The sequence below is a fragment of the Rhodococcus sp. NPDC003383 genome (assembly GCF_053589115.1).
Genome location: NZ_JBSFRG010000004.1, coordinates 1 through 230,686 on the forward strand (window position 1 = coordinate 1; position 230,686 = coordinate 230,686).

Annotated in this window: 208 protein-coding genes, 1 tRNA gene, 1 pseudogene and 1 riboswitch (1 of these 211 cut by a window edge); of the genes and pseudogenes, 126 read left to right on the forward strand and 84 right to left on the reverse strand. The window is 69.8% G+C overall.

The window, feature by feature from the left end:
• Positions 1-98: 98 nt before the first annotated feature.
• On the reverse strand, positions 99-659 hold the full coding sequence (locus ACWDTS_RS04930; protein WP_450117713.1) for a B-4DMT family transporter: 561 nt from the start codon (positions 657-659) through the stop codon (positions 99-101).
• A 106-nt stretch (positions 660-765) separates the two neighbouring features.
• On the opposite strand from ACWDTS_RS04930, the gene ACWDTS_RS04935 reads away from it, so the two are divergent.
• The 16 genes from ACWDTS_RS04935 (at position 766) to ACWDTS_RS05010 (ending at position 18,454) form a co-directional block, all read left to right on the forward strand.
• A complete protein-coding gene (locus ACWDTS_RS04935) occupies positions 766-1,863 on the forward strand; it encodes a M24 family metallopeptidase (protein WP_450117714.1) in 1,098 nt (365 codons plus the stop codon).
• 34 nt (positions 1,864-1,897) lie between these two features.
• Positions 1,898-2,461 carry an elongation factor P gene (gene efp, locus ACWDTS_RS04940; protein WP_197250271.1) on the forward strand — a complete coding sequence of 188 codons (564 nt, stop codon included), beginning with the start codon at positions 1,898-1,900 and terminating at the stop codon, positions 2,459-2,461.
• Complete coding sequence (nusB, locus tag ACWDTS_RS04945) at positions 2,462-2,992, forward strand: transcription antitermination factor NusB (protein WP_248675509.1); 531 nt, start codon at positions 2,462-2,464, stop codon at positions 2,990-2,992.
• Positions 2,993-3,182: 190 nt separating this feature from the next.
• Positions 3,183-3,803 carry a bifunctional pyr operon transcriptional regulator/uracil phosphoribosyltransferase PyrR gene (gene pyrR, locus ACWDTS_RS04950; RefSeq protein WP_197252147.1) on the forward strand — a complete coding sequence of 207 codons (621 nt, stop codon included), beginning with the start codon at positions 3,183-3,185 and terminating at the stop codon, positions 3,801-3,803.
• Positions 3,800-4,744, forward strand: coding sequence for an aspartate carbamoyltransferase catalytic subunit (locus ACWDTS_RS04955; protein WP_197252146.1), 945 nt, complete (start codon positions 3,800-3,802; stop codon positions 4,742-4,744). Before pyrR ends, ACWDTS_RS04955 begins: the two co-directional genes overlap by 4 nt.
• Positions 4,741-6,087 carry a dihydroorotase gene (locus ACWDTS_RS04960; protein WP_450117715.1) on the forward strand — a complete coding sequence of 449 codons (1,347 nt, stop codon included), beginning with the start codon at positions 4,741-4,743 and terminating at the stop codon, positions 6,085-6,087. Before ACWDTS_RS04955 ends, ACWDTS_RS04960 begins: the two co-directional genes overlap by 4 nt.
• Positions 6,088-6,091: 4 nt before the next feature.
• Positions 6,092-6,589 carry a PH-like domain-containing protein gene (locus ACWDTS_RS04965; protein WP_248675507.1) on the forward strand — a complete coding sequence of 166 codons (498 nt, stop codon included), beginning with the start codon at positions 6,092-6,094 and terminating at the stop codon, positions 6,587-6,589.
• A gap of 70 nt (positions 6,590-6,659) precedes the next feature.
• Complete coding sequence (gene carA, locus ACWDTS_RS04970) at positions 6,660-7,826, forward strand: glutamine-hydrolyzing carbamoyl-phosphate synthase small subunit (RefSeq protein ID WP_197251531.1); 1,167 nt, start codon at positions 6,660-6,662, stop codon at positions 7,824-7,826.
• Entirely contained in the window at positions 7,826-11,167 is a 3,342-nt protein-coding gene (gene carB / locus ACWDTS_RS04975) for a carbamoyl-phosphate synthase large subunit (RefSeq protein WP_248675506.1), read from the forward strand. The genes carA and carB overlap by 1 nt, the downstream gene beginning before the upstream one ends.
• On the forward strand, positions 11,164-11,991 hold the full coding sequence (pyrF, locus tag ACWDTS_RS04980) for an orotidine-5'-phosphate decarboxylase (RefSeq protein ID WP_450117716.1): 828 nt from the start codon (positions 11,164-11,166) through the stop codon (positions 11,989-11,991). The genes carB and pyrF overlap by 4 nt, the downstream gene beginning before the upstream one ends.
• A 467-nt stretch (positions 11,992-12,458) precedes the next feature.
• Entirely contained in the window at positions 12,459-12,782 is a 324-nt protein-coding gene (gene mihF / locus ACWDTS_RS04985) for an integration host factor, actinobacterial type (protein ID WP_068158315.1), read from the forward strand.
• A gap of 4 nt (positions 12,783-12,786) precedes the next feature.
• Complete coding sequence (gmk, locus tag ACWDTS_RS04990; RefSeq protein ID WP_197252829.1) at positions 12,787-13,413, forward strand: guanylate kinase; 627 nt, start codon at positions 12,787-12,789, stop codon at positions 13,411-13,413.
• Positions 13,414-13,477: 64 nt separating this feature from the next.
• Positions 13,478-13,780, forward strand: a complete 303-nt coding sequence (gene rpoZ / locus ACWDTS_RS04995) for a DNA-directed RNA polymerase subunit omega (RefSeq protein WP_197252830.1) — start codon at positions 13,478-13,480, stop codon at positions 13,778-13,780.
• A complete protein-coding gene (gene coaBC, locus ACWDTS_RS05000) occupies positions 13,777-15,075 on the forward strand; it encodes a bifunctional phosphopantothenoylcysteine decarboxylase/phosphopantothenate--cysteine ligase CoaBC (RefSeq protein ID WP_248675505.1) in 1,299 nt (432 codons plus the stop codon). Before rpoZ ends, coaBC begins: the two co-directional genes overlap by 4 nt.
• Before the next feature lie 130 nt (positions 15,076-15,205).
• Positions 15,206-16,420 carry a methionine adenosyltransferase gene (gene metK, locus ACWDTS_RS05005; protein WP_450117717.1) on the forward strand — a complete coding sequence of 405 codons (1,215 nt, stop codon included), beginning with the start codon at positions 15,206-15,208 and terminating at the stop codon, positions 16,418-16,420.
• Between the two features lie 18 nt (positions 16,421-16,438).
• Positions 16,439-18,454 (forward strand): primosomal protein N', encoded by a 2,016-nt coding sequence (locus tag ACWDTS_RS05010; protein WP_450117718.1) that lies wholly within the window; start codon positions 16,439-16,441, stop codon positions 18,452-18,454.
• A 29-nt stretch (positions 18,455-18,483) separates the two neighbouring features.
• On the opposite strand, the gene ACWDTS_RS05015 is transcribed toward ACWDTS_RS05010, so the two are convergent.
• On the reverse strand, positions 18,484-19,422 hold the full coding sequence (locus ACWDTS_RS05015; RefSeq protein ID WP_450117719.1) for an alpha/beta fold hydrolase: 939 nt from the start codon (positions 19,420-19,422) through the stop codon (positions 18,484-18,486).
• Between the two features lie 112 nt (positions 19,423-19,534).
• Here ACWDTS_RS05015 and ACWDTS_RS05020 point away from each other — a divergent pair, with 112 nt between their 5' ends.
• Together ACWDTS_RS05020 and ACWDTS_RS05025 are read left to right on the forward strand one after the other, a co-directional pair.
• Complete coding sequence (locus ACWDTS_RS05020; RefSeq protein WP_450110153.1) at positions 19,535-20,233, forward strand: winged helix-turn-helix transcriptional regulator; 699 nt, start codon at positions 19,535-19,537, stop codon at positions 20,231-20,233.
• A gap of 131 nt (positions 20,234-20,364) precedes the next feature.
• A complete protein-coding gene (locus tag ACWDTS_RS05025; RefSeq protein ID WP_450110152.1) occupies positions 20,365-20,862 on the forward strand; it encodes a hypothetical protein in 498 nt (165 codons plus the stop codon).
• 49 nt (positions 20,863-20,911) lie between these two features.
• On the opposite strand, the gene ACWDTS_RS05030 is transcribed toward ACWDTS_RS05025, so the two are convergent.
• The 4 genes from ACWDTS_RS05030 to ACWDTS_RS05045 all read right to left on the reverse strand — a co-directional run bounded on the left by ACWDTS_RS05030 (position 20,912) and on the right by ACWDTS_RS05045 (position 26,461).
• The gene (locus ACWDTS_RS05030) at positions 20,912-21,907 is read right to left on the reverse strand and encodes a hemolysin family protein (RefSeq protein WP_450110151.1); all 996 of its coding nucleotides are present in this window, start codon (positions 21,905-21,907) and stop codon (positions 20,912-20,914) included.
• On the reverse strand, positions 21,900-23,270 hold the full coding sequence (locus ACWDTS_RS05035; protein ID WP_248675500.1) for a hemolysin family protein: 1,371 nt from the start codon (positions 23,268-23,270) through the stop codon (positions 21,900-21,902). Before ACWDTS_RS05035 ends, ACWDTS_RS05030 begins: the two co-directional genes overlap by 8 nt.
• Before the next feature lie 216 nt (positions 23,271-23,486).
• Positions 23,487-23,978: a type I 3-dehydroquinate dehydratase gene (locus ACWDTS_RS05040; protein WP_248675499.1), complete on the reverse strand. Its 492-nt coding sequence runs from the start codon at positions 23,976-23,978 to the stop codon at positions 23,487-23,489.
• Complete coding sequence (locus ACWDTS_RS05045) at positions 23,975-26,461, reverse strand: molybdopterin oxidoreductase family protein (RefSeq protein WP_450117720.1); 2,487 nt, start codon at positions 26,459-26,461, stop codon at positions 23,975-23,977. Before ACWDTS_RS05045 ends, ACWDTS_RS05040 begins: the two co-directional genes overlap by 4 nt.
• A 180-nt stretch (positions 26,462-26,641) precedes the next feature.
• Here ACWDTS_RS05045 and ACWDTS_RS05050 point away from each other — a divergent pair, with 180 nt between their 5' ends.
• The 4 genes from ACWDTS_RS05050 to ACWDTS_RS05065 all read left to right on the forward strand — a co-directional run bounded on the left by ACWDTS_RS05050 (position 26,642) and on the right by ACWDTS_RS05065 (position 31,128).
• The gene (locus ACWDTS_RS05050) at positions 26,642-27,619 is read left to right on the forward strand and encodes an esterase/lipase family protein (protein ID WP_450110150.1); all 978 of its coding nucleotides are present in this window, start codon (positions 26,642-26,644) and stop codon (positions 27,617-27,619) included.
• Between the two features lie 172 nt (positions 27,620-27,791).
• A complete protein-coding gene (gene fmt / locus ACWDTS_RS05055) occupies positions 27,792-28,715 on the forward strand; it encodes a methionyl-tRNA formyltransferase (protein ID WP_450110149.1) in 924 nt (307 codons plus the stop codon).
• Positions 28,712-30,148, forward strand: a complete 1,437-nt coding sequence (locus ACWDTS_RS05060) for an RsmB/NOP family class I SAM-dependent RNA methyltransferase (RefSeq protein ID WP_450110148.1) — start codon at positions 28,712-28,714, stop codon at positions 30,146-30,148. The genes fmt and ACWDTS_RS05060 overlap by 4 nt, the downstream gene beginning before the upstream one ends.
• Positions 30,149-30,198: 50 nt before the next feature.
• The gene (locus ACWDTS_RS05065; protein WP_450110147.1) at positions 30,199-31,128 is read left to right on the forward strand and encodes a 1-phosphofructokinase family hexose kinase; all 930 of its coding nucleotides are present in this window, start codon (positions 30,199-30,201) and stop codon (positions 31,126-31,128) included.
• 1 nt (position 31,129) lies between these two features.
• Here ACWDTS_RS05065 and surE read toward each other — a convergent pair whose 3' ends face one another.
• Together surE and ACWDTS_RS05075 are read right to left on the reverse strand one after the other, a co-directional pair.
• On the reverse strand, positions 31,130-31,900 hold the full coding sequence (gene surE, locus ACWDTS_RS05070) for a 5'/3'-nucleotidase SurE (RefSeq protein ID WP_450110146.1): 771 nt from the start codon (positions 31,898-31,900) through the stop codon (positions 31,130-31,132).
• Entirely contained in the window at positions 31,900-32,862 is a 963-nt protein-coding gene (locus ACWDTS_RS05075; RefSeq protein ID WP_450110145.1) for a 1-phosphofructokinase family hexose kinase, read from the reverse strand. Before ACWDTS_RS05075 ends, surE begins: the two co-directional genes overlap by 1 nt.
• 208 nt (positions 32,863-33,070) lie before the next feature.
• On the opposite strand from ACWDTS_RS05075, the gene ACWDTS_RS05080 reads away from it, so the two are divergent.
• The 15 genes from ACWDTS_RS05080 (at position 33,071) to ACWDTS_RS05150 (ending at position 47,644) form a co-directional block, all read left to right on the forward strand.
• Positions 33,071-33,439, forward strand: a complete 369-nt coding sequence (locus ACWDTS_RS05080) for an MmcQ/YjbR family DNA-binding protein (RefSeq protein ID WP_450110144.1) — start codon at positions 33,071-33,073, stop codon at positions 33,437-33,439.
• Positions 33,440-33,445: 6 nt separating this feature from the next.
• Positions 33,446-34,129 carry a ribulose-phosphate 3-epimerase gene (rpe, locus tag ACWDTS_RS05085; protein ID WP_450110143.1) on the forward strand — a complete coding sequence of 228 codons (684 nt, stop codon included), beginning with the start codon at positions 33,446-33,448 and terminating at the stop codon, positions 34,127-34,129.
• Complete coding sequence (gene ribD, locus ACWDTS_RS05090; protein ID WP_450110142.1) at positions 34,126-35,154, forward strand: bifunctional diaminohydroxyphosphoribosylaminopyrimidine deaminase/5-amino-6-(5-phosphoribosylamino)uracil reductase RibD; 1,029 nt, start codon at positions 34,126-34,128, stop codon at positions 35,152-35,154. Before rpe ends, ribD begins: the two co-directional genes overlap by 4 nt.
• Entirely contained in the window at positions 35,155-35,763 is a 609-nt protein-coding gene (locus ACWDTS_RS05095; RefSeq protein WP_450110141.1) for a riboflavin synthase, read from the forward strand.
• An 82-nt stretch (positions 35,764-35,845) separates the two neighbouring features.
• Entirely contained in the window at positions 35,846-37,096 is a 1,251-nt protein-coding gene (locus ACWDTS_RS05100; RefSeq protein WP_197253120.1) for a bifunctional 3,4-dihydroxy-2-butanone-4-phosphate synthase/GTP cyclohydrolase II, read from the forward strand.
• The gene (ribH, locus tag ACWDTS_RS05105) at positions 37,096-37,578 is read left to right on the forward strand and encodes a 6,7-dimethyl-8-ribityllumazine synthase (RefSeq protein ID WP_197253121.1); all 483 of its coding nucleotides are present in this window, start codon (positions 37,096-37,098) and stop codon (positions 37,576-37,578) included. The genes ACWDTS_RS05100 and ribH overlap by 1 nt, the downstream gene beginning before the upstream one ends.
• A complete protein-coding gene (locus ACWDTS_RS05110) occupies positions 37,575-38,054 on the forward strand; it encodes a PH domain-containing protein (RefSeq protein ID WP_197253122.1) in 480 nt (159 codons plus the stop codon). The genes ribH and ACWDTS_RS05110 overlap by 4 nt, the downstream gene beginning before the upstream one ends.
• Positions 38,055-38,063: 9 nt before the next feature.
• Complete coding sequence (uvrC, locus tag ACWDTS_RS05115; protein WP_450117721.1) at positions 38,064-40,223, forward strand: excinuclease ABC subunit UvrC; 2,160 nt, start codon at positions 38,064-38,066, stop codon at positions 40,221-40,223.
• A gap of 14 nt (positions 40,224-40,237) precedes the next feature.
• Entirely contained in the window at positions 40,238-41,152 is a 915-nt protein-coding gene (gene rapZ, locus ACWDTS_RS05120; RefSeq protein ID WP_420753628.1) for an RNase adapter RapZ, read from the forward strand.
• A complete protein-coding gene (locus tag ACWDTS_RS05125) occupies positions 41,149-42,150 on the forward strand; it encodes a gluconeogenesis factor YvcK family protein (protein ID WP_248673908.1) in 1,002 nt (333 codons plus the stop codon). Before rapZ ends, ACWDTS_RS05125 begins: the two co-directional genes overlap by 4 nt.
• Entirely contained in the window at positions 42,147-43,124 is a 978-nt protein-coding gene (whiA, locus tag ACWDTS_RS05130; RefSeq protein ID WP_197253185.1) for a DNA-binding protein WhiA, read from the forward strand. The genes ACWDTS_RS05125 and whiA overlap by 4 nt, the downstream gene beginning before the upstream one ends.
• Before the next feature lie 132 nt (positions 43,125-43,256).
• Complete coding sequence (gene gap, locus ACWDTS_RS05135; protein WP_248673909.1) at positions 43,257-44,273, forward strand: type I glyceraldehyde-3-phosphate dehydrogenase; 1,017 nt, start codon at positions 43,257-43,259, stop codon at positions 44,271-44,273.
• Between the two features lie 70 nt (positions 44,274-44,343).
• A complete protein-coding gene (locus ACWDTS_RS05140; protein ID WP_197253126.1) occupies positions 44,344-45,555 on the forward strand; it encodes a phosphoglycerate kinase in 1,212 nt (403 codons plus the stop codon).
• Between the two features lie 4 nt (positions 45,556-45,559).
• Complete coding sequence (tpiA, locus tag ACWDTS_RS05145; protein WP_197253127.1) at positions 45,560-46,345, forward strand: triose-phosphate isomerase; 786 nt, start codon at positions 45,560-45,562, stop codon at positions 46,343-46,345.
• Positions 46,346-46,429: 84 nt separating this feature from the next.
• Entirely contained in the window at positions 46,430-47,644 is a 1,215-nt protein-coding gene (locus ACWDTS_RS05150) for a CynX/NimT family MFS transporter (RefSeq protein WP_450110138.1), read from the forward strand.
• A gap of 9 nt (positions 47,645-47,653) precedes the next feature.
• Here the strand turns inward: ACWDTS_RS05150 and ACWDTS_RS05155 are convergent, their stop codons facing one another.
• Positions 47,654-48,568: an SDR family oxidoreductase gene (locus tag ACWDTS_RS05155; RefSeq protein WP_450110137.1), complete on the reverse strand. Its 915-nt coding sequence runs from the start codon at positions 48,566-48,568 to the stop codon at positions 47,654-47,656.
• A gap of 134 nt (positions 48,569-48,702) precedes the next feature.
• On the reverse strand, positions 48,703-49,623 hold the full coding sequence (locus tag ACWDTS_RS05160; protein WP_450110136.1) for a tyrosine-protein phosphatase: 921 nt from the start codon (positions 49,621-49,623) through the stop codon (positions 48,703-48,705).
• A 179-nt stretch (positions 49,624-49,802) separates the two neighbouring features.
• On the opposite strand from ACWDTS_RS05160, the gene secG reads away from it, so the two are divergent.
• On the forward strand, positions 49,803-50,036 hold the full coding sequence (gene secG, locus ACWDTS_RS05165; RefSeq protein WP_197253130.1) for a preprotein translocase subunit SecG: 234 nt from the start codon (positions 49,803-49,805) through the stop codon (positions 50,034-50,036).
• A gap of 46 nt (positions 50,037-50,082) precedes the next feature.
• Positions 50,083-52,833 (forward strand): phosphoenolpyruvate carboxylase, encoded by a 2,751-nt coding sequence (ppc, locus tag ACWDTS_RS05170; protein WP_450110135.1) that lies wholly within the window; start codon positions 50,083-50,085, stop codon positions 52,831-52,833.
• 87 nt (positions 52,834-52,920) lie between these two features.
• On the opposite strand, the gene ACWDTS_RS05175 is transcribed toward ppc, so the two are convergent.
• The gene (locus ACWDTS_RS05175; protein WP_197253131.1) at positions 52,921-53,409 is read right to left on the reverse strand and encodes an SRPBCC domain-containing protein; all 489 of its coding nucleotides are present in this window, start codon (positions 53,407-53,409) and stop codon (positions 52,921-52,923) included.
• Between the two features lie 86 nt (positions 53,410-53,495).
• Here ACWDTS_RS05175 and ACWDTS_RS05180 point away from each other — a divergent pair, with 86 nt between their 5' ends.
• Together ACWDTS_RS05180 and ACWDTS_RS05185 are read left to right on the forward strand one after the other, a co-directional pair.
• Complete coding sequence (locus ACWDTS_RS05180) at positions 53,496-53,759, forward strand: sensor histidine kinase (RefSeq protein WP_282581913.1); 264 nt, start codon at positions 53,496-53,498, stop codon at positions 53,757-53,759.
• 194 nt (positions 53,760-53,953) lie between these two features.
• Positions 53,954-56,254 (forward strand): heavy metal translocating P-type ATPase, encoded by a 2,301-nt coding sequence (locus ACWDTS_RS05185; protein WP_307846325.1) that lies wholly within the window; start codon positions 53,954-53,956, stop codon positions 56,252-56,254.
• 104 nt (positions 56,255-56,358) lie between these two features.
• On the opposite strand, the gene ACWDTS_RS05190 is transcribed toward ACWDTS_RS05185, so the two are convergent.
• A complete protein-coding gene (locus ACWDTS_RS05190; protein ID WP_197253133.1) occupies positions 56,359-56,781 on the reverse strand; it encodes an Hsp20/alpha crystallin family protein in 423 nt (140 codons plus the stop codon).
• 177 nt (positions 56,782-56,958) lie between these two features.
• On the opposite strand from ACWDTS_RS05190, the gene ACWDTS_RS05195 reads away from it, so the two are divergent.
• The 6 genes from ACWDTS_RS05195 to ACWDTS_RS05220 are packed head-to-tail and all read left to right on the forward strand — an operon-like array spanning position 56,959 to position 61,943.
• Positions 56,959-58,104 (forward strand): 4Fe-4S dicluster domain-containing protein, encoded by a 1,146-nt coding sequence (locus tag ACWDTS_RS05195; protein ID WP_197253134.1) that lies wholly within the window; start codon positions 56,959-56,961, stop codon positions 58,102-58,104.
• Positions 58,101-58,562, forward strand: coding sequence for a Crp/Fnr family transcriptional regulator (locus ACWDTS_RS05200; RefSeq protein WP_248673915.1), 462 nt, complete (start codon positions 58,101-58,103; stop codon positions 58,560-58,562). Before ACWDTS_RS05195 ends, ACWDTS_RS05200 begins: the two co-directional genes overlap by 4 nt.
• 4 nt (positions 58,563-58,566) lie before the next feature.
• Complete coding sequence (locus ACWDTS_RS05205; RefSeq protein ID WP_248673916.1) at positions 58,567-59,400, forward strand: FAD/NAD(P)-binding protein; 834 nt, start codon at positions 58,567-58,569, stop codon at positions 59,398-59,400.
• On the forward strand, positions 59,401-60,192 hold the full coding sequence (locus ACWDTS_RS05210) for an NADH-quinone oxidoreductase subunit B family protein (protein ID WP_197253135.1): 792 nt from the start codon (positions 59,401-59,403) through the stop codon (positions 60,190-60,192).
• On the forward strand, positions 60,176-61,468 hold the full coding sequence (locus ACWDTS_RS05215; RefSeq protein ID WP_450117722.1) for a Ni/Fe hydrogenase subunit alpha: 1,293 nt from the start codon (positions 60,176-60,178) through the stop codon (positions 61,466-61,468). The genes ACWDTS_RS05210 and ACWDTS_RS05215 overlap by 17 nt, the downstream gene beginning before the upstream one ends.
• 7 nt (positions 61,469-61,475) lie before the next feature.
• A complete protein-coding gene (locus ACWDTS_RS05220; protein WP_197253137.1) occupies positions 61,476-61,943 on the forward strand; it encodes a hydrogenase maturation protease in 468 nt (155 codons plus the stop codon).
• On the opposite strand, the gene ACWDTS_RS05225 is transcribed toward ACWDTS_RS05220, so the two are convergent.
• Complete coding sequence (locus tag ACWDTS_RS05225; protein ID WP_197253138.1) at positions 61,940-62,815, reverse strand: universal stress protein; 876 nt, start codon at positions 62,813-62,815, stop codon at positions 61,940-61,942. The two genes, ACWDTS_RS05220 and ACWDTS_RS05225, sit on opposite strands and share 4 nt — an antisense overlap.
• 222 nt (positions 62,816-63,037) lie before the next feature.
• Here ACWDTS_RS05225 and ACWDTS_RS05230 point away from each other — a divergent pair, with 222 nt between their 5' ends.
• The gene (locus ACWDTS_RS05230; RefSeq protein WP_450110129.1) at positions 63,038-63,295 is read left to right on the forward strand and encodes a hypothetical protein; all 258 of its coding nucleotides are present in this window, start codon (positions 63,038-63,040) and stop codon (positions 63,293-63,295) included.
• Positions 63,296-63,644: 349 nt separating this feature from the next.
• Here the strand turns inward: ACWDTS_RS05230 and pgl are convergent, their stop codons facing one another.
• Genes pgl through tkt form a run of 5 tightly spaced genes read right to left on the reverse strand, consistent with a single transcriptional unit; the run spans position 63,645 to position 70,093 of the window.
• Entirely contained in the window at positions 63,645-64,397 is a 753-nt protein-coding gene (gene pgl, locus ACWDTS_RS05235) for a 6-phosphogluconolactonase (protein ID WP_450117723.1), read from the reverse strand.
• Positions 64,390-65,298, reverse strand: a complete 909-nt coding sequence (opcA, locus tag ACWDTS_RS05240) for a glucose-6-phosphate dehydrogenase assembly protein OpcA (RefSeq protein ID WP_368862560.1) — start codon at positions 65,296-65,298, stop codon at positions 64,390-64,392. Before opcA ends, pgl begins: the two co-directional genes overlap by 8 nt.
• Positions 65,295-66,836 (reverse strand): glucose-6-phosphate dehydrogenase, encoded by a 1,542-nt coding sequence (zwf, locus tag ACWDTS_RS05245; protein WP_248673918.1) that lies wholly within the window; start codon positions 66,834-66,836, stop codon positions 65,295-65,297. Before zwf ends, opcA begins: the two co-directional genes overlap by 4 nt.
• Positions 66,837-66,838: 2 nt before the next feature.
• The gene (tal, locus tag ACWDTS_RS05250) at positions 66,839-67,984 is read right to left on the reverse strand and encodes a transaldolase (RefSeq protein ID WP_197253152.1); all 1,146 of its coding nucleotides are present in this window, start codon (positions 67,982-67,984) and stop codon (positions 66,839-66,841) included.
• A 6-nt stretch (positions 67,985-67,990) separates the two neighbouring features.
• Entirely contained in the window at positions 67,991-70,093 is a 2,103-nt protein-coding gene (tkt, locus tag ACWDTS_RS05255; RefSeq protein WP_450110166.1) for a transketolase, read from the reverse strand.
• Between the two features lie 221 nt (positions 70,094-70,314).
• On the opposite strand from tkt, the gene ACWDTS_RS05260 reads away from it, so the two are divergent.
• Positions 70,315-71,292 (forward strand): heme o synthase, encoded by a 978-nt coding sequence (locus tag ACWDTS_RS05260; RefSeq protein WP_197253153.1) that lies wholly within the window; start codon positions 70,315-70,317, stop codon positions 71,290-71,292.
• 107 nt (positions 71,293-71,399) lie between these two features.
• Here the strand turns inward: ACWDTS_RS05260 and ACWDTS_RS05265 are convergent, their stop codons facing one another.
• On the reverse strand, positions 71,400-72,365 hold the full coding sequence (locus ACWDTS_RS05265) for a quinone oxidoreductase family protein (RefSeq protein WP_197253154.1): 966 nt from the start codon (positions 72,363-72,365) through the stop codon (positions 71,400-71,402).
• 22 nt (positions 72,366-72,387) lie between these two features.
• Between ACWDTS_RS05265 and ACWDTS_RS05270 the strand changes: the two genes are divergently transcribed.
• Entirely contained in the window at positions 72,388-72,735 is a 348-nt protein-coding gene (locus tag ACWDTS_RS05270) for a hypothetical protein (RefSeq protein WP_197253155.1), read from the forward strand.
• Between the two features lie 71 nt (positions 72,736-72,806).
• Here the strand turns inward: ACWDTS_RS05270 and ACWDTS_RS05275 are convergent, their stop codons facing one another.
• Genes ACWDTS_RS05275 through mptB form a run of 4 tightly spaced genes read right to left on the reverse strand, consistent with a single transcriptional unit; the run spans position 72,807 to position 77,340 of the window.
• Positions 72,807-73,775: a COX15/CtaA family protein gene (locus ACWDTS_RS05275; RefSeq protein WP_197253156.1), complete on the reverse strand. Its 969-nt coding sequence runs from the start codon at positions 73,773-73,775 to the stop codon at positions 72,807-72,809.
• A gap of 60 nt (positions 73,776-73,835) precedes the next feature.
• Positions 73,836-74,636: an ABC transporter permease gene (locus ACWDTS_RS05280; RefSeq protein WP_450117724.1), complete on the reverse strand. Its 801-nt coding sequence runs from the start codon at positions 74,634-74,636 to the stop codon at positions 73,836-73,838.
• Positions 74,633-75,577, reverse strand: coding sequence for an ABC transporter ATP-binding protein (locus ACWDTS_RS05285; protein WP_450117725.1), 945 nt, complete (start codon positions 75,575-75,577; stop codon positions 74,633-74,635). The genes ACWDTS_RS05280 and ACWDTS_RS05285 overlap by 4 nt, the downstream gene beginning before the upstream one ends.
• On the reverse strand, positions 75,574-77,340 hold the full coding sequence (gene mptB, locus ACWDTS_RS05290) for a polyprenol phosphomannose-dependent alpha 1,6 mannosyltransferase MptB (protein WP_450117726.1): 1,767 nt from the start codon (positions 77,338-77,340) through the stop codon (positions 75,574-75,576). The genes ACWDTS_RS05285 and mptB overlap by 4 nt, the downstream gene beginning before the upstream one ends.
• Positions 77,341-77,411: 71 nt before the next feature.
• Between mptB and ACWDTS_RS05295 the strand changes: the two genes are divergently transcribed.
• From ACWDTS_RS05295 to ACWDTS_RS05340, 10 genes are all read left to right on the forward strand, one after another.
• Entirely contained in the window at positions 77,412-78,224 is an 813-nt protein-coding gene (locus tag ACWDTS_RS05295) for a helix-turn-helix transcriptional regulator (RefSeq protein WP_450117727.1), read from the forward strand.
• 84 nt (positions 78,225-78,308) lie between these two features.
• Positions 78,309-79,757, forward strand: a complete 1,449-nt coding sequence (gene sufB, locus ACWDTS_RS05300) for a Fe-S cluster assembly protein SufB (RefSeq protein WP_450117728.1) — start codon at positions 78,309-78,311, stop codon at positions 79,755-79,757.
• A complete protein-coding gene (sufD, locus tag ACWDTS_RS05305; protein ID WP_197253162.1) occupies positions 79,758-80,963 on the forward strand; it encodes a Fe-S cluster assembly protein SufD in 1,206 nt (401 codons plus the stop codon).
• Positions 80,964-81,005: 42 nt separating this feature from the next.
• Complete coding sequence (sufC, locus tag ACWDTS_RS05310) at positions 81,006-81,791, forward strand: Fe-S cluster assembly ATPase SufC (protein ID WP_248673920.1); 786 nt, start codon at positions 81,006-81,008, stop codon at positions 81,789-81,791.
• A 4-nt stretch (positions 81,792-81,795) separates the two neighbouring features.
• Positions 81,796-83,091, forward strand: a complete 1,296-nt coding sequence (locus tag ACWDTS_RS05315; protein WP_197253164.1) for a cysteine desulfurase — start codon at positions 81,796-81,798, stop codon at positions 83,089-83,091.
• Between the two features lies 1 nt (position 83,092).
• A complete protein-coding gene (gene sufU / locus ACWDTS_RS05320) occupies positions 83,093-83,560 on the forward strand; it encodes a Fe-S cluster assembly sulfur transfer protein SufU (protein WP_197253165.1) in 468 nt (155 codons plus the stop codon).
• Positions 83,560-83,979, forward strand: coding sequence for a metal-sulfur cluster assembly factor (locus tag ACWDTS_RS05325; protein WP_197253167.1), 420 nt, complete (start codon positions 83,560-83,562; stop codon positions 83,977-83,979). Before sufU ends, ACWDTS_RS05325 begins: the two co-directional genes overlap by 1 nt.
• A 28-nt stretch (positions 83,980-84,007) precedes the next feature.
• Complete coding sequence (locus ACWDTS_RS05330; RefSeq protein ID WP_197253169.1) at positions 84,008-84,463, forward strand: MarR family winged helix-turn-helix transcriptional regulator; 456 nt, start codon at positions 84,008-84,010, stop codon at positions 84,461-84,463.
• Between the two features lie 118 nt (positions 84,464-84,581).
• A complete protein-coding gene (locus ACWDTS_RS05335) occupies positions 84,582-85,037 on the forward strand; it encodes a MarR family winged helix-turn-helix transcriptional regulator (protein WP_197253171.1) in 456 nt (151 codons plus the stop codon).
• 115 nt (positions 85,038-85,152) lie between these two features.
• Positions 85,153-86,703, forward strand: coding sequence for an MFS transporter (locus tag ACWDTS_RS05340; protein ID WP_450117804.1), 1,551 nt, complete (start codon positions 85,153-85,155; stop codon positions 86,701-86,703).
• An 18-nt stretch (positions 86,704-86,721) separates the two neighbouring features.
• Here the strand turns inward: ACWDTS_RS05340 and ku are convergent, their stop codons facing one another.
• The 3 genes from ku to ACWDTS_RS05355 form a co-directional block, all read right to left on the reverse strand.
• On the reverse strand, positions 86,722-87,729 hold the full coding sequence (gene ku / locus ACWDTS_RS05345) for a non-homologous end joining protein Ku (RefSeq protein WP_197253175.1): 1,008 nt from the start codon (positions 87,727-87,729) through the stop codon (positions 86,722-86,724).
• Positions 87,730-87,791: 62 nt separating this feature from the next.
• On the reverse strand, positions 87,792-88,898 hold the full coding sequence (locus ACWDTS_RS05350) for a lycopene cyclase family protein (RefSeq protein ID WP_450117729.1): 1,107 nt from the start codon (positions 88,896-88,898) through the stop codon (positions 87,792-87,794).
• 4 nt (positions 88,899-88,902) lie between these two features.
• A complete protein-coding gene (locus ACWDTS_RS05355) occupies positions 88,903-89,691 on the reverse strand; it encodes an SDR family oxidoreductase (protein ID WP_450117730.1) in 789 nt (262 codons plus the stop codon).
• Between the two features lie 123 nt (positions 89,692-89,814).
• On the opposite strand from ACWDTS_RS05355, the gene ACWDTS_RS05360 reads away from it, so the two are divergent.
• Together ACWDTS_RS05360 and ACWDTS_RS05365 are read left to right on the forward strand one after the other, a co-directional pair.
• On the forward strand, positions 89,815-91,446 hold the full coding sequence (locus ACWDTS_RS05360) for an ABC-F family ATP-binding cassette domain-containing protein (RefSeq protein WP_248673923.1): 1,632 nt from the start codon (positions 89,815-89,817) through the stop codon (positions 91,444-91,446).
• Positions 91,447-91,559: 113 nt separating this feature from the next.
• Entirely contained in the window at positions 91,560-91,811 is a 252-nt protein-coding gene (locus ACWDTS_RS05365) for a helix-turn-helix domain-containing protein (protein WP_197253179.1), read from the forward strand.
• Positions 91,812-91,842: 31 nt separating this feature from the next.
• Here the strand turns inward: ACWDTS_RS05365 and ACWDTS_RS05370 are convergent, their stop codons facing one another.
• Both ACWDTS_RS05370 and acnA read right to left on the reverse strand, forming a co-directional pair.
• Positions 91,843-92,409: a TetR/AcrR family transcriptional regulator gene (locus tag ACWDTS_RS05370; protein ID WP_197253181.1), complete on the reverse strand. Its 567-nt coding sequence runs from the start codon at positions 92,407-92,409 to the stop codon at positions 91,843-91,845.
• 257 nt (positions 92,410-92,666) lie between these two features.
• On the reverse strand, positions 92,667-95,471 hold the full coding sequence (acnA, locus tag ACWDTS_RS05375; RefSeq protein WP_450117731.1) for an aconitate hydratase AcnA: 2,805 nt from the start codon (positions 95,469-95,471) through the stop codon (positions 92,667-92,669).
• Positions 95,472-95,819: 348 nt separating this feature from the next.
• On the opposite strand from acnA, the gene ACWDTS_RS05380 reads away from it, so the two are divergent.
• The 8 genes from ACWDTS_RS05380 (at position 95,820) to ACWDTS_RS05415 (ending at position 104,569) form a co-directional block, all read left to right on the forward strand.
• Complete coding sequence (locus tag ACWDTS_RS05380; protein ID WP_368862561.1) at positions 95,820-96,326, forward strand: Rv1476 family membrane protein; 507 nt, start codon at positions 95,820-95,822, stop codon at positions 96,324-96,326.
• A gap of 457 nt (positions 96,327-96,783) precedes the next feature.
• Positions 96,784-98,505: an NlpC/P60 family protein gene (locus ACWDTS_RS05385; RefSeq protein WP_450117732.1), complete on the forward strand. Its 1,722-nt coding sequence runs from the start codon at positions 96,784-96,786 to the stop codon at positions 98,503-98,505.
• 270 nt (positions 98,506-98,775) lie between these two features.
• The gene (moxR1, locus tag ACWDTS_RS05390; RefSeq protein ID WP_450111468.1) at positions 98,776-99,870 is read left to right on the forward strand and encodes a chaperone MoxR1; all 1,095 of its coding nucleotides are present in this window, start codon (positions 98,776-98,778) and stop codon (positions 99,868-99,870) included.
• Positions 99,867-100,820, forward strand: coding sequence for a DUF58 domain-containing protein (locus tag ACWDTS_RS05395; RefSeq protein ID WP_248673927.1), 954 nt, complete (start codon positions 99,867-99,869; stop codon positions 100,818-100,820). Before moxR1 ends, ACWDTS_RS05395 begins: the two co-directional genes overlap by 4 nt.
• Positions 100,817-101,797: a VWA domain-containing protein gene (locus ACWDTS_RS05400; protein ID WP_197253320.1), complete on the forward strand. Its 981-nt coding sequence runs from the start codon at positions 100,817-100,819 to the stop codon at positions 101,795-101,797. Before ACWDTS_RS05395 ends, ACWDTS_RS05400 begins: the two co-directional genes overlap by 4 nt.
• A gap of 63 nt (positions 101,798-101,860) precedes the next feature.
• Entirely contained in the window at positions 101,861-102,622 is a 762-nt protein-coding gene (fabG1, locus tag ACWDTS_RS05405; protein WP_197253318.1) for a 3-oxoacyl-ACP reductase FabG1, read from the forward strand.
• A 52-nt stretch (positions 102,623-102,674) separates the two neighbouring features.
• The gene (gene inhA / locus ACWDTS_RS05410) at positions 102,675-103,481 is read left to right on the forward strand and encodes an NADH-dependent enoyl-ACP reductase InhA (RefSeq protein ID WP_197253316.1); all 807 of its coding nucleotides are present in this window, start codon (positions 102,675-102,677) and stop codon (positions 103,479-103,481) included.
• Positions 103,482-103,495: 14 nt separating this feature from the next.
• Complete coding sequence (locus ACWDTS_RS05415; RefSeq protein WP_450117733.1) at positions 103,496-104,569, forward strand: ferrochelatase; 1,074 nt, start codon at positions 103,496-103,498, stop codon at positions 104,567-104,569.
• A gap of 7 nt (positions 104,570-104,576) precedes the next feature.
• Here ACWDTS_RS05415 and ACWDTS_RS05420 read toward each other — a convergent pair whose 3' ends face one another.
• Positions 104,577-105,248, reverse strand: coding sequence for a winged helix-turn-helix transcriptional regulator (locus tag ACWDTS_RS05420; RefSeq protein ID WP_450111453.1), 672 nt, complete (start codon positions 105,246-105,248; stop codon positions 104,577-104,579).
• A 163-nt stretch (positions 105,249-105,411) separates the two neighbouring features.
• Between ACWDTS_RS05420 and ACWDTS_RS05425 the strand changes: the two genes are divergently transcribed.
• Complete coding sequence (locus ACWDTS_RS05425) at positions 105,412-106,245, forward strand: class I SAM-dependent methyltransferase (RefSeq protein WP_450117734.1); 834 nt, start codon at positions 105,412-105,414, stop codon at positions 106,243-106,245.
• 12 nt (positions 106,246-106,257) lie between these two features.
• On the opposite strand, the gene ACWDTS_RS05430 is transcribed toward ACWDTS_RS05425, so the two are convergent.
• Both ACWDTS_RS05430 and ACWDTS_RS05435 read right to left on the reverse strand, forming a co-directional pair.
• Positions 106,258-107,679, reverse strand: coding sequence for a family 43 glycosylhydrolase (locus tag ACWDTS_RS05430; RefSeq protein ID WP_374068722.1), 1,422 nt, complete (start codon positions 107,677-107,679; stop codon positions 106,258-106,260).
• Positions 107,680-107,847: 168 nt separating this feature from the next.
• On the reverse strand, positions 107,848-108,681 hold the full coding sequence (locus ACWDTS_RS05435; protein WP_248673931.1) for a hypothetical protein: 834 nt from the start codon (positions 108,679-108,681) through the stop codon (positions 107,848-107,850).
• 100 nt (positions 108,682-108,781) lie between these two features.
• Here ACWDTS_RS05435 and ACWDTS_RS05440 point away from each other — a divergent pair, with 100 nt between their 5' ends.
• Complete coding sequence (locus ACWDTS_RS05440; RefSeq protein ID WP_197253330.1) at positions 108,782-109,603, forward strand: DUF3097 domain-containing protein; 822 nt, start codon at positions 108,782-108,784, stop codon at positions 109,601-109,603.
• Between the two features lie 18 nt (positions 109,604-109,621).
• On the opposite strand, the gene ACWDTS_RS05445 is transcribed toward ACWDTS_RS05440, so the two are convergent.
• From ACWDTS_RS05445 to ACWDTS_RS05505, 13 genes are all read right to left on the reverse strand, one after another.
• Positions 109,622-110,296: a hypothetical protein gene (locus ACWDTS_RS05445; RefSeq protein WP_450111456.1), complete on the reverse strand. Its 675-nt coding sequence runs from the start codon at positions 110,294-110,296 to the stop codon at positions 109,622-109,624.
• A complete protein-coding gene (locus ACWDTS_RS05450; protein WP_450117735.1) occupies positions 110,293-111,243 on the reverse strand; it encodes an MlaD family protein in 951 nt (316 codons plus the stop codon). Before ACWDTS_RS05450 ends, ACWDTS_RS05445 begins: the two co-directional genes overlap by 4 nt.
• The gene (locus tag ACWDTS_RS05455; RefSeq protein ID WP_248673934.1) at positions 111,240-112,268 is read right to left on the reverse strand and encodes an MlaD family protein; all 1,029 of its coding nucleotides are present in this window, start codon (positions 112,266-112,268) and stop codon (positions 111,240-111,242) included. Before ACWDTS_RS05455 ends, ACWDTS_RS05450 begins: the two co-directional genes overlap by 4 nt.
• Positions 112,265-113,365: an MCE family protein gene (locus ACWDTS_RS05460; RefSeq protein ID WP_450117736.1), complete on the reverse strand. Its 1,101-nt coding sequence runs from the start codon at positions 113,363-113,365 to the stop codon at positions 112,265-112,267. Before ACWDTS_RS05460 ends, ACWDTS_RS05455 begins: the two co-directional genes overlap by 4 nt.
• 1 nt (position 113,366) lies before the next feature.
• Positions 113,367-114,383: an MlaD family protein gene (locus ACWDTS_RS05465; RefSeq protein WP_450117737.1), complete on the reverse strand. Its 1,017-nt coding sequence runs from the start codon at positions 114,381-114,383 to the stop codon at positions 113,367-113,369.
• A complete protein-coding gene (locus ACWDTS_RS05470) occupies positions 114,383-115,420 on the reverse strand; it encodes an MlaD family protein (RefSeq protein ID WP_450111461.1) in 1,038 nt (345 codons plus the stop codon). The genes ACWDTS_RS05465 and ACWDTS_RS05470 overlap by 1 nt, the downstream gene beginning before the upstream one ends.
• Positions 115,417-116,433 carry an MlaD family protein gene (locus tag ACWDTS_RS05475; protein WP_450117738.1) on the reverse strand — a complete coding sequence of 339 codons (1,017 nt, stop codon included), beginning with the start codon at positions 116,431-116,433 and terminating at the stop codon, positions 115,417-115,419. Before ACWDTS_RS05475 ends, ACWDTS_RS05470 begins: the two co-directional genes overlap by 4 nt.
• An 8-nt stretch (positions 116,434-116,441) precedes the next feature.
• Positions 116,442-117,326, reverse strand: a complete 885-nt coding sequence (locus tag ACWDTS_RS05480) for an ABC transporter permease (RefSeq protein WP_450117739.1) — start codon at positions 117,324-117,326, stop codon at positions 116,442-116,444.
• Positions 117,326-118,060 (reverse strand): MlaE family ABC transporter permease, encoded by a 735-nt coding sequence (locus ACWDTS_RS05485; protein ID WP_231610964.1) that lies wholly within the window; start codon positions 118,058-118,060, stop codon positions 117,326-117,328. The genes ACWDTS_RS05480 and ACWDTS_RS05485 overlap by 1 nt, the downstream gene beginning before the upstream one ends.
• Positions 118,061-118,309: 249 nt before the next feature.
• Positions 118,310-119,173, reverse strand: a complete 864-nt coding sequence (locus tag ACWDTS_RS05490) for an oxygenase MpaB family protein (protein WP_450117740.1) — start codon at positions 119,171-119,173, stop codon at positions 118,310-118,312.
• 41 nt (positions 119,174-119,214) lie between these two features.
• Positions 119,215-119,847 carry a TetR/AcrR family transcriptional regulator gene (locus ACWDTS_RS05495; RefSeq protein ID WP_197253298.1) on the reverse strand — a complete coding sequence of 211 codons (633 nt, stop codon included), beginning with the start codon at positions 119,845-119,847 and terminating at the stop codon, positions 119,215-119,217.
• 341 nt (positions 119,848-120,188) lie between these two features.
• Positions 120,189-121,943: a SulP family inorganic anion transporter gene (locus ACWDTS_RS05500; protein ID WP_450117741.1), complete on the reverse strand. Its 1,755-nt coding sequence runs from the start codon at positions 121,941-121,943 to the stop codon at positions 120,189-120,191.
• Positions 121,944-122,393: 450 nt separating this feature from the next.
• Positions 122,394-122,759, reverse strand: coding sequence for an ArsR/SmtB family transcription factor (locus tag ACWDTS_RS05505; protein ID WP_197253294.1), 366 nt, complete (start codon positions 122,757-122,759; stop codon positions 122,394-122,396).
• 226 nt (positions 122,760-122,985) lie between these two features.
• On the opposite strand from ACWDTS_RS05505, the gene ACWDTS_RS05510 reads away from it, so the two are divergent.
• Both ACWDTS_RS05510 and ACWDTS_RS05515 read left to right on the forward strand, forming a co-directional pair.
• On the forward strand, positions 122,986-123,417 hold the full coding sequence (locus tag ACWDTS_RS05510) for an NfeD family protein (protein ID WP_197253293.1): 432 nt from the start codon (positions 122,986-122,988) through the stop codon (positions 123,415-123,417).
• A gap of 2 nt (positions 123,418-123,419) precedes the next feature.
• Positions 123,420-124,673 carry an SPFH domain-containing protein gene (locus ACWDTS_RS05515; protein ID WP_450117742.1) on the forward strand — a complete coding sequence of 418 codons (1,254 nt, stop codon included), beginning with the start codon at positions 123,420-123,422 and terminating at the stop codon, positions 124,671-124,673.
• Positions 124,674-124,729: 56 nt separating this feature from the next.
• Here the strand turns inward: ACWDTS_RS05515 and ACWDTS_RS05520 are convergent, their stop codons facing one another.
• Positions 124,730-125,704: a DMT family transporter gene (locus ACWDTS_RS05520; protein WP_450117743.1), complete on the reverse strand. Its 975-nt coding sequence runs from the start codon at positions 125,702-125,704 to the stop codon at positions 124,730-124,732.
• A gap of 139 nt (positions 125,705-125,843) precedes the next feature.
• Positions 125,844-125,934, reverse strand: a riboswitch (glycine riboswitch).
• A 258-nt stretch (positions 125,935-126,192) separates the two neighbouring features.
• Between ACWDTS_RS05520 and ACWDTS_RS05525 the strand changes: the two genes are divergently transcribed.
• From ACWDTS_RS05525 to ACWDTS_RS05585, 13 genes are all read left to right on the forward strand, one after another.
• Positions 126,193-127,686 carry a class I adenylate-forming enzyme family protein gene (locus tag ACWDTS_RS05525; RefSeq protein ID WP_450117744.1) on the forward strand — a complete coding sequence of 498 codons (1,494 nt, stop codon included), beginning with the start codon at positions 126,193-126,195 and terminating at the stop codon, positions 127,684-127,686.
• Positions 127,687-127,723: 37 nt separating this feature from the next.
• Entirely contained in the window at positions 127,724-128,767 is a 1,044-nt protein-coding gene (locus tag ACWDTS_RS05530) for an NADP-dependent oxidoreductase (protein WP_450111596.1), read from the forward strand.
• Positions 128,768-128,874: 107 nt separating this feature from the next.
• Positions 128,875-129,639, forward strand: coding sequence for an SDR family NAD(P)-dependent oxidoreductase (locus ACWDTS_RS05535; protein WP_248676241.1), 765 nt, complete (start codon positions 128,875-128,877; stop codon positions 129,637-129,639).
• 41 nt (positions 129,640-129,680) lie between these two features.
• On the forward strand, positions 129,681-130,772 hold the full coding sequence (locus ACWDTS_RS05540) for an ABC transporter substrate-binding protein (RefSeq protein WP_450117745.1): 1,092 nt from the start codon (positions 129,681-129,683) through the stop codon (positions 130,770-130,772).
• A gap of 31 nt (positions 130,773-130,803) precedes the next feature.
• Positions 130,804-131,631 (forward strand): mycofactocin-coupled SDR family oxidoreductase, encoded by an 828-nt coding sequence (locus ACWDTS_RS05545; protein WP_450111593.1) that lies wholly within the window; start codon positions 130,804-130,806, stop codon positions 131,629-131,631.
• Entirely contained in the window at positions 131,628-132,443 is an 816-nt protein-coding gene (locus ACWDTS_RS05550; RefSeq protein ID WP_450117746.1) for an SDR family NAD(P)-dependent oxidoreductase, read from the forward strand. Before ACWDTS_RS05545 ends, ACWDTS_RS05550 begins: the two co-directional genes overlap by 4 nt.
• A 45-nt stretch (positions 132,444-132,488) precedes the next feature.
• Entirely contained in the window at positions 132,489-133,676 is a 1,188-nt protein-coding gene (locus tag ACWDTS_RS05555) for a thiolase C-terminal domain-containing protein (protein WP_197252255.1), read from the forward strand.
• Complete coding sequence (locus ACWDTS_RS05560; RefSeq protein ID WP_450111591.1) at positions 133,673-134,155, forward strand: Zn-ribbon domain-containing OB-fold protein; 483 nt, start codon at positions 133,673-133,675, stop codon at positions 134,153-134,155. The genes ACWDTS_RS05555 and ACWDTS_RS05560 overlap by 4 nt, the downstream gene beginning before the upstream one ends.
• Positions 134,152-134,583 carry a Zn-ribbon domain-containing OB-fold protein gene (locus ACWDTS_RS05565; RefSeq protein ID WP_450111590.1) on the forward strand — a complete coding sequence of 144 codons (432 nt, stop codon included), beginning with the start codon at positions 134,152-134,154 and terminating at the stop codon, positions 134,581-134,583. The genes ACWDTS_RS05560 and ACWDTS_RS05565 overlap by 4 nt, the downstream gene beginning before the upstream one ends.
• The gene (locus tag ACWDTS_RS05570) at positions 134,580-135,722 is read left to right on the forward strand and encodes a thiolase family protein (protein ID WP_450117747.1); all 1,143 of its coding nucleotides are present in this window, start codon (positions 134,580-134,582) and stop codon (positions 135,720-135,722) included. The genes ACWDTS_RS05565 and ACWDTS_RS05570 overlap by 4 nt, the downstream gene beginning before the upstream one ends.
• A gap of 41 nt (positions 135,723-135,763) precedes the next feature.
• Positions 135,764-137,053 carry an acyl-CoA dehydrogenase family protein gene (locus tag ACWDTS_RS05575; protein ID WP_450111588.1) on the forward strand — a complete coding sequence of 430 codons (1,290 nt, stop codon included), beginning with the start codon at positions 135,764-135,766 and terminating at the stop codon, positions 137,051-137,053.
• The gene (locus ACWDTS_RS05580) at positions 137,053-138,144 is read left to right on the forward strand and encodes a phosphotransferase family protein (RefSeq protein WP_450111587.1); all 1,092 of its coding nucleotides are present in this window, start codon (positions 137,053-137,055) and stop codon (positions 138,142-138,144) included. Before ACWDTS_RS05575 ends, ACWDTS_RS05580 begins: the two co-directional genes overlap by 1 nt.
• Positions 138,145-138,265: 121 nt before the next feature.
• Positions 138,266-139,159, forward strand: coding sequence for a TIGR03619 family F420-dependent LLM class oxidoreductase (locus tag ACWDTS_RS05585; protein ID WP_450111586.1), 894 nt, complete (start codon positions 138,266-138,268; stop codon positions 139,157-139,159).
• 64 nt (positions 139,160-139,223) lie between these two features.
• On the opposite strand, the gene ACWDTS_RS05590 is transcribed toward ACWDTS_RS05585, so the two are convergent.
• The 3 genes from ACWDTS_RS05590 to ACWDTS_RS05600 all read right to left on the reverse strand — a co-directional run bounded on the left by ACWDTS_RS05590 (position 139,224) and on the right by ACWDTS_RS05600 (position 142,203).
• Positions 139,224-139,943, reverse strand: a complete 720-nt coding sequence (locus tag ACWDTS_RS05590) for an SDR family NAD(P)-dependent oxidoreductase (RefSeq protein WP_450111585.1) — start codon at positions 139,941-139,943, stop codon at positions 139,224-139,226.
• 113 nt (positions 139,944-140,056) lie between these two features.
• A complete protein-coding gene (locus tag ACWDTS_RS05595; RefSeq protein WP_450117748.1) occupies positions 140,057-141,340 on the reverse strand; it encodes an MFS transporter in 1,284 nt (427 codons plus the stop codon).
• 134 nt (positions 141,341-141,474) lie between these two features.
• Positions 141,475-142,203 carry a FadR/GntR family transcriptional regulator gene (locus ACWDTS_RS05600; protein ID WP_231610541.1) on the reverse strand — a complete coding sequence of 243 codons (729 nt, stop codon included), beginning with the start codon at positions 142,201-142,203 and terminating at the stop codon, positions 141,475-141,477.
• 202 nt (positions 142,204-142,405) lie between these two features.
• On the opposite strand from ACWDTS_RS05600, the gene ACWDTS_RS05605 reads away from it, so the two are divergent.
• The 10 genes from ACWDTS_RS05605 to ACWDTS_RS05650 all read left to right on the forward strand — a co-directional run bounded on the left by ACWDTS_RS05605 (position 142,406) and on the right by ACWDTS_RS05650 (position 154,042).
• The gene (locus ACWDTS_RS05605) at positions 142,406-143,212 is read left to right on the forward strand and encodes an SDR family NAD(P)-dependent oxidoreductase (RefSeq protein WP_450117749.1); all 807 of its coding nucleotides are present in this window, start codon (positions 142,406-142,408) and stop codon (positions 143,210-143,212) included.
• Between the two features lie 203 nt (positions 143,213-143,415).
• Positions 143,416-144,633, forward strand: coding sequence for a CaiB/BaiF CoA transferase family protein (locus ACWDTS_RS05610; protein WP_420752279.1), 1,218 nt, complete (start codon positions 143,416-143,418; stop codon positions 144,631-144,633).
• A 133-nt stretch (positions 144,634-144,766) separates the two neighbouring features.
• Complete coding sequence (locus tag ACWDTS_RS05615) at positions 144,767-145,936, forward strand: amidohydrolase family protein (protein ID WP_450117750.1); 1,170 nt, start codon at positions 144,767-144,769, stop codon at positions 145,934-145,936.
• A gap of 244 nt (positions 145,937-146,180) precedes the next feature.
• Positions 146,181-147,434 (forward strand): acyl-CoA dehydrogenase family protein, encoded by a 1,254-nt coding sequence (locus ACWDTS_RS05620; protein WP_450117751.1) that lies wholly within the window; start codon positions 146,181-146,183, stop codon positions 147,432-147,434.
• A 91-nt stretch (positions 147,435-147,525) separates the two neighbouring features.
• The gene (locus ACWDTS_RS05625) at positions 147,526-148,590 is read left to right on the forward strand and encodes an extracellular solute-binding protein (protein ID WP_450117752.1); all 1,065 of its coding nucleotides are present in this window, start codon (positions 147,526-147,528) and stop codon (positions 148,588-148,590) included.
• Between the two features lie 88 nt (positions 148,591-148,678).
• Entirely contained in the window at positions 148,679-148,963 is a 285-nt protein-coding gene (locus ACWDTS_RS05630; RefSeq protein WP_450117753.1) for a hypothetical protein, read from the forward strand.
• 61 nt (positions 148,964-149,024) lie between these two features.
• Complete coding sequence (locus tag ACWDTS_RS05635; RefSeq protein ID WP_450117754.1) at positions 149,025-150,206, forward strand: acyl-CoA dehydrogenase family protein; 1,182 nt, start codon at positions 149,025-149,027, stop codon at positions 150,204-150,206.
• A gap of 28 nt (positions 150,207-150,234) precedes the next feature.
• Complete coding sequence (locus tag ACWDTS_RS05640) at positions 150,235-151,401, forward strand: ABC transporter ATP-binding protein (RefSeq protein WP_450117755.1); 1,167 nt, start codon at positions 150,235-150,237, stop codon at positions 151,399-151,401.
• A 5-nt stretch (positions 151,402-151,406) separates the two neighbouring features.
• Positions 151,407-153,140: an ABC transporter permease gene (locus ACWDTS_RS05645; RefSeq protein WP_450111580.1), complete on the forward strand. Its 1,734-nt coding sequence runs from the start codon at positions 151,407-151,409 to the stop codon at positions 153,138-153,140.
• Positions 153,141-153,232: 92 nt separating this feature from the next.
• Positions 153,233-154,042 (forward strand): SDR family oxidoreductase, encoded by an 810-nt coding sequence (locus tag ACWDTS_RS05650; protein WP_450117756.1) that lies wholly within the window; start codon positions 153,233-153,235, stop codon positions 154,040-154,042.
• Here the strand turns inward: ACWDTS_RS05650 and ACWDTS_RS05655 are convergent.
• The 3 genes from ACWDTS_RS05655 to ACWDTS_RS05665 are packed head-to-tail and all read right to left on the reverse strand — an operon-like array spanning position 154,035 to position 155,885.
• Positions 154,035-154,571 carry a hypothetical protein gene (locus ACWDTS_RS05655; RefSeq protein WP_450117757.1) on the reverse strand — a complete coding sequence of 179 codons (537 nt, stop codon included), beginning with the start codon at positions 154,569-154,571 and terminating at the stop codon, positions 154,035-154,037. The two genes, ACWDTS_RS05650 and ACWDTS_RS05655, sit on opposite strands and share 8 nt — an antisense overlap.
• The gene (locus ACWDTS_RS05660; protein WP_450117758.1) at positions 154,568-155,149 is read right to left on the reverse strand and encodes a hypothetical protein; all 582 of its coding nucleotides are present in this window, start codon (positions 155,147-155,149) and stop codon (positions 154,568-154,570) included. The genes ACWDTS_RS05655 and ACWDTS_RS05660 overlap by 4 nt, the downstream gene beginning before the upstream one ends.
• Positions 155,150-155,180: 31 nt before the next feature.
• Positions 155,181-155,885, reverse strand: coding sequence for a TVP38/TMEM64 family protein (locus ACWDTS_RS05665; RefSeq protein ID WP_248674845.1), 705 nt, complete (start codon positions 155,883-155,885; stop codon positions 155,181-155,183).
• Positions 155,886-156,137: 252 nt separating this feature from the next.
• On the opposite strand from ACWDTS_RS05665, the gene mutA reads away from it, so the two are divergent.
• The 4 genes from mutA to ACWDTS_RS05685 are packed head-to-tail and all read left to right on the forward strand — an operon-like array spanning position 156,138 to position 161,965.
• Positions 156,138-158,000, forward strand: a complete 1,863-nt coding sequence (gene mutA, locus ACWDTS_RS05670; RefSeq protein ID WP_450117759.1) for a methylmalonyl-CoA mutase small subunit — start codon at positions 156,138-156,140, stop codon at positions 157,998-158,000.
• Positions 158,001-160,247: a methylmalonyl-CoA mutase gene (scpA, locus tag ACWDTS_RS05675; protein WP_450108450.1), complete on the forward strand. Its 2,247-nt coding sequence runs from the start codon at positions 158,001-158,003 to the stop codon at positions 160,245-160,247. It abuts the gene before it with no gap.
• 6 nt (positions 160,248-160,253) lie between these two features.
• On the forward strand, positions 160,254-161,282 hold the full coding sequence (gene meaB, locus ACWDTS_RS05680; protein ID WP_450108451.1) for a methylmalonyl Co-A mutase-associated GTPase MeaB: 1,029 nt from the start codon (positions 160,254-160,256) through the stop codon (positions 161,280-161,282).
• Positions 161,279-161,965: a lysoplasmalogenase family protein gene (locus ACWDTS_RS05685; protein WP_450108452.1), complete on the forward strand. Its 687-nt coding sequence runs from the start codon at positions 161,279-161,281 to the stop codon at positions 161,963-161,965. The genes meaB and ACWDTS_RS05685 overlap by 4 nt, the downstream gene beginning before the upstream one ends.
• A 29-nt stretch (positions 161,966-161,994) precedes the next feature.
• Here the strand turns inward: ACWDTS_RS05685 and ACWDTS_RS05690 are convergent, their stop codons facing one another.
• The 8 genes from ACWDTS_RS05690 to ACWDTS_RS05725 form a co-directional block, all read right to left on the reverse strand.
• Complete coding sequence (locus tag ACWDTS_RS05690) at positions 161,995-162,576, reverse strand: hypothetical protein (protein WP_450108453.1); 582 nt, start codon at positions 162,574-162,576, stop codon at positions 161,995-161,997.
• Between the two features lie 76 nt (positions 162,577-162,652).
• Positions 162,653-164,017: a CoA transferase gene (locus tag ACWDTS_RS05695; RefSeq protein ID WP_450117805.1), complete on the reverse strand. Its 1,365-nt coding sequence runs from the start codon at positions 164,015-164,017 to the stop codon at positions 162,653-162,655.
• Positions 164,018-164,040: 23 nt separating this feature from the next.
• A complete protein-coding gene (locus tag ACWDTS_RS05700; RefSeq protein WP_450117760.1) occupies positions 164,041-165,354 on the reverse strand; it encodes a glutaminase in 1,314 nt (437 codons plus the stop codon).
• A gap of 89 nt (positions 165,355-165,443) precedes the next feature.
• On the reverse strand, positions 165,444-166,376 hold the full coding sequence (locus ACWDTS_RS05705) for a sulfite exporter TauE/SafE family protein (RefSeq protein ID WP_197252283.1): 933 nt from the start codon (positions 166,374-166,376) through the stop codon (positions 165,444-165,446).
• 289 nt (positions 166,377-166,665) lie between these two features.
• A complete protein-coding gene (locus tag ACWDTS_RS05710) occupies positions 166,666-167,913 on the reverse strand; it encodes a saccharopine dehydrogenase family protein (protein ID WP_450117761.1) in 1,248 nt (415 codons plus the stop codon).
• A 25-nt stretch (positions 167,914-167,938) separates the two neighbouring features.
• On the reverse strand, positions 167,939-168,310 hold the full coding sequence (locus tag ACWDTS_RS05715; RefSeq protein WP_248674842.1) for a DUF2784 domain-containing protein: 372 nt from the start codon (positions 168,308-168,310) through the stop codon (positions 167,939-167,941).
• An 18-nt stretch (positions 168,311-168,328) separates the two neighbouring features.
• Entirely contained in the window at positions 168,329-168,721 is a 393-nt protein-coding gene (locus ACWDTS_RS05720) for a universal stress protein (RefSeq protein WP_450117762.1), read from the reverse strand.
• Between the two features lie 175 nt (positions 168,722-168,896).
• Entirely contained in the window at positions 168,897-170,384 is a 1,488-nt protein-coding gene (locus ACWDTS_RS05725) for an SDR family NAD(P)-dependent oxidoreductase (RefSeq protein ID WP_450117763.1), read from the reverse strand.
• Positions 170,385-170,470: 86 nt separating this feature from the next.
• Between ACWDTS_RS05725 and ACWDTS_RS05730 the strand changes: the two genes are divergently transcribed.
• From ACWDTS_RS05730 to yidC, 3 genes are all read left to right on the forward strand, one after another.
• Positions 170,471-170,692 carry a hypothetical protein gene (locus ACWDTS_RS05730; RefSeq protein ID WP_197252288.1) on the forward strand — a complete coding sequence of 74 codons (222 nt, stop codon included), beginning with the start codon at positions 170,471-170,473 and terminating at the stop codon, positions 170,690-170,692.
• A gap of 258 nt (positions 170,693-170,950) precedes the next feature.
• Positions 170,951-171,271 carry a DUF6412 domain-containing protein gene (locus ACWDTS_RS05735; protein ID WP_450117764.1) on the forward strand — a complete coding sequence of 107 codons (321 nt, stop codon included), beginning with the start codon at positions 170,951-170,953 and terminating at the stop codon, positions 171,269-171,271.
• A 114-nt stretch (positions 171,272-171,385) separates the two neighbouring features.
• Entirely contained in the window at positions 171,386-172,399 is a 1,014-nt protein-coding gene (gene yidC, locus ACWDTS_RS05740; protein ID WP_450117765.1) for a membrane protein insertase YidC, read from the forward strand.
• Here the strand turns inward: yidC and ACWDTS_RS05745 are convergent.
• Both ACWDTS_RS05745 and ACWDTS_RS05750 read right to left on the reverse strand, forming a co-directional pair.
• Entirely contained in the window at positions 172,387-172,569 is a 183-nt protein-coding gene (locus ACWDTS_RS05745; RefSeq protein WP_450108459.1) for a hypothetical protein, read from the reverse strand. The genes yidC and ACWDTS_RS05745 overlap by 13 nt on opposite strands.
• A gap of 164 nt (positions 172,570-172,733) precedes the next feature.
• Positions 172,734-172,819 (reverse strand) — tRNA-Leu (locus ACWDTS_RS05750).
• A 119-nt stretch (positions 172,820-172,938) separates the two neighbouring features.
• Here ACWDTS_RS05750 and ACWDTS_RS05755 point away from each other — a divergent pair.
• Positions 172,939-174,291: a M20/M25/M40 family metallo-hydrolase gene (locus ACWDTS_RS05755; protein ID WP_450117766.1), complete on the forward strand. Its 1,353-nt coding sequence runs from the start codon at positions 172,939-172,941 to the stop codon at positions 174,289-174,291.
• A gap of 31 nt (positions 174,292-174,322) precedes the next feature.
• Complete coding sequence (locus tag ACWDTS_RS05760; protein WP_450117767.1) at positions 174,323-174,865, forward strand: YbhB/YbcL family Raf kinase inhibitor-like protein; 543 nt, start codon at positions 174,323-174,325, stop codon at positions 174,863-174,865.
• A 75-nt stretch (positions 174,866-174,940) separates the two neighbouring features.
• Here the strand turns inward: ACWDTS_RS05760 and ACWDTS_RS05765 are convergent, their stop codons facing one another.
• The 9 genes from ACWDTS_RS05765 to ACWDTS_RS05805 all read right to left on the reverse strand — a co-directional run bounded on the left by ACWDTS_RS05765 (position 174,941) and on the right by ACWDTS_RS05805 (position 183,281).
• Entirely contained in the window at positions 174,941-175,903 is a 963-nt protein-coding gene (locus tag ACWDTS_RS05765) for a DUF389 domain-containing protein (protein WP_450108460.1), read from the reverse strand.
• Between the two features lie 109 nt (positions 175,904-176,012).
• Positions 176,013-177,077, reverse strand: a complete 1,065-nt coding sequence (locus ACWDTS_RS05770) for a quinone-dependent dihydroorotate dehydrogenase (protein ID WP_248674835.1) — start codon at positions 177,075-177,077, stop codon at positions 176,013-176,015.
• A 43-nt stretch (positions 177,078-177,120) separates the two neighbouring features.
• Positions 177,121-177,366: a DUF5703 family protein gene (locus ACWDTS_RS05775; RefSeq protein WP_197255914.1), complete on the reverse strand. Its 246-nt coding sequence runs from the start codon at positions 177,364-177,366 to the stop codon at positions 177,121-177,123.
• A complete protein-coding gene (locus ACWDTS_RS05780) occupies positions 177,366-178,376 on the reverse strand; it encodes an NHL repeat-containing protein (protein ID WP_197255916.1) in 1,011 nt (336 codons plus the stop codon). The genes ACWDTS_RS05775 and ACWDTS_RS05780 overlap by 1 nt, the downstream gene beginning before the upstream one ends.
• A 203-nt stretch (positions 178,377-178,579) precedes the next feature.
• Entirely contained in the window at positions 178,580-179,476 is an 897-nt protein-coding gene (locus ACWDTS_RS05785; RefSeq protein ID WP_450117768.1) for a heme ABC transporter ATP-binding protein, read from the reverse strand.
• Positions 179,473-180,558, reverse strand: coding sequence for a FecCD family ABC transporter permease (locus ACWDTS_RS05790; RefSeq protein WP_450117769.1), 1,086 nt, complete (start codon positions 180,556-180,558; stop codon positions 179,473-179,475). Before ACWDTS_RS05790 ends, ACWDTS_RS05785 begins: the two co-directional genes overlap by 4 nt.
• Entirely contained in the window at positions 180,555-181,574 is a 1,020-nt protein-coding gene (locus ACWDTS_RS05795; protein WP_450117770.1) for a heme/hemin ABC transporter substrate-binding protein, read from the reverse strand. Before ACWDTS_RS05795 ends, ACWDTS_RS05790 begins: the two co-directional genes overlap by 4 nt.
• Positions 181,571-182,245 (reverse strand): biliverdin-producing heme oxygenase, encoded by a 675-nt coding sequence (locus ACWDTS_RS05800; protein ID WP_450117771.1) that lies wholly within the window; start codon positions 182,243-182,245, stop codon positions 181,571-181,573. Before ACWDTS_RS05800 ends, ACWDTS_RS05795 begins: the two co-directional genes overlap by 4 nt.
• 97 nt (positions 182,246-182,342) lie before the next feature.
• The gene (locus tag ACWDTS_RS05805) at positions 182,343-183,281 is read right to left on the reverse strand and encodes an aldo/keto reductase (RefSeq protein WP_450117772.1); all 939 of its coding nucleotides are present in this window, start codon (positions 183,279-183,281) and stop codon (positions 182,343-182,345) included.
• 186 nt (positions 183,282-183,467) lie between these two features.
• Here ACWDTS_RS05805 and ACWDTS_RS05810 point away from each other — a divergent pair, with 186 nt between their 5' ends.
• From ACWDTS_RS05810 to mshC, 5 genes are all read left to right on the forward strand, one after another.
• Complete coding sequence (locus ACWDTS_RS05810) at positions 183,468-184,313, forward strand: undecaprenyl-diphosphate phosphatase (RefSeq protein WP_450117806.1); 846 nt, start codon at positions 183,468-183,470, stop codon at positions 184,311-184,313.
• Between the two features lie 68 nt (positions 184,314-184,381).
• The gene (locus tag ACWDTS_RS05815) at positions 184,382-185,083 is read left to right on the forward strand and encodes a histidine phosphatase family protein (RefSeq protein ID WP_197251048.1); all 702 of its coding nucleotides are present in this window, start codon (positions 184,382-184,384) and stop codon (positions 185,081-185,083) included.
• Positions 185,084-185,128: 45 nt separating this feature from the next.
• Complete coding sequence (locus ACWDTS_RS05820; protein ID WP_197251047.1) at positions 185,129-185,716, forward strand: DUF3090 domain-containing protein; 588 nt, start codon at positions 185,129-185,131, stop codon at positions 185,714-185,716.
• Between the two features lie 4 nt (positions 185,717-185,720).
• Positions 185,721-186,527 (forward strand): SCO1664 family protein, encoded by an 807-nt coding sequence (locus tag ACWDTS_RS05825; RefSeq protein ID WP_450117773.1) that lies wholly within the window; start codon positions 185,721-185,723, stop codon positions 186,525-186,527.
• Between the two features lie 53 nt (positions 186,528-186,580).
• Entirely contained in the window at positions 186,581-187,822 is a 1,242-nt protein-coding gene (gene mshC, locus ACWDTS_RS05830; protein ID WP_450117774.1) for a cysteine--1-D-myo-inosityl 2-amino-2-deoxy-alpha-D-glucopyranoside ligase, read from the forward strand.
• Between the two features lie 54 nt (positions 187,823-187,876).
• On the opposite strand, the gene ACWDTS_RS05835 is transcribed toward mshC, so the two are convergent.
• The 3 genes from ACWDTS_RS05835 to ACWDTS_RS05845 form a co-directional block, all read right to left on the reverse strand.
• A complete protein-coding gene (locus tag ACWDTS_RS05835; protein WP_450117775.1) occupies positions 187,877-191,098 on the reverse strand; it encodes a DEAD/DEAH box helicase in 3,222 nt (1,073 codons plus the stop codon).
• Positions 191,099-191,519: 421 nt separating this feature from the next.
• On the reverse strand, positions 191,520-191,855 hold the full coding sequence (locus ACWDTS_RS05840) for a type II toxin-antitoxin system HicB family antitoxin (protein ID WP_450108470.1): 336 nt from the start codon (positions 191,853-191,855) through the stop codon (positions 191,520-191,522).
• Entirely contained in the window at positions 191,852-192,103 is a 252-nt protein-coding gene (locus ACWDTS_RS05845; RefSeq protein WP_450108471.1) for a toxin HicA, read from the reverse strand. Before ACWDTS_RS05845 ends, ACWDTS_RS05840 begins: the two co-directional genes overlap by 4 nt.
• A gap of 113 nt (positions 192,104-192,216) precedes the next feature.
• Here ACWDTS_RS05845 and ACWDTS_RS05850 point away from each other — a divergent pair.
• Positions 192,217-192,507 (forward strand): annotated as a pseudogene (locus ACWDTS_RS05850) (DEAD/DEAH box helicase); the annotation flags it as partial.
• 61 nt (positions 192,508-192,568) lie between these two features.
• Here ACWDTS_RS05850 and ACWDTS_RS05855 read toward each other — a convergent pair.
• A complete protein-coding gene (locus ACWDTS_RS05855; RefSeq protein ID WP_450108472.1) occupies positions 192,569-192,964 on the reverse strand; it encodes a VOC family protein in 396 nt (131 codons plus the stop codon).
• Between the two features lie 373 nt (positions 192,965-193,337).
• On the opposite strand from ACWDTS_RS05855, the gene pglW reads away from it, so the two are divergent.
• The 7 genes from pglW to brxD all read left to right on the forward strand — a co-directional run bounded on the left by pglW (position 193,338) and on the right by brxD (position 210,652).
• Positions 193,338-197,546 (forward strand): BREX system serine/threonine kinase PglW, encoded by a 4,209-nt coding sequence (gene pglW, locus ACWDTS_RS05860; RefSeq protein WP_450117776.1) that lies wholly within the window; start codon positions 193,338-193,340, stop codon positions 197,544-197,546.
• Positions 197,546-201,139, forward strand: coding sequence for a BREX-2 system adenine-specific DNA-methyltransferase PglX (pglX, locus tag ACWDTS_RS05865; RefSeq protein ID WP_450117777.1), 3,594 nt, complete (start codon positions 197,546-197,548; stop codon positions 201,137-201,139). The genes pglW and pglX overlap by 1 nt, the downstream gene beginning before the upstream one ends.
• A gap of 924 nt (positions 201,140-202,063) precedes the next feature.
• On the forward strand, positions 202,064-202,540 hold the full coding sequence (locus tag ACWDTS_RS05870; protein WP_450117778.1) for a hypothetical protein: 477 nt from the start codon (positions 202,064-202,066) through the stop codon (positions 202,538-202,540).
• A complete protein-coding gene (locus ACWDTS_RS05875) occupies positions 202,537-202,899 on the forward strand; it encodes a hypothetical protein (RefSeq protein WP_450117779.1) in 363 nt (120 codons plus the stop codon). Before ACWDTS_RS05870 ends, ACWDTS_RS05875 begins: the two co-directional genes overlap by 4 nt.
• A 123-nt stretch (positions 202,900-203,022) precedes the next feature.
• A complete protein-coding gene (locus ACWDTS_RS05880) occupies positions 203,023-206,721 on the forward strand; it encodes a DUF6079 family protein (protein WP_450117780.1) in 3,699 nt (1,232 codons plus the stop codon).
• The gene (pglZ, locus tag ACWDTS_RS05885) at positions 206,718-209,375 is read left to right on the forward strand and encodes a BREX-2 system phosphatase PglZ (RefSeq protein ID WP_450117781.1); all 2,658 of its coding nucleotides are present in this window, start codon (positions 206,718-206,720) and stop codon (positions 209,373-209,375) included. The genes ACWDTS_RS05880 and pglZ overlap by 4 nt, the downstream gene beginning before the upstream one ends.
• Complete coding sequence (gene brxD / locus ACWDTS_RS05890; protein WP_450108479.1) at positions 209,372-210,652, forward strand: BREX system ATP-binding protein BrxD; 1,281 nt, start codon at positions 209,372-209,374, stop codon at positions 210,650-210,652. The genes pglZ and brxD overlap by 4 nt, the downstream gene beginning before the upstream one ends.
• A gap of 48 nt (positions 210,653-210,700) precedes the next feature.
• Here brxD and ACWDTS_RS05895 read toward each other — a convergent pair whose 3' ends face one another.
• Positions 210,701-211,342 carry a hypothetical protein gene (locus tag ACWDTS_RS05895; RefSeq protein WP_450117782.1) on the reverse strand — a complete coding sequence of 214 codons (642 nt, stop codon included), beginning with the start codon at positions 211,340-211,342 and terminating at the stop codon, positions 210,701-210,703.
• Positions 211,343-211,742: 400 nt separating this feature from the next.
• Here ACWDTS_RS05895 and ACWDTS_RS05900 point away from each other — a divergent pair, with 400 nt between their 5' ends.
• The 4 genes from ACWDTS_RS05900 (at position 211,743) to ACWDTS_RS05915 (ending at position 215,955) form a co-directional block, all read left to right on the forward strand.
• A complete protein-coding gene (locus ACWDTS_RS05900; RefSeq protein WP_450117783.1) occupies positions 211,743-211,922 on the forward strand; it encodes a hypothetical protein in 180 nt (59 codons plus the stop codon).
• A gap of 886 nt (positions 211,923-212,808) precedes the next feature.
• Entirely contained in the window at positions 212,809-213,027 is a 219-nt protein-coding gene (locus ACWDTS_RS05905) for a hypothetical protein (protein WP_450117784.1), read from the forward strand.
• Positions 213,028-213,287: 260 nt separating this feature from the next.
• Entirely contained in the window at positions 213,288-215,378 is a 2,091-nt protein-coding gene (locus ACWDTS_RS05910) for a DEAD/DEAH box helicase (protein WP_450117785.1), read from the forward strand.
• A 358-nt stretch (positions 215,379-215,736) separates the two neighbouring features.
• Entirely contained in the window at positions 215,737-215,955 is a 219-nt protein-coding gene (locus ACWDTS_RS05915; RefSeq protein ID WP_450117786.1) for a hypothetical protein, read from the forward strand.
• A 191-nt stretch (positions 215,956-216,146) separates the two neighbouring features.
• Here ACWDTS_RS05915 and ACWDTS_RS05920 read toward each other — a convergent pair whose 3' ends face one another.
• Together ACWDTS_RS05920 and ACWDTS_RS05925 are read right to left on the reverse strand one after the other, a co-directional pair.
• Positions 216,147-216,371, reverse strand: coding sequence for a DUF2945 domain-containing protein (locus ACWDTS_RS05920; protein WP_450108482.1), 225 nt, complete (start codon positions 216,369-216,371; stop codon positions 216,147-216,149).
• Positions 216,368-216,934, reverse strand: a complete 567-nt coding sequence (locus ACWDTS_RS05925; protein ID WP_450117807.1) for a DUF488 domain-containing protein — start codon at positions 216,932-216,934, stop codon at positions 216,368-216,370. The genes ACWDTS_RS05920 and ACWDTS_RS05925 overlap by 4 nt, the downstream gene beginning before the upstream one ends.
• Before the next feature lie 106 nt (positions 216,935-217,040).
• Here ACWDTS_RS05925 and ACWDTS_RS05930 point away from each other — a divergent pair, with 106 nt between their 5' ends.
• Both ACWDTS_RS05930 and ACWDTS_RS05935 read left to right on the forward strand, forming a co-directional pair.
• Positions 217,041-218,639, forward strand: a complete 1,599-nt coding sequence (locus ACWDTS_RS05930; RefSeq protein ID WP_450117787.1) for an alpha/beta fold hydrolase — start codon at positions 217,041-217,043, stop codon at positions 218,637-218,639.
• Between the two features lie 48 nt (positions 218,640-218,687).
• Positions 218,688-220,196 carry a protein adenylyltransferase SelO gene (locus ACWDTS_RS05935; RefSeq protein ID WP_450108485.1) on the forward strand — a complete coding sequence of 503 codons (1,509 nt, stop codon included), beginning with the start codon at positions 218,688-218,690 and terminating at the stop codon, positions 220,194-220,196.
• Between the two features lie 95 nt (positions 220,197-220,291).
• Here the strand turns inward: ACWDTS_RS05935 and ACWDTS_RS05940 are convergent, their stop codons facing one another.
• On the reverse strand, positions 220,292-220,924 hold the full coding sequence (locus ACWDTS_RS05940) for a pyridoxamine 5'-phosphate oxidase family protein (RefSeq protein WP_450117788.1): 633 nt from the start codon (positions 220,922-220,924) through the stop codon (positions 220,292-220,294).
• 154 nt (positions 220,925-221,078) lie between these two features.
• Here ACWDTS_RS05940 and ACWDTS_RS05945 point away from each other — a divergent pair, with 154 nt between their 5' ends.
• Positions 221,079-221,690, forward strand: a complete 612-nt coding sequence (locus ACWDTS_RS05945; RefSeq protein ID WP_450117789.1) for a hypothetical protein — start codon at positions 221,079-221,081, stop codon at positions 221,688-221,690.
• An 18-nt stretch (positions 221,691-221,708) separates the two neighbouring features.
• On the opposite strand, the gene ACWDTS_RS05950 is transcribed toward ACWDTS_RS05945, so the two are convergent.
• The 6 genes from ACWDTS_RS05950 to ACWDTS_RS05975 all read right to left on the reverse strand — a co-directional run.
• Positions 221,709-222,722 carry a 3-oxoacyl-ACP synthase III family protein gene (locus ACWDTS_RS05950; protein WP_248674825.1) on the reverse strand — a complete coding sequence of 338 codons (1,014 nt, stop codon included), beginning with the start codon at positions 222,720-222,722 and terminating at the stop codon, positions 221,709-221,711.
• 7 nt (positions 222,723-222,729) lie between these two features.
• On the reverse strand, positions 222,730-223,386 hold the full coding sequence (locus tag ACWDTS_RS05955) for an SRPBCC family protein (RefSeq protein ID WP_450117790.1): 657 nt from the start codon (positions 223,384-223,386) through the stop codon (positions 222,730-222,732).
• Positions 223,387-223,404: 18 nt separating this feature from the next.
• Positions 223,405-225,072 carry a thiamine pyrophosphate-binding protein gene (locus ACWDTS_RS05960; RefSeq protein ID WP_450117791.1) on the reverse strand — a complete coding sequence of 556 codons (1,668 nt, stop codon included), beginning with the start codon at positions 225,070-225,072 and terminating at the stop codon, positions 223,405-223,407.
• 35 nt (positions 225,073-225,107) lie between these two features.
• Positions 225,108-225,335, reverse strand: a complete 228-nt coding sequence (locus ACWDTS_RS05965) for a hypothetical protein (protein ID WP_450117792.1) — start codon at positions 225,333-225,335, stop codon at positions 225,108-225,110.
• A gap of 209 nt (positions 225,336-225,544) precedes the next feature.
• Positions 225,545-229,705, reverse strand: a complete 4,161-nt coding sequence (locus ACWDTS_RS05970) for a TIGR02680 family protein (RefSeq protein WP_450117793.1) — start codon at positions 229,703-229,705, stop codon at positions 225,545-225,547.
• Positions 229,702-230,686: the 3' portion of a DUF2398 family protein gene (locus ACWDTS_RS05975; RefSeq protein ID WP_450117794.1), read on the reverse strand. The gene runs 425 nt beyond the window's last position; 985 of the gene's 1,410 nt are visible here — the last part of the coding sequence; the start codon falls outside the window, past its right edge; its stop codon occupies positions 229,702-229,704. Before ACWDTS_RS05975 ends, ACWDTS_RS05970 begins: the two co-directional genes overlap by 4 nt.

A 230,686-nucleotide genomic window follows, 5' to 3' on the forward strand; every position in this document is an offset into this window, starting at 1 on the left:
CGTCGTGTGGGGGAAGAGCAGCGGGACCATGTCCTCACGGGAGGTGATCTTCGTGGTCGCGGCGGCCCGCGGAAAGTGGGAGAGCCGATGTATGCCGGTCAGGCCGGGCCGTCCCGTTTCGGGTCGACGGCCGGGAACACCTCGGTGGGGGAGTCGTCGCTGCTCCACGCCCTGTCGGCCCGGACCGCAGCCCCCACCGGCGCCGGTTCCGCGGCGGGCTGCTCGACCGGCTTCGCCTGCTCGCGTCGCACCAGGAAGCGACCGACGGTCACGGCGAACATCGCGGGCAGGAACACCAGCAGCACGGTGAACGCCGCGCCGGAGGTGAGCTCGAAGAACAGCGACTTGACGCCGACCGGGATCGCGGTGACCGCATCGACGAGCCACGTGAGGAACCCGCCGAGCAGACCTGTAACCGCGCCCGCCTTCAGCCACAGCATCGTCAGATCCGCGCCGCGATCCGGATCGGGATTCGCCCGCCGATCCCGGATCCCGTCGATGCCGCCCCAGATCAGGGCCGCGAACAGCACGACGAGCAGACCACCCCACCTCAGGACCGATCCCTGCAGGGGCCACTGGACGAGCGCCGCGCCCAGCAGGACGCGGACGAGCACATGCACGAGGGTCAGGCCGAGCCCGCGAGTCAACCAGGGTTTCATGTATCCGAGAGTAACGTCTGTCACGGCAAAAGTGTGTCTCGGCCCACACTCGAAACCGGCCCGTCGTCCTGTGACCGGCCACGAATCGTCGGGGTAGGTTGGTTCGATGGCCGCCGATCATGCCTCCCGCCGCGCCGCGCTGCGCGCCGTCCTCGCCGACCGCGGACTCGACGCGCTGCTGGTGACGAACCTGCTCAACATCCGCTACCTCACCGGATTCACCGGGTCCAACGCCGCGCTGCTGGTCACCGCCGACGACGACGCCGACGAATCGCGGACCGTCGTCTGCACCGACGGCCGGTACGTCACGCAGATCGCCGAACAGGTCCCGGACCTGTGCGCGGTCATCGCACGCGCCAGTGCCGACCACCTCATCGCCTCCGCCGGGACACACGCGGCGGGCTGGGGTTTCGAAAGCCACACGGTCACCGTCGACGAACACGCACGCTGGTCCGGGCTCGGCAGCAAGGTGACGTTGACCGCGACGCCGGGACTCGTCGAGCAGTTGCGGGCGGTCAAGGACGAACACGAGATCGAGCTGCTGCGTGCGGCGTGCACCGCGGCGGACCGGGCGCTGGCGGACCTGATCGCCGCCGGGGGCCTGCGCCCCGGACGCACCGAGAAGGAGGTGGGCCGCGACCTCGAGTCCCGCATGCTCGACCACGGCGCCGACGGGATCTCCTTCGAGACGATCGTCGCCGCGGGCGCCAACTCGGCGATCCCGCATCACCGGCCGACGAACGCGGTCCTGGCGTCCGGCGACTTCGTCAAACTCGACTTCGGGGCGCAGGTCGGCGGCTACCACTCCGACATGACCCGCACCTACGTGCTCGACAAGGCCGCGGACTGGCAGCGCGAGCTGTACGACCTGGTGTTGCGTGCCCAGCAGGCCGGCCGGGAGGCGCTCGCGCCGGGCATCGAATGTGCCGCGGTGGACGCGGCGGCCCGATCGGTGATCGCCGACGCCGGGTACGGAGAACTCTTCCTGCACGGCCTCGGTCACGGGGTGGGGCTCGAGATCCACGAAGCGCCGGGAATCAGTGCCGCGGCGACCGGTACACTTGTCGCCGGTGCGACGGTAACCGTCGAGCCGGGCGTGTACTTCTCCGGGCGCGGAGGCGTGCGGATCGAGGACACGCTCGTGGTGCGCGAGCAGGCACCGGAACTGCTCACGCTGACCGACAAGACATTGACCGTCGTATAAGGGCGGTTCCTCGACTCTAGGAGACGCGAAGTAAGTGGCCGATACCAGTGATTTCAAGAACGGGCTCGTGCTGAAGATCGAGGGTCAGCTCTGGCAGATCATCGAGTTCCAGCACGTCAAGCCCGGCAAGGGTCCGGCGTTCGTGCGCTCGAAGCTGAAGAACGTGCTCTCCGGTAAGACCGTCGACAAGACCTGGAACGCCGGTGTCAAGGTCGAGACCGCCACCGTCGACCGCCGCGACATGACCTACCTGTACAACGACGGCACCGACTACGTCTTCATGGACGGCGAGACCTACGACCAGATCTCGATCTCGCCCGAGACGCTCGGTGACGGGGCGAAGTTCCTGCTCGAGAACATGGCCGTGCAGGTCGCGACCCACGAGGGCACCCCGCTGTTCGTCGAGCTTCCCGTCACGATCGAGCTGGTCGTCCAGCACACCGATCCGGGCCTGCAGGGCGACCGCTCCACCGGCGGCACCAAGCCCGCGACCCTCGAGACCGGCGCCGAGATCCAGGTCCCGCTGTTCATCAACACCGGCGACAAGCTGAAGGTCGATTCCCGTGACGGCAGCTACCTCGGGCGAGTGAACTCCTGAGTGTCCGGAACGCAGAAGAAACTCGGAGCCCGGCACAAGGCGCGTAAGCGCGCCGTCGACCTGCTGTTCGAGGCCGAAGCCCGCGACACCGACCCGATCGACCTCGCCGCGGACCGCGTGGCGCTGGCGCTCACCGACGACCAGGTGGCCCCGGTCGCGCCGTACACCCGGACCCTGGTGCGCGGTGTCGCCGAGCACCTCGACGAGCTCGATCAGCTCATCGCCGACCACCTGCACGAGTGGACGCTCGAGCGGCTGCCCGCGGTGGACCGCGCGATCCTGCGGATCGCCGCCTGGGAGCTGTTCCACGCCACCGACGTGCCGCCGGTCGTGGCCGTCGACGAGGCCGTCGAACTCGCGAAGTCGTTGTCGACCGACGATTCGCCGGCGTTCGTCAACGGCGTGCTCGGTCAGCTCGTCGCCGTCGCCGACCAGGTGCGTGCCGCGGCCGCAGCGACGTCGGTGCACGCGAAGCAGGCCGGCGCTGCCGAACAACCCGGCACTCCCGAACAACCCGGTTCGGAACAGTAGGACACCGATGCAGCGCAGGCGGGTCCGGACGAGATCGACGATTTCGTCCGGACCCGCCTTCGTCGTCGGTGCCCGTGTGTCGCGCTTCACCGTCAACCTTGCCGTGACGCCTCTCGGCCGCTGATAGGCTGTTTGAACGTCAGGCATCCTTTAACGATCCGTCCAGCGAGGCGGAGAAGGAGGTCGCTGTATGGCCATGTCCGAGGACGGCTCGTCAGCATCCACCGATCCATCGGCATCCGGAACCGGAGCGCCCGCCCGCGAGTTGTTGTCCGCCGCGGACGTCGGACGCACCGTGGCCCGCATCTCCCACCAGATCATCGAGAAGACCGCACTCGACGCCCCGGAAGGCGAAGCGCCTCGCGTCGTGCTGGTCGGAATCCCCACCCGCGGCACCACCCTCGCGAACCGCATCGCCGAGCGCATCGAGGAGTTCTCCGGGGTCCGCGTGCCGGTCGGATCTCTCGACATCACGCTCTACCGCGACGACCTGCGGACCAAGCCGCACCGTCCCCTCGAGCGCACCTCGGTGCCGGAAGGCGGTGTGGACAACGCCCTGGTCGTCCTCGTCGACGACGTGCTCTTCTCCGGCCGCTCCGTCCGCGCCGCCCTCGACGCCCTGCGCGACCTGGGCCGGCCGCGGGCCGTCCAGCTCGCGGTGCTGGTCGATCGCGGGCACCGCGAGCTGCCGCTACGCGCCGACTACGTCGGCAAGAACGTTCCCACCGCCCGCACGGAGGACGTGCGCGTGCTGCTCACCGAACAGGACGGACGTGACGCGGTGGAGATCTCCGGAGGCAAGAACCTGTGAAACACCTGCTCACCATCGCGGATCTGACCAGGGATTCCGCGACCGAGCTTCTGGACGAGGCGGAACGGTTCGAGCAGGCGTTGCTCGGCCGTGAGGTGCGCAAGTTGCCGACACTGCGCGGCCGCACCGTGATGACCGTGTTCTACGAGAACTCGACCCGGACCCGGGTGTCCTTCGAGGTCGCCGGCAAGTGGATGAGCGCGGACGTCATCAACGTCAGCGCGTCGAGTTCGTCGGTGTCCAAAGGCGAATCGCTGCGCGACACCGCGCTGACCCTGCACGCGGCGGGCGCCGATGCGCTGATCGTGCGGCACCCGGCCTCCGGTGCGGCACACCGGATCGCGGACTGGACGACCGACGCCGACGGCAACGGCCCGTCGGTGATCAACGCCGGTGACGGCACCCACGAACACCCCACGCAGGCGCTGCTCGACGCGCTGACCCTGCGGCAGCGGCTCGGATCGCTGGAAGGGCGGCGCATCGGCATCGTCGGCGACATCCTGCACAGCCGGGTGGCGCGCTCGAACGCGCTGCTGCTGTCGATGCTCGGCGCCGAGGTGGTGCTCGTCGCGCCCCGCACGCTGCTGCCGGTCGGGGTGGAGACCTGGCCGGTGACCGTGGCGCACTCGCTCGACGCGGAACTGCCCGGCCTGGACGCGGTGCTCATGTTGCGGGTGCAGGCCGAACGCATGAACGGCGGGTTCTTCCCGTCGGCGCGCGAGTACTCGATCGGTTACGGACTGTCCGAGCGCCGGCTGCGGCTGCTCTCCGACGACGCGGTGGTGCTGCACCCCGGCCCGATGCTGCGCGGCATGGAGATCGCCTCCGCGGTCGCCGACGCCCCGCAGACCGCGGTGCTGCAGCAGGTGACCAACGGTGTGCACGTGCGCATGGCGGTGCTGTTCCGTCTGCTGGTCGGCACCGAAGGGGCGTCGGCATGACGGAAACTATTGGAACAGGAGACAATTCGGTGACCCCGCAGGTCCTCATCCGCAACGTGCTGGTCTACGGCGAGGGCGATCCGGTCGACGTCCTGCTCGGCGACGAGCAGATCCTCGCGATCGGTTCCGGCCTCGAGGCCGACGCCGATGCCGAGGTGATCGACGGTAGCGGCCAGGTCCTGCTGCCCGGCTTCGTCGACCTGCACACGCACCTGCGCGAACCGGGCCGCGAGGACACCGAGACGATCGACAGCGGCTCGGCCGCCGCCGCGCTCGGCGGCTACACCGCGGTGTTCGCGATGGCCAACACCAACCCGGTCGCGGACTCGGTCGTCGTCACCGATCACGTGTGGCGCCGCGGCCAGGAGGTCGGGCTGGTCGACGTGCACCCGGTCGGCGCGGTCACCGTCGGTCTTGCCGGCAAGCAGCTCGCCGAGATGGGCACCATGGCGGCCGGCGCCGGCCGGGTCCGGATGTTCTCCGACGACGGGCACTGCGTGTACGACCCGCTGATCATGCGGCGCGCCCTCGAATACGCGGGCACCCTCGGAGTTCTCATCGCCCAGCATGCCGAGGAGCCGCGGCTGACCGTCGGCGCCGTCGCCCACGAGGGTCCGACCGCCGCCCGGCTGGGTCTGGCCGGATGGCCGCGCGCGGCCGAGGAGTCGATCGTGGCGCGCGACGCGCTGCTCGCGCGGGACGCCGGAGCGCGTGTCCACATCTGCCACGCGTCCACCGCGGGCACCGTCGAACTCGTCAAATGGGCTCGGGGACAGGGGATTTCGATCACGGCCGAGGTGACTCCCCATCACCTGCTTCTCGACGATTCGCGGCTCGAGACCTACGACGGCGTCAACCGGGTCAACCCGCCGCTGCGGGAACGTTCCGACGTCGAGGCATTGCGCCGCGGCCTCGCCGAGGGTGTGCTGGATTGTGTGGCCACCGACCACGCCCCGCATGCCGAACAGGACAAGTGCTGCGAGTTCTCGCAGGCCCGGCCCGGCATGCTCGGCCTCGAGACGGCCCTGTCCATCGTCGTCGAGACGATGGTCCGGCCCGGCCTGCTCGACTGGCGTGGGGTCGCGAAGGTGATGAGCGAGCGACCCGCCGAGATCGTCGGACTCGACGACCAGGGCCGCCCGCTCGCGGTCGGGGAACCGGCCAACGTCGTGCTCGTCGACCCGGACACCGAATGGACGGTGCGCGGACCGGAACTGGCGAGCATCTCGAACAACACCCCGTACGAGGAGATGACGCTGCCCGCCAAGGTCACCGCGACCGTGCTGCGCGGCAGGATCACCGCCCGCGACGGTGCGGTCCGCCCGCGGACCGGCGGGAGGTAGCGCGATGGACCGGGTTCTGATCACCCTCGGCTTCCTGCTCCTGTGGGTCGTGCTGGTCCTGCTCATGTGGAAGGGTTGGCGCGGACGCGCCCGCCGCCAGGCCGATGCCGTCGGGGAACTTCCCGCCGTGCCCGCGGACCTGGGGGAGCAGGTGCTGGCCCCCAGCACCGGCCTGTACGTGGGCAGCACCCTGGCGCCGAGCTGGCAGGACCGGATCGCGGTCGGCGACCTGGGATACCGGGCCGCGGCCGAGATCAGCCGCTACCGCAGTGGAGTACTCCTCGACCGCGACGGTGCCTCGCCGATCTGGATTCCGCAGGACTCGATCCGCGCGATCCGCACCGAACGCGGCCTGGCCGGGAAGGTCATGACCAAGGACGGCGTCCTGGTCATCCGATGGCAACTGCCCTCCGGAACCGAGATCGACACCGGATTCCGCGGCGACGACAAGACTGTTTACCCCTCGTGGGTGGACGCGACGAACGAAGATTCAGGACAGTGACGATCACAGCACGTGAGATTTCAGCTGATGCGGACAGCTCTGGTGAGGTCGAGCAGAACGGAGAGAACGCATGAGCGGCGGTAATTTCGGCGGCGGCACCGCGGTACTGGTGCTCGAGGACGGGCGGATCTTCCGCGGCACCACCTTCGGAGCGGTCGGCCAGACCCTCGGCGAGGCCGTGTTCAGCACCGGCATGACCGGCTACCAGGAGACGCTCACCGACCCCAGCTACCACCGGCAGATCGTGGTGTCGACGGCACCGCAGATCGGCAACACCGGCTGGAACCAGGAAGACAACGAGTCCGTCGGCCCGACCGGCGACTCCGCGGAAGCGAAGATCTGGGTCGCCGGCTACGTCGTGCGCGACCCCTCCCGCCGCACCTCCAGCTGGCGGGCCACCGGCTCTCTGCAGGACGAACTGGTCCGCCAGGGTGTGGTCGGCATCGCCGGCATCGACACCCGCGCACTCGTGCGGCACCTGCGCACCCGCGGCTCCATGCGCGCCGGCGTCTTCTCCGGTGACGCCCTCGCCTCGGACGCGGAACTGCTCGAGCGGGTCAAGTCCCAGCCGTCGATGCTCGGCGCCGACCTCGCCGGCGAGGTCACCACCACCAGCGGATACGTCGTCGAGCCCGTCGGGGGCGAGGCCCGGTTCACGGTCGCGGCCATCGACCTGGGCATCAAGACCAACACCCCGCGCATGTTCGCCGAACGCGGGATGCGGGTGCACGTGCTGCCGTCCACCGCGACGCTGCACGACATCCTCGACCTGAAGGCCGACGGTGTGTTCCTGTCCAACGGCCCCGGCGACCCGGCGACCGCGGACGGGGCGGTGCACCTGACCAAGGAGGTGCTCGGACAGGGCCTGCCGCTGTTCGGCATCTGCTTCGGCAACCAGATCCTCGGACGCGCCCTGGGGCTGAACACCTACAAGATGAAGTTCGGGCACCGCGGCATCAACATCCCGGTCGTCGAACACGAGACCGGCCGCATCGCCATCACCGCGCAGAACCACGGTTTCGCGCTCGAGGGTGAGGCGGGCCAGGAGTTCGACACCCCGTTCGGCCGCGCCGTGATCAGCCACACCTGCGCCAACGACGGTGCCGTCGAAGGGGTCCGCCTGCTCGACGGCAGCGCCTTCTCGGTGCAGTACCACCCGGAGGCGGCGGCCGGCCCGCACGACGCCGCCTACCTGTTCGACCGATTCGCCAGCATGCTCGAGGGAGACAAGTCCTAATGCCACGCCGTACAGATCTCTCCCACATCCTGGTCATCGGCTCCGGGCCGATCGTCATCGGCCAGGCCTGCGAGTTCGACTACTCCGGCACCCAGGCGTGCCGGGTGCTGCGCGAGGAGGGCCTGCGGGTCAGCCTCGTCAACTCCAACCCGGCCACGATCATGACCGACCCGGAGTTCGCCGACTCCACCTACATCGAGCCGATCACCGCCGAGTTCGTCGAGAAGGTCATCGCCACCGAGGCCGCCAACGGCACCCCGATCGACGCCGTGCTGGCGACCCTCGGCGGCCAGACCGCGCTGAACACCGCGGTCGCGCTGTCCGAGCAGGGCATCCTCGACAAGTACAACGTCGAGCTGATCGGCGCCGACTTCGACGCCATCCAGCGCGGCGAGGACCGGCAGATGTTCAAGGACATCGTCACCAAGTGCGGCGGCGAGTCCGCCCGCTCGCGGGTCTGCTTCACCATGGACGAGGTCCGCGCGACCGTCGCCGAACTCGGCTTCCCCGTCGTGGTGCGGCCGTCGTTCACGATGGGTGGCCTCGGCTCCGGCATGGCCTACAACGACGAGGACCTCGAGCGCATCGCCGGGGGCGGTCTCGCCGCGTCGCCGACCGCGAACGTCCTGATCGAGGAGTCCATCCTCGGCTGGAAGGAATACGAGCTCGAGCTCATGCGCGACGGCCGCGACAACGTCGTGATCGTCTGCTCCATCGAGAACGTCGACCCGGTCGGCGTGCACACCGGCGACTCGATCACGGTCGCGCCGGCGATGACCCTGACCGACCGCGAGTACCAGAAGATGCGCGACCTCTCGATCGCCATCCTGCGCGAGGTCGGCGTGGACACCGGCGGCTGCAACATCCAGTTCGCGATGGACCCGCGCGACGGCCGCCTCGTCGTCATCGAGATGAACCCGCGCGTGTCGCGCTCCTCGGCGCTCGCGTCGAAGGCCACCGGTTACCCGATCGCGAAGATGGCCGCCAAGCTCGCGATCGGCTACACCCTCGACGAGATCGTCAACGACATCACCAAGGAAACGCCGGCCTGCTTCGAGCCGACCCTCGACTACGTCGTGGTCAAGGCCCCCCGCTTCGCGTTCGAGAAGTTCCCCGGCGCCGACGGCACCCTCACCACCACCATGAAGTCGGTCGGTGAGGCCATGTCGATCGGCCGCAACTTCACCGAGGCGTTCGGCAAGGTGCTGCGTTCGCTCGAGACCAAGCGCGCCGGCTTCTGGACCGGCCCCGAGGTCGAGGGCACCCTCGACTCGATCCTCGCCGAGATCGCGACCCCCACGGACGGACGCATCTATGGGGTGGCGAAGGCGTTCGAGCTGGGCGCCACCGTCGAGCAGGTCTTCGACGCCACCAAGATCGACCCGTGGTTCCTCGATCAGATCCAGCAGATCGTCGAGCTGGGCGACGAGGTCCGCGGCGTCGAGACCTTCGGCGAGCAGGAACTGCGCTACGCCAAGCACCACGGCTTCTCCGACCGCCAGATCGCCGAGCTGCGCCCGGAGCAGTTCGCCGACGAGGACGCCGTCCGCGCCCTGCGCATCGAACTGGGCGTGCACCCGGTGTACAAGACCGTCGACACCTGCGCCGCCGAGTTCGAGGCCAAGACCCCGTACCACTACTCGACCTACGAGCTCGATCCGGAGGCCGAGACCGAGGTCGCGCCGCAGACCGAACGCCCGAAGGTGCTGATCCTGGGCTCCGGCCCGAACCGCATCGGCCAGGGCATCGAGTTCGACTACTCGTGCGTGCACGCCGCGCTGACGCTGTCGGAGGCCGGGTACGAGACCGTCATGGTCAACTGCAACCCGGAGACCGTCTCGACCGACTACGACACCGCCGACCGCCTGTACTTCGAGCCGCTCACCTTCGAGGACGTGCTCGAGGTGTACCGCGCCGAGTGCGAGTCCGGCACCGTCGCCGGTGTCATCGTGCAGCTCGGTGGCCAGACCCCGCTGGGCCTGGCGCGGCGCCTGAAGGCCGCGGGCGTGCCGATCGTCGGCACCAGCCCCGAGGCGATCGACCTGGCCGAGGACCGCGGCGAGTTCGGCCGGGTGCTCGAGCAGGCCGACCTGCCCGCCGCGAAGTACGGCACCGCCACCACCTTCGAAGGGGCGCGGGAGATCGCGTCCGGCATCGGCTACCCGGTGCTGGTGCGCCCGTCCTACGTGCTCGGTGGCCGCGGCATGGAGATCGTCTACGACGAGAAGGCACTCGAGACCTACATCTCGAACGCCACCGAGATCTCCGACGACCGCCCGGTGCTGGTCGACCGCTTCCTCGACGACGCCGTGGAGATCGACGTCGACGCCCTGTGCGACGGCACCGACGTCTACATCGGCGGCATCATGGAGCACATCGAGGAAGCCGGTATCCACTCCGGCGACTCGGCGTGCGCGCTGCCCCCGATCACGCTCGGCCGCTCCGACATCGAGAACGTGCGCCGGTCCACCGCCGCGCTCGCGAAAGGCATCGGCGTCAAGGGCCTGCTCAACGTCCAGTACGCGCTCAAGGACGACATCCTCTACGTCCTCGAAGCCAACCCGCGGGCCAGCCGCACCGTGCCGTTCGTGTCCAAGGCGACCGGTGTGCAGCTCGCGAAGGCGTGCGCGCGGATCATGCTCGGCGAGACCATCGCCGAGCTGCGCAGCCAGGGTCTGCTGCCCGCCGAGGGCGACGGCAGCCACGCCCCGCTCGACGCGCCCATCGCGGTCAAGGAGGCGGTGCTGCCGTTCAACCGGTTCCGCCGCGCCGACGGCACCGGGGTCGACACCCTGCTCAGCCCCGAGATGAAGTCCACCGGTGAGGTCATGGGCCTCGACAGCGACTTCGGCCGGGCCTTCGCCAAGTCGCAGACCGCCGCCTACGGTTCGCTCCCCACCTCGGGTGCGGTGTTCGTCTCGATCGCGAACAAGGACAAGCGGTCGATGATCTTCCCGGTCAAGCACCTCGCCGACCTCGGGTTCCGGATCATGGCGACCATCGGTACCGCGGAAACCTTGCAGCGCAACGGAGTTCCGTGCGAGCACGTGTACAAGGTCTCCGAGGAGGATCGCCCCGAGGGCGCACCGACCGTCGTCGACCGCATCCGCGCCGGGGACGTCGCGATGGTCATCAACACGCCGTGGGGCAACGCCGGGCCGCGCATCGACGGCTACGAGATCCGCAGTGCCGCGGTCGCCGCGAACATCCCGTGCGTGACGACCGTGCAGGGTGCCGCGGCCGCGATCCAGGGCATCGAGGCCGCGATCCGCGGGGAGATCGGTGTCCGGTCCATCCAGCGGATGCAGGCGGGCCTGCGCGACGGCGAGCAGCTGTCGTGACCGGGTTCGGGGAGCGGCTGCACGCGGCGCTCGCCGAACGCGGACCGCTGTGCGTCGGCATCGACCCGCACCCCGAACTGCTCGGGGCGTGGGGGCTGACCGTCGACGCGGCCGGCCTGGCGACCTTCACCGAGCGCTGTGTCGAGGCGTTCGCCGGTGAGGTCGCGCTGGTCAAGCCGCAGGTGGCGTTCTTCGAGGCGTTCGGGTCGGCGGGTATCGCCGTGCTCGAACGGGCCGTCGCGGCGCTGCGCGAGAGCGGAACGCTCGTTCTGGCCGATGCCAAGCGCGGCGACATCGGTTCCACGATGGCCGCGTACGCGCGCACCTGGCTGTCCGACGACTCGCCGCTGTGCTCGGACTCGGTGACCGTCTCGCCGTATCTGGGCTTCGGGGCGCTGGAACCGGCCCTGCAGCTCGCGCAGGACACCGGGCGCGGGGTGTTCGTGCTCGCGGCCACCTCCAACCCGGAGGGCGCGCAGGTGCAGCAGGCGACGGTCGCGGACGGGCGCACACTCGCCCAGGTGATGGTCGACGAGGCCGCCGCCCGCAACGCCGGGGCCGCGGTGCTGGGCTCGGTCGGCGTGGTGGTGGGCGCGACGCTGACGAGCGCGCCCGATCTGAGCGCGCTGCACGGGCCGATCCTGATGCCCGGCGTCGGTGCGCAGGGCGGCACCGCCGACGACGTGCGCCGGCTGGCGGGTGACCATCTCGACGCGGTGGTGCCCAACGTCTCCCGGGAGGTGCTCCGGGCCGGGCCGACCGTCGCGGCGCTGCGCGACGCCGTCGCCCGCGCGGTCGAGGGATTCGCCTTCCTGAGGGCCTGACGGAACTCGCGCCGCGGGGCCGGACCCAGCTGGGGTCCGGCCCCGTTGTCGGGTCCGAGGACCCGTTGGGGGGCGGTTTCGCCTCTCCCGGTGCTGGTGGGAGCGGCGACACGCGCGGTCGGTGAGAGGCGCGACACGCGCATTCCCCAGAAATTTTTCCGAACCGGCCGACCGGCTTCGAAGCCGGCATGCGGCCCTTCGCCGACGAGTCGGGACGCGCTTCGTCGCCGAATCGGACATTGGCCTCCTCACCTGCGGTTTTTCGGCGTCACCGCAGGTGGGAAGCGGTGCGTCGGCCGGCGGGAGCGGCGGTTTCGCGCTGCGGGATCCGTCTCCACTACCGCACGGATTTTCGAGTGGAACGCCGGGGGGTGGGTTCGCAATCGTCGGCGCGCGTGAGTACGGTCGCTATCGCCGCTGGTTATCAGCGGTCGAAGACTGTTTGCCAACGATGAGACGGAGGAACCGTGGCCCTTCCCCAGCTGACCGACGAGCAGCGCGCCGCTGCTCTGGAGAAGGCGGCTGCTGCCCGTCGTGCCCGGGCAGAGCTCAAGGAGCGCCTGAAGCGCGGCGGCACCGACCTCAAGCAGGTGCTCAAGGACGCCGAGAACGACGAGATCCTCGGCAAGATGAAGGTTTCCGCCCTGCTCGAGGCCCTGCCGAAGGTCGGCAAGGTCAAGGCTCAGGAGATCATGACCGAGCTGGAGATCGCCCCGACGCGCCGTCTGCGCGGCCTGGGCGACCGTCAGCGCAAGGCGCTTCTCGCCAGGTTCGATTTCGACGCTGAGTAAGACCGTGGTTGCTGACGCACAAACCGTGTCGGACAGCGCGCCCGTGACGCGGAGGGGCCGGCTGGTTGTTCTGGCCGGCCCCTCCGCGGTCGGTAAGTCGACCGTCGTCCGCCTCCTGCGCTCCCGCGTCCCGGACCTGTACTTCAGCGTCTCGGCGACGACCCGGGATCCGCGACCGGGGGAGGTCGACGGCGAGGACTACCACTTCGTGGGACGCGACGAGTTCGACCGGATGATCGACGCCGGGGAACTGCTCGAATGGGCGGAGATCCACGGCGGATTGCAACGCTCGGGTACCCCGGCCGCACCCGTCCGCGAGGCGCTCGCCGCTGGACGTCCGGTGCTGGTCGAGGTGGACCTGGCCGGGGCCCGTGCCGTCCGGGCAGCGATGCCCGAGGCGGTCCTGACCTTCCTGGCCCCACCGAGCTGGGAGGTTTTGGTCGAGCGGCTCACCGGCCGCGGAACCGAGTCCGACGAGGTGGTCGCCCGCAGGCTCGAGACGGCCCGCACCGAATTGGCCGCGCAGGACGAGTTCGACACCGTCGTCGTCAACGACGACGTCGACCGTGCTTGCGACGAATTGGTATCCTTGTTGGTTGGACCCGACGCCGGGCCCGGGCCGCGCTCCTAGAAGCCGTGCCCCCGGCGGTCGGCCACCGCTATTTCTTTCCCGCGAATACTCAGGAGATCACCGAGTGAGCAGCATCCAGGCAGCCGCGACCGACATTGCGGGTAACGAGCTTCCGGTCTACGACCCCCCGCTGGGTATCACCAACCCGCCCATCGACGAGCTGCTCGAGCGCGCCTCCTCGAAGTACGCGCTGGTGATCTATGCGGCCAAGCGGGCCCGCCAGATCAACGACTACTACAACCAGCTCGGCGACGGCATCCTCGAGTACGTCGGACCGCTGGTCGAGCCGGGTCTCCAGGAGAAGCCGCTGTCGATCGCCATGCGCGAGATCCACGCGGACCTGCTCGAGCACACCGAAGGCGAGTGAGTCCGCTCACCGTGGAGAGCCTCGACACCTCAGAGTTCGGGCAGCGCCGCCGCCGCGTCGTCATCGGCGTCGGCGGCGGCATCGCCGCCTACAAGGCATGCGCGCTGATCCGCGCCTTCACCGAGAGCGGCCACCAGGTCCGGGTCATCCCGACCGAATCCGCCCTCGAGTTCGTCGGCCGTGCCACCTTCGAGGCGCTGTCCGGCAATCCCGTCCAGACCGGGGTCTTCGCCGACGTCCCGCAGGTCCCGCACGTGCGGCTCGGCCAGGAAGCCGACCTCGTCGTCGTCGCCCCGGCCACCGCCGACCTCATGGCCCGCGCGGCGCACGGCCGCGCCGACGACCTGCTCACCGCCACGCTGCTCACCGCACGGTGCCCGGTGATCTTCGCCCCGGCGATGCACACCGAGATGTGGGAGCACCCCGCCACCGTCGAGAACGTCGAGACGTTGCGTCGCCGCGGTGTCGTCGTCGTCGAACCCGCCTCCGGCCGGCTCACCGGCCAGGACACCGGCGCGGGCAGGCTCCCGGAGCCCGAGGAGATCTTCACCCTCGCGACGCTGCTGCTCGAACGCGCCGACGCGATTCCGCGCGACCTGGTCGGCCGCAAGCTGGTCATCTCCGCCGGCGGCACACGCGAACCCCTCGACCCGGTCCGTTTCCTGGGCAACCGCAGCTCCGGCAAGCAGGGTTACGCCCTGGCGCGGCTCGCCGCGCAGCGCGGCGCCGACGTCACCCTGGTGGCCGGTGCGGTCGCCGGGCTCGCCGATCCGGCCGCGGTCGACGTGGTGCACGTGCAGACCGCCGCGCAGATGCAGGAGGCGGTCGTCAAGTACGCCGCCGGCGCCGACGCGGTTGTCATGTCCGCGGCCGTCGCCGATTTCCGGCCCAGCACGCTCGCGACCACGAAGATCAAGAAGGGCGCGGGCGAACCCGATTCGATCGCGCTGACCAAGAACGACGACATCCTCGCCGGGCTGGTCGAATCCCGCACCGAGGGCGGCCTCGCCCCGAGCACCGTCATCGTCGGGTTCGCCGCCGAGACGGGCGACGAAAACGGCGACGTGCTCAGCTACGCCCGTGCGAAACTGGCACGCAAGGGATGCGATCTGCTCGTCGTCAACGCGGTCGGCGACGGCAAGGCGTTCGAGGTCGACAACAACGACGGGTGGCTGCTCGCGGCCGACGGATCCGAGACGGCGCTCGCGCACGGGTCCAAGTCGCTGATGGCCAGCCGGGTCCTCGATGCGCTGCGGCCGCTGCTGGCCCCGGCGGACCGGCCCAAGAGCGGATGAATTTAACTGTCGCGTCCGCGTGCGCGGAACAGTAGCGTCGAGGTTGCGGCGGGGCACCGGCCCGGCCGCCGCGTTCAGTGATTAGATGCTGTCCATTCGAGCTAGACACTTTCAGTCGAGAGGGAGTTCTGTGAGCAAGACCGGCGGTCGGCTTTTCACCAGTGAGTCCGTGACGGAGGGGCACCCGGACAAGATCTGTGACGCGATCAGCGACTCCGTCCTCGATGCCCTGCTCGCGGAGGACCCGCGTGCCCGTGTCGCGGTGGAGACGCTCGTCACCACCGGGCAGGTGCACGTCGTCGGCGAGGTCACCACCTCCGCCTACGCCGACATCCCGAAGATCGTGCGCGACCGCGTCCTCGAGATCGGCTACGACTCGTCGTCGAAGGGCTTCGACGGTAACTCGTGCGGCGTGAACATCGCGATCGGTGCGCAGTCCCCGGAGATCGCCGGCGGCGTCGACGTCTCCCACGAGCACCGCTCCGGAACGCTCACCGACGACGAGGTCGCCAAGCAGGGCGCCGGCGACCAGGGCCTGATGTTCGGCTACGCGTGCTCGGACACCCCGGAACTGATGCCGCTGCCGATCTCGCTGGCCCACCGGCTGGCGCGGCGTCTCACCGAGGTCCGCAAGACCGGTGTGCTGCCCTACCTGCGCCCGGACGGCAAGACCCAGGTCACCATCGAGTACGACGGTGACACCCCGGTGCGCCTCGACACGATCGTCATCTCCACGCAGCACGCCGCGGACATCGACCTGAACAATCTGCTGACCCCGGACCTGCGCACGCACGTCGTCGACGCGGTGGTGGCGGATCCGAACCTCGCCGGCCTCGACACCTCGGACATCCGGCTGCTCGTGAACCCGTCCGGGTCGTTCGTGCTCGGCGGGCCGATGGGCGACGCGGGCCTGACCGGCCGGAAGATCATCGTCGACACCTACGGTGGCATGGCCCGCCACGGCGGTGGCGCGTTCTCCGGCAAGGACCCGTCGAAGGTCGACCGTTCCGCCGCGTACGCGATGCGCTGGGTCGCGAAGACCGCGGTCGCCGCGGGCCTGGCGGACCGCATCGAGGTGCAGGTCGCCTACGCCATCGGCAAGGCCGCACCGGTCGGCCTGTTCGTCGAGACCTTCGGCACCGAGAAGACCGACCCGGCCCGCATCCAGGCGGCCATCAACGAGGTCTTCGACCTGCGGCCGGGCGCGATCATCCGCGACCTGGACCTGCTGCGCCCGATCTACGCGCAGACCGCCGCGTACGGGCACTTCGGCCGTACCGACATCGACCTGCCGTGGGAGAACACGGACCGGGCCGAGAAGCTGCGCGCCGCCGCCGGTCTCTGACCGACAGGTCACCGACGGGTGGGTGCCGACAGGCTCGCCGCCGAGACGGATCCGATCGCACGGGTGCTCCCGCTGCTGCCGCTTCCGCACCTCGACCGCGAGTTCGACTACCTGATTCCCCGTGAACTCGACGCGGACGCCCGACCGGGCGTCCGCGTTCGTGTCCGGTTCTCCGGCCGGCTCGTCGACGGCTTCCTGCTCTCCCGCACCGCCGTCAGCGACCACCCGGGACGCCTCGGCTGGCTGGACCGGGTCGTGTCATCCGAACAGGTGCTGACCGGTGAGATCGCCGCCCTCGCGGAGGAGGTCGCCACCCGCTACGCCGGCACCCGCGCCGACGTGCTGCGCCTGGCGGTGCCGCCGCGGCACGCCCGCGTCGAAGCCGAAGCGCCCGTCGAAACGTCCCCGCCGGCTGCGCCGGACGTCGACCGGCAGGCATGGGCGCGCTACCGGTTCGGGGAGCACTTCCTGGACGCGCTGGCTGCCGGCCGCTCGCCGCGCGCGGCCTGGCAGGCGCTCCCGGGGGAGGACTGGCCGTGTCGGCTCGCCGAACTCGCGGCGCTCACCGCGGCCGGGGGCCGTGCCGCGGTGATCGTCGTCCCCGATCAACGCGACCTGGACCGGGTCCTCACAGCCTGCGAAGCGGTCGCCGGCGCCGAGCACGTCGTCGGGCTCAGCGCGGGACTCGGACCCGCCGTCCGCTACCGGCGCTGGCTGTCCACGCTGCGCGGCACCGCACGAATTGTCGTCGGAACCCGGGCCTCCGTGTTCGCGCCCACCCCGGATCTCGGGCTGCTCGTCGTCTGGGACGACGGAGACGACCTGCACGCCGAGCCCCGGTCGCCGTACCCGCACTCCCGGGAGGTCGCGGTCCTGCGTGCGCACGCCGCAGGTGCCGCGGTCGTGCTCGGCGGGCACGCTCGCACCGCCGAAACCCAGGCGCTCGTCGACTCCGGGTGGGCACACGACCTGACCGCCCCCCGCGAGATCATCCGCGAGTGGGCGCCGAAGGTGACGGCCCTGGCCGACAGCGACCACGCGCTCGCCCGCGACCCGGCGGCGCGGGCGGCCCGGATCCCCGCCATCGCGTTCGCCGCGGCCCGCGCGGCGCTCGGCGCGGGCCGCGGTGTGCTCGTGCAGGTCCCGCGCCGCGGCTACGTTCCCGCGCTGGCCTGCGGCAAGTGCCGGGCCCCTGCGCGGTGCCGCCACTGCAACGGCCCGCTGGCGCTGCCCACGGCAGGCGGGCCGGACGGCGCCGCGATCCCGGCGTGCCGCTGGTGCGGCGTCGCCGACGCCACCCACCGCTGTCACGTGTGCGGCGCCCGGTCGCTGCGTGCGGTCGTCGTCGGTGCCGGACGGACCGCCGAGGAACTGGGCCGGGCCTTTCCCGGCGTGCCGGTGGTGACCTCCGGTGGCACCGACGTCAAGGTCTCTGCACCCGAGGGGCCGGTGCTGGTGGTCTCGACGGTCGGCGCCGAGCCGATCGCACCCGGCGGATACGGGGCGGCGCTGCTGCTCGACGGCTGGGCGCTGCTCGGCCGCGCCGACCTGCGTGCCGCCGAGGAAACAATGCGACGCTGGCTGACCGCGTCGTCGCTGGTCCGTCCGTTCCGCGACGGCGGTCAGGTCGTGGTCGTCGCCGACTCGGGGATCCCGACCGTGCAGGCGTTGGTGCGCTGGGATCCGGTCGGGCACGCGCGGTCGCAGCTCGACGAACGCGCCGAGGTCGGATTCCCGCCGACCGTGCACATGGCCGCGATCGACGGCAGTGCCGCCGCGGTCGCGGGGCTGCTCGAGGCGACGGTCCTGCCGGAGGGCTCCGAGGTGCTCGGCCCGGTGCCTCTGCCACCCGGCCAGCGGCTGCCGTTCGGGGCCGACGATCCGGAACCCGACGAGGTGCACCGCATGCTCATCCGCGTGGGCCGCGGTCGCGGTCGGGAGCTCGGTCGGGCACTGCGGGACGCGCAGGCCGCGCGTACCGCCCGCCGCGCCGACGGGCCGCTGCGCGTCCAGATGGATCCGCTGCGGATTTGAGCGGTGTGCCTTTGTGGCGGTCGCGGCCGTCAGAAAGGCACACCACCCAGGGTGAACTCGTCGATCAGCTCCGCCACCCGTGCGGGGTTGCCGAGCTGCGGGACGTGCCCCGCCGGCAGCACCTCGAGGTGGGCGTTCGGAATCAGGGCGGCGGCCGCCCGCGCGTCGGCCACCGGCACGACGGGATCGTGGTCACCCCAGATCATCAGGGTGGGAACGGACAGACGACGCAGCTCATCGGGGTGTATCCGGGTCCCGGATCGGACACCGAACGGCGACAGGAGCGCCCGGAACTCGGCGATGTTGGCGGCGGTGGCGACCGGGTCGTGCGCTGCGTCCACGAGCGAGTCGAGCAGGTCCGGGTACCGCAGGATGGTGTCGCCCTCGCCCACCGAGGACATCAGGTGGAGCAGCATCCGACGGCCCGGTGTGACCGTGCGAGTGAGCAAGGGGCCCACTACCGGTGTCGCCATGAGCCGGATCCCCGGCGGGATCCGGGCGCCGGGAAACATCGGGACGGATCCGAGTAGGACCAGACCGCGCACGCGCTCGGGGCGGTCCAGGGCGTACCAGACCGACCAGCATCCGCCTCCCGAGGCTCCGGCCAGCACCGCCGACCCGAGACGGAGTTCGTCGAGGACGTCGTCGACGAACCGGACCGCGAACTGTCGAAAGTCATTGCGCGGGAACGTATGTGGATCGCTGAGTCCGAATCCCGGCCGGTCGACGAGGTAGGAGTGCGTTGCCGTCATGGGGTCGAGCAGCATCAGGTGGGACAGCGACGAGGTGTTGTTGCCGTGCAGGTGAACGATCGGCGGCCCGTCACCGGACTCGATCACGTGAACCCGACCGGTGCGCGTCCGGACGAAGCGACCCTCGGCGCCGGCCGCCCGGACCATCCGGTTGTACCTGGCTCGTAGCGTGTCCGGGTGCCGCGGCACCTGCGGTTTGCTCAGCTGGGTGGCCATCGTGACTCCTGAAACGAACTTCGTGCTCCTGTCAGAATCCGCGCCCTCGACGGGGAGAGCCAGTTCGAAGTTCGAACCGTCCGACGGCGTCCGACGGTGGGACACTCGTGTCGTGGGCTCGAGCGAGTTCGTCGGATATTGCTCGTTCACCAAGGCCATCGAGCACCTCGGCGACCGATGGAGTCTGCTCATCGTGCGGCAGCTGGGGACGTTCGGGCCGCAGGGATTCAACGAACTGGCCACCGGACTGCCCGGTCGCATCTCGCGCTCGGTGCTCGCCGACCGGTTGCGCCGCCTCGAGACACTCGGGCTGGTGTCACGCTGTACCGGCCTGGATCCACACCCCGCGTACCGCCTCACGGAGGTCGGGGAAGGCTTGACGGCGACACTCGCCTCGCTGCGGGCGTGGGCGGAGACCTGGCTCCCGGACGATCCCGACATGCTCGACCGCGACCCGGACATCGTGCTCGGCTGGCTGGCGCAGCGGGCGGATCCCGATCGTGCGCCGGAGCGGCCCGCCGTCCTGGAACTGCGGTTGCACCACCGGCACGACCGCCGATACTGGCTCGTGCTGCAGCGAGGTGCCGCACCGTACGGGTGCCTGACGGACCCGCTCCTCGACGCGAGTCGCTATGTGTACCTGGAGTCCTCGATGCCGGCGCTGCTCGCGCTCGCCCGGGGCAGGCGCGAGTGGGCGGACGCGTTCGGGGACGGCTCGGTCACGGCGGCAGGAGATCCCGCGCTGATCGGCCGGGTGAGCGCGTGGTTCCGGCCCGCGTCGGACCAGCCGTGCGCGCACCGAAACGCTTGATGCGCGGCGGGGGTCACGCCCTCTACGGTTCCCGGGCTGTTCGGGGCGACAGGGTGTCGTAGCCGGGAGATACCGTCGGCCCGAGCGAACGGCATATGCCTGGGGCATCGACCGACCTGCAGGGGAACTCGATGGACAGTCGTGACGAACGCGTGCGGAACCGGAAGGCGGCGAGGCGCGCCGACCGTGCACTGTGCCCGGTCCCGGTGGCCGAGGCACTCGGGCTGCGGGTTGCAGTGGTTGCCGCTGCCATGCGGTGGCACGGGATCGAGGGACCGCTGGACGTGGCGACCGCGCGGCGATGGTTGCGAGGCCTCGAACCCATTCCGGACTGGTGCGCCGAACTCCTGGCCGAGGCGGCCGCCCGGTCGGGGCAGCGTGCCGCGCGAAAACGGAACGACCGGATCGAGTTCGAACACACGCTGCTGCTCCGGGCTGCGCGGGTGTACCGGTTGCTCGAGAACGGTGAGCGTCGACGCTTCCGCGATGCCGACATGGACATCGTCACGGATGTCGCGTTCGCGGCGTGGAGGGAGCTGATGAGGGGCGTCGATCCGTCCGCACTGTCGAACGGCGAGCTCCGGGCCCTGCGACTGTGCGGCATCGACCCGGAGCATCCGGAAGGGTAACGGTGTGCCTTTGTGGCGGTTGGGGCCGCCACAAAGGCACACGGGCGCGTCAGCGCACGAGGAGACGCTGGAGCACGTCCGAGATCGTGATCAGTCCGACGACCTGCCCATCGTCGGTGACGGTGGCGAGATGGTTGCGGGTTTCCCGCATGGTCCGCAACGCCTCGTACACCGGGACCGCGGCCTCGACGGTCAGCGCGGGCCGCATCAGCTCACCCGCGCTCACCTCGGGTGCGTGGAGGCTGTCGCGCACGTGCACGACCCCGTCGACGTGACCGTTGCCGCGCACCAGCAACCGCAGGTGCCCGGTTCGGCGGGCGGTCTCCCGGATCTCGGCGCCCGACGCATCCGGCGGCACGCTGCTCGGCCGGTCGTTCGGGGCGACGATGTCGCCGACCGTCAGCGCTTCCAGCTCCAGGGCGCTCGTCAGATGGCCGTGGTAGCGCTCGTCGAGAGTGCCCACCGTGGCCGAATGCTCGACGAGGTGCCGCAACGCATCCGGATCCTGACCGGTGGCCACCTGATCGACCGGTTCCACCCCGGCCCTGCGCAGGCACCGGTTCGCCATCCGGTTCAGCTGCACGATGACCGGTCGGGTGAACCACATGAACACCCGCATCGGGATCGCCAGCATCGTCGCCGACTTCTCCGGATGCGCGATCGCCCACGACTTCGGTGCCATCTCACCGACCACCAGGTGCAGGAACGTCACGGTGATCAGCGCGAGCACGAACCCGGCGACATCGGCCAGCCACGTGGGGGCACCCCAACCCGCTATGAGCGGGGTCAGCCAGTGATGCACGGCCGGTTTGGTCACCGCACCCAGTGCCAGGGTGCACACCGTGATGCCGAGCTGGGAGCCGGCGAGCAGCACCGACAGTTCCGTCGCGCTGCGCAACGCGGCCCGCGCGGCACGGCTGTGCGGGGCGGCGTCCTCGAGGCGGTGCCGTCGCGCGGCGATCAGCGCGAACTCGACGGCGACGAAGAACGCACTGGCCGCGATCAACGCGACCGTCGCGGCCGCCACGATCCAGGGGTTACTCATCGATGTTCACCTCGGGCTCGGTGCGGACGGTGACGTGCAGCGAGGACGGCACGTGCTTGTCGATGGCCCGCACCTCGGCGACCAGGGTGCGGCGGGGGAGGCGATCGTCACTCACCAGGTCGGCGGGATCCGCGTCCAGGGCGATCTCGACGCGATCGCCGACGGCGGGCAGGCCACCGAATTCGGCGATGACCAGCCCGGCGACGGTCTCGTAGTCGCCGTCGGGCAGCGTCCGGCCGAGCGTTCGGCCGACCTCGTCGAGATGCGCGGTGCCGCGTACCGTCCAGCCGTCGCCGGCACGCACGATCACCGCGGTGTCGGCCTCGGGATCGTGCTCGTCGGCGATCTCGCCGACCAGTTCCTCAGCGATGTCCTCGACGGTGACGACCCCCGCGAAACCGCCGTACTCGTCGATGACCAGCGCCATCTCCTCGTGGGCCTCGCCGAGGCGCGCGAGGACGTCCGGCAGCGGCAGTGTGGTCGGCACGATCACCGCGGGCCGGTGCACGGAGCCGGCGGGGCCGTCGGTCCGGTCGAGTTCGAGCAGGTCGTGCAGGTGCACCACACCGTGCAGGTCGTCGGTGGAGGCACCCACGACCGGGTAACGGGTGTGGCCGGTGCTCATCGTCGCGAGCACCCGGTCGACGGGTTCGTCGACGTGGACGACATCCACCCGGGCGCGCGGAATCATGGCGTGCTCGGCGGTGCGGGTGGGGAAGTCGAGGATGCGGTCGAGCAGTGTCGACAGCTCCGGCGGCAGCTCTCCGGTGTCGCGGGATTCGGCGACGATGTGCTCGAGATCGCGGACGGTTGCCGAATGTTCCACGTCGTGAACGGGTTCGATCCGCAACAGCCGCAGCAGCAGATTCGACGCCGCGTCGAACAGCGTGATGAGCCAGCCGAACAACTTCAGGTAGACGGTCGTCGACAGCGCGAGCTTCCGCGCGACCGGTTCGGGACGGGCGATGGCCAGGTTCTTCGGGAACAGTTCGCCGAACACCATCTGCACGACGGTGGAGAACAGCACCGCGAGCACGGTGCCGACGGCCACCCCGACGGCGGTGGGAACACCGACGCCGCCGAACAACTCGCCGAGGCCGCTGCCGATGAGCGGTTCGGCGACATAGCCGACGAGCAGGCCTGTGACGGTGATACCGAGCTGTGCGCCGGACAGCATGAACGAGGTGCGGCGGGTGACGCCCAGGGCGCGGGCAGCGGTCGCGTCACCCGATTCCGCGCGTGCCTTGAGGCGGGAACGATCCACCGCCATGAACGCGAATTCCTGGGCCACGAAGTAGCCGGTGAGGGCGGTGATCGCGAGGACTACGAGGATTCCGAGAAGGATTCCGAGGGCGGTCAGCACGTCGATGCCGATCCTGGGGTGGCGGGATATCCGTCACCGTGGGGCGGTCGGGGTCTTCGAGGTTTGCGCTTGGCGCGTCGCATGGCTCTCTCTGTGATCGGTGACAAAGGGTCGTCACAGAATAGGACGAACCGCGCCCGGCGAATGGTTCCCGCGGGGACGTAACGAAGGTCACGCAACGCGACCTCGGTTGCGCTGCGGGGTGGGGCGCTCACCTCACCCGGTCACCATGATCTGCGCGGAGCTCTCCTTGAGCTTCGCGTTCGCCCAGCGCATCTGACGCAGGGTCTGTGGATGGCAGCGTTCGGCGGTGGCGAGCAGTTCGCGGTCCTGCAGCGCCTGCGCGGTCTGGGCGAGGATCTCCCAGTCCAGCGAGACCCCGGCTGCCGTGCGGTGGATCTCCCGCAGGTCCCGCAGCAACAGCAGCGAGGGATCGTGATGCCGGCCGACCAGCTCGCTACCCTTCCGGCGGAGGGCGGCGAGGATGCTGTGGTCCTCCGCCGGCTCGGCATCGAGGTCGAGGTCGTAATCCTGCCCGAGGCGGGCGAGTTCCCGGACGTGCTGCTGCGACCATCGCGCGAGATCTTGTCCCAGATGGAATATCTCGTGATCGGCCTTGTTCCGGTCGGAGATCTGCAGCAGCCGGCCGGCCAGGTCGTTCTCCGACTCGTGCAACTCCCGGATCGCAAGTCCCACCTTGTTGTTCATTGCGCACCTCCGGTGTTCGTTGCGCCTGTGGGGGATTCGACGAACGTCTCGGTCGCGGTCGCGTCGGGGCCGCCGCCGGTCTGCGGGACGGCTGCGCCCACCGGCTCCGAGGCGGTGGTCGTGGGCGCGGCGGACGGTGTGCCGTCGCCGGCTTCGACACGTTCCACGCGGGCCGCGCCGCCCTTGAACAACGGCTGCTTGGACGCCGGGTCCCAGTCGGTGAGGGTCAGCTCGTTCGCGGCCCGGCCCTCGGCGTCGCCGGGTTCGTGACCGCCCGGGGTGTCCCAGTAGCCGTAGTGGAACGGCACGAACAACACCCCCGGACGGATCCCGCAGATCCGCAGCTTCGCGTCCACCCGGCCCCGAGGGGTGGTGATGCGCAACAGATCTCCCTCCGACCAGCCGTGTCGCCGGGCGTCGGAGGCCGACATCTCCACCCACACCTCGGGGGCGGCCTGCTGCAGTTGCGGCGCGCGGCCCGTCTTCGTCCGGGTGTGGAAGTGATACAGCGTGCGGCCGGTGGTGAGGTGGTAGGGAAACTCCTCGGACACGAGCTCGTGCGCCGGCAGGTATTCGCCCGCCTTGATGATCGCCTTTCCCAGCGGGTTCATGGCCTTGTACTCGGTCGGTTCGAGCGGCGCACCGGTGACCATGTCGCGGCCGTAGCTCTCGCAATAGTCCGGTGTACTCCAGAACTTCCCGTCCTCGTAGAGGCGTTCGGTGCCGTCGGGACTGTCCTCGGTGCACGGCCACTGGATGCCGCTGCCGCCGCGCAGCCGGTCGTAGGTGATACCGGTGTAGTCACACGGCCGCCCCGCCGAGCAGCGCTTCCACGCCTCGAACGCCTCCTCGGGAGTGGACCACTTCACCAGGGGTTGCCCGTCCTTGTCCTGCAACCCGATTCGACGGGCGTAGTCGACGAAGATGTCCAGGTCGGCGCGGGCCAGGCCGGGCGGATCGACGGCCTTCTCCGACAGGTGCACGGTGCGGTCCACGTTGGTGAACGTGCCGGTCTTCTCGCCCCACGTCGCGGCCGGGAGCACCACGTCGGCGAGCTGGGCGGTCTCGGACAGGAAGATGTCCTGCACCACCAGGGACAGCCGTTCCTGGGCGAGGATCTCCCGGATGCGGCCCAGTTCCGGCAGCGACACCGCCGGGTTGGTGCCGCTGACGTAGAGGAACCGGATCGAGCCGTCCTCGACGTAGCGCAGCATCTGCATCAGGTGCGTCGGCGCGGTGTAGTGCGGGATCCGCATCGGGTCGATGTTCCACAGCCGCCCCAGTTCCTGGACGTGCTCGTCGTTGGCCCAGTTCCGGAAGCCGGGCAGGTCCCCGTCGGCGCCGCATTCGCGGGTGTTCTGCGCCGTCGGCTGGCCGTTCATCTGCAGCACCCCGCACCCGGGTTTGCCGAGCATGCCCCGGATCAGGTGGACGTTGTTCACCTGCACTGCCGCCGCGGTGGCCTGGTGCGACTGGTAGAAGCCCTGCAGCACGGTGGACACCAGACGTTCGGCGCCGCCGAGGATGCGGGCCGCCTCCAGCAGGTCGTCGAGCGGCACGTCGCACACCTCGGCAGCCCGTTCGGGCGGATAGTCCTCGAGTTGTTTCTGCAGCTCCGGGAAGCCGACGGTGTGCGCCTCGATGTAGTCGCGGTCGATCCATCCGTTGCGCACGATCTCGTGCAGCAGCCCGTTCATCAGCATCACGTTCGTGCCCGGCCTGGGCGCGAGGTGCACGGCGGCGGCCCGCGCCACGGGTGTTGCGCGCGGGTCGACGCACACCACCGCCGGGGGAGTCGGGCCCGCCAGCCGGTCGAGCACCCGGCTCCACAGCACGCTCTGCGTCTCGGCCATGTTGTGCCCGTACAGGGCGATCACGTCGGCGTGGTCGATGTCGGTGTAGGAGCCGGGCTGCCCGTCGCACGCGAAGGACTCCTTCAACGCGGCGGCCGCGGTCGCGGTGCACAGCCGGGTGTTGCCGTCCATGTGGTTGGTGCCGATACCCCCGTGCCCGATCAGCGCCAGCGTGTAGTACTCCTCGAGGAACAGTTGCCCGGTCGTGTAGAAGCCGATCGAACTGGGGCCGCGCTCGGCCAGCAACTCGCGGGTGCGCTCGGCGACGGCATCCATCGCCGTGTCCCAATCGGTCTCCACGAGCGCGCCGTCGCGGCGGATCAACGGAGTCGTCAGCCGGTCGGGCGAGTGATTGGCCTGCCACCCGAACAGATCCTTCGGCCCGAGCCGGCCGTGGTTGACCCGATCCACCGCGCGCCCGCGGACCCCGACGATCCGGCCGTCCTTGACGGCGATGTCGAGACCGTCGCCGTTCGAGTGCAGAATCGTCGCCGACTGCACCCAGTTGTCGACGTCGTCCTCGCCCAGTCCGTCGGCCAGATAGCAGTCCACCCGGATCGGCCAGGGCTCGCCCGGTCCGTAGGGGGTGCGGGTGCCCCAGGGTTCGCGGATGCGGTCGATGTCGGTCATGCCTGCGGCGGTACCCGAACGCGGGAGTTCGAAACGTGGGCCGTGACCCGCGGGAACGCGGTCGGCAGCGGTGGTCCGCACAACCTCCGCGCCGAGCCGGATCCCTTTACACTCTTCACAGGATTGCGCCGTCGCCGCGATGGCGAATCCCGACACGTCGAGCGGTCGGAAGGCGCGAACATGGGCGGCGGGCGACGAACCAGCGCAGTACTCGCGGCCGCGTGCGCCGCCCTGATCATCGCCGGTGGTTCGGCCACCGCCCAGCCGGACGGATCCACCGCGAGCGTGCCCCGCGCCCCCGCACCCCCGGCCGGGAGTTCCGCCCAGGCAGCGGCCTATGCCGACGATCACCCCGACGCGGCCCCACCGGGCAGCAACGACTTCGACTGCGTCCCGTCGGCGCAGCACCCGCGACCCGTGGTGCTCGCGCACGGCACCGACTCCAACAGCTACACCGACTTCGCGGCGCTCGCGCCGCTGCTCGCCGACTCCGGGTGGTGCGTGTACGCGCTGAACTACGGGAAGGCAGCCGACGCCGACAACTACGGCACCGGCGACATCCGGGTCAGTGCACGGCAATTCGGGGACTTCGTGGACCTCGTGCGGGCCGAGACCGGCGCCGAGAAGGTCGACGTCGTCGGGTTCTCGCAGGGCGCGACCGTCTCCCGCTACTACATCAACCGGCTGGGGGGAGATTCCGCGGCCGAGCGGTGGGTCGGGGTGGCCTCCCCGAGCTACGGCGGCACCTTCTACGGTCTCGGACCCATCGCCGAGCAGATCCCCGGCGCGTCCGACATCGTCGCCGAACAGTTCTCGATCGCGCTCGTGCAGCAGGCACAGGGATCGGAACTGCTCACCGAGTTGAACAACCCCACCGACACCGTGCCCGGCGTCGACTACACCACTATCGGCACCAGCGTCGACGAAGTGATCCAGCCGTCGAGCAATGTCGCCCTGCACGGGCCCGGCGCGGTGAATCTGGTGGTCCAGGATCTGTGCCCGCAGAACCTGACCGGACACTTCAACATGCCCTACGACAACTTCACGCTCAGCCTGATCCGGCAGACCCTCGACCCGGACCACTACGGTCTCGCCCCCTGTGTGCCGGTCGCGCTGGGCACCGGCATCCCCGAGGTCATCCTGGAGAGCAACTTCTGACCGACGGGCCGCGTGTCGGCCGGGGTGTCCGTTCCGGACCGGGTCGGTCCTTAGACTGTGGTGCACCATCGTCGAATCCCGGGAGCAGCATTCGTGACAAGTTCGGTCGTCCCGTTCCTCACCTCACCGCGGCGCGGCCGCCCGATTCGGCGCATCCCGGCGGTGCGCTGACATGCGCGTCGTCTTCGCGGGCACTCCCGATCCCGCTGTCCCGTCGCTGCGCCGGCTGATCGAATCGCCCCGGCACGAGGTCGTCGCCGTCGTCACCCGCCCCGACACGGTCGCCGGGCGCGGCCGCAAGGTGGTGCGATCGGCGGTCGGGCAACTCGCCGACGAACACGGCATCGAGGTGCTCACCCCGGCCTCGCCGCGGGACTCGGAGTTCGTGGCCCGGCTGACCGAACTGGCCCCGGCCTGCTGCCCGGTCGTCGCCTACGGGGCGCTGCTGCCGCAGCCCGTGCTCGACATTCCCGAACACGGCTGGGTGAACCTGCACTTCTCGTTGCTGCCGGCGTGGCGCGGCGCGGCCCCGGTGCAGGCCGCGATCGCCGCCGGCGACGAGATCACCGGCGCCACCACCTTCCGCCTCGAGGCGGGCCTCGACACCGGCCCCGTGTACGGGGTGGTCACCGAGACGATCCGGCCCACCGACACCGCCGGGGACCTGCTCGGCCGCCTCGCCGACTCCGGAGCGGGGCTGCTGGTATCGACGCTGGACGGCCTCGAGGACGGACTGCTCACCGCCGTCCCGCAATCCGCCGACGGCGTGTCGTACGCATCGAAGGTGACCGTCGAATCCGCCCGGATCACGTGGACGCATCCCGCACACGTCGTCGACCGGCGCATCCGCGCGGTCACGCCCGCGCCGGGAGCCTGGACGATGATCGGTGAGCTGCGGGTGAAGGTCGGGCCGGTGACGGTCACCGACGAGACCCTCGAACCCGGCGAGATCGCGATCCGCAAGAACGGGGTGCTCGTCGGCACCGCCACGACCGCGGTGAAACTCGGGCAGGTGCAACCGCCCGGCAAGAAGGCGATGATCGCCGCCGACTGGGCCCGCGGTGCCCGACTCGACCCGAAGGTGCGTGCACAGTGACCGAATCCCGCAGACCGGCCCGCCGATCGCAGCGCGGTCCCGGCGACCGCAACAGCAAGCCGCGGCAGGCAAGGCGGCCGTCGCAGTCCGCGGTGGACCCGGCGCGCCTGGCGGCCCGCGACGTGCTGCGCGCGGTGCGCGAACGGGACGCCTACGCCAACCTCGTGCTGCCGGGACTGCTGCGCGAGCGCCACCTGGACACCCGCGACGCGGCGCTGGCCACGGAACTGACCTACGGCGCGGCCCGCGCGCAGGGTCTGCTCGACGCCGTCATCGCCTCCGCCGCCGACCGTCCCGTCGACGAGATCGACGGCCCGCTGCTCGACGCGCTGCGCCTCGGTGCCTACCAGTTGCTGCGGACCCGCATCGCCCCGCACGCCGCCGTCACGACCAGCGTCGACCTCGTCCGCTCCGAATTCGGTTCCGGCAGAGCAGGTTTCGTCAACGCGGTGCTCCGGAGGGTTGGAGAGCGCACCGAGGACGAATGGGTCGCCGAGCTCGCCCCGGACCAGGAACGCGATCCCGTCGGACACCTCGCGTTCCGGTACCCGCACCCGGTGTGGATCGCCCAGGCGTTCGCGAACTCGCTCGGCGCCGACGCCGGAGAACTGGCGGAGGTCCTCGCCGCCGACGACGCCCGGCCGATCGTGCACCTGGTGGCGCGGCCCGGCGTCATCACCGCCGAGGAACTCGCGCTCGCGACCGGCGGCGAGGTCGGTCCCTGGTCGCCCTACGCGGTGCACCTCGAGCACGGCGATCCCGGCCGGCTCGACGCCGTCCGCGAAGGCATGGCCGCGGTGCAGGACGAGGGCAGCCAGCTCGTGGCCCGTGCCCTCACGCTCGCGCCGCTCGAGGGGAACGACAACGGCCGCTGGCTCGACCTGTGCGCCGGACCCGGTGGCAAGGCGGCGCTGCTCGGTGCCCTCGCCGACCTCGACGGCTTCACCGTAGACGCGGTCGAACCGGTGGAACACCGCGCCGACCTGGTGCGCAAGACCACCCGGGGCCTGCCCGTCACGGTGCACGTCGCCGACGGCCGCGATCCCGGTCTCGACGCCGGCTACGACCGGATCCTCGTCGACGCCCCGTGCACCGGTCTCGGCGCGCTGCGTCGCCGTCCCGAGGCCCGCTGGCGGCGGCAGCCCGGCGATGTCGCCGAACTCGTGCGGCTGCAGAAGGAACTGCTGGCCTCGGCGATCGGGCTGCTGCGACCCGGCGGCGTCGTGTTGTACGCGACGTGTTCGCCGCACGTGTCCGAGACCGTCGCGATCGTCGCCGACGCGGTGCGCCGGCACGACGTCGAACAACTCGATACCCGCGAACTCGTCCCGGGGGTGCCGCGGCTCGGATCCGGCCCCGGCGTCCAGCTGTGGCCGCACCGGCACGGCACGGACGCCATGTTCATGGCCGCGCTCCGCAAACCACTGGGCTGACACCAACGGGCTGACACCCGAGCCCACCACCTCGGACGGAAGGACAGTTCGTGCCCGACATCGTCACCCTGACCCTCAATCCGGCGCTCGACGTCACCACGTTCGCCGACGAGGTCGTACCGACCCGGAAACTCCGGTGCGACGAACCGTTCTACGACGCGGGCGGGGGAGGGGTGAACGTCGCGAAGGTCGCCCGGGTGCTGGGCGCGTCCGCTGCGGCGGTGTACCCGGCGGGTGGGGCACGCGGTAAGCAGATGAGCGGGCTGCTCGACGACGACGACGTCGAAGAGCACATCGTGGAGATCGCCGACGACACCCGCGAGTGCTTCACCGCCATCGACCGCAGCACCGGGAAGGAATACCGGTTCGTCACCCCCGGTCCCGAGCTGACCGCCGACGAACAGGAACGCTGCCTCGAGGCGCTGGTGGCCGCCGCCTCCGGCGCCCGCTACGTCGTCGCCAGCGGCAGCTTCCCGCCGGGCGTGCCCGGCACGTTCGTGCGGCGCATCGCGGACGTCGCGCACAAGGTCGGCGCCCGCTTCGTGCTCGACTCCTCCGGCGACGCGCTGACCAGCATCGAATCGGGGGTCTTCCTCGTCAAGCCGAGCCTCGACGAGCTGTGCGAGTGGGTCGGCCGGGACCTGCCGGACACCGAGACCCGGTCCGCCGCGGCCCGGGAACTCGTCGACGCCGGGGTCGCCGAGATCGTCGTGGTGTCCCTCGGCGCGCAGGGCGCGATCATGGTGTCCGCCGACAACGCCGTCGAAGTACCGGCGCTGGACGTGCCGGTGCGCAGCGCCGTGGGCGCGGGCGACAGCATGGTCGCGGGCCTGGTCGTGGGTCTGCTGCAGGAACGGTCGCTGCGCGATGCGCTCGCGCTCGGCATCGCCTGCGGATCGGCCGCGCTGCTGACCGCCGGCAGTCACGTGTGCCGGCGCGAGGACATCGACCGGTTCTACGAACTCGCCCGATCCCACTGATCTAGGGGAGCCCGGGACCCGTCCACGGGAGTGCCTCCAGGTCGACTTCGGCCGCTTCGACGGGCGCCCGCAACGCCGTCGCCGTCGCCCACCCCTGCGCGACGAGACCCGCGTCGGTCTCGTCGCGCTCGTCGGCACGGATCTCCCGGAAGGTCACCGTCACGAACTCCTCGCCGATCTCCCCGATGTCGGCCTGGACCGCGCCGAACGCGGCCAGCGGAGCCAACCGGAGCCCGCGGAACTCCTCCGGAGGCACATCCGGAACGTTGATGTTCAGCACCGAACCGCGCTGCCCGGACTCGAGCACCCATTCCAACGCGCGGCGGGCAACCTGTTCGGCGGTGTCCCAGTGCTGCGGATCCGCCGAGGCCACGGACACCGCGAGCGCGAGCGCGCCGTGTGTCGCCGCAGTCAGCGCGGCCCCGACGGTTCCCGAGTGCAGAATCGCGTGGCCGGTGTTGGGGCCGTGGTTGATTCCGGACAGCACCACGTCGGGTGCGGGACCGAACGCCCCGTGTGCCGCGACGAAACCGATCAGCGCCGGCGAGGCCTCCACCGCTCGGATCGGCACCTCGGGCAGATCCGGCCACTGTCGTTCGGTGACCGCCAGCCGGCCGTCCTCGGCGAGCGCGGTCAGCGATGCGCTCGCACCGCTGCGCTCGGTGTGCGGGGCCGCCACCACCACGTCCAGTCCGGCCTCGACCGCGAGGCGTGCGAGGACACCGAGCCCTCGACTGTCGATACCGTCGTCGTTGGTCACCAACGCCCGCATCAGGACTCCTCACCGTCGGTGCGCCGAACGCCGACCGATTCGACGAGACGGGTGGCCAGGTCGCGGCGTCCCGTCGCCAATCCCCGTCGGGTGATGTTCATCGCCCCCGCAGCGGCCCCCAACCGGAGCGCGTCGACCAGCGATTCGCCTCGCGCCAGAGCCGTGGCGATGCCCGCGGTCATCGAATCCCCCGCGCCGCGGTGATCGACGCTGGTCAGCGGCGGCGATGTCACTTCCCACAGTCCGTCCTCCACCAGCGCCAGCGCCGGGTCGCCGGCACGCGAGACGACGACGTTCTGCGCGCCCTCCTCGGCCAGCTTGCGCATGGACTTCACGAGCGTCGGCGCATCGTCGGACGTCGCCCTGCCGTCCTCGATCAGATCGTCGTGCGCGACCTTCAGCACCGTCGGTTTTCCGGTGAGCGCACTGGTCAGCTGCGGCCCGGACAGATCCGCGACGACCGGGACGCCCATCGCGTGCAGATCACCCGCCAATCGGCCGTACATCTCCGACGGGACCGTGGTGTCGCTGTGGGCACCGCCGAGAACCGCCACGTCGGAGCGCAGGCCGGCCTCGAGGGACAACGCGAACAGGTCGTCGACCTCGTGACGCGTGAGCACCGTGGGCGCGACGTGGGCGATCTCCTCGCGTTCCCCACCACGCCGATCGTGCACGTAACCGCCGTTGGCGCCGGACGTGTCGATCCCGCGGACCGAGATGCCCTCGTATTCGAGCAGATGGCGCACGATCCGGCCGGTCTCGCCGCCGAACACTCCGCAGAGCGTGACGTCGGCACCCAGCGTCGCCGCCATCCGGGCGATCCAGAAACCCTGCCCGCCGGCGTGCACGTGCAGTTCGTCGCTGCCGTCCGGGGCGCACTCGACCGTGACGGTCAACAGCGGGGACGGGGCGAACACGAACACGGACGGCTTCGGCGGGGCGGGCGGGGTGGACTCGGCCATCGGACGGGGCTCCTTCTTCGACTTCTTCGACGTGCGGGAGATGCCCGAGGAGTACCCGCTTCGGTCCGATCCGATGCCCAGGCAGGTGTGTCGGATAACGTCTCTGACGGAATGCATTGATTTACAGAATTCGGCCGGGATTCGAGATGTTCGCTGCGCAGTTCCGCGAGGACGCACGCGCGCGGCTTCCCGCGGGCACACTGGTCACATGACGAACTGGGCCGAGGTGGTGGAAGCAGTCGCGGACCTGCCGGAGGTCACCGAATCGACGTGGTACCGGACCCCGGCGTTGACGGTGCGCGGGCGCGGGTTCGCGCGGCTGTGTTCCGAATCGGAGGGCGCACTGATGGTGCTGTGCGAGATGGCGAAGAAGAAGGCGCTGCTCGCGTCCGGCGGTCCGGCCTACTTCACCACCGAAAGCTACGACGGCTACGGCGCCATCCTCGTCGACCTCGACCGCGTCGACCCCGAGGAACTGCGTGACCTGCTGTTCGACGCGTGGCATCTCGCCGCGCCGGACGCACTGCGCGCGAGCGCACCGGCTGCACGGCGGGAAGATCGGACCCGACTAGACTAGGCCGACGTGGCCCACCCGATGATCGCTCCTTCCATCCTGTCCGCGGATTTCGCGCGCCTCGCCGACGAGGCCGCCGCCGTCGCCGGTGCCGATTGGCTCCACGTCGACGTCATGGACGCGCACTTCGTTCCGAACCTGACGCTGGGCCTGCCGGTCGTGCAGTCGCTGCTCGCCGCGACCGAGATCCCGCTGGACTGCCATCTGATGATCGAGAATCCGGGCCGGTGGGCACCCCCGTACGCGGAGGCCGGCGCCCACAACGTGACCTTTCATGCCGAGGCCACCGACAATCCGGTGGCCGTCGCCCGCGACATCCGCGCGGCGGGCGCCAAGGCCGGGCTGTCGATCAAGCCGGGCACCCTGATCGAGCCGTACCTGGAAATCCTGAAGGAATTCGACACGCTGCTGGTGATGAGCGTCGAGCCGGGCTTCGGCGGTCAGTCGTTCATCCCGGACGTGCTCGGGAAGGCCCGTGCCGTTCGTCGCCTCGTCGACTCCGGGGAACTGACCCTGCTCGTGGAGATCGACGGCGGCATCAACACCGACACCATCGAGGCGGCCGCCGAGGCCGGTGTCGACTGCTTCGTCGCCGGCTCCGCGGTGTACGGGGCGGCGGATCCCGGCGAGGCCGTCCGCAAGCTGCGCGCCCAGGCCGGTGCCGCCTCCGCCCACCTGACCCTGGCCCCGTGACCGATCCGGCGCTGGTCGAGGCCCTGCGGCGTGCCGTCGACGCGTCGGAGGACGTGCGGGGACGAACCAGCCCGAACCCGCCGGTGGGCGCCGTCGTGCTCGACGCCGACGGCCGGATCGCCGGGGTCGGCGCGACCCAGCCCCCCGGCGGGCCGCACGCCGAGGTGATGGCGTTGCGCGCGGCGGGGGAGCGGGCCCGCGGCGGCACCGCCGTCGTCACCCTCGAACCGTGCAACCACACCGGTCGTACCGGCCCGTGCACCCGGGCGCTGATCGACGCGGGCATCGCGACCGTCTACTACTCGGTGCCCGACCCGAACCCGTCCGCCGCCGGGGGAGCCGCCGCGCTGCGCGCCGCCGGAATCGTCGTGCACGAGGGTCTCGGCGCGGATGTCGTCGCGGCCGGCCCGCTCCGGGCGTGGCTGCACCGCACCCGCACCGGGCGCCCGCACGTGACATGGAAGTACGCGGCCACCTTGGACGGGCGCATCGCCGCCGCCGACGGCACCAGCCAGTGGATCTCCGGCCCGGAATCCCGCGCGGTCGTGCACGCCGAACGGGCCCGCCTCGACGCGATCGTCGTCGGCACCGGCACCGTCCTCGCGGACGACCCCTGGCTCACCGCCCGGCTGCCCGACGGTTCCCTCGCCCCGCACCAGCCGCTGCGGGTGGTGGTCGGTACCAGCGAACTGCCGACCCGGGCCCGGGTGCTCGACGACGCCGCGCCGACGCTGGTGCTGCGCACCCACGACGTCGACGAGGTCCTCGACGCACTCACCGACCACCCCGACGTCCTGCTCGAAGGCGGTCCGCGGCTGGCCGGGGCATTCCTCGCCGCCCGGCGTGTCGACCGCATCCAGGCGTACATCGCACCGGTACTTCTCGGCGACGGCTGGTCCGCTGTGAGGGACGCCGGAGTGCACACGATCTCCGAGGCGATACGGTTTCGTCGGGAGCGCGTCGAAACGGTCGGCGCCGACGTGTTGATGACCCTGGTCCCCGACCGGGAGCAAAGGAGCGGGTAGGTGTTCACCGGGATCGTCGAGGAACTGGGTGAGATCGTCACGCGCGAGGACCTGGCGGATGCGGCACGCTTCACCGTCCGCGGACCGCTGGTGACCTCGGACGCGAAGCACGGCGAGTCGATCGCCGTCAACGGCGTGTGCCTGACCGTCGTCGACGTCGTCGACGGAGACAAGTTCACCGCGGATGTGATGCAGGAGACACTGAACCGTTCGAGCCTCGCGCAGCTCGCCGCCGGCAGCCGCGTCAACCTCGAACGGGCCGCCGCGCTCGGCAGCCGTCTCGGGGGTCATCTGGTGCAGGGTCACGTCGACGGCACCGGCACGGTGATCTCCCGTTCCCCCTCCGAGAACTGGACCGTCGTGCGGATCTCCTTGCCGGACACCGTGTCCCGTTACGTCGTGGAGAAGGGGTCGATCACCGTCGACGGTGTGTCGCTGACCGTCTCCGGTCTCGGCGCCGAGCCGGGCGCGGAATGGTTCGAGATCTCGTTGATCCCCACCACCCTGTCGCTGACGACCCTCGGCACCGCCGAACCGGGCACCGTCGTCAATCTCGAGGTGGATGTGATCGCCAAGTACGTGGAGCGCCTGCAGAACGCGGGCCGCTGAGTCGTACTGTTGAATGCGGCAGTTTCCGCGTGCCGCGGTAGTGCAAGCAGTTGTTGGAAATCGAGATTTGGAGCCCAGGCAAGTGACGAGGTTCGACACGATCGAGCGCGCGGTTGCAGACATCGCCGCCGGTAAGGCCGTCGTCGTGGTCGACGACGAGGATCGGGAGAACGAGGGCGACCTCATCTTCGCGGCAGAGAAGGCCACCCCCGAACTGGTGGCGTTCATGGTGCGGTACACGTCGGGTTACCTGTGTGTGCCGCTCGACGGCGCCGACTGCGACCGGCTCGGGCTGCCGCCGATGTACTCCACCAACCAGGACAAGCACGGCACCGCGTACACGGTCACCGTGGACGCGAAGGAAGGCATCGGCACCGGCATCTCCGCGGCCGACCGGGCCGCGACGATGCGCCTGCTGGCCGATCCGAACACCCGCGCCGACGACTTCACCCGCCCCGGTCACGTGGTGCCGCTGCGCGCGAAGGAAGGCGGCGTGCTGCGCCGCCCCGGCCACACCGAGGCCGCCGTCGACCTGGCCCGCATGGCCGATCTGCGTCCCGCCGGCGTCATCTGCGAGATCGTCTCGCAGAAGGACGAGGGGGAGATGGCCCGCACCGACGAACTGCGCGTCTTCGCCGACGAGCACGAACTCGCCCTGATCTCCATCGCCGACCTCATCGCGTGGCGCCGCAAGCACGAGAAGCACGTCGTGCGCGTCGCCGAGGCCCGCATCCCGACCCGGCACGGCGACTTCACCGCCGTCGGCTACCAGAGCATCTACGACGAGGTCGAGCACGTCGCGCTGGTCCGCGGCGACATCGCCGGTCCCGACGGCGACGGCGCGGACGTGCTCGTGCGGGTCCACTCCGAGTGCCTGACCGGCGACGTGTTCGGCTCGCTGCGCTGCGACTGCGGCCCCCAGCTCGACGCCGCACTCGAGATGATCGCGGCCGAAGGGCGCGGTGTCGTGCTGTACATGCGCGGGCACGAGGGCCGCGGAATCGGCCTCATGCACAAGCTGCAGGCCTACCAGCTCCAGGACTCCGGGTCGGACACCGTCGACGCGAACCTGCAGCTCGGCCTGCCCGCCGACGCCCGCGACTACGGCATCGGCGCGCAGATCCTCGTCGACCTCGGCATCACCTCCATGCGGCTGCTGACCAACAACCCCGCCAAGCGCGTGGGCCTGGACGGCTACGGCCTGCAGATCACCGAGCGTGTGCCGATGCCGTTGCGCGCGAACCGCGAGAACATCACCTACCTGCGCACCAAGCGCGACCGCATGGGCCACGACCTGATCGGGCTCGACGAGTTCGAGGCCGGTGACGCCTGATGAGCGGGGAAGGTCTGCCCGACCTGCAGCTCGCCGACGCGCGCGGACTGCGCCTGGCGATCGTCGCGGGTAGCTGGCACCAGAAGATCTCCGACGCCCTGATCGCCGGGGCGCAGCGCGTCGCCGACGAGGCCGGCATCACCGACGTCACCCTCGAGCGGGTCGCCGGTGCCATCGAGCTGCCGGTCGTGGCGCAGCAGCTGGCCCGCACCCACGACGCCGTCGTGGCGCTCGGCGTCGTCATCCGCGGCGGCACCCCGCACTTCGAGTACGTGTGCGATGCGGTCACCTACGGGCTGACCCGGGTCGCCCTGGACGAGGGCACCCCGGTCGGCAACGGTGTGCTCACCACCGACACCGAGCAGCAGGCCCTGGACCGGTCCGGGCTGCCCGGCTCCGCCGAGGACAAGGGCGGCCAGGCGTGCGCCGCCGCGCTCGACACCGCGGTGACCCTCCGGCGCCTCCGGGAGACGGATCGATGACCGCGCACACCACCAGCACGACGGAATGGGAGCTCGACGTCCAGAGCGTCAAGATGCGGCGCTGGATCATCATCGGTGCTTCGGTTCTGATGCTCGGTCACATCGGTGCCGCGCTGGTCCTGCGCGGTGGCGAGTACACCGGTGCGAATCTGCGCCTGGCCGATCAGATCGCGATGATCGCGATCGGGCTGGTGGTGTCGGGGTTCACCCTGCTGTACGCCCGGCCCCGGTTACGGGCCGGGGCGGCCGGGGTCGAGGTCCGCAAGGTGTTCGGAGAACGTCGCCTGAGCTGGGACGAGGTCGGTGACCTCAGCTTCGATCACGGTGGCCCGTGGGCCCGCCTCGAACTGCCCCACGACGAGTACGTGCCCGTCGCGGCGCTGCAGGTGCGGGACGGGCAGCACGCGGTCGACGCCGTCGATTCGTTCCGTGAGCTGCGCGCGCGGTACGGCGGACGCGTCGGTACCGGCGACTAGCCTGGACCCGTGCCCGACCCCTCCACCTACCGCCCCGCTCCCGGATCCATCCCCACAGAGCCGGGTGTCTACCGGTTCCGTGATCCGCACGGCCGCGTCATCTACGTGGGCAAGGCGAAGAGCCTCCGCTCGCGCCTGAACTCGTACTTCGCCGACGTCGCGTCGCTGCATCCGCGGACCCGGCAGATGGTCACCACGGCGGGCAGCGTCGAATGGACGGTGGTCAGCACCGAGGTCGAGGCGCTGCAGCTCGAATACAACTGGATCAAGGAATTCGATCCGCGATTCAACGTCCGCTACCGCGACGACAAGACCTATCCGATGCTCGCGGTCACCCTGAACGAGGAGTATCCGCGGCTGTTCGTCTACCGCGGTCCGCGGCGCAAGGGGGTGCGCTACTTCGGTCCGTACTCGCACGCGTGGGCGATCCGGGAAACACTGGATCTGCTGCTGCGGGTGTTTCCCGCCCGGACATGCTCGGCCGGGGTGTTCAAACGGCACACGCAGATCGGCCGGCCCTGCCTGCTCGGGTACATCGACAAGTGTTCGGCGCCGTGCGTCGGACGGGTCGACGCCGCCGAACACCGCCGCATCGTCGAGGACTTCTGCGACTTCCTCGCCGGCCGCACCGACAAGCTGGTCCGCGACGTCGAGGCACGCATGCAGGCCGCGGCGTCGGAACTGGACTTCGAGACCGCCGCTCGGCTCCGCGACGATCTGGGGGCGCTGCGCCGGGCACTCGAGAAGCAGGCGGTCGTGCTCGGTGACGGCACGGACGCCGACCTGGTGGCGTTCGCCGGTGACGACCTCGAGGTCTCGGTGCAGGTCTTCCACGTCCGCGGGGGCCGGGTCCGCGGGCAGCGTGGGTGGGTCGTGGAGAAGTCCGGGGACGTCGTCGACCGTCCCGACTCCGCCGACCGGATCGACACCGAGCACACCGGCGAACACACGGAGGAGTCGCTGCTCGTCGAGCAGTTCCTCACCCAGTTCTACGGCGAGGAAGCCGCGCTCACCGCGACAGCACCCACCGACAGCGGGGACACCGAACCGACCGGCAGTGCCGTGCCGCGCGAGGTCCTGGTGCCGGCACTGCCCCCGGACCCGGAGGAGATGAGCCGCTGGCTCGCCGGGCTGCGCGGTGGACCGGTCCGGTTGCGGGTGCCGCAGCGCGGCGACAAGAAGGCCCTGGCGGAGACGGTGCAGCGCAACGCGCAGGAGGCCCTCGCCCAGCACAAACTGCGCCGCGCCGGAGACTTCACCGCGCGGTCCGCGGCATTGCAGGGCATCCAGGACGCGCTCGACCTGGACTCGGCGCCGCTGCGCATCGAGTGCGTCGACATCAGCCACGTCCAGGGCACCGACGTCGTCGCCTCGCTGGTGGTGTTCGAGGACGGCCTGCCCCGCAAGTCGGACTATCGGCACTACGCGATCAAGGAAGCCGCCGGCGACGGCCGCTCCGACGACGTCGCGTCCATCGCGGAGGTCACCCGCCGCCGCTTCCTGCGGCACCGTCGCGACGTCGCGGGGACGGAGGGTGCCGAAGGTGGGGACGGGGGCGATTTCTCCACCGAGGCCGCGCTCGACCCGGCGACCGGCAAGCCGCGGCGCTTCGCGTACCCACCGAACCTGTTCGTCGTGGACGGCGGCGCCCCGCAGGTCGCCGCGGCCGCGGAGGTCCTCGACGAACTCGGGGTCACCGACGTGTCGGTCATCGGCCTGGCCAAACGACTCGAGGAGGTGTGGGTCCCGGGCGAATCCGACCCGGTGATCCTGCCGCGCACGAGCGAGTCGCTGTACCTGCTGCAGCGGGTCCGCGACGAGGCGCACCGTTTCGCGATCACCTTCCACCGCAGCAAGCGGTCCCGGCGGATGACCGCGTCCGCCCTGGACGGGGTCCGCGGACTCGGGCAGACCCGGCGCACCGCGCTGGTCAAGCACTTCGGGTCGGTGGCGCGGCTGCGGGAAGCGAGCGTCGAGGAGATCACCGCCGTCCCGGGCATCGGAGCGGCCACCGCCCGCGCGGTGCTCGACGCGTTGCGCGCGGACGATCCGGGCGCCGCCGACACGCCGTCCGTCCTGCCCGTCGCCGATGAGGCTGCGCAGGACACGCCGGTACGTGATGATGACATCGTCGGCGTGTCGGGAACGGGAGCGGAGTCGCAACTGTGAACCAGCAATCTGCGATCGAGACGGAGCCGGGCGGCGCCGAGGCCGTCCCGGGGGATCGACGTGCCGAGGTGACGCTGGTCACCGGGTTGTCCGGGGCCGGCATGAGCACCGCGGCCACCGCCCTCGAGGACCTCGGCTGGTACGTGTCCGACAACGTGCCGCCGCAGCTGGTCATCGCCATGGTCGATCTGGCGGTGCAGGCGGAACCGCCGCTCGAGCGGCTCGCCGTCGTGATGGACGTGCGCAGCCGGTTGTTCACCGGCGACCTCGGATGGGTCGTGACCGAACTCGCCGCCCGACCGGTGCGCACCCGGGTGCTGTTCCTCGAAGCCACCGATGCCGTGCTGATCCGGCGGTTCGAGCAGGTGCGCCGCAGTCATCCGCTGCAGGCCGACACCGCCGACCGCACCCTCGCCGACGGCATCGCCGCCGAACGCGCCCAGCTCGCCCCCGTCAAGGCCGCCGCGGACCTGGTGGTCGACACGTCCGCGCTGTCCGGACCGGAACTGCGCCGCAAGATCGAATCGGCGTTCGGTGACGCGGCCGCCGACACCATCCAGGTCACCGTCGAGTCCTTCGGATTCAAGTACGGTCTGCCGATGGACTCGGACCTGGTGTGCGACGTGCGCTTCCTGCCGAACCCGCACTGGGTGCCGCAGTTGCGCGACCACACCGGGCAGGACGCCGACGTGCGCGACTATGTGCTGTCCCGAGACGGCGCGGACGAATACCTGCAGACCTATCATCGAGTGCTCCGATTGACCACGGCCGGCTACCGTCGGGAGGGAAAGCGCTACATGACGATCGCGGTGGGCTGCACCGGCGGCAAACACCGGAGCGTGGCGATGGCGGAAGCGCTCGCCGCGCGTCTCGAGCAGGACCCGGCGTTGACGGTGCACGTCGTGCACCGGGATCTGGGCCGCGAATGACCGGGCCCGCGATCGTTGCACTCGGCGGCGGTCACGGACTGTACGCGACCCTCAGCGCGGTCCGACGCCTCACCGACCGGGTCACCGCCGTCGTCACCGTCGCCGACGACGGCGGATCGTCGGGACGCCTGCGCGCCGAACTCGGCGTCATCCCACCCGGCGACCTGCGCATGGCGCTGGCGGCGCTGGCCGCCGAGACCCCGGAGATCCGGGTGTGGACCGAAACCGTGCAACACCGGTTCGGGGGCACCGGCGCGCTCGCCGGGCACTCGGTCGGCAATCTGATCCTTGCCGGGCTCACCGAGGTCCTCGGCGACCCGGTCGCCGCGCTGGACCGGCTCGCCGCCGTCCTCCACGTCCACGGCCGCGTGCTGCCGATGTCGCCGATCCCGCTGGACATCGAGGCGGACGTCTCCGGTCTCGAATCCGATCCCCGGGTCAGCCGCGGCATCCGCGGTCAGGTCGCGGTCGCGACCACCCCCGGCAAGGTGCGCCGGGTCCGGCTCATCCCGGCCGATCCGCCGGCGTGCCCGGACGCGCTCGACGCCGTCGACGCCGCCGACCTCGTGGTGCTCGGTCCGGGCTCGTGGTTCTCGAGCGTCATCCCGCACGTCCTCGTGCCCGATCTGCTCGACGCGCTCATCCGCACCCCGGCCCACAAGGTGCTGGTGCTGAACCTGGCGGCGGAACCGGGGGAGACCGCCGGGTTCTCCACCGAGCGTCACCTGCACGTGCTGGCGCAACACGCCCCGGGCTTCCGCGTCGACCACATCGTGGTCGACGCGACGACGGTGCCGCCCGGACGGGAACGCGAACACCTGTGCCGGGCCGCCGCCGGCTTCGGCGCCGAGGTCGTCTACGCGGACGTCGCGGAACCCGGTACCCATCGACACGACCCCGCCAAACTGGCGGAGGTTCTGGCAACACATCTGCCTGCCGCGTCCGGCACCGCCGGCGCACGCGACAGCAGCCGAAGGGAGAACGTCTCGTGGCAATGACAGCGGAGGTCAAGGACGAGCTGAGCAGGCTCGTGGTGACCCGCACCAGCAGCCGCAAGGCCGAGGTGTCCGCTCTCCTGCGTTTCGCCGGTGGCCTGCACATCGTGGGCGGCCGGGTGGTGGTCGAGGCCGAGGTGGACCTCGGTTCGATCGCCCGTCGACTGCGTCGCGAGATCTTCGAGCTGTTCGGCTACTCCGCGGAAGTGCACGTGCTCGGCGCCGGTGGTCTGCGCAAGAGTTCGCGGTACGTCGTCCGGGTCGCCAAGGACGGGGAAGCGCTCGCCCGCCAGACCGGTCTGCTCGACCTGCGCGGACGTCCGGTGCGCGGGCTGCCCGCCCAGGTCGTCGGCGGCAGCATCTCCGACGCCGAAGCCGCCTGGCGCGGCGCCTTCCTGGCGCACGGCTCCCTCACCGAACCGGGGCGGTCGTCGGCGCTCGAGATCAGCTGCCCGGGTCCGGAGGCGGCCCTCGCGCTCGTCGGCGCGGCGCGGCGCCTCGGCATCACTGCGAAGGCCCGCGAGGTGCGTGGCGCCGACCGCGTCGTGGTCCGCGACGGGGAGGCCATCGGCGCCCTGCTCACCCACATGGGCGCCCAGGACACGAGGCTGACGTGGGAGGAACGGCGCATGCGCCGCGAGGTGCGGGCCACCGCCAACCGGCTCGCGAACTTCGACGACGCCAACCTGCGGCGGTCGGCGCGGGCCGCGGTCGCGGCCGCCGCGCGGGTCGAGCGGGCCCTGACGATCCTCGGCTCCGACGTGCCCGACCACCTCGCCGCCGCCGGGTCGCTGCGCGTGCAGCACCGGCAGGCGTCCCTCGAGGAACTCGGGCAGCTCGCGGATCCGCCGATGACGAAGGACGCCGTCGCCGGCCGCATCCGGCGGCTGCTGTCGATGGCGGACCGCCGCGCCAAGGAACTCGGCATCCCCGACACCGAGTCCGCGGTGACGATGGAGCTGCTCGACGAGGCTTAGGACCCGGCGCGGGGTTCTTCGACGCCGGGTTCAAATCCCACCTTCCTCGACTCGGCGGATTAGGGTGAGGGCACAAGCTGCACCACCATCGAGACACAAGCTGCACCACCATCGAGGTAAAGGAGCTTCATCGTGACTGTGCGCGTAGGCATCAACGGCTTCGGTCGCATCGGGCGGAACCTCTTCCGTGCGGTGGAGGCGCAGAAGGCACTCGGCAGCACCGATATCGAGATCGTCGCTGTCAACGACCTCACCGACAACGACACCCTCGCGACGCTCCTGAAGTACGACTCGATCCTGGGGCGTCTCGACGAGGACGTCCGCGCCGAGGGTGACTACATCTACGTGGGCGACCGGAAGATCACCGCCCTCGAGATCAAGGAAGGCCCGGCGGCCCTGCCCTGGGGCGAGCTGGGGGTCGACGTCGTCGTCGAGTCCACCGGCATCTTCACCAACGCGGCCAAGGCCAGGGGTCACCTGGACGCCGGCGCCAAGAAGGTCGTCATCTCGGCGCCCGCCACCGACGAGGACATCACCATCGTCATGGGCGTCAACCACGACAAGTACGACGGCACGCAGAACATCATCTCGAACGCCTCGTGCACCACGAACTGCCTCGGCCCGCTCGCCAAGGTGCTGAACGACGCGTTCGGCATCGAGAAGGGGCTGATGACCACCATCCACGCGTACACCCAGGACCAGAACCTGCAGGACGGGCCGCACCGGGACCTGCGTCGCGCCCGCGCCGCGGCCCTGAACATCGTCCCGACCGGCACCGGTGCCGCCAAGGCCATCGGCCTCGTGCTGCCCGAGCTGCAGGGCAAGCTCGACGGCTACGCGCTGCGCGTTCCGGTCCCGACCGGCTCGGTGACCGACCTGACCGCGACCCTGACCAGGAAGGCCACCGTCGACGAGGTCAACGCCGCGGTCAAGGCCGCCGCGGAGGGCCCGCTCGAGGGCATCCTGAAGTACAACACCGATCCGATCGTCTCCTCGGACATCGTCACCGATCCGCACTCGTCGATCTTCGACGCGCCACTGACCAAGGTCATCGACGACCAGGTCAAGGTCGTGGCCTGGTACGACAACGAGTGGGGTTACTCCAACCGCTTGGCCGACCTCGTCGGCCTCATCGGGAAGTCCCTCTGACGACGTCGGCAAGTCCCTCTGACACCATCGGCAAGTCCCTCTGACAACGATTGAATAGGACACTCGAACAGTGGCAGTTCAGACCCTGAAGGATCTGCTGGACGCGGGGGTCGAAGGGCGCGGTGTGCTCGTGCGCTCGGACCTCAACGTCCCGCTGGACGGCGCGACGATCACCGACCCCGGTCGGATCCTCGCGTCGGCCCCGACGATCAAGGCGCTCGCCGATGCCGGCGCCAAGGTGGTCGTCACCGCGCACCTCGGCCGCCCCAAGGGCGAGGCCGACCCGAAGTTCTCGCTCGCGCCCGTCGCGGCGAAGCTCGGGGAGGTGCTGGGCCGCAACGTCCAGCTCGCCGGTGATGTCGTGGGGCAGGACGCCCTGGCCCGGTCCGAGGGCCTGACCGACGGCGACATCCTCCTGCTGGAGAACATCCGCTTCGATCCGCGCGAAACCAGCAAGGACGACGCGGACCGCCTGGCGCTGGCCCGCGACCTGGTCGAGCTGGTCGGCGACGACGGTGCGTTCGTGTCCGACGGCTTCGGTGTCGTGCACCGCAAGCAGGCGTCGGTGTACGACGTGGCGACGCTGCTGCCGCATTACGCGGGCACGCTCGTCGCCGCGGAGGTCGAGGTGCTGGCCCGTCTGACGGCCGATCCGGAACGTCCCTACGCGGTCGTGCTCGGCGGTTCGAAGGTCTCCGACAAGCTGGCCGTGATCGAGGCGCTCGCACCGAAGGTCGACACCCTCGTCATCGGTGGCGGCATGTGCTTCACCTTCCTTGCCGCGCAGGGCATCTCGGTGGGCAACTCGCTCCTCGAGGAATCGATGATCGAGACCTGCAAGGACCTGCTCGAGCGGTTCGGCGACGTCATCCACATCCCGCAGGACGTGGTGATCGCCGACAGCTTCTCCGCCGACGCCGAGGCGAAGACGGTGCCCGTCACCGAAATCGAGGACGGGTGGATGGGCCTGGACATCGGCCCCGAGTCGGTGGCCCGGTTCGCGCACCACCTGGCGGGCGCGAAGACCGTGTTTTGGAACGGCCCGATGGGTGTGTTCGAGTTCGCGAAGTTCGCCGACGGCACCAAGGGTGTCGCCGAGGCCATCATCGAGGCCACCGGCAAGGGCGCGTTCAGCGTCGTCGGCGGTGGCGACTCGGCCGCGGCCGTGCGTCTGCTGGGTCTGCCCGAGGACGGCTTCTCGCACATCTCCACGGGCGGCGGGGCCTCCCTCGAGTACCTCGAGGGCAAGGAACTCCCCGGCATCGCGGTTCTGGAGGGCTGATCGGATGGCACGCAAGCCGCTCATCGCCGGCAACTGGAAGATGAACCTCAACCATCTCGAGGCCATCGCCCTGGTGCAGAAGATTGCCTTCACCCTCCCGGAGAAGTACCTCGACAAGGTCGACGTGACGGTGCTCCCGCCGTTCACCGACATCCGTTCGGTGCAGACGCTGATCGAGGGTGACAAGATCAAGTTCACCTACGGGGCGCAGGACCTGTCCGTCCACGACTCCGGCGCCTACACCGGGGAGATCTCCGGCGCGATGCTCGCCAAGCTCGGCTGCACGTTCGTCGTCGTCGGCCACTCCGAGCGGCGCACGCTGCACGGGGAGACCGACGAGATCGTGCGGGACAAGGCCAAGGCCGCGCTGCGGCACGGCCTGACGCCGATCGTGTGCATCGGCGAGGGTCTCGACATCCGCGAGGCCGGCAACCACGTCGAGTACAACGTCGAGCAGCTGAAGGGCTCGCTGAAGGGCCTGACCGCCGACGAGATCGCGAAGACCGTGATCGCGTACGAGCCGGTGTGGGCCATCGGCACCGGCAAGGTGGCTTCGGCCGCCGACGCCCAGGAGGTGTGCGCCGCGGTGCGTGCCACGCTCGGCGAGCTGGCCTCGCCGGAGGTGGCCGCGACCGTCCGCGTCCTCTACGGCGGCTCGGTGAACGCCAAGAACGTCGGCGAGCTCATCGCGCAGACCGACGTCGACGGCGGCCTGGTCGGCGGTGCGTCGCTCAAGGCCGACGAGTTCGCGCAGCTCTCGGCGATCGCCGCGGGCGGTCCGCTGCTGTAGCGGACGACTGTTCCCTCCGTGGGGCGCAGGATCGCACCGATCCTGCGCCCCACGGTATTTCATCCGGAAAGTGATTCGACACCGATGACCACCGCAGGTTCCGTCCGACGCGGCCCCACCCGCCGAACCGTACTGTTCGGCCTGCTCGCCGTGCTGATCGTCGCGGCGTGCCTGCGTCCGCCGATCACCGCGGTCGGCCCGCTGCTGGGCTCGATCGGGGCCGACACCGGCCTGGGCAGCACCGGGCTCGGCATCCTCGGAGCGGTCCCGCTGCTGTGCTTCGCGGTGGTGTCCCCGTGGATCCACCGGCCCGCGGCCCGCTTCGGTTCGCAACTGCTGATCCTGCTCGCCATGGGGGTTCTTGCCGCGGGGATCCTCGTGCGGTCGCTGCCGGGTGCCCTCTGGCTGTGGTCGGGCACCGTGGCGATCGGCGCCGGGATCGCGGTCGCGAATGTGCTGCTGCCCGCCGTCGTCAAACGCGATCACGCGGGTCGGCTCGCGACCGTCACCGGTGTGTATTCGTCGGTCACCACCGGCGCAGCCGGGCTCGGTGCGGGTCTGGCGGTGCCGTTGGCGGACGCGACCGGTGACTGGCGGACCGCGTTGGCGGTGTGGGCGATCCTGCCGTGTGTCGCCGCCGCGGTGTGGTTCCTGCGCGGCCGCGCGCTGCGCGCGGTCGCGGCGACCGCGCCGCCGGCACCGGAATCCGGGCCGGCCCGGTCGATGTGGCGCTCGGGTGTCGCGTGGCAGGTCACCGCGTTCATGGGCCTGCAGTCGACCACCTTCTATCTGCTGGTGACCTGGCTGCCGTCGGTGGAGGCGAGTCTCGGTGTCGACGCGGCCACCGCCGGCTGGCATTCGTTCGCGTACCAGATCGTCGGGATCGTGGCCGGGCTCGGTGCGACCGTGCTGATGGGCCGGCGTGCCGACCAGCGCATGCTCGCGATCGTCGGTGGGGCGATCCTCGTGGTCGCGGTGGCCGGGTTGCTGCTCGTCCCGGATCTGGTGCTGCTGTGGGCGATCGTCGCCGGGATCAGTTCGGGTACGACGTTCGTGCTCGCCATGGCGTTGTTCGGGCTGCGCACCCGCACGGTCGCGCAGACGGCGCAGCTGTCCGGGATGGCGCAGTGCGTCGGCTACCTGCTGGCGATGTGTGGTCCGATCGCGGCGGGCGTGCTCTTCGACGTCACCGGGACCTGGACGCCCGTGCTGATCCTGATCGCGGTGTGCGCGGTCGGGCAGAGCCTGGTGGGTGGGTTCGCCGGGCGCGACCGCTACACCCACGCGGCGGCCGGGTAGCGCGGGCCGTCACGAGTCGGCCCAGGCGTCGGGCCGGGACCCGTCGACGTCGGTGACGCGATAGGCGCGCGCGAGATCGGCCGACGTCACCGACCGCTGATTCCAGCGGGCCCGCGCGGGGTCGGCGGCCAGCGCCGCAACGCCACGGCCCACATACCGCGGTGATTCCGAGTTCGCGAAACCCGGTGGTGCCGTGGGCAATCCGTCCGGCCTGCCGGGGTCGAGGGCGTCGCGCCAGTTGTCCTCGGTGACACCGTAGTTGTCGAGCATCATCTCCGAGCGCAGCCAGCCGGGCGTGACCGAGACGGCGGTGCCGCCGTGTGCGGCGAGTTCGTGCCCCTGCGAGAATGCCAGCCGGCTGACCGCGTTCTTCACCAGGTCGTAGAAGACGGAGATGCGGTAGTGGGTGGCGTTGTAGCTCGCCGTCCCGTCGGTGACCTCGACGAGCAGACCGCCGGGCTCGGACACGAGCAACGGCAGCAGGTGATGCGACGTGATCAGGTGGGTGTCGAGGCCGAGCCGGACGATCCGGAGCCCGGCGTCGAGATCGTGCTCCCAGATCGGGGTGTTCCACTGCGCCGGTGCGCCTTTGAGAATCTCCGCGCCCCAGATGTCATTGACGAGAACATCGATGTGCCCGAACTCGGCACGGAGACGCCCCGCAAGCGTGGCCACCCGGTCGGGATCGAGGTGGTCGACCTGGATCGCGACACCGGTTCCACCGAGTGCGGTGACGACCTCGGCGGTCTCCTCGATGGTCTCCGGCCGGTCGTAGTCGGACGTCTCGCGACCGTGCGTCCTGCTGCTCCGGCCGGTGCAGATCACGGTGGCGCCGGCCTCGCCGAGCCCGGCCGCGATGCCGCGGCCGGCGCCGCGGGTCGCTCCGGCCACCACCGCGATCTTCCCGTGCAGGGGTGAACTCATCGACTCCGATGATGCCCGGTGGCGACGGCAGTGCGGTGGAGATCGGCGGCACTGCCACCTGCGGTGGCCGACCCGCACCATCGATCACCCCTGCTCGGCCGGCCGGGCCGCTGCCCGGCCGGCCTGCGCGTCGGTCAGCCGACGAGCTTGGCGGACAGCGCCGCGACGGTCTGCGGGCTCAAACCCAGCCCGGTGATCAGGTAGTTGTGGACGGTGCCGAAGTCGTGTTCGAGTTGGGTGAATCCGGCCTCGAGGTAACTACGTTCGACGGTGAGGAGCGGCGCGTAGATCGCCGCCACCTCGGGACCCCGGGATTCGGCGAGCGCAGCAAGTGTCGCGCGGATGTGGTCACCGGAGTATTCGTTCGACAGCAGGTAGTCCGTGTACACGGTCTCGCGGTCCACGCCGGCGAGGGACAACAGTACGGCCGCGGTCCAGCCGGTGCGGTCCTTCCCGGCGGTGCAGTGGAACAGCTGCGGTCCTTCGGTGCGGGCGAACTCGGTGAACATCGCGCCGAGTTCCGCGCGGATCTCGGGATCGGCGACGAATGCGCGGTTGATGTCCTGCATGACCGCGCGCGCGTCCTCCGGTGTCCTCAGGCTCGCCAGGATCGAGGTCGAACTCAGGTTCCCGGACAGCAGCGGGTGCCGGATGTACTGGGCACCGGCCGGGATGCGGTCCGGGGCATCGGCGATCTCGCCGTCGGTGCGCAGGTCGTACACCGCCGCGATGCCGAGGGAGTCGAGCACCGCGGCGTCTTCGTCGTTGCTGGTGAGGGCGTTGGATCGGTAGAAGACGCCGGGCTGTACCCGCAGCCCGAACGCCGCCGGGTAGCCGCCGCCGGATCCGGCGAGATCGCGGAAGTTGTCGACCGACGACAGCCGGGGAGTCTCGACGACGGCCGGTGCACCGATGCCGGACGACCCGGTCGGGAGATCGAAGGGGGCGGCGCCGACCGTGGCGGAGCCGGTGAGCAGCAGTGCGGCGCTGAGGGTGACCGTTGCGGCGAGCCGGGCGCTGCGGCGCCCGGCGGGGAGGACAGTGCGAGACAACACAAACCTTCCTTCAGGGTATGGTTTTTCTTGCGTCTCATTTAGATCACATTCGTCCGAATTTTGCTCTCGTTTTCGAGAATCACGTTTCCGACCGGAAGGTACCGCCGGCACGGACGGCGGGGATCACCGGGTAAGCTGACGGCCGACGTCACCGACCATCGAAGGACACCGAGCGCCGCATGGAACTGTTCCTGGACATCCTGCTGATTGTCACCAGCCTGCTGCTGATCCTGCTGGTGCTGCTGCACCGCGGTAAGGGCGGCGGCCTGTCCAGCCTGTTCGGCGGTGGCGTCCAGTCCAGCCTCTCCGGATCGACGGTCGCGGAGAAGAACCTGGACCGCCTCACCGTCTTCACCGGCATCATCTGGCTGATCTCCATCCTCGGCATCGGGCTGCAGATCAAGTTCAGCTGACCGGCTTCCGGTCGCGCGACCAGCGCCTTCAGTCGATACTGACCGGATGAGCGTCCCGACCGGAACAGCCGCCACCGAGCCGCTGCGCGACGACATCCGCCTGCTCGGCAGCATCCTCGGACAGATCGTGCGCAGGCACGCCGGGGAAGCCGCCTACGAACTCGTCGAGAAGGCCCGGATCGAGAGCTTCCGGGTGCGCCGCTCCGAACTGGACCGCGCCGACCTCGCCGCCATGTTCCGCGAGGTCGCCACCGCCGACACGATTCCGGTCATCCGCGCCTTCAGTCACTTCGCGCTGCTCGCGAACCTCGCCGAGGACCTGCACCGCGAGCGGCGCCGCGCGCTGCACGTCGCCGCGGGCGAACCGCCGCAGGACAGCTCGCTGGCCGCCACCTACGCCAAACTCGACGCCGCCGACCTCGACCCGGAGGCGGTCGCGGCGGCGCTCGAGCACGCGCTGGTCTCGCCGGTCATCACCGCGCACCCCACCGAAACCCGCCGGCGCACCGTGTTCGTCGTGCAGTCACGGATCACCGATCTCATGCGCCGCCGCGGTCGCGCCGAGGACGCCACCGAGATCGCCGAGATCGACCGGCAACTGTGGCGGCACATCCTGACGCTGTGGCAGACCGCGCTGATTCGCCTGGCGCGCCTGCGGATCCAGGACGAGATCGAAACCGGTCTGCGCTACTACGAGGCCTCGCTGTTCGCGGTGGTGCCCGCCCTCGACGCCGAGGTCCGCCGCGAACTCCGGTCCCGCTGGCCCGGCACCGCCCTGCTCACCGAACCGATCGTGCGGACCGGCTCGTGGATCGGCGGCGACCGCGACGGCAACCCGAACGTCACCGCCGAGGTCGTCCACCGCGCCACCGACCGCGCCGCGACCACGGTCTTCGGCCACTACCGCACCGAACTCGCCGAACTCGAGCAGGAACTGTCGATGTCCGAGCGGCTCGTCCCGATCACCGCCGAACTGAAGGCGCTCGTCGAGGCCGCCGCCGACGACGTGCCCGCACGCGCCGACGAACCCTACCGGCGCGCGATCCACGGCATCCGCGGCCGCCTCGCCGCCACCGCGCAGCGTCTGCTCGACGACCCGCCGAACTTCGGTGTCCCCCTCCTCGAGCCCTACCCGGGCCCGGCCGAACTGCTCGCCGACCTGGACGTCCTCGACGCCTCGCTGCGGGCCGCCGGCGACGACGTCATCGCCGACGACCGCCTCGCCCACCTGCGCAGCGCCGTCGAGGTGTTCGGGTTCCACCTCAGCGCCCTCGATCTGCGGCAGAACTCCGAGGTCCACGGCCGGGTCGTCGCCGAACTGCTCGCCTGGGCCGGCGTCACCGACGACTACGAGGCGCTGCCCGAAGACCGCAAGGTCGAACTGCTCACCCGCGAGCTCGCCACCCGGCGCCCGCTCAGCGCCCCCGGCGCCCGGCTCGGGGAGCTCACCACCGCCGAACTCGGGGTGCTCCGCGCCGCTGCCGAGGCCATCCGGCTGCTCGGCGCCCACGCCGTGCCGCACTACATCATCAGCATGTGCGCGTCGGTCAGCGACCTCCTCGAAGCGGCGGTGCTGCTCAAGGAGGTCGGGCTCGTCGACCACACCGACACCGGCCCGCGCTGCCCGGTCGCGGTGATCCCGCTGTTCGAAACCATCGAAGACCTCCAGCGCGGCGCCGCCATTCTCGGTGCAGCCCTGTCGATCCCGGAGTTCCGCAGCCTCGTCGACTCGGCCGGGTCGGTGCAGGAGGTCATGCTGGGCTACTCGGATTCCAACAAGGACGGCGGCTACCTCGCCGCGAACTGGGCGCTGTACCGCGCCGAACTCGACCTCGTCGAATGCGCCCGCGAGCACGGTATCCGGCTGCGGCTGTTCCACGGCCGTGGCGGCACCGTGGGCCGCGGCGGCGGCCCCAGCTACGACGCGATTCTTGCGCAACCCCCGGGCGCGGTCACCGGGTCACTGCGGCTGACCGAGCAGGGCGAGGTGATCGCCGCGAAGTACGCCGAACCCCGCTCGGCGCGCCGCAACCTCGAAAGCCTCGTCGCCGCGACCCTCGAATCCACGCTGCTCGACGTCGAAGGCCTGGGCGCCGACGCGCCCGCCGCCTACGCGATCCTCGACGACCTGGCCGCCCGGGCCCGCGCGGCCTACGGCGAACTCGTGCACGAGACCCCCGGATTCGTCGAATACTTCCGCACCGCCACGCCCGTCGGCGAAATCGGGCAACTCAACATCGGCAGCCGTCCCACCTCACGCAAACCGACGTCGTCGATCGCGGATCTGCGGGCTATCCCGTGGGTGCTGGCCTGGACCCAGTCCCGCGTCATGCTCCCCGGCTGGTACGGCACCGGCACCGCCTTCGAATCGTGGATCGGCGACGACGACACCCGCCGGGCCACGCTCACCGACCTGTACGAGCGGTGGCCGTTCTTCCGCACCGTGTTGTCCAACATGGCGATGGTGCTCGCCAAATCCGACATGGGGCTGGCCGCCCGCTACGCCGAACTCGTCCCCGACACCGACCTGCGCGACCGCGTCTTCGGCAAGATCGTCGACGAACACGCGCGCACCGTCCGCACCTATCTGGCGATCACCGGACGACCGGACCTGATGGCGGACAACCCGGCGCTGGCGCGGTCGGTGCACAACCGGTTCCCGTACCTCGAACCGCTCAACCACCTGCAGGTGGAGTTACTGCGGCGACTGCGCGCGGGGGAGGACACCGACGAGGTACGGCGCGGCATCCAGCTCACCATGAACGGCCTGGCCACCGCACTGCGTAACAGCGGCTGACGCCGGAGGCGACAGTGGCTGACGCCCGAAACGACGGTCGGTGTACCGAAATATCGGTGCACCCACCGTCGTACAGGGCTCCTGTGTTCAGCGGTACGCCTCGCCGAGTTCCGGATAGTCCGCCCAGCGCGGCTCCCGCTGCCCGGCCAGCAGCGCGTCGAGCCGATCGAGGTAGTACTGCCAGCCCGGACCGATCTCGGCCGCCTCCGAACGGGGAACGTGCCGATGCGTGAACTCGAGGGTCGTGACCCGGCCGACCTGACGCAACCGCAGCTCGAGCCTCCACCCGTCCACGTCGACGACGAGCATCCGCGGACCCGCGCACTCGACGATCGTGACATCCGTTGTCGTCGAGTCGTGCTCGTCGGTCATCGTCAAACGCACCCGGCCCGACGACGAATCCCCGGTCCACCGTCCGTACCAGCGGGCGAGCACGTCCGGCTTGGTCAGCGCCGCCCACACCTCGCCGATCGGCAGCGCGAAACTGCGCTGATAGTGCAAGGTTACGAGGATCGAACCGTGCGGACAGTCGTGCTCGGGGCGGACCTCGCCGAGCACGGTGGACGGGGTGCTCATCGGAATGCTCCCTCCGGTCGTCGGATGCCGGACACCGACAATTCTTCCGTGCGAGACATCCACCGGTGCGGTTTCCGGCGCGATCCGTGACCGACGCGAGACCGGCCGCCGCGGATACGGGGGAGGGCGCCGCACCGGACCGGCTCGAGGCGATCTTCGAGCGATTCCACCGGGTCGATCCCGCACGCAGCACCGCCGGCACGGGTCTCGGACCGATCATCGCGCGCGGGCTCGCGACCGTGCACGGTGGCACTCTCACCGGCGACGGGCCGGGGATGCGGGGCTCGCTTCGAGCTGGACCTGCCGTGCCGTGGTCCGGCTGCACGGTACGGGTCGGACCACTACGGTGATATCGAGTCGTATCGGTCGCGCCCGCCCGATCACCGAGATTCCCGACGCCACCCGGCCGTCATCCGCAGTGATCTCCATCGGCGGATGGTGATTCCGATCGGCGGACGGTGATCGCGATCGGCGGACGAGGAGCACAGCAGTGGCGGGAGATCCGGTACCGCATCCGACCGGGCGGGAACGATGGCGGCGATTCGTGGAACCGGCTCTGCTGGTTCTCACCCTGACGTTTCTGACGGGCGGCGTTGTCGCCTGGCTCGCGGGCGCAGCCGCGGTCGCGAACAGGTTCTGGATCACCGGCACGGTGATCGCGATCGTGCCCGCGGTGTGGTGGGTGCTGACGGCATTGCGCCGCGGGAGGGTGGGGGTCGATCTGATCGCCGTGCTGTCGCTGCTCGGCACATTGCTGGTCGACGAGTACCTTGCCGGCGCCCTCATCGCCGTCATGCTGGCCACCGGCCAGAGTCTCGACGCCGCGGCGAACCGCCGCGCGTCCAAGGACCTGCGAAGCCTGCTCGACCGTGCGCCGCGCTCGTCCCGGCGCCGGCGCGGGGAGATCGTCGAGACCGTGGCCATCGACGCCATCGCGGCAGGCGACGTCCTCGTCGTCGGATCGGGTGAAACGGTTCCGGTCGACGGCTGGATCATCGGTCCTGTCGCCGTCCTCGACGAATCGACGCTCACCGGTGAACCGATGAACGTCCGGCGCGGCGCCGGCGAGGCCGTGCGGTCCGGTGTCGTCAACGCCGGCGCCGTCTTCGAAATGGAGGCACGCGCGACCGCCGAGGAGAGCACCTACGCCGGAGTGGTCCGGCTCGCCCGCGATGCTGCTGCGGAATCCGCCCCGGTCGTGCGGCTGGCCGATCGGATCGCAGCGTGGTTCCTCCCGGTCGCACTGATCCTCGCTGCCGTCGCGTGGGTGGCGAGTGGTACTGCGGTGCGGGCGGTCGCTGTCCTCGTGGTGGCGACCCCGTGCCCACTGCTGCTCGCAGCCCCGGTCGCGATCGTGTCCGGGCTCTCTCGGGCTTCTCGCAGGGGAGTGGTGATCCGTAGTGGGGGCGCTCTCGAAAACCTGGGCCAGGCAACCACACTCGTCATGGACAAGACCGGGACTCTGACCACCGGCCGGCCCGCGGAGTCCGACATGGTCACGGCGCCCGGTTACGACGCTCCCGAGGTTCTGCGGTTGGCCGCGTCCGCCGACCAGGTTTCCGCACACGTCCTCGCCGACGCCCTCGTCGAAGATGCGAGAATCCGGGGTCTGACGCTGTCCTATCCCACCGAGGTCGTGGAGGAACCCGGCACGGGGATCGCGGCCACCGTGGACGGTCGCCGCGTGACCGTCGGCACGCTGGTCCTGCCGGCACACGCACCGTCGTGGGCCCGCGCGGTGGTGGCTCGAAGCGTTCTCGACGGCGCGGTCGTCGTGTGGGTGACCGTCGACGGCGAACTGGCCGGCGCGATCCTGCTGACCGACCCCCTGCGCCGGGACGCGCCGCGCACGCTCAGACGCCTACGGTCGGCGGGTCTGAACAGGCTGGTGATGCTGACCGGCGACCGGCGTGCGCCCGCCGCGGAGATCGGCGCGATTCTCGGCCTCGACCACGTCTATGCGGAACAGACGCCGGCGGACAAGGTGTCCCGGGTGCGAGCCGAGTGCGAGTCGGCGGTGACGGTCATGGTGGGCGACGGCGTCAACGACGCTCCTGCCCTGGCCGCCGCAACGGTCGGGGTCGCGATGGGTGCGCGCGGGTCGACGGCAACCTCCGAGGCTGCCGACATCGTCCTGACCACGGACCGGCTCGACCGCATCGCCGACGCGATGGAAATCGCGCGCCGATCCCGCCGCATCGCTCTCCAGAGCGCCGGCATCGGGATGACGTTGTCTGTGGTGGCGATGGGATGTGCGGCAGCCGGCTGGTTGGCTCCGGCAGTGGGCGCGTTGTTGCAGGAAGCCATCGACGTCGCCGTCATCCTCAATGCGCTCCGGGCGCTGCGCGGCGAACATACCCGCGACGCGGTGCTGCCCGAGGACACCGAGAAGATGCTGCAGCGATTCTCGTGTGAGCACGAGGAGATGAGGGACCGGCTCTCGATACTGCGCGACACCGCGCAGCTCCTGGCGGCCGGAGACCGGCAACGAGCGGTGGAATCGCTGCGGGACGTCGACGACTTCCTCACCGGAACTCTGCTTCCGCACGAGCAGGCCGAGGAGACCGAACTCTATCCGGCGCTGGCCGCGCCACTCGGCAGCGGTGAGGCCACCGCGACGATGAGCCGGATGCACGCCGAGATCGAGCGGCTCGCTCGCCGACTGCACACCCATCGCCGGCAGATCGACTCGCGCGGCGCTGTCGACCCGGACCGGTGCGACGACCTCCTCGCATGTCTGTACGGCCTGCACGCGCTGCTGCGCCTGCACTTCCTTCAGGAGGAGGAGAACTACTTCACCCTCGTCGAAACGGGCGAGCATCGCGATGACCCGCCCTCGCTGTGAGGCACCGCACCGAACCGGCTCGAGGCAATCCTCGAGCCGGGCAGTGCGTTGTTCCACTCAGCGAATCGGCGCTCTCGGACGGGCCCCGGGAGCGCTCGACGGCATCACTTCGTGGTCTTGATGTCGATCTTCTTGGCGGATTCGGTTCCCTCGGCAAGCCCGATCGAGACGGTGAGAATTCCCTTGTCGTAGGACGCCTCGACGTCCTCGTCGTCGGCGGTGGGCGGCAGGGTCACCGAGCGATGGAACGAACCGTAGGAGAACTCGGACCGGCCCTTCTCGGTCTTCTCCTCGGTGCGTTCCGCGTGGATGTCGAGGCGGCCGCGGTCGACCGTGACGGTGATGTCCTTGTCCGGGTCCACTCCGGGAATCTCGGCTCGGACGATGTAGCGACCGTTGTCGATGTGGTCTTCGACGCGAATGAGGTTGTTGCCGAAGACGGTACCGAAGGAAGGCCATCGGAGCGTGTCGAAGATTTCGGACAGCTCCGGGAAGACCGAACGGGGCTGGCGAGCGGGCACAGACATCGTGTTCCCCCTTCCGTGTGTGTAACTGTCGCACCGTCAATTTTCCCCTCTTGCGGTGCCGGTCGGCACCGATGAGCCGAGGAAGGGACGAAGGGCCCCTATCGCCGAGGGCATGTGACCTGGCTCAATGGAAGGTGAACTGTCGACGGCCGACGCGGCCGACGAAGGAGCAGGCGCATGGACGGCGCACGCATCCCGCGGGTGGACGAACGCATCCTGGACCGCCGGGGTCTCGATCTGCTGATCGACGTACTGCGAGAGCGGGGATATCGGGTCGTCGGCCCCACCGTGAGCGACACCGCGATCGTCCTCGGTGAGCTGAAATCGGGGGCCGACCTGCCGGCCGGATGGGGCGTCGAGACCGCTCCCGGCCGCTACCGGCTGCATCGACGCGACGACGCCGCCGTGTTCGCGCATTCGTCGGGTCCCCAATCCTGGAAGCAGTACCTGCATCCACCGCGACGGCAACTGTGGTCCACCACCCGTGACGGTCCGTGGGAACCGCCCGTCGTCGACGAGACGCCCTGTGCGTTCGTCGGTGTGCGCGGTTGCGATCTCGCGGCGATCGCGGTGCTGCGCCGTGTCCTGTGTCCGGACCCGGACGCCGATACACCGACCGCGCGCCGTTTCCGCAGCCTGTTCGTCGTCGCCGCGCACTGCACCGAACCCGGCGGTGTGTGCTTCTGCGCCTCCATGGGCACCGGGCCGGCGGCCGGGGCGGGATACGACCTGGCGCTGACCGAACTCCTCGACAACCACGGCCACCGATTCCTCGTCGACGTCGGAACCGAATCCGGTGCGGCAGTCCTCGGCGACGTCGAGTCCCGTGTCGCGGAAGCAGACGACGTCGAGGGTGCACGCCGCGCGGTCGCCGATGCGGCCCGGCACATGGGCCGCCACATGCCCGACACGGATCTGCGCGAGCTCCTCCGGCGTGCCCGGGACGCCGACGTCTGGGAAGACGTCGCCGACCGATGCTTGACCTGCGGGAACTGCACGATGGTATGCCCCACCTGCTTCTGCACCACCACCGAGGACACGACCGACCTGACCGGTGAGCACGCGCAGCGCTGGCAGCACTGGTCGTCCTGCTTCGAACTCGACTTCAGCCACCTGCACGGCGGCGATGTCCGCACTTCCGGCGAGAGCCGGTACCGCCAGTGGATGTCGCACAAACTCGGCACGTGGTTCGACCAGTTCGGCAGTTCCGGATGTGTGGGATGCGGACGCTGCATCGACTGGTGCCCGGTCGGCATCGACATCACCGAGGAAGCGGCACGACTGTCACAGCTGCTCCCGGCGTGGGGAGAGGACGACCGGTGAACGCTCCCGAGCCCGTTCTCCCGGCCGCGCTCGCCGGGCTCTCCGAGGAACACCGCACCCGGCTCGCGGACTTCGCAGTCGCCGTCGGGTTCGCCCCCGGCGAGCTCGTCTTCCGGGAGGACGAACCCGCCACCCGGTGCTGGCTGCTGCACACCGGCAGCGTCGTGCTGAGCACGGTGGTACCGGGGCGAGGCACCGTGGTCCTCGAAACCGTGCACGGCGGCGACATCCTCGGCTGTTCCTGGCTCGCTGCCCGTCCCCGCTGGCAGTTCACCGCGCACGCCGCGGCCGTCACCGAGGCCACCGAGCTGGACGTCGTCGCCCTGCAGGCGACGGCCGCCGACGATCCGGCGTTCACCTACGCGGTGACGCGCGCCCTGTCGGAGATGATCGTCGCCCGCCTGCATTCGACGCGGGCCCGGTTGCTCGACCTCTACGCCGGCCGTTCCTCGGAGTGACACCGTGACTCCGGACTCCGCGATTCCCCTCGGCTACCGGGTTGTCGCACGCGCGCGGGAAACACACGACACCGTCACGCTGACGCTGCAGCCCCTCATGGAACCCGCCGAAAGACGTTTTGCACCAGGACAGTTCATGATGCTGTACGCCCACGGCGTCGGGGAGGTGGCGGTGTCGGTCAGCGGTGACCCGACGCCCGACAGTGACACGCTCGTCCACACCATCCGCAGCGTGGGGGCCGTGAGCCGGGCGCTGCACGACGCACCGGTCGGCACGGTGATCGGTGTCCGGGGCCCGTTCGGGAACGGATGGCGGATGCACACCCGCCCCGGCGGTGATCTGGTCGTCGTCGCCGGAGGGGTAGGGCTAGCGCCCCTGCGGCCCGCCGTGCTCGCCGCGCTCGCCGCACGCGACCGGTTCCGGCGGCTCACCCTCGTCGTCGGGGCGCGGACCCCGGCAAACATCCTGTTCCCATCCGACCTGTCCGCCTGGGCGACCCGGGACGACCTCACCGTCGAGCTGACGATCGACCAACCGGTGTCCGGGTGGACGGGTGCGGTCGGATTCGTCACCGAAGCACTACAGAGAATCGACGTCGACCCCGCCCGCACCACCGCACTGCTGTGCGGGCCCGAACCGATGATGCGGTTCTGCGCCCGCGCCCTGATGTCGCGGGGAGTTCCCGCCGAGGCCATCCAGTTGTCCCTCGAACGGAACATGCAGTGTGGCACCGGGCAGTGCGGCCACTGCCAACTCGGGGAGCTCCTGCTCTGCCGGGACGGGCCCGTCGTCGACTACACCGTCGCCGAACCGCTTCTGCGCGTACCGGAGCTGTAGATGAGTACACCCTCGAAACCGACACCGACCCTCGCGGTGTGGAAGTTCGCCTCCTGCGACGGCTGCCAGCTCACCCTTCTCGACTGCGAGGACGAGCTGCTGCCGCTGGCCGAGGAGGTGTCGATCGCCCATTTCCTCGAGCTGTCCGACGCCGTCGCGGGTGGACCGTACGACCTGTCGCTGGTCGAAGGATCGATCACCACCGCGGCCGACCGCGACCGCATCCGCAGGATCAGGGAACAATCCCGGTCCCTGGTCACCATCGGGGCCTGCGCCACCGCGGGCGGGATCCAGGCGCTGCGCAACTTCGCCGACATCGACGAGTTCCTGTCGGTCGTCTACGCCGACCCCCACTACATCGACACGCTCGCCACCTCGACCCCCGTCTCGGCGCACGTGCCGGTCGACTTCGAACTGCGCGGATGTCCCATCGATCGCCGCCAGCTCCTCGAGGTGATCACCGCCTACCTGTCCGGACGGAAGCCGAACATCCCGAACACCACCGTGTGCACGGAGTGCAAACGACGCGGTCTGACCTGCGTGATGGTCGCCGAGGGCACACCCTGCCTCGGACCGGTGACGCACTCCGGCTGCGGCGCACTGTGTCCGGCCGTCTCCCGGGGATGCTACGGCTGTTTCGGTCCGGCGCCCGATCCCAACCTCGCGTCCATGACGGGGTGGCTGCGGACCTGCGGCATGAGCGAGGCGGACATCTCCCGGATCTTCGCGACGTTCAACGTCGCGGCGTTCGACACCGGCACGGCGGGAGCACGCGATGACCGACTCCCGTAGGGAAATGACCGTCCGGGCGCTCGCCCGCGTCGAAGGCGAAGGCCGGCTCGACGTCACCGTCCGCGACGGCCGCGCCGAGCGGGTGGATCTCGCGATCTACGAGCCGCCGAGATTCTTCGAATCGTTCCTGCGTGGCCGGCACTTCCTGGAGCCGCCCGACATCACCTCCCGGATCTGCGGGATCTGCCCCGTCGCGTATCAGGTGAGCGCCTGCAACGCGCTGGAGGACGCGTGCGGAGTGATCGTCGACGACGACATCACCGACCTTCGCCGGCTCCTGTACTGTGGGGAGTGGATCGCGAGCCACGTGCTGCACATCTACTTCCTTCACGCCCCAGACTTCCTCGGCGTCCCGGATTCGATCGAACTCGCGCGCAGGGATCGTGCCGCGGTCGAACGGGGACTGGCCTTGAAGAAGGCGGGAAACGCCGTCCTCGACGTCGTCGGTGGGCGCCCGATTCACCCCGTCAACGTGCGGGTCGGCGGATTCCACCACGCCCCGACCCGGGCCGAACTCGCCCCGCTCGCAACGCAACTCGACGCCGCCCTCGACGACGCGGTGGCAACGGTCGACTGGGTGTCCTCCTTCGACTGTCCCGACATCGACGTCGACCACGAGTTCCTCGCGTTGCAGCACCCGTCGCGCTACGCCATCGAGGACGGCGACGTCGTCTCCACTTACGGGTTGCATTGCACAGCAAGCGAATTCCCGCAGCACGTGACCGAACACCAGGTGCCGCACTCGACCGCACTGCACGCCACGCTCGACGGGCGCCGCTACCTCACCGGCCCGCTGGCCCGGTATTCGCTCAACTCCGGGCAACTGACCGGGCAGGCCGCGGCGTCCGCGGCCGCGGCGGGACTCGGCCCCCGATGCCGCAATCCCTACCGCAGCATCGTCGTCCGCGCCGTCGAGGTCGTGTACGCGCTGGAGGAGGCGCTGCGGATCATCGACCGCTACCGACGGCCCGCTCCACCCGCCACCGCTGTCTCGCCGGTGCGTCGCGTCGGGCACGGTGTCAGCGAAGCGCCCCGTGGCCTGCTCTATCACCGCTACGAACTGGACTCCGCCGGCCTCGTCACCGCGGCCGCGATCGTCCCGCCGACCTCCCAGAATCAGGCGGCGATCGAGCACGATCTGCGCCGCGCCGTCGAGGCGAATCTCGCCGCCTCGGACGAGGATCTGACGATGATGTGCGAGCACATCATCCGCAACTACGATCCGTGCATCTCGTGCGCCACGCACTTCCTGACCCTCACGGTGCAGCGCCGATGATGTGCCGATGAGAACCGTGGTGCTCGGGTTGGGAAACGACTACCGCAGGGACGACGGGGTCGGACCCGCGGTCGCGCGCGACGTCGCCGCCCGGGTGGCACCGGACGTCGGGGTGTACGCGGTGGACGGCGAACCGACGCGGATGCTCGACGCGTGGGACGGCGCGGATCTGGCGATTCTGATCGATTCCGCGGTAGGAGATTCCGCTCGTTCGGGAACGGTGACTCCGGGAACCGTGCACCGTTTCGACTCGCAGGACCTGACGCTGTCGCCGGGGGCGGCGACCAGTACCCACGGCTTCGGGTTGATCACCGCCCTCGAGCTGGGGCGTCTGCTCGATCGCATGCCCCGCCGATGGGTGCTGTACACCGTCGACGCCGCCGACGTCGGCTTCGGCTGCGGCCTGTCCCGCACCGCCGCCCGAGCAGCCGACCGGGTGGTCGCGGCGGTGCTGGAGGAAATTACCCGCGTCTAGCGCACCACCAGCATCGGGCAGGTCACGTGGTGCAGCAGCGCGCGGCTCGTCGAGCCCAGCAGCAGGCCCGTGAACCCGCCCCGTCCGCGACTTCCGACCACCAACAGCTGGGCGTGCTCGGACTCGTCACGCAGGGTCCGGACGGGCCGATCCAGGACCACCACCGTCCGGACCGGGACGTCGGGGAACTCCCCGGAGTATCCGGCCAGGCTCTCGGACAGCGTCGCCCGCTCGCGTTCCTCCACCTGGGCCCAGTCGAAGTCGCTGGGGAACGGGGCGTGCACATCGACGTCGGACCACGCGTGGACCGCGACGAGCTCGGCACCGCGCATGGCCGCCTCCTCGAACGCCATCGCGATCGCGGGCTCGCTGTGCTTCGACCCGTCGGCCCCGACGACGACCGGACCGGAAATATCGTTGACGTCGACATGCGGGAGACCCCGTACGACGGCCACCGGTGAACGGGCGTGGGTGACCACCGCGGAGCTGACCGAGCCGAGAATCGCACGTTCGATCAGGCCGCGCCGATTCGCACCGAGGACCACCATCCGGGCGGACTTGGATCGCTCGATCAGCTCGCGGGCCGGTGCATCCTGTGACACGGCCTTCTCGACCTCGACGGTGTGTCCCGCCGTCACCTGCGCGACCAGGCTCTCGGCCTCGGCGAGCCGCCGCTCCGCCTCGAGCTGCTCCTCCTCGTAGAAGGTGTCCGGCATTCCGATGGGGACGACGTAGCCGCCGGACACGATCGCCGTGGTGACAAGGGTGAGGGGAGCCCCCCGTCGTGCTGCTTCCTTCGCGGCCCACGCGACCGCTTGCAGAGACGAGGGTGAGCCGTCCACTCCGACGACTATCGGTTGAGGTGCGGTCACGTTGGCCTCCTGGGGTCGGCCGGCTGGAATCCGTCACTGCCTATCGTCGTTGCGGCAGCGCGCTCTGCCGTAGGGGAGAAGGTCCTCACCTTCGGGCGCCGGCATGCAGCACGCCCGCGTCGGAGCCGAGTTCGTTCGCCGGAACCTTTTGCTGGTCTCGCTCCTCCAAGTAGGTGGCGGGCAACAGGGTTCCGCCGTAACGAGAAGGATAGGACAAACCTCATGGGCACGAAGCTGATTCGCGGCGCGATTCTGGCGACGGCGACCGCCGGTGGGGCCTTGGCGGCGGCCGGGCCGGTCCACGTGGGCGGCGCCCCCGACGGCTGGAAGCCGGACCAACCCTCCGTCGAGCCGGGCTACAACCGGCCGCTCATCGACGAGGCCTGCATCCCGGTACAGCCCGGCGTGACCGTTCTCGGCCCCGCGGAGGTGCCCTACCTGACGCCCGGCGGAAGCCCCGGCGTCCTGCCGTCCCTGTAGCGCGGCGCCGGACCCCGTGGTGGGCACGACCGGAGTCGTGGTGGGGGCCGCGACTCCGGTCGCCGGCGACGCACTGGAACCGCGTGGAACCGGCGGGTGGGTCGACGCGTCGAACCGGGTAAGGACGAGCACTGTCGTCCCCGACGGGGGAGGAACACCGACCATGGACCCACGCTCGACGCACTGCGTACGCACACGATCGCGAATGGGCTTGCTGCGCACGGCATCCCGGCCGCGAAGCGCGATCAGGCTGGGATGCGGCACGCCGGCCGGGGACGGAACGCCGGGCTCGGACACCCGCCCGGACGACACCCGCAGCGACGGACGGGAACGATGACCGCCCGCGTGCTCAGGCGTCCGGCAGACCCGCCGCCGCCTCGGTGTCGACGAACCACACCGTCTGCTCGAGACCGCGCGCCCCGGCCGCCGGGATATCGACCGGATCGGCGCCGGCCACCGCAGCCGCGACCGCGTCGGCCTTCGCCGCGCCGGTCACCAGGAACCACACCTGCCGCGAGCGGCGAACCGCGGGCAACGTCAACGTGACCCGCGCCGGCGGCGGCTTCGGGGAATCGTCGACGCCGACGACGAACTTCTCGGACTCGCGCACCGCGGCGGTGTCCGGGAACAGCGAATTGATGTGGCCTTCCCCGCCCATCCCGAGCAGATGCACATCGAACGTGGGCACCGTGCCGTCGGGGGAGTGCGCGGCCAGCACCCGCGCGTACGCCTCGGCGGAAGTCGCTGGGGACGCGCCGCCCGGTTCCCCGAGCGCCGGCATCACGTGGATGCGCGCGGGATCGATCGGCACCCGATCGAGCAGCGCCGCCCGCGCCTGCACCTCGTTGCGGTCCGGGTCGCCCGGGGGCAGGAACCGCTCGTCGCCGAAGTACACGTCGATCGCGGACCAGTCGATGCCGCCCTGCTCCCGGCACACCTGCTCGAGCACCGCGATGCCGGTGCCGCCGCCGGTCAGCACCACCGACGCGCTCACCCGCTCACGCTGCGCGATGACCACCGCGTCGACGAACGCGGACGCCGCCGCGCCGACCAGTGCCTCGCTCGAGGCGAAACGTTCGACGCGGACCGGTGCATCAGACATATTCCACCTTCGAGATGCCGTTGAGTGCAGAGTGGTAGACCTCGTCGGGGTCGAGCCGTCGCAGTTCCTCGGCGAGGCACTCCCACGAGTCCCGACGCGCCAGGGTGATCAGCGAATCCGGTTTCCCGGTGCGCTTGAGCGTGGCGACGCGCCCGTCCTGCGGACGCACCAGCTCGATCGTCTGCGACCGGGTGCGCAGCTCCACCTGCAGCTTGCCGATCGCACGCTGCACCGGCCCGTCGATCCGGCTGGCGAGCCAGCCCGCGAGCAGATCCAGCGCAGGCTCGTTCGCCAGCCCCGACACACGCGCCGACTCGATCGGCTCGTGCGGGGCCTGGTCGAGCGCCGACACCAGCAGCGCCCGCCAGTAGGTGATGCGGCCCCACGCCAGGTCGGTGTCGCCGGGGGTGTATCCGGCGCGCCGGGAAGCGATCGAGGCCATCGGATCGGCGTCGTTGGTGGCATCGGTCAACCGGCGCACCGCCAGGCGACCCACCGGGTCCTTCGCGGGAACCTCCGGCGGCGACGTCGGCCACCACACGACGATCGGGGTGTCCGGCAGCAGGAACGGCACGATCACCGACTCCTGATGGTCCGCGAGGGGTCCGTGCAACGCGAGGATCAGCACCTCGGACGCGCCGGCATCGCCACCGAGACGGATCTCGGCGTCCATGCGCGGGACGTCGCCGTCGTTGACCCGGCCGACGACGATGACGCGACACGGATGTTCGCGGGCCGCGGCGGTCGCGGCGGCGATCGCCGGTTCGAGACCGCGACCGCCGTCGGTGCACACCACGAGCGTGAGCACGCGGCCCTGCGTGACGACCCCACCGTTGCGGCGCAGCTCCACGAGCTTCTTGCCGATGTCGATCGCGGTCGCGTTGCGCAGCTGAACCCTCACGGTCGCCTCCATTCGCGGCCGGAGCGGCGCAGCATCTCGTCCGCCGACGGCGGGCCCCAGGTCCCGGCCTCGTACGGCTCCGGGACACCGTGGGCGGCCCAGTGCTCGAGCACCGGATCGAGGATCTTCCAGGACAACTCGACCTCTTCGTCGACCGGGAACAGCGACGGTTCGCCGAGCAGCACGTCGAGGATCAGCCGCTCGTACGCCTCCGGCGACGACTCGGTGAACGCCTGGCCGTAGCTGAAGTCCATGTTCACGTCCCGGACCTCCATCGAGGACCCGGGCACCTTCGACCCGAACCGGAGCGTGACGCCCTCGTCCGGCTGCACCCGGATCACCAGCGCGTTCTGGCCCAGCTCGGTGGTCATGGTGTCGTCGAACGGCAGGTGCGGCGCCCGCTTGAACACGATCGCGATCTCGGTGACGCGACGCCCCAGCCGCTTGCCGGTGCGCAGATAGAACGGCACGCCCGCCCAACGGCGGGTGTTGATCTCACAGGTGATCGCCGCGAACGTCTCCGTCGTCGAGTCCGGCGCGAAACCCTGCTCCTCGTGCAACCCGACGACCTCGCCGCCGTTCTGCCAGCCCGCGACGTACTGTCCGCGCGCGGTGGTCTCGTCGAGCGGTTCGGCGAGCCGCGTCGCCGAGAGCACCTTGATCTTCTCGGCCCGCAGTTCGGCCGGATCGAAGCTGATCGGTTCCTCCATCGCGATGAACGCGAGCAGCTGCAGCAGATGGTTCTGGATGACGTCGCGCGCGGCGCCGATGCCGTCGTAGTATCCGGCGCGGCCCCCGAGCCCGATGTCCTCGGCCATGGTGATCTGCACGTGGTCGACGTAGTGGGCGTTCCACAGCGGATCGAACAGCTGGTTCGCGAATCGCATCGCCAGGATGTTCTGCACCGTTTCCTTGCCGAGGTAGTGGTCGATGCGGAACACCGAATCCTCGGGAAACACCTCGCCGACAACGGCATTGAGCGCGCGGGCGCTGGCCAGGTCGTGCCCGAACGGCTTCTCGATCACGACGCGGCTCCAGCGCCCGTCCTCCGAGCCGGCCAGACCCGAACGCGACAGCTGCGAGCACACCACCGGGAACGAATCCGGCGGAATCGACAGGTAGAACGCGTGATTGCCGCCCGTGCCCCGGATCTTGTCGAGCTCGGCGAGGGTCGTCGCGAGCTGGGCGAACGCGTCCTCGTCGTCGAAGCTGCCCTGGACGAAGCGGATCCCCTCGGCGAGTCGCTGCCACACCTCCTCCCGGAAGGGGGTGCGCGAGTTCGCCCTGACCGCGTCGTGCACGATCCGGCCGAAATCCTCGTCCACCCAGTCCCTTCGGGCGAAGCCGATCAAAGCGAACCCGGGCGGCAGCAGGCCACGATTGGCGAGGTCGTAGACCGCCGGCATCAGCTTCCGGCGGGCCAGGTCGCCGGTGACCCCGAAGATCACCAGCGCACACGGGCCCGCGATGCGGGGAAGCCGCCGATCCCTCTCGTCACGAAGCGGATTGACCCACTCCGCCGCCGCGGGTTCGCTCACCGTCAGCCCTCCGCGCCGGCGGTGTGCGCCGCAAGCTGCTCGGCCGTGGCCGCGATCAGTTCGTTCCAGGACACCTCGAACTTCTCGACGCCCTCGTCCTCGAGCTTGCGGAACACGTCGTTCAGATCGATCCCGGCCTTCTTCAGCGCGGAGAACACGTGCTCGGCGGCGGTGTCGGTGCCCGTGACGGTGTCGCCGGTGATCTCACCGTGGTCGGCGACCGCCTCGAGGGTCTTCTCCGGCATGGTGTTGACGGTGTGCGGCGCCACCAGCTCGGTCACGTACAGCGTGTCCGGGTATGCGGGGTTCTTCACACCGGTCGACGCCCACAGCGCGCGCTGCGGCCGGGCCCCGGCGGCGGCGAGCTGCTCGAAACGCGCACCGGATTCGAAGGCCTTCCGGTAGGCCGCGTACGCCAGGCGAGCGTTGGCGACCCCGGCCTTGCCGCGCAGGGCCAGTGCCTCGTCCGTGCCGATCTCCTCGAGCCGCGCATCGATCTCGGTGTCCACGCGGGAGACGAAGAACGACGCCACCGAGTGGATCTTCGACAGGTCGTGCCCGGCGGCCTTCGCCGCGGTCAGACCGTCGAGGTAGGACTCGATGACCCGCTCGTACCGGTCCACCGAGAAGATCAGCGTCACGTTCACGCTGATGCCCTCGCCGATCACCCGGGCGATCGCGGGCAGGCCGGCGACCGTCGCAGGAATCTTGATGAACAGGTTCGGGCGGTCGACGATCTTCCACAGCTCGATCGCCTGCTTGACGGTGGCGTCCGTCTCGTGGGCGAGTCGCGGATCGACCTCGATCGAGACCCGGCCGTCGACACCGTCGGTCGCCTCGTACACCGGTGCCAGCACGTCGCACGCGGCGCGCACGTCGTCGGTCGTGACGGTGCGGATCGTGGTGTCGACGTCCGAGCCGGCGGCAGCCAGTTCGGTGATCTGCGCGTCGTAGGCGTGGCCCTTCGACAGCGCCGCCTGGAAGATCGACGGGTTGGTGGTGACCCCGACGACCGAACGGGTCGCGACGAGCTCGGCCAGGTTGCCGGACTCGATGCGCTCGCGGGACAGGTCGTCGAGCCACACGGACACGCCTGCGGCCGACAGTGCTGCCAGATTCGCGTTCTGCGTGGTGGTTTCCTGCGTCATGACGATCTATCCCTTCAGTCGCGTCAGCGAGCGGCGTGCAGCGTCGGCGACGGCCTCGGCGGTGATGCCGAACTCGCGGTACAGGGTCTTGTAGTCGGCGGAAGCGCCGTAGTGCTCGAGCGACACGGCCTCGCCGGCGTCGCCGATCAGGCGGTACCACGGCAGCGCCAGCCCCGCCTCGACGGACACGCGGGCCTTCACCGACGGCGGCAGCACCTCGTCGCGGTACGCCTGGTCCTGCTCGAGGAACCAGTCGAGAACCGGCACCGACACGACGCGGGTCGGGACGCCCTCGGCCTCGAGGACCTCACGCGCGGCGACGGCGAGCTGCACCTCGGAACCGGTGGCGAGCAAAAGCACCTCGGGGGTGCCGGTCGACGCCTCGGCGAGCACGTAGGCGCCGCGGGCCACACCCTCGGCGGCCTTCTCGCGGGTGCCCTCGAGCACCGGCACGTCCTGACGGGTCAGGGCGAGCGCGGTCGGGCCCGTCTTGTTCTCCAGCGCGGCCTTCCACGCGAACGACGTCTCGTTGCCGTCCGCGGGGCGGATCACCGCGAGGTTCGGGATCGCGCGCAGCGCGGTGAGGTGCTCGACCGGTTGGTGGGTCGGGCCGTCCTCGCCGAGACCGATCGAATCGTGCGTCCACACATAGATCGACGGGGTCTGCATGAGCGCGGCCAGGCGCACCGCGGGACGCATGTAGTCGGAGAACACGAGGAACGTGCCGCCGTACGGGCGGGTCGGCCCGTGCAGCGCGATGCCGTTGAGGATCGAGCCCATGGCGTGCTCGCGGACACCGAAGTGCAGGGTGCGGCCGTACGGGGTGGCCGTCCAGTCCTTGGTCGAGATCGACTCGGGACCGAACGACTCCGAACCGGGGATGGTGGTGTTGTTCGAACCCGCCAGGTCCGCGGACCCGCCCCACAGCTCCGGCAGGATCGGGCCGAGCGCGGCGAGCGCGTTGCCGGACGCCTTCCGGGTCGCCGGGCCCTTCTCGGCCGGCTCGTAGGTCGGCAGGGCGTCGGTCCAGCCTGCCGGGAACTCGCCGGCCTGCAGGCGGTCGAACAGTTCCTTGCGCTGCGGCTCCCGCTCGGCCCACGCGTCGAACGCGGCCTGCCAGTCGGCGCGGGCCTTCGCCCCGCGGTCGACGACGCGGCGGGTGTGCTCGATCACAGCGGGATCCACGTCGAAGTTCTTCTCGGGATCGAACCCGAGGAACTTCTTGACCGCGGCGACCTCGTCCGCGCCGAGCGCCGCGCCGTGCACGTCGCCGGTGTTCATCTTCGTCGGGGCCGGGTAGCCGATGACGGTGCGCAGTAGGATCAGCGACGGCTTGTCGGTGACGGCCTTCGCCGCCTCGACCGCCTCGAGGATCGCGGTGACGTTCTCGCCGCCCTCGACGGTCTGCACGTGCCAGCCGTACGCCTCGTAGCGCTTGGCGGTGTCCTCGCTGAGCGCGATCGCGGTGTCGTGCTCGATGGAGATCTTGTTGTCGTCGTAGAAGACGATCAGGTTGCCCAGTTCCTGCACCCCGGCGATCGACGACGCCTCGGAGGTGACGCCCTCCTCGATGTCACCGTCGGACGCGACGACGTAGATGTGGTGGTCGAACGGGCTGGTGCCCTCCGCCGCCTCCGGGTCGAACAGGCCGCGCTCCCGCCGAGCGGCCATCGCCATGCCCACCGCGGAGGCCAGACCCTGGCCGAGCGGGCCGGTAGTCATCTCGACACCCGCGGTGTGCCCGAACTCGGGGTGGCCGGGGGTCAGCGAACCCCACGTGCGCAGCGCCTCGAGGTCGGCCAGCTCCAAGCCGTAGCCGGACAGGTAGAGCTGGATGTAGAGGGTCAGGCTCGAGTGGCCGCAGGACAGGACGAACCGGTCGCGGCCGACCCACTGCGGGTCGGTGGGGTCGTGGCGCAGCACCCGCTGGTACAGCGTGTACGCCAGCGGCGCCAGGCTCATCGCGGTGCCGGGATGCCCGTTGCCGACCTTCTGCACGGCGTCCGCAGCAAGCACACGGGCGGTGTCGACGGCCTTGGTGTCCAGATCGGTCCAGTCGGCGGGGTGGACCGCCGCGGTGAGGGTGCGGATCTCGTCGGTGATCGACACGAGCTTCAAGTCTCCTGACATGGGTGTACGGGATGCCTGCGACCGCGAATGCGTCGCGCGCCCTCCCAGCCTAATGGCCGCGGCGGCCCCGTGCGGCCTACGGGTCGATTCGGCCGAGGCCTGTCCGCGGTCTACCATCGACCGTAGTAGTGCGCGTCCGTGATCGGGCGGCGGTCGGCGGGCGAGCGAAGGTGTGTATTCGCGTGGTGCAAGGAGACAGTGTGCGGGCAGGGCGACGGCCGGGAGGACACGGCTTCGGTGCCCCGGAAGCCCCCAGCGCCCCGCGGCCGGACACCCCGTGGGGCCGGATCTCGGGCACCGTGCTCGCCTACATCGCGCTGACCAAGCCGCGCGTCATCGAGTTGCTGCTGGTCGCGACCATCCCGGCGATGCTGCTCGCCGACCGCGGCAACGTCGATCTCGTTCTCATCCTCAGCACCCTGTTCGGCGGCTGGATGGGCGCGGCGAGCGCGAACTCGCTCAACTGCGTCGTCGACGCCGACATCGACAAGGTGATGAAGCGCACCGCGCGGCGTCCGCTGGCGCGGCAGGCCGTGCCCACGCGCAACGCGTTCGTGTTCGGCATGGTGCTCGGCATCGCGTCGTTCGCGTGGCTGTGGTGGCGCGCGAATCTGCTCGCCGGGGCGCTCGTCGTCGCGACCATCGCGTTCTATGTGCTCGTCTACACGATGGTGCTCAAGCGTCGTACCTGGCAGAACGTGGTGTGGGGCGGCGCTGCCGGCTGCATGCCGGTGATGGTGGGCTGGGCCGCGGTGACCGGGTCGCTGAGCTGGGAGCCGATCGTGCTGTTCCTGGTGATCTTCTTCTGGACTCCGCCGCACACCTGGGCGCTGGCGATGCGCTACAAGGAGGACTACAAGGCGGCCGGCGTGCCGATGCTCCCCGTGATCGCCACCGAGCAGCACGTCACCAAGCAGATCCTGATCTACACGTGGGCGACGGTGCTGGCCACGCTGGTGCTCGTCCCGGCGGCAGGCGTCGTGTACGCGGCGGTCGCGGTGCTCGCCGGTGCCTGGTTCGTGTTCATCGCCCACCAGCTGTACAACAGCGTGCGCGGGGGCGCGTCCGTCAAGCCGCTCAAGCTGTTCCTGCAGTCGAACAACTACCTCGCGGTGGTGTGCCTGGGCCTGGCCGTCGACTCCGTGCTGGACCTGCCCACCATCGCCTCGTACCTCTGATCTGCTGAACCGACAGCAACGGCGCCGCTCTTCCCGACGGAAGGGCGGCGTTCGTTGCGCGGTGTGCCTTTGTGGCGGCCAGGGCCGCCAATAAGGCACACGGGCGCCTACGGCGCCAGCACGATCGAACCGGTGGTTTTGCGGCCCTCGAGGTCGCGGTGGGCCTGCGCCGCCTCCGCGAGCGGATAGCGCGCCCCGACGCGGATCTTCAGATCACCGGCGGCGATGGCCGCGAAGACGTCACCGGAGCGCCACAGCAGCTCCTGGCGGTCCCGCGTGTAGTGCACCAGGGTGGGGCGGGTCAGGAACAGCGATCCGGCGGGGTTGAGCCGCTGCGGATCGAACGGGGGCACCGGGCCGCTCGCGGCACCGAACAGCGCGAGCGTGCCGCGGATCCGCAGCGACGCCAGCGACGCCTCGAAGGTGTCCTTGCCGACCCCGTCGTACACGGCGGCGACGCCCTCGCCGCCGGTCAGTTCCCGCACCCGCTCGGGAAGGTCGTCGCCGTAGCGGAGCACCTCCGCGGCGCCGGCCTCCCGCGACAGCGCCTCCTTCTCGTCCGAGGACACGGTGGTGATGACCCGTACCCCCTTCGCGGTCGCGAGCTGGGTCAGGATCAGGCCGACCCCGCCGGCGCCCGCGTGCATGAGCACCGTCTCCCCGGGCTGCGCCGGATACGTCGACTCGAGCAGGTAGTGCGCGGTCATGCCCTGCAGCAGCGCGGAAGCGGCCTGGTCCGCGGGTACCTCGTCCGGGACCGGCACCGCGACCGCTTCCGGCACGACGACCAGTTCCGCGTACGAGCCGGGGGCCGCGGCCCAGCACACCCGGTCGCCGACCGCGAACTCGCTGGTTCCGGGCCCGACGGCTTCGACGCGGCCGGTGCCCTCGGACCCGGGTACGTAGGGCAGATCCGTCGCGTACAGGCCGGTGCGGAAGTAGGTGTCGATGTAGTTGACGCCGATGGCGTCCGTGCGGACCAGCAGCTCACCCGGCCCCGGAACGGGATCGGGGAGCTCGGCGGGAACGAGGACGTCGGGACCACCGAACCGTGTCACTTCGATTGCGCGCATGGGCCCACAGTATTCTGCAGGCATGAGCGCTGAAACTCAGGTCGCGGCCGCACCCGCACCCGCCGACGTCGTCTCCTCTCTCCGTTCCTTCGTCGCCGCGCACGGTGATACCGCCAAGGCGGTCCTGCAGCCGATCGGGGAAGCCGGGGTGCGCGTGACCGTCGTCGCCGCCGACGGCACCCTGGGCGATCGTGTCGTCGCCGACCTGGCGACCGCGCACGCGGTCGTCGAGGCGCTGCCGAACGTCACGGTCTCGGACTGGGATCGCGAGGTCACCAGCATCGCCACCCCGCAGCAGGGCCACTGGAAGAAGATGGCCGGCTGGGTCGCGAACCAGACCCGCTTCCCGAAGGCGCGCAACGAGCGCTGACGCCGCCGACACGCGAAACGCCGCGGGCCCACCTCCGTTCCAGGAGGTGGGCCCGCAGCGTCGGATCGTAGTCAGGCGGTGGTGACGGCCTCCGGGCGCGGGGCGGCGACGCGGACGCGGCCGGCGCACCATACCGCGGCGGTCGCGGCCGTGCACAGACCGGCACCGGCCACGTGCAGCACCACGAGCACCGCGGGCACATCCGTCCAGAACTGGACGAGGCCGATGAGCGACTGGGCCAGGACCAGGCCGATCAGCACCTTCAGCCGCAGCTTCACCGCGGCCGGGGCGGCGACGGCGTACAGCGCGAACGCCAGGCCCACCAGGAGCGCCAGGTAGCCGACGAGCAGTTCGGCGTGCAGGTGCACGAGCGTGGTGATGTCGACGTCGAGCCGCGGCACCGGGCGTTCGACACCCTTGTCGCCGGCGTGCGGGCCGGCGCCGGTGACCATCGTTCCGGCGATCAGGACGCCGGCCAGCACGGCCGCGGACAGCGCGGTCAGCCACCGCAGCGGCTGGGGGAGCACCTGCTCGACGACCCCGTCGTCGGGTTCGCCGACCTTGACGAACAGCACGACCGCGAGCCACACCATCAGCATCGAGGCGAGCATGTGGATCGCGACGGTCCACCACGCCAGCCCGGCGAGCACCGTGATGCCGCCGATCACGGCCTGCAGCACGGTGCCGGCGGGCATCAGCCACGCCCAGGCGACGACCTCGCGGCGGCGACGGGCACGGGTCACGGCGAGCACGATCGCGGCGGAGACGGCGACGACGACGAACGTCAGCAGGCGGTTTCCGAACTCGACGATCTGGTGGATGGTGTGCACGTTGCTGGACACGCCGACCGGCACCAGGGAGCCGGGGAAGCACTGCGGCCAGGTGGGGCATCCGAGGCCCGACGCGGTGACCCGCACGACCGAGCCGGTGACGGCGATGCCGCCCTGCACGACGATGGTGAGGAAGGCGATGATCCGCTGGATCCGCAGCGACGGAAGCGGAAGTCGGTCGACGAGGTTCAGGTAGCCGCGATACAGCACGTTCACGATGGTACGGGTCCGTCCACTACGCGCTGTAGTTGGGCTGGTGGGGTCGGGCCGTCACGTGAATCGGAAGAAGCGCCGGGCCAGCACCGCGCCGACGACGGCCCAGACTGCGAGGATCGTCATCGCGAGCCAGTCCATGCCGCCGAGCACGGCCTCCTCGAGGCCGAGGGCCAGCGCTCCGGACGGGGTCACCCGCGCCAGGTGCACGAGGGCGTCGGGCAGGCCGCCCCCGGCGAGCACCACGCTGCCGATGCCGAGCAGCACGAACCAGATGATGTTCGCCAGGGCGAGCACGATCTCGGCGCGCAGGGTGCCGCCGAGCAGCAGCCCGAGCGTCGCGAACATCACCGTGCCGAGCGCGATGACGACGGCGCCGAGCAGCAGTCCCAGCAGGCTCGGACGCCATCCGAGGGCCACTCCGATAGCACCGAGCAGAATCGATTGCATCGCCACTACGATCGCCACCGCGGCGCTCTTACCTGCGATGATGCCCCACTTCGGGAGGGCGGTCGCGCCGATCCTTTTCAGTGCACCGTATCTGCGGTCGAATCCGACGGCGATGGCCTGACCGGTGAACGCGGTGGACATCACCGCGACCATCATCACCGCCGGCAGGACCCGTTCCACGCGGGGATCACCGAGATCACCGATCGGCAGCAGGGTCAGGCCGATCAGCAGGGTGATCGGGATGAACATGGTCAGCAGCAGCTGCTCGCCGTTGCGCAGCAGCAGCTTGAGCTCCATGCGCGTCTGCGCCGCGAGCATCGCCGCCGGCGTGTTCGGTCGCGGGGCGGGCGCGAAGGTCCCGGCCTCGAACCGGTTGCCCGCCAGCCGATCGTGATGCGTCACGCTCACCCTCTCAACTCCCGTCCGGTCAGGTCGAGGAAGACGTCCTCGAGGCTGCGCTGGTACACGCGGATCTCGCTCACCAGCGCCCCCTGGTCGGCGCACCACGACGCGGCCGCGGTGACCACCGCGGGATCGATCGCGCCCTCGACCAGGTAGCGGCCCGGCTGCTGCTCGCGCACGCGGAACCCGTCGGGCAGCACGGTCCGCAGCGGCGCGAGGTCGAGCCCCGCGGATGCGGACAGCCACAGCTGCTGCTCGGATCCGGTCCGCGCCACCTCCGCGGGTGTTCCGGCGGCGACGACCCGTCCGTGGTCGATGATCACGACCTCGTCGGCCAGTTCCTCGGCCTCGTCCATCAGATGCGTCGTCAGCAGCACCGAGACGCCGTCGCGGCGCAAGGCGTCGATCAGTTCCCACACCAGCAGCCGGGCCTGGGCGTCGAGACCCGCGGTCGGCTCGTCGAGGAACACCAGTTCCGGGCGGCCGACCAGCGCGCACGCCAGCGCCAGCCGCTGCTGCTGACCGCCGGAGAGCCGGCGGTAGGGGGTGCGGCGGGCCTCGTCGAGCCCGAGGCAGTTCAACAGCCACGCCGGGTCGATCGGATTCGCCGAGTACGAGGCGACCAGGTCGAGCATCTCGCCGGCCTTGGAACCGGGGTAGGCGCCGCCGCCCTGCAGCATGACCCCGATCCGGGGCCGCAGGGCCTCCGAATCGGCGATCGGATCCAGGCCGAGCACGCGCACGGTGCCGGCGTCGGGGGTCACGAAGCCCTCGCACATCTCCACGGTGGTGGTCTTGCCGGCGCCGTTGGGGCCGAGCAGGGCGAGCACCTGGGCGCGCTCGACGGTGAGGTCGAGCTCGTTCACGGCGGTGGTGTCGCCGAATTTCTTGACGACGCCGTTCAGGCGCACCGCAGGCGCCGTACCGGCAGGGGATCTCGAGGTCACGGGTTTCCAGCGTAGGCGTCGGGGGATTCGGCGGGGCGCGGTGGTGTGCGGTCCTCCTCGCGCCACGGCAACCGGTTCCGGGTGAACACGATGAGCAGCCCGACGACGACGACCGTCGCGATCGCGGCCTGCACGATGATGAACGGCTGGTACTCGCCGCCGTTGGGCATCAAAATCACGCTGACCAGCGACGAGAAGGCCACCGTGGGGATCCGGAAGATCGGCCGGGTGGCCCACGCGGCGAGCGGGATCACCGCCCACAGCAGGTACCAGGGCTGCACGACGGGGAACAGCAGAACGATCGCGCCGAGCGAGACTCCGAGCCCGCCGACGGGGTGGATCCGCCCGACGAGCACCGCCAGCAGCATCCGGATTGTGACGAATGCCGCAATCATGGCGGCGATCGGCCGGGTGATCGACAGGATCGCGGTGGTGTGATCGCCCAATCCGAGCAGCACCCCCGCCAGACCGGTCCCGACCCCGAGCAGCGTGGGGATCGACATCCAGCTGCGCACCTCGGTCGCGGTGCCCAGCGTGTTCGTCCAGCCGAGCCCGAGTCCGCTGCCCCAGCTCACCACGGTGATCACCGTCAGCGACACCGCCGCCAGCAGGGCCGCCGCCGCCAGCACCGCCCGCGCGGTGGCGCCCCAGCGTCGTGCCAGCGCCATGCCGACGAATCCGAGCGCGAGCAGCGACGGCACCTTGATCATCGACGACAGTGCGATCAGCGCGGCGCCGGCGAGGAGCCACGCGAGGTAGCGGCCCCGCAACGGCGTTCCCGGACCGCCGGCGTGGATGCCGCGCAACGCCAGTTCGAGCCCGGCGAGCATCAGTCCGAGCATGAGCGCCTCGTTGTGGATGCCGGCGACCAGGTGGAACAGCAGCAACGGATTGGCGGCGCCGAGCCACAGCGCGGTCACCGACGCGACACCGCAGCGCCGGGCCAGCCGCGGCAGCGCCCACACGATCAGGGCGACACCGCCGAGCGCGAGCAGTCGGTGCAGGAAGATGCCGAACACGATGTTCTCGCCGGTCAGGAACGTGATGCGTTCCCCGATCCACAGGAACGCCGGCCCGTAGGGCGCGGAGGTCTCGCGCCAGATGTTCGGCACGGTCCGGGTGAGCACGTGGTCGACGCCGAGCGCGCCGGCCGGCCCGATCGCATACGGATCCAGCCCGCGCGCGGCGATCTCGCTCTGCGCCAGATAGGAGTAGACATCCTTGCTGAACATCGGCGGCGCGACGGTCAGCGGCAGAATCCACAGCAGCAGGGTGCGGTCGAGCTGCGATCGGGACAGCCGGCGGGGCTGGCCGTCGGGATCGCGCCGGCCGACGGCGAAGCGGCCGAGCAGCAGCCAGGCCAGCACGACCAGGACGGTGCCGGTCATCGCCAGGGTCAGGGCCGCGCTCGGCATCCGGGCCGGCAACCCCAGCAGCCGCACGCCCTGGACCGGGTTCTGCAGCACCGGCTGGGCGCCCGCGCCGAGGGCGCCGACGCACATCAGGACCGCGCCGGTCGCACCGAACAACCGGATCCGGTGCAACTGGGTGATCTCGGTGGCGTCGAGGCCGCGGCCTTCGCGTTCGTCGCCGTGCAGCACGGTCACCACGTCGGTGTGGGGACCGCGACCGTCGAGCCCGAGCGCGCGCTTGCCCAGCGTCACGGCCCGGATGCCGACGGTTTCGAAGGCACGGGCGGTCTCGGAGCGGCCCGTTTTCGGGGCCGGGCCGGCCGTGCTGGGTTCGTCGATGGTCGGCGGCACCCGAGCAGCCTATCGGGCCGGTCACGGGCCTATTCCCGGTCCGGCCCGGGGTGTGGGGAAGGGCACCCTTGGTGGACCGGGTTTCCGAATTCCGTCACACTGGTGTTGTGAAATCAGCGACCGAACACCCCGTCGACGAGAAATGCGCAGGTCACGTGCCTGACGCAGGCCTCGCCGCGTCGCGTTCGGGTCGCGATTCGTCGCCGCAGCACGCGCAGCACGAGGGCCAGACCCGCGCGGCGGTGGTGCAGCTGCTGCTCGAGGAGGGCCCGATCACGGCCCCGGAGATCGGCAAGCGGCTCGGACTCAGCGCCGCCGGTGTGCGCCGGCACCTGGACGCGCTCATCGACAGCGGTGAAGCCCAGGCAGCGGCCCCGCCGCGCCGGCAGGACCGCGGTCGCGGGCGTCCGGCCCGCCGGTTCCAGCTGACCGCCGTCGGCCGCGCCCGCCTCGGGCACACCTACGACGACCTCGCCGGCGCCGCGATGCGGCACCTGCGCGAACTCGGCGGCGACGCCGCCATCGAGGACTTCGCGCGCCGCCGCGTCCGGTCGATCCTCGCCGGTGTCGAACCGGCCGCCGGATCCGACGAGATCGAAGCCACCCTCGAGGACATCGCCGAGGCGTTCAGCGCCGCCGGATTCGCCGCATCCACGCGGCGGGTCGGCACCGGCATGCAGGTCTGCCAGCACCACTGCCCGGTCTCGCACGTCGCCGAACAGTTCCCGGAACTGTGCGAGGCGGAACAGGAAGCCTTCGTCGAGATCCTCGGCACCCACGTCCAGCGGCTCGCGACCATCGCCAACGGCGACAGCTTCTGCACCACCCACGTGCCGCTGCTCCCGGACCCGGCGACCCGCGCCCGGACCGACAGCGACCCCTGACCGCCGAGCGGTGACCCCCAGCAGCCCAGCCCGTCGGCATCCCAGTCCGCGCCGACAACGAACAAGACTCCGGAAGGAGCTCGCATGACCCTCACATCGGACCAGGCGTCCGGCGCAGGTGCGCCGCTGACGCAGGAGGAGACCATCGCGTCCCTCGGTCACTACGACTACGGCTGGTCGGACCCGGACGCGGCAGGCGCTGCCGCGCAGCGCGGCCTGTCCGAGGCGGTCGTGCGCGACATCTCCGCCAAGAAGAACGAGCCGGAGTGGATGCTCGACATCCGCCTCAAGGCGCTGCGCACGTTCGACAAGAAGCCGATGCCGGTGTGGGGTTCGAATCTCGAGGACATCGACTTCGACAACATCAAGTACTTCGTCCGCTCCACGGAGAAGCAGGCCACCTCCTGGGAGGAACTGCCCGAGGACATCAAGAACACCTACGACAAGCTGGGTATCCCGGAGGCGGAGAAGCAGCGCCTCGTCGCCGGTGTCGCCGCCCAGTACGAGTCCGAGGTGGTCTACCACCAGATCCGCGAGGACCTCGAGTCGCAGGGCGTGATCTTCCTGGACACCGACTCGGGCCTGCGTGAGCACCCGGAGATCTTCAAGGAGTACTTCGGCACGGTCATCCCCGCCGGCGACAACAAGTTCTCCGCGCTGAACACCGCCGTGTGGTCGGGTGGCTCGTTCATCTACGTGCCGCCGGGAGTGCACGTCGACATCCCGCTGCAGGCCTACTTCCGGATCAACACCGAGAACATGGGCCAGTTCGAGCGGACCCTGATCATCGTCGACGAGGGCGCGTCCGTGCACTACGTCGAGGGCTGCACCGCGCCGATCTACAAGTCGGATTCGCTGCACTCGGCGGTCGTCGAGATCATCGTCAAGAAGGGCGGCCACTGCCGCTACACGACCATCCAGAACTGGTCGAACAACGTCTACAACCTGGTCACCAAGCGCACCAAGGTCGAGGCCGGCGGCTCCATGGAATGGATCGACGGCAACATCGGTTCCAAGGTGACGATGAAGTACCCGGCCGTGTGGATGATGGGCGAGCACGCTCGCGGCGAGGTCCTGTCCATCGCCTTCGCAGGCGAGGGCCAGCACCAGGACACCGGCGCGAAGATGCTGCACCTGGCGCCGCACACCTCCTCGACGATCGTCTCCAAGTCGGTCGCGCGCGGCGGCGGTCGGGCCTCCTACCGCGGGCTGGTGCAGGTCAACAAGGGTGCCCACGGCTCGAAGTCGACGGTCAAGTGCGATGCGCTGCTGGTCGACCAGATCAGCCGCTCGGACACCTACCCGTACGTCGACATCCGCGAGGACGACGTGACGATGGGTCACGAGGCGACCGTGTCGAAGGTCAGCGATGACCAGCTGTTCTACCTGATGAGCCGCGGCCTGACCGAGGACGAGGCGATGGCGATGGTCGTGCGCGGCTTCGTCGAGCCGATCGCCAAGGAACTCCCCATGGAGTACGCCCTCGAGTTGAACCGACTGATCGAACTGCAGATGGAAGGGGCAGTCGGCTAAATGGCTGCGAATACCGCAAACACCCCCTCGGGGGTGCAGGACGCCGTGCGCGGCGAGAACACCCGTGTGCCGGCCGCCAACAAGGGTGAGCTGTTCACGTCCTTCGACGTGAATGCCTTCGAGATCCCCGGCGGCCGCGACGAGGCGTGGCGGTTCACCCCGCTGCGCCGCCTGCGCGGGCTGCACGACGGCAGCGCCGTCGCCTCCGGCACCGCGACCGTCGAGGTCTCCGAGGTGGAGGGCGTGCAGGTCGAGACCGTCGGCCGCGACGACGAGCGCCTCGGACAGGGCGGGGTCCCGTTCGACCGCATCGCCGCCCAGGCGTACTCGTCGTTCGAATCCGCCACGGTCGTCACCGTCGGCCGCGAGGTCGAGGTCGCCGATCCGGTCACCATCACGATCACCGGCCCGGGTGAAGGACAGGTCGCCTTCGGGCACCTGCAGCTGCGGCTCGAGCCGTTCGCGAAGGCCACCGTGATCCTCGATCAGCGGGGGAGCGGCACGTACGCGGAGAACGTCGAGTTCGTCGTCGGCGACAGCGCACACCTGAACGTCGTCGCCGTGCAGGACTGGGCCGACGACGCCGTGCACGTGGCCGCGCACCACGCGCGACTGCACCGCGACGCGACCCTGCGGCACTTCACCGTCGGTCTCGGCGGCGACCTGGTGCGCATCTCGCCGACCGTCAAGTTCGACGCGCCCGGCGGCGACGCGGAGCTGCTCGGCCTGTACTTCGCCGACGCCGGTCAGCACCTCGAGCAGCGTCTGCTCGTCGACCACTCGCAGCCGCACTGCAAGTCCAACGTGGTGTACAAGGGCGCGCTGCAGGGCGACCCCGAGTCCGGCAAGCCCGACGCCCACACCGTGTGGATCGGCGACGTGCTCATCCGCGCCGAGGCCGAGGGCACCGACACCTTCGAGCTCAACCGCAATCTGGTGCTCACCGACGGCGCCCGCGCCGACTCGGTGCCGAACCTCGAGATCGAGACCGGCGAGATCGTCGGCGCCGGCCACGCCTCGGCGACCGGCCGCTTCGACGACGAGCAGCTGTTCTACCTGCGCGCCCGCGGCATCCCCGAGGATCAGGCCCGCCGGCTCGTGGTGCGCGGCTTCTTCCACGAACTGATCGAGAAGATCACCGTCCCCGAGGTCCGGGAACGGCTCGAGGCCGCCGTCGAAGCCGAACTCGCCGCCGTCGGCGCCTGAGCGCGAACCGCCCACACACTTTCGTAAGGAACCGATTCACCGATGTCCACCCCCCAGAACGTCCTCGAGATCAAGGACCTGCACGTTCGCGTCGCCCAGACCGACGAGAACGCCGAGCCCATCAACATCCTCAAGGGCGTCAACCTGACGGTCCGCTCCGGCGAGACGCACGCCATCATGGGCCCCAACGGCTCCGGCAAGTCGACCCTGTCGTACGCGATCGCCGGCCACCCCAAGTACGAGGTGACCTCCGGCAGCATCACCCTCAACGGTGAGAACGTGCTCGAGATGAGCGTCGACGAGCGTGCCCGCGCCGGCCTGTTCCTGGCCATGCAGTACCCGGTCGAGGTGCCCGGCGTGTCGATGTCGAACTTCCTGCGCACCGCCGCCACCGCCGTCCGCGGCGAGGCCCCCAAGCTCCGGACCTGGGTCAAGGAGGTCAAGGAGGCGATGACCGAGCTGGACATCGATCCGGCGTTCGGTGAGCGCAGCGTCAACGAGGGATTCTCCGGCGGCGAGAAGAAGCGCCACGAGATCCTCCAGCTCGGCCTGCTCAAGCCGCAGATCGCCATCCTCGACGAGACCGACTCCGGTCTCGACGTCGACGCGCTGCGCGTGGTGTCCGAGGGGGTCAACCGCTACCAGGAGCGCGAGCACGGCGGCGTCCTCCTCATCACCCACTACACCCGCATCCTGCGCTACATCAAGCCGCAGTTCGTGCACGTGTTCGTCGGTGGCCGGATCGTCGAGTCCGGTGGACCGGAACTCGCCGACGAGCTCGAGACCAACGGTTACGTCCGTTTCACCCAGGCCGCGGCAGGAGCCTAGACACATGACCATCCCGGTGAGGGAACTCGATGTCACCAGGATCCGGAAGGACTTCCCGATCCTGGCCCGTACGGTGCGCGACGGAAAGCCGTTGGTGTACCTCGATTCGGGTGCGACCTCTCAGCGGCCGATCCAGGTGCTCGACGCCGAACGCGAGTTCCTCACCACGTGCAACGCGGCCGTGCACCGCGGCGCCCACCAGCTCGCGGAGGAAGCCACCGACGCGTACGAGGGGGCCCGTGCCGCGATCGCCGAGTTCGTCGGCGCCGACACCGACGAGCTGGTGTTCACGAAGAACGCCACCGAGTCGCTGAACCTGGTCACCCACGTGCTCGGCGACGAGCGGTTCACCCGCGCGGTCGGCCCCGGCGACGAGATCGTGATCACCGAACTCGAGCACCACGCGAATCTGGTGCCGTGGCAGGAACTGGCCCGGCGTACCGGCGCCACGCTGCGCTGGTACGGCGTCACCGACGACGGCCGCATCGACCTCGATTCGCTGGAGCTGTCCGACGCCGTCAAGGTCGTCTCGTTCACCCACCAGTCGAACGTGACCGGTGCGGTCGCGCCGGTCGAGGAACTGGTGCGCCGCGCCCGCGCGGTCGGTGCGCTGGTCGTGCTCGACGCGTGCCAGTCGGTGCCGCACATGCCGGTCGACTTCCACGCCCTGGACGTGGACTTCGCGGCGTTCTCCGGTCACAAGATGCTCGGTCCGTCCGGCGTCGGCGTGCTGTACGGCAAGCGGGCGCTGCTCAGCGCGATGCCGCCGTTCATCACCGGCGGTTCGATGATCGAGACCGTGACGATGGAGGCGACCACCTTCGCGGCGCCGCCGCAGCGGTTCGAGGCCGGGGTGCCGATGACCTCGCAGGTCGTCGGGCTCGGCGCCGCCGTGCGCTACCTCAACGAGATCGGGATGGACGCGGTCGCCGCGCACGAACACGAACTGACCGCCCTCGCGCTCGAACTGCTCGGCGCCATGGACGGGGTCCGCATCATCGGCCCCACCACCACCGAGCGTCGCGGGGGAGCGGTGTCCTTCGTCGTCGACGGCATCCACGCCCACGATCTCGGGCAGATCCTCGACGACGAGGGTGTCGCGATCCGCGTCGGGCACCACTGCGCGTGGCCTCTGCACCGGCGTTTCGGTGTCGCCGCGACCGCGCGGGCGTCGTTCGCGGTCTACAACACCACCGACGAGGTGCGTGCCCTGGCCGCGGCGATCCGGCGGGCCCAGGAGTTCTTCGGAACCCACCCGCCGCTGGACATTCACGAGACCACGATCGACGGGGCGTCCTGACATGCGGATGGAACAGATGTACCAGGAAGTGATCCTGGATCACTACAAGCACCCGCATCACCGCGGTCTGCGGGAACCGTTCGGCGCCGAGGTGCACCACGTGAACCCGACCTGCGGCGACGAGGTGACCCTGCGGGTGCATGTGACCGACGACGGGATCGTCGGCGACGTCTCCTACGACGGTCAGGGCTGCTCGATCAGCCAGGCCGCGACCTCGGTGCTGACCGATCAGGTGATCGGGCTGCCGGTCGAGCAGGCGCTCGCGACGGTCGACAGCTTCGCCGAGATGGTCGGCAGCCGCGGCACCGTCGAAGGCGACGAGGACGTGATCGGCGACGGCATCGCGTTCGCCGGCGTGTCGAAGTACCCGGCGCGCGTGAAGTGCGCGCTGCTGGGCTGGATGGCGTTCAAGGACGCCGTGGTGCAGATCGTGGACGGCGCACCCGTTCCGAGCGGAGGACAGAACTGATGACCCAACAGGCTTCCGAGACCGGCACCCCTGCCGCCGAGGCATCGGCCCCCGAAGCAGCGGCCCCCGAGGCGGCGACCACGACCACCGACGCACCGCCGATGGACCCGCAGCGCCTCGACGAACTCGAGGAGGCGATGCGCGACGTCGTCGACCCCGAACTGGGCATCAACGTCGTCGACCTGGGCCTCGTGTACGGCATCACCGAGGACGACGAAGCGGTCACCATCGACATGACCCTCACCTCGGCCGCCTGCCCGCTCACCGACGTGATCGAGGACCAGTCCCGCAACGCCCTGGTGAAGAGCGGACTGTGCGAGGAACTGCGCATCAACTGGGTGTGGATGCCGCCGTGGGGTCCCGACAAGATCACCGACGACGGACGCGAGCAGTTGCGGGCGCTCGGTTTCACCGTCTGACGACACGGTGACCACCTCCCGGGATCGCATGACGGATCCGCTCGGTGAGGCCGCGCCCGGAGTGGCGGCCGCAGCGCTCGAACAGGAGGTGTTCGCGCTGTGGCGCCGCGGCCGCTCGTACATGGCCGCGAGCGCCCGCGCGGTCGATCCCAAGCTGGATCCGGTGTGCTACCCGCTGCTGGTGCTGCTGCGCGACGCCGACGCGATCGCGATGTCCGAACTGATCGGTGCGCTGGGCATCGAGAAGTCGACGCTGACCCGGCGCATCGACAGCGCCGCACGGCTCGGCCTGGTCGAGCGCATCCCGGACCCGCACGATGCGCGGGCCCGGCTCGTCGCGTTGACCCCCGAGGGCCGGCGGCGCCTGGAGCAGCAGCGGGCGGAGACGTTCCGGCGGTGGCGTGAACGCCTGTCGGCGTGGGACCCGGACGATGTCCGTCAGCTGGCGACACTGATGCACCGTCTGGGCGGCATTCTGGACTGACGGTCCCTGCGAGCCGCGCGGTGAAGGCAAGGATACGGGGCCTTCGTCACCGGTCGTTAGTTGTATCGATCAACCAAATTTTCTATGGTGGCACAGGATCGATCGACAAGGGATGGACATGCTGGCTCCGGAAACCGCAGAAGACCTGATCGCGGCAGTGCGCGCGCTGGTCCGACGCAGCCGCAGCCTCAACGTCCGCGCCCAGCAGGCCGACCCCGAGGCCATGCCCAACTGGCTGGTCGCCCTGCTCGCCCACCTCGAGCACGGCGGCGGATGCCGGCTCGGCGACCTCGCGGACCGGTTGGGGGTGACCGCCTCGACGCTCAGCCGGCAGGTCGCCTACGCCGAATCTCTCGGATACGCGCGGCGGGGCGCCGATCCCGACGACCGCCGCGCCGCGTGCCTGACCCTCACCGAGGGCGGCGCCGAGGCGCTGCGCAGCCACCGCGCGCGGCTCGTGCGGTTGCTGCAGGAGGTCGTGCCCGACTGGACCGACGAGGAGGGCCGCGACCTGGTCGACCGGCTCAACCGGCTCGGTGCCGCCGTCGATCGCTTCCGCGACGCCCCCCTCTGACGGTCCCGTCCGTCCCCGACATCGACATCACTTCCGACGAGGAGCGACCATGACCGCATCCGTGCCCCCGGCTCCCGACACCGAGGCCACCCCGCCGGACGACACGCAGACGGGGATGACCCACCGTCAGCGCATCAACGCGCTCGTCGGCCTGCTGCTCGGCATGTTCGTGGCGTTCCTGTCCTCGACGATCGTGTCCAACGCGCTGCCGACGATCATCATGGATCTGCACGGCACCCAGGACCAGTACACCTGGGTCGTGACCGCGACCCTGCTCGCGTCCACCGCGACCACCCCGATCTGGGGCAAGTTCGCCGACCTGGTCAGCAAGAAACTGCTGGTTCAGTTGTCGCTGATCCTGTTCACGCTCGGCTCGATCCTCGCCGGGCTGTCCCAGTCCGTCGGCATGCTCATCGGCTGCCGCGTGATCCAGGGGCTGGGCCTCGGCGGGCTGCAGGCCCTCGTCGTGATCGTCATCGCCTCGATGTTCAGCCCCCGCGAACGCGGTCGCTACCAGGGCCCGATCGCGGCGGTCATGGCCGTCGCCACGGTGGCCGGGCCGCTGATCGGCGGTGTCATCGTCGACACGAGCTGGCTCGGCTGGCGCTGGACGTTCTTCATCGGTGTGCCCCTCGCCGTCGCCGCCTTCGTCGTCGTGCAGCGCACCCTGAACCTGCCGGTCGTGCGCAAGCAGGTGAGCATCGACTACCTCGGCGCCACCCTCATCGCGGCCGGCGTGAGCGTCCTGCTGATCTGGGTGACCCTGGCCGGCAAGAACTTTGCGTGGGGATCGGGCATGTCCTACGGCCTGGTCGCGCTCGGCGTCGTGTTGCTGGCCGTGGCGGTGTTCGTGGAGAGCCGCGCGACGGACCCGATCATCCCGCTGAAGCTGTTCCGGGACCGCACCACCACCCTGGCGACCCTGGCGAGCATCGCGGTCGGTGTCGCCCTGTTCGGCGGTGCCGTGTTCCTCGGGCAGTACTTCCAGATCGCCCGTGGCTACAGCCCCACCGCCGCGGGCCTGCTCACCGTGCCGATGGTGCTCGGTTCGACCGTGTCCGGGGCCCTGTCCGGCGCGCTCATCACCCGCTTCGGCCGTTGGAAGATCTATCTCGTCGTCGGTGCGGTCGCGATGACCGTCGGCTTCGGGCTGCTCGCGACGATCGACCACAGCACCGACATCGGGCTGATCCTGGTCTACCTGTTCGTCCTGGGCCTCGGCATGGGCATGACGATGCAGAACCTGGTGCTCGCCGTGCAGAACTCCGTCGCCCCGCACAATCTCGGCGCCGCCAGCTCCACGGTCACCTTCTTCCGGTCGCTCGGCGGCGCCGCGGGTGTGTCCGTGCTCGGCGCGGTCCTGTCCAACCACATCGTCGACCTGATCACCAAGGGTCTCGCCGCCCTGGGCATCGAGGTTCCCGCCGGCTCCGGCGGGGCCGGACTGTCCAACCTGCAGGAACTCCCGGCGCCGATCGCGGCGGTCGTGCGCGGAGCCTACGGCGACGCGACCGCCCGGATCTTCCTGATCGCCGCGGTCCTCGGCGCGCTGGCCCTCGTCGCGATCCTGTTCATCAAGGAGGTCGCGCTCAACACCCGCACCGGCCTCGAACAACTCGACGACGCCCGCAAGGCCGCCGCCGACACGGCGACGGTCGGCGACTAGATCGGGGACCGGTCGGGCTCAGGCGCGCTTGCGCGCGGCGGATTTCTTCGCCGCGGGCTTGTCCGCCTGGCTCTTCCGCGAGGACGCCGACTTCGACGCGCTCTTCTTCGCCGGAGTCTTTTTTGCCGGAGTCTTTTTCGCGGCGGTCTTCTCGGCCGGGGTCTTCTTCGCGGGGGCCTTGCGGTCGGACGCCTTCTTCGCGGGCGTGCGGCGCTTCGACGACTCGTCCTCGTCGGCGCTCTTGCCTCCGGCCGCATCCACGCTGCGCTGCAGCGCCGCGACGAGGTCGAGCACCTCGGCGTCCTCGCCCTCGGTCGTGGTCTCGGGCACCTGGAACACCTTCTCGCCGCCCCGCGCCAGCGCGTCGTCGATCAACGCACGCAGCTCGACCTGGTACTCGTCGGTGAACTCGTCCGGATCGAAATCGTCGGACATCGATTCGACGAGGGTCTCGGCCATCGCCAGTTCCTTCGACGACGGCTTCTGCACGTCGTCGAGCACCGGGAACTCCGCGGCCCGAACCTCGTCCGGCCACAACAGCGTCTGCAGCACCAGCAGCCCGTCCCGGTTGCGCAGCGCCGCCAGCCGGGTGCGCTGCCGCAACGTGAAATGCACGAGGGCGGTGCGGTCGCTCTGCTCGAGCGTCGCCGCCAGCAGCGCGTATGCCTTCGGCGACGACGAATCCGGCTCGAGATAGTAGGACTTCTCGAACAGGATCGGATCGATCTGCTCGGTCGGCACGAACTGCAGCACCGGGATCTCGTGCTTCTCCGCCGCCGGCAGCTTCTCGAAGTCCTCGTCGGTGAGCACCACCCGCGTACCGTCGTCCGAGTCGTACGCCTTGTCGATCTCCGGGTACGGAACCGACTCGCCGCACTCGGTGCAGATCCGGTCGTACTTGATCCGCCCGCCGTCCTTCGCGTGCACCTGATGGAACCGGATGTCGTGGCTCTCCGTCGCGGAATACACCTTCACCGGCACATTCACCAGGCCGAACGCGAGGGAACCCTTCCAGATCGACCGCATGGCTCCATCATGCGGGACAACACGCGACTGTGCAGTCGACCGACCGAATTCGATCTTCGTCCTCAGATCATCGACCGCAGGATCGTCCGCCGCAGTGCGGGAGGGACGGACCCGAACAACGACCACATCGCCGCCGCGACACCGGCCGGATCGTCGCGCCCGGACAGGTAGGCGCGCTGCCGGTCGACGGGCAGTTCGAAGAAGGCAGCGAAGAACTCGGCCGCATCCTCGCCGCCGAGGCCCAGCAGCACCGCCAGTCCGCGGGCGCGCAGGGCCGCGACCGTCCGGGCCGCCGGGGTCCACAGCACCCGATCCGGGTCGCGTCCCGCCCGCACCGCGGCCACCACCGGGTCCGCGGCCGACAGCGCGGTGGCCACCGCGTATCCGGTGGCCGGATGCATCAGCCCCCCGCGCGCCCCGAACCCGGCCGGGCCACCACGCCGCCGTCGGGCGCCCTCCACGGCGAACCGGACGTGTTCGGCCGGTTCGGCACCGGACAGCTCCACACCGCGCGCCGCGAGCCGGGCCCGCAGGCGCCCTTCCAGTTCCGGAAGCACCAGCGCCGGCCGCCCCACCAGGCAGGTCTCCTCGAGCAGCACCCGGCCCGGACCGACCGGCACCGCGTACAGGAACGACGGGGCATCCCCCCGGTCGGTGCCGTTGTCCCGCCGCCAATCCATGAACCAGGCCTCCTGGCCGTCGAGCGCGGCCGCCGCCGACCGGGCGTCCACGACCAGCCCGAACGCGGTCTGCTGCGCCCGCCCGGGGGCCGGGGGAAGCCCGCGCGCATCGACGACGCAGCGCCCACGCACCGTCTCGCCGTCGGCGAGCGTGACACCGGTGCGATCCACGTCGACCGCGCGTCCGGTCACGACCCGCACCCGGTCGAGCGGCAGCGCCCGCTGCAGCGCCGCGGTGTCCAGCACCCGATACGGGCGCGCGATGCGGTGCTCGCGCACCGTCCACGCCGACGGCGTCTCCACCTGTGCGGCGACCGCGGTCGCGGGCAACCATCCGGGCAACTCGTCCGCCCACGCCGCGTACGTCGCCCTCCACGCCCGCTCGGGGCGGGGGTCCACGGCCGTCACCTCCAGACCGGCGGCCGCCGCCCGGAACGCGAGCGCACGACCGGCCGGCCCGAGTCCGGCGATCACCAGATCGGTGGTCACGCGATCACATGGACCCGGTCGCGAGCAGCCCGCCGTCCACCCGCACGGTCTCGCCGGTGATCCACTGCGCCGCGTCCGAGGCGAGGAACGCGACCAGCTGCGCGACGTCCTCCGGGGTGCCGAGCCGCTTCAGCGGGTATCGCGCCGCCGCCGCATCCTCACCGGCCGCGATCAGTGCCGCGGCGAACTTCGTCTTCACGATGCCCGGCGCGATCGCATTGACGCGGATCGACGGGCCGAGTTCCCACGCGAGTTCCTCGGTCAACCGGATCAGCGCCGCCTTGGACGCGCCGTACGCGCCGATCACCCCGGTCGAGCGCAGCCCGGCCACACTCGCGACGTTGACGACCGCCCCGCCGTGCTCGGCCATCCACGCCCGATGCGCCTGCTGCACATACCCCAGGGCCGCAACCACGTTGACGTCGAAGATCTTCCGCACCGCGTCGAGATCGGCGTCCATCAGCGACCCGAACGTCGGGTTGATCCCGGTGTTGTTGACCAGCACGTGCAACCCGCCCAGTTCGTCGACGGCGCGCCGCACCGCCTCGGCGCGCGCGTCCGGATCACCGGCGTTGCCGGGCAGTTCGAGCACCGTGCCGCCGTGACCGAGCGCACGCAGGCCCGCGGCGGCCTCGGCGAGCGGTTCCGGTTTCCGCGCGGTGATCGCGACGTGGGCACTGCGGGCGAGCAGTTCGGCGGCGACGGCAAAACCGATACCGCGGCTCGCGCCGGTGATCAGCGCGACGCGCCCGGCGAAATCGCGGGTGACGGGGGATGCGGGGGTACTCGTCATGGCCGGAACGTAGCGCATCTCACCCCGGGGCAGGGCCGGAGCCACGGTAAAATCAATGGTTCGTGTGCCCGCTCGCCCGGCATCACGACCCCCGTCCCGCTCGTCCCCCGAGGAGTCCCACGCGTGATCACTGCCACCGACCTGGAAGTCCGCGCCGGCGTGCGGACGCTGCTCACCGCACCGGGGTCGGCGCTGCGGGTACAGGCGGGCGACCGGATCGGCCTGGTCGGCCGCAACGGCGCCGGTAAGACCACCACCCTGCGCATCCTCGCGGGGGAGGGCGAACCCTATGCGGGCACCGTCGTGCGCTCGGGCGAGCTGGGATACCTCCCGCAGGACCCGAAGGAAGGCAACCTCGACGTCCTCGCGAAGGACCGGGTGCTTTCCGCACGCGGCCTCGACGAGATCCTGCGCGGCATGGAGAAACAGCAGGCGTTGATGGCCGAAGCCGTCGACGAGAAGATCCGCGACCGCGCCGTCCGCAAGTACGGCTCGCTCGAGGAGCGGTTCTCGACCCTCGGCGGGTACGTCGCCGAGTCCGAGGCCTCGCGCATCTGCCACAGCCTCGGCCTGCCCGACCGGATCCTCGGTCAGCCGCTGCACACCCTGTCCGGTGGTCAGCGCCGCCGCGTCGAACTCGCCCGCATCCTGTTCGCGGCATCGGACGGGTCCGGCGGCAAGTCCGACACCACGCTGCTGCTCGACGAGCCGACCAACCACCTCGACGCGGACTCCATCACGTGGCTGCGCGGCTTCCTGCAGAACCACGAGGGCGGGCTCATCGTCATCAGCCACGACGTCGACCTGCTCGCCGACGTCGTCAACAAGGTGTGGTTCCTCGACGCGGTCCGCGGCGAGGCCGACATCTACAACATGGGCTGGAAGAAGTACCTCGACGCCCGCGCCACCGACGAGCAGCGTCGCCGCCGCGAGCGCGCCAACGCCGAGAAGAAGGCCGCGGCGCTGCAGAAGCAGGCCGCGAAGCTCGGCGCGAAGGCCACCAAGGCCACCGCCGCGCAGAACATGGCCAAGCGCGCCGAGAAACTGCTCAACGACCTCGACGACGTGCGCGTCGCCGACAAGGTCGCCAAGATCCGGTTCCCGACGCCCGCCGCGTGCGGCAAGACCCCGCTCATGGCGAAGGAACTGACCAAGGTCTACGGGTCGCTCGAGATCTTCACCGGCGTGGACCTGGCGATCGACCGCGGCAGCCGCGTCGTGATCCTCGGTCTCAACGGTGCCGGCAAGACCACGCTGCTGCGGCTGCTCGCCGGCGTCGAGAAGCCGGACCTCGGGGAACTCGTCGCCGGCCACGGGCTGAAGATCGGGTACTTCGCGCAGGAGCACGACACGATCGACGACGACGACACCGTGTGGGAGAACATCCGGCACGCCGCGCCGGACGCGGGGGAGCAGGATCTGCGAGGGCTCCTGGGCGCGTTCATGTTCAGCGGGCCGCAGCTCGACCAGCCCGCCGGGACGCTGTCCGGCGGTGAGAAGACCCGCCTGGCGCTGGCCGGGCTGGTGTCGTCGGCGGCGAACGTGCTGCTGCTCGACGAGCCCACCAACAACCTCGACCCGGTCTCGCGGGAACAGGTGCTCGACGCGCTGCGCAGCTACGAGGGAGCGGTGGTGCTGGTCACCCACGACCCGGGTGCGGCCGAGGCGCTGAACCCCGAACGGGTGATCCTGCTGCCCGACGGCACCGAGGACCATTGGTCGCAGGAGTACCTCGAGCTGATCCAGCTGGCGTAACTCCGGTGACGGATGGGGCGGAATCGTTGCGGTGCGCAGCGATCTGCCTCGGGTTTCGTCTACGTGAACTAGCCTGGTAAGCGGAGCCTTGTCGAGCCGACGGGAGGGATCCGATGGCACGCAGATCCGAAGACGGGCAGTCCACTTTCAGCAAGGGAACACGCGTCACCGGGGAGTCCCGGGACCGCCTCCAACAGGAACTCAAGCGCCGCTACGAGGCCGGGGCCAGCATCCGCACGCTCGCGCAGGAGACGGGCCGGTCCTACGGATTCGTGCACAACGTGCTCGTCGAATCCCACGTCGCGCTCCGCGGCCGCGGCGGCCCCAACCGTCGGCGCGCAGCGGCCTCGGGCAGCACCGCCTGACCGGCACCGCCGGACCCGGGGCCCGCCGCGCTCAGTCGCGGCGGCGCACCGACTCCTCGACCAGGTCCAGGACCTGGGTGAGTTCCTTCTCCGCGTGCCCGGACGCGAGCCGTGCGACGAGACCGTCGAGCACCAGATCCAGATAGCCCAGCAGCACACCGGTGGGCACGTCGTCGCGCAACCGGCCGGCTTCCCGCTGCCGCTCGAGCCGGCGTTCGGTCGCCTCGGTCAGCTGCGCTGAATGCTCGGTCCACGCCCGCGCGAACTCGGGATCGGTCCGCAGCCTGCGGGTGATCTCGAGCCGGGTGCCGAGCCAGTCGAACTGTTCGGGCGAGGCGAGCATGTCCCGCATCACCTGGACGAGACCTTCGTCGGCCGCGACCTCCGCCATCCGCCGGGCGTCCTCCTGGGCGAGCGCCAGGAAGAGTCCGTCCTTGTCCTTGAAATGATGGAAGATCGCGCCGCGCGACAGTCCGGTGGCGTCCTCGAGACGCCGAACCGTCGCGCCTTCGTAGCCGTGTTCGGCGAAGCAGCGCCGCGCGCCGTCGAGAATCTGGCTCCGCCGCGCGGCGAGATGGTCCTCACTGACCTTGGGCACCGGCACCTCCTTCGTCGTGTGCGGTGTGAGCACTCCGGCATCCGTGGCAAGGGCCCTGGGGCCGTGGAAGGCCCGCGTGGAGCAAAGCGCTCACGACCACGGCCGATTCGACGGTGTAGCACCGCGAAACGTGGTCGTGAGCGCTTGGCGCCTGTTCGGGCCGAGAGTGCTCACCGTCGCGTCGCGCCCCGGGGGCGCGCCGCGCACGGGATGGGCGGCTGCCCCGCCGGAACGGCGAGGCAGCCGCACAGCCGTCTCTATCCCCGAATCATGTTGCGCAGGACGTACTGCAGGATGCCGTCGTTGCGGTAGTAGTCCGCCTCGCCGGGGGTGTCGATGCGCACGACCGCGTCGAAGACGACCTTCTCGCCGTTCTCCTTGGTCGCGGTGACCTTCACCGTCTCCGGGGTGACGCCCTCGTTGAGCTTCTCGATGCCCTCGATGTCGAAGACCTCGGTGCCCGTCAGGCCCAGCGACTTCGCGGACTCGCCGGCGGGGAACTGCAGCGGGATGACGCCCATGCCGATGAGGTTCGAGCGGTGGATGCGCTCGAACGACTCGGTGATGACGGCCTTCACGCCGAGCAGACGGGTGCCCTTGGCGGCCCAGTCACGCGACGAACCGGAGCCGTACTCCTTGCCGCCCAGGACGACCAGCGGGATGCCGGCCTGCTGGTAGTTCTGCGACGCGTCGTAGATGAACGACTGCGGAGCGCCTTCCTGGGTGAAGTCGCGGGTGTAGCCGCCCGAGACGCCGTCCAGGAGCTGGTTCTGCAGACGGATGTTCGCGAACGTGCCGCGGACCATCACCTCGTGGTTGCCACGACGCGAACCGAGCGAGTTGTAGTCCTTGCGCTCGACGCCGTGCGCATCCAGGTACTGCGCGGCCGGGGTCCCGGGCTTGATCGGGCCGGCCGGGCTGATGTGGTCGGTGGTGACCGAGTCGCCGAGCAGCGCGAGAACGCGGGCGCCCTTGATGTCCTTGACCGGCTGTGCCTCGAGCGGCATGCCGTCGAAGTACGGGGCCTTGCGGACGTAGGTGGAGTCCGGGTTCCACGCGAACGTGTCGCCCTCGGGGGTCTCCAGGTTCTGCCAGCGGCTGTCACCCTTGAACACGTCGGCGTAGGACTTGCGGAACATGTCCTGGCTGATCGCCGACTTGATGGTGTCGTCGATCTCCTGCGCGGACGGCCAGATGTCCTTCAGGAACACGTCGTTGCCGTCCTGGTCCTGGCCCAGCGCGTCGTGCTCGAAGTCGAAGTCCATCGTGCCCGCGAGCGCGTACGCGATGACCAGCGGCGGGGACGCCAGGTAGTTCATCTTGACGTCGGGGGAGATGCGGCCCTCGAAGTTGCGGTTGCCCGAGAGCACCGCGGTCACCGACAGGTCGTTGTCGTTGACGGCCTTGGAGATCTCCTCCGGCAGCGGGCCGGTGTTACCGATGCAGGTGGTGCAGCCGAAACCGCCGAGGTAGAAGCCGAGCTTCTCGAGGTACGGCCACAGGCCGGCCTTCTCGTAGTAGTCGTTGACGACCTGCGAGCCCGGAGCCATGTTGGTCTTGACCCACGGCTTGGTGGACAGGCCCTTCTCGACCGCGTTGCGGGCCAGGAGGGCAGCGCCCAGCATGACCGACGGGTTCGAGGTGTTGGTGCAGGACGTGATGCCCGCGACCACGACGGCACCGTGGTCGAGGATGAACTCGCCACGATCCTCGGAGACGACCTTGACCGGCTTCGACGGACGGCCGTGGGCGCCGTTGGCGGCCGAGTGGACGACGACGGCGTCGTCGTCGGCGAAGGACAGGACGGCCGGGTCGGACGCCGGGAAGGTCTCCTCGACGGCCTCGTCGAGCTTGCTGTGCTCGGCCGGCAGCTGCTCCTCGACGTAGTTGTGGATGTCCTTGCGGAAGGCGATCTTCGACTCCGACAGCAGGATGCGGTCCTGCGGGCGCTTCGGGCCGGCGATCGACGGGACGACCGTCGACAGGTCCAGCTCCAGGTACTCGGAGTAGGCCGGCTCGTTCGCGGCGTCGTGCCACATGCCCTGTTCCTTGGCGTACGCCTCGACGAGCGCGAGCTGCTCGTCGCTGCGGCCGGTGAGGCGCAGGTAGTTGATGGTCTCGCCGTCGATCGGGAAGATCGCGGCGGTGGAACCGAACTCGGGGCTCATGTTGCCCAGCGTCGCGCGGTTCGCGAGCGGCACCTCGGCGACGCCGGCGCCGTAGAACTCGACGAACTTGCCGACCACACCGTGCTTGCGCAGCATGTCGGTGACCGTGAGCACGACGTCGGTGGCGGTCACACCGGGCTGGATCTCACCGGTGAGCTTGAAGCCGACCACGCGCGGGATGAGCATGGAGACCGGCTGGCCGAGCATCGCGGCCTCGGCCTCGATGCCGCCGACGCCCCAGCCCAGCACGCCGAGGCCGTTGACCATCGTGGTGTGCGAGTCGGTGCCGACGCAGGTGTCGGGGTAGGCCTGCCCGTTGCGGACCATGACGGTCGGCGCGAGGTACTCGATGTTGACCTGGTGGACGATGCCCATGCCCGGGGGGACGACCTTGAAGTCGTCGAACGCGCCCTGGCCCCAGCGCAGGAACTGGTAGCGCTCGCCGTTGCGCTGGTACTCGAGGTCGACGTTGCGCTCGAGCGCGTCGGCGGTGCCGAAGTAGTCGAGGATGACGGAGTGGTCGATGACCATGTCGGCCGGCGACAGCGGGTTGACCTTGTTCGGGTCGCCGCCGAGCGTGGTGACGGCTTCACGCATGGTGGCGAGGTCGACCACACAGGGCACACCGGTGAAGTCCTGCATGATCACGCGGGCAGGGGTGAACTGGATCTCGACGCTCGGCTCGGCCGAGGGATCCCAGTTCGCGATGGCGCGGATGTGGTCAGCGGTGATGTTCGCACCGTCTTCGGTGCGCAGCAGGTTCTCCGCGAGAACCTTCAAGGCGTAGGGCAGCTTCTCGGTGCCGGGAACAGCGGAGAGGCGGAAGATCTCGTACGAGTTCTCTCCGACCTCCAGCGTCCCTTTGGCGCCGAACGAATCAATACTGGTGCTCACGTCAGCTCCACTCGTAGATGAGGCTCGCCGCCGACGGGGCTGTGTCGACGGCCGAAGCGAGGCACACGAAACCGCACCGTGGTCCCAGGGGGCGGGGGTGGTGGTGTCGTGGCGTCTCGCACCGAGTCTAACAGTACGCTTGTCCTGCAATGCGCGCGGCGCAACCCTCGGTTGTGTCCTGCACCGCGCCCGGGTGCCGGTGCGGGCCGGCCGTCCGCGCCCATCGCGTAGGGTGCGGATGTCGCCGCGCGCGGGTTCTGCGAGTCCACCCGACTCACCGGGACCCGACCGCCGGTCCCGTCCCCGCACCACCGGAGAGAGATGTCTGCGCCACTGCCACGAATTCCTGTGCCATCGGCCACGGACCTCCCGCCGAGCGTCACGCTCGAGCAGGTGCTGGCAGACCTCGCCGACGACGGGGTCTCCGCGCCGTCCGACCGCGTCGACGACCTGGTCGAGCAGGTGGAACGCGCCCAGGACCACGGCATCGAGCTGCGCGTGATCGTCGTCGACCGGGACCCGCGGATCGATTCGCAACTGCGCGACCTCGCGACCGAGGTCGGTAGCGAGCAGGGCGGCACCGTGCTCGTGCTCAGCCCCGGCTGGGTCGGCGCCTACAGCGACAGCCTCGATCGGGTGACCCTCGAGGCGGCACAGGACCGCACGTACACCGGCGACCCGGTCGTCTCCACCCGCAACTTCGTCGACTCGATCACCGAACCCGGTCCGGACTGGACCGCCTGGACCGTCGTGCTGATCGTCCTCGTCGCGGCCGCCGCCGGCGCGACCGCGGCCGCCAAGGCCGTGCGCCGCCGCAAGGACGAGGCCGCGTTCGTCGAACCCGACGCGCGGTAGCGAACACCCCCTCACCCGGCCGCTCCGCATCCGAGCGGCCGTTTTTCCGTGCCCTCACCCGGGCCGCGGCTTCGTCGACACGGACAAAATTTTGCGGCTTTATCTGTGACTGTCGCGCGAAATGAGCCCTTTGTGTCGTACGGTGCCTTTGGCGCTCTTGGGGAAGGAGTGTCGCACTTGCCGTCGTGGGACCGCAGTCCACGACGGCGGGAACGGCTCTGCGGACAGATCGCGCGGCGCGCGATCCGATGCAGCGTGCAGTCCTTCCCTCGGCGCGGCGGATCGGGTTCGTCCCCGACACCACCGAGGGAGAAATGATGTGAGGCGCTTCGGTTTCCACGGGGGGGATTCGCGACGGTTCGGGTCGCGGCGGCATCGTCGCGGTGGGGGAACCGGCCCACGGCCGTGGGCCGGATCGCGGCTGTCGGCCGGACGGCCGTTCATCGGACGCCGGCTGTTGATCGCACTCGGACTTGTCGCATCACTGCTCGTGGGGACCGCGGCCTCGGTGGGGGCGGTCCCGGAACCACCTCCGAACCCGAGCGACGACGCACTCGCTGCCGCCGGAGCGGCCGTCGACACGGGCCTCGGCCGCGTCGGCGAGCTGATCGTGCGCATCGCGTCCGCCGATCAGCAGCTCGCCGAGCTGGAGAACCAGGTCGCGATCAAACGCGAGAACGTCAACCGCGCGCTGGTGGACCTGCAGAACGCCCGGGATACCGCCGACGCGGCCGCCTACGCCGTCGTGCAGTCGCAGCAGGCGCTCCGCGACGCCGGCATCCGGATCCAGCAGGCGCAGAGCGATTTCGACGCGTTCGCCCGGAGCAGCTACACCCGCGGCATCAACGCCGCGTCGCTGTCCGCGTTCCTCGGTTCGGCGGGCCCGGACGAGCTCCTCGATCGTGCCCAGGTGATGCGCCTGCTGTCGGCGGGGCGCAATGCCGTGCTCGACGCGCTCGAACGTGCCCGCACCGAGGAAGCGAACAACAACTCCCGTGCGCGGGCGGCCAAGCAGGAGGCCGACGCGGCGGCCGAGGCGGCCGAACAGCGCAAGGCCGACGCCGAGGCCGCGATCGCGCAGGCCCGGTCGGCACTGGACCAGCAGGCGGCGGACAAGCAGCGGATCGAGATCGAGCGTGCGGCGGCGCAGGCCGAACTGGATGCGGCCCGGCAGAACGTCGCCGGGCTCGAGAACCAGCGCGCCGAATACGCGGCGTGGGACCGGCAGCGGCAGGCCGAGGAGGCCGCCCGCGCCGCCGCCGAGGAGGCGGCACGGCAGGCGGCAGTGGAGGCGGCGCAGCGGGTCGCGGCGGATGCCGCGGCGCGCGCCCGCGCCGCCGAGCTCGCCAACGGCCAGCGCCCGCACACCCAGATCGACGGTTATCGCGTCGACCCCGGCGACTGGGCGGGCGCCGAAACCCCGCTGCCGGACGACGAGGACGAGGACGACACCTCGACCGCGGATTCGTCGGGGGATTCGTCGACCGGGGACTCCTCCACCGGAGATTCGTCGACCGGAGGTTCCTCGACCGGAGGTTCCTCGGCCGAGGACGACACGGACACTGGGGACGGCTCGGACACCGGAGACAGCTCGGACGCCGGGGAGGGCACGGACACCGAGGACACCGAGGAGCCGAGCAGCAGCGGCCGGGACTGGGGCAACCCGGACCCCGGCGACCCGATCGACGAGAGTTCCGTCTCGCCGTCGACGCCGAAGTCCAAGCCCCGCACCACCCCGCGGACGACGATCACCGGCCCCGCCGCCGTCGAAACCGTGATCGATCGCGCGATGTCGCAGATCGGTGTGCCCTACGCGTGGGGCGGCGGCGACGAGAACGGCCCCACGCGCGGCATCCGCGACGGTGGCGTCGCCGACAGCTACGGCGACTACAACAAGGTCGGCTTCGACTGCTCCGGACTGATGATCTACGCGTTCGCGGGCATCGGGATCTCCCTGCCGCACTACACCGGCTACCAGTACACCGCAGGCAAGCAGGTGCCGTCGGCGGAGATGAAGCGCGGCGACATGATCTTCTACGGCCCCAACGCGAGCCAGCACGTGGCGCTGTACCTCGGGGACGGGCAGATGCTCGAGGCCCCGCAATCGGGTTCGCACGTGAAGATCTCCCCGGTTCGCTGGGCCGGAATGACGCCGTATGTGGTGCGGATGGTGTCGTGACAGCGTCCTGACCTGGTACTTCTCGATCGCCGCTCCGCGCAGGGCAGCATGCGCGGGGCACGGTGGCGGCGCCGGGCAGCCACACCTGGAATAGTGGTGCCCGAATGTGATCTCCAGCGGAACGACCTAGGCGAAAGCGGTGGATTCTTGGTGACCTCACGTGAGGGTGGGACGTCGGGCACGAATACCCAGGGCAATGCCCAGGGCGCGAATACCCAGGGCGCGACCGAGCAGGGTGCGACCACGCAGGGCCCGGGTTCGGCTCCGGCCCTGTCGAAGGACGGGACGAAACCGCCCGCCACACCCGGCCAGGTGTCGGACGCGCAGCTCCTCGAGAGAGCGATCTACGAGGTCAAGCGCGTCATCGTCGGCCAGGACCGGCTCGTCGAGAGAATGCTCGTCGGTGTCCTCGCCAAGGGCCACGTGCTCCTGGAAGGTGTCCCCGGCGTCGCGAAGACCCTGGCCGTGGAGACGTTCGCGAAGGTGGTGGGCGGCTCGTTCTCCCGCGTCCAGTTCACCCCCGACCTGGTGCCCACCGACCTCGTCGGTACCCGCATCTACCGGCAGGGCCGCGAGGAGTTCGACACCGAGCTCGGGCCGGTGGTCGCGAACTTCCTGCTCGCCGACGAGATCAACCGCGCGCCCGCCAAGGTGCAGTCCGCGCTGCTCGAGGTGATGGCGGAACGGCACGTCACCATCGGCGGCAAGACGTTCCCCATGCCCGAACCGTTCCTGGTGATGGCCACCCAGAACCCGATCGAGAACGAAGGCGTGTACCCCCTGCCCGAGGCGCAGCGCGACCGCTTCCTGTTCAAGGTCCTCGTCGACTATCCGACGGTCGAGGAGGAACGCGAGATCGTCTACCGCATGGGTGTGTCCGCACCCGAACCGAAGCAGATCCTCGACAACGCCGAGCTGCTGCGCCTGCAGGACGTCGCCAGCCGGGTGTTCGTGCACCACGCGCTCGTCGACTACGTGGTGCGGGTGATCTTCGCGACCCGCGCCCCCGCCGAACTCGGCCTCGTCGACGTCGACGGCTGGATCGCGTACGGGGCCTCGCCGCGCGCGACCCTCGGCATCATCTCGGCGGCCCGGGCGCTGGCCCTGGTCCGCGGCCGCGACTACGTCGTTCCGCAGGACGTGCTCGACGTCATCCCGGACGTGCTGCGCCACCGACTGGTGCTGTCGTACGACGCGCTCGCCGACGAGGTCACCGCCGACCAGATCATCAACCGGATCCTGCAGACCGTCGGCCTGCCGCACGTCGCACCGCAGGTCAACGCGCCCAACCCGCCGGCTCCCGCACCGGCGGCACCGGCCGTGGGTGTCCCGGCCGGCCCCGAGGCGGGTGCGGGGCAGCGGTGAGCCCACGCGCGCACGGGTCGCCGCCGACGTTCCGGTCCGGCGAACTGCGAGATCCCGCACTGACCGCGGCGCTGCGCACCCTCGAGCTCACCGTGCGGCGCCGGCTCGACGGCGTGCTGCACGGTGATCACCTCGGCCTGATCCCGGGACCCGGGTCCGAACCGGGCGACGCCCGCGAATACCAGCCCGGCGACGATGTGCGGCAGATGGACTGGTCGGTGACCGCCCGGACCACGCATCCGCACGTGCGGCAGTCCGTCGCCGACCGCGAACTCGAGACGTGGCTGGCCGTCGACCTGTCCGCCAGCCTCGATTTCGGCACCGGCGTCTGCGAGAAACGCGATCTGGCGGTCGCGGCGGCCGCGGCCGTCGCGCACCTGACCAGCGGCGGCGGCAACCGCATCGGCGCGGTCGTGAGCACCGGGCACGAAATCACGCGTTTCCCGGCGCGCGGCGGCCGCCTGCACGCCCAGGCGATGCTGCGGTCGATCGCGACCACCCCGCACGCGCCGGACGGCACCCGCGGCGACCTGCGCGGCGCGATCGAGGCGCTGCGCCGGCCCCAGCGGCGGCGCGGCCTGGTCGTCGTCGTCAGCGACTTCCTCGGACCGGTCGACTGGGAACGTTCCCTGCGCGCACTGTCCGGCCGGCACGACCTGCTCGCGGTCGAGGTACTCGACCCCCGCGACCTCGAACTCCCGGATCTGGGCGACGTGGTGCTGCACGACCCGGAGACCGGACGCACCCGCGAGTTCACCACCACCGAACGGTTGCGTGCCGACTACGCCGCGGCCGCCGCCGAGCACCGGACCGAGGTGCAGCAGGCCCTGCGGCGCTGCGGCGCCCCGCAGATGACGCTGCGCACCGACCGGGACTGGATCGAGGACATCGTCCGGTTCGTCGCCGCCCGCCGACACAGCTTCGGCGCGCCGGCCAAGGGGGTCCGATGAGCTTCTCTGACTTCTCGTCACCGTGGTGGCTGCTGTTCCTCGTCGTCGTCGCGGCGCTCGCCGTCGGCTACGTCCTCGTCCAGCGCCGCAAGCAGCGGCACGCGCTGCGCTTCAGCAATCTCGAGATGCTCGAGAAGGTCGCGCCGAACCGGCCCGGCCCCGCCCGGCACATCCCGGTCATCGCGCTGCTGTCCGCGCTGGCGCTGCTCACCGTCGCGTTGGCGGGCCCGACCGCCGAGCAGCGCGTCCCGCGCAACCGGGCGACGGTGGTGCTGGTCATCGACGTGTCGCTGTCGATGGAGGCCACCGACGTCGCGCCGAACCGGCTCGTCGCCGCGCAGCAGGCCGCCAAACAGTTCGCCGACGACCTGACCCCCGGCATCAACCTCGGCCTGGTCGCGTTCTCCGGTACCGCCTCCGTGCTGGTGTCGCCGACCACGAACCGCGAGGCCACCAAGTCGGCCATCGACCAGCTCACCCTCAGCGAACGCACCGCCACGGGCGAGGCGATCTTCACGGCGATGCAGTCCATCGACACCCTCGCCGCGGTGCTCGGCGGCGGTGACCAGGCGCCACCGGCGCGGATCGTGCTGCTCTCCGACGGCAAGCAGACCGTGCCCGAGAGCCCCGACGACCCGCGCGGCGGCTTCACCGCCGCACGGCAGGCCGCCGACAAGGGCATCCCCGTGTCGACGATCTCCTTCGGGACCGAATACGGCACCGTGACCATCGAGGACGAACGGATCCCGGTGCCCGTCGACGACCCGTCGCTCAAGGAGATCGCCAACCTGTCCGGCGGCGCCTTCTTCACCGCGTCCAGCCTCGAGGAACTCGAGGACGCCTACGACACGCTCGAGGAACAGATCGGGTTCGAAACCACCCGCGGTGACGCCAGCCGGCCCTGGCTGGTGCTCGGTGTGCTCGCCGCCGCGGTGGGTCTCGGTGCGGCGCTGGTCCTGCGCCAGCGGCTGCCCTGACAGCTTCCTTCCCCTTCGAGGTCCCGGCGGATCTCGATCGATCACCAGATAGGGTTCGACACCATGACCGACGCACCGACAGACGTTTCCGCTCCCGCCGGCCCGTCCCGCCCCGCCGAGACCCCACGCTCGGTTCTCGTCACCGGCGGCAACCGCGGCATCGGCCTGGCCGTCGCCCGGCGGCTGCAGGCCGACGGCCACAAGGTCGCCGTCACCCACCGCGGCTCGGGAGTGCCCGACGGATTGTTCGGCGTCGTCTGCGATGTCACCGACAGCGACTCCGTCGATGCCGCCTTCAAGCAGGTGGAAGAGCACCAGGGGCCGGTGGAGGTGCTCGTCGCCAACGCCGGCATCACCGACGACACGTTGCTCATGCGGATGACCGAGGAACAGTTCACGAAGGTCCTCGACGCCAACCTCACCGGCGCGTTCCGCTGTGCCAAGCGCGCCAACCGGGCGATGTTGCGCGGCCGCTGGGGCCGGATGATCTTCCTCGGTTCCGTCGTCGGCATGGCCGGGCAGGCCGGCCAGATCAACTACGCCTCCTCCAAGGCCGGCGTCATCGGCCTCGCCCGCTCGGTGACCCGCGAACTCGGGTCGCGGTCGATCACCGCGAACGTCGTGGCCCCCGGCTTCATCGAAACCGACATGACCGCCGAGCTGTCCGACGATCTGCGCGACACCGCGAAGAAGTTCATCCCGCTGCAGCGCCTCGGTCGCCCGGAGGACGTGGCAGCCGTCGTCAGCTTCCTCGCCTCCGAGGACTCCGCATACGTGTCCGGCGCGGTCATCCCCGTCGACGGCGGCATGGGCATGGGGCACTGACGGCGCGAACGCCGCGACCGTAACCGACACTCACTGGAGGACCGACACACTCATGGGCGGACTGCTCGAGGGCAAGACCATTCTCGTCACCGGCATCATCACCGACTCGTCGATCGCGTTCCACACCGCGAAGGTGGCGCAGGAACAGGGCGCGAAGGTGATCATCACCGGTTTCGACCGGCTGCGGCTGATCGATCGGATCGCGCAGCGGCTCCCGCAGCCGGTGCCGCCGGCGATCGAACTCGACGTGCAGAATCCCGAGCACCTCGCGGGGCTCGCCGACAAGGTGCGCGAACTCGCGCCGGAGGGCCTCGACGGCGTCGTGCACTCCATCGGATTCGCGCCGCGTTCGTGCCTGGGCAACCCGTTCCTCGACGCGCCCTGGTCCGATGTGGCCGTGGCCGTGGAGGTTTCGGCGTACTCGTACTCGGCGCTCGCGAAGGCGCTGCTGCCGGTGCTCAAGGACAACGCGTCGATCGTCGGCATGGACTTCGATCCGGCGCGGGCCGTGCCGTTCTACAACTGGATGGGCGTGTCCAAGGCGACCCTCGAGGCCGTCAACCGGTATGTCGCCAAGGAGGTCGGAAGCCGCGGCATCCGCTCCAACCTGGTCGCCGCCGGGCCCATCAAGACCCTCGCTGCCAAGGCAATCGCCGGTGACGCCACCGGACCGGGCGCCGAGATGAACCGGCTCAACGAGGGCTGGTCCGCGGCGTCTCCCATCGGCTGGGACGTCGACGACCCGACCCCGGTCGCCAAGACCGTGTGCACCGTGCTGTCGGACTGGCTGCCGGGCACCACCGGTTCGATCGTCTACGTCGACGGCGGCTTCCACTCCCAGGTCGGCTTCGGCGCCTGAGCGGGACACCGATCATGACGAACACCCCCGAGCCCTACGACGCGCTGCTGTTGCTGTCGTTCGGCGGACCCGAACGCCCGGAGGACGTGCGTCCGTTCCTCGAGAACGTCACCCGCGGTCGCGGCATCCCCCCGGAGCGGCTCGAGGAGGTCGTGCAGCACTACCTGCACTTCGGGGGTGTCTCGCCGATCAACGCCCTGAACCGGGAGCTGATCACCCGGATCGAAGCCGAGTTCGCCGCGGCCGGGATCGGGCTGCCGGTGTACTTCGGCAACCGGAACTGGCATCCGATGATCGAGGACACCGTCGCCGCGATGCGCGACGACGGCGTCCGCAACGCCCTGGTGTTCCCGACCTCGGCGTGGGGCGGATACTCCGGCTGCCGCCAGTACCACGAGGACATCGCGCGGGCCCGCGCCGCCGTCCCGGACGGCCCGGCACTGACGAAACTGCGGCAGTTCTACGACCATCCGCTGTTCGTCGGAGCGGTCGCCGACGCCGTCCGGGCCGCCCGCACCGAACTGCCCGCGGACGTGCGCGAGGACGCCCGGGTGGTGTTCACCGCGCACTCGATCCCGCTGTCCGCGGACCGCACCGGCGGCCCCGCCGACGGCGGCGGCCACCTCTACAGCCGGCAGGTCGCCGAGGCGGCCCGGCTCGTCGCCGACGCGGTCGGCATCGACGACCACGACCTCGTGTGGCAGTCCCGTTCCGGGCCGCCGCAGGTGCCGTGGCTCGAGCCGGACATCGTCGATCACCTCGACGCCCTGCACGCGCGCGGCGTGAGCGCCGTGATCGTGGTGCCGGTCGGTTTCGTGTCCGACCACCTCGAGGTCGTGTGGGATCTCGACACCGAGGCGAAGCAGAAGGCCGCCGAGCTCGGCATGGGGTTCGTGCGGGCCGCGACCGCCGGGGCCGACGCCCGCTTCCCGCAGCTCGTCCGGGTGCTCGTCGAGGAAGCGGCGACCGGTCGGGAGCCGGAGCGGCTCGGTTCGGAACCGCTGCTCGGCGCCGGCCTCAACGGCGCGTTGTGCGCGGCCGGGTGCTGTCAGCTGCCGGCTCGGCCGACTCGACCGACGGCTCCCTGATCCCGGGTCACCCGCTGCTCTGCGCGGCGAGCGGGGAGGCGAACCAGCGCGGCAGGCTGCGGCGCAGAGTGACCGGCCCGTCGATCGCGACGGCACCCGAGCGCAAGGCCTCCGACCACTGCCGTTCACCGCGCCAGATCTCGGTGAGCGCCCGCAGATCCGCGGTGACCGCCACCGACTCCTCGAAACCGGGATCCACGTCGCACACGTCGACCTCGTCCGGGGTGATGACCAGCCACCACCGTCGTGACCCGCGCGGTGCACCGGTGAACGCGAACCGCACCACCACCCGGTCCTGAGGGATCGCGCAGCGGTCGACGTTGCGGTGCATGTCCCACATCAGCAGCTTCGGATCCAGGTCCTCGTCGCCGAGCCGTCCGGTCCACCGCGACCCCCAGGCGCCGAGGGCGTCCACCACCGCCTCGAGATCCTGGCCGGCGGGGGTGAGCACGTAGCGGATGTCGCCACCGTCGGTGACCCGACGCACGATGCCCGCGGCCGTCAGCTGATGCAGCCGGGTGGACAGCAACGACGGCGACATCCGCGGCAGCCCCCGCCGCAGTTCGTTGAATCGTTCGCTGCCGAGCACCAGTTCGCGCACGACCAGCAGCGTCCACCGTTCGTCGAACAGCTCCATCGCCTTCGCGACCGGGCAGAACTGGTGATAGGACGCGCCCATGCTCGAATGCTAGGCCGACGCGACCGGCCGTACCCGGCGATCGCGGTACAGATCCTGTACTGGAAGCGCTGCGTCGCCCGTTCCTACAGTCGAAGCACGAGAAAGGAGGCCGGCGCACTCACCCTCCCGCACGAACGCGGGAGGGTCCGCGCCGGAACACACGATGAGCGAATCAACGACAGCAGCGATCGACGACCGCGCGTTGAAGGCGAAGCATCGGGCGATGTGGGCGCTCGGGGACTACCCGTCGGTCGCCACCGAGGTGATCCCGACACTCGGCCCGATTCTGGTGTCGGCGTGCGAAGTCGGCGCGGGAGACCGGGTTCTCGACGTCGCGGCAGGGTCGGGCAACGCGGCGATCCCCGCCGCGCTCACCGGGGCCACGGTGGTCGCGACGGATCTGACGCCGGAACTGTTCGAGACGGGCCGCCGCGACGCCGCCGCTGCGGGCGCGACCCTCACCTGGCAGGAGGCCGACGCCGAGGCGCTCCCGTTCGACGACGCGAGCTTCGACGTCGTGCTCTCCTGCGTCGGTGTCATGTTCGCGCCGCACCACCAGGCGGCCGCGGACGAACTGGTCCGCATCACCCGGCCCGGCGGCCGCATCGGGCTGCTGAGCTGGACCCCCGAGGGATTCATCGGCCGCATGTTCGCGACCATGAAGCCGTACGCGCCGCCGCCCCCGCCCGGTGCCCAGCCGCCGCCGCTGTGGGGGGACGAGCAGCACGTGCGGTCGCTGCTGGGGGACCGGGTTACCGACGTGCAGGCGCACAAGGAGAAGCTGCGGGTGGAATGCTTCGGCAGCGGCGAGGAGTTCCGGGACTTCTTCAAGGCGGCGTACGGGCCGACCATCGCGGTCTACCGGGCGATCGCCGACGAACCCGACCGCGTCGCCGCACTCGACCGCGACCTGGCGGAGCTGGGCCGCAGCTTCGACCAGGGCGGGGGAGCGATGGAGTGGGAATACCTGCTGCTCACCGCACGACGCGCCGGCTGACCGGACGCGAGGTCACAATGCGGAGCCGGTCTGCGCGACGGGTGCCAGGGGCTGCGGGGGTGCGTCGAGGCCGTGCACCGCACCGAAGTCGACGACGTCCGCAGCGTCGGTGCCGGCAAGGGCGTAGAGATCGTAGGTGCCCGTCGACGACGCCGGCGGGGTGAACGTCAGCTTCTCCTCGCGCACCTCGCCGGGTTGCAGCGTCACCTCGATCGGGTCGGCGACCGTCGCGCCGAGTCCGCCCTCGGGCGCACCGACACCGAGCCACACCCGGCCGGAGAACGGCTCGTCGCCGGCGGTGAGAACCACCGTGGCCTCGGCCTCCCCGGTCGGGGCGGGCACGGCTTCGATCTCCAGCGACACCTCCACCGGAAGGTCGATGTCCGGGACCTGCGGGCGGGTGGACGACGGTGATCCGTCCCCGATATCGGGCCAGTCGTCCGCCCACACGATCCGGTCGATCAGAGCCTCGCGTCGCTGAGCGCCGCTGGGCAGCTTGATGTCCCGGCGCGGGCTCGCGTGGTAGACGATCCAGTCGTCCCCGGCGTCGTCGGTGACGACGCTGTTGTGGCCGGGTCCGGCCCAGCGGTCGCTGCCCGCGAGGATCAGTGCGCCGCCCCCGTCGCCGAGATCCTGGCCCTTGCGGTCGAGATACGGCCCGGTCAGGGAGGTGGACCGGCCGGCGATCACCCGGTAGGCGGTGTTGCCGCCGTTGCAACAGTTCCCGGCCGAGACGAACAGATAGTAGAAACCGTTGCGGTGCACCACGAACGGGCCTTCGAACCGTTCGTCGGCGACCTTCACGGGGGTGCCGTCCGGCGCGGTGCCGTCCGGGGAGAGCGGGATCGCGTAGACGCCCTTGAAGTTTCCGACGAGCATCGTCTTCCCGGTGCCGTCGTCCCAGACGAACGGATCGATCGTGCCCTCGATTCCGACGTCCTCGGCGCAGAACACCGGCCGGCCCAGATCCGTCCACGGTCCCGCCGGGTCGGGGGAGGTCGCCAGGCCGATGCACGGATTCGAGACGTCGTTCAGCGAGTAGTACAGGTGGTACACCCCGTCGAATTCGTGGATGCTCGGCGCCCACGGGTGCTTGCCGGGATCGTGCCACGCGGGAGGCTGATCGAACACGTCACCGACGTACATCCAGTCCACGAGGTCGTGGGAGGTGAACATCCCCATCGTGTGCATCCCGCGGCCGTCACCCCAGTCGTCGGCCGTGCTGTAGAGGTAGAACGTGCCGTCCGGGGCGCGCAGGACCGACGGGTCCGCGGCCACCGGTTCGACGACCGGATTCGCGTGCGCCACCTGGGCGGGTGCGATCAGGGCGGCGAGCAACCCCAGGATCGCCGCCGCGATCCACCGTCCTCCGGAGCGGTGTCGGGCGACGGGTGTACGACGCGCCCGCGGCACGGTGATCCGATGGTTCTGCACGTCGCTCCTCGATGTCGGCCCAACCCGCCCGAAGTGCGACAAATGTATACGGATGTGACTCGTGTGACAGCAGATGCGGAAGGCCGACCGCGGGACCGTGACGCAACCGTGTCCTCGGCGGTGTGCCTTTGTGGCGGTCCCAGCCGCCACAAAGGCACACGGGCGGCGTCAGCCGCCGGTTGTCCGGCGACTGTGACGTCCGGCTTCGAGCGCCGCGGCGACCGCGCCCAGCCGGGCCTGCCGCACGGTGGTCAACAGCGGCCGCAGCGCCGCCTCGCGGCTCGTCGCCGCGGACATCGACCCGGCCTGCAGTCCGGCGCCGCGCGCCGCGACGTCCAGGATCGCGGACACCTGGTCGGCGGAGTCGAGGATGCGCACGGCACGCACCGGAAGCGATTCGGGATAGCGGTGCCGGGCCTGCTGGGCGATCGCCTCGGCGATCTCCGCGCGCGGGTCGGATCGGCGACCGTCCGTGCCGACGGTCGGGATACCGGTCAGGGTCGCCGCAGCATCGCGCACCGCCTCGCGCATCGTGAACTCGGCCTCGCCGAGACCGGGACGGGCGGGCGCATCCGGCAGGGCCGGCACCGCGAACACGGTCCAGCGCAGCACATCCGGACCCTCCACGGTCGGGACCAGCCCGATCCCCGGCGCCCCGGGCGCCCCGACCAGGACGCCTTCACCGGCCGCCAGCGCCGCCGTCGCGAACGCGGTCCCGGCCGGCAGCCCGGAGACGTCGCCGGGGGCGGGCAGCACGAGCCGGATGCCGGCGGTGTCCGCCGGATCGGCGCGACGCACCGCCGTCAGCAGCGCCGCGGCCCCCGTCGCCGCACCGGCGCCGGAGCCGGGCAGGCCCGCGGCCGATGCGGCCGCGTCGTCGTCCGCGAACACCAGGTGCAGCGGGGCCCAGGTGTTGAGGGCATCGATCACCTCGTCGGGCGCGGCGTCGCCGGACAGCCACACGCCCGCCCACAGGGTCAGGGTCAGGCTCGGGGAACTCACCGGCACAGCATACGGCGGCACGTCACACCGGCATCCCGGCGTGGCAGCCGCAACGGCACCACGCCGTGTCCTAACGTCGTCGGGCGTGAGCCCACGCGACATGTACGGCGGCGACATCTACGCCGGCCACGCCCGCACCCGCAAGCCGACGGTCCCGGAACTGGCGGCCGAGAGGGATCTCGTCGTCGAGGACGCCGCCTCGGGCTGGTGCGGCGCCGTCGTGGGCTTCGAACGCACCTACGACGGGGACTTCGTGCGCCTCGAGGACGGGCAGGGTCGCACCCGACTGTTCGCGATGCGCCCGGCCGCGTTCCTCGTCGACGGCAAACCGGTCACGCTGGTGCGGCCGAAAACCCGTCCGGCCGCGCAGAAACCGGCGCGGTCCGCGTCCGGGTCGACCCGCGTCGAGGGACTGAAGGCGCGGGTCGCGCGCGGCAGCCGCATCTGGGTGGAGGGCGTTCACGACGCCGCGCTCGTCGAACGGGTGTGGGGTCACGACCTGCGCGTCGAAGGGGTGGTCGTCGAGCAGCTCGAGGGCCTGGACAACCTCGCCGAGCGGCTCGCCGAGTTCGAACCGGGACCCGGCCGGCGGATCGGGGTGCTCGCCGACCACCTCGTCGCCGGGTCCAAGGAGGAACGGCTGACCGCGAACCTCGGCCCGTACGTCATGGTCACCGGCCACCCGTACATCGACGTGTGGGAAGCGGTGCGGCCCAAGACCTTGAGCATCGCGGCGTGGCCGAAGGTGCCGCGCGGGCAGGACTGGAAGACCGGGGTGTGCCGGGAACTGGGCTGGGGCAGCCCGCAGGACGGCTGGCGCCGGGTCTACGGTGCGGTGTCGTCGTTCCGGGATCTCGAGGCGCCGCTGATCGGTGCCGTCGAACGGCTCGTGGACTTCGTGACCGAACCCGAGGAGGGCTGAGCCGCCCGACGCGATCCGTCAGCGGCCGCCGGTCTCGGGTGCGGGTTCGGCCTCGCCCGTTCCGGGCAGCCCGGCCCCGACGCCCCCGACATCGGTGATGGTCCAGTCCGATGCGCGGTCCATGGTCACCCGGTAGGTCGCGGTGGCCGCCACCCCGTCCGGGGTCTGCTTGCTCTTGGACACCATGTCGACGAACACCTGCACGACGAAGGTGTCGCCGTCGTTGCTCGCCACCTCGGCGGCCAGCAGACGTGCGGTCGAGGTGTACTCCATCTGGGTCAGCCACGGCGCGACGACGTCGACGGCCCCCTCGAGTTTCGGCACGAGTTGCTCGCTGACACCGTCGGTGAGCGCGTCCCGCCAGGCGTCGAGATCACGGAAGTCGACCTCCGAGACGTTCAGCGCATATTCCGAGGCGACGGCCTCGGCCTCGGCCTCGGTGTCCAGCCGGCTCTGCAGGGCCTGCAGTTGCTCGGACGAGTCGTCGGTCGCCCACAGCACCCCGAAGGTCACCGCGGCGACGAGCGCGAGCACCGCGACGATCGCGACGGTGCGGATCGACGACCACCACGGGCCGCGCCCCCCGGTCCCGGTCCCGGTCGCGGTCGGCGCGGCCGCGGCCGGATCCTGTTCGGTGACATCGGTGTTCGAGGTCGGGCCGGTGTTCGACATGACGCTGTCTTCCTTCTTCATCGGGGCACGCTCACGGTGAACCGGACACTGTCGCCCGGCATGGTCGCGATGGCCTGTTCGAGCAGGGTACCGAGATCCATCCGTCCCACCACGGAACCGGTGGCCTGGGTGACGGGCCGCAGCGCGACCCCGATCGCGCCGAGTTCGGGGGCCATCTTCGACAGGAACTCGGCGAGTTCGATCTCCTGCTGACGCCACGAGCCGAGGATCTCCTCGCCCTTGAGCACCGAGGATCCTTCGAACAGGTACTCGTACGAGATGCCGAGGGTCTCACCGAACTGGTCCAGCATGGGAGGAGCGGCGACCATCGCCGGTCGCACCCACTCCACATCGCCCATCATCCACATCAGGTCGCTCAGAACGGTTTCCAGCGAGCCCTCGTGCCGCGTCAGGGTGGACAGCAGCAGCTCGGCACCGCGACCCGCAGCGGGCATCGTCTCCTCGAGCCCTTCCACCGACTCGGTGAACGTGGCGACGAGTTCGTTCAGCGACTCCGCATCGGTCTGCTCGAGCAGTTCCGAGGTCGTCGCGAGGAGATCGGGCACCGAGGTCGGGAGTTCGACGACCTCGGTCAGGTGCGCGCCGTCCTCCAGATAGGGGCCCTCGGACGACGCCGGGAGGAACGAGAACACCGGTTCGCCCAGCGACGACAGGTTCTCGACACGCATCGTGCTGTCCACGGGGATGCGGTGCTCGGCCTCGTACGAGAGGTTCATGCGCACGAACCCGTCGAGGTTCTCCAAACCGTCGACACGCCCGATGTTCACCCCGCGGTAGACCACCGACGATCCGGTGCGCAGACCCGCCGCGTCGCGCATGTCCACCACGGCGTGCAGGCGGCGCTGCGTCGGATCCATCTGCAGCACGCCGACCACGAGATACCAGGTGCCCAGGATCATCACCACGACCAGGGCGAGCGCGGACATCCACGCGGGAATACGGGTCACGGCAGAGCTCCGATCATGCGCAGGAGAACCAATCCGTCGGCCGCCGGGCCTCCCTCGTCGCCGGCGATCGTCACCTGACGAATGTCGATGCCGGGTTCGAGCAGGAAGGGGACCAGCTTCTCGTCGACGAGCTCGACCAGCTCGGCCGCGTTGCCCCGCAGCTCACCGGCGGTCGGCGACGGTTCGCGCAGCAACGGGGTGAGCAGCTCGAGATTGTCGTTGATGTGCGGGAGGCGGGGGATCAGCCACTCCAGGCCCGTGACCATGGTGTTGACGTCGATGACGATGTTGAGCACGGCTTCCATGAAGTAGGGCACCCGATCCAGTCGGCGTCGCGCGGTGTCGGAGAACAGGAATCCCACCTCGTCGCGGGCGGCGTCGAGACGCTGGGACAGCTCGTCCGTTGCAACGACGATGCGATCGATCTGGTCGATGTTCGCGGCCGCGTCGCTCAGATCGGTGGAGATCGTCGCGGACAGCTCGCGGGTCTCCGCGGGGTCCTCGGGCAGCACCTCGTTCAGGCGCGCGATCGAATCCTGCAGCCGGGTGAGGCTGCCGCCGTTGACGAACATCGCGATCCGCTCGAGCATGTCCTCGATCTGGGGACCCGGATCCGTGTCGCTCAGCGGGATGGTGTCGCCGTCCCGCAACGGAGCGCCGCTCCCGTCCACCGGCGGCACCAGGGCGATGTAGATGTCGCCGAGCACGGTGTTCTGCCGCAGTTCGGCGCGGGTTCCCTCCGGCACGACCACCGACTCGCGCACGTCGATCCGCGCGACCGCGCTGTGCGGCCCGAGGTCGATCGCCCGCAGGGTGCCCACGGAGATGCCCTCGCTGCGGACGTCGGCTCCGGCCGGCAGGCTCAGCAGCGACTCGAACTCGAGGTTCAGCCGGTAGGTCGGTCCGCGCACCCCGGAGCCGGGCAGGGCGTGGTCGCTGGGGTCGAAGCTGCAGCCGCACAACGCCACCACGGCGGCGAGGACCACGCCTGCCAGCCGGCGCGAGCGGGTGAACGAACGGGTCACGGGGTTGCTCCGATCGTCGACAGGACCAGCTGCGGCAGCGGCACCGACACCGAGCGGGAGGACACCACCGAGCAGGTGTCCGGGGCGATCTGCTCGAGGGCCGCGCAGGTCAGCGTCGCGTCGGGGGTCGGCACCTCGGCTCGGGCCGGATCGAGCTCGACGGACACCGACCCGGGCCGGGTCTGCACCATCGTCGCGAGCATCGTCACGGTGCCGGGGATCGTCGCGAGCAGTTCGCTCGAGTTCTCGGCCCCGGTCCGCAGCATCGTCAGGGTGGGCAGCGTGGAGTTCAAGGCGTTCATCAGGTAGGGGAAGTGCTCGTTGAACAGCCGGTCGAGCGGGCCGACGGCCAGGGACAGCTTCTCGACGAGGATCTTCGCCACGACGAGCATCTGCTCGATGCCGGCCAGACCGGGAGCGAACGTCTGGATGGTGGACTTGACGTTCTCCCAGTCACCCGTGAGAAAGGTGGTCATCTCGGCGGAGTTGTCGAGGATCTGCCCGAGCTGGTCCATGAAGTTGTCCGGCGACGACAGCAGTTCCGCGAGGTCGCGCAGTTCGCGGTTCAGCGTCGGGCCGAGACCCTCGAACTCGCGTCCGGCGTCCTTCAGGGCCGATTCGAGCGGCGCCGTTCCGTCGGGGCCACGCTCGGTCATCTGCCGGACGAGCTCCGAGAACGATCCGAGCGCCTCCGACACGCTGACCGGGGTGCGGGTGCGGGCGGTGTCGATGCACATCTCCGAGGTGAGGGCCGGGCCGGGGCGGGGATCGGCGTCGACGAGCTCGACGCGACGATCGGTGAGGATCGACGCATTGGTGATGACCGCGCCCGTCTCGGCCGGCAACTCCCGGTCGCCGACGGACATGTCGACGCGCACGCGCGCACCGTCGGGTTCGATCCGGTCCACGGTCCCGACGGAGATCCCCCGGATGGTGACGGGAGAACCGGGATACAGACCGTAGGAGTCCTCGAAGTACGCGCAGATCGCGTCGTCGTCCCGGGAGGTCGCGGCGAAGGCGGTCGCGCCGCCCACGGCCAGCGCCACCACCGTCACCGCGGGAACGAGTCGTCGTGAAGTCGAAGTCGGTGTTCGCATGTCAGCACCGTGTTCCCGGCATCGGGAGACAGACATCGGGTCGCTGGACCGTCAGTCCGCTCTGGTCGACAAGAGCCTGGCCCTCCGGACCGGCGATGGCCGCGAGTCCTGTGAGCGTCTCCCGCAGGGAGTTCGTCATGGACTCCACGGACGTCTGCAGTTCCGCGCTGCGTTCGCCGGCCTCCACGAGGTGGGGGATGATCGGTTCGACCTTCTCCTGGTAGGGACCGCTGAGAAAGTCGAACAGCAGCCCGGCGAGCCCGGAGAGTCCGTCGGCGAAGATCTTCACGTCCTGGTGGGCTTCGACGATCTTCGGCCCGAGGATGGCGTAGCCGCGGATGATCTCGAGTGCGAGTTCCTTGTTGTCGTTGGCGGTGCGGAGGTACTCGTTGGACAGTTCGAGCAGGCTCTCGATCTGGTCCTTCTGGTTCGCCATGACGTCCATGACCGCTTCGAGATCGGTGACCGTGATCCGCACCGCATCCGGGGATTCGCCGAGCAGCGCGGCGGTCTTGTCCAGGGCCGAGCGCAACGCTTCGGTGTCGAGCTCCTCCACCACCGCGGTGGCCTCCTCGAACATGTCGTTCACCAGGAACGGCAGGGCCGCGCGATTCTGCGGGATGGGCTCGGTCAGCGGCTGTCTGCCCGCCGGGTGCACCGCGAGGTACAGACCGCCGATGGGCGTGAGCATCCGCACCGACACCGAGGTCTGGTCCCCGAGGAAATGCTCGGAGTCGACGGTGAACTCGACGTCGACGTGGTCGTCGGCCAGGGTGAGCCCGGTGACCGAGCCGACCGGGACACCTGCGATGCGCACGTCGTCGCCGGCGGCGAGTCCCGCGGATTCCACCAGTTCCAGCCGGTAGGTCGAGGCCCCGACCGGACGCAGATAGAGCGCGAACACGACGCCGGCGATCACCGCGAAGACGAGCAGGCCCGACAGCGCCCACCACATCTGGGTCCGGGGATCGGCGTCCTCGGATCCGAAATCGAGTCGGCCGAACGTGCGGGTGCGCATCAGGCACCTCCGTTGCAGATGGTCAGGGGACGGCCCTCGAGCAGCACGTCGGCCTCGATCGGCAACTGCACCGCACCGTTGCTGCACTGCCGGGCCGCGTCGACGCGCGGGACGAGGGAGTTGATCCCCTCGAAGATCCCGGGCAGCACCGACAGGGTGTTGATGGCCGTCTCCGGATCCGGGATCACCTCGTCCACCCGGAGGATGAAGTCGTCGTTGCGCTCGAGGAAGTCCTCGTGGCCGGGGTAGGCACCGAGACCGAGCTGGGCGAGCAGATTCACGGTGCGGTCGACCTCCGACATCTCGAGGGCACCGAGCTTGGTCAGGGACAGGAACTCGGTCATGCGTGTCACCAGCGGGGTGAAGATCGAATGGAACACCTCGAGGATGTTCTCGAGGTTCTCGGACCGGCCTTCGAGTTGCTCGTTCAGGGCGGTGAAGTTGTCGAGGAGGGTGCTCATCAGAGCGCTGCGGTCCTCGGCGTAGCTCGCGAGTTCGGCGATGTCGCGCATGACCGGGGTCGGGCTGGATTCGCTGCCCTCGATCAGCGCGGCCACATTGGTGGCCAGCCGGTTGTAGACGGCCGGATCCGCTTCGCGGAGAAGCGGTTTGAGGCCGTTGAAGACGGTGGTGATGTCGAACGAGTCAACGGTGTTCACCACCAGCTCGGCCGGGTCGAGTTCCTGGCCGCCGTCCTCGCTGCGATCGAGTTCCAGATAGCGCTGGCCCGTCAGGTTCTGGAACTTGACCAGGAGCCGGTCCGAGTCGCGCAGCCGGTACTCGTCGAGCACGGTGAAGTCGACGATCGCGCGGTTGCCGTCGGACACCGAGATGTCGACGACCTTGCCGATCTGCACGCCGCGCAGGCGCACGTCGGCGTTCTCCTTGAGACCGAAGACATCTCCGAACTGGGCCTGGTAGGCGACGGTCGAGCCGCCGACGGGTCGTTCGATCGCCTGCACGATCAGCACGATGATCAGGGCGACGACGGTCGCGAGCAGCGCCAGCCGGACGGCTGCCTGGCGGGGAGTTCTCATCGGACACCCCCGGTGTTCTCGAGCGGAACCCGGAAGGCCGGGAAGGTGTCCACGAGGACGTCCACCCCCAGGACCACCCGGTCACCCTGCTGGTGCAGGGCACCGTCGGCGCCGTCCACGAGCCGGGCGACCTGGTCGGGGGAGACCGTGCGCAGGCTCTGGTTCATCGGGATCAAGATGTCGAGCAGCATGTCCACGGCATCCGAGGTCGGGCCCAGGGCGCCGACGATCTCACCGGACAGCGCGAGTACGAGATGCGAGACCTCGGTGATCGTCTCGCTCGCCTGCCGGGTGCGGAAATCGTCCTCGAGTTCCTCGACGGACGCGATCGCCGACAGGGTGTTCAGGGCCGACGGGGTGAACACGGCGATGCCCTCGGAGACGTCGGCGAACTTCGGCAGCAGCTCGCTCAGCGGCTCGTTCTGGGTGCGGGCGATGTTGCGCATCACCAGCAGCGACGAGGCGAGCAGCGGCGCCATCTGCTGGGTCAGCTCCGCGGCGCTGTCGATCGAGTCCGACAGCTGCGGCGTCACCACATCCAGCAGCAGCCGGCCGGAATCGCGCAGCACCGTGGTCACGGTGTAGTCCCCGACGTCGCCGAGGGCGAGGGTGCTGCCCGGTTCGATCGGCTCTCCGCCCGGCATCGGGATGAGTTCGAGTGCGGTGGAACCGAAGATGTTCGACGAGACGAACCGGGTGTGCATCGACGTCGACAGTTCGTCCAAGTGGTTCTCGTCCACGCTGAGCCTGACGATCTGGTTCTGAGGCCCCTGGGGCTCGACGTCGATCACCGTGCCGATCGACATGCCCCGCAGGCGAACCGCGGTGTCGGTGGAGACCCCGTCACCGAGATTCGTCGCGGTGACCGCGAATTCGACCTCACCGGACCGATCCGGCTCCGTCGCCCACCAGGCCGCGGTGACGACGAGCGCGGCCGCGACGACGACCGCGAGCCCGCGGATCCGTAACCCCCGGCGACCGGGCCCGAAGCCCGAATACTGTGCTGTGCTCACTTACTCCCTCACCCCGAGAAACTGATCGTCGCGTCGAGTCCCCACATCACGAGCGTGAGCACCATGTCGGTGGTCACGATCAGGACGAGGCTCGCGCGGATGGCCCGCCCGGATGCGATCCCGACCCCCTCGGGACCGCCGGTCGCGTGGTAGCCCTGGTAGGCGTGCACGAGCGTCACGACCAGGACGAACACCACCACCTTGATCAGCGAGTAGATCAGGTCGACCGGCTCGGTGAACATGTGGAAGTAGTGGTCGTAGGCGCCCGAACCCTGGCCCTGCACCACGGTGACGGTCACGCCGGTGGCGGCGAACCCGAGCGCGAGCGCGATGAGATAGGACGGGACGACGGCACCGACCGCGGCGATGAGCCGGGTGGACACGACGTACGGAATCGAGTCGATGGCCTGGGCCTCGAGCGCGTCGATCTCCTCCGAGATCCGCATCGCACCGACCTCGGCCGTGATCCGGCACCCGGCCTGCGCGGCGAAACCGATCGCGGCGATCAGCGGCGCGAGTTCGCGCGGGTTGGCCAGCGCCGACATCGCACCGGTCAGCGGTCCCATCCCGAGCATGTCCAGCGCCGAGAACCCGACGAGACCGACCATCGCACCCGCGACGATGCCGAGGATGGCCAGGACCGGGGCAACGCCGCCGCCGACGATGACGGCGCGGCCGTTACCCCAGGTCAGGTCGGTGAAGATCGCGACGGTCTGGCGCCGGTTGCGGCGCAGGGCGTGTCCGATCCCGCGGAACGAGACGACGACGAAGTGCAGGTAGAGCCCGAGGGACTCGATCGGGTCCCAGGCCCGGCGCGCGTGGCGCGTCCACCGCAGGCCGCGGGGCAGATAGGGGGACGGCGTCGCGACGGGGGTCTTCTGTGCGGCGCTCATCAGAGGAACCTCATCGGAACGAACATCAGGACCACCTGGGTGATGAAGAGGTTGACGACCATGCAGGCGATGATGCTGAGCACCACGGCCGCATTGACGCTGTCGGCCACGCCCTTCGGGCCGCCCTTGGCCTCGAGCCCGCGCTGGCTCGAGATGACGGCCACCACGTAACCGAAGACCGCGGCCTTGAGCAGACACACGATCAGGTCGGTGGTCGAGGCGAAGCTGCCGAAGGACAACCAGTACGAGCCCGGGGCCACCCCCTGGCCGAGGGAGGCGACCGCGAAGCTCGCGAGGATGCTCATCAGGATGATCAGCACGGACAGCATGGGGGCGACGACGACCATCGCCAGGATGCGGGGGGAGACCAGCCGGCGTTGCGGGTCGATACCCAGGGTGCGCAGCGCGTCGATCTCCTCCCGGATGGTGCGGGAGGCCAGGTCCGCGGAGATCGCCGACCCGCCCGCCCCGCCGATGAGCAGGGCCGCGGCCAGCGGCGCGATCTGCTGCATGACGCCCATGCCGCCGACCGCGCCGGCCATCGAGTTGGCGCCGACGTTGTCGGTCATGCTGCCGACCTGCACGGCGATGACCACACCGAGCGGCAGGGCGACCAGGATCGCGGGTACGGCCGACACCGAGATGAAGAACCAGCCCTGAACGATCGCCTCCCGCAGCGGGAAGCGGCCGGTGGCGATGTCGACGACGAGGTATGCGGTGGCGCGGAAGGCCAACCGGAGCGTGCGCCCGAAGGTGCGTGTCGCCTCGGCGCCGCGTGCGGCGACGGCCCCGCCGAACGGCCGGCCCCCCGGCGCGGCGTCGTCCACGGTTCGTGAAGTCACGTTGATCCCCCTGAGAAAACTGGTGGTGAAGAGCCGAGCGCGCAGCGGGCGGGTCCGGCGGGACCGCGTCGACGACCGCAGCGTCGGTACCGCGTCCGGGACGAATCCGGGGACGCGTTCGATGAACGGTGGAACCGGGTGTCAGACCTCCAGGGCAGCGCGGGCTTCGGGGATCATCCGCACACGTGCGGGGAGTATGCGGCCGGCGGCGCGCACGATCGCGATCAGTGCCCGGAACTCGCGTTCGCGGGCCGGGCTCCACGGCACACCCCAGATCTGCCGGACGTGCTCGGGGAAGGCACCGAACATCAGGGTCTCGACCGGCCGGCCCGTCAGCTTCTCCAGCAGCGCCGGCAGCGGACGGGGCAGTGCCGCGAGTTTCGGTTGGAGAGTTGCGATCACGTCCTGCTCGTCGACGAGTTGCTGCATCCGCCGGGTGCCGGGCGACATGGCGAGTTTCTCCACGACCCCCTGCTCGACGTACGTGCGCAGACCCGCGGCATCGGTGGGCATGTCCTGCTCGCGCACCCCGAAGAGCAGGCCGAGGCGGCGGCTCTCCCGGTAGAACGCTTCCACCTCGGCCTCGGGTTGCGGACCGAAGCAGACCGTGATCGCGTAGATCAGGGACTCGATCGTGGTGAGGTGCACCCACGTCCACACGTCGCGGTTCCACGCGTGGTACTTGCGCCCCTCGTAGTCGAGTCCGGTGATGGGCCGGTGCATCTCGCGCAGTTCACGCGCGGATTCGGCCACGTTCTCGCCGAAGTAGATCCGGTAGGTGTAGGCCAGGGTGTTCTCCGCGCGCACCGACGGCCGGCTGAACGACTTCGAATGTTGTTCGAGCGCAACCATGACGGTGGGATGCGTGCCCTGCAGCGACAGTGCCCGGAACAGGAACAGCGGCCAGATCCGCCGATCCGCCAGCAGGCGGACGAAGGTGCGGTCGGCGACGGGAACGTCCTCCTCGATGTCCACCGAAACACGTTGTGCCGGAGTGATTTCCATCGCGATCTCCTCGGGTTCGGTGAGCGGGGGCCGGGACGGGGTCATCCGGCAGGCGGTGTGGGCGGCACGACGAGGAACGACAGCATCGTCCTGGCGATGCGTCGTACTCCGTCGTCGGTCGCCGTGGCGGGTCCGAGGTCGGGAGCCAGCCAGACGCTCGCGAAGAAGCGGGAGATGATCTCCGCGGCGGTCTCGGTGTCGAACTCGATGCCGGTCTCCCGCGCCGTGGATTCGAGCTCCTCGCGGACGGAGGTGAGCAGCATGGTGGCGATCTGTGGGTCGTGCATGAGGGGGAGTGCAGCGCCGTCGTCGACGAAGCGCCGGCCCACCGGATGGTTCCGGACGGTGCGCACGGCTTCGACGAGCCACTCGACCGACCTTTCGAGGGGGTCCTCGATCGAGTCGATCGCGGCGTGGAACTCGGTGACGAGGCGATCGAGTTCCCAGGCGAACGCGCGGGAGAGCAGCTCTTCCTTGGTGTCGAAGCGGCGGAACACCGTCGCGCGTCCCACGCCGGCTTCGGCCGCCACGTCGGTCACGGTGGTCCGTTCCAGGCCGTGACGAGCCAGGCACCGCATGGTCGCCGCGAGGATGGCGGCGTCGGTGGGGTCGAGGTCGGTGCTGTGGCCGACGAGTGCTCCGACCAGGAGCGAGCGGACCGGGGTGATACCCATAGTTCGGGAACGGTATCACCGATCTCACCGAGTGCAAATAACAAGTTCTAGCTAACCGAACTTATGTTTGTGCAGGCCTCTTGCCGCCGGGCCTGAAACAGAGTTCATTCGACAACTGCCCCCGATGGACCCCGGGACTCGCACGGGAGCGGCCGCGGGCCCGAGCGGTTGTCGAGGGCGCGATCGGTGCGATGCGGACGCTCCCGACGCGGACCGGTCACGGCCGGGACGAACACCGGGGGCCGCGAGAACCCCGACGAGGGGTCGGGCAGCGTCGGTTTGCACCGGGCCCCGAGGCGCGGCGTCGGTGTGGTGGTGCCGGAGTGGATCTCCGGCGTCGGTCAGTCCTCGGTGCCGGTGCCGGTGCCGGTGGAGGCGTAGTGGCTGTCGGGAAGGACGAGCATGCGCGCGAAGCCGATCGCGCGCGGGGTCGTCTCGAAGACGGGTCGTTCCTGGCCGTCGCTGGTGGTGAACACGCCGACAGCTTCGAGTGGGCGTACGTGTTCGGGCTTGGTACCGGAGATCAACACGGTGATGTGACGGTGCTCGAGTTTGGTGATGGCGTCCTTGAGGACGATCGCGCCGGTGGCGTCGAGGGCGGTCACCCGCGACATGCGCAGGATCACCACCTTCACGTCCGCGACCTCGGCGAGTTCGAGGAGGAATCGGTGCGCCGCGGCGAAGAACAACGCGCCCTCGATGCGGTAGGCGACGATGTGCTCGCGCAGGAGTTCGTGCTCTTCGGCCAGGTGATCGCCCTGTTCGAGCGGGACCTGCTCGATCCGCGCCGACTTGGCGACTGCCCGCAGCGCGAGGAGCGCGGCGAATCCGACGCCGACGGCGACCGCGGTGACCAGATCGAAGACGACCGTGACGAGGAACGTCGCGATCATCACCACGGTGTCGGCGCGGCCGGCGCGGGCGATGGCGAGGACGGAGGCGGTCTCGACCATCCGGACGGTGGTGGCCAGGAGCACCCCGGCGAGCGCGGAGAGGGGAATCTCGGCGACGAGACCGGCGGCCAGGTACACGATCGCGGCGAGGATGAGCGCGTGGGTCAGGGCCGCGAGCCGGGTCCGGGCGCCGGAGCGGACGTTGACCGCGGTCCGGGCGATCGCGCCGGTCGCCGGGACACCGCCGAACAGCGGTGCGGCGATGTTCGCCAGGCCCTGCCCGAACAGTTCCCGGTCGGGATCGTGGCGCGTGCCGACGGCCATCGAATCCGCGGCGGTCGCCGAGAGGAGCGACTCGAGCGCCGCCAAGGCGGCCACGGCGAGGGCCGGTGCGATCAGCGAGGTGAGATTCCCCAGGTCCAGGAAGCTCAGGGTCGGTGCGGAGAACCCGGACGGAATGGCGCCGATCCGGGCGATGTCCCAGCCGAACAGTTGCGCGACGACGGTCGCGGCGGCGACCGCGACGAGGGAGAACGGAATCCGCGGGAAGAAGCGTCCGCCGATGAGAATCGCCACCGCGACCACCAGCGCGATCGACGGTGTCAGGATCGACGGGTCCGCGACGAACTTGTGCACCGCGTCGAACGCGGACTGCCACACCTTCTCGCCCTCGGCGCCGGAGATGCCCAGGGCGGCCGGGACCTGCTGGAGAGCGATGACGACGGCGATGCCGGCGGTGAACCCTTCGATCACGGGGGCCGGCATGTAGCGGACGGCTCGGCCGATGCCCGCGAATGCCAGCGCGACCAGGACCACACCCGCGATCAGCCCGACCGCGAGCACACCCGTCGGACCGTACTGGGCCACGATCGGCACCAGGACCACCGTCATCGCGCCTGTGGGGCCCGACACCTGGAATCGGGAACCGCCGAACACGGCCGCGACGGCTCCGGCGATGACCGCGGTGGTCAGGCCTGCGGCGGCACCGAGGCCGGAGCTGACACCGAAGCCCAGCGCCAGCGGCAGTGCCACCAGCGCGACGATCAGGCCGGAGAGCAGATCGGCGCCGGGAGCGCGGAGCGCGGGTTTCCACTCGCTCCATCGGGGCAGGAGTGCGGCGACCGACCGAACCACGCCGGAGACGCGGTTACCGGTGGGGCCGGTCGTGTTCGCGGGCTCGTTCGGGCTTCCCAGTACAGACATGTGCAGCTTCCTCAGTGTGCCGAGAACCTTTCCGGCGAGGGAAAGCCGGGTGATGCGTGGTGCGCGGTTCGGTCGACTGTGGTGGACGGGTGTTGCGGATCGTTTCCCCCGGCCGGGCCTGTCGAGGGGCACAGGCCCGGCCGGGGGAGACGCGGCCCCGGCAGGGAGGAGGCGATCCCTCTCCTCCGTGCCGGGGCCCGGGGGAAGGCGCGGAACGCGGGCAGATCGACGTGATGCGTTCCGCGCCTGGGTCATGGGCCCGGCGCTGCGGCCGTCAGGCTTCGCGGCGGCAGTTTCGTGCTACCGGTGGATCCGCGCGCGTCGTGGTCCTTGTCGCTCACCCTCATCGTCCGTTCGTGCAAGGTGTGTATTTAGGAATCATGCAAGGTATGAAGTTTAGAAAAACCGCAATCAGCGGGTGCGGGCTGCGCCGCGCCGAAGCTCGGCCGGTCAGCCTGCCGAGTTGCCCACCAGTGTCGGGGACTCCGGTTGGTCCTCGAGCAGCTCGGCCTGTCCCGCGACCACGCCCGTGAGGATCCCCCTGGCGATCTTCAACAGATCCGCGACCTGCGGCGAGGTCAACGTGTAGGAGACCGAGAGGCCCTCCCGCCTGGCCGTCACCAGTCCGGCGCGGCGCAGGATCGACAGCTGCTGGGACAGGTTCGCCGGTTCGATCCCGACCTCCGGCAGCATCTCCGAGACGGCGTGATCACGCTCGCTCAGCAGTTCGAGCACCCTGATCCGCGCCGGGTGCCCCAGTGTTTTGAAGAAGTCCGCCTTCATCTGGTACAGCGGTTGGCGCGCGTTCGTGGCCATGGCGCCTCCTGTGGTCTCCGTCGGCCGGCGGCTTCCGGTCGAGGGGTTCTCGTCCTCGTCGTGGGAACGCATTCGTGCACCCTCACGCTCGGCGGAATCATGCCATGCGGAAGAGCTATTTGCGAATCTTAGCAATTCGCCAATTGGCGTTGCTGCCGACGGTGCCCGCGAGGACCGCTCTGCCTGGGCGTCTGCCCCGGTGTCCGATTTGTGGTTCGATGGTGACGTGACGGCATTGATCTGGCTGATCGCGGGTGTGGCCCTCGCCGCAGCCGAGGCGCTGACCGGAGACTTCGTGCTGCTCATGCTCGGTGGCGCCGCCCTGGTGACCGCGGGCGTCTCGGCTGCGACGGACTTTCCCGTGTGGGCCGATGCCGTGGTGTTCGCGCTGTCCTCGCTGGTGCTGCTGCTCGGGGTTCGACCGGCGCTGCGCCGGCGCTATTCGGCTCCGCCCGCGCTGACCACGGGTGTCGACGCGCTGCCGGGCAAACATGCCCTCGTTCTCGAGCAGGTCGACGAGCATTCGGGCCGGGTGAAGATCGACGGTGAGGTCTGGACGGCGCGCCCGCTCGACGAAACCGCGGTGTACGAACCGGGAACCACTGTGACGGTGATGCAGATCGACGGCGCGACGGCCGTCGTATGGAGGGGTGTCTGACGATGGAAGCGTTGATCGTGCTCGCCGTCCTGGTGGCACTCGTGGTGCTGGTCGTGGTCAAGTCGGTCGCGCTGATTCCGCAGGCCGAGGCTGCGGTGATCGAACGGCTGGGTCGCTACTACCGGACCGCGTCGGGACAGCTCACCTTCCTGGTGCCGTTCGTCGACCGGATCCGCGCGAAGGTCGACCTGCGCGAACGGGTCGTCTCGTTCCCGCCGCAGCCCGTGATCACCCAGGACAACCTGACGCTGAGCATCGACACCGTCGTGTACTTCCAGGTCACCAACCCGCAGGCAGCGGTCTACGAGATCAGCAACTACATCGCCGCGGTCGAGCAGCTGACGGTGACGACGCTGCGCAACGTCGTCGGCGGGATGACCCTCGAAGACACCCTGACCTCGCGCGACTCCATCAACGGCCAGCTGCGGGGCGTGCTCGACGAAGCGACCGGCCGGTGGGGGCTGCGGGTCGCCCGCGTCGAACTGAAGAGCATCGATCCGCCGCCGTCGATCCAGGAATCGATGGAGAAGCAGATGAAGGCCGATCGCGAGAAGCGCGCGATGATCCTCACCGCCGAAGGTCACCGCGAAGCCGCGATCAAGACCGCCGAGGGCGACAAGCAATCACGGATCCTCTCGGCCGAGGGCGCCAAGCAGGCCGCGATTCTCGAGGCCGAGGCCGACCGCCAGTCCCGGATCCTGCGGGCCCAGGGCGATCGGGCCGCGAAGTATCTCGAATCGCAGGGCCAGGCGAAGGCCATCGAGAAGGTGTTCGCGGCGATCAAGTCCGGTAAGCCGACGCCCGAACTGCTCGCGTACCAGTACCTGCAGACGCTGCCGCAGATGGCGCAGGGCGATGCGAACAAGGTGTGGCTGGTGCCCAGTGACTTCGGTGATGCGCTCAAGGGATTCGCGAAGACCCTCGGCGCGCCCGGTGACGACGGGGTCTTCCGCTTCGAGCCGACGGCCGTCGAGGAGGAACTGCCCCGGCCGGAGGACGACACCGCCGAGGTCGCCGACTGGTTCACCACCGCCCGCGACCCGGAGGTCGCGCAGGCGGTCGCCGAGGCCGAAGCCGTCGCGCGCAAGCCCGTCGAGCCGGCGGTGCGCACGAGCGGGGAACCGGCCGGAGGAACGGAATTCGGCACGCCCGGGGCGCTGCCGGCGTCGGAGCAGTTCTCGACCGGCTGGGTGCCGCCCGCAGCACCGGACCTCGCGCCTCCCGCGTCGGAGGAACCGCGGCACCGCCAGGACTGACCCCCCGCTCGTGCGCGGTTTCGGTAGCGGGTGCTACCGAAACCACGCACGAGGGGTTATCGCCGGGCGAGCAGCGGCAGCGCCATCGCCACCAGGATCAGCGCCGAACCGAACACGGCCGGGATGGACGCGGCCTCGCCGAACGCGAGCACGCCGATCGTCAGGGCCACCACCACTTCGAGATAGGACAGACCCGAGAGCTCGGCGGCACGCAGGTGCTTACCGGCGACCACCAGCAACCCCAGGGCGAACAGACCGCAGACGACGAAGAACCCTGCCGCCCAAGCCCAGTTGCTCGCCGTCATGCCCGACAGATCGGGCCGCGTCACCACGACCATCGCCGCGGTCGCGACCGCACCGAAGGCGAAGTTCCAGAAGCACCGGACGTCGGACGGCATGTCGCTCCGGTAGCGGTAGCACAGCAGGGCGGCGCCGTAGAAGATCCCCGACGCGACCCCGAGCACGGTCCCCAGCGTCTCCTGCTCGCCACCGCCGGAATTCCCGCCGACGAAACCGGCCGCGAACAGCATGCCGACGAACGCCGCGCCGAGCGACAACGCGTCGAGGCGCGTGATCGATTCCTTCAACACCACGCGGGCGAGGACGGTCGCGACGACCGGTCCGAGATAGTGCAACACGACCGCCCGGGACAGGTCGGTCAGTACGGTCGCGGACAGGTAGGTGGCCAGCGACAAGCCGAGGAAGACCCCACCTGCGACGACCGACGCGGACAGGCGGACTCGCCGCACCTGCCCGAGACGACGGGTGAACGCGAGCAGCACCAGCATGCCCACCGCGCCCACCGCCATGCGCCCGAAGGTCAGGGCCTCACCGAGCACCGCGCCGTCGGGCGTGGCCATGCGTCCGAACAGACCGGCCGCGCCCATCGCCGTGGCGGACAGGACGATGGCGACGACGCCGAATCGCCGGTCGCGGGAGGGCGCGGATCGGGGAGTGGGAGCGGGAAGCTGGGCGCGCGGCGGCGCGCCGGAAACTTGGGCGCGCGGGGGCGCGCCGAGGGAAACGGTCACACGTATTCCTCAGGCCAGGGTGCACTGCGGCACCAGCGGGTGATGTCGTTTCCCCGCTCTGTCATTGACCTGAGAGCTTTCGCGGACGTGATCCGCTTACACCTTCGGTGAACCCGGACGGGTTGCTTTCCAGAGGAGCCTCGCCACGGCGGTCTGGGGGCCTGAGAGATTCCCGGGGAGGTTGCTCCTTCGGCGCCCGCTGCTGTGCGGGACTCTCCCGCCGCGGTTCGGGTGGCTGTTCAGTTGTGGCGTCAAGTATGTCATGGCTGCGGGTGCGTGAGCATGTCGGGTTGTTTTCGCAGGTCACAGGCCATATCGAAAAAGATCGTCGGATACCTTCACAAATATAGGCATAATTGCTATGGTGTGGGTCACACGGTTTTTCTCGACCGGCGCGCATCGGTGATTTCGCATTCCGACGAATCGGGACCACCGGTCGAATCGTCTCTTCTCTCGTACGGCAACGGCATCTACAGACAGGTGGTCATATGGGCATCGGGATGGTCCTCGACATGGCGTCTGCCGCCACCCCCGATCGGATCGCTCTGGGTCCGCGGGCGAACGGCACGACCTATCGGCAACTCGACGAACTCGCTTCGCGCGGTGCGGGCCTGCTCGCCGAACTCGGAGCCCGCCACGTCGTCTTCGTCGGCGTCAACGGTCCGGTGCTCCCCACGCTGATGTTCGCAGCGGGGCGCGCCGGAATCCCCCTGGCTCCCTTGAACTACCGGCTTCCGGCCCCGCAATTGCTCGAACTGATCGACCGACTCGACGATCCGGTGGTCGTGGCGGACGCCGAGTACGTGACCAAACTCGACGGATGCGCGCGCCGCATCGTCTCGACGGACGAATTCCTCGGACTGGCGAACGCGACGGAGCCGTTGGAGGCCGATCGCTCGGAGGACGAGGGCACGGCGATCGTGCTGTTCACCTCCGGTACCACCTCGGCTCCGAAGGACGTGCTGCTCCGTCACCGGCACCTGCTCTCGTACCTCCTCAACACCGTCGAATTCGGTTCCGCGGCAGAGGAGCACGCGACCCTGGTGAGCACCCCGCCGTATCACATCGCAGGCCTCGGGGCCGTCCTGAGCAACGTCTACTCGGGTCGCCGCATGGTCTACCTGCCCGATTTCACGCCGCAGGGGTGGCTCGACCTCGTCCGGACGGAGGGGGTCACCAGCGCCATGGTGGTGCCCACGATGCTCGCCCGCATCGTCGACCACCTCGACGGCGCGCCCGCCGCCGTCCCCACGCTCGGGTCGCTCGCCTACGGCGGCGCACGGATGCCCCAACCGGTCCTCGAACGTGCTCTCGCGGCGTTCGGCGACACCGGATTCGTCAACGCCTACGGCCTGACCGAGACCAGTTCGACGATCGCGGTCCTCGGTCCCGAGGACCATCGGGAGGCCTTCGCGAATCCGGAACTGCGCGGCCGGCTCGCCTCGACCGGCCGGATCGTGCCCGGTATCGAGGCGCAGATCCGTTCGGAGGACGGCGATCGCGTACTGCCCGAGGGGGAGACGGGCCTGCTGTGGGTGCGCGGAGCGCAGGTCAGCGGCGAGTACATGGGTAACGGTTCGGTGCTCGACGCGGACGGTTGGTTCCCCACCCGGGACCGCGCCCGGATCGAGGACGGCTACCTCTACATCGGTGGCCGCGCGGACGACACCATCATCCGTGGTGGTGAGAACATCGCGCCGGCCGAGATCGAGGACGTGCTGGCGCATCATCCCCAGGTGCGGGAGGTGGCGGTGATCGGCACCCCCGACGACGAGTGGGGTGAACGGATCTGCGCGGTGATCGTCCCGGCGGCGGACGCCCACGACGACGCCGACGCGATCCGGACGTGGTGCCGCGAGCGCCTGCGCGGCTCGAGGACTCCCGACGACGTGGTGTTCGTCGACGATCTGCCTCGTACCCCGACCGGCAAACTCGTGCGCCGCGACCTCGTCGAACAGGTCACCGCCGGCCTCGCAGGATGACCCCGCCGTCCGCATCGTGGAGAGAACAGGCATTGCCGTGACCGACACCGTCGACACCGAACTCCTCCGGCGCGAGTGGGTCCTTCGGGCACGTCCGAACGGGCGCCCCCGCGCCACCGACGTCGAACTGGTCGAGACGACTCTCGGCGAACCTGCTCCCGGGCAGGTCCGCGTGCGGAATCTCGTCATGTCCGTCGAGCCCTACATGCGGGGCCGGATGGGGGGAGGGGCTTCCTACGCCGAGCCGTACGAGCTCGATGCGCCCATGCTCGCGCCGACGGTCGGCGTCGTGTCCCGCTCGGATCGGCCGGAGCTGCCGGTGGGCTCGCTCGTTCTCCACGAATACGGTTGGCGCACGGAAAGTCTCGTCGACGTGAGCGACTGCCGCAGGCTCCGGCACGACGACCTGCCCGCGGCTCTTCACCTGAGTGTCCTCGGCATCCCGGGGATGACGGCCTGGGTGGGGATCGACCGGATCGCGCAGGTCCGAGACGGCGACGTGGTGTTCGTATCGTCTGCGGCCGGCGCGGTCGGGTCCACCGCCGTCCAGTTGGCGAAACAGCGCGGCGCCGTGGTGATCGCGAGTGCCGGATCGCCGGAGAAAGTCGCGCTCACAAAGGAACTCGGAGCGGACGCGGCCTTCGACCACCACGACGGGCCGGCGAAGGACCTGCTGCGTACCGCGATGGCCGAAGTCGGGGCCACGGCTCTCGACGTCTACTTCGACAACGTCGGAGGAGAACAGCTGGAAGCGGCCATCCGGGTGCTCGCCGACCACGCCCGCATCGCCCTGTGCGGGATGATCAGCGTCTACAACTCCGCCGCACCCGTGCCCGGTCCGAGCAATCTCCTGAAACTGATCTGGCGCCGCGCCCGGATGGAAGGCTTCCTGCTGGCCGACCATCTCGACGCACGCGAGCAGTTCGAGGACGAGATGGCCGGGCTCGTCCGGACCGGACGGATCCGGCCCGTCCACACCGAGTTCCCCGGCGGCATCGCCGGTGCATGGGACGCCTTCGTCGGGATGCTCGACGGCGCCGCCACCGGCAAGGCCCTCGTTCCGCTCACCCCCTCCACCTGACCCACCACCGGGACCGTCCCGACGTCGCCCATGGTGACGCCGGTGTCCCGCTGCACCCTCCCACCCCTTCGGCGCCCCCGGCGCCGACCTCATCGACAGGAGCCATCATGACTTCGCATCCACTTCCTCTCGAAGGAAAGGTCGCGCTCGTCACCGGCGGTAGCCGCGGCCTGGGCCGCGAGATGGTTCTCGCTTTCGCGAACGCCGGCGCCGACACCGTCATCGTCAGCCGCAAGGTCGACAGCTGTGAGAAGCTGGCCGCCGAGGTTGCCGAGACCACCGGCCGCAAGGCACTTCCGCTCGCCTTCCACGTCGGTGACTGGGACGCTCACGAACCACTCGTCGAACGGATCTACGACGAGTTCGGGCACCTGGACATCCTCGTCAACAACGCGGGCATGGCGCCGCTGTACCCGAGCCTCGACCAGGTCACCGAAGAACTGTTCGACAAGGTGATCGGCGTCAACCTCAAGGGCGCGTTCCGGCTCACCAGCCTCGTCGGGCCCCGGATGGCGGCCGGTTCCGGGGGATCGATCATCAACATCAGCTCGATCGCCTCCGAGCGGCCGATGACCACCGACCTGCCGTACGCGGCCGCCAAGGCGGGGCTCAACACCTTGACCAAGGGCTTCGCCCAGGCCTACGGGCCCAACGTGCGCGTCAACACGATCATGGCCGGTGCCTTCCTCACGGACATCAGCAAGGCCTGGGACATGGAATCGGCCGATGAGCTGTTCCGGGGGATGCCTCTCCAGCGCGCGGGAAATCCGGACGAGATCGTCGGTGCGGCACTGTATCTCGCCGGACCGGGCTCGACCTACACCACCGGCGCCGTGATCCCCGTCGACGGCGGCCGCACCTCCACCCCGTGACAGATCTCGGTCCCACCCCGACCGACCACCAGGAGCCCCATATGAACCCCATCCACACCCGCCGCACCCGGCGTGCCTTCCTGTCGGCCCTGACCGCAGGTGCTCTCGCGGCGGCTGTCGCGGCCTGCGGCGGAAACGGCGGCGACGACCGCATCTCGTCCGATTCGATCGGATCCACCGGTCCGGCCGGGGATGATGCCTGGCAGCAGATCGTCGAGGCGGCCAAGGCGGAGGGCGAGGTCACGATCTACTCGTCGAACGCCGCGGACGCTCTCGCCGAACTCGGCCGCCGTTTCGAGGCCGACTACGGCATCCGTCTCAACGTCGTGCGTGACGTCGACGCGAACCTGCACCAGAAGATCGGCGCGGAGGCGGAGACCGGCAACCGTGTCGCCGACATCGTCACCCAGGCCAGCGTCCCCTGGGCCGTGGAGAACGGCGCGAACGGAGCCTTCGCCGCACCCGTCGGCCCCGCCTTCACCGACTCCGCGAGCGAATACGACGTGACGACGCTGAAGGACGACACCGGCTACTTCGTCACCAACGCCTCGGTGCTGACCTTCGGCTGGAACACCCAGCGACAGCCCGACGGCATCGACAGCTACAGCGACCTGCTGGATCCGTCCCTCGCCGGCGGGAAGATCGGCATCGTCACCCCCACCTCGACCGCCCACGTCGACTTCTACGACAGCTACCTCGAACAGGTCGGGGGAGAGGGCTTCCTCGAGAAGCTCGCCGCCCAGACCCCGCGGATCTACCCCAGCGCACTGCCGCTGGCTCAGGCCCTCGCCTCCGGTGAGATCGCCGTCGCCGCGTTCGTGCAGGACCAGAAGAGCGAACAGCAGACCGGCGCGCCCGTCGACTCGGCGTTCGGAGACGTCGTGTGGGGCGCCCCCATGTACACCGCGATCCTCGCCGACGCCGTGCATCCCAACGCGGCACAGGTCCTGGCCAACTACATGATCACGCCGGCCGGTCAGGAAGCCATCTCGTTCCGCAACGCCGCGGTCCTGCCGAACATCGGCTCGTCCGTCACCACCGTCGACAAGGTCGCCCCGCAGAACACCGAGGCGATGACCCCGGCAGCACTCGAGGATCTCAAGGCCCGCTTCGGCCGCCTGTTCAACCAGTAGTCCCGGGATCGCCGGAGAAGGAGTCACCCCCATGGGAAGAGTTGAAGGAAAAGTCGCGCTGATCACCGGCGCGGCGCGCGGCCAGGGCCGCTCGCACGCCCTGCGTCTCGCCGAGGAAGGGGCGGACGTCGTCCTCCTCGACGTGTGCGCGCCGATCGGCTCGGTGCCGTACCCCCTCGCCACCGAGGACGACCTGAAGGAGACCGAGGCGCTGGTCGCCGCGACCGGCCGGAAGGTGCTGTCCCGCGTTGCCGACGTCCGGGACCAGTCGCAGCTCGACGCGGCGGTGGCCGACGCGATCGGGACCTTCGGGTACATCGACATCGTGTGCGCCAACGCGGGCATCGTCGGCTTCCGGCCCACCTGGGAGCTGAGCGACGCCGAATGGCAGGACATGCTCGACGTCAACCTCACCGGCGTGTTCCACACCGTCCGGGCGGTCGTCCCCGAGATGATCCGCGGCGGCCGGGGCGGTTCCATCGTCATCACCAGCTCCATCCAGGCGATGCTCGGCTCGGCCAACATCGGGCACTACAACGCCTCGAAGAGCGGAGTCGTCGGTCTGATGCGGACCCTCGCCACCGAACTCGGACCGCACGGGATCCGCGTCAACACGGTCAACCCCAGCGCCGTCGAGACCCCGATGCTGCACAACGACGCGACCTTCCGGATCTTCGGGCCCGATCTCGAGAACCCCGGGCCCGATGACCTGTGGGAGCGTTCGAAGGACCGCAACCCGATGGGAATCGGCTGGGTCGCGCCCGAGGACATGAGCAACGCCGTGTTGTTCCTCGCCTCGGACGAAGCCCGTTTCATCACCGGCGTGGCACTGCCGGTCGATGCGGGGGTACGACTGTGACTGCTCTGGACAACGAAACCCGGCCCGAGACCGCCCGGGTGCCGCGCAGGCTCGAAGGACGCCGGATCTTCGTCACCGGTGGTGGCAGCGGCATCGGCGAGGCCGTCGCGAAGCGACTCGCCGCCGAGGGCGCAGCGGTCGCGGTGACCGATGCTCGTGGTGTGGCCGCCGAGTCGGTGTCCGACGCGGTTGCGGAGACCGGCGCGCAGACGCTGGGGCTGCGGTGCGACGTCGGCGACGAAGCCTCCGTCGAGGAGGCCGTGGCTGCGGCGGTCGCCGAGTTCGGAGGCCTCGACGGTGTGGTGACCTGCGCGGGGGTCAACGGGACGGCGATGCTCCACGAGATGGAACTCGCCCACTGGGAACGCATCCTGCGGGTCAACCTCACCGGCACCTTCCTGCCGCTGCGTGCCACCCTGCCGCACCTGCTCGAGGCCGGCGGCGGTTCGATCGTCACCGTCGGCTCGGTCGCATCCTTGGTGGCGACCAACCTGAACACCCCTGGTTACGACGCGTCCAAGGGCGGTGTCCTGCAGCTCACCCGGTCGGTTGCCATGGGCTACGCGGACCGGAACATCCGAGCGAACTGCTTGTGCCCCGGTCTCGTGACCACGGGCCTGCGCGTGAACTCACGGGCGCTGCAGGGCCCGGAACCGGAACCGACCCGCAGCCGGGTGGTGGAGAACACCGCGCTCGGGCGCTCGGCGGAACCGGCCGAGATGGCGTCCGTGGTGGCCTTCCTCCTGTCCGACGACGCCTCCTTCGTGACCGGCGCCGCGATCGCCGCCGACGGCGGATTGACCGCGAACTGACTTCCCGCCCGCTCGCAGCGGGCACGACACAGAGGTGACTCACACATGCCCACCGACCCGACCTGGCGCAGGGATGCCTGCGCCATCGCAGGAATCGGAACCACCGCGTTCTCGAAGGACTCCGGTGTCTCCGTCACGGCGCTCGCCGTCGAGGCCGCCGCGGCGGCCCTCGAGGACGCCGGACTGACCCCGGCCGACGTCGACGGCGTCGTCCGTAACGACATGGACCTGGTCTCGTGCGCGGCCCTCGCCGACGGCCTCGGCGTCCCGCACCTGACCTACTGGGGCGAAGCCGGCCCCGGCGGCTCCGGCCCGGCCGCGATGGTCGCCCAGGCCGTCGCCGCGATCATGAGTGGTCAGGCGACCACCGTCGTGGTCTTCCGCTCGCTCAACGGCCGCTCCGGCCGCCGCTTCGGTTTGTCTCCGGTCGTCACCCCGGAGGTGGGCGGCAACGAGACTTTCGAGGAGTTCTTCGGCCCCTACGGGCTGCTCTCGTCCGGCCAGTACTTCGCGCTGGTGGCCCAGCGCTACATGACGCAGACCGGTCTGACCTCCGAGCAACTGGCGCAGATCGCTCTGGTGACCCGCAAGCGTGCCAATGCGAATCCGGCCGCGCAGATGTACGACCGGACGATGACGCTCGACGACTACTTCGACTCGCGCATGCTGTCGTCGCCGCTGCGGCTGTTCGACTACTGTCTCGAAACCGACGGTGCCGCAGCGGTCGTCGTCACCACCGCCGAACGCGCGAAGGACCTGCGGCAGGCTCCGGCGCTCATCCGGTCGGTCGCGATGTCGACCTGCCGTCATCCGCAGCCGGGCCTGATGTACCCGACGCTCATGCGCGAGGACATCACCGCGCTGCCGTCGCGGGAGTGCCAGGAGACGCTCTACAGCCGGGCCGGTCTCGGACCGGCGGACGTCGACGTCGCCCAGATCTACGACTGCTATTCGATCACCGCCCTCATCCAGCTCGAGGACTACGGGTTCTGCAAGCGCGGCGACACCGGCGACTTCCTCGCCGAGGGCCAGATCGATCTCGGCGGAGCGATACCGATCAACACCAGTGGAGGACACATGTCCGAGGGATACATCCACGGAATGAACCACGTCGTCGAAGGGGTGCGGCAGATCCGCGGCACCTCCACGAGTCAGGTCGAGGGTGCACAGGTCTCCCTGGTCACCTCGGCTCCGCCGCCGGCGGCATCCGCGCTGATCCTGGTGGCGGCATGAGCGCCGCAGCAGCCGCGAGCGCGGCTACCACCGCCCGGCTCCGCCCCCTCGTCACCGAACGGGGCAGCGCCGGCTTCTTCTCCGCCGCCGCCCAGCGCCGTATCGAGATCCTCACCTGCGAGGACTGCGGCCGGCGCATCCACCTGCCGCGCCCGCGCTGCGTGCACTGCGGCAGCACGAACGTGGCGTGGACGCCGGCGCCGCAGACCGGCACCGTGTACAGCCACACCGTCGTCGAACATCAGGTCCATCCGCTGTTCCCGGTGCCGTACACCGTGATCGTCGTCGACCTCGACGGCGAGGAGGCCGGCGTGCGGCTGATCGGCAACCTGCCCGGTCGTGCCGAGGTCACCGCCGGCACCCCCGTCCGCTGCACCTTCGAGGACCTCGGGGAGGATGCCGCCGGAAACCCCGTGGTCCTGCCCGTCTGGGAGATCGACACCGAGCGCGCGAGCGCCGGAACCGAGGAGGACGAATGACCACGGCACCCACCCGACCGATCGACCCGGTCCTGTTCGCGGACGACGACCCGAGCAGCGCGCTGCGCGGTGCCCGCTGCGCCCGCTGCGCGACCGTCACCTTCCCGATCCAGCACAGCTGCCCCCGCTGCGGCGCCGCGGAGATGAACCCCGAGGCACTGCCCACCGAGGGGGTGCTCTGGTCCTACACCGTGCAGTCCTTCGCCCCGAAGAAGCCGTTCCTGCACACCGAACCGTTCACCCCCTTCGGAGTCGGCTACATCGACCTCGGTGACGTGATCGTCGAGTCCCGCCTCACCGTGAACGACCCGAAGTCACTGGAGATCGGGATGCCGATGCGGTTGTGCAGCATCGTCAACCACGTCGACGACGACGGCACCGAGGTCGTCACCTTCGCATTCGCACCGAGCAAGGAGGAGACGGCATGAAGGTCGCGATCGTCGGTATCGGCATCCACAGGTTCGGCCGCACCGAGGGCGTGAGCGGCCTGGAACAGGGCGCCTACGCGGCCCGGCAGGCGATGGCCGACGCCGGAGTCGAGTTCAAGGACATCCAGTTCGCCTACGGCGGCAGCGATTCCGCCGGCAACGCCGATACCCTCGTGTCCACCCTGGGCCTGACCGGACTGCCCTTCGTCAACGTCTCCAACGGATGCGCCACCGGCGGCAGCGCGCTGACCTCGGCGGTCAGCCGGATCCGGTCCGGCGAGGCCGATCTCGGTCTCGTCGTCGGGTTCGACAAGCATCCCCGCGGCGCGTTCAACCCACGCCCCGAGGACAACGGGCTGGGCCGCTGGTACGGCGAGTCCGGGATGATGGTCACCACCCAGTTCTTCGCCATGAAGATCCAGCGGTACCTCGTCGAACACGGACTGCCGAAATCGCTGCTGGCCACGGTGGCAGCCAAGGCGTTCCGTAACGGCTCGCTCGCCCCGCACGCGTGGCGCCGCACCCCTCTGACCGAGGAGGAGATCGCCGGCGCCACGATGGTCAACGACCCGCTCACCCAGTACATGTTCTGCTCCCCGGCAGAGGGCGGGGTCGCGCTCGTGCTCGCGCGCGCCGACCAGGCCCCCCGCTACACCGACACCCCGGTCTTCCTCGAGGCCGCCGAACTGCGGTCCCGGCTGTTCGGCTCGTTCGAGGTGTTCAGCCCGTGGACCTCACCCGAACGGGCCGACGGGCCGACGGTGACCGCCTCCCGGGCGGCGTTCGAGGCCGCCGGGATCGACCCGAGCGACGTCGACGTCGCGCAGATCCAGGACACCGAGGCCGGCGCCGAGATCATGCACCTCGCCGAGACCGGCCTGTGCAAGCACGGCGAGCAGGAGACCCTCATCCGGTCCGGCGCCACCGAGATCGGCGGGGCGATTCCCGTCAACACCGACGGGGGCTGCCTCGCCAACGGCGAACCGATCGGTGCCACCGGCCTGCGCCAGGTGTACGAGAACGTCGTGCAGCTGCGCGGCGCCGCCGGAGACCGGCAGGTGCCGGGTGATCCGAAGGTCGGGTTCACCCACGTCTACGGCGCCCCCGGCATCAGTGCGTGCACCGTCCTCACGCGCTGACCACCCCCGAATCTTCACGACAACGGCAGGAGACGATCGACATGGCATGGGATTTCGAAACCGACCCCGAGTTCCAGGCGAAGCTGGACTGGGTTCAGAAGTTCGTCGACGAGGAGGTCGCGCCCGTCGACCGCGTCATCGAACACGCGTGGGACGTGACCGACCCGACGCGCAACAAGCTCATCAAGCCGCTGCAGCAGATCGTGCGCGAGCAGGGATTGTGGGCGTGCCACCTCGGCCCCAAGCTCGGCGGTCCCGGCTACGGCCAGCTCAAGCTCGCGCTGCTCAACGAGATCCTCGGCGCCACCCACAGCGGCCCGGTCGTGTTCGGGTGCCAGGCGCCCGACTCCGGGAACGCGGAGATCCTCGCGCACTACGGCACACCGGAACTGAAGGAGCGTTATCTGCAGCCGCTCATCGACGGCGACATCGTCTCCTGCTACTCGATGACCGAACCCCAGGGCGGCTCGGACCCGACGAGCTTCGTCACCCGCGCCGTCCGCGACGGCGACCACTACGTCATCAACGGCGAGAAGTGGTTCTCCTCGCACGCTCGGTTCTCGTCGTTCCTCATCGTGATGGCCGTGACCGACCCCGACGCCCCCCGCACCAAGCGGGCGTCGATGTTCGTCGTCCCCATGGACACGCCGGGCATCGAGATCGTCCGGAACGTCAGCGTGTGGGGCCACCAGGAATCCGAGGGCACCCACGCCTACATCCGCTACACCGACGTGCGTGTCCCCGCCGACCACCTGCTCGGGGAGGAGGGCGAGGGCTTCGCCGTCGCCCAGACCCGGCTCGGCGGCGGTCGCATCCACCACGCGATGCGCACCGTCGGCCTGGTCAAGGCGTCGCTGGAGATGATGCTCGAACGCGCCGTGTCGCGGCAGACCCGCGGCCGCTCGCTCGCGGACATGCAGATGGTGCAGGACATGATCGCCGAGTCGTGGGTCGACCTCGAGCAGTTCCGTCTCCTCGTGCTGCGCACCGCGTGGAAGATCGATCGGCTCGACGACTACAAGAAGGTCATCGCAGACATCTCCGCCGTGAAGATGGTGATGCCGAAGGTCCTCAACAACGTCGTCTCCCGCGCGATCCAGCTGCACGGCTCGCTCGGCATCTCCACCGAGATGCCGTTCGGCAAGTGGCTGCTCGAGAGCTACCACATGGGCCTGGCGGACGGCGCGACCGAACTGCACAAGCAGCAGATCGCCAAGCAGCTGCTGAAGACGGCGACGCCGGCCGAGGGACTGTTCCCCACGGCCCACCTGCTCGCCCAGGACGCCGCAGCGGAGGCCAAGTTCGGGCTGCCCGCCTTGGGGGTGCAGTGATGACCGGTGTCGCGGAGGAGCCGCGCGTCGAGGTCGCCCCCGTCCGTCCCGGTGAGGAACTCGACTGGGACGCGCTCGAGACGTACCTGCGGTCCCACGTCGACGGACTCGACGGGGAGTTCTCCGTGCTGCAGTTCCCGCGCGGCTCGGCGAATCTGACCTACCGGGTGTCCTTCGGAGACCGGCCTCTGGTCGTGCGGCGACCGCCCTTCGGGAAGATCGCGCGCGGCGCACACGACATGGCGCGTGAGCATCGGGTGCTCTCCCGCCTGTACCGCGCATACGACCGGGCTCCGCGCGCGCTGCTGCACTGCGCGGACACCTCCGTCGTGGGGGCCGAGTTCTTCGTCTCCGAGTACCGCGAAGGAGTCGTGGTCTGGGACGAGATCCCGGACTCGATGGCGCAGCACGCCGATGCCGGAAGGCGGATCGGTTTCGCCGTGGTCGATGCGCTCGCCGATCTGCACGCGGTCGACCCGGCGTCGTGTGATCTCGCCGATCTCGGCCGGCCGGAGGGATATCTGGAACGGCAGGTCGCCGGCTGGTCGGCCCGGTGGGACGCGGTTGCCGAGTACGCGCCCGGACGCGAGGTCGCCGAACTCGTCGAGGAGGTCGGCCGTCGTATCCGGGCCGATATTCCGGCGAGTCAGCGGGCCGGGATCGTGCACAACGATTACAAGGTCGACAACTGCCAGTTCCCGCACGAGAACCCCGATCGGGTGAAGTCGGTGTTCGACTGGGACATGGCCACCACCGGTGACGTGCTGGTGGACCTGGGCACCCTGCTCAACTACTGGCCGGACCGGACCGTGGCTCCCGAGTCGGACGCGGCTTTCATCGTCGTTCCCGGGATGCACGCCCTCGATCTGCCGTCGCGGGCGGAGATCGTCGAGCGGTACGCCTCGGGCAGCGAGCTCGACCTCTCGCGCATCGACTGGTACGAGGCCTTCGGCTGCTGGAAGACCGTGGTCATCCTGCAGCAGCTCTACGCGCGGTTCGTGCGCGGGGAGACCACCGATCCGCGGATGGGACAGCGCGGGGAGCTCGTCGCGCCGCTCGCGCGCCGGGCGCTCGGGCTGCTCCCGGCCTGACCGGGAGTCCGCCTCGAAGGGGCACGTCCGGCCGCCTCGTGCCATCGGACGTGCCCCTTCGGCGTTCTACGAACGCCGCCACCACACGAATGTCGCCGTCACCCGACCTCGAGGAGAGACCGTGTCCACGCTCGGACTGTGCACCTACGGAACCACCCCCCACGACGCGCTCGAGCTGGCCCGCGCCGCCGACGAACTGGGGTTCGACGCGCTGTGGCTGGGGGAGCACGTGCTGCACCCGGCCGCGTACGCGAGCGAGCACCCGTCGGCGGGGACCCGCCAGCATCACTCGGGGCCGATCGTCGACGACACGACCGAACTCACCGATCCGCTCGCCCTGCACGCGGCGATCGCGGCGGTCACCGAACGCTTGAGGCTCGGCACGGCCGTGTATGTCACCGCGCTGCGTCATCCCCTGCACACCGCGCGCAGCACGATCACCGTTCAGGAACTCAGCTGCGGGAGGCTGCTGTTCGGTGTCGGCGCCGGATGGCTCGAAGAGGAGTTCGCCGCGCTCGACGTGCCCTTCGCCGGGCGGTTCTCCCGCACCGACGAATGCGTGGAGATCCTGCGCAAGGCGTGGGGCGGCGAGTCGTTCTCCCACGAGGGCACCTTCTATCGGTTCGACGAGGTCCGGCTGCATCCTCGACCCGTGGCCGTGCCGGTCGTCTACGGGGGCAACGGGCCCCGCGCGCTTGCTCGTGCAGCTCGTCTCGGTGACGCCTGGATCTCCTCGGGCACACCCACTTTCGAGGAGGCCGTGGAGTTGGTGGGCGTCCTGCGCCGGCACCGCCTGGAGACGGGCGGGAACACGGAGTTCCCGTGCTACGTGCGGGTCGAGGTGACCGAGGAGACCACCGCGGCCGATCTCGAACGGTATCGGGAACACGGACTCGACGACCTCGTCGTGTGGGCGGACGCGGGCTGGAAGGGCGCGACCGTCGCGGAGCGACGTGCAAACCTGGCGGCCCTCGCGGACCGGCTCGGCGTGAGGGCCGCGTCGGGCCTTCGGTGAACCGAACGCAGGAGGACCCCGCGGCTTCGGCTGCGGGGTCCTCCTGCGTCCACGGGGTGTGCGATCAATGACCGGCGGTGGTCCCGGTGACGGGGATCAGTGCGCCGGTCACCGACCGGGCGGAGTCGCTCAGCAGGAACGCGATGACCTCGGCGATGTCGGCCGGGCGGGCCCACGAGGAGGTGTCGGCGTTCGGCATGGCCTGTCGGTTGGCAGGGGTGTCGATCATGGACGGCACCAGGCCGTTGACACGGATCGAGTCGGGAGCGTACTCGACCGCCATGCTCTGCACCAGCGCTGCGACAGCGGCTTTCGAGGCGATATAGCCGGCGGCGCCCGGGAACGGGTGTGTCGCGGCTGCCGAACCGATGCACACGACCGAACCGCCGCCGCGCCGGATGAGTTCGGGCAGTGCCGCTTGGGTGACGAGGTAGGCGATCCGCAGGTTGAGGGAGAGCTGAGCGTCGAGCACGTCGACGGGTGTCTCGTGGACGCGGCTCCCCGAGTGGAAGCCTCCGACGAGGTTGACCAGTCCGGTCAACGGCCGGGATTCGTCCGCGGTGGCGAGGCCGACGACCCGCTCGACGTCGTTCTCGTCGGACAGATCGGCCTTGACGAGGACGAGATCGGGGTGTGGCGTCAGCCGACTCGCTTCGGCCTCGTCGTACCAGGGGACGACGACCCGCGAGCCGGTCGCGAGGAGACGTTCGGTGACCGCGGTGCCGAGACCACCGGTTCCGCCGGTCACGACGACGGAACCGGATCCGAGGGAAACTTCGCTCATGACGGGGCCTTTCGATGCCGGGAGGGGTAGCTGCCGTCCGGGCGGCAGACGAGCGCCCGAAAACATGACTATATTTGTGGTGTTAGGAAGCATAGCGCGTCCAGTGGTCTACGTCACCCCCTGCTCGTGGAAGGGGCGGCGGCAGGCGCGATCGGCCCGCCCTCCGTGGGGGTCTGCGGGTCGTGGCGCCGCGGACCGGGAGCTCCGCGTCGGGGTAGCTCGGACAGGCTTCGTCGGCCGAATGCAAGGGCGCCCAGTCCGAGTGCGGTGGCGCCCGCGGCCGCCGCGAACGGCACGTGCGGGTTGGTGACCTCGCCGAGCCACCCGGCAAGCCACGGCGCGCAGGCGCCGCCGCCGAAGCGGACGAAACTGTAGCTCGCCGCCGCGGTGGCTCCGTCCACGGTGGACACCTGCATCCCGATCTCGGTCACGAGCGCATTGAGCAGTCCGACGAACAGGCCGGAGACGATGATGCAGGTCGTCACGACCGCGCGGTTGTCCGTGAAGACGGCGACGATCGCGAGAGTCGTCGCGAACAGGACGAGAGCGGCCGCGACGGTCGGTACAGCGCCCACCGATACTCTCAGGCGGGGTGCGGCCACGACGGACGCGAACACCAGGCACACGCCCCAGCCGGAGAAGATGAAACCTGTTCGAACGGGCGAGAATCCCAGCACGAACGGTCCGTAGGAGAACAACGCGAAGAGTCCGAGATGGTAGAGCAGCGACACCGCGGCGACCGAGAACAGCCCCCGATGGGCGAGGGCGCGAAAGGGTGCGGTGATCGCGGTCGGTTCGGCTGCTCCCGGCGTGCGAGGAAGAACCACCGCCAGAACGACGAAGGACAGTGCCACCAGGGAGGCGGAGCCGAGAAACGCGGCGCGCCAGGAGATCTGCCCCAGGATGCCACCGAGCAGCGGGCCGGTGGCGATCCCGGCGCCCACTGCGGCTTCGTAGCAGGTGATCGCGCGTGAATGGTGTCCGGGCATCGTCGCCACGATCGCGGCCAGGGCCGTCGCGACGAACAGTGCGTTGCCGAGCCCCCAGCCGGCGCGGAATCCGATGATCTGCCCGAGGGCCCACGATGCGCTCGACCCCACCGCGGCGAGTGCGATGAGCGACAGGCCGATCAGCAGGGTGGTACGTGCTCCTATCCGGCTCGAAACCCATCCGGTGACCACCATCGCCAGGCCCATCACCGCCATGTAGCTGGTGAACAGCAGGGACACCTGGGCCGGCGACCCGCCGAGTTCGCTGGACACGGACGGAAGGATCGGGCTCACGACCCCGATACCCATGAACACCCCGACCGTAGCGAAGGCGACCGCCCAGCCCGCGCGGGGGAGTGCGGTGCGCCCGCGTGGACGTTTCGGATCGGCAACAGGTTTCGACGGCAAGCTGATCTCCGGTTCGGTACGACGACCTGCGGCGACGATCCGGCGGCCGTGCGGGCGCGCCGGATCGCCGGGGGTCGATGTTCAGGTCACGGGTGGGTGCCCGGGATGCAGGTCGAGACCGAAAGGTGGGAGAGTCAGCGCCAATCCACGCGTTCGTTCAGCATCCGGGGGTTCAGAGCGGAGAGATTGTCGATCACCTCGCGCATGTGCTCGCGTGCGAGACGGCGGGCAAGTTCGGACTCGCCGGCGGCGATGGCGTTGTGGATCGCCTTGTGGGGTCCTTCGAAGCCTTCGCGCTCCTCGTCGTCCCAGACATCGGGGTGCGCTTCGAGCATGCGGAAGGTGTAGATGTGCGCGAGCGCCGACCCGGTGAGGGTGAGGATGTAGTTTCCGGACATCTCCCGCAGTGTCTGGTGGAATCCGACTGCGGTGTCGATGACTTCGTCGTCGGACATCTCCGGCACGATGTGTTTGCCGGCCAGTGCGTCGAGATCGACGTCCTCGCCCGCTGCGACGCGATCGGCGAGCATCGCGGCCGCGAGGCCTTCCATCTCCAGTGCCGCCTCGGCGACCTCACGGAATCGAACGCCTTTCGCCTGCAGATACATCGACAGGGTGTCACCGAATTCGCTCCCCGTGGGCTCGGAGACGATGGGTCCGCCGCCGAGTCCCTGCCGTACCGTCACCAGGCCCTGGGCCTCGAGCAGGCGCAGCCCCTCGCGAACGGACGCACGGCCGACGCCGAAGCGCCGCGCCATCTCGGATTCGGCCTCGAGGGGCGAACCGGGGGCGAGCTGACGGTCTGCGATCTCCCTGGCGACCATGCGTGCCACGGTGCGCGAGACCTTTTCGTTGCGAGTCATGGCCACCGCGCGTCGCCGCGCGGCGGTATCCGACTGCGAACTCGTGAAGTTGCGAGTCATGGTGTCCTCGTCGTCTCTGAAGGGACCCGCACTCGTCCGGGCGGGGGATGATCGTGCGGCCGAGTATAGGGAGGGAGTTCCACGATCAAGGCTACCCCCAAATATATGTATGTTTCGGTTGGTTAATGCTATACCACTTTCTATGACTCAGAACACACCTACACGCGAAATTTCCGCAACGAATACGGGCGCAAGGACTCTCGCCGGTCAGCACGTCCTGGTTACCGGGGGCAGCGAAGGAATCGGCTACGGGATCGCCGAACGTCTGCTCGAAGCGGGCGCCACGGTTTCCCTCGCGGCACGCCGGCCGGCGGTGCTCGACGCGGCGGTCGGGAGATTGCAGACGCGGTGCGAGGACACGGCCCGGGTCTCGGGCGTCGTCGCGGACATCAGCGACGCGGATTCGATCGCCGCGATGTTCGAAACCGCCCAGGACCGGAACGGGCCGCTCAACGTACTCGTCGCCAATGCCGGCAGCGGGAGCGTGGTGCCCTTCCTCGAACTCACACCGCAGCAGTGGCAGGACTGCATCGACCTGAATCTCACGGGGACGTTCCTCTGCGTGCAGGCGGCGGCGCGATCGATGGTCGAGCGCACGGACGAAAACCGGTCCATCATCGTCGTCTCTTCGATCCGGGCGCTCGGTGCGCGTCCCTCGCTCGTTCCCTACGGCACCTCGAAGGCGGGACTCAACCAGCTCGTCCGCCTCGCGGCCTACGAGCTCGCGCCCACCGGGGTGCGCGTGAACGCGCTGTCGCCCGGTATCACGGCGACCCCTCTCTCCCAGGACCGCAACAACCTGTTCGACGAGCGGGCCGCGACCGTGCCCATGGGTAGGGCGGGAACCCCGGCGGACATGGCCGCTGCCGCGCTGTATCTCGCGAGTCCGGATTCGGCGTTCGTCACCGGCACGAACCTCGTGGTGGACGGGGGCGAGTCGCTCTACTGACCAACCCCGCGCGGCGTCGCCTCGCGGCCTCCCGAAAAATTGTGATGTACAACGCACAAAACATTGCTATAGTTACGGTGTTTTCAGCTCACGTCCGAGCATCCGCCGAATTCCGGACCCGCCTCTCGCGGAGTCGTTCGGCGCTGACTTCCCATCCTGCGCGCGGCCGTTCGCGGCCGCGAGACGACGAAGGAGAACACTCGATGACCACGGTGATGAACGGGATCAAGGTCGTAGAGGTGGCGCTGTACGCGTTCGTCCCCTCGGCGGCCGCGATCCTCTCCGACTGGGGAGCCGACGTCGTCAAGGTCGAGCACTCGGATTTCGGCGACCCCACCCGGTCCACCGCGGCCTGGGGCGTCCCCGCCCACGTCGACGGCCTCGCGAGCCTGTTCGAGATCAACAACCGCGGAAAGCGTGCCGTCGCACTGGATATCGCCCACCCGGAGGGCCGCGAGGTCCTCATGAAGCTCGTCGAATCCGCCGACGTCTTCATGACCAACTTCCTGCCCGATGCGCGCGCCAAACTCGGCATCGACGTCGACGACATCTTCGCCCGCAATCCCCGGATCGTGTACGCGCGGGGCACCGCCCAGGGCGTGGCCGGCCCGGACAGCGACAAGGGCGGCTTCGACGGCATCACCTACTGGGCACGCTCGGGGGCCGCCGGGTCCATCGCTCCGGACGACCTGGACTGGCCCGCCAACATGCCGGGACCCGCCTTCGGCGACTCCCAGAGCGGCATGGCCCTGGCCGGTGGGATCGCGGCCGGCCTCCTCCACCGTGAACGCACCGGTGAGGGCATCGTCGTGGATACCTCGCTGTTCTCCGTCGGTGCGTGGGCGATGCAGGCGACGATCGCGGGCTGCCAGATGATCGGCGCCGACGAGTTGCCGTATCCCGACCGCCACAACCCGGTCAATCCCGTCTCGAACATCTACCGGACCAGCGACGGTCGCTACATCCATCTCGCGCTGCTGCAGAGCCAGAAGTTCTGGCCCGGCCTGTGCGAGGCGATCGGCCTGTCCCACCTGATCGACGATCCGCGCTTCGCGACCTTCGAGGACCGCGCGCGCAATTCCCGTGAGTGCACGGCGATCCTGACCGAGGTCTTCGAACAGCGCACCCTCGCCGAGTGGACCGACATCCTCGGCAAGCAGGAAGGCCAGTGGGACGTCTTCCGCAAGCCGATCGACGTGCTGTCGGATCCGCAGGCCCTGGCCAACGGCTTCGTCCGCACCGTCGAGTACGAGGACGGGCGGACCCTGGACATGGTGACGGCACCGACCTCCTTCGGCGGGCAGGCCCCGACGCTGACGCGAGCCCCTCACCACGGAGAACACACCGACGAGGTGCTGCTCGAACACGGTCTGGACTGGGACCGCATCGTCGAACTCAAGATCGCCGGTGCGATCAAGTAGAGCCTCTCCGCCCGACCGGACAGAGATTCCGGCCCGATCCGACGGAGCCTTCCGGCTGCGACCCGAGGTCGCCGCCTTCCGCGCACCTGCGCACCGACAGTTTCCCTTCCCTATCTCCACAAGAGGAGTTCTCGTGTACGACCTTCGAGATATCAAGATCATCGACACCGACACCCATGTCGTCGAGCCGCCGGACCTGTGGACGTCCCGGATGTCGAAGAAGTGGGGCGATCTCGTTCCCCACGTGCGGTGGGACGAGGCGCACGGCGACGAGGCGTGGTTCGTCTCCGGTACCCGTATGAGCGCCGTCGGCGCCCCGGCGATGGCCGGCTGGCACGAGTACCCGCCGAGCTGCCCTCCGCGCTTCGTCGACACCGATCCGCGCTCGTGGGATCCGGGCAAGCGCCTGGCGCTCATGGACGACTACGGCATCCACGCGCAGATCCTGTACCCGAACGTCGCGGTCTTCAGCCAGAAGACGCTGCAGTCCAACGGTTCCAACGAACTGCAGCTCGAGTGTGTCCGCGCCTACAACGACTACCTGACCGAATGGGCGCAGTTCGCGCCGGGCCGCTACGTCCCGGTGGGCATCCTGCCCTTCTGGGACATGGAGGCCACCCTCGCCGAGGTCGAGCGTGTCGCGGCCGCCGGGCACAAGGGCCTGGTGTTCACCCAGAACCCGGCCGCCTTCGGGCTGCCGATGCTGACCGACCCGTACTGGGACCGGCTGTGGGCGTCGGCGCAGGAGAAGAAGCTGCCGATCAACTTCCACATCGCCTCCGGTGAGGTCGATCTGAGCGGCTTCGGGCACGAGAGCAACGGCGTGGCGGCCAACTACGGCATGATGGGCATCTCGTTCTTCATGGACAACGCCCGGACGATCTCCCAGCTCATCTTCGGCGGCATCTGCGACCGTTTCCCGGATCTGAAGTTCGTCTCGGTCGAATCGGGTATCGGCTGGATGCCGTTCGCGCTCGAGGGCATGGACTGGCAGTGGCGGAACAGCGGCGTGCACAAGGAGCACCCGAACTACGAACTGCTGCCCAGCGAATACTTCAAGCGGCAGATCTTCGGCTGCTTCTGGTTCGAGCAGGATTCCGCACGCAGCGCGATCGAGCAGCTCGGCGCCGACAACGTGCTCTACGAGACCGACTACCCCCACCCCACGTCCATGTCCCCGGGACCGGCGAGCGATGCCATCCGCCCGGACGACTACCTCCGGCGCAACTTCGCGCACCTGTCGGAGGAAGACGCGCGCAAGATCCTCCACGACAACGCCGCGGCCCTCTACAACCTGGACTGACGTCCTCGAGTCCCAGGTGCCGGCCCCTCGCGCGCGACGTGCGGGGCCGGCACCGGCGGTCCGCGCCGGGCCGGCGATCGCGGGGTGACACGCGTCTCCCGCACTGCTGGACTGTGATCCAAATCTCCGTTAATATGCGTATGTTCCCAATGGATGCCGAGCGGATAGTTTCTGCCACCGGCCGCGGACCGACCAGAAGCCCGACTGTCCCGTCCCCCGGACAGCCTCAGCCAGTGGAGTATTCATGTCCCTCTCGGAATTCGAGACCCGTGCCCGCACCTGGGTGACCGACACCCTGGCCCGACTGGCGTTCACCGTCCGCGAGGACGAGTACGACGTCTCGGTCTTTCACGATCTCGGCGAAGACGAGGAGCGAGCGCTCCTCGACCGCCACCGCACCTGGCAGCGCGAGAAGTTCGACGCCGGCTACGGAGCGCTCGGATGGCCGAGCGAGTACGGCGGCACGGAAGCCGGAACCGAGATCGCCGAAGCCTTCGCGCGGATCGAGAACGAATTGTGCCCGCTCCCGCCGCACGAGCTCGTCTCGGTCACTCTGCACCTCATCGCCCCCACCATCAGGCTCCTCGGTACCGACGAGCAGAAGCAGCGGTTCCTGCCGCGGATGCTTCGCGGTGAACTTCTTGCCTGCCAACTGTTCTCCGAGCCCGATGCCGGCTCCGACCTCGCGAATCTGGGAACTCGTGCGGTGCGGGACGGTGACGACTGGATCGTCTCGGGGCAGAAGGTCTGGACGTCCGGAGCGCAGTTCGCCGAATGGGGTGAACTCATCGCCCGCACCGATCCCGATCAGCCCAAGCACCAGGGCATGACCGCGTTCCTCGTGCCCCTCGACGCCCCCGGCGTCGAGATCCGCCCGATCCGGCAGATGTCCGGAGGCAGCAGCTTCAACGAGGTGTTCCTCGATCGGGTCCGCATCCCCGACTCCCTGCGTCTCGGAGAGGTGGGAAAGGGATGGTCCGTCGCCCTGACCACGCTCGCCTTCGAGCGCGAGGGCGGTTCGAACACCGCGAACGTCGGCGGACAGTTCTCCCAGCTCGTCGCCACGGCCCGGCGGCTCGGCCGTGACGAGGACCCGCGCGTGCGGGAGCAGCTGGCCCGGGTGTATCTGCGTCAGCAGCTGGCCGCGGTGGATCTGCTGCGCGACCGTCAGGCGCGCGACGGCGGAGCCGCTCCCTCGGCGATCGGATCGGTCCGCAAGATCCAGTGGGTCGACAAGCTTGCCGCGGTCTCCGCTGCAGCCCGAACGGTGTTGGGCCGCAACCTGATCGCCGACACCGGTATCCCCGGTACCTACGAATGGAATGCGCACGTTCTCGGCGCCCCCGGCTACAGCATCGCCGGCGGCTCGGATCAGATCCAGCGCAACATCGTCGCCGAGCGGCTTCTGGGACTCCCCGCGGAGGCTCGTGCGGACCGCGGTCTGACCTGGCGTGAGGCGCGCAATCGCGTCCACGGCCGTGCCACCTCCGGAAGCTGAGCACCCTCCGCGACCGTCCCACCGTTCCACCCCCGTGCGTCCCCGGCGCACGGTCGTTCGACTCTTTCAGAAACCCCCCGAAAGGTCTGCCATGAGATTCGCGTCGCTTCGTCGCTCGATCGCCGGAATGGGTATCGCCGCAGTGACCTTCGCTGTCGCTGCGTGTGGATCCGGTGCCACGACCGAGGTCTCCGCCGACGATCTCGGCCCCGCCGGAGACAGCGCCTGGGCGGAGCTCGTCGAGGCCGCCGAGCAGGAGGGCTCGGTCACCTACTTCACCGGCCAGCCGACGGACAACCTCCAGGAACTCGCTTCCCGATTCGAGTCGGCGTACGGCATCGAGGTCGAGATCGTGCGCGACAACGACGCCAACCTCCAGACCAAGCTCGCGGCGGAAGCGGAAACCGGTCGTCATACGGCCGACGTCATCGCAACCGCCTCCCGGCCCTGGGTGGACACGCGCCTGGCCGAGGGGTACTTCGCCCCGGTCACCGGCCCCGCCTTCGGCGCCGCCGAGTTCGACCGTGAGAAGTTCCTGCGCGACGACGACCGGATCTTCCTCTCGTCGGCTGCGGTTCTCACCTACGGCTGGAACACCAGCCGGGTCCCGGACGGCATCGACGGATACGAGGGGCTGCTCGATCCCTCGCTCGCGGACGGGAAGATCGGTGTGATGCTTCCGGTGTCGTCCGCGGTCGTGGACTTCTACGACTTCCTGGGTGACACGGTGTCGCCCGACTTCGTCGAGAAGCTCGCGGGCCAGAAGCCCCGCACCTACCCGGGCGCCCAGGCGATGGCCCAGGCGCTGACCTCCGGTGAAATCGCCGCAGCCGTCTACACCATGCCGCTCACCGCGGAGAAGGAGGCCGGCGCGCCCGTCGATTCCGGTCTGCCCTCACCGGTCTTCGGTGCTCCCTTCCTCACCGGAGTCTTGGCGAACGCGCCCCATCCCAACGCCGCACAGCTGTTCGCGAACTTCCTGGTGACCAAGGCGGGACAGGAGGCCGTCGCCGACCGCGCCGGCTCCGTGCTGCCCGGCATCTCCACGGCCGCGACGTCCGCGGACGACATCTGGGTCAACAGCCGGATCGTCACCGCCGACGACACCGAGGCCTTCCGGGCCGAGTTCGCGCGGCTGTTCGGTTCCAGCCAGTAACAACCCCCGGCAGCCGGGGGCGCCGATCCCGGCACCCCCGGCGAGCCTCCGGTGACCGATCCGGTCCCGGACACGAGAGGAATGAAACATGAAGGTCGGAGAACGTCTCAAGAGCCCCGTGTGCGGCGCGGAAGTCGTGATCGTCCGTGTGGACGGCAACGTGGCCGGCCCCCTGCTGTGCGGGGGAGAGCCGATGTCCGCCGACGCGGCACCGGCCGCCGCGGCGGCGACGAATCCGGGACTGCTCATCGGAAAGCGATACGAGGGCGGGGGAGTCGAGGTGCTGTGCGTACGGCCCGGCGCCGGCCCCCTGGCGATCGGCGACGCGGTGCTCGCCGAGAAGCAGGCCCGCCCCCTCCCGTCCTCGGACTGAGCAGATCCCCGACGCCGGCAGCAGTCCATCCGGCTCCGGCACCCCCAGGAAAGGCGACAGCATGATTCTCTCGAGCGCGGTCGGCGCAGAGGACACGGCGCTCCTCGTCGACACCATCCGGGCCGCCGTCGGCAGAGCCGACCCGGCCGACGGACGGTCCGAGCGGGTCTACCGCGACGGTCCCCTCGACCACGACCTGTGGTCCGTCCTCGGCCGCGAGATCGGAGTCGGTGCCCTCGCCGTCCCGGAAACTCACGGCGGACTCGGAACCTCCTACGCCACCGTGGCGGCCGTCCTCGAAACCCTCGGCGCGGAACTGACCCGCGTCCCGGTCCTCGGCAGCGTCATCGCCGCCACCGCTCTCGCGCGCTGCGCAGAGCACCCCCTCGCCCGCGACCTCCTCGAGGAGATCGCCTCGGGAACGAGGATCGTCGCCACCGTGGTCCCCGGGGACGATCTCGACACGCCCGGTGACGGCACCTTCCGTGCCGTCGACGGCGGCGAGGGCGTGACCCTCACGGGCCGAGCGGAGTTCGTGCTCGACGCAGCTGCGGCGGACACGGTCCTGGTCCACGCTGTCGACCGGTACGGATCCCTGGGCTTCTACGCGGTCGACCGTACCCATCTGACGGTGGAACCGATGCAGACGACCGACGCCACCCGAGGTCTGGCGCGAGTCCACGCCGAGGACGTCCCCGCGACCCTGCTCACCGACCGCCCCGAACCCGGCCGCGTGCGCGATCAGGCTCTCGTGGCGCTGGCGTGCGACAGCCTCGGAGTCGCCCGCGCGTGCCTCGACGCGGCGGTCGCCTACGCGAAGGAACGCGTCCAGTTCGGCCGTGTCATCGGCGAGTTCCAGGCCATCAAGCACATGCTCGCCGAAGTGGCCGTCGCCGTCGAACTCGCCGATTCAGCTGTGGCACATGCGATCTGGGCTGTCGAGGAGGGTGCCGATCGCGATCTCGCCGAAGCGGCCGCCATCGCCGCACTCGCATGCGGGGACGCGGCGGACCTCGCGACCGCCGCCAACGTCCAGGTACACGGTGGCATCGGCTTCACCTGGGAACACACCGCCCACCTCTACTACCGCCGGGCCCTGGGCTCGAGCGTGCTGTGGGGAAGCGCGGACGATCACGCGCAACGGTTGTATCTGCTCGCGACCGACAGCGCCCGCTCCGACGACGCCCCGAACCCCGACCGTCTCCGCGAGCCGGCGTCGGCCCTGTTCGCCCCCGAGGCCTGATTCCTGCCGGTCAGAAAGTGAGTCCACGATGTCCCATGTCTCGATCCGCCAGTTGCTGAAAAACTTCGACGGCAAGCCCCCGACCGTGGCCGTCGACCACCTCGACCTCGAGATCGAGGACGGCGAATTCCTGGTGCTGCTCGGCCCGTCCGGCTGCGGCAAGACCACCACGCTGCGATGCCTCGCCGGGCTCGAACAACCCGCGAGCGGTTCGATCACCCTCGGTGACCAGGTCGTCTTCGACGGCGCGCGGGGAGTGAACCTGACCCCCGACAAGCGGTTCATCGGCATGGTGTTCCAGTCGTACGCCCTGTGGCCCCACATGACCGTCCGCAAGAACATCGCGTACCCCCTCAAGTCCCGCAAGCTCACCGACGCGCTCCACAGCGGCCGGGTCGAGGAGACCGCGGCCCTCGTCGACTGCGAACGCCTGCTCGACCGGCTGCCCGCCGAACTTTCCGGTGGGCAGCAGCAGCGCGTCGCGCTCGCTCGCGGTCTCGTCTCGCACCCCGACCTCGTGCTGTTCGACGAGCCGCTGAGCAACCTGGACGCCCGGCTCCGCGACCAGGTCCGCGCCGAGCTGCACGATCTGCACCAGCGCAAGCCGTTCACCGCGGTGTTCGTCACCCACGACCAGAGCGAGGCGCTCGCCCTCGGCACCCGCATGGCGATCATGCGCGCCGGGCAGATCGTGCAGATCGGCCCCCCGCGGGAGGTGTTCGAGGAACCCGTCGACGAATACGTCGCCGGCTTCACCGGCATGTCGAACCGGCTGCCGTGCGAGTACGTCGACGGCCGGTGGTACGCACTGGGCGCCGAGATCCACGGCATGCAGCCGCGAGCGGCGGCGTCGGTGGGCTCGTTCGTGATCCGGTTGCGGCCGGAGAAGGTGCGCCTCGTCGCCGATGCGGCGGATCTGCGATCCGGCGAGGCCGGGATCGCGGTGCACGTCGACGATGTCGAATACGGTGGCCTGCATCTGGATGTCATGTGTTCGGTGGCGGTCGAGGGTTCGGCACGGCGGCAGTTGCACGCCCGGATCCCGACGTACGACTCGTCCCGGGCACCGCGGACCGTCTCCCGGGGCGCGGCGATGGTTCTCGCGTTCGAACCGATCGACGGTCGCACCTTCGACACCGACGGCAACGCGCTCGCGATGCCTAAGCAGGCGCTCGTCGGCGCCCTGGCGGGGTGAGGGCGATGGCTGTGGTGACCTTGCCGGGCAACGACCTCGGCGAACAGCGCCCGAGTGTCACCGGTGGATTGCAGAGCGACGCCGTCCGGTCGGTGGCGCGTCGGCTGGGTGTCGTGGCGTTCGTCGCGCTGCTGGCATATCTGGTCGTCGTCCCGGTGGTGCGGTTGCAGTCGACCGCGTTCGAGGACGGAGCCGCGGGATACGAGCGCGCGTTCGGTCTCGAACGGCTCGGTGGAATTCTGTGGAACACGGTCGGTCTCGCGCTCGGTTCGCTGACGATCGCGATGGTGCTGGGCACCGCGCTGGCGTGGGGCGCGAACCGCCTGCCGCGCCGGCTGGCGGTGCTCGAGATCCTGCCCATCCTGCCGATCGTGATTCCCGCGGTCGCGGCGATCGTCGGGTGGGCGTTCCTGCTCTCGCCCCGGCCGGGCTATCTCAACGCGATGCTGCGGAATCTGCCCTGGTGGTCGCACCTGGAGGAAGGCCCGATCGACATCTATTCGATCCAGTGGATCGTGATCATCACCGGGTTCTCGCTGAGTTCGTTCGTGTACATGTTCGTCCGGTCCGGATTCGAGAACATCAACTCCGAGATGATCGAAGCGGCACAGGTGTCCGGCATGCCGGAATGGAAGGTCTTCTTCAAGATCACGCTGCCGCTGCTGCGCCCGACCCTGATCTACGGCGCCGGCGTGGCGCTGCTGCTGGGCCTGGGCCAGTTCACCGGACCCCTGCTGCTGGGCACCAACACCGGTGTGAGCGTGCTGACGACGGAGATGTACTTCCAGATCAGTGACTCGCCGGCGCAGTTCGCGACCGCCGCCGCACTCGGGTCGCCGCTGCTGATCGTCGGGATCGTGGTGGTGTTCGCGCAGAAGGCGCTGCTGGGCAACCAACGACGCTTCGTCACCCACGGCGGCAAGGCCTTCCGGTCGCAGGGACGTCCCTCGAAGACCGGGGTGGCGATCATCCTGTTGTTCTCGCTGCTGTCGACGGTGCTGCCGATCCTGGCGCTGGTGTTCGTGGCCCTGTCGCGGTACTGGAGCGGCACCATCAGCTTCTCGGCGCTGACGTTCGACAACTTCCGCACGATCTTCTCCGGGTCCGCGGTCCCCACCGCGATCGGCAACAGCGTGATGTTCTCGCTGATCGCCATGGCGATCGTGCTGCCGCTCGGGTTCGTCGCGGCGAACCTGATCGTCCGGGGACGCAACTACCCGGTGCTGCGGGTGATCGCGGACGTCCTCGTGTCGATTCCGCTCGGTGTGCCGGCGGTGATCTTCGGTGCGGCGTTCCTGCTCACCTACACGCAGGGACCGATCGTCCTCTACGGCACCCCGTGGGTGGTCGTCCTGGTGTACGTCACGCTGATGCTGCCGTTCGCGACCCGGATGCAGCTGTCGTCGATGCTGGCACTCGGTGACGCCTACCTCGAGGCCTCCCGGGTGAGCGGCGCCGGGTTCGTCGCCACCAACGTGAAGGTCCTGCTGCCGCTCATGCGCGGCAGCCTCGGTGGAACCGCGGCACTGCTGTTCGTCCTGCTCACCCACGAGTTCACCGCGTCGCTGCTGGTGCGGGCCTCGCAGACCCAGGTGATGGGCACGATCCTGTTCGAGTACTGGTCCAACGGCGGCTATCCGCTGGTCGCCGCCGTCGCGCTGGTGATGACAGGGGTGACGGCGGTCGGTGTCGTCGCGGCGATGCTCGCCGGCGGGACCGACGCTCTCAGCAAGATGTGATCGCTCTCGGAGCATCCACCCCGTGCGTGGTTTCGGTAGTCCCCACTACCGAAACCACGCACGGGGCGGCGAACGGACAAGAAAGGAAGCTGGTGGAGACGATCGAGCACCCGGACTGGCTGCGCGACGCGGGCGTTGTCGTGACCGGCGCCGGCAACGGGATCGGCCGCGCCCTCGCGCACCGACTGGCCGAGGCCGGCGCGCGGGTCGTCGTGAACGACCTCGACGCCGACGCCTGTGCCGCCGTGGCACGGGAGATCGGCGGCATCGCCGCCCCCGGCGATGCCGCCGGCGAAGCGGGCGTGGCCGCGCTCGTCGCGAGGGCTGTCGCCGAACTCGGGGAGGTCGACGCGTGGTTCGCGAACGCAGGTGTGGTCGCCGACGGCCCCGACGCCGAGGCCGCGTGGGAGATGTCCTGGAACGTCAACGTCATGGGGCACGTGCGCGCCGCGCGGGCGCTGCTCCCGGGCTGGCTCGACCGCGGCCGCGGACGCTTCGTCGTCACCGCCTCGGCGGCGGGTCTGCTCACCATGCTGGGGTCGGCGCCGTACTCGGTGTCGAAGCACGCCGCGGTCGCCCACGCGGAGTGGCTCTCCGCGACCTACGGGGACAGGGGAGTGATCGTGCAGTGCCTGTGCCCCCAGGGGGTCGCGACGGATCTGCTGCCGACCGACGCCGCGGGACGGGTGGTCTTCGAAACCGGTGTGCTCACGCCGGAGCAGGTCGCCGATTCGGTGATGGCCGCCTTGTCGGGAGAGGGGTTCCTGATCCTCCCACATCCCGAGGTCGCCGAGTACTACGCGGGACGCGCCGCCGACACCGACCGCTGGTTGCGCGGGATGCGCCGGATCCAGCGCCGGATCGACGACGCGGTGCGGGACGAGGCGGCGGCGCTCAGGTGATCAGCGCCCATCCGACCCCGCACACCGCGAGCGCCCACAGCACGCTGGTGCCGGTGCCGATGATGAACTGCTCGGAGGCCTGGGGCTCACGCAGCTCCGGATAGCGGGCCAGGCCCTTGACGGCCAGGACGATCGCCATGCCCTCGGGCCAGCCGGCGAGCACCGCGCCCGCGACCGCGGCGCGTTCGAGGATGCCGATGACGCGACCGCCGCGCAGGGGACCGGGGATCGGGGCGCCGCCGGGGGCGGGGGTGGCCGGTTCGGGGCCGGCGTCGGGCTGGCGGCGGGCGATGCGGAACGCGGCGAGGACGGCCGGGCCGCCGCCGGTGATCGCCGCGAGCATCGTCAGCACGAGGGTGGCGGCGTAGGCGAAGCCGTGCACCGCGGTCGTCGCCGACGCGGCCAGGGCCGCCCCGATCAACGCGGCCGTCGAGAGCGCCGGCGCGAGCCAGGGTGGCAGGTTCGAGCGCAGGCTCAGAACCGGGGCGAGCGCGACGACGGCGAGCAACACCAGCGAGACGACGGTCAACGGTCGGCCCTTTCGAGGAGGCGGCGGGCGAGGGTTCGGCCGGATTGTTCGGCCTGCCATCCGGCGGTGTGCAGGCGCTGCGACACCGCCTGCTTGCTGATGCCCAGGCGTTGCGCCGCCTGGGCCTGGGGGAGTCCGGCGCGGGCGAGTTCGACCGCTTCCCGGCCCTGGTCGGTGCGGCGCAGCACCAGCGTCGCGAGGAGGGTGAGGGCGGCGTCGGCGTCGGCCGCGGCGTCGGGATCGGTGCCGTCGACGGCGAGGTTGCCGGGTGCGTTCTTGGCGCGTTCGACGGCGGTCCGCGCGTGTTCGAAGGCGGGGCCGCGTCCGGCGCGGGTCTGCTCGGGCAGCGGCGTCTCCACCGCGCCGACGCCGATCCCGACACTCCAGTGGCCGCGCTGCACCAGGTCCAGGGCGAGATCCACGACGGTCTCGGCGTCGTCCGCGACCGCCTGCACCTCGTCGCCGGCGGTGCGCTCGAACGGGCGCAGCAGGTCGGCGTCGCGGAATTCCTCGAGCAGCGCCGCGACCCGGTCGATGTCACGTCGGCTGCCGCGTTGATCCACCGTCAACACGAACATTGGTCAAGAATGAAGCCTTGACTTCAGTAAATCAAGGTCTGAGACTTGTCGACTTCTCGTCGTCGGGATCGACGATCGCATCGAGCGCGGAACCGGCCGGCACCGGCAACCGCGCCTCGAGCCACAGTCCCACGACCCCGACGAGCAGGCATACCACCGTCACCACCATCAGGGCGGGGTTCGTGCGTCCGGTCAGCGCGTCGCCGAGCAGCACCACCCCGATCGTGCCCGGCAGGATGCCCACGATCGTGGCGAGCGTGTACGGCACGAGCCGTACCGACGAGATCGCACAGCAGTAGTTCACCACCGAGAACGGGGCCGCCGCGATCAGGCGCAGCGATCCGACCGCGAGCCAGCCGCGCCGCGCCAGCCGCAGATCCACGGCCTTGGCCGCGGGATGTGTCAGATACGACGAGACCGCCCCGCGGCCGATCCACCGCACCAACAGCAACGCGAGCACCGCGCTGACCGTGGTCGCAGCCACCGAGACGGCGATGCCGGTGGCGGCGCCGAACAACAGGCCGGCGCTGAGGGTGAACACGGTGCGCGGCACCGGGGCGATGGTCACGACGGTGTGAACCAGGAAGAAGACGAGGACGAACGACGGGCCCACGGTGTCCGCCCACCCGCGGATCTCCGCGACCGTGGGATGAGGGATCAGCATTGCCGCGGCGGCCAGCGCGACGAGAAGGGCAAGTATGCCGAGGATTCTGCGGTCGGTCAGGAGCCTCGTCACGACCGACCACGATACCCGGACCCGGCAATCGACCGGTGCCTGCGGGCGGCGCGGAGGCGGAAGGTAGATTTCCCTGCGCAAGTCCGTTAACGATCGCTAGGGAATCTGTGGTGATCCCCACAATAGCCGCGGCGTGTATGCGGCTAGCATCACACGAGAACCCACCTAAGGTATCCACGGCCCACCATGGCCCGAGAACCAGCATCACACCGAGCCTGCACCACATCCCGCAGCGTAGGAGAGGAACCGCACGTGTCATTAGCTGCAGAAGCCGAGGACGCCGCACGCGCGTATGCGCAGTGGCAGAACGCGGTGGCCGGCGTGCTCGCGAAGTCCCGCCGCGTCGAGCCCGCCGAACTCGGACCGGAGCCGCAGCGACTGCTCGAGACCACCACGTACGACGACATCACCGTCAACCCGCTCTACGGGGTCCGCGACGAGCGCCCCGAGGCGCCGCTGCCCGGTGAGTTCCCGTACGTGCGCGGAGCCTCGGCCACCCGCGACGTCAACGCCGGCTGGCTCGTGTCCGCACAGTTCGGCGGCAGCGACGCCGCCGCCGCCAACGAGCGGATCCTCGCGGCCCTCGAGAACGGCGTCAGCGCACTCTGGCTGCAGGTCGGCGCGGCGGGCCTGCCCGTCGACGCCCTGCCCGCGGTCCTGGACAAGGTGCTGCTCGACCTCGCGCCGGTCACCCTCGACGCCGGTGCCGACACCGCCGCGGCCGCCGAGGCGCTGTACGCGCTGCTCGACGCCCGCACCGACGTCGCCGACCGCGGCGCCGTGCGGATCGGCCTCGGCGCCGCGCCGCTGACCAGCGCATTCTCCGGCCGTGCCGACGTCACCGTCGCCGACGCGATCGCCCTCGCGACGGCCGCCGCTGATCGCGCCGAGACCCTCCGCGCCCTGACCGTCGACGGCACCGCGTTCCACAACGCCGGTGCCTCCGACGCCGAGGAGCTCGGCGCCGCGATCGCCGCCGGCCTGGAGTACCTGCGCGAACTGGTCGCCGCCGGTCGGACCGCCGCCAACGCGCTCGGTCAGATCGAGTTCCGCCTCGCGGCCACCGACGACCAGTTCCAGACCATCGCCAAGTTCCGCGCCGGCCGTCAGGTCTGGGCCCGCATCGCCCAGGTCGTCGGGGCGGTGGACGCGGGCAACGCCCCGCAGCACGCCGTCACCTCCGCCGCGATGATGACCCAGCGCGACCCGTGGGTGAACATGCTGCGCACCACCCTGGCCGCGTTCGGTGCCGGTGTCGGTGGCGCGGACTCGGTCACGGTCCTGCCGTTCGACGTCGCCCTGCCCGCCGGTGCGCTCGACGTGTCCGAGGCGTTCTCCGAGCGCATCGCCCGTAACACCCAGCTGCTGCTGCTCGAGGAGTCCAACCTGGGCAGGGTGCTCGATCCGGGCGCCGGCTCCTGGTACATCGAGGAGCTCACCGCCCAGGTCGCAGGCAAGGCGTGGGAGTTCTTCCAGCAGATCGAGGCGGCCGGTGGATACCGCGCGGCGCTCGACGCGGGAGTGATCTCCGAGCGCATCGCCGCGACCCGCGCCCGCCGCGAGTCCGACATCGCGCACCGCCGCACCTCGGTGACCGGCGTCAACGAGTTCCCGAACCTGGGCGAGACGCCGCTGCCCGCCGACGTCGCCGAGGCCGGTGCGTTCGCGGCCCGCTACGCCGCACCGTTCGAGGCCCTGCGCGACCGCTCGGACGCGTACCTGGCCGCACACGGTGCCCGTCCGAAGGTACTGCTCGCACCGCTCGGACCGATCGCCGAGCACAACATCCGCTCGACGTTCGCGACGAACCTGCTGGCCGCCGGCGGCATCGAGGCCGTCAACCCCGGCACCCTCGCGCTCGACACGATCGCGCACACCGTGGCCGAATCGGGTGCGACCGTCGCCGTCCTGTGCGGCACCGACAAGCGGTACGACGCGGACGCCGGTCCTGCGACCGCCGCGTTGCGCGCCGCCGGCATCTCCACCGTCCTGCTCGCCGGGCCGGAGAAGGCCGTCGGTGACGTGGAGGGTGAGGCGCGTCCGGACGGGTTCCTCACCGCCAAGATCGACGCGATCGCCGCGCTGACCGACCTGCTGAACACTCTGGGAGCGTAAGTGAGCATCGAACACAAGATCGGCAGCTTCGCCGATGTCCCGCTGACGGATCCGGCGTCGCCGGCGCCGTCCGCGCCGACTCCGGAGCAGGCCGCCGCGCTCGTCGAATCCGTGGCGACCGCGAACAACTACACCGTCGACGACGTGGTGTGGTCGACGCCCGAGGGCATCGACGTCAAGCCCGTCTACACCAAGGCCGACCGTGACGCGGTCGAGGCCGCGGGCTACCCGCTGGGCAGCTACCCCGGCATCGAGCCGTTCGTGCGCGGCCCGTACCCGACGATGTACGTCAACCAGCCGTGGACCATCCGCCAGTACGCCGGGTTCTCCACCGCCGCCGAATCCAACGCCTTCTACCGCCGCAACCTCGCGGCCGGCCAGAAGGGCCTGTCGGTGGCGTTCGACCTGGCCACCCACCGTGGCTACGACTCGGACCACCCGCGCGTGCAGGGTGACGTCGGCATGGCCGGTGTCGCGATCGACTCGATCCTCGACATGCGGCAGCTCTTCGACGGCATCGACCTGTCGCAGGTGTCGGTGTCGATGACCATGAACGGCGCGGTGCTGCCGATCCTCGCGCTGTACGTCGTGGCGGCCGAGGAGCAGGGCGTCGCGCCCGAGCAGCTGGCCGGAACCATTCAGAACGACATTCTGAAGGAGTTCATGGTCCGCAACACGTACATCTACCCGCCGAAGCCGTCGATGCGGATCATCTCCGACATCTTCGCGTACACGTCGGCGAAGATGCCGCGGTTCAACTCCATCTCGATCTCCGGCTACCACATCCAGGAAGCCGGCGCGACCGCCGACCTCGAGCTGGCCTACACGCTCGCCGACGGCATCGAGTACATCCGCGCCGGTCTCGACGCGGGCATGGACATCGACAAGTTCGCGCCGCGTCTGTCGTTCTTCTGGGCGATCGGCATGAACTTCTACATGGAGATCGCGAAGATGCGGGCCGGGCGCCTGCTGTGGAGCGAACTCGTCGAGAAGTTCTCCCCGAAGTCCGCGAAGTCGAAGTCGCTGCGCACCCACTCGCAGACCTCCGGCTGGTCGCTGACCGCGCAGGACGTGTTCAACAACGTCGCGCGCACCTGCGTCGAGGCGATGGCCGCGACCCAGGGCCACACCCAGTCGCTGCACACCAACGCGCTCGACGAGGCCCTCGCGCTGCCGACGGACTTCTCCGCGCGCATCGCCCGCAACACCCAGCTGCTGCTGCAGCAGGAGTCGGGCACCACCCGCCCGATCGACCCGTGGGGCGGCTCGTACTACGTCGAGTGGCTCACCCACGAACTCGCGAACCGGGCCCGCGCCCACATCGCCGAGGTCGAGGAGGCCGGCGGCATGGCGCAGGCCATCTCCGAGGGCATCCCGAAGCTGCGCATCGAGGAGGCCGCGGCCCGCACGCAGGCGCGCATCGACTCCGGCCGCCAGCCGGTGATCGGCGTGAACAAGTACCAGGTCGCCGAGGACCAGCAGATCGAGGTCCTCAAGGTCGAGAACTCGAAGGTCCGCGCCGAGCAGATCGCCAAGCTCGAGCGGCTGCGCGCCGAACGCGACGAGGACGCCACCCGCGCCGCGCTGGCCGCGCTCACCCGCGCCGCCGCCTCCACCGAGGGTGGCATGGAGAACAACCTGCTCGCCCTCGCGATCGACGCGGCCCGCGCCAAGGCGACCGTCGGCGAGATTTCCGACGCGCTCGAAGAGGTCTACGGACGTCACCAGGCCGAGATCCGCACCATCAGCGGTGTGTACCGGGACGAGGCCGGAAAGGCGGGCAACATCAGCACGGCAACCGAACTCGTCGAGAAGTTCGAGAAGGCCGAGGGACGTCGTCCCCGCATCCTGGTCGCGAAGATGGGCCAGGACGGTCACGACCGCGGACAGAAGGTGATCTCCACCGCCTTCGCCGACCTCGGCTTCGACGTCGACGTGGGACCGCTGTTCCAGACCCCCGAAGAGGTCGCCAACCAGGCGGCCGACAACGACGTGCACGTCATCGGCGTGTCGTCGTTGGCCGCGGGACACCTCACGCTGGTGCCCGCGCTTCGGGAGGCGCTCGCGGAGGTGGGCCGCCCCGACATCATGATCGTGGTCGGCGGCGTCATCCCTCCGGGCGACTTCGACGAGCTGTACGAGGCCGGCGCCGCGGCGATCTTCCCGCCCGGCACGGTCATCGCCGACGCGGCCGTGGGTCTGCTCGGCAAGCTCTCCGAGCAGCTCGGCCACGACTCGGAGGACTGATCCCAGATGGGCCGACCTCCGGTCGATCTCGATCGGCTCGAACAGGACGTGCTCGCCAACCGGCGGGCCGGCCTGGCCAAGGCGATCACGTTGGTCGAGTCCACCCGCGACGACCATCGGGAGCAGGCGCAGCAGCTGCTGTTGCGCCTGCTCCCGAAGGCGGGCAACGCGATCCGGGTGGGCATCACGGGTGTTCCCGGTGTCGGGAAGTCGACGTTCATCGACTCGCTCGGCATGTATCTGCTCGAGAAGGGCCACCGGGTGGCGGTGCTCGCCGTCGACCCGTCGTCGACGCGCACCGGCGGGTCGATCCTCGGGGACAAGACCCGCATGGCCCGCCTGTCCGTCGAACGGAACGCCTACATCCGCCCGTCCCCGACGGCCGGGACGCTCGGCGGTGTCGCCAAGGCGACCCGCGAGACCATGGTGCTGCTCGAGGCCGCCGGCTTCGATGTGATCCTCGTCGAAACCGTGGGCGTCGGTCAGTCCGAGGTGACGGTCGCGAACATGGTGGACTGCTTCACGTTCCTGACCCTGGCCCGCACCGGTGATCAGCTGCAGGGCATCAAGAAGGGTGTGCTCGAACTCGCCGATCTCGTCGCGGTGAACAAGGCGGACGGCAACTTCGAGCGCGACGCGCGGGTCGCCGCCCGGGAACTGGCCGGTGCGATGCGCCTGGTGCATCCACACGACGCGATCTGGAAACCGCCGGTCATCACGATGAGCGGTCTCGAGGGCAACGGCCTGGACACGTTCTGGGACACCGTCCTGAATCACCGCGAGGTGCTCACCGCGGCGGGGTTGTTCGAGGAGAACCGCCGCCGCCAGCAGGTGGACTGGACCTGGACGATGGTGCACGACCAGCTGCTGCGCCGCCTCGAAACGAACCCGCGGGTCGGCAAGATCCGCGGCGAGGTCGAGCAGGGTGTGCGCGACGGGTCGCTCACCGCGGCGCTGGCCGCGCAGCGACTGCTCGCCGCGTTCGACGGCACCGAACCGCTCGACGGCACCGAATCGCTCGACGGCACCGAATGACGACACGGCCGGCCGCGACCGCTGCTTCGGCGGCGTTCGCGGCCGTCGCCGTCGCGCATCTCCTCGCGCAACCGGTGGCACCGGAATCGGTGTTCACCGACATCTCCCAGTGGTTCCTGATGCCGCTGCTCGCGGCCGCGCTGGCCGCATCCACCCCGGCGCCGCGCACCCGGCTGGTGAATCTCGTGCTCGTCGCACTCGGCCTGTCGTGGCTGGGGGACAGCGCACCCGACCTGTTCGATGGGGACGCCGCGTTCCTGGTGATGGTCGGGTTCTTCCTGTGCGCGCAGGTCGTATACATCGCGGCGTTCGCGCCGTACCGGGCGGCGAGCATCCTGCACACCCGCCGCTGGGCACTGGCGATCCCGGTGGTCGCCGTTCTCGCGCTGATCGGGGTGTGCGCGGCCGGCGCGGGCGCCCTGCTCGTCCCGGTCGTGGTGTACGGGCTGCTGCTCGCCACGATGGCGGTGCTCGCCACCGGCGTGTCCGCGGTGGTGGCGACCGGCGCGGTGCTGTTCGTCGTCTCGGACGCGCTGATCGCGCTCGGGGCGTTCACCGACCTGTCCGTCTCCGGCTTCGCGGTCATGTCCACCTACATCGCGGCGCAGGTGCTCATCGCGGTCGGAGCCCGCGCGGTCGCCGACCGCGTGGTGTCGAGCCCCGGCCGGGCCGCGACCGCCTGACCTGGTCACGATCCGGCCGGGACGGGGGATCAGATTCCGATCAGTTCCTTCGCTAGGGCGACCGAGGCGGGTCCGTCGAGGGCCGGGTGATCGCCCCATTTGCCGCCGGTGATCGTCACCGACACCTCGGGCAGCGTCACCGTCGTCACGGCGACGGAGGCGACGGCGATCTCCTGCTCGAGGGTGTAGGCGATGCCGCCGGCGCTCTCGATGTCGGCGTCGGAGATCACGGTCAGCCCGGAGCCACCCATCTGGTCGGCGCTGTAGACGGTGCCGGTGCCGGGTTCGAGGATGACGCCGACGGTGCGGATCTCGCCGGGCTCGGTCGCGGGGCTCTCCCACTGGCAGTAGGCGCCGTTCTCGCCGGCCTCGCTCGCGGCGCCGGCCTGCAGTCCGTCGATGTAGTCGGCGACATAGGGTTCGATGTCCGCGCAGCTCGAGAAGCGGGCGAGGATGTCCTCGTCGAGGGTGCCGGGGGTGAACTCCGACCCCGAATCCGAGGACGCCGAATCCGGGGACGTGGCGTCGGACGAGGAGTCCTCGGAGGAGCAGGCGGGCAGCAGCGCGCAGACGAGTGCGACGGGGACGGCGAGAAGTCGAGTTCGATTCACCGCTGCATGGTATAGGCCGCGGGCCCGCTCGTTGATCTTGGTCCCGGTTGCCCGATTTCAGGGGTATCGTCGCAGGTCAGCGTGTTTCCGGGGGTATCGGCCAAGACGGGGGATCCCCACCCCATGGGCGCGCCGGGAACGGATGCTCGGGGTAGTCGGCGACGGCGGGCCGGGCCGCGGTGACCGCACCGTGGGTCGCGACGGTCGCCGCACCCGGGGTGGCCGGCCGCGGCGCGTCGGTCCGGCGTTCCGGCGCATCGAGCAACCACGTTCCCGTGCGGGCCAGCGACACCGTCACGTCCCGGCCGACGCCGTCGCCGCGAGCGAAGGCGTCCAGGACGCCGGCGGCGAGCAGGTACCCGGAGGCGTGGTCGAGCGCCTGGGCGGGCAGCGCGCCGGGTGCGTCGCCGCCGGACTCGACGACCGCGATCCCGGAGGCGGCCTGCACGATCGAATCGAACCCGCGGCGCCCCGCCCACGGTCCCGTCGTGCCCCACGCGCACACCCGGCCCCGGAGCAGGCCGGGGCGGATCGCGCCGATGTCGCCGATCAGCGCCTCGAGCGCACCGGGGCGATACCCAGTGAGCAGGATGTCGGCGTCGGCGAGCAACGCGCGGTACGTCGCAGCCCCGCCGGGGTCGCGCAGATCCAGCAGCGCGCTGCGTTTCCCCTGGCCGTTCTCGAGGTGCTGCCATTCGATCTCGGGGAGGTGCGGCGGATCGATGCGCAGCACCGTCGCACCGAGCAGCGCCAGCGCCCGGGAGACGACCGGGCCGGCGATGACCCGGGTCGTGTCGAGCACGCGTACCCCCGCGAGCGGCGCCGTCTCCGTCGGTGCCGGCGCGGCCACGCGTCCGGAGTCGGCCCGGCGGGTCACCGCGACGAGGGGTTCCGCGGCCACCGCGCGTCCCGGTTCGGACGACCGCCACTGCGCCTCGTCGCGCACCCGTACCGCGATCGCGTCGTGCGCCACTGCCGCGGTCTCGACCGTGGCGGCGTCCAGGCCGCGGATCCGGTCGGCCACCTGCTCCCGGCCCGCGTCGGCGGGCACGTCCAGGGCACGCAGCAGGCGTGCGCGGTGGTGCGGATAGTTCGCATGCGTGCGCACCCATCCGTCGCGGGCCCGGAAGAAGCCGGACAGGTCGGCGAATCCGTCGATCGGGGTCCCCGACAACCGGAGCATCCGATCCCCGGAGAAGGACGCGGCGATCCGCTCCGGATCGAGCCGCACCGGGCGTGGACGCACGCCGGCCGCCGCGCGCACCCGGTTCGCGGCCTGCGTGAATGCGGCGACCGCGCCCGCGGCGAGCGCGAACACCGGCAGCTGTGCCGCCAGCAGAGCCCCCGGATCGGGGCACGTCACGTCACCGGTCGGTGTGGCGTCGAGTCCCGCCTCGGCGAGCGCCTTCGCGTAGTCGTGCGGCAGGTGCAGGTCGGGCATCGGCAGCGGCAGGTCGGGCACGGTCACACCCTCTCGAAGTCGTCGAACGACGCGAGGTCCGGCGCGAATTCGTCGGCAATCTCTCCGTCGCGGGCGGGTCTGCGGGTGTGCGCGTGCGTGTCAAGGACCCGCTCCGGGTCGACGACCGTGACCCGCAGGCCGTCCAGGCGCAGCCGCCGCAGCGCCTCGCGGAGCATCCGCTCGGCGACGTCGTCGACCGAGTGGACCCGCCGCAGATCGAGGACCACGCCGTCGAGCCGCTCCGCATCCTCCGCCGATGCCAGGGCGCGCAGCACGAGTTCGGCGCCGCTGAACTGCAGGGTGCCCTGCAGGCTGCACACCCGGACGGTGTGGCCGTCCGGTCCCCGCAACCGGCGGTCGCGCCGGATGGCCGAGCGGGCCGGTTCCGGCCCGTCCATGATGTGCAGGCCCATGTCGTCGGACAGCCGACGGCACATCCGGACGCCGCGCACGCTGGAGCCGTGGGCGTCCAGACGCGGGGAGAACGCGCCGATCCCGACCTGACCGGGCAGGGCGCCGAGCACCCCACCGGACACCCCGCTCTTGGCGGGAATCCCCACCGTCGACATCCAGTCGCCGGCCGCGTCGTACATGCCGCACGTCATCATCACGCTGAGCACCTGCCGCACCACCGTCCGGGACACGACGCGCTGACCGGTGAGCGGCTGGACGCCGCCGTTCGCGAGGGTCGCCGCCATCACCGCGAGGTCGCGCACGGTGACGGTGATCGCGCACTGACGGGTGTAGCCGCGCACCACCTCGGCCGGGTCGCCGTCGATCACCGAGTAGCTGCGCAGCATGTTCGCGATCGCCGAATTGCGGTAGGCGGTACCCAACTCGGAGTCGAACACCGACTCGTCGACGGCGAGGTCGCGCCCGGCGAACGCGGACAGGCCCCGCAGCACCCGCTCGAACCGTTCCTCCGTCGTCGCGGTCGCGGGACCGACGAGCGCGTGTGCGGTGAGGGCGCCGGCGTTGATCATCGGATTGAGCGGCCGCCCGGACTCGCTGTCGAGCGACAACTCGTTGAACGCCTCACCGCTCGGTTCGACCCCGACCCGGGCGAGCACCGCGTCGACGCCGTGATCCGCGAGGGCCAGCGCGTACACGAACGGTTTCGAGATCGACTGGATCGAGAACTCGGCATCCGCGTCCCCGGCGGTGTACACGACCCCGTCGATCGTCGACAGGCACACCGCGATCCGGTCCGGATCGGCGTGGGCGAGTTCGGGAATGTAGTCGGCGGTCGCCCCGGGATTGTCCGTCCCGCACGCCTCCACGACCTCGAGCAGATAGTCGGGGATCGGCGACTTCATCGTCGGATCCTAACCCGCGTGCGCCTCCGCCGCCCGTGTGCCTTTGTGGCGGTCCCAGCCGCCATTTGTGCACACCGGCGCGAAGCGCCTCAGACCTCTTCGCGCAGGACGGGGGCGACCGGGGTCTGCAGCTTCTCGAGCGACCCGGCGGACTCGGCGCGGGTGAGCCGCGAACGCCGCCACGAGACGCTGAGCAGCGCGATCCAGCCGGCCGCGATCAGCAGATACAGCAGCATCGCGACGGTGCCGGTCACCTCGAACGACTTGAACAACTTCTGGGCGTTGGTGATGACGATGATGCCGCCGACCGCGGTGCCGAGCAGCGTCGCCGGCACCCGGCTGACCAGCCACGCGGCCGCCGGTGCGGCGATCGCGCCGCCGATCGCCAGGCCGGCGACGACGAGCAGGTTGCCGACAGATTCGCGCCCCAGGCCGAACAGGAACCCGAGGCTGGCCGCGACCGCGACCATGAACTCCGATGCGCTGACCGAGCCGATCACGGTGCGCGGCGCGGTCTTCCCGCGCGAGAGCAGGGTGCTGGTGGTGATCGGTCCCCATCCGCCGCCGCCGCTGGCGTCGACGAACCCGCCGAAGAAGCCGAGGGGCGACAGGAACTTCGCGGTGTGCGGGGAGGTGCGGGCGTGCGCGACCGCCGGCGGTCGCACCGAGAACCGCAGCGCCACGTACACGCCGATCGCCAGCAGGATTCCCGCGGTGACCGGGGCCGCGGCCTCGGTGGACAGGCTCGACAGGACGGTCGCGCCGAGGAAGGCGCCGATCGCGCCGGGCACGCCGAGCTTGGCGACGACCTTCCAGTCGATGTTGCGGAACTTCCAGTGGGAGATGCCCGAGACCAGGGTGGTGCCGACCTCTGCCAGGTGCACGGCCGCGCTGGCGTGCGCCGCTCCGACACCGCTGAAGATCAACAGGGTGGTGGCGGTGACGCCGAAGGCCATGCCGAGTGCGCCGTCGACGAGCTGTGCGCCGACACCGACGAGAGTGAAGATCAGCAGATTGAACAAGGCATGCTCCGACCGCGAACGTGGTTACCGAAGGGGATTGGGGAGCGGAGAGTCCGCTCAGCAACACACCTGGCAACAACACGCGCCGTCGAAGCACGCGCCACGACGAGTCGGCCAGAACGGCATCAACGCAAGCACGGTGGCCGGGGCGGCCTCGATGCTCGTCGTCTGCACGGCTGTCGTCCTTCGTCGTCGGGTCGCCGAGGACACGGCGACCGGTCGAGCATAGCGTGATCCCGTGCGGGACGGCACCTCCGGGCCCACGGGAGGTGTCGTCCCGCACGGACCGTCAGGGAAGCCGACGCGTCTCGATCTCGAATCCCGCCGCGCGGAGCCGTTCGGTCAGCACGTCGCCGAACGCGACCGCGGGGGTGAGCACCCCGCCGCCGGCGTGCAGCGCGGAACCACCCACCGCCAGCGAGAGCGCGGACTCGGCGAGCATCACCGCCGTCGCCTTGTAGCCGGGATCGCCCTGCGCGGCGAAGCGGGTGGTGTAGCGGGCGCCGGCCGTGGTCGTCGTGTACAGGTCGATCGTGAAGAACCCGCGCTCGCGAGTGGCTTCGGACGGCCCTTCGCCCGGCTTCGGCAGCACCTTGTCGAGCAGGAAACGCGTCGGGGGGAACGACAGGCCCAGCACCAGCGCGCCGAGACCCGCCGCGACCCCGCCGGCCAGCACCGGCGACAGCGGGGACGATCCGACGTTCATGACCTCGCGGTACCGGAACGACTTGCCGTACGTCCACCCGGTCAGGGCGTTGGTGCGACGCACGATCCGCGTGTTGTACGACGCCATCGCGAACGGCGCCTTCCATCCGGACAGTTCCGGGGCGATGGTCTTGCCGTCGACGAACGCGAGGTCGTTCTCTCGGCCCAACCGAGGTTCCTGCGCCGGATCGGGGCTGAGGGAATACGGTTGCGCCGCGACCTTCCGCAACGCGCGGTCCTTGCGCACGACGTCGAGCTGGGTGCGCAGCGAATCGATGGTGCCGCCGCTGGGGGCGCCACGGAACGCGGTGAGGATCAGCGTGGTGTCGGTGAGTTCCCCCGCGTCGTCGGCCTGCGCCGCCCGGTACAACGCGTGCACGCCGAGGTCGGACGGGATCGAGTCGAAGCCGCACGAATGGACGATCCGGGCGCCGGTGCGGCGGGCGGTGTCCTCGAACCGGTCGATGCTCTCGCGGTGGAACAGCACCTCGCCGGTGAGGTCGACGTAGTCGGTGCCCGCCTCGACGCACGCCTGCACCAGCGGCATCCCGTACCTGGCGTAGGGCCCGACGGTGGTGATCACGATCCGGGTCGCCGCGGCCAGCGCGGCCAGCGACTCCGGATCCCCGGCGTCCGCCTCGAGGATCGGCCAGTCCGCGGCCGTGCCGCCGAGGTCCGCGCGGACCTTCTCGAGGCGGCTGCGCGACCGCCCGGCCAGGCCGGCCTTCAACCCGGACGGCAGATGTTCGGCCAGGTAGGCGGCGGTGAGCCGGCCGACGAACCCGGTGGCTCCGTAGACGACGATGTCGAGTTCGCGTGAGGCAGCGTTCATGGCGCACACCCTACTGCCGGGTAAATCACCGTGCGACGAAACTCACACGACGCGACCGCCGCCACAGGCCCACCCACGACACGAGGATGCAGGCCGCGACGAGCGCGCGGACCAGGCCGAGCGCGGAATCCGGGTAGATCACCCCGGTCAGGTAGTGGTCGATGAATCCGGACGGCGGCAGCCCCGCCTCGCCGGCGCGGTGACGCGCCCAGTTCTCGGCGTGGGTGAGCGGGCAGTCGAACCCCACCAGCACCGAGGCGAGCCCCCACACGACGGCGACCGCATGCAGCACAATCGTGCGCGGCCAGCGCCACGCCACGAACCCGCCGAACGTGACGTACAGCAGGAACGCCAGATGCGTGAGCGCGATGCCGTCGGCCAGAACCCGATAGGGCATGGTTCCAGCCTAGGTCGGTTACTCCTCGTCGGGTTCCTTGACGACGAGAACCGGCACCGGAACCTCGATCACCAGCCGCTGCAGCGGCCGCTCGAGCAGGAACTTGCCGAGCGCGTTGCGGCCGCGGCTGCCGATCACGATGCGGTCCGCGCCGCTGTCGGTGGCCAGCTCGACGAGGGTGCCGACGGCGTCCCCGTCGTGCACGGCAGTGCGTACCTCCCAGCCGCTGTCCCCGGCGACCCGGCGCACCGCGGTGCGCACCGATTCGACCTCCGCCTCGGCGGCGGCCCCGTCGTCGTCGAGCACGTGCAGCACCAGCAGCTCGTCCTGCCGGCGGGAGGCCTCGTCGACGGCGGCCGCGAGCGCGGCGCGGCCCTCGGGTGTCTCGGCGTGAACGACTGCGACGGTCATGATGCTGCTCCTGGGCGGCTCGACGGAACTGCCTCCAGTATCCCGGCACCGACCCGGACGAGCACGGCCGAGCGCGTGTGGAACCCGTCTCCACCTGCCCTTTTCTGTCGGGTACGTCTCAGTCGCGGCTCACCACGCCGACTCTGTCGGGCTCACCACGGCGACTCTGTCGGCCTCACCACGGCGCGGGCTTGTAGTCCTTGAGGAAGCAGCCGTACAGATCCACCCCGGCCTCGCCCTGCACGATCGGGTCGTACACCCGCGCGGCGCCGTCCACGAGGTCGAGGGGCGCGTGGAAGCCCTCCTCGGCCAGACGCATCTTGGTGTGATGCGGCCGCTCGTCGGTGATCCATCCGGTGTCCACCGCGGTCATGAGAATGCTGTCGGTGAGCATCTCCTCCGCGCTGGTGCGGGTGAGCATGTTCAGCGCGGCCTTGGCCATGTTGGTGTGCGGGTGCCCTGCCCCCTTATAGCGGCGGCCGGCGAACTGCCCCTCCATCGCCGAGACGTTCACCACGTACTTGCGCCGCGCGGCGGCCGCGGCCATCGCCGGACGCAGCCGGTTGACCAGGATGAACGGCGCCACCGAGTTGCACAGCTGCACCTCGAGCAGTTCGAGGGGTTCGATCTCGCCGACGGTCTGCACCCAGCTGTTGGTGTGCACGAGGTCCGGCAGCAACCCGCCCGCGTCGACCGCGACCCCCGCGGCGATCCGTTCCGGGGTCGCGGAGCCGGCAACCATCGCCAGCGCCGTCACCGACTCCGGGGTCAGCGCGTGCGCGGCGAGGTCGCTCGGCAGCGACCCGGCCAGCGCCGCCGGGTGGGCGTCCGACGGCTTGCCGAAGGTGATCATCTCCGGGAGCTGACCCGACGGCAGCGGTCCCGATTCGGCCTCGGCCAGCGCCGAATAGGCGCCGGGGGAGCGGCGCACCGTCTGCGCGGCGTTGTTGATCAGGATGTCCAGCGGTCCCTGCGCCGCGACATCGTCGGCGAGGGCGACCACCTGGGCGGGATCGCGCAGGTCGATCCCGACGATGCGCAGCCGGTGAATCCAGTCGGCGCTGTCCTCCATCGCCGAGAACCGGCGGATCGCGTCGTTCGGGAACCGGGTGGTGACGGTCGTGTGGGCGCCGTCGCGCAGCAGCCGCAACGCGATGTACATGCCGATCTTCGCGCGGCCACCGGTGAGCAGGGCCCGCCTACCCGTCAGATCGGTACGGGCGTCCCGTTTCGCGTGGTTCTCGGCCGCGCAGGTCGGGCACAGCTGGTGGTAGAACGCGTCGACCCGGGTGTACTTGTCCTTGCACACATAGCAGTGCCGGGGTCGCAGCAGGGTGCCCGCGGACGCGCCGCGCGTCGTCGACGTCAGCGTCAGCCCGGCGGTTTCGTCGTCGATGCGGGTCGGCGACCCGGTCGCGGTCGCGGACAGCACCTCACGGTCGGCCTGGACCTTGCGGCTGCGGGCCTCGTTGCGGCGCAGCCGCTTGAACTTCTTGAACATGTGGCCGACGGCCCGCTGCACCGCGATCGCGTCGGGATGGTCGGCGTCCAGACCGGCCGCAAGGTCGAGAACCTTCAGGCAGGTTTCGAGGTCGGCCGGGTCGATCGCGCGCGGCGGGACGGCGCCGGCATCCGCGGCCGGAGTGTCGCAGTGGGTGTTCATGAACCTTTTCCGATGTCGTGCGGTAGCAATGAATGGTATCGGGCGCAGCCGGTGCGTCCGCCCACACACCCGAGGAGACACCGTCCATGAGCGCTGCCAAGAAGAAGTTCGCCGACCTCGCGCCGTGGCAGAAGGCCGCGGTCCTCACGCTCGCGAGCGTGCAGCTGTCGCTGGCGGCGACGGCCTGGGCGGACCTGGCCACCCGGCCCGCCGAGAAGGTCAACGGCAGCAAGGGCAAATGGGCGCTTATCACCCTGATCAACTTCGTGGGCCCGATCTGGTACTTCCGCAAGGGACGCCGCGCCTGATTCAGCTCCCGTCGAGCGCGTTCCGTGTCGATTCGTCCACGCCGCGCGAATCCACACGGAACCGAGCGAGGGTCGGTGCCCACCGCGCGCGGAACCCCGACCGCAGGCGAAGTCGCCGTGCCGGTGACGAGCGTCGACGGTCGCATCACGCGGGTTGACGACCGGCCCGCGAGTTGTCGCCGGCAGCCGCGCGGCTGCACGCCCACCTCACCGCGCACACCGACCGGTTCCGCGACCGAGCCCGGTACGCTGGCCGTCGTGACACGTTTCGGGGAGGAACTCGCGCAGCTGGCCGTCGTTCGGCTCGCGTGGCTGTCCGTGCTCACGATCCTGGTCACCATCACCGTCGCGATCGACGCCCCGACTGCGCTTGCCGTGGGCGCGGTCGCCATCGTGGCGATCGTCGCGATCGCCACGTGCACCGTGCTCCCCGCGTTGTGCCCGCCGCCGATCTCGTCTTCCGGCCCTCCTGGCGAGGAGCGTCGCCTGCGCGGTGCGTTCCGTCGCCAGAGCGCCCCGAACACTCCCGGCCGGCCACGTCGCCCCCGAGCACCCGGGCGGGTACTGCTCGCCGCATAACGCTCTCACGAGCGCGCGGCCCGCAGTTGTCCGCCGCACCGTCGACTCCGGGTCCGGTGCCCCCATTCATCCGCACGATGCCGGCTGTCGCCGCATCGTGCCGGAAGGTGTTCGATGCTCGATTTCGTCTACTATCCCGTGTCCGCGATCCTGTGGTTCTGGCACAACGCGTTCGGCGCGGTGCTCGGCCCCGACAACGGCGTCGCGTGGGCGCTCGCCGTGATTTTCCTGGTGTTCACTCTGCGCCTGGTCCTGCTGAAACCTGGAATCGGGCAGATCCGGACCGCCCGGCAGATGCAGAAACTCCGGCCCCGGATCAAGGCCCTGCAGCACGCGTACTCCGACGACCGCCCACGCCTGGTGTCGGAAATGCAGAAGCTCCGAAAGGAACACGGCTTCAACCCCTTGATGGGCTGCTTGCCCGCGCTGCTCCAGGGTCCGGTGTTCCTGGGTATGTGCCACGTGCTGGCTTCGTTCAACCGCACCGGCACCGGGATCGGCAAGCTCGGCATGACCCCAGAGGAGAACGCCCACACCGCCAACTACGTGTTCAGCGCCACCGACGTGCAGTCCTTCCTCGGCGCCCGCCTCTTCGGTGCGCCGATTTCCGCCGCGATCACCACCCCGGAGAGCACGCTCGCGTCGTTCGTCCACTTCGGCGGCATTCCGACGGCCGGCGCGATCGCGACCGTCGCACTTCCGCTGATGGTGATCGCGAGCCTCGCGACGCATTTCAACGCGCGGGCATCGGTGGCACGACAGGACCCGGTGGTCGCGGCGAGCGCGCAAACCGCCGTGATCAACAAGATCACGCTGTGGGTGTTCCCGCTCGGGGCCCTCGTCGGCGGCCCGGTCCTGATGATCGCGATCCTGCTGTACTGGGTGAGCAACAATATCTGGACCTACGTCCAGCAGCGCATCGTCTACGCCCACCTCGAGCGGGAGGACGCCGCCGCACAGCGGCGCCGCGACGAGCAGCGGCGGGTGGATGCCACTGCACGCGATGCGCGTCCGGAGGTGGGGCAGGTCCCGGAGGTGATCGACCCGCCGCTGAGCCGGACAGATCTCGATCGTCGCTCCTCGAACTCACCGCCGGCGGAGAAAGCGGAACTGCGTCACCAGGATTGAGCGGCGGCGCGGCGCTGCTGCCGTCGACCGCCCTTCCCGTCGTGGCGGCGACGCGACGGAATGCGCTGCGCGCGGCGACGCAGCGCCAGCTCGTGCTGCAGGCGCTCGTCCGACAGCTTGCCCGGCCCGTAGATGCCGGTGCCGTCGGCGCGCCGAATCGTTGCGGCCATCTTCTTTCCCCCTCGTGCTTCGAAACGAACGCCACAGTAGAGCGCAGCTACGACACAGGGGGCAACGGATTTTCGGCATCCGGAGTCGGGGAAGTCCGGCAAGCAGATGTCCGGGAAACGAAAGCGAGGTCACGATCCCTGTCGGGTTCGTGACCTCGTTGGAGTGTCCGAGGGGGGACTTGAACCCCCACGTCCGTTAATAGGACACTAGCACCTCAAGCTAGCGCGTCTGCCATTCCGCCACTCGGACTCAGTTGTCTCGCACCCGCTCTCCGTGGGTGCTGTGAAAGAGTAACCCACCGCGTCCACGCGCCCAAATCGCCCCCTTCACCTGCACAGATGCGGACCCGCGGTGGTAGACATGCAGGCATGGCCGAACACGTGAGCGCCCACACCCCGTCCCGAGCCGAGAACGAGGTCGTCGACCTGGTCTCCCAGCTCATCCGGTTCGACACCTCGAACACCGGCGACCCGGCGACCACCCGCGGTGAACGTGCCTGTGCGGAGTGGGTCGCGGCGCAGCTCGAGGAAGTGGGATACGAAACCGAATACGTCGAGTCCGGTCAGCCGGGCCGCGGCAACGTGTTCGCGCGGCTGCCCGGTGCGGACCGCAGCCGCGGCGCCCTCATGCTGCACGGTCACCTCGACGTCGTGCCCGCCGAACCCGCCGACTGGAGCGTGCACCCGTTCTCCGGCGCGGTCGAGGACGGCTACGTGTGGGGTCGCGGCGCCGTCGACATGAAGGACATGGTCGGCATGATGCTGGCCGTGGCCCGCCGATTCAAGGCCGAGAACATCGTCCCGCCCCGCGACCTGGTGTTCGCGTTCGTCGCCGACGAGGAAGCCGGCGGCCTCTGGGGCTGCCAATGGCTGGTCAAGCATCGCCCCGACCTGTTCGAGGGCGTCACCGAGGCCGTCGGAGAGGTCGGCGGCTTCTCGCTGACCGTGCCCCGCCGCGACGGGGGAGAGCGCCGCTTCTACCTCGTCGAGACCGCCGAGAAGGGCCTGGGCTGGATGCGGCTGACCGCCAAGGGCCGGGCCGGGCACGGCTCGTTCCTGCACGAGGAGAACGCGGTGACGATCCTGTCGCAAGCCGTCGCGCGGCTCGGCAGCCACACCTTCCCGCTCGTGATCTCCGATTCGGTGGCCGAGTTCCTCGCCGCGGCGTCGGAGGAAACCGGTATCGATTTCGATCCGGCCTCCCCGGACATCGAGGGCACCCTCGCCAAGCTCGGGTCCATCGCCCGCATCATCGGTGCGACCTTCCGCGACACCGCCAACCCCACGATGCTGCAGGCCGGCTACAAGGCCAACGTCATCCCGCAGACCGCGCAGGCCGTCGTCGACTGCCGCATCCTGCCCAGCCGGCTCGCCGAGTTCGAACGCACCGTCGACGAACTGATCGGCCCGGACGTGACCCGCGAATGGATCACGAGCCTCGACTCCTACGAGACCAGTTTCGACGGTGACCTCGTCGACGCGATGAACGCGGCGATCCTCGCGCACGATCCGCTGGGCCGGACCGTGCCGTACATGCTGTCCGCGGGCACCGACGCCAAGTCGTTCGCGAAACTCGGCATCCGGTGCTTCGGGTTCGCGCCGCTGCAGCTGCCGCCGGAGCTCGACTTCGCGGCGCTGTTCCACGGAGTCGACGAGCGTGTCCCGGTCGAGGCTCTGCGATTCGGGACCCGTGTCATGGAACACTTCCTGTTGCATTCCTGAAGATCCGTCCCCCACGAGGAAAGGACCCCCGATGGCGTTCGATTACGACCCGTACGAGTTTCTCCCGAAGCTGCCCACGTTCCAGGTGACCAGCGAGGACTTCGCCGAGGGCGAGGAGTGGAAACTCGCGCAGGCCAGCGGCGCGTTCGGGATCCCGGGCGGCGGCGACGTGTCCCCGCAGCTGTCGTGGTCCGGGTTCCCCGCCGAGACGAAGAGCTTCGCGGTGACCGTGTTCGACCCCGACGCCCCGACCGCGTCCGGCTTCTGGCACTGGGCCGTCGCGAACATCCCCGCGACCGTCACCGAGCTGCCCGCCGGCGCCGGCAGCGCCGGCGGTGAGGGCCTGCCCGCCGAGGCGGTCACCCTGCGCCACGACGGCGGCGCCCCCGGCTTCATCGGTGCCGCCCCGCCGGCCGGTCACGGCTACCACCGCTATATCGTCGCCGTCCACGCGCTGGACGTCGAGACGATCGACGGGCTCACCGCCGACTCCACTCCGGCGTTCCTCGGTTTCAACGTGTTCGGGCACGCCATCGCCCGCGCCTTGCTGACGGGCACCTACGAGGTGAAGTGACACTCGCTCGACGACCCACCACCCGGTGCGTGCCCGGCGTCGAACCACGCCGGGCACGCACCGGGCCGGGTGCGGTCACAGCATCCGGCGGCGGCGATCGAGGGCGCGGAAGCGACGCACCGACACCCGGGACCACGCCACCTGTTGCACGGCCAGTGTCGCCCAGCCCGCCAGCGCCATTCCGGACAGGTTGAGGGCGAGTTGCAGTGTGCTGCCCCAGATTTCTTCGGCAGCGCCGAATGCGAGACCGACGCCGACGTTGCCCGCAGCGGGGACCGTCGTCACCGAGATGAACACCCCGGACAATCCGCCCAGCTTGGACGACGTCAGGGACAGTACCCCTGCCGCCGCTGCGATCACGGCCACGAGGAACGACCACTTGTCGGGTGTGTAGATGAAATCGGTCTCCGGTCGCGGACCGGTGATGTCGTCGAGCGTTATCCAGCCCAGCAGCCGAGCGGAGAGCGCGGCCACCGCGGTGACCGCGATCGCCACCACGAACCCGGCCACCAGGGTGCGGGCCGCCGTCGCGAGCAGCACGAAGCGCCGCTTGACCAGGGCGACGCCGAGCGCGGCGATCGCACCGAACTCGGGCCCGAGCACCATCGCACCGATGACCAGGACCTGCGAGTCGGTGACGATCGCGATGCCGGCCAGCAGCGTGGCCATCGTCATGAAGCTGAGGTAGGTCCAGTTCAGTTCGACGTCCTCGTAGGAACGCTGCGCGACTTCCGCCCACACGACGGCGTCGGCGCTGCTCCCCGGGGTACGCAACTCCGCGTCGAACCCGCTGCGCGAGAGCCAGGCATGTACCGGTTCGATCTCGATCGTGCCTCTGCGGTGCAACCCGATCGCCCGGAGCTGCTCGATCAGGTCGTTGGTCACCTCCCGCGCCACGTCCGCATGCACGATGTCGCCGACCGGGCGCAGCGCGGCACCGTGTATCACCGCGAGTCCGCTGACTCCGGGTTCGTCGCGGAGGATGCGGACGGTGTCCTCGGTCAGCTCGCTCGGCGACAGGATGCGCAGGTGCAGCATGGGGCCAGTGTCCCCGTTCCCGGCGTCGTCGCCCGCCCTTTCGGCTCAGCTCCCGGCGTCGTGGCGGCCACGCACGGACGAGGCCGCCACCCGCATGCGCGCGGCGCGATCAGTTGGCGGCGCCGACCGCGTCGGCGATCGACGCGTAGCCGGAGGCCCGGAGCTTGCGGGCCAGACCCTTGTGGATGCGGCGCATCCAGAACGGGCCGCCGTAGATGAACCCGGTGTAGCCCTGGATGAGCGACGCGCCGGCGAGGATCCGCTCCCACGCCTGCTCGACCGTTTCGATGCCGCCCACCGACACCAGCACCAGCCGGTCCCCGACCCGCTTGTGCAGGCGCCGCAGCACCTCCAGGGAGCGATCGGCGACGGGCGCACCCGACAGGCCGCCGGCGCCGATCTCCTCGACTCGCGCGGGGTCGGTGCGCAGACCGTCGCGCCGGATGGTGGTGTTGGTCGCGACGATGCCCGCCAGACCCAGCTCGACCGCCAGATCCGCGACCGTGTCGACGTCCTCGTCCGACAGATCCGGCGCGATCTTCACCAGCACCGGCACGGTCACCGTGTCGAGCACCGCCGCGAGCAGCGGACGCAGCGACTCGACGGCCTGCAGGTCCCGCAGACCGGGGGTGTTGGGCGAGGAGACGTTGACGACGACGAAGTCCGCGAGCGGACCGAGCAGGCGGGCACTTTCGGTGTAGTCCGCGGCGGCCTCGCCCGCAGGCACGATCTTCGTCTTGCCGATGTTCGCGCCGATCGGCACGGTGCGCAGCCGCTGCCGCAGCTGGTTGGCGGCCTCGCCGGCGCCGTGGTTGTTGAAACCCATCCGGTTGATCAGCGCGCGGTCCTCGGGCAGCCGGAACAGCCGCGGCGCCGGATTGCCCGGCTGGGCCTGCGCGGTCACGGTGCCGATCTCGGCGAAGCCGAACCCGAGCGGGCCCCACACGTCGGCGCCGGTGGCGTCCTTGTCGAACCCTGCGGCCAGCCCCAGCGGCGCCCGGAACGGCACCCCGAACACGGTGTTGTGCAGCACCGGGTCGTCCACCACGAGGATCTTCGACACCAGCACCCGCAGCGGCGCGAAACGCGTCACCAGTTGCATCGCGAGGAACGCGAGGTGGTGAATGCGTTCCGGCGGCAGCAGGAACATCAGTTTCAGGACATAGCGATACACGAAAACTCCCTGCAAACCCGGCCGAGGCGGTCCGGGGTCGGTGTCAACGAACGGTCGGTTCGGGCACGTGGTGATCGGTCTTGCGGCGGCGCAGCAGCACGCGGCGGCTCCCGTCCGGGTACAGCCGCACCCGGCTCAGCTCCCAGCCGTGGAACTCGGCGGAGATCGCCAACCGCATCGACGCACTGACCCGTGACACGTCCGGCGGCAACCGCAGCGGCACGTATTCGTAGGCGTCGTTGCTGGTGTCCCAGTCGACGGGCAGTCGCGTGAACCGGCTTCCTGCCATCACTCACCCCCGATCGGGATCCGCTGCAAGCCGTCACCGGTCGCCGAGCCGATCACCAACACCGCATCGTCCGAATCGACGGACACCGAGTCGGGTTGCCGCACCGTCGCAAAGCGCTGCTTCTCTCTCGGGATCCCGGTCGACAGATCGTAGCCCACAACCTCGTTGCTTCCGGTCAATGTCACCCACACCAGATCCCGCGCTTCGTCGTACGCGACCCCGTACAGGCCCGGCCCGCTCGGGTAGCGCTGCCGCAACACGAGCGTATCGAGCGTGTAGACCAGCAGTTCGTCGTCCTGCGTGTCGGTGACCACGACCCGGCCGTACGGATCGGAGATCATCTGGGCGGCACCCTCCCCGGCCCGCAGCGCCATCCGCAGCCGTTCGTCGCTCAGGTTCAGTTCGGTGATCGAGGTCTGGCGCCGATCGAGCGCGGCCACGTCGTCGCCGGCCGCGACGAGCACATCCACCGACACCAGACCGGTGATAGTGGACTCGACCGCCCCGGAGGCCGGATCGAGAACGTAGGTGGTGCCGGTGGCGGTCCCGACCGCCCAGCGACCGTCCGGCAGCACCGCGACCGCGGTGGCATCCCCGTCCACCGGGACCTCGGCGACCTCACCGGAGTCGACGTCGACGCGCAGGACCGCGCCGGCGGCGGGCGCCAGGACCTGACCGTCCGGTCCGGGAAGGACCGTCACCGCGTCCCGCGGCAGCTGCACCGGGCGCGGCTCGCTGTCGGTGGCGGAGCCGGTGAGCAGCAGTCGGGTGCCGTCGTCGACGAGCGCGGCGAGCACATCGGTGCCGGGCGCCTGCGCGAGCGCCTCGACGCCGGTCCCGACCTGCTGCACCGTCCCGGCCGGGGGCGTCGTGGTCTCGGGGGCGGCCATCGGGGTCGCGGGTTCGCGGGTCGGCACCTTCTCCGCATCGGTATCGGAGGAACAGCCGGCGACCAGAGCGACCGCAAGTCCCACCACCACCGCGGTCGCACGTACTGCCGGTCTACCCATCTCGCTGCTCCTCGCTGTCACCCGTCGACCCCACGCGCGCGCCCCGATCGGAGACGCGCCTCGCTCCAGTCTTCCTGATCCGGGCGGCGGCACCGCAGCCGCCTCGGCACGGCACCCGCCGAATGTGACCGAGGCGACGCGAACCGAGCCCAGCCGGCGGTGCCGAATCTGCCGGCTCAACCGGCGGTGCCGCCTCTGCCGGCTCAGCCGGCGGTGCCGCCTCTGCCGGCTCGGCCGGCGGCCGCCACCGAGGGACCCGGCCGGTCCCGCCGCGGCAGCACCAGGGGAGTACCGGTCGTCGGGTCGCTGCCCACCTGCACCGGATACGCGTAGACGCGGCTGAGCAACTTCTCGGTGAGCACCTCACCGGCCGGCCCGTCCGCGACGACCCGGCCGCGTTCGAGCACGCACACCCGGTCGGCGTAGGCCGCGGCCAGCCCCAGATCGTGCAGCACCACCACCACGGCGTGCCCGTGATCGGCGCGGGCCCGCACCACCTGCATCACCGCTTCCTGATGCCCCAGATCCAGGGCCGCGGTCGGTTCGTCGAGCAGCAGCGTCTCGGTGTCCTGCGCGAGCACCCGCGCCAACGCGACCCGGGCACGTTCACCCCCGGACAGCGCCGGGAACGGACGATCCTGCAGGTGCGCGACGTCGCATTCGGCGAGCGCCGCGGCGACCAGGGCGTCGTCGTCACCCTGCCGTGCGGTGCGCGCCCACGCCGACCGGCCCATCCGCACCACCTCGACGGCGGTGAACGGGAACCCGACCGTGTGCTGCTGGGGGAGCACCGCCCGGCGCCGCGCCAACGCGACCGGCGCCCACTCCTCGAGGGGGCGCCCGTCGACCTCGACGCGGCCGCCCGAGATCGGATGATCACCGGTGAGCGCGGCCAGCAGCGTCGACTTGCCCGCGCCGTTCGGCCCGACGAGCGCGAGCACCTCCCCGGCCCGGACCTCGACGTCGACGTCGTGCAGGATCTGCCGGTCGCCGCGGTGCAGCCGCACCCCGGTCGCGCGCATCGTCACCGCTCCGGGCCCGGAGCGTTCCGGGACCTGCCGGTCGTCGCGCCACCGGCCGAACACGCGGGAACGGCTCATGCCCACCCTCCCTGGCTCGCGCGGGTGCGGCGCAGCATCCAGAAGAACACCGGCCCGCCGATCAGCGAGGTGAGCATGCCCAACGGCAGATCGGCGTTCGCGACCAGGGTGCGGGCGCCGAGGTCGGCCGCGAGCAGCGTCACCGCCCCGCACACGGCACTCGCGCAGATCAGCCGCCGATGCGCGGGACCGAGCGCCATCCGCATCAGGTGTGGCACCACCAGGCCCACGAACAGGATGATGCCGGTGAACGCGACCGCCGCGGACACCAGCACCGCGACGATGACGATCGCGACCTGCCGCACGCGTTCGACGTCGACCCCCAGGTGCCGGGCCACGGACTCGCCGAGCGAGAGCAGATCGAGCTTCGGGGCGAGCACGATGGCCGCGGCGATCCCGGCGAACGTCAGCGGCGCCACCACCGACACGATCTCCCAGGTCGCGCCGCCGAGGCTGCCGAGCTGCCAGAACACGATCTGGTCGCGGGCGGCGGGGTTCGCGACGAACGTGAACAGCGCGATCAGCCCGCCCGCGACGGCGTTGACGGCCACACCGGTGAGGATGACCGTGACGACCTCGGTGCGCCCGTTCGACCGCGACAGCGCGTACACCAGGGCGGTGGTGAGCAGGCCGGCGACGAACGCGGCCCCGGCCAACGCCCAGCCGGCGGTGAACGCGCCGCCCAGCACGATCACCAGCGAGGCCCCGACCGCCGCGCCGGAGGACACACCGATGACGCCGGGTTCGGCGAGCGGATTGGCGAACACCCCCTGCAGCAGCGCGCCGGCGCAGCCGAGGGCGGCGCCGACGAGCATCGCCAGCACCACCCGCGGGAACCGCACCTGCCACAACGCGACATCGCCGGCCGGGTGCGCGGGCATCGGCCCGACATCCAGTCCGAGGCGGTGCAGCAGGCTGCCGACCACCTCGGCCGGGGACGTCGGCACCTGCCCGAGGCACGCGGACACCAGCGCCAGCACCACCAGCGCGACGGTCAGCCCGGCGAACACCAGGGTGCTGCGCCGGGCGCCGGCCTCCTTCGTGCTTCCGGGCGTCGCGGTACTGTCGGTGACCGTGGTCATTCCTGGACCTGCGGATACAGGGCGTCGGAGAGCGCGGCCAGGACCTTGCCGGTGTCGGGACCGAAGCTGAGCAGCACCGAATCGTCCATGTCGATGATGCTGCGGTTCTTCCCGGCGGGGGTCTGCTCGACGCCGGGCAACGCCGCGAGACCGTCGGGACCGCCGACCGATTCCAGACTGTGCGTCATGATCAGGATCACGTCCGGTGCGGAGGCGATCATCGCCTCGCTGGTGATCGGGGTGAACTCGGCGGTGAGTCCGGCGACCGTGCCGGCGTCCCGGGCGCCGAGCGCGCCGATCAACGCGTCTGCCCCGGAGCCCGGACCGCCGAGCATCTTGATCGCCGAGCCCCGCAGATACAGGAACGCCACGGTCGGTTCGGGATGGTCCGCGGGAATCGACGCCGTAGCCACGGCGATCTCCTCCTCGGTGCGCTGCACCAGCGCGGCACCCTGCTCGGGCACCCCCAGCGCCGCCGCGACCGTCTCGATGCCCGAGGCGACCGTGTCGAGGGTGCGGGTCGGGTCCACGAAGATCACCGGGATTCCGCTGGCCCGCAACTGCTCCTGCACGGCCAGCGGCCCGATCGACGAGTCGGTGAGCACCACCGTCGGATTCAGCGCCAGGATCGCCTCGGCGTTCAGGCCGTGCCCGCCCGGGGTGACATTGGGCAGATGCTCCGACGCCGGGAAACTCGCCGTCGACCGTCCCACGACGTTGTCGCCGAGACCGAGGGAGAACACGGTCTGGGCGAGGGTGCCGGAGCGGTCCGCGGTGACGATGCGCGAGACGTCGGTGACGGTGACGTCGACCCCGTCGAAGCTGCGGACCGTCACGGGCAGCGTCGGGACCGGGTTCTCCGCGATCGGCCGCGGATCCCGGTCGGCGATCACCGCGGTGCGCGCCCCGGTGGCCGGCGCCGACCCGGACTCGTCGGCGGCACCGCATCCGGCGACGGCGAGCACCGTCACCAGCGGGAGCAGAAGCGACAGAAGGTTACGGCGGAGGCGGTTCATGACTGCGGGGTCGCCACCCGGTAGCTGTCGAGATCGGCGCCGAGATCGGCGAACAGGTCGCGGTTCAGACCGAACACGAGGTTCGCCTCGTCGATCACCGCCTGCTGCTGCGCGCTGTCCAAGGGGGCGGCGTCGAGCTTCGCGCGGTACGCGTCCTTGAACGGTTTCGTCTTCGGGATGTCGTCGAAGATGTAGAAGCGCAGGCCGTCGCGTTCGTACCCGTAGGCGCGCTCGAGCATGCGGCGGATGATCTGACCACCGGACAGATCGCCCAGGTACCGCAGGTAGTGGTGCGCCAGATACGCCTCCGGGGAGGTCGCGGCGACCTCTTCGAGCCGCTGCACGTACCGCACGGTCGCGGGCAGCGGCGCCACGGTGGCGCGCCAGTCGTCGCCGAGCAGGAACTGCAGGTCCGCCTCGAGCGCGGCGGTGCGCAGCAGCTCGTCGGCGAGGAACGGGCCGACGATCGGGTCGTCGGCATAGCCGGCGCCGATCCGTTCGAGGGCCTCGTAGATGAACCAGGACTGGGCCAGCAGGGCGGCGTACCCGGCGGTGTTGAGCTGCCCGCCGAGCAGTTCGGTGACGAACGCCGAATTCTCGGTCTCGCTGTGTTCCGCGGCAGTTCCGGATTTGATGCGCTCGGCGAACCCGGCAACCTCGGTGGCGGTCATATGCTCTCCCTGCTGTGGCAACCCGAACCTACGAAAGCAGGGTATCCTAACTTTCTTGGGTTGTGCGACCGAGGGGATTCCCTCCGGGACAGCGGATTCAGGCGCTCACATCGTCGAGCGCGGACGCGATCGCCGCCGGCAACTCCAGCTCCTCCGAGACCAGAACCCCGGTCAGCTGCGCCAGATCCCGGGCGCCGACCAGCGCCGACGCCACCCCGGGCCGGTCCCGCACCCACGCCAGCGCCACCGCCAGCGGGGAGGTGCCCAACCCGTCCGCGGCGGTGACCACCGCATCGACCACCCGCACCGCCGAATCGGTCAAATAGTGACGAACCTCCTCCGCGTGCACCTCGTCGGCACCGCGCGAATCGGCCGGAATCCCGCTGCGGTACTTGCCGGTGAGGACGCCCCCGGCCAGCGGCACCGCCGCGAACACCCCAGCGCCGTGATAGGTCGCGGCCGGGATCAGTTCCTCCTCGACGCCCCGAGCCAGCAACGAGTACTCGACCTGGGTGCTCACCAGACGCGCACCCCGCGTCGCCGCGGACGCCGCGGTCGCGAGCTGCCAGCCCAGATAGCCGCGCACCCCGACATAGCGCACGCGGCCGCTGGTGATCGCGTACTCCAGCGTCGCCGCCACCTCGTCCACCGGTGTCTGCGGATCCCACGTGGCGACCTGCCACACATCCAGATGATCGGTCCCGAGCTCCCGCAGGGTTGCATCGAGCTGTGTCAGCAGCCCACCGCGGGAACAGTCGACGCGTCCCTCGCGGAGCTTGGAGGTGTCGATCCCGGAACTGCCCGACAACACCAGCCGATCGCGCGGCACCACGTCGTCGAGCAACTCGGCGAGGATCCGCTGCGACATGCCGTCGCCGTACGCGGGCGAGGTGTCGACGAGGGTGCCGCCGGCATCGACGAACGCCGACAGCTGCGCCGCGGCTTCGTCCCCGTCGGTGCCGCGACCCCAGGTCAAGGTGCCCAAACCGAGCCGCGAGACGCGCAGCCCGCTCGCTCCCACCGTTCTCTGTTCCATAACCGCCCGCGTTTCGTGACCGTCCGATCGGGTCGCCGGGCCGCAACCGCGACTCCTCGCCCTGGCACGCACCCTAGTGCCGCGAGGGTCCCGAAGTCGGCCAGGCGCGCCGCGTACTGTGCCCCGAGTGAGATTCGATCGCCCCCTGTGCCGCTGCCCCCACTCCCGTGCGGAGATCGTCGCATGATCGGCGAGTCCATGACCTGGATTCAGACGATCGTGCTCGGCATCGTCCAGGGGCTGACCGAATTCCTGCCGGTGTCCTCCTCGGGACACCTGCGCATCGTCTCCGAGGTGTTCTTCGGATCCGACGCGGGCGCCTCGTTCACCGCCGTCACCCAGCTCGGCACCGAAGCCGCCGTGCTGGTGTTCTTCGCCCGCGACATCTGGCGCATCCTCCTCGCCTGGTTCCGTGGCCTGCTCCACAAGGAACTGCGCGCCGACCACGACTACAAGATGGGCTGGTACGTGCTGCTCGGCACCATCCCCATCGGCATTCTCGGATTCGTCCTCAAGGACGAGGTCCGCACCGTCGCCCGCAACCTGTGGCTGGTCGCGACGATGCTCATCGTGTTCTCCGCCGTCATCGCCGCCGCCGAGTACTACGGCTCCAAGAAGCGCGGCATCGAGCAGTTGACCCTGCGCGACGGCCTGGTCATGGGCACGGCGCAGGCCATGGCCCTCATCCCCGGCGTGTCCCGCTCCGGCGGCACCATCTCCGCCGGCCTGTTCCTCGGCCTCAACCGCGAGGCCGCCGCCCGCTACTCGTTCCTGCTCGCCATCCCCGCCGTCGTCGCCTCCGGGCTGTTCAGCCTGCCGGACGCGTTCGAACCCGCGGGGGAGGGCCTCAACGCGTCCGGGCCGCAGCTGCTGGTCGCCACCGTCATCGCCTTCGGCGTCGGCTACGCCGCGATCGCCTGGCTGCTCAGGTTCGTCACCAACCACTCGATGTACTGGTTCGTCGGCTACCGCATCCTGCTCGGCGTCCTCGTGCTCGCCCTGCTGGGCACCGGGGTGATCTCCGCGACCTGACCGCGCGGCGCGCCCCCGCGCGGCGCCGTGACCTGCCCGGGTGCGGGTGGCCCATTAGGCTGGATTCCATGACGGTGATCCTGCTGCGGCACGGACGTTCGACGGCCAACACCTCGCGGGTGCTGGCCGGTCGTTCTCCGGGTGTCGAACTCGACGAACTCGGACACATCCAGGCCAAGGGTCTGATCGCCCGGTTCGCCGGCCTGGAGATCACCGAGATCGTGCACTCGCCGCTGCTGCGCTGCCAACAGACGGTCGCTCCGCTCGCCACCGACCGCGGCCTGACCCCGCTCGTCGACGACCGGCTCGCCGAGGTCGACTACGGGCAGTGGACCGGCCGGGAACTGTCCGAACTGGTCCGCGAACCGCTGTGGAAGGTGGTGCAGCAGCACGCCTCCGCGGCCGTGTTCCCCGGTGGGGAAGGGCTGGCGCAGGTGCAGGCCCGCGCGGTCGCCGCGGTCCGCGAACACGACGCCCGGCTCACCGAACAGCACGGCCGCGACGTCGTGTGGATCGCGTGCAGTCACGGCGACGTCATCAAATCCGTCCTTGCCGACGCGCTCGCCACGCACCTGGACGGGTTCCAGCGGATCGTCGCGGAACCGGCCTCGCTCAGCGTCGTCCGCTACACCGAGACGCGTCCGTTCGTGCTCCGCATCAACGACACCGGCCCGGATCTGACCGGGCTCGCCGTCCCCCCGAAATCGGTGCCCGGCGGCGAGGTGAACCCGGCCGGTGACCCCCCGACGACGGCGACGTCCGGCGGATAATGGCAGTGTTCGGCTCATTCGAAACATACGACTCGAGGAGGTGCGATGGCCCGCGCGATACACGTGTTCCGGACCCCGGACAGGTTCGTCGCCGGCACGGTCGGTGAACCCGGCGACCGGGTGTTCTACCTGCAGGCCGTGCACGAGTCCCGCGTGGTGAGCGTCCTGCTCGAGAAACAGCAGGTGAAGATCCTCGCCGATCGCATGGGCCTGCTCCTCGAAGAGGTGCACCGGCGGTTCGGCACCGACCTGCCCGAAGATCCCGACATCGACATCAGCCCGCTGATCACCCCCATCGACGCCGAATTCCGGGTCGGCACCATGGGACTGGGCTGGGACGCCGACACCAGCGCCGTCGTCGTCGAACTCCTCGCCGTCACCGAGGCCGAACTCGACGAGTCCGTCGTGCTCGACGACACCGAGGAAGGACCCGACGCGGTCCGCGTGTTCCTCACCCCCGAGCAGGCCCTCGAGTTCGCGGCCCGCTCGGAGATGGTCGTCTCCGCCGGCCGCACCCCGTGCCCGCTGTGCGGCGAACCGATCGGCGGCGGCGGCCACGTGTGCATCCGCACCAACGGCTACCTGCGCACCCCCGGGTTCGATCCGGCATCCTGGTTCGGTGAGGAGTCCTGACCAGGTGAGCATCCCGGACATCCGAGATGTGCTCGAGCGCGGTGAACTCACCGTCGTCGGCCGTGTCGTGCACGCGAGCAACGCGACCCTCGTGTGCGACGCGACCCTCGACGGCACCGTGGTGCGCTGCGTCTACAAACCCGTCCGCGGCGAGCGTCCGCTGTGGGATTTTCCCGACGGCACCCTCGCCGGACGGGAGGTCGCGTCGTACCTGATCTCCGAGGCGCTCGGCTGGGGCGTCATCCCGGTGACCGTGCTGCGCGACGGGCCGTTCGGCACCGGCATGGTGCAGCAGTGGATCGACACCCCCGACCCGGCCGAGGCCCCCGACGGCCGCGTCGACCTGGTCGACGTGTGCCCACTCGATGCGGTACCCGCCGGCTGGCTGCCGGTGCTGCGGGCCCGCGACTACGACGGCGCCGAGGTCGTGCTCGTCCACGCCGACGACCCGCGCCTGAACCGCATGGCCGTGCTCGACGTGATCCTCAACAACGCCGACCGCAAGGGCGGGCACGCCCTCGAAGGACTCGACGGCGGTGTCTACGGCGTCGACCACGGCATCTGCCTGCACCAGGAGAACAAGCTGCGCACCGTGCTGTGGGGCTGGGCGGGCCGATCCGTCGACCCGGAGCTGCTCACCGACCTCGAGAAACTCGCCCAGCGACTCGACGGCGAATTCGGCAACGAGCTGCGCGCCTACATCACCGGCGCCGAGGTCGCGGCGCTGCGCGCCCGCATCACCGCGCTGCTCGCGCGGCCGGTCATGCCGAAGCCGCTCGGGGACCGTCGCATTCCGTGGCCCGCGTTCTGATCGACGACCGGCCTCGCTCCGGGTCGCTCAGCGGCCTCCACTAGGCTTCAGCCATGCAGTCTTGGTCCGATATCGCGCTCCCGTCCGTCCCTGGTCAGGGACCGCCGTTGCGGTTGTACGACACCGCCGACCGGGCGGTCCGTCCCGTCACCCCGGGCGCCACGGCCACCATGTACGTCTGCGGGATCACCCCCTACGACGCGACCCACCTCGGGCACGCCGCCACCTACCTCGCCTTCGACCTCGTGAACCGCATCTGGCGCGACGCCGGACACGACGTGCACTACGTCCAGAACGTCACCGACGTCGACGACCCGCTGTTCGAACGCGCGAACCGGGACGGCGAGGACTGGGTGGTCCTCGGCATGCGCGAGACCGCGCTGTTCCGCGAGGACATGGAGGCGCTGCGGGTGCTGCCGCCGCGCGACTACATCGGCGCCGTCGAATCGGTGAACGAGGTCGTCGAGCTCGTCGAGAAGCTGGTCGCCTCCGGGGCCGCCTACGTCGTCGACGACGCCGAATATCCGGACGTCTACTTCAGGGTCGACGCCACCGAACAGTTCGGCTACGAGTCCGGCTACGACCACGACACGATGATGCGGTTCTTCGCCGAACGCGGCGGCGACCCCGACCGCCCCGGCAAGCGCAACCCCCTCGACGCGCTGCTGTGGCGCGCGCAGCGGCCCGGGGAACCGGCGTGGCCGTCCCCGTTCGGCGACGGCCGGCCCGGCTGGCACATCGAATGCGCCGCGATCGCCCTCAACCGCATCGGCACCGGCTTCGACGTGCAGGGCGGCGGCAGCGACCTGATCTTCCCGCACCACGAATTCTCCGCGGCGCACGCCGAGGCCGTCACCGGCGGCCGCCGCTTCGCGCGGCACTACGTGCACACCGGCATGATCGGCCTCGACGGCGAGAAGATGTCCAAGTCCCGCGGCAACCTGGTGTTCGTCTCCAAGCTGCGCGGCGAGGGCGTCGACCCGGCCGCGATCCGTCTGGGCCTGCTCTCCGGGCACTACCGGCAGGACCGCGCGTGGACGGCCGACGTGCTCACCGCCGCCGAGGCGCGGCTGGAGCTGTGGCGTCGGGCCGCGGCACTGGAGTCGGCCGCCTCCGCCGAGGATGTGCTCGCGCGGCTGCGCCAGCACCTCGCCGACGACCTCGACACCCCCAAGGCCCTCGACGCCCTCGACGGCTGGGCGACGTTCGCGGTCGAGCGGGGCGGGGACGACGCGTCGGCCCCGGGCCTGTTCGCGGACGCGGTCGACGCGCTGCTCGGCATCGCCCTGCGCTGACGCGCCCGTGCGTGGTTCTGGTAGCTCCCGCTACCAGAACCACGCACGAGGCGGTCACGCCAACAGCGCGCGGATGTCGTCGGCCGTGAGGGCCGAGGAGAACATCTCGCCGTCGTCGACGACGGACGAGAACAACTCCGACTTGCGGAGCTGCAGCGCCCGCACCTTCTCTTCGATGGTGTCGCGGGCGATCAACCGGTACACCATCACGTTGCGGGTCTGCCCGATCCGGTGGGTGCGGTCGATCGCCTGGGCCTCGGCCGCGGGATTCCACCACGGGTCGAGCAGGAAGCAGTAGTCGGCCTCCACCAGGTTCAGACCGAATCCGCCGGCCTTCAGGCTGATGAGGAACACCGGTGCCGTGCCGGATTTGAACTCGCCGAGCAGATTTCCGCGCTGCTTGGTCTTGCCGTCGAGATACAAGTACTCGATGCCGGCGGCGTCGAGCCGGGCACGGACCCGGTCGAGGAACCCGGTGAACTGGCTGAACACCAACGCGCGGTGCCCACCGGCGATCACGTCGTCGAGCTGCTCGAGCAGCGCGTCGATCTTCGCGGACCCGATCTTCGCGTGCGCGTCGTCGCACAGGGCCGCGTCCAGACTCATCTGCCGCAGCACCGTCAGCGACCTCAAGATCGTGATGCGGTTGCGGTCCAGGTCGTCGACGAGTCCGAGGATCTTCTGCCTCTCGCGTTGCAGCTGCCGGTCGTAGAGGGTGCGGTGTTTGGGCGAGAGCTCCACCTCGAGCACCTGTTCCTGCTTGGCCGGAAGATCGGTGGCGACCTGCTCCTTGGTGCGACGCAGCATCAGCGGCCGGATCCGCTGCCGCAGCTGCGCAAGCAGTTCGGGGCTGGTGCCGCTCTCGATGGGTTTGCGGTAGTAGTCCTGGAACTTCGTCGGGTTCGGGAACAATCCGGGCGCGGTGATCGACAGCAGCGACCACAGTTCCATCAGGTTGTTCTCCATCGGGGTGCCGGTGATCGCGACCTTCAGCGGCGCCTCGACCTGTCGCACACACTGATATGCCTTGGCCCGATGGTTCTTGACGAACTGTGCTTCGTCGAGCAGTAGCATCGACCAGTCGCGCTCGAGGTAGTCGTCGATATCCAGGCGCAGCAGCGTATAGGACGTGACGACCACGTCGATGCCGTCGAGCAGCTCACCCAGTCCCACACCGCGTTTGCCGGACGTCTCGGTGATCGCGACGACGTTCAGATGAGGCGTGAAGCGCCGTGCCTCGGCCGCCCAGTTCGACACCACCGAGGTGGGCGCGACGATGAGCGCCGGCGCATCTGTGGGGCGATTCGTCCGGGCGTGGCAGATCAACGCGAGCGACTGCAGGGTCTTGCCGAGACCCATGTCGTCGGCGAGAATCCCGCCGAGGTTGTGCGTCCACAGGAACGCCAGCCAGCGGAATCCGTCCAGCTGATACGGCCGCAGCGTCGCCAGAAGTTCCTTCGGCGCACGGGTCTTCGTGGTCGCCCTCACGTCGAGCAGGCCCTGAACCTGCTTCCTCCAAGCGGCGGCCTGCCGATCGACGACGCCGAGTGCCGCCAGCTCCTCCCAGATACCCGCCTGGAACCTGCTCAGCCGCAACCGATCCGGGTCGGCGTCGTGCAGTGCGCGAGCCTCGTCGACGAGTCGGCGTAGCTGCTGCAACTCGGGTTTGTCCAACGCCAAATAGGCACCGTCGGGTAACAGCAGGTGCGTGGCGCCGTCGTTCAGCGCGGTGAACAGGTCCCGGAACGGGACCGTCCGGTCGTCGATCGTCACGGTGATGTCGAGGTCGAACCAGTCTGCGTCCCCGGTTGCCTTGGTGGACAGTCCGATCCGCAGATCGTCGCTCACGTCGCGATAGGCGGCGGGGGTGCCGTCGACCCGCACCTCGACGTCGTCGCGGCCGGACAGCAGCGGCAGCAATTCGGTGGCGAAACGGGCGGTGTCGAACCCGCTGAGGGTCGCGTGCGACAGCAACCGGCCGTCGAGGTGATTGTCCAGCCCGAACGGTGAGACCACCGGACGGATCTCGGCCAGGAGCAGGTCCTCGGCCTCGCCGTCGCGGACCGCATCGCCGTGCCCGTCGTACAACTCCACGGCGTGCTCGGCGTCGCCGATCGTGTAGAGGACCTGCCAGCGCAGGTCGGCGCGGTGCCCGGCGCGATAGGCCACGTGCAGGACGAGTCGGGGGCCGCTCACCGTTGGGGCGGTGAACGAGCCGTCCGCGGAGGTGACCGACGCGGCCCGCTGCAACCGCGGATAGTAGGTCGCCGCGAAGCGGGGCATCTGATCGGCGGGTACCGTCACCGCCGCGTTGTCCAGCAGCAACCGCTGTATCCCGGCGGGGGCGCTGCCGCGCAGCCGCGCGATCCGGAACGGCCATTCGGCCGGCCCGGACCCGGCGCGGTCGCCGGGCCGCAGGAAGATCACGCCGTGCGCCGGTTCGCCGAGGAACCCCACTACCGTGGCGGGCAGGTCGTCGCCGTCGACCCGTACCGTGGGGGTTACGGAGAGGCCGGCGCCGGTGTCCGCCAGGTCGACGCATACCTCCGCCGCAGTCGGTGGCGGCACCGCGCCGAGCGATTTGCGGGCGTACCGCAGTTCGATCCCGAGAGCGAGCGCATCGTCGAGCAGCGACCACAGTCGCGGCGACATGCCGGACAGGTCGAGGGTGGCGGTGGCGTTGGGGATGTAATAGGTCTGCGACGACGACTGCGCCAGCGCCGCCAGCTCGAGCAGCAACCGCTGGTGCCGGCGGTTCACGTCATGGGTGTAGCGCAGGGTCGACCACGACAGGTTCCCGGCTACCCACCCGGTGCGGCCCGGCCGCTGCAGCCGGGCAGTCAGCGTCGGCGTCGCGAAGCCGGCCGGTATGGACAACCCCAACTGCAACGCCAACGGATCACCGCCCTCGGCGTCCTCGGCACCGACGATCGTGTCGAGGGCGTGCTCCCACGCCGGTTTGGCCGGGGTGACGACCGTCGACGTCGCGACGAACGCGAGCACCAGCGCCACCGTGTGTTTGCAATTGAATCCCACCGGGCAGCTGCACTCGCCGTACTCGAACTCGGGGCCCCGCGGGCCGGTCCGGAAGACCGCTTCGGTCTCGTAGACCTCGCTGCCCGCGACCTCACCCACCACACACAGCTCGTCGTCGAGAAAGTTGCAGCTCAGCACGGCGCCGTCGCGGGCGTATCGCGCACCGCGCTGGTAGGTGGCCGCCCCGACCGTCGCTGCCATCGACTGGACGAGGAGATCGAATCGGCGCAGCGAGGACATGAGTGGACAGTGTATGGCCACGGCTCCGCATCAGCCGATCTGCGGCCGGGAATGTGCGGCCGGGAAAGTTGTGACGGACGAGGTGCCGTTCGAAGTTGAGCAACCCGTCTACGCGGTTGGGTGAGGTGAGGGCTTTCACGGCGTGTGCGTGCAGGTCGGTCGATTCGGCAAACATCGTCGTGTCAGTCGGTCCGCGCGGGCTGCCGTGCATGGCTTCGACAGGCCCGTTGCGCCAGACGTCTGCGACGAGTCCCACGGCCATGGCTGCGATGACGGCGGCGGGCTCGGTGAGACCGGCTTCTTGACAGAGTTGTCGGTGTTGGCCGGCAAGGAGGGTAGGCGTTCGCAGTTTCCGGCATTGCCGGTGCACTTCGACGTCATGCAGACGGGTCTTCCGTTCTCATACGAGCGGTCCGACACGCTACGCGCTGGTTAGACGCTGCACCGCAAGTTGGTTGAGGGACACGTGCCGTTCCGCAGCCTCCATCGCGAGCCGTCGATGCAGTTCGGCCGAGGTGCGGACATAGATCGTGCCACTGTAGGAACGTTCCGAGAACGGCTCGGGCACATTCTCCCCGCTGGCGATCAGGTCGTCGATGACGCCGTCGACGAGCTGAACGAGACCTTCCAACGCTCGGCCCTGATCTTCGTCGAGCCAGGACAGGCTCGGGAATTCCAGGACGGTCGCGACGTGTTCGCCGTCATCCGGTGACCACTGCACCCGGTAGCTGTAGTGACGTGCATCCGGTCGATTCATGAGTCCTCCTTCATCTTCTCGATCGCGGCAAGGACCTGCTTGACCTGGTACGGCTTTGCTTCCCCGTGCTTCCCGCGCTGGATGTTCACCCGCGGGTCGCCAGGCCACGGCGTTCGAAACACAGCGTGGCTGGTCCCGTCCTGCCGCGGCTGACCGAAGACCTCGACACACAGTCGATACAAGTCGTCGTAGCGCACCCCCTGCGGATTGCGTGCGATCGCCGCGCGAATCTTGTCGGCCTTGGTCACTCCTTGATGCTAGCGCATGCGCTAGCATTCCCGGGTCGGGAATTTGCTCTGCTCTTTTGGCAGCGAATGATCGACGGAGTACCCGACCAGTACGTGACCGAGTGGCTCGATTCGTGACCGACGACGCCTTCGCCCTTCTACATCCGGGAGTCCGGTACCACCTCGCGAACACGTTGTGCTGGAACGGGCTCCGGCCCACGCAGGCTGCCGCGGACGTGCCGATCCTTGCCGGCGATGACGCGCTCGTGCTCGCCCCCACCGCTGGCGGCAAGACCGAGGTCGCCGCATTCCCGCTGCTGTCTGCGATGGTCGACCAGGACTGGCAGGGCGTGTCCGTCCTGTACGTGTGTCCGCTGTGCGCGCTGTTGAACAATCTGCAGCCACGCCTGCACGACTACGCCCAGTGACTCGGCCGCACCGCCGCGGTGTGGCACGGCGACGGGACTCGCCGCCGGAAGCTCGCGATCAATTCGGGGGCGCGAAGAATTCGAGCGCGATGTTGTCGGGATCACGGAAGGAGAGCCCCGAACCGTATCGGGCGTTCTTGATGTCTCCGTGCGCGATTCCCAAACTGTCGAGCCGATCACGCCATTTCACCAGATCGCTCGCCGTACATCCGAAGGCGATGTGGTCGAGGCCGACGTTCCGTTCGTCGAATGTGTTCTGCGGCGGCGAACCGGGGTGGGTGTGCAGCCCGAACAGTGTGCCACCGTCGACTGCGAAGACCACGTGATGGAAAGTGCCGGATTCGTCGTCCTCGTCGAGCACGGGTTCGGCATCGAAGAGGCGGGAGTACCACGCGGTACTGGCAGCAAGATCGGACACTGTCACGGCGACGTGCGTGAGTGCAGGGAAAGGCACGGCAGGTACCTCCGTCTCTAGGCCCCTTTGTCATCGTAGGACCCGAGTCCCGGAGCTCGGCGCGCATCAGGTGAAGAGGGCTCGGAACTCCTCCCTTGGCTGGAGGACCTGTTCCTGCTTGTCCGACAGATCGACCTCGACCTGCTTCATGGTGCACCGCAACATCAACGGGTCGATCCGTTGCGAGCTACGCGAGCAGTTCGGGGCCGGTGTCGACCGCAATGGACCTGCGGTAGTAGTCCCGGAACGTCGTCGGGTTGTGGAGCAGGCCGAATCCGCCGCGGCCGTCCGGTATGGCGAGGCGCCCCGCCGGGGTGCGGCCGGGTAAGTTGTGACGGACGTAAACGATCGGACGGATAGGGGTGGGAGCGCGGTGCAGAGCGACCGCTGGGTCGAGATCAGCCCCTCGCAGTTCGAGCACGAAAAGCTCGGCCTCGACTTCGTCAAGAATCTGCTGCCGGACGCCCCGCCGTTCCGGGCGTGGTCCAACTTCGAGTTCCGCGACAACCGTGGTCGCTGGCACGAGGTGGACCTGCTCGTCCTGAGCCGCGACACCCTCTACCTGATCGAGCTCAAGTACTACAGCGGCACGCTGCGCGGCAACGACCACGTGTGGAGCCGCGGCGGATATCGGTCCGAGGACTCGCCGCTGCTGCTCACCCGCAAGAAGGCCCAGTACTTCTCGTCGCTGCTCAAGGACCGCTTGGCGGAGAAGACTGGGAAGAAGAACCTCAAGGGCGTCATCCCGTTCGTGCAGGAACTGGTGTTCCTGCACCACCCCGACCTTCAGTGTGCGCTGCCGGCCAGCTCCGCGATCAACCTGTACGGCCTCGACGGCAACGAACGCCGCAGCGGACTGCCCGGCATCGGCGAGCGCCTGCTGGCGCCGTCGAAGCACGAGCCGGTCAGCGAGGAGAAATCCCTGCTGATCCGCGATCTGATGACCGCGATCGGCCTCGCCCCGCGCCGGCAGCGGGAACTCGGCTCGTGGGTGATCGACGAACAGCCCCTCGGCGATGGCGAAGGCTGGCAGGACTGGCCCGCGTTCCACCACGTCGACATGGAGCGGCAGGCGCGTATCCGCTTCTACCTGCCCAAACCCGGCGCGACCTCCGCCGAGGAGCACGCCCGGGCGCGCGGCGTCGAACACGAATACAAGCTGCTGTCGCGGCTCAAGCACGACGGCCTGCAGGTGCCCGTCGATGTCGTCAAGGACAAGGAACTCGGCATCGGCCTGGTGTTCCTGCAGTCCAAGGACGAACTGCGGCTGGACCTGTGGCTCGCCGACCACCGGACCGCGCTCACCCTCGAGCAGCAACTCGAGCTCATCGCCGAGATCGCCGAGATCGTCCACTACGCGCACCGGCATCGAGTGGTGCACCGCACCCTGAATCCGCGCGCGGTCGTCGTGCGCGACCGCGCCGCCGGTCCGCAGCCGCAGGTCACCGACTGGGACACCGCCGGGGTACTGCCCGCCAACGCCGAAACCGGCGTCACCCGCCTGTCCGCCGGGCCGCTGAGCCTGATGGCCGGGGCGCTCAGCGACCAGGCTCGCCTGTTCGCCGCGCCGGAGGGCACCAGCCCCGCAGACCCGGCACGCATGGACGTCTTCGGACTCGGCGCGCTGGCGTTCTATCTGCTCAGCGGAGGGGTGTCCCCGGCCACCGAACGCGGCGAGCTGCTCGACCGGCTGCGCCGCGACGGCGGTCTCGATCTGGCCGTGGAACTGCCGCAGGTGCCGTCGGTGCTGCGACAACTCGTCCTCGACGCCACCGACCCCAGCCCCGCGGAGCGCATCGCCACCGTCGCCGAGTTGCTCGAACGTCTCGAACAGGTCCGTGGCGACCTGTTCCGCGCGGAAGGCGAAACCGACCCGCTCGAAGCGAAACCCGGCGACGAACTGGGCGACGGCCGATTCGTCTACAAGCGCCGCCTCGGTGCCGGCTCCACCGCGGTGGGCATCCTCGTGGTCGACCGCAAGGCCGGCGACCACGAGCGGGTTCTCAAGGTCGCCCGCGACGACGAGGCCGCCGCCCGGCTGCACGCCGAAGCGCAGGTGCTCGCCAAACTCGACGATCCGCGCATCGTCCAGCTCGCCTCCGAAGAGAACGTCGGCGGACGCACCGCCCTGGTGGTGCACGATGCGGGCCGCACCACTCTCGCCGAGGAACTGGCGGCCAAGGGCGGTCGGCTGTCGATCGACCTGCTCGAACGCTGGGGCACCGACCTGCTGCAGGCGTTGATCGCCCTCGAACGCGCCGGCGTCACCCACCGTGATCTCAAGCCGTCGAATCTCGGTGTGCACCAGACGAGTTCGCGTGCCGACACGCACCTGCGGTTGTTCGACTTCTCGATGGCCGGGGTGGACCCGCGCAACATCGAGGCCGGTACCCCGCCCTATCTGGACCCCTTCCTCGGCACCGGCGGTCGCCGCCAGTACGACACCGCCGCCGAACGCTACGGCGCCGCGGTGGTGCTGTTCGAGATGGCCACCGGCACCGCCCCACAGTACGGACCCGACCCGCAGGCGAACCCGGCCACCGTCGACGACGACGTCACCGTCGATCCGGCCATGTTCGAGGCGCCGGTCGCCGCCGCGCTCACCGCGTTCTTCACGTCGGCGCTGTCCCGCGACGCCGCCGCCCGCCCCGACACCGCCGAAGACATGCTGCGCGCATGGCGGCGAGCGTTCACCGACCTCGACGCGACCCCCGAGCCGGTGAAGAAGGTGGAGGCCGCCACGGCTCTCGTCGCGGCCGGCTTGAGTGCCCGCGCGGTATCGGCCCTCGCGGCCGCGCAGGTGACCACGGTCGGAGAGCTGGTGGCGCTCGACTCCACCCGCCTCAACCGGCTCGTCGCGAAGGAAGCGAAAGCCACCCGCACCGAGATCCGCGACCGGCACCGCGCCTGGGTCAAGGAATTCGGCCGGTCGACAACGAAACCCGTGAGCACCCAGGGGCTGCTCGGTCTCGACGACGCCGTCGCCCTGCTGCTGTCCGCCGTCGCGACCGGCCGCACCAGCACCCGACGTCAGGCCGCGGAACTGCTGCTCGGCGCCACCGGCACCCTCGACGCGTTCGCGTCCGGCAACGAACTGGCGTCCGCGCTGAAGAAGACCGGCCCGCGCGGCCACCAGCTCCTGAAGGAACTGCAGGCCGACTGGGCGGAGAACCCCGCCACCCGTGAACTGCTCGACGAACTGATCGCCCTCGTGGAGCAGGTGCTGCACGATTCTGGTGGAGTGGTGGCCGTGTCCACCCTCACCGCCGAGATCCGTGGGCGGCTGCCGCAACCGCCGGCTGCGGCGTCCGATGCGGTGGCGCCGCGTCTCGCCGAGCGCGCCGCCGCGGGCCTGTTGCGCGCGGCCCTGGACCGGCTCACCGAGCACGAGACCGCCGAAGGCACCCGCCGTTGGGTGCGGCGGCGTCACGCCGGACGGCTCGCCCTCATCGCCGAGGACGAATTGCTGCTCGCCGGCGCCGAAGCGGCCGGGCGTCGCGCCGACGAACTGATGGAATCCACCCCGGCATCCGAGGTGGTGCGCGTCAGCACCGCCGGCCGCGACCTGCGCGCGGCCTTCACTCGCGCCTACAAGGGTGCTGCGGGACCGGATGTGCAGGTGCCGCTTCCGTCGGATGCACGCTTGATCCGCCTGGCCGCAGCCATCTCCAAGCACGCGGCAGTGTCGGGTCGTGGCGAGCTGCACCGCCGGAATCTCGGCCCGTCCGACGCGCTGCGCATCGCACTGTCCGGCCTCGCGCAGACCGAGGCGCTCTCGCCCATCGAGGTCCGGGCGCGTGTCGCGGCCCGGTTCCCGGAACTCGATCGCCTGCCCGGCCGCCCGGCCCTCGACGCACACATCGACCGCGCCGGACTCGGATTGACCTGGGACGGCACCGGCTACCGCTACGAGCAGGCCACGCCGCCCAGCGAAACCAGCCTGAAGACCCGAACCGCCACCTACACCGGCCCCGCCGGCGACACCGGATCCACTCCGGCCTCGGTGGGCGCGGCGCGCGGCTCGCTGGTCGCGACGTCGTTGCGGGAGAACGGGTTCCTCGCGTTCGGTGTGACGGTGCATCGCCCCGGCGATCATCTGAAGGTCGCGGAAGAACTGGTCGCCACCCACAGCGCCGACCTGGTGGATGTGACCGGCGAGATCGTCGAGGCGATGCGCGGGTTCGCCGCCGAGAGAGGCGTGTCGTGGGATCTGATCCGCAGCGCCGACGCCGCCGAGGCCGGCACTCGCGATGCGCGGGGCCTGCGCGCGGTGCTCGATCAGGTGATGCCCCGGGTGTGTGCCCGCATCGAGGCGCAGGCGTTCGGCGACGGTGCGCCGGCGACGCCGCTGGTTCTCACCGAGTTGTCGCCGCTGGCCCGATACGGCTACCTCGACCTGGTGGCGCGGCTGGCCGACCTGTCGGCCCCGCGTCGGCGTCCGGTGTGGGTGGTGTTGCCGCAGATGCGTGGGCAGCGCGGCGCGATGGTCGATGGTGAGCCGATCCAGTTGGGTTCGCCGGGTGGGCAGTTTGTGACGTACTCGGTCGGGAAGACCGAGGCTGTGGAGAGCGAGAAGGTGTGATGGCGGACTTTTCCGCAACCGAGTTGGTGAAGGCGCTGCGTAAGCAGGTCACCGTCCTCGAGGACGATCTGCGGGCGCGTGTCGACGGTGCGGATGTCGATGCCCGGCAGGCGGGTGTGGGGGAACGCTGGCGCGCCGAGCACACCGCGGCGCTGACGGCGCAGCGCACCGCGGCGTCGTGGCAGGCGTGGCGCGACGAACGCGTCACACAGGCCGCGGTGGCGTGGGTGCTGCTCACCGTGTTCGCCCGCTACTGCGAGGACCATGCGCTGGTGTCGAAGGCGTGGATCGGCGGCCCGAACGCCGACGCTCGCCAGCAGGCCCTCGATGCCCGCCGCGCCTATTTCACGGAATTCCCCGAACACACCGACCGTGAGTGGCTCGAAACGATCATCGAGCATTTCGCGAAGATGGAAGCCACCCGCGGCCTCGTCGACGACTATTCGCCGCTGCACCAGGTGGCCCCCTCGGGTGACGCGGCCCGCGGGCTGCTCGAATTCTGGTGGGACAAGGACGCTTCCGGTGAGCCGCTGTGGAGCTTCGTCGGCGTGGACACCCGATTCCTCGGTGACGTCTATCAGGATCTGTCGGAGTTCGCGAAGAAGACGTACGCGCTGCTGCAGACCCCGGAGTTCGTGGAGGAGTTCATCCTCGACCAGACCCTGGAGCCGGCGCTCGCCGAACGGCCGTTGGAGGGCTTCACGGTGATCGACCCGACCTGCGGGTCGGGGCACTTCCTCCTCGGTGCGTTCCACCGGCTGCTCGACCGGTGGCAGCGGGAGGCGCCGGGTCTGGGTCCGCGCGTGCTGGTGCAGAAGGCGCTCGGTTCGGTGTATGGGGTGGACATCAACCCGTTCGCAGTCGCGATCGCGCGCTTCCGGCTGATGGTGGCGGCGTTGGATGCGAGCGGGGACAAGTCGATCGAGAAACTCATCGACATCGAACTGAACCTCGCGGCGGGCGACTCGCTGCTGTGGGGTGCGCGACAGCAGGCGATCAGCGACGACCTGTGGTCCACTGGCCAGGAGCAGATGGCGTATGCGACCGAGAACGCGGACGCGTTGAAGGCGATCCTGCAGCGGGAACATGATGTGGTGGTGGGTAATCCGCCGTATATCCAGGTGAAAGACAAGGCGCTAAACAAGACCTACCGCGAGCTGTACCCTACGTGCCACGGTAAGTACGCGTTGACGGTGCCGTTCATGGAATTGTTCTTCGACCTCGCGAAAAACGGTTCTTCCAGCAAGACCGGATGGGTCGGGCAGATCACTTCGAACTCGTTCATGAAGCGTGAGTTCGGGTCCAAGCTCATCGAGGAGTTCCTCTCGAAGCGAGATCTCAATCGGGTCATCGACACGTCGGGAGCCTATATTCCCGGGCACGGCACGCCGACGGTGATTCTGGTGGGTCGCAATCGTGCGCCGTTGGGGGACACGGTTCGTGCAGTACTGGGCGTGCGCGGTGAGCCGGGACGGCCGGATGAGCCCGCGAACGGGGTCGTGTGGTCGGCGATCGTTGAACATGTGGATGAGCCGGGCTTCGACAATGGGTGGATCAGCGTCGCAGAACTCGACCGGGCGATGCTGCGAGAGCATCCCTGGAGTCTTGCAGGTGGCGGTGCGCCGGAACTAAGTCAGGCCCTGGATGCAGGCTCGGTAGCCCGACTGGGCGATAGCACAGCAATCGGCGTGTATGCGGTTGTAGGTGAGGAAGAGCCGTACGAACTTCCGTCCCGGACGCAGTTGCCGAAGCGTGTATTCGTCGACGGTGATGTCGTGCGGGATTTCTCGATTACCTCGGGATATTACCGCTACTGGCCTTATGAATTGGTTGACGGTGTGTACGCGGTCACCGATGACTATCAGACCCCGGCCGATTTGTGGCCGTTCAGAACATCGGTTCGGAACTACTTGTGGTTCGGTAAGACAAAAGACCAACGGGGGCAGGTGTGGACCGAATACGGCCATCTGCATAAGGATTTCTCAGTTGCTGACCGACTGATCACCTTTGCCTTCGTCGCGACCCACAACCATTTCGTCCTGGACCGCGGCGGCAAGGTGTTCAAGCAATCCGCGCCGGTGATCAAGTTGCCGGAGGGGGCGACCGAGGACGACCACCTGCGGCTTCTCGGCGTGCTGAACAGCTCGGTGGCGTGCTTCTGGCTCAAGCAGAACAGTCACAACAAAGGTGAGGGTGGCGGGGCGCGCGTAGATGCAGGATACGCGGCGAGAGGGGAAGCATGGCGTGAGAGTTACGAGTTCACCGGAACGACCCTCAAGGACTTTCCACTCCCGTCGTCTTATTCGCTAATTCGCGCGCGCACGATAGATGTCCTTGCCCGGCAACTCGCTGGCAGTACCCCGACCGCTATCGCCACGAACATGGTTCCCTCGGCCGAGCTGCTGAATGATGCTCTTGCGGCGTTCAACCGGACTCGAGCGCTAATGGTCGCACATCAGGAGGAACTCGACTGGGAGTGCTATCGCCTCTATGGCCTGATCGACGAGGACCTTACCTATGGTGGGGAAGTTCCGGAAATTCGTTCAGAGGAGCGTGCTTTCGCGATCGACTTGGCCCGTCGGGTCGTTGCAGGATCAGAAGATACGACATGGTTTACCCATCACAATCATAACTACACCCCGACTACTGAGATCCCTGCTCATCTGCCTGCCGACTATCGCGACTTGGTCCAGCGTCGCCTCGACGTTATCGCGTCGAACCCCCATATCCGGTTGTTGGAGAAGCCTGAATACAAGCGGCGGTGGGCGACAGAACCGTGGGACAAGCGCGTCACGGACGCGTTGCGTGACTGGCTGTTGAATCGCATCGAGAACCGCAATCTGTGGTTCGAGGACGGGCATCCCACCCCCCGCAGCGTCGCTCAACTCGCCGACAAGCTCGACCGCGATGAGGATTTCCGGCGAGTGTTGCGCTTGTGGGCCGGCAACGCCGACGTGTCCACCGGCACCGCGCTTGCGAAGCTCCTCGACGAAGAGGGCGTGCCTTACCTTGCGGCGCTGCGCTACAAGCCGTCAGGCCTGATCAAACGTGAAGCGTGGGAACACACCTGGGATCTTCAGCGCCGCGAGGATGCGGGGGAGACGCTGGACGCCCCGATTCCGGTTCCGCCGAAGTACAAGCCTGCCGATTTCGTGAAGAGTTCGTACTGGTCGCGGCGCGGCAAGCTCGATGTGCCGAAGGAACGATTCATCTCGTATCCGAACGCGAACCGCGACACCGACCCGACGATGTTGCTCGGCTGGGCGGGCTGGGACCACGCCGAACAGGCGTTGGCTTTGGCGGGGCTGGTGGACGAGCGTGTCACTGTCGATGGCTGGGACCAGACAAGCCCGGAGAAGCTGATTCCGATGCTGGCGGGCCTGGCGGAACTGTTGCCGTGGGTGCGGCAGTGGCACGGCGAGATCGATCCGGAGTATGGCGAATCCGTCGCCGACACCATCGAGGAAGTTCTTCGCTCTCACAGCGCTGAGCTGGGTGTCACGACCGATGACCTTGCCGCGTGGCGTCCTCCGGCCCCGACCCGGGGACGTCGCACCGCCAAGAAGTCCACGAAGGAGTCCGATCCGGCTTGAGGTGGCTGTCGGCCCGCGCCCGATGTGCGGAGGGCGCGGGCCGACACGCTCGCATATCGTGGCCGCGCGCGTTCGCTCGGTCGGCGCGGCGATGTGTGCTGTGCTGGTGGTGGGGACGGACTCGATTTGCCCACCGCGGCTTTCGAGGTGGTCGGGGAAGAGCCTCGTGAAGAGGGCGCCCTGCGGGCGGCTGCGTTCAACCGATCGGAGACCCTTCGGGTCCCTGAGTCTTCGGCCCCTTCCCCAACGCTGCCCGGTCGCCATGCCCCGATAGACCATCTCGGCCAGCACTTCTGGCCCCACGTCGCGGAGGACGTGCGGCTTGTACTGGACCTGACCGTTCGTGTCGACCCGTTCGATCAGGTGCTCCACCACCAGCTGTGGAGACGAGGGTTACTGGTGCCCAGTCGGTTTCGAACCGTGGGAATGGCACCCCGGTTCGCAGCGTCGATGCGCTGACGTCGGACTGTGGGAGACGAGCGACGACACCCACCGTCGGTGTGCCGTGGTTACCGGAACGGCCCGCGCGCACGCCGAGACAGGCGAGGAAACATCTCGAGCCCCTCGATCGGACCGCGGGTTGCGGGATCGAGAGGCCGGAACGTCACGACGTCGGAAGGGGACCTGGCGACCAGGGGAAGTGTCGGCCGGGGCGGAACGCGCTCGCGGCTCGTTGCTGATGTACGCCTCTGCGGGGCGTGTGGATAGAATCCACCCTACGGTGCATGACAGTCACTCTCTGTCTTGTGCCCAGACCCCGGTCGGTGTTGGTAGCACCTTCCGGGGTCGACCTGTATTCAGGTCGGTGCAGGGATGGTCCCACGAGGGCCGCGAAGCGTCAACTCGAACACGCGTTCGTGTTGCGAGTGTGCAGTGCGCGCCCGGCCGTGGAATATCTGAACTAGTTCTGATGTAATGGTGGGTATGAGCAAGTCGCCTGCCACCGCCACGTTTTCCGAGTTCCTTCGGGCGCCGAAGGAAGTTCTGGGCGTCCTCGAGGACGCCGGCGAAGTGGTGCTCACGCGACGCAATGCGCCCTCGTTGCGGTTGACCGAGGAATCCGCGAGCCGGACAGAGTTGAACACCCTCGGTGTGGTCGGGCAACTCTTCGCGGCGTCCCTCGACGAGGCGGCGCTCGATCGGATCGCCACTCGGCTCTCCGTCGTATTGCCGTGGGTCGGCCTGCTGCCGAAGTCCCTGCATGCGGAGTTCGTCGCCGAGTTCCAGGACACGGCGCGAGCGTGCATCGCCGTGGCCCGCTTCGACCGGCTCGCGATCCTGCTCGAAGCGTGGAAGGCGACCGCGGAGGCGTACGCAGATCCCAGCCTCACTGCAGATGGTTCGGACCTGGAGTACCTCGACATTGCAGAGGTGGTCGCACGTCCGGATCATTCCGCGTGAGCAAGAAGGGGGAAGCAGTCCCTCGCCCGATCAAGCGCGTGGAGTGGCAACTGGTGTTTGCCACGCGTGATGCGCAGAAGGGCTGGACCGATCTGGTGGCGACAGCCCGCAACGCGACCGTCGATGCATGGGACACACTCACGCGGGAGCCGACGGTGCAGACACCGCGGTTGTATCAGCTGAAGGGGGAGTACGCCTACGGCACGTACGGCGGACGGAACTTTGCCCGTTACCAATACAAGGTGACCGATGGTGGGCGTATCTGGTTCTTCCTCGATCCGGCTCCCAAGGGTGACAAGATCGCCGGCCGCGTACTGCTCGAACGGTGCGAGCCAGGACATCCGAAGGAAACGGACTGAGGACACGGCACGCCGAGGTGGGTGAGGCTCGAGCTGTCGCAGTTCTTTGGCAGGATGGATCATGCAGCGACCTCGCTTCGGGGTCGCTGCGTCACGAGGACCACGAAGGAGGGCAGGTCGCGCGTGAGCATCCTGCTGCGGGACGTCATCGACATTCCCGAACGTATCGGCGCGGACGACTATGTGCTGCGGTTGACCGACAGCACCGACGACGACGCGCACATCCGTGCCACCCTCGACGCCTACGTCCTCACCGACTCGCTCAAGGACAACTTCGCCTCCGCAATCGCGCTCATCGCGGATGCGATCAAGAAGAACACCTCGCGTGGCGCCTACCTCGCCGGTTCGTTCGGTTCGGGTAAGTCGCATTTCATGGCCGTGCTCTACGCGCTGCTCGGCAACCATCCGGCACTGCGCGTCGACCGGTTTCGCGACCTCACCGGTCGCTACGACGGCGAACTCGCCGGCAAGAGGATCCTGCGCCTCACGTACCACCTAATCGGTGCGAAATCCCTCGAACAGGCCATCTTCCAGGGGTACGTGCGCCAGATTGCCCGGCTGCACCCGGAATCGCCGTTGCCTGCCCTGCACGTCTCGGATTCGCTGCTCGCCGACGCCGAGAACCTGCGCGAACGCATCGGCGACGAGCAATTCCTCGCCGGGCTCGGCGGCGACTCGGACACCGCCGCCGACGACGGCTGGGGTGGGGTGCTCGGGGACGGCTGGACCCTCGACCGGTACCAGAGCGCCCTGGCCGCCCCGGCCGAGAGCGAACTGCGCAAGGAACTGGTGTCCGCACTGGTGCGCAGCTACTTCTCGTCCTTCGTCGAACAAGCCGACTACATCGACATCGACCGCGGCCTCGCCGTGTTGTCCGAACACGCCAAGTCCCTCGGCTACGACGCGGTGGTGCTGTTCCTGGACGAGCTGATCCTGTGGCTGATCTTCTCGGTCCGCAGCAACGAGTTCTTCGGCCGCGAATCGCAGAAGATCACCAAACTCGTCGAAGCCGCCGGCAACCCCCGACCGATCCCGCTGATCTCGTTCATCTCCCGTCAGATGGACCTGCGCAAATGGCTCGCCGACGCCGGCGCCTCCGGCTCCGAGCAGGAAGCGACCGACCGTGCCCTGCAGTACCAGCAGGGACGGTTCCGCACCATCGAACTCGGCAACGACAACCTCGCCGAAGTCGCGAACGTTCGGCTGCTGCAGCCGAAGGACGACCAGGCACGGCAGGTCCTCGACGACGCGTTCCGTTCGGTCACCCGCAGCCCCGAGGTGTGGGACGTGCTGCGCGACTCGATGAACACCACCGAGGACTATCGCGGCGCCTCCGAACACGAATTCCGGCTCACCTACCCGTTCTCCCCGGCGCTCGTGGCGACCCTGCGGGAACTGGCATCGGTGATGCAGCGCGACCGCACCGCCCTGAAGGTCATGCAGCGCATGCTCGTCGAACGGCGCGACACACTCACCACCGCCGACCTCATTCCCGTCGGCGACGCCTTCGGCCCCATCGTCGACGGTGAAGACCCCATCGACGGCGTCGCCGGCACCCTGTTCACCGCCGCCGCCAACCTCTACAAGGACAAGCTGCTGCCGTTGCTGCTCGCCCGCCATCAGGTGACCGCTGAGCAGCTCGAAACGGACCCCGAGTCGGTGCCTGCTGGGTTCCGCGCACACGACCGCATCGCCAAGACGCTCTTGCTCTCGGCGATCGCCCCCAAGGTTCCGGCGCTGCGCGACCTCACCGCATCCCGCCTCGCCGCCCTCAACCACGGCTCGATCAAGACCCGCATGAAGGGCGGCGAAGCCCGCGTCGTCCTCGGCGTCGTCCGGGAATGGGCCAAGGACGTCCCCGAGATCACCGTCTCCGAGGGCACCAACCCGATCATCCGGGTGCAGCTCGCCAACGTCGACTACAACTCGGTGCTCGAACGCATCCGCGGAGAAGACAACCTCGGCAAACGCAAGGTGCTCATCCGCACCCTCGTGCACAAGGCGCTCGGCGTCGACAGCAAGCAGGACGACCTCGCCGGTGGCGCCACCCGCACAGTGATCTGGCGCGGATCCCGCCGCGAGGTCGACGTCGTGTTCGGCAACGTCCGCGACGCCTCATCGGTGCCCGAACAGAACTTCGACAACCGTCCCGGCACGTGGCGGCTCGTCGTCGACTACCCGTTCGACGAACAGAACTTCTCCGCCGCCGACGACATCGCCCGCATCGACAGGCTCCTCGCCGACGGCGACCGCCACACCATCGTGTGGCTGCCGAAATTCTTCTCCGATGAAGCACTGCAGGACCTTGCACTACTGGTCAAGCTCGACTGGTTGTTCACCGGCACCGGCGACCGCTGGCAGGAGAACACCGATCACCTGTCCCCCTCGGATCGCGCGCAGGCCCGAGGCATCCTCGAAAACCTGTACCGCGGCACGCTTCACTCGTTCGAGCGACTGCTCGAACAGGCCTACGGCATCGAAGCGCCCGATCCGAAGCGATTCATCGACGATCCCGGCCACACCGAGATCCTCGTCTCGCTCAGCAAGGACTTCAGCCCCAAGCTGCCCACCGCGCGGAACCTCGAGGACGCCTTCAACAAGGTCATCGACCAGGCTTTCGCTGCGCTGTACCCGAACCACCCGCAGTTCCCCAACCCGGACGAGGAGATCACCGCCCGCCACTACGAAATCGTCCGCGGTTTCGTCGAACAAGCCGTCGCCGACCGGCAGGGCCGGGTCCCCACCGCCGGCGCCGAACGCAAGATCGCGCAGCGTGTCGCCGCACCGCTGAAGGTCGGCAAGGCCACCGAAGACCACTTCCTCTTCGGGGAAGACACCTTCGCGTTCTGGGCCGGAGAACTCGACCGAGCCGCAGCCGACACCGACCGCGTGACTGTCGGTGTGCTGCAACGCCGTATCGACACGGTCAGCCCTGCATGGGGGCTGCGGCCCGAGGCCCGCGACCTGATCGTCGCGGCCTGGGCGTTGCTCCGCAAACGCGCCTGGTTCGAGGCCGGTTCCCCGGTCCCGGCCCCGGCCCTGGGACGGATGCGCGAGAGCGTCGAACTGCGCGCCGAGGAACTGCCCGAGCAGAAGGCCTGGGACGCCGCTCGACTCGCCGCCACCCAGCTGTTCGGCTACACCATCCCGCGCACCTATCTCACCGGCGCGAACGTCGCCGACTTCGCCCAGCAGGTGCGGATCAAGGCGGGGGAGCGGACTTCGGAGCTGCGGCAACTGGTGGAACGGCTCGCAGATGCACACCGCGTGCTGGGCCTGGATACCACGACGACCGACCGACTCGGCGCCGCTCGTGCTCTCCTCGAATTCCTCGAAAAGATGGCAGTGACATCCGGAAACGTCGCGCTCATCGATTTGCTGGCTACGGTTGAGCTACCGGTGGAACTACCGACCGCAGGGAATCTGCGTTCCGAAGCCGGACAGGACGCAGCGGCGCTGCGTACCTTCCAGTGGAAGCTGGTCGGGAGTCTCCTCGACGGTGCCGAAACCGGTGGCGAGCGAGGCGAATCCGCGCGCGTCATTCTGAAGAAGCTGCGCGAGCTGGTCGCGACCCCTGGTATATCGCTATCGGCGGAACTCAACGATTCGGAAACCCGCCTGGTGGAGTGGGTGGTCGGGAACAATCCGCCTCCGCCTCCGCCTCCGCCGCCGCCACTTCCGCCGGGCAAGAAAGTGAACACCGATCCGGACACCGTGATCCTCCTCGATGAGGAGCGCGCAGTCGCTGCTGTCACAGAAAGGCTGCGCAAGGAATTCGCCAAACACGGGCCGGGTCTGCGCGTGAAGTGGTGGGTCGAGTGAGCACCCTCACCGCGACCCGCCCCATCATCGCAGCCAAGCTCGCGAAAGCCGTCGAGAAGCGGTACCGGAACGGAGTCCTCGGGCTGCGCGCCACCCCGAAATGGGACGGTGGCACGTTCGTACACGACGGCGTGCCCGTCACGGTCGTGCCGTGCCCGTCGACTTTCGCGGTGTGGGAGGCGCTCGAACAGCGCAACCACGATGAGTGGCTCGTCGTGCTCACCCCCATCGAGGAGTCGGACCTCGGCGTCGGGGTGCTCGCGCATTTCCTCGACGGCCGCCTCATCAGCCCCGACCCGTGGGATGCGTTGCGGTCCATGTTCTCGGCGACCACCGTCGAACCCGCCCTCTACCGGGTGGCCAACGATCGTGCTCTCGCGATGGGGTTGCTCGCCGCGATCCCCACGGCCGCGGTCACTCCCGCGCCGGGCGGGGTCCTCACCCGCGCGCACGCGATGTCAGCCGTTGCGCGTGGCGCGCTGGCGATGACCGACGACCCCGCTACCGAGGTCGACACCCTCGTCGTCCTCGAATGGAGTCGCCGGCCCGGCGTCACCGCCGAATTCGACCGGCTGCGCACCGACGGCGGCGCCGAACTCGTCGCCGCGACCACCGCGTGGATCGCTGAACGCGCCGGACGTCTCGCCAAACCTGTTGCCGCACTGCTCAAAGGCCAGCGCATCGCCGACCTGGTCCCGCTCGGGTTGCTCGCCGGCCTGTTCACCGATCCCGGCAGCGACCTCGCCCGCGGTCTGTTTCTCGGTCGTTACGGGCTGACCGGTCTTTCGAACGAGGACCTGGCCGCCTGGCACGACGACTCGTCCGGCCTCGTGATCGGCACTCTCACCGACAGCGAAAGACGCGCCGTACTCGATTCCGCGGCCACGCATGCGCGTGAACTCGGAATCGACGGTCTCGCGGGCCGCTCCGAACTGCTCCCACAGGGCCTTACCGCCCGACTCGACGCGCTTGCCAACGCCATCGAGGTGGCTCTTCCCGGTGACCCCGAGTTCGGACCGAAACAAGGCGGACTCGACAGCGTCGAGTCGGCGTGGCAGCAGACGCTCCGGCACCTGTCCGCGCGTACCTCGTCGTCCTACCGGGCCGCCGAAGCCGCCGTGCGGTTGCTGCGCTGGCTCGCCGTCGACACCCCTTCCACCGGCGGCCTGGACGCTCACGCCCGGCGATACGTCGACGGGGACGGCTGGGTCGACGCCGCCCTGGCCGCCGCGCACCGCGGCACCGACCATCGCGCGCTCGCCGACGCCATCACCCGCGTCATCGACCTCGTCACGGCGCGGCGTCGCGGACACGACCGCCGATTCGCGGCGGTGCTCGCCGACACGCCGCAGCCCACCGGGCCGGTCGTCGAACAGTTGCTGCGCACCGTCGTGCTGCCACTGGCCAAAGCCCGACCCACGTTGCTGGTCGTCGTCGACGCACTGTCGATCGCTGCGTCCACCGATATCGCCGCCGCCGCAGCCGAAACCGGATGGAGCGAAGCCGCGGTGCTCGGCAACTCCCGTCGAACCGCCGCGCTGGCGGTGCTGCCCACACTCACGCAACGAAGCCGCTGCTCGCTGCTGACCGGTGACCTGCGCGAAGGCAACGACGCAGCCGAACGTGCCGGATTTCTCGACGCGCTGCGCGCGGCGGGACTCGAAGCAGCACCCGGCCGTGTCGACCCGATCTTCCACAAGAAGGCGCTCGACACCGTGCCCGCGGGCGCGGACCTGGCCACCGAAGTCGCCAACGCGATCGCCGACACCGCCGGCCGGCCGCTCGTCGCGGCGGTGCTCAATTTCGTCGACGACACCCTTCACCACACCGATCCGGGCGGAACCGATTGGGGCCTCGGCACCATCACCCATCTGCGGGCGTTGTTGCAGGCCGCGCAGCGCGCCGGGCGCGCAGTGATCGTCACGTCCGATCACGGCCACATCATCGAACGGCGCACCAGCGCCAAACGTGACCGCGCGAACCTCTACGGCCAGCGTGCACACGGCGACCTCGCGCACGTCGAGGACGGGGAGATCGTGGTCCGCGGCCCGCGGGTGCTGACCGACAGCAACACGGTGGTGCTCGCGGTCGACGAGACCGTCCGCTACGGGCCGGTGAACGCCGGCTACCACGGCGGAGCCGCACCCGCCGAAGTGCTCGTGCCGGTACTCGCATTCCACACCGGGGAACGGCCGGCCACCCTCACCGAACTCGATCCTGTCGAACCGCGGTGGTGGTATGCGCCCGTGCAGATCGCAGCACTCGGTGAGGCGCCGGTGGCGCCTGCGCCCGCGAAACAGGCGGCGCCCACCCTGTTCGACGCCGACGATCCGGCCCCCGTCACCGTGAACCTCGCCAACCAGGTGATCGCGACCGCGGTATTCGCCGACCAGAAGCGGCTTGCCGGACGAATAGTGGTGCAGCCCGAGCAGATCCGGGCGCTGCTTACCGCGCTGCTCGCGGCACCGGCACGGGAACTGACCACCGCACAGGCTGCCAGCCTGCTCGGCATCGCCCCGGCCCGCGTCGGCGGTGCGCTGCTGCAGATCAAGCGGGTGCTCGACGTCGAAGGCTACGAGGTGCTGCTGCTCGACGGCGGCGTCGTCGGGCTCGACGAAGCGGCATTGCGGGAGCAGTTCGGGATCGGCTCGTGACAGCGCCGGTTTCGCCGCGTCGACGCCGGGAGATCCTCGACGCGCTGCGCCGCGGCACCGTCCCGTCCAACGGTCTCGACCAGTTGGCCGTCGGGCTGGGACGTTTCGAAACCGAACTCGACACGGAACTGTCGGTGGTCGCCGGGGGCGGCGCCATGTTCAAGGCGGTGCGCGGCGATTACGGCTCCGGCAAGACGTTCTTCGCCCGCTGGCTCGCCGACCGCGCCATGAAGCGCGGGTTCGCGGTCGCGGAGGTGCAGATCAACGAGATCGACACGCCGCTGCACAAACTCGAAACGGTGTATCGGCGCAGCATCGAGTCGCTGCGCACCGCATCGGTCCCGCCGTCCGCGCTGCGACCGATCCTCGACGCGTGGCTGTTCACCATCGAGGACGACGCCGCGCAGCAGGGCGTGACCGTCGACGACCTGCTCGAACGCCGCCTCGCCGACGTCGCCACCCGAGCACCGGTGTTCCCCATGGCAATCCGCGCGTACCGGCGGATGCTCGCCGACGGCGACAACGATGGGGCCGACGGCCTCGTGGCGTGGCTCGGTGGGCAACCGCACGTGGCGGCGGCGGTCAAACGCCGCGCCGGCATCAAGGGCGACCTCGATCATTTCCTCGCCCTCGGCTTTCTCCGTGGACTGCTCGCGGTGCTCGCCGACGCCGGCAACGCCGGGCTGCTGCTGGTGCTCGACGAGGTCGAAACGCTGCAACGTGTCCGGTCCGATGCCCGCGCGAAGGCATTGAACGCGTTGCGGCAACTCGTCGACGAGGTACACGACGGGCACTTCCCAGGCCTGTACCTGCTCATCACCGGAACCCCCGCGTTCTTCGAGGGCCGACAGGGCATCCAGTTGCTGCCGCCGCTCGCGGACCGGTTGCACACCGACTTCTCCCGCGACCCGCGCTTCGACAACCCCCGCGCACCGCAACTGCGCCTCACCGGCTTCGATCTGGACCGGCTCGTCGAACTAGGTGGACGGGTACGCGAATTGTTCTGCAGCGGAATCGACTCTGCAGAGCGGGTCCGCGCAACCGCCGACGACGAATTCCTGCGCCGCTTCGCTGCCGCGGTCGCCGGGGGGCTCGGCGGACGGGTCGGGATCGCGCCACGACTCTTCCTACGGAAACTCGTCGACGTGCTCGACGTCATCGAACTGCACCCGGACTTCGACCCGTACACCGACTACGACGTGAAGATTGCTGCATCGGAGATGTCCGCAGCCGAGCGGGAGGCAGTCAGCGCCGACGACGTCGAGCTGGATCTCTAGTACCCCTCAAGCTTCTGCGATCGGGGTATCCATCGGTTTGACAGCAGGTCAGTTCGGACTGTCCCAGACCATGCGGTAGGGCGGGCCGGCGCAGTACAGAAAGAACTGTGACAGCCAGTCGAGGACGTCGCAGGGAAGGCTTGGCGGGTCTTCGAGTAACGCGTGCTGCATGTCCTCGACGGAGACGACGGAGTTCGGCATCGAGGATCGCGCGAGCGACCCTCGAGACTCGTCCGGCCAGCTGGGATGGTTCGGGTCGGCGAGCAGGACCCCGATGCGCTCGACGATGAGCGGCCATTCTGGCATTCCTTTGTGGCGTGCACCGGTGCGCAGCGCTTGGTATACGAGGAAGCTCTCGAGTGCGATGTCGGTACAGGTGTGCTGATCGAGATGAATCATCAGATTGATGCGTCCTCGCACGTGGCGGGTGTAGGCGCCGAGGTGCCCGTATCCGAGTTCCTTCAACGTGCGTCCATCCGTGCAAGCCCATACGCGTTCTCGATCGAGGAGATGTTGCTCGAAATCGAGGAGTCCGTGCACGCGGTCGGGTGAGGAAAGCGCCTCCACTGCGTGCGTGTGTAAGGCGGTCGATTCGGCGAACATCGTCGTGTCGCTTGGTCCGCGTTTGCTGCCATGCATGCCTTCGACCGGTCCATTCCGCCAGACGTCCTCGACGAGGCCTACCGCCATCGCATCGAGTACAGCCCCAGGCCCGACTATGCCGGCGTCTCGACAGCATTGTGGGTGTTGTTCGGCCAGCATTGTCAGGGCTTCGCAAAGTTTGGCGTCGCCCGCGCATTCCTGTGGCATTCGGATGGATCTCGCTTTCGCTTGTCTGTTTGAGCGCACGCGGAGCGACGTGACACCGATACGGTCGATCAGTGATTGCTTCGCTCACGGATTTGGAGCGACACTCGGTGATCTTCTGTTCCAGGGTGACGGTGTTGGGATCGAGCACGTAAAGACGGCCCCAGTGGTGACGGAAGCCGAGTGTCTGCCACAGTTCACCGAGTGCGGATGCGCCAGGTTCCCACTCGACCTCGTGACCATTGGATTCGGGGTAGCGATTGCGCAGTTCGAACGGTGACGCATGAAGCGCAACGCACGCCGCATCGTGATCGATGCGGCGGATCGCCACGCTGGTCAGGTAGCGGCCGACACCGCCGAGCCCGCGCCATTGTTGAGCGAGCGTGACGTGGTTGATCAGTACCAGTCGACTTCCGAACCCCTCAACCCCGACGTCATCTGCGAGCTCATCCCCGTCGAATAGAGGCGCAAAGACCGCGGCGTCGGGGTCGTAGACAGGGGAGACTGTCGGGCTCCAGCGTTCAGGGCCGAAATCCCCACCGTCGAAGCGCGACCGGGCATTGAATGTCACTACCAGATCATCCAAGGCGTCGATATTCGGCATGCCGCGAAAACTACTACTGCATTCCGACACGTTCGGCGACGACGAGGATGTCCGGGAGCTCTCGGCTGTGTGCGCATCAACGGTTCCTGTTCGATCGTCGATGTCTCACTTGGTGGGTCCTTGGGTCACCGGTCGGATCCCCGGCTCTGGTGGTCGGACTCGGCCGTATTGCTTGGATGCGGCGACTGGACGGCAGCGGTCCGGTGAGATCGTCCAGTTGGCGTCCTGTAGTTTGCGGTGAGCTGCATGCATGTTCGGCGGGGTTCGGGAGGGCATCATGGTTCGTGCGCGCCGCTCGGGAGTCCATCTCCACACCGGTGCTCCCGCAAGCAGAGCACGTACGCCTGTGTGGGGTGGCCGGGACGTCAAGAGTGCCGTCGTCGATCCGGACGCGCCTCGACAAAGTGCACCACGCGCGCGTCCCGCGAAGTGCGGTTGGTGCGGTTCGCCGAATGCTGTTGCGGGCTCCAACCCCAAACGCTGCAAGCGCTGCGCCAAGCATGAACGCACAATCGCCGCGGCCGAGAAGTATCTGTCTTCCAACGGATTGCGTCCACTCGGAGGCTCCGTCGATTCGGAGAGTCCGGCAGAGGAGCAGCACCGCAGGGCCGCCGCGAAAGCCCGTACCGCGCTCAACAACGTGCGTCGGCGGCCGACGAAGAGGAAGTCCGACAAGAGCGCTGGAAAGGCTCGTTCGAGTCAACCTGATTGCCGGAGCACCTCGAAGGTGCCGTCGAATGCCAGCGTGACGCCGAAGAAAAAGCCGAAGAAGACGAAGACAGCCGGGAACGCGGGGATACCCGATCCGACCGACGATCGGCGACTCCTCGCGGCGGTGCAGCTGCGCATTCGCGATCAACAGAAGCAAGGCTACGACCGAACGGAGAGCAGTCGAGCGCGTCTTGCCGAGCTCCGCGAAATGGAACGCAGATTGCAGCACCGTATTGCGAACCGAAGGGGATGATCCGTTCCGGCCAGTCTTCAGGGGGTATGTGTGATTCGGCCGTGCTGTCGGCTACTACAATCCGCAGCACCTGGCTGTCGCACAACGCTTGGCTGAGTGCTTGCTTCGACCGGCCGGTGACTCCGACCGCCTGCCTGTTGCTCGTTCTGTTGCGGCGGTGATTTCGGTACGCCATCGATTCCCGATGAAGTTGCTCCGACTCGTTCGACCGCGAATGATCGACTGGTGCCCGACCACTACGCAACCGAGCGGCTCGATTCGTGACCGACGACGCCTTCGCCCTTCTACATCCGGGAGTTCAGTACCACCTCGCGAACACCCTGCGCTGGAACGGGCTCCGACCCACACAGTCCGCCGCGGTCGCGCCGATCCTCGCCGGTGAAGATGCACTCGTGCTCGCCCCGACCGCCGGCGGCAAAACCGAAGCCGCCGCATTCCCGCTGCTGTCGGCGATGGCCGAGCAGGACTGGCAGGGCGTGTCCGTCCTGTACGTGTGCCCACTGCGCGCGCTACTGAACAACCTGCAGCCACGCCTGCACGACTACGCCCAATGGCTCGGCCGCACCGCGGCGGTGTGGCACGGCGATGTCGGACAGTCCGCGCGCCAGAAGATCCTGCGGGAGCGCCCTGACATTCTGCTCACCACCCCCGAATCGCTCGAAGCAATGCTGGTGTCCACCAAGGTGGATCCGCGGGTCTTGTTCTCCGGTCTGCGCGCCGTCGTCGTCGATGAGGTGCACGCGTTCGCCGGCGACGATCGTGGCTGGCACCTGCTCGCGGTCCTCGAACGGCTGGCGCGCGTCGCAGGGCGAGACATCCAGCGCATCGGACTGTCCGCCACCGTCGGTAACCCGGACGAGTTGTTGTCCTGGCTGCAAGGTGGATTCAGCACGCGCGCCAAGCGGGTTGTTGCACCCGTCGTCAACGGTCCCGCGGCCGCGCCGGACATCACCGTCGACTACGTCGGATCCGTCGCCAACGCGGCGACCGTCATCGCGTCCCTACACCAAGGGGAGAAGCGCCTGGTATTCGTCGACTCCCGCCGCCGCGCCGAGGAACTCGGCGCAGCGCTCCGCGAACGCGGCGTGACGACCTTCCTCTCCCATTCGTCGCTGTCCGCCGCCGAACGCCGGCAGTCCGAAGCCGCCTTCGCCGAAGCGCGCGACACCGTCATCGTCGCCACCTCGACCCTGGAACTCGGCATCGACGTCGGAGACCTCGACCGCGTCATCCAGATCGGTGCGCCTCGCACCGTCGCGTCGTTCCTGCAACGACTCGGCCGCACCGGTCGCCGCGCGGGCACGACCCGCAACTGCCTGTTCCTGTGTCTCGACGACGAGCAGGAACTGCTCGCGCTCGGCATGTTGGATCGCTGGGCGCGCGGCTGGGTCGAGCCGATCGTTCCGCCGCCGTCGCCGCGGCACATCGTCGCGCAACAGTTGATGGCACTGTGTCTGCAGGAACACCGGATCGGTGCCGCGACGTGGCGCGACTGGTGGGGGAGTCTGCCGATCTTCGACGACACCGCCGACGACATCCTGCAGTTCCTCTGCGCCGAGGGCTATTTCGAACGCGACGGTGGATTTCTGCACATCGGGCCGGAAGCCGAGCGGCGATTCGGACGGCGCTACTTCTCCGACCTGACCGCTGTGTTCAGCGCGCCACCGGAATTCACGGTGCTCGCCGGGCGTAACGAGGTCGGCACCATCGGTACCGACCTGTTGGTGGAGGAGGTCGACGGTCCGCGTGTGCTCCTGCTCGGTGGCCGGTCGTGGAAGGTCACGCACGTGGACTGGCCGCGGCGGCGCTGCTTCGTCGAACCGGTCGACTCCGGCGGGAAAGCGAAGTGGTCGGGGCTCGGTGGTGGCGTGTCCTACTCGATCGCGCAGGGCATGCGGCATGTGATGCTCGGTGAGACGCCGCCGGGCGTCACTCTGACCCGCCGCGCGCAGGCCATGTTGACGGAACTGCGGGCCGGATACGCACCCGCAATCGATCCCGATGCGGCCGTGGTCGCGTTGCCGTCCGAAGGCACCGGGCGGTGGTGGACCTGGGCCGGCACCGCCGCGAATCGAACGTTGCAGGCGTCCCTGCCGACGCTGGTCGATCCTCGGCAGCGCATCGACGAGAAGTCGCTGCGTCTGCTGCCGGGCATCGGTCCGCGTGACGTGGCTGCGGCGGTCGCGAACGTCGCCTGGCGGGCGCCCGAGGTTGCGGCGAGCGCGGTGTCGGGCCTGAAGTTCTCCGCGGCGCTGCCGCCGGGTCTGGCGCAGCACACCCTGGCCGAGCGACTCGGCGACGAAGCCGGTGCCCGCGCCGCCGCCGAGGCGCCGAGGCGGATCCACCGGTAGTGAGCGTCGATGCAGCAGCGAATTCGCTGATGGGGTTGTCGACTGTGCACATCTTGTCGCGGCACGGCAGCAGGGCGCGACGACACGATGTGCACACCCATCGGAGGGTGTCACCGCGTTCGTGACGTCGGCCGGGCTGCGTCCGCGAGGGCGGCTGCGTCTGTAAGGGGGACACGCGGTCACGAGCGTCCGACGGGACGACCCGGGCCGGTGTCCGAATCCCGAGAAGTGACGACAATGTCTACCACCCGAGTTCAGCTTGCGCTCAACGTCGAAGGACGTGGCAACGGCGACCGCGTCTTAATCGACTCTGTTCGGGGTGCCGGCGCACAAGTAGCCCGCCGGATACGCCAACTTCGTGGTCGAGGACCCGCCATTGAAGACGGTGCTGGTCGAAAACCGTGTACGAGAGGACCTGAACCATCTCGGGGTCGAGGTGCAGACATCCGGGGACGTCTCTGCAGCGTTGGCGCGGTTCCGGGGTGCGGGCCTGACTGCGATGGCGGACGAGAAGGATCTGTGCAGCGGTGTGGGGCGCCGCGATGGACAGCGCGCTACACCGGCGTGGATCGGGTGACGACGGTACTGCCGCACAGCCACATCCGGGCCCGGTCACCGCTACGGCAGCGGGACCACCGAGGTGGGAGCGGCGAGAGCCGCCAGGGCGAGCACACCGACCGGTTCGGTGGGCAGATGCGGCGCGGCCGGCCTCGGCCGATCGATACGCGAGACCTGGAGGTGTTCGACGCCGCCGCCCTGCAGGACGAGCTACCCGGCGCCGTCCGCGAGTTTGGTCAGCGCGGAACCCTTGTGGGCGGCGACGTGATCGGTCTTGTCGCTGGCGATCTCGTATTGGGGCTCGTCCTCGGTGGCGTGACGGGTGTGCCCCTTGTACTCGAAGTCCTTCGTGTGAACCTTCGTGATCGTGCCGGAGACCCGGCCCGCCTCGGAATTCCAGCCGACGTGGTCGCCGACCGCGAACTTCTCGCTCATGCGGTGTCTCCTGTCGTCTGCGGGTAGGTCACGACGCCGTCAGGACTTACCGACGGTGCCGCACCCCACTGTCCCAGCTCGTGCCGCCTCGGAGCGGCCTCGGTCATCAGGTGCACGACCGTCCATCCCCGTGCCGCCAGGACGTTCGCGATCAGCAGGCGGTGACAGCGCCAGGGCATCGGCTCGCCGCACATGATCGCGACGTGCCGGTCCGTCGCGAGGCCGGTGAGGCGCGCGAGCCCGGCCTCGAAGGCGGGCGTGAGCGTGTAGTCCGCGTAGTTCTTGAAAGCGGCGTTCCGCCACCCGGCGTTGAGGGCCGGGTCGACATCCCTCTGCTTCGGGCGCCGGCCGCCGAGCTCGGCCAGGTGCAGGTATCCGATGCCGGCGCCGTCGAGCCAGGCCGGCATCGCGTCGGCGTCGAACTGCGGGCTCCGGCGCGAGCCCGGCATCTTGCGCACGTCGACGAGCAATTCGATATCCGCCGAGGTGAGCGTGTCGAGCACGACGGCGGGCGGGCAGGTCCAATGCCCGATCGTCCACAACGTGCCGGGACCAGCGCTCATGCTGTGACCAGCGCTCATGCTGTGCGGCCTCCTCTCGACCGGTCGCGTACCTCGACCGTATCCGGCGCCCTTGCGCAGCTTCGGCGAACGGGCGCACCCTCAACGGATGGCACTCGCACCGGGCATCGGGATCGCGGGAGCGGCAGCGGCCGCCATCTACGCCGGCGTGATACGTCCTCGACTCGTGCGATGGGGAGCCACCGAGGACGAGATCACCGGACCGTTCCCCGGCGCCGAGCTGGTTCCCGACGGCGAGAGATCGGGAGCCATGGCCGTCACCATCGACGCTCCGCCCGAACAGGTCTGGCCCTGGCTGGTGCAGATGGGCTGGGACCGGGGCGGCTGGTACTCGTGGGATCACCTGGACAACGCGGGCCGTCCGAGCGCGAGCCGGGTTCATCCGGAGTGGCAGGACCTCCGGTGCGGAGACACCCTCCGATACTGGGCGCCCGGCGCGGGTCCCGGAGACGCGTACACCGTCGCGACGATGGAGAAGAACCGGTTCCTCGGCCTCCACGGTCTGAGCGATCTACGCGGCCGAACTCTCGACCCTCGTCAACCCCGCCCCTCCGCCTACATCGAAGGATCGTGGGGCTTTCTGCTGAAGGAGCTTCCCGGTCGGCGCACCCGGCTGGTCATCAGCGGGTATCAGACGGGCCGTCCGCGCTGGGTCGCCCGTTTCGTGTATTTCTGGGTCTTCCCGCCCATGGTGTGGATCATGCAGGCCCGCATGCTGAGGGTTCTCAAGCGCAACATCGAACGTGCCGCCCGGACTTCGGAGCCTCCGACGGACGCGGTTGCGCCCCGCGGAAATCTCATTCGTCCACGCGGGTGGGCCGGGCTGCGCCGCGTCCGGCCCGGCCGCATCCCGATCCGGGACACCCACCTGTATGTCGACGTCGTCGGGCAGGGCCCTCCGCTGCTGATCATGCATGGTGGCCCGTCCGCGGATCTGTGGACGATGCAGTCGCTGCGGGCGTGCGCGGATCGGTTCACGCTCGTGTTCTACGACCATCGCTGCAACGGTCGCTCGGTCGGTGCGCCCGTCGAATCGATGACCTGGGAGAACCTGACCGCGGACGCCGACGGCCTGCGTGAGCACCTCGGATTCGGGCGGTGGGCGGTGCTCGGACACTCGTTCGGCGGGCAGGTCGCGCTCGAATACGCGCTGCGCTACCCCGACCGCGTCTCGCAACTCGTCCTGCTCGACACCAGCGCCGACAGCCGGTGGGAACGGCAGAACGCCGCCGAGGTCGTGCTCGAACGCGGCTACAGTCGCGCGGACGCCGACTTGGTGCGGCGCTGGTTCACGGGCGAGTTCACCCCGCGTGAGTACTACCCGATCTTCGCGCGGATCGGGCGTGCGTACTTCCACCACTACAGTCTCGGCGTCCTGGCTCGCGAACTCGCCGCCGGAGCGTGGCGCTCGCGACCCCGGCCCGAGCCGCTCATCTTCGCCGGTCGCTACCTGCTGAAGGGGTGGTCGGTCCTCGACCGGCTCGGCGAGATCGATGCCCCCACACTGGTTCTCGGCGGCCGCGACGACTTCGTCTTCCCACCGGCATGCCAACACGAGCTCGCGACCGGCATCCCCGGCTCGACGCTGCGGATCATCGAGCACGCCGGGCACAATCCCCACGACGAACAGACGGCGCAGGTTGTGCAGGCGATCGACGACTTCCTCGGTGCACATGCACCGACCTGACGGTCGTGCGCGCGGCGCACCGCACGGCGGGGTGGCTAGGCTCGGGGGATGGCGACGATCCCGGATTTCCCGACAGGCACGAGCACCGCGGTGTCCGGCCTCGAGAGCACGTTCGTCGACGAGATGGGCGGGTTGGCAGTGCCGTGGCAGGGCGCCGAGGTACCCGACCCGAAGCTGCTCGTGCTCAACGAGGACCTCGCGGCGTCGCTGGGGTTGGACGCGGCCTCCCTGCGAACCGACGACGGCGTCGCCGTGCTGGCCGGCTCCGCGGTGCCGGTCGGGGCGAAGCCGGTCGCGATGGCCTATGCCGGTCACCAGTTCGGTGGGTACGCCCCGCTCCTCGGGGACGGGCGGGCGTTGTTGCTCGGCGAACTCGTCGACGCTGACGGTCGGCGCGCGGATCTGCATCTGAAGGGTTCGGGGCCCACGCCGTTCTCCCGGGGCGGCGACGGCTTCGCGGTGGTCGGGCCGATGCTGCGCGAGTACCTGGTGAGCGAGGCGATGTATGCGCTCGGGATCCCCACCACCCGGTCGCTGTCGGTGGTGGCGACCGGCCGGCCGGTCTACCGTGACGGCGTCGAACCCGGTGCCGTGCTCGCGCGCGTCGCGTCCAGTCACCTGAGGGTGGGTACCTTCGAGTTCGCGGTCCGTCAGCGCGAGGTCGTGCAGTCGCTCGCCGACTACGCGATCGCCCGCCACTATCCGGAGCTCACCTCCCTGCCGGAGCAGGGGGAGGACGGTCGGTACCTGGCCTTCTTCCAGGCGGTGGTCGAGGCGCAGGCGTCGCTGGTGGCGCGGTGGATGCTGGTGGGCTTCGTACACGGGGTGATGAACACCGACAACACGACCATCTCCGGCGAGACCATCGACTACGGTCCGTGCGCCTTCCTCGACGGGTTCGACCCGGCGGCGGTGTTCAGTTCCATCGACCACACCGGTCGCTACGCGTTCGGGAACCAGCCGCGCGTCCTGAAGTGGAATCTGGCGCGCCTCGCGGAAACCTTGCTGACACTGGTCGATTCCGAGCCGAACGACGCGATCGCCGCGATCACCGCCGTCCTCGACACCTTCGACGAACGGTACGAGAACCACTACACGGCGGGGATGGCCGCGAAACTCGGCTTCACGGGCGGGTCCGTGGATCGGGCGCTCATCGACGACCTGCTGACCCTGCTGGCCGGCCACGGCGCCGACTGGACGGGCACCTTCCGCGCTCTCGCGGACGAACTGCGTGGGGATCCGGCGCCGCTCGACCGACTCGTACCGCGCGAGCACATCGGGCCGTGGCTGGAACGCTGGCGAAATGCCTTGCAGCAGCAGGGCCGTGGACCGTCGGAGGCGGCGGACGCGATGGACCGCGTGAACCCGCTCTACATCCCGCGCAACCATCGGCTCGACGCAGCCCTGCGAGCCGCGACCGGCGGCGACCTCGCGCCCTTCGAGAAGCTGCTCGAGGTCGTGACGCATCCGTTCGACCGCCGTGACGAGTGGTCCGAGTACACCGAGCCTGCCCCGCAATCGTTCACCGAGAGCTTCCGGACATTCTGCGGCACGTGATCCGGGACGAGCGGCAGCGGCACAGGCTTCCGAGTGTGCACATCTTGTCGCGACACGCCGAGACGGAGCGACAAGATGTGCACACCCACCGCGGGTCAGAGTAGGGAACGGACCGAGCCCGGCAGTGGCACAGCGGGATCGGTGAGCGGGGACCGCTCCGGCACACCCGCGACCGTGTGCAGCGGGACGACCCCGGCCCACACGCTGTGGTCCTCACCGTCATCGGCGGACTCGCCGGGCCCGGCGGCGCGGACCTTCACGCTCACCTCGTCCAACGGAAGTTCGAGCACCGTCGTCGCGGCGAGTTCCTTCGCGGACGGGGGACGGACCTCGTCCCACCTGCCCGGCATGAGGTGTTCGGTGACCGCCCGCAGTGCGTCTTCCTTCTCGTCGTCGGCGACCGGGGTCGCGACCCCGAAGACGACGGCGCTGCGGTAGTTCATGCTGCTGTCGAACGTCGAGCGCGCGAACACCAGGCCGTCGAGATTGGTGACGGCGACCGAGACCTCGAGGCCGCTGCGCGCGGTGAGGAACGCGCCGGCACCGGTCGACCCGTGCAGGAACAGACGGTTGCCGTCCCGGCCGAACGCCATCGGCAAGACCACCGGATATCCGTGACGGACGAACGCCACGTGCGCCACCCGCGCGTCGTCGAGCAGCCCGTGCAGGACCGTCCGATCGTCGGTGCCGCGGTCCGGTTTGCGGGTGATCCGGGTGCGCTCGCTCATGGCCCCGATCCAAGCAGCGCCGGCGCCGCCGGACAATCGAATATCGGCCCGGACGAGCCGGTTCCGGGAAAGGCCCACGACCACCCGACAGCGATGCTAGGTTAGCCTCACTTGCTTCGAGCCCCTCCGGTCCGGCACTTCCGAGGAGGAACCGATGGGACGGATCCCTCGAATTCTCGCGGCCGCGGGTGCCGCCGGCGCTCTGGCCCTGGCGGGCTGCAGCGACAGCGACAGCAGCGAGGCCGACTCGACCACCACCGCCACCACGACGGAAGCGGCCGACGCCGCGGCCCCGGCCGGTGTCGTCGAGCAGTACACCACCGTGGAAGAGGAAATCGCCGCCGAGGGCGGCGAGACCACCTCGGGTCCCTGGCGGGTGGCGTACATCGTCGAGGCCGCCGAACCGTGGTACGAACCGGCCGGCGCCGAGCAGCAGTTCCGGGAACCGGCACCGGGGGAGAACTACCACATCGAGATAATCCCGTTCGAGGCGTCGACCGGGCGGATCGTGCCCGACGTGCCGATCACCCTCGAGGTCGTCGGCGGCGACGGTCAGGTGGTCGACTCGAAGCAGCTGAACTTCTACTATTCCACGTTCTTCCACTACGCCGACAACTTCGTGGTGCCCGACCCCGGCACCTACACGCTGCGGGCCACGCTCGGCGCACCCATGTTCTTCCGGCACGGCGAGGCCGGCGAGACCCCGCCGCTGACCGAGGGCGCGACCGTCGAATTCACCGATGTCGAACTCCCGCCGCCGAACTGACCCACTGCCGCGACAAACTCACGGCGCCGCGCCCCACCGGATCGCCGCCGCGGCGGCGTAGTCACCGGCGTGCGCGAATCCGGCCAGCAGCACCAGCGATCCGTTCGGGATCCGGCCGGCCCGGTTCTCGACGTCGAGGGTGACCGGGAGGGCCGCACCGAACAGGTTGCCGCACTCGTCGAAGGTGTCGGGATGCCGCTCGGGGGCCAGTTCGAGGGCCTCACGCCAGTTGCGCAGGAACAACCGGTTGGGTTGGTTGGTGACGAAAGTATCGACCTCCGTGGACTTCACGCCGATCCGATTGCACACCGCCAGCGCGACCTCCGGGACCAGCCGGTTGCCGCGGGCGAAGACGGCGGTGATCTTCGCGTCGGTGAAGGCGATGTGCAGTTGCCCGGTGCCGGGGGCCCAGTATTTGCGGGGCGGGTCGATCTCGGCGGTCATGTCCCCGGCGTACTCGGGATGATGCCGGCTCTCGATGCCGAGGATCGGCGCGCGTTCCGACACCCCCAGCAGCGCAGCGCCGCTACCGTCCCCGGGGACCGCGGCCTGCGCGAGCGACCGCACGTCGGGCTGGGTGAAGATCTGGCCGGCGCTATTCTGCACCGCGACGATCAGCGCCGTACCGGCCCCGGTACCGGTCAGGAGGGTCCGGGCGAGTTCGATCATGTGCACGAACGCCGCGCAGCCCCCGTTGTGCACGTCGAGGATCCACCGCGGCGTCATGCCCAGCCGGCGTGCCAGCTCCGCCCCGCACCCGCACACGGGCAGGTCCGGCAGCTGGGTGTGGGTGAGCAGCACATCCACGCCGGTGACCGCCGCGCGGCCGTGGCGTTCGATCAGCGGAGCGACGGCGCGTTCGGCCATGTCGACGGCCGATTCACCGTCGGCCACGTGATGGCGGTGGGTGGGTGCGCGGAACATGACGTTGCGGGCCATCCGGTCCGACCGCGAGAACCGGGTGAAGAACTCCGTGCCGATCGGCGGGCCGGGCAGGTAGCTCGCGACGTCGAGCAGGCTGACCGTGACCATGCCGCGCTCACCTCATCCAGGCGGGGGTGATCGCCAGGCCGTGACGGGCCCGGTACTCGCACAAGGCGGTGAGATTGTCCAGTTCGAGCCGGTGCCCGGCGGCGAACATGTCCCAGAAGTCCCCGACCCAGACCTTGCGGCCCGCCGGTGCGGTCTCCGGATACGGGTTGCGGTCGTAGAACGGGTGGTGGCAGTTCGTCCACAGCACCACCGATCCGGGCTTGTCGAACACCGTCTGCGCGTCGACCACCCGCAGCAGGTAGATCATCCACAGGTGCCGGGCCTGATCCCAGGCGCAGTGGTAGTCGATGGTCATCGCGTCCGGGTTCGCCACGGTGCGGGTGTAGATGGTGGTGTCGGAGCCGAGCCGGTCGTGCGCCGACCACAGCCCGGGCGTTTCGGTGGGCGTGAAGTCGCGCAGACTGTACGTCCACTCCTCCAGGCTGCGGGTGTCCGACAGGTACCGGTACACCTCGCGCGGCGGCGCCGCGATGTAGCCGTTGACGGTGCAGTAGTCGCCGAAGATCCGGTCGTGCGGATACACCGACCGCAGCATGTCCAGGATGATCGGGGTCGTCGCCTCGCGGTCGGAGGTTTCGATCCGCAGCACCCCGGGCAGCTCGCCGCCCGGGATGTCCGCGAGGGCGGGAAGCGGGACGGTCACGGTGGTCCTCCTCGAGGCTCATTGCAGGAAGGGCAGGAACGGGGGGATCTCGTCGGGGTCGCAGTCCACGGCGATGAACGACGGGCCGCTCGTCGAGGTCGCGAGCTCGAGCGCGTCGAAGAGCTGGTCGACGGTCCCGGCCGGATAGGCGGGCATCGACGGGAACATCGCCGCGACGCCCTCGGCGATCCGGGACGGCCGGAACCGGTTGAAGCTGTACCGATTCCCGCAGAACAGCTGCTCGCGCGTCACGCACATGGCATGGGCGTTGTTGTTGAACACCACGAAGGTGATCGGCAGCCGATGCTCGATCGCCGTGTGGATCTCCAGGCCGTGCATGAAGAAGGCACCATCGCCGGCGACGACGAAGGTCCGGCGCCGCCGCGCGAACGCGGAGCCGATCGCCGCGCCGAAGCTGTAGCCCATGCCGCCCATCCCGAGCGCGACGACGAACCGGCTGCCCCGCGACACCGGAAGATGGTGCACGACCGACGCTCCCGTGTTGCCGGCGTCGGCGAACACGTCGGCGCCGGCGGGCATCATCACCGCGAGCGCCTCGACGGCCTCCCGGTAGCGCAGCCCGGGTCCGTCGCGCATTGGGACCGGCATCGGCGCCGACACCCAGGGCGCGACGGCCGCGGGTGGACGCGCCGTCGACAACTCCTCGGCGAGGGCACTCAACCCGGCACGCAGGTCGAGGACGGTGACATGCCCGGCGGGCAGATACGGGGGTTCGGCGCCGATGCTGGCGACCCGGACCGCGTCGAGGGCGGCCTCCAGGCCGGTGCGCGCCAGGGCCGGCATCCGGGTCCCGATCAGCAGGCACAGCGCACAATGCTGCACCGCCTCGACCAGTTCGGCGTGCCCCATGCAGCCGGCCACCCCGCTGAAGCCCGGTTCGTCGGCGGGATAGACGTCCTTGGCGTCCGGGACGACCCCGACGGCGGCATCCGTCGCGGCGGCGAGGGTGCGCAGCTGGGCGCGGGCGTCGTCGCGGGCAACCTGATCACCGGCGACGAGCACGATCTTGCCGGTCCGGCGGGCCGCGGCGAGCCGGTCCCGGATCCGGGCGAGACCGACCGGATCGTGGCCGGATCGGCGGGGCGGCGGTGAGAAGACGAATCCGCGGTCGACGGCGGCCTGCTGCACGTCCTTCGGCAGCAACAGCACGGCGGGCCCACCGGACCACGCCGCGGCGACCGCCCGGTCGAGATGCCCGGGCAGCTCGTCCGGACCCTCGATCCGCGCACAGTACCGGGAGATCTCGGTGAACAGCCGGGCCGCGTGGATCGTGCCGGCCTTACCGCTCGAGTCCTGGAACGCGCCGGCGCCCTCCAGTGTGGTCGGTGGCTGCCCGACCAGCGCCAGCACCGGAACCCGGGACGCGAAGGACTCGGCGAGCCCGGCCACCAGATTCATCGCTCCGCCGCCGGAGGTCGCGGCCACCACCCCGAGCCCGCCGGTGGTGCGGGCATAGCCGTCGGCCATCGTGGCGGCGGTGAACTCGTGCTTGGCCACCACCCCCTGGACGGGCCGGTCGGTGGCGAACAACGCGTCGTAGAGGTCCTCGATGTTGGCGCCGTCCACCCCGAAGACGTGGCTCACCCCCAGGTCGGCGACCGCGTCGACCACGGCGTCGACGACGCGCCGGACGGGCGGATCGGGGTGCGGGGCTCCGGTTTCCATGATGGGTGCTCCTGAACCGGGGATCGAAGGTCGGATCAGACGGAGCGGGCTGAGTGCCCGAGCCGGCCGCGGACGCACCGCGCGTACAGCCCGGCGGCGGGGGAGCCGGATTCCTCCGACCCCGGCCGCACCGCGGTGCGCCCACGACGCAGGACCCTGTCCCGCCCGAGCCCGCGCACATTGGTCATGCACAGCAGCACGTCGCCCGGACCCCGGAACACCTGGACGGGGCGGTTGCTCACATGCTCTCCGACGGTGGTCATCGCGAACCTCCTGGACCGACACGGCAGCCAGGTTCCACGACCGGCGCGCATCGAAACGCGTTCTGCCGGAAAGTCTTTCCGCTACGCTTCACGCGACCGGGCGGTACTGCCGATACCGTCAGTGTGAGCCCGCGGCCGCGCCGGTGACCATCCCCCGCACGGGGGATATCGGGCGACGGCGGGGAGCAGGCACCCCGCCGGCCGGGTCGCTAGGCGAACTCGAGCGCCCCCTCGACCGGCGCGAGCACCCGCCGCGTTCCCGGCGAACCCAGCGCCGCGGTCAGCTCCGACCCGTCGTGCTCGGCGAGCAGATCCCCGCTCGACCACACCAGCAGCGTCGCTGCGACCGTGTGCTCGGCCACCGAATGCGCCAGGTCGTAGTGCGCACACGCCGGCACGCCGGCGTAGGTGATCCACAGGTCGAACCCGGTCATGAACAGATCCAGGTCGAACTGCACACACAGGCTCAGCAACTCGCTGCGGCCGGTGTCGTCGACACCGGCGAACGCCTCGTCCAGCGCCAGCAGCCGCGGCGCGTGCGGATCCGCCGAATCGAGCATCACGTGCGCCGCCGCGAACAACGGCAGATGCAGCGACACCGACTGCTCACCCCCGGACAGCGCCGAATGCCGCGCCACCGTCAACCGGTCCTCGGTGCCGTCCGCGGCGATCAGGCTGAACGAGAACACCCGCCACCGCCGGTAGTCCAGCGTCGAGGCCAGGATCTCCGGGTACGACCGCTCCGGGTGCGCCGCCCGCTCGGCGCGGATCTGCGCCGCGAAATGCGCGCGCACCTCGGACAATTCGTCCGCGCCCAACGCCGACGCGTCCCGGTCCAGCAAGCGGCACACCGCCCGCGACCGGTCGTCGAGATGATCGGCCAACGCCCAGTGCACCCCGATCGTGTTGCCCGAGGACATGTGCCGCTTGCGCATCTCGGCGCCCATCCGGGCGATCAGCGCGCGGGCGTCGACGGTGCGCTCGTGGATCTGCTGCGCCAGCCCGGTCAGCAACGCGTCCTCGAGGATGCGACGCTCGGCGTCGGTGAGCAGCAGTTCCTGCTCCCGGCGCGCGGCGGCGATCCGCGTCGCGAACTGCCCGACGGACGAGAACCCCTGCTCGTCCTGCACCCGCACCACCGTCACCCCGTCCGGGGCGTCCCAGTGCAGCCGATAGTCCTGACCGGCCGCCGCCAGCTGCGCATCGAACTCCTGCAACGCGGACGTCAGCGCCGTGCGCGTCGACTTGCGGGCCGACTCCGACACCGTCACCGACTCGGTCGCCGCCAGCAGCGACGCGAACAGCGCCGACACCTCCGCCGGCAGCACCGGCACCTCCTCGCCGGTGTCACGCTGGATCCGATACACCAGCTGATCGGCGTCGAGCCACGCCGCCGGACCCGCCGGCCACGCGTGCGGCTGCTCGATCCCCAACAGCCCCAACAACTCCGGGCGCGCATAGGGGGCCAGGTGCTCGGCGTCGGCGAGCGCCTCCACCAGCGCCGACCGCAGCGTCTGCTCGGCCGCGGTGTGCGCCGCCTCGGCCTTGCCGATCCGCTCGATCGCCGCGTCGTACGCCTTGCGGGCGGTGCGCTGCGCCGCCTTCGCCGCCTCGATCCGCGCACGGGCCTGCTCGAGTTGCTCGTCGATCTGTTCCGCGGAGGCACCGAGCGCGTCCCGCAGCGTCTCGAGCCGCTGCTGCTGCGCCGTCAACGACTCCTCGGCGACCGCCGCCTGCTCGGCCGACTCCTCGGCGGCCCGCCGCGCCTCGTCGAGCCGCGCCGCCGCATCCCGCGCCCGCTCGAGCTCGGCGGTGTGCTCGCGCCGGGCCCGCAGCAGCGCCTGACCATGCGACTGGAAGTGCCGGATCGCCGCCGCGACCGCGTCGAGCTCGCGGGCGGTGTGCGGGGCGCGATGCGCGGCCGCCGCGGCCCGCACCTGCTGCTCCCGCGCCACATGCTCGGCCAGGGCCTGATCGAAGTCGCGGTCCGCCGCCGCGGCCGATTCCGTCGCGGTCCGCAGCGCGCCGGCGCACTCGGTGACCTTCCGCAACGCCGCCGACACGGTGCCCGTGCGCGGCAACGCCGACGCGGCCCGCTCGAGCCGGGTCAGCTGCTCCCCGAGCCGGCGCCGGTCCGCGCCCAGCGCCTCCACCGCGGCTCGCGCCTCGGCGATCATTCTGTCCAGATCCGCGATCCGGCTTTGCCGACGCCGCGCCCGCGCGGTCGCCCCGATGAACTCCGCGTGGTCCTTGCCGTGGCGCCCGACCTGCACGCCCTGCCGGAACCGGCCGCTCTCGTCGACGGCCACGGCGACCGACCCGTCCGCCGGGGTCAACGCGATCGACGCGAGCAGATCCCGCACCCGCTGCTCCGGAACACCGGCATCGGGCTCGGCGACCAGCACATCGGCCAGGGTGCGCCCGGCCGGACGCTGCGCCGCCGGCAGCGGCTCCAGGAACTGCCCGGATTCGGTGTCCGCTGCCGGCACCGACTCGTCGGACACCCAGCCGTCCAGCAGATTCGCCGCCTCCAACGCGGCCTCGATCCCGGCCGCCGCCTCCGGCGTGACCTCGTCAGCGAACCGCACCAGCCGCCACAACGGCGCACCCGGCAAACCCTCCCGGTCGCCGCGCCGGGCCGGGAACGGCGGGGGAGCGTCGTCATGTTCGGCCGCGATCGCCGCCCGCTCGGACTCGAGTTCCCCGATCCGCGCCTCGAGCGCCTCCGCGTCCGCCGCGCACGACCGCCGCCGGAACTTCAGTTCCTCCACCGCGGACGCGGTGTGCGCCGCCAGCACCGCCGCCGGGGCGGGCGCATCGTCGTCGCCGGCGCGGGCGATCGCGTCGTCGAGGGCGTCGAGCAGCCCGGTCGCGACCCCCGCCGCCGCGAACTCGTCGCCGTGCTCACCCCACCAGGTGCGCAGCTGATTCGCCGTCTCGGCGCGGGCGAGCTCGACCATCGTCTCCGCCGCCTCGACCGCGGCCCGCGCGGTGTCCAGCTGCGCGCGGCCCCGCTGCGCCGACGCCTCCGCGCGCGTCCGCGCCGACGCGGCGCCCTCGACGCGCGAGAGCGCCGACCGCACCGCCTGCACATCGGCTTCGCGTTCGGCCACGTGCCCGTCGATCGCGGCCGCCAGCTGCTCGGCACGCACATCCGGTTGCGGTGCGGCCCAGACGATTCCCGCGTCCTCCGACGCCGCGGCCAGCGCCGCCTCGCCCCGCGCGAGCGCCGCCGCCGCCGCCGTCACCGCGGCGGCCGCGCGTTCGGTTTCCTCGGTGCGCTGCGCGAGCGTGGCCTGCGCCCGCCGGGCCTGCTCGCCCTGCGCGATGGTGGTGCGTTCGAGATTCGCGACGGCCTGCGCCAGGTCGTCGAGCTGCTGCTTGCCCTCGTACGCGCTCGAGCGTTGCAGCGCCTCGAGATTCGCGCGGGCCTGCTCGAGTTCCCGCTCGGTCTCGGCGAGCTGCTGCTCGACGGTCGCACGCTCGGTCCCGGACCGCAGCCGGTCCGCCGCCGCGCCGTGCAGCGTCTCGATCCCGGCGTCGACCGCCGCCAGCCGCGCCGCGACCTGCTCGACGTCCGCCCGCGCCTGCTGCCGCAGATACCTCCCGTACACCGTGACGAACCGCTGCGCCGCCTCGTCCGCCGCCGACAGCGACTCGAGCACCCGCGCGACCTCCTCCATGTCGGAGAACGAGCGGGCCGCCTCGAGCACCAGCCGGTCGTCCAGCGGCCGCAGACCGTCGGTCAACGCCTGCGACAACCCCTTCGGGTCGAGATTCTTCGCCAGCTGCGGCCGCCGCAGCGTGAGGATCAGATTGATCAGCTGGTCGTACCGCTGTGCGCCGAGCCCGAACAGCCGCGCGTCGATCGCCGCCCGGTAGTCCACCGGCCGATCCGACACCGCGTCCGCACCGACCTCGTCGATCAACTGCTTGCGGGTCAGCGGCCGATCCTCGGCGTCGAGCAGCGAGAAGTCCACCCCGACCCGGCCGTCGACGACGAAATACCAGCGGGTGACCTTGTCGTTGCCGCGGGTGGCGCGCATCCCGATGCCGACCGTCACGGCCTCCGGATCGTCACGGTCACCGCGGCAGAACTCCATCCACACATACGAATACGCGCTGTCCTGCCCGCGGTAGAGCAGGTTCGACCGCATCGTGCGTTCCTCACCGGCGAACGGGTTCAAACGGCGCGGTTCGATCCGGCCGTCGAACACGAACGGGAACAGCACCTCGAGGGCCTTGGTCTTGCCCGACCCGTTCGGGCCGCGCAGCACCAGGCGCCCGTCGGCGAACGAGAACTCCTGGTCCCGGTAGTCCCACAGGTTGATGATCCCGGCCCGTGTCGGCCGGAAACGGGCACTGCTCATGACAACTCCGCCTCGCTCGAGTCTCCCGGATACAGATCGATCTGCGGGTCCCGCTCCCGGACGGTGACCGTGACCCCGCGGTAGCGCGCCAGCGCCGGCAACGCCAGCACCCCACCGGGCACCCGCACCACCAGCCGCAGCTTCTCCAGCAGATCCAGCGCCGCCGCGGCCAACCCGGCCGGATCGGCCTGCCACTGCGCCGCGAACGTGCGCCCGTAGGCGTCGACGAGCTGCCCGACCGTCGAAGCCAGCCACCCGTCCTCGATGAGCGGATGCAGCGCGGCCGGCCGCTCCTCGGCCGGCTCCGGCTCCGGCGCCGGGTCGGACCCCGACTCTGCGCCGTCCTCCACGGCGAGCGCCGCGAACACCCCCGCCGCGGGGATTGCCGCATCCACCGCCGCCACCAGCGCCTCGTGACCGTCCGCGGGCAACGGCATGCGCAGCAGCCCGGCGTCCTCGTCCTCGGGCACCCCCGCGTCGAGCACCCGGGCGCTGATTTCCCCGGCCAGCAGCAACGCCAACTGCGCCACCGACCCGGTCCCGGGAAACCGCAGATCCGACAGCCGGCCCGACGAATCCACCAGCGCCACGCCCTCGGCGCGACGCTCGGCGACCAGACCGGTCAGCAACTCCACGTCCGCCGCGGTCCGCGGCAACGCCAACTGCAACGCCTCCGCATCGTCGAGCTCCTCCGCGTACAACACCGGCCGCTGCACCAGCGCCCGCCGCACCCGCCGCGCGACCTCCGCCGCCGCGACCGGACGCTCCGGATCGGCCGGGACGCCCCCGTCGGCCAGCAGCCCACGCACCGACCGCAGATGCTGCAACACCCGCGGCGGCCGGAACAACGCCGTCACCACCGCCCGGTCGATGTCGTACAAGGCCTCACCGACCTCCGGATCCGACGCCCACCGGCCGGCATCCCCGTCGGCCAGGGTGATCGCACCCCGCGTGCACAACCACGCCACCGCATCGACGAAC

Coding starts and splice junctions, on each gene's coding strand:
- ACWDTS_RS04930 (WP_450117713.1), bottom strand. CDS start 659: ATGAAACCCTGGTTGACTCGCGGGCTCGGCCTGACCCTCGTGCATGTG.
- ACWDTS_RS04935 (WP_450117714.1), top strand. CDS start 766: ATGGCCGCCGATCATGCCTCCCGCCGCGCCGCGCTGCGCGCCGTCCTC.
- pyrR (WP_197252147.1), top strand. CDS start 3,183: ATGGCCATGTCCGAGGACGGCTCGTCAGCATCCACCGATCCATCGGCA.
- ACWDTS_RS04960 (WP_450117715.1), top strand. CDS start 4,741: ATGACGGAAACTATTGGAACAGGAGACAATTCGGTGACCCCGCAGGTC.
- ACWDTS_RS04965 (WP_248675507.1), top strand. CDS start 6,092: ATGGACCGGGTTCTGATCACCCTCGGCTTCCTGCTCCTGTGGGTCGTG.
- carA (WP_197251531.1), top strand. CDS start 6,660: ATGAGCGGCGGTAATTTCGGCGGCGGCACCGCGGTACTGGTGCTCGAG.
- carB (WP_248675506.1), top strand. CDS start 7,826: ATGCCACGCCGTACAGATCTCTCCCACATCCTGGTCATCGGCTCCGGG.
- ACWDTS_RS05015 (WP_450117719.1), bottom strand. CDS start 19,422: ATGGCCACCCAGCTGAGCAAACCGCAGGTGCCGCGGCACCCGGACACG.
- ACWDTS_RS05025 (WP_450110152.1), top strand. CDS start 20,365: ATGGACAGTCGTGACGAACGCGTGCGGAACCGGAAGGCGGCGAGGCGC.
- ACWDTS_RS05030 (WP_450110151.1), bottom strand. CDS start 21,907: ATGAGTAACCCCTGGATCGTGGCGGCCGCGACGGTCGCGTTGATCGCG.
- ACWDTS_RS05040 (WP_248675499.1), bottom strand. CDS start 23,978: ATGAACAACAAGGTGGGACTTGCGATCCGGGAGTTGCACGAGTCGGAG.
- ACWDTS_RS05045 (WP_450117720.1), bottom strand. CDS start 26,461: ATGACCGACATCGACCGCATCCGCGAACCCTGGGGCACCCGCACCCCC.
- ACWDTS_RS05050 (WP_450110150.1), top strand. CDS start 26,642: ATGGGCGGCGGGCGACGAACCAGCGCAGTACTCGCGGCCGCGTGCGCC.
- fmt (WP_450110149.1), top strand. CDS start 27,792: ATGCGCGTCGTCTTCGCGGGCACTCCCGATCCCGCTGTCCCGTCGCTG.
- surE (WP_450110146.1), bottom strand. CDS start 31,900: ATGCGGGCGTTGGTGACCAACGACGACGGTATCGACAGTCGAGGGCTC.
- ACWDTS_RS05075 (WP_450110145.1), bottom strand. CDS start 32,862: ATGGCCGAGTCCACCCCGCCCGCCCCGCCGAAGCCGTCCGTGTTCGTG.
- ACWDTS_RS05080 (WP_450110144.1), top strand. CDS start 33,071: ATGACGAACTGGGCCGAGGTGGTGGAAGCAGTCGCGGACCTGCCGGAG.
- ribH (WP_197253121.1), top strand. CDS start 37,096: ATGAGCGGGGAAGGTCTGCCCGACCTGCAGCTCGCCGACGCGCGCGGA.
- ACWDTS_RS05110 (WP_197253122.1), top strand. CDS start 37,575: ATGACCGCGCACACCACCAGCACGACGGAATGGGAGCTCGACGTCCAG.
- ACWDTS_RS05125 (WP_248673908.1), top strand. CDS start 41,149: ATGACCGGGCCCGCGATCGTTGCACTCGGCGGCGGTCACGGACTGTAC.
- whiA (WP_197253185.1), top strand. CDS start 42,147: ATGACAGCGGAGGTCAAGGACGAGCTGAGCAGGCTCGTGGTGACCCGC.
- tpiA (WP_197253127.1), top strand. CDS start 45,560: ATGGCACGCAAGCCGCTCATCGCCGGCAACTGGAAGATGAACCTCAAC.
- ACWDTS_RS05150 (WP_450110138.1), top strand. CDS start 46,430: ATGACCACCGCAGGTTCCGTCCGACGCGGCCCCACCCGCCGAACCGTA.
- ACWDTS_RS05155 (WP_450110137.1), bottom strand. CDS start 48,568: ATGAGTTCACCCCTGCACGGGAAGATCGCGGTGGTGGCCGGAGCGACC.
- secG (WP_197253130.1), top strand. CDS start 49,803: ATGGAACTGTTCCTGGACATCCTGCTGATTGTCACCAGCCTGCTGCTG.
- ppc (WP_450110135.1), top strand. CDS start 50,083: ATGAGCGTCCCGACCGGAACAGCCGCCACCGAGCCGCTGCGCGACGAC.
- ACWDTS_RS05175 (WP_197253131.1), bottom strand. CDS start 53,409: ATGAGCACCCCGTCCACCGTGCTCGGCGAGGTCCGCCCCGAGCACGAC.
- ACWDTS_RS05190 (WP_197253133.1), bottom strand. CDS start 56,781: ATGTCTGTGCCCGCTCGCCAGCCCCGTTCGGTCTTCCCGGAGCTGTCC.
- ACWDTS_RS05195 (WP_197253134.1), top strand. CDS start 56,959: ATGGACGGCGCACGCATCCCGCGGGTGGACGAACGCATCCTGGACCGC.
- ACWDTS_RS05210 (WP_197253135.1), top strand. CDS start 59,401: ATGAGTACACCCTCGAAACCGACACCGACCCTCGCGGTGTGGAAGTTC.
- ACWDTS_RS05215 (WP_450117722.1), top strand. CDS start 60,176: ATGACCGACTCCCGTAGGGAAATGACCGTCCGGGCGCTCGCCCGCGTC.
- ACWDTS_RS05220 (WP_197253137.1), top strand. CDS start 61,476: ATGAGAACCGTGGTGCTCGGGTTGGGAAACGACTACCGCAGGGACGAC.
- ACWDTS_RS05230 (WP_450110129.1), top strand. CDS start 63,038: ATGGGCACGAAGCTGATTCGCGGCGCGATTCTGGCGACGGCGACCGCC.
- pgl (WP_450117723.1), bottom strand. CDS start 64,397: ATGTCTGATGCACCGGTCCGCGTCGAACGTTTCGCCTCGAGCGAGGCA.
- tal (WP_197253152.1), bottom strand. CDS start 67,984: ATGACGCAGGAAACCACCACGCAGAACGCGAATCTGGCAGCACTGTCG.
- ACWDTS_RS05265 (WP_197253154.1), bottom strand. CDS start 72,365: ATGCGCGCAATCGAAGTGACACGGTTCGGTGGTCCCGACGTCCTCGTT.
- ACWDTS_RS05270 (WP_197253155.1), top strand. CDS start 72,388: ATGAGCGCTGAAACTCAGGTCGCGGCCGCACCCGCACCCGCCGACGTC.
- sufB (WP_450117728.1), top strand. CDS start 78,309: ATGACCCTCACATCGGACCAGGCGTCCGGCGCAGGTGCGCCGCTGACG.
- sufD (WP_197253162.1), top strand. CDS start 79,758: ATGGCTGCGAATACCGCAAACACCCCCTCGGGGGTGCAGGACGCCGTG.
- sufC (WP_248673920.1), top strand. CDS start 81,006: ATGTCCACCCCCCAGAACGTCCTCGAGATCAAGGACCTGCACGTTCGC.
- ACWDTS_RS05315 (WP_197253164.1), top strand. CDS start 81,796: ATGACCATCCCGGTGAGGGAACTCGATGTCACCAGGATCCGGAAGGAC.
- sufU (WP_197253165.1), top strand. CDS start 83,093: ATGCGGATGGAACAGATGTACCAGGAAGTGATCCTGGATCACTACAAG.
- ACWDTS_RS05325 (WP_197253167.1), top strand. CDS start 83,560: ATGACCCAACAGGCTTCCGAGACCGGCACCCCTGCCGCCGAGGCATCG.
- ACWDTS_RS05330 (WP_197253169.1), top strand. CDS start 84,008: ATGACGGATCCGCTCGGTGAGGCCGCGCCCGGAGTGGCGGCCGCAGCG.
- ACWDTS_RS05335 (WP_197253171.1), top strand. CDS start 84,582: ATGCTGGCTCCGGAAACCGCAGAAGACCTGATCGCGGCAGTGCGCGCG.
- ACWDTS_RS05340 (WP_450117804.1), top strand. CDS start 85,153: ATGACCCACCGTCAGCGCATCAACGCGCTCGTCGGCCTGCTGCTCGGC.
- ku (WP_197253175.1), bottom strand. CDS start 87,729: ATGCGGTCGATCTGGAAGGGTTCCCTCGCGTTCGGCCTGGTGAATGTG.
- ACWDTS_RS05355 (WP_450117730.1), bottom strand. CDS start 89,691: ATGACGAGTACCCCCGCATCCCCCGTCACCCGCGATTTCGCCGGGCGC.
- ACWDTS_RS05365 (WP_197253179.1), top strand. CDS start 91,560: ATGGCACGCAGATCCGAAGACGGGCAGTCCACTTTCAGCAAGGGAACA.
- ACWDTS_RS05400 (WP_197253320.1), top strand. CDS start 100,817: ATGAGCTTCTCTGACTTCTCGTCACCGTGGTGGCTGCTGTTCCTCGTC.
- fabG1 (WP_197253318.1), top strand. CDS start 101,861: ATGACCGACGCACCGACAGACGTTTCCGCTCCCGCCGGCCCGTCCCGC.
- inhA (WP_197253316.1), top strand. CDS start 102,675: ATGGGCGGACTGCTCGAGGGCAAGACCATTCTCGTCACCGGCATCATC.
- ACWDTS_RS05415 (WP_450117733.1), top strand. CDS start 103,496: ATGACGAACACCCCCGAGCCCTACGACGCGCTGCTGTTGCTGTCGTTC.
- ACWDTS_RS05420 (WP_450111453.1), bottom strand. CDS start 105,248: ATGGGCGCGTCCTATCACCAGTTCTGCCCGGTCGCGAAGGCGATGGAG.
- ACWDTS_RS05425 (WP_450117734.1), top strand. CDS start 105,412: ATGAGCGAATCAACGACAGCAGCGATCGACGACCGCGCGTTGAAGGCG.
- ACWDTS_RS05440 (WP_197253330.1), top strand. CDS start 108,782: ATGTACGGCGGCGACATCTACGCCGGCCACGCCCGCACCCGCAAGCCG.
- ACWDTS_RS05445 (WP_450111456.1), bottom strand. CDS start 110,296: ATGAAGAAGGAAGACAGCGTCATGTCGAACACCGGCCCGACCTCGAAC.
- ACWDTS_RS05460 (WP_450117736.1), bottom strand. CDS start 113,365: ATGCGAACACCGACTTCGACTTCACGACGACTCGTTCCCGCGGTGACG.
- ACWDTS_RS05465 (WP_450117737.1), bottom strand. CDS start 114,383: ATGCGCACCCGCACGTTCGGCCGACTCGATTTCGGATCCGAGGACGCC.
- ACWDTS_RS05470 (WP_450111461.1), bottom strand. CDS start 115,420: ATGAGAACTCCCCGCCAGGCAGCCGTCCGGCTGGCGCTGCTCGCGACC.
- ACWDTS_RS05480 (WP_450117739.1), bottom strand. CDS start 117,326: ATGAGCGCCGCACAGAAGACCCCCGTCGCGACGCCGTCCCCCTATCTG.
- ACWDTS_RS05490 (WP_450117740.1), bottom strand. CDS start 119,173: ATGGAAATCACTCCGGCACAACGTGTTTCGGTGGACATCGAGGAGGAC.
- ACWDTS_RS05495 (WP_197253298.1), bottom strand. CDS start 119,847: ATGGGTATCACCCCGGTCCGCTCGCTCCTGGTCGGAGCACTCGTCGGC.
- ACWDTS_RS05500 (WP_450117741.1), bottom strand. CDS start 121,943: ATGTCTGTACTGGGAAGCCCGAACGAGCCCGCGAACACGACCGGCCCC.
- ACWDTS_RS05505 (WP_197253294.1), bottom strand. CDS start 122,759: ATGGCCACGAACGCGCGCCAACCGCTGTACCAGATGAAGGCGGACTTC.
- ACWDTS_RS05515 (WP_450117742.1), top strand. CDS start 123,420: ATGGAAGCGTTGATCGTGCTCGCCGTCCTGGTGGCACTCGTGGTGCTG.
- ACWDTS_RS05525 (WP_450117744.1), top strand. CDS start 126,193: ATGGGCATCGGGATGGTCCTCGACATGGCGTCTGCCGCCACCCCCGAT.
- ACWDTS_RS05535 (WP_248676241.1), top strand. CDS start 128,875: ATGACTTCGCATCCACTTCCTCTCGAAGGAAAGGTCGCGCTCGTCACC.
- ACWDTS_RS05540 (WP_450117745.1), top strand. CDS start 129,681: ATGAACCCCATCCACACCCGCCGCACCCGGCGTGCCTTCCTGTCGGCC.
- ACWDTS_RS05545 (WP_450111593.1), top strand. CDS start 130,804: ATGGGAAGAGTTGAAGGAAAAGTCGCGCTGATCACCGGCGCGGCGCGC.
- ACWDTS_RS05555 (WP_197252255.1), top strand. CDS start 132,489: ATGCCCACCGACCCGACCTGGCGCAGGGATGCCTGCGCCATCGCAGGA.
- ACWDTS_RS05560 (WP_450111591.1), top strand. CDS start 133,673: ATGAGCGCCGCAGCAGCCGCGAGCGCGGCTACCACCGCCCGGCTCCGC.
- ACWDTS_RS05565 (WP_450111590.1), top strand. CDS start 134,152: ATGACCACGGCACCCACCCGACCGATCGACCCGGTCCTGTTCGCGGAC.
- ACWDTS_RS05570 (WP_450117747.1), top strand. CDS start 134,580: ATGAAGGTCGCGATCGTCGGTATCGGCATCCACAGGTTCGGCCGCACC.
- ACWDTS_RS05575 (WP_450111588.1), top strand. CDS start 135,764: ATGGCATGGGATTTCGAAACCGACCCCGAGTTCCAGGCGAAGCTGGAC.
- ACWDTS_RS05580 (WP_450111587.1), top strand. CDS start 137,053: ATGACCGGTGTCGCGGAGGAGCCGCGCGTCGAGGTCGCCCCCGTCCGT.
- ACWDTS_RS05590 (WP_450111585.1), bottom strand. CDS start 139,943: ATGAGCGAAGTTTCCCTCGGATCCGGTTCCGTCGTCGTGACCGGCGGA.
- ACWDTS_RS05600 (WP_231610541.1), bottom strand. CDS start 142,203: ATGACTCGCAACGAAAAGGTCTCGCGCACCGTGGCACGCATGGTCGCC.
- ACWDTS_RS05605 (WP_450117749.1), top strand. CDS start 142,406: ATGACTCAGAACACACCTACACGCGAAATTTCCGCAACGAATACGGGC.
- ACWDTS_RS05610 (WP_420752279.1), top strand. CDS start 143,416: ATGACCACGGTGATGAACGGGATCAAGGTCGTAGAGGTGGCGCTGTAC.
- ACWDTS_RS05620 (WP_450117751.1), top strand. CDS start 146,181: ATGTCCCTCTCGGAATTCGAGACCCGTGCCCGCACCTGGGTGACCGAC.
- ACWDTS_RS05625 (WP_450117752.1), top strand. CDS start 147,526: ATGAGATTCGCGTCGCTTCGTCGCTCGATCGCCGGAATGGGTATCGCC.
- ACWDTS_RS05630 (WP_450117753.1), top strand. CDS start 148,679: ATGAAGGTCGGAGAACGTCTCAAGAGCCCCGTGTGCGGCGCGGAAGTC.
- ACWDTS_RS05635 (WP_450117754.1), top strand. CDS start 149,025: ATGATTCTCTCGAGCGCGGTCGGCGCAGAGGACACGGCGCTCCTCGTC.
- ACWDTS_RS05640 (WP_450117755.1), top strand. CDS start 150,235: ATGTCCCATGTCTCGATCCGCCAGTTGCTGAAAAACTTCGACGGCAAG.
- ACWDTS_RS05645 (WP_450111580.1), top strand. CDS start 151,407: ATGGCTGTGGTGACCTTGCCGGGCAACGACCTCGGCGAACAGCGCCCG.
- ACWDTS_RS05660 (WP_450117758.1), bottom strand. CDS start 155,149: ATGTTCGTGTTGACGGTGGATCAACGCGGCAGCCGACGTGACATCGAC.
- meaB (WP_450108451.1), top strand. CDS start 160,254: ATGGGCCGACCTCCGGTCGATCTCGATCGGCTCGAACAGGACGTGCTC.
- ACWDTS_RS05685 (WP_450108452.1), top strand. CDS start 161,279: ATGACGACACGGCCGGCCGCGACCGCTGCTTCGGCGGCGTTCGCGGCC.
- ACWDTS_RS05695 (WP_450117805.1), bottom strand. CDS start 164,017: ATGCCCGACCTGCACCTGCCGCACGACTACGCGAAGGCGCTCGCCGAG.
- ACWDTS_RS05700 (WP_450117760.1), bottom strand. CDS start 165,354: ATGAAGTCGCCGATCCCCGACTATCTGCTCGAGGTCGTGGAGGCGTGC.
- ACWDTS_RS05710 (WP_450117761.1), bottom strand. CDS start 167,913: ATGAACGCTGCCTCACGCGAACTCGACATCGTCGTCTACGGAGCCACC.
- ACWDTS_RS05715 (WP_248674842.1), bottom strand. CDS start 168,310: ATGCCCTATCGGGTTCTGGCCGACGGCATCGCGCTCACGCATCTGGCG.
- ACWDTS_RS05720 (WP_450117762.1), bottom strand. CDS start 168,721: ATGACCGTCGCAGTCGTTCACGCCGAGACACCCGAGGGCCGCGCCGCG.
- ACWDTS_RS05725 (WP_450117763.1), bottom strand. CDS start 170,384: ATGAACACCCACTGCGACACTCCGGCCGCGGATGCCGGCGCCGTCCCG.
- ACWDTS_RS05730 (WP_197252288.1), top strand. CDS start 170,471: ATGAGCGCTGCCAAGAAGAAGTTCGCCGACCTCGCGCCGTGGCAGAAG.
- yidC (WP_450117765.1), top strand. CDS start 171,386: ATGCTCGATTTCGTCTACTATCCCGTGTCCGCGATCCTGTGGTTCTGG.
- ACWDTS_RS05745 (WP_450108459.1), bottom strand. CDS start 172,569: ATGGCCGCAACGATTCGGCGCGCCGACGGCACCGGCATCTACGGGCCG.
- ACWDTS_RS05755 (WP_450117766.1), top strand. CDS start 172,939: ATGGCCGAACACGTGAGCGCCCACACCCCGTCCCGAGCCGAGAACGAG.
- ACWDTS_RS05760 (WP_450117767.1), top strand. CDS start 174,323: ATGGCGTTCGATTACGACCCGTACGAGTTTCTCCCGAAGCTGCCCACG.
- ACWDTS_RS05765 (WP_450108460.1), bottom strand. CDS start 175,903: ATGCTGCACCTGCGCATCCTGTCGCCGAGCGAGCTGACCGAGGACACC.
- ACWDTS_RS05775 (WP_197255914.1), bottom strand. CDS start 177,366: ATGGCAGGAAGCCGGTTCACGCGACTGCCCGTCGACTGGGACACCAGC.
- ACWDTS_RS05780 (WP_197255916.1), bottom strand. CDS start 178,376: ATGGGTAGACCGGCAGTACGTGCGACCGCGGTGGTGGTGGGACTTGCG.
- ACWDTS_RS05785 (WP_450117768.1), bottom strand. CDS start 179,476: ATGAGCCGTTCCCGCGTGTTCGGCCGGTGGCGCGACGACCGGCAGGTC.
- ACWDTS_RS05790 (WP_450117769.1), bottom strand. CDS start 180,558: ATGACCACGGTCACCGACAGTACCGCGACGCCCGGAAGCACGAAGGAG.
- ACWDTS_RS05795 (WP_450117770.1), bottom strand. CDS start 181,574: ATGAACCGCCTCCGCCGTAACCTTCTGTCGCTTCTGCTCCCGCTGGTG.
- ACWDTS_RS05800 (WP_450117771.1), bottom strand. CDS start 182,245: ATGACCGCCACCGAGGTTGCCGGGTTCGCCGAGCGCATCAAATCCGGA.
- ACWDTS_RS05805 (WP_450117772.1), bottom strand. CDS start 183,281: ATGGAACAGAGAACGGTGGGAGCGAGCGGGCTGCGCGTCTCGCGGCTC.
- ACWDTS_RS05815 (WP_197251048.1), top strand. CDS start 184,382: ATGACGGTGATCCTGCTGCGGCACGGACGTTCGACGGCCAACACCTCG.
- ACWDTS_RS05820 (WP_197251047.1), top strand. CDS start 185,129: ATGGCCCGCGCGATACACGTGTTCCGGACCCCGGACAGGTTCGTCGCC.
- mshC (WP_450117774.1), top strand. CDS start 186,581: ATGCAGTCTTGGTCCGATATCGCGCTCCCGTCCGTCCCTGGTCAGGGA.
- ACWDTS_RS05835 (WP_450117775.1), bottom strand. CDS start 191,098: ATGTCCTCGCTGCGCCGATTCGATCTCCTCGTCCAGTCGATGGCAGCG.
- ACWDTS_RS05840 (WP_450108470.1), bottom strand. CDS start 191,855: ATGAATCGACCGGATGCACGTCACTACAGCTACCGGGTGCAGTGGTCA.
- pglX (WP_450117777.1), top strand. CDS start 197,546: ATGGCGGACTTTTCCGCAACCGAGTTGGTGAAGGCGCTGCGTAAGCAG.
- ACWDTS_RS05870 (WP_450117778.1), top strand. CDS start 202,064: ATGAGCAAGTCGCCTGCCACCGCCACGTTTTCCGAGTTCCTTCGGGCG.
- ACWDTS_RS05895 (WP_450117782.1), bottom strand. CDS start 211,342: ATGGCGGTAGGCCTCGTCGAGGACGTCTGGCGGAATGGACCGGTCGAA.
- ACWDTS_RS05900 (WP_450117783.1), top strand. CDS start 211,743: ATGAAGCGCAACGCACGCCGCATCGTGATCGATGCGGCGGATCGCCAC.
- ACWDTS_RS05920 (WP_450108482.1), bottom strand. CDS start 216,371: ATGAGCGAGAAGTTCGCGGTCGGCGACCACGTCGGCTGGAATTCCGAG.
- ACWDTS_RS05925 (WP_450117807.1), bottom strand. CDS start 216,934: ATGAGCGCTGGTCCCGGCACGTTGTGGACGATCGGGCATTGGACCTGC.
- ACWDTS_RS05930 (WP_450117787.1), top strand. CDS start 217,041: ATGGCACTCGCACCGGGCATCGGGATCGCGGGAGCGGCAGCGGCCGCC.
- ACWDTS_RS05935 (WP_450108485.1), top strand. CDS start 218,688: ATGGCGACGATCCCGGATTTCCCGACAGGCACGAGCACCGCGGTGTCC.
- ACWDTS_RS05940 (WP_450117788.1), bottom strand. CDS start 220,924: ATGAGCGAGCGCACCCGGATCACCCGCAAACCGGACCGCGGCACCGAC.
- ACWDTS_RS05945 (WP_450117789.1), top strand. CDS start 221,079: ATGGGACGGATCCCTCGAATTCTCGCGGCCGCGGGTGCCGCCGGCGCT.
- ACWDTS_RS05950 (WP_248674825.1), bottom strand. CDS start 222,722: ATGGTCACGGTCAGCCTGCTCGACGTCGCGAGCTACCTGCCCGGCCCG.
- ACWDTS_RS05960 (WP_450117791.1), bottom strand. CDS start 225,072: ATGGAAACCGGAGCCCCGCACCCCGATCCGCCCGTCCGGCGCGTCGTC.
- ACWDTS_RS05965 (WP_450117792.1), bottom strand. CDS start 225,335: ATGACCACCGTCGGAGAGCATGTGAGCAACCGCCCCGTCCAGGTGTTC.
- ACWDTS_RS05970 (WP_450117793.1), bottom strand. CDS start 229,705: ATGAGCAGTGCCCGTTTCCGGCCGACACGGGCCGGGATCATCAACCTG.